Source organism: Thauera sp. 63 (assembly GCF_000310165.2).
In the GTDB taxonomy this organism is placed as follows: domain Bacteria; phylum Pseudomonadota; class Gammaproteobacteria; order Burkholderiales; family Rhodocyclaceae; genus Thauera; species Thauera humireducens.
Window position 1 is genome coordinate 1 of the sequence record NZ_AMXC01000007.1, and the last position, 187,622, is coordinate 187,622.

Sequence of the window (187,622 nt, forward strand, 5' to 3'; positions counted from 1 at the left end):
TCGCCACCCTCGCGGCCCGCGGCCTGCTGGGTGCGCGGCCGGCACGCGCCGCGCACATGCTGCGGCCGCCCGGCGCCCTGCCCGACGCCGATTTCGACGCCCGCTGCATACGCTGCGGCCTTTGCGTGCAGGGCTGTCCGTTCGATATCCTGAAGCTGGCGGACTGGGACGATCCCGCCCCGATCGGAACGCCCTTTTTTGTCGCCCGCCAGGATCCGTGCCGGATGTGCGCCGACCTGCCTTGCGTGCGTGCCTGTCCGTCCGGGGCGCTGGACCCGCTGCTGGTCGATGTGCGCGAGGCCGACATGGGCGTGGCGGTACTGGTCGGTCACGAGAGCTGCCTCAATTACAAGGGATTGAGCTGTGGGGTATGCGTGCGTGTGTGCCCGGTGCGCGGCGAAGCGATCGCGTTGCGCGAGATCGTGCGCAATGGCGCGGTGATCCGCGTGCCCACGGTGAATACCGACCAGTGCACCGGCTGCGGCAGCTGCGAGAAGCATTGCGTGCTGTCGCATGCGGCGATCCGGGTGTTGCCCCGGGCGCTGGGCATCGGCCGCTCGGGCGCCAATGCGGCCGGGCGTGGCGGGGTCCGCGGATGAAAGCGATGCGGCGCCGCTTCCCATACTGGCTGCTGGCAAGGCGCAGCGTGCAACTCGCCGTGCTCGCCGCCTTCATGTACGAACTGCCCGGTCTGGGCCGGGTGGTGACCGGCAATCTGGCGTCGAGCACCTGGTTCGGACAGCTCCATCTCACCGACCCTTTCGTCGCCCTGCAGGCGCTGCTGGCGGGCCAGGCCCTGGGGGCGGCCGCGCTCATCGGCGCGCTGGTGGTCGCAGTGGCGTACGCGGCGTTGGGCGGCCGCCTCTACTGCGCCTGGATCTGCCCGATCAATCTGCTGACCGACCTGGCCCATTGGCTGCGCACCCGCCTCGGCATCCGGCGCCATGTCCCGGTATCGCGACATGTCCGCTATGGCGTCCTGGCCGCTGCACTGTGCGCCTCGGCGGCTGGATCGACCCTGGCCTGGGAGATCGTGAATCCCATCACCCTGCTGCAGCGCGAACTGATGTTCGGTGTCAGCAGCGGCAGTTGGCTGCTGGTGGTGCTCTTCCTGTTCGACCTGCTGTACAGCCGGCGTGGCTGGTGCGGGCATCTCTGCCCCGTGGGGGCGTTCTATGCCCTGCTCGGACGGTTCGGACGGCTGCAGGTCGGTGCATCCGGGATGGGCGAACGGAGCGCGTCGGTGAGGGCCTGCCCCGAGCCGCAGGTGCTGGCACCGATCGTCTCGGGGCAGGCAGAGGCAGTGAGGTCGGGCGAGTGCATGCGCTGTGGCGCATGCATGGATGCCAACCCGTCGGCAGGCCTCGGGATGCGTGTCCGGATCGTGGCCCGGCCGCGCATCCCGCGTGCCTGAAGGTTCAGCCTTCCAGCTTCAGGCTGCCGCGCATCATCGACCAGTGGCCGGGGAAGGAGCAGAAGTAGGTGTATTTCTCGTCCTTGCCGAGCGCGCTCACCTGAAAGCTGACCGAAGCGCTCTCGCCGCCGCCGAGCAAGGGCGTGGCGGCGATCACGCGCACGTCACCCTTCGCGATGAAGTTGTTCTCCGCGCCAGCCGCCACCCCGGCCTTGGCGATGCTCTCGACGTCGGCACTGCGGGCCAGCACCCAGTTGTGGCCCATGCCGGTCTTGGGCATGCGGCCGCGGTGCTGGAAATGAACGGTGAAGGTCTCGCAACTCGACGGCACGGTGATGCTGCGTACGTCGAAGGTCATGGTGTCAGCGCTGCCGACGGTGGTCTCGCAGGTTTGTGCCTGCGCCACGACCGGCGTGAGCAGCAGGGGAAGCAGCAGTTTCAGGCGCATGACGTCTCCAGTCCAGGATGTGGGGGATTCCGTGAGGAATTCTGAAGACGCGCATTCGTGAGCCGTAGCAAGAATCGGCAGTACTTGTGTCGCGATGTCGAAAGCGTGGCGTGACCGGCCTGCCGTGGCGCCCTGTTGCCGGTTTATTGCATGCCCGGGGCGCGTTCGTGTGCAGAATGAAGTCTCGATACCGGGTCGTGGTCTCCTCCGCACACCGGTCATCGTCGGGGCCCTGCAGCGAGAGGCAGGATGCCGCCGTTCCCGTCATCGGCGATCCGCCTGAGTGGATCGCCGACTTTTTTAGCGCCTCATCGGGGCGCCTGTCCGGGTCGCAGACCCGTCTCAGTCTTCCTGGCGGTACTTGTCGTGACAGGCCTTGCAGTTCTTGCCGACTTCGCCGAAGGCAGTCTTCACGGCGGCGGCGTCACCGCTGGCGGCGACCTTGGCCAGTTCGTTTGCGGCGGCGTTGAAGTCACGCGCGATCTTGCCGACGTTGTCACCGTCGGTGAAGAACTCGGGTTTCACACGGGTCTTGACGTTGCCGATCGCCTTGTCGGTGCCCGGGCCATACAGGGCGCCCATGCCGGAGTTGGCGATACCGGCGATGGCATTGGCGGCGGCGATGACCTGATCCTTGTTGTAGCTGCCTTCCAGGTTGGTCTTGATCTTGCCCATGTTCCAGCTCATGAACGAGTAGCCAGCCTGGCGATAGCGGATCTGGTCTTCGGGCTTGACCTGGGCGGAGGCCAGGGTCGTCAGGGACAGTGCGATCACGCCGAGGGTGGCGCGGGCGATGGACTTCTTCATGTGTTGCCTCGTGGTTACGATGGATCGAAGGTCCGGGTTCAGGTTTCCGGACCGGTCTGTGACAGCGCCGACAGTGTAGCGGTTCGCTCTCCGTTCAGTCATTGGTCATCGGATTGCCTGCCGTCGCCCGATCTGGGCGGGGTATCCGTCGCTATTCCGGCGACGGCGAAGGGCTGCGTTGGCCTACACTGGCGTCATCTTGGCGAAATTCAAGTTCATATTGGGAATCAGGGGACCGATGATGCGCCGCATGGCTGATACGCCAATCTGGGTCCGGCTCACCGCAGCCATCTGGCTCATGCTGGTGCTTGCCTGGGGGGGAATGATCGCCTGGGAAACCAAGGCGAGTCGTGACATGGCGATTGCACAGGCCAAGGACTTCGCCGGTACGGTCAACGAGATGACCATGGCCGGCCTGACCGGCATGATGATCACCGGCACGGTCGGCCAGCGCGATGTCTTCCTCGACCAGATCAAGGAACTGTCGGTCGTGCACGACCTCAAGGTGATCCGCGGCGAAGCGGTGAGCACGATCTTCGGGCCCGGCAATGCGGGCGAGGTGGTCATGGATGAGGCCGAACGCCAGGCCATGGCTGACGGTAAATCGATGATGGTGCTCGAGCACAGCGCCGAGCATGGCGACTACCTGCGCGTCGTGATGCCCTCGCTGGCGTCGAAGAACTGGCTCGGCAAGGACTGCATCGCCTGCCATCAGGTCGCCGAGGGGACCCCGCTGGGGCTCGTCAGCATGCGCATCTCGCTCGAAAAGGCCGAGGCCGCGGTGGCCGAGTTCCGCAACAAGAGCCTGCTGTTCGCCTTCCTCGTGTCCCTGCCCCTGCTCGGCTTCGTGTTCCTGTTCATCCGCCGTTTCGTGAGCCGGCCGCTCTCCTCCCTCGCAGGCAGCCTGTCCGAGATCGCCAAGGGTGAAGGTGACCTCACTCGCCGGCTCGAGCGCCGCGGCGAGGATGAGATCGGCCGCACGGCGGGTTCCTTCAACAACATGATGGGTACGATCGCCGCGCTGGTGCGCCAGGTCGGCGATGCGGCCGGCGAAGTGACCGTGGCGGCGCAGAACCTGGCGAGTGGCGCCGCGGATCTGGCGATCCGCTCGCACCGCCAGAACGACAGTTCGGTGACGGCGGCGGCGGCGGTCGAAACGATGATGGAGAACGTCACGCACATTGCCGACAGCACGGCCTCGGTGCGCGAGCGTTCGCACGAGAGCCTGCAGCGTTCGCGCGAAGGCCAGGAGAGCCTGCAGCGGCTGGTCGAGGGCGTCGGCCAGGTCGAGGCCGCGGTGCGCCAGATGGCGGGCACGGTCGGCGATTTCGTCCAGTCCACCGTCGCCATCACGCGCATGACGAGCGAGGTGCGCGAGATCGCCGAGCAGACCAACCTGCTGGCGCTCAATGCGGCGATCGAGGCCGCGCGTGCCGGCGAGCAGGGCCGCGGCTTTGCGGTGGTGGCGGACGAGGTGCGCAAGCTGGCGGAGAAGTCTGCCCGCTCTGCGGGCGAGATCGACGAGATCACGCGTGAGATCGGCCAGCGCTCGGATTCGGTGCAGGGTGCGATCAACAGCGGCCTGGAGCACCTCGAGTCGAGCCGCCGCGTCGCCGACGACGTGGCCCGTGTGCTGGTGACGGCCAATGCGCTGGTGGCCGAGGTGGGCGAGGGTCTGGACCGTATCGCGGCCGCGACCGCCGAGCAGCGCCGTTCCAGCGAGTCGGTCACCGCGAGCATCGACGACATCGCCGGCATGGCACGCGAGAACAACGTCGCCATCGAGCAGACGGTCAATGCGGCGCGCGAACTCGAACAACTCGCCCGCCGCATGCAGGAATCGGTGGCTCGCTTCCGCGTCTGAGACGGGGGCCGGCCGGCGCCGTTCGCGGCCGGCCAGCCCGGATTTGCGGCTTACTCCAGCCGCAGCGGCACGAAGATGCGCGATTCGCCGCGCTGGATCAGCAGCGCGAAGCGCTTGCCGGAGGCTTCGACCAGGCTGCGGAACTGCGCGACGCTGGTCACCGCCTGGTTGTTGAGCGCAAGGATGATGTCGCCGCGCTGCAGGCCGGCACGGGCCGCCGGACCATCGACCCCTTCCACCACCAGTCCGCCGCGCAGGCGTAACTGGGCGGCCTCCTGAGACGTCAGGGGGCGCGCCGTCAGGCCGATGCCGGCATTCACGCTTTCGACCTGGCTCGGCGTCGGCGCGCTCGCGACGTTGTCCGCGGTCAGTTCGTCCAGCGTGGCCACGACGTCACGGCTGCGGCCATCGCGCCACACTTCCATGCGGATGCGCGTGCCCGGGCGCTTCTCGCCGATCACGCGCGGCAGATCGGCCGAATCGCCGATGCGCTTGCCGTCCACGCCCAGCACCACGTCGCCGGCCTGCAGCCCGGCCTTCTCGGCCGCACTGCCCGGCTCCACGCTGGCCACCAGCGCGCCGCGCGCATCGGGCAGGCCGAAGGACTGGGCGAGATCCTTGTCCACCCCCTGGATCGCGATGCCCAGGCGTCCGCGCTGGACGCGGCCATGGGTGATGAGCTGGTCCTTGACGTTCATCGCCACGTCGATCGGGATAGCGAAGGAGATGCCCATGAAGCCGCCGGAACGCGAGTAGATCTGCGAGTTGATGCCGATGACCTCGCCTGCCAGGTTGAACAGCGGTCCGCCGGAGTTGCCGGGGTTGATCGCGACGTCGGTCTGGATGAAAGGCACATAGGTCTCGTCCGGCAGGCGGCGGGCCTTGGCCGAGATGATGCCGGCGGTGACGGTGTTGTCGAAGCCGAAGGGCGAGCCCATCGCCACGACCCATTCGCCGACGCGGGCATCGTCAGGCTTGCCGATCTTCACCGCGGGCAGGCCCTTGGCGTCGATCTTGAGCAGCGCGACGTCGGTGCGGCGGTCGATGCCGACCACCTTGGCCTTGAACTCGCGCTTGTCGATCAGCGTCACGGTGACTTCGGACAGCGTCGCGTCGCCATCCTCTCCGGCGACGACGTGGGCGTTGGTCAGCACGTAGCCGTCCTGGCTGACGATGAAGCCCGAGCCGATGCCCTGGCGTGTGCGTGGTCCCATGCCGGGCTGGCCGGGGAAGCCCGGCGTCGGTACGCCGAAGCGGCGCAGGAAGTCGTAGAAGGGGTCGTTGGCGAACGGGTTCTGGCCGGCCATCGCCTGTTGCTGCTGCTGGACGACGCTGATGTTGACGACGGCCGGACCGACCTGCTCGACGAGGTCGCCGAAGTCGGGCAGGCCGTAGCGGTTGGGCGCGACGAGCGAAGCACCCGGTGTCGCCTGGGCGTGGGCGGCGGGAACGAGCGGTGCCGCCGGCAGCAGGGTGGCGACGGAAACGGCAAGGGCGGTGGCGAGGAGAGGTTTGCGCATGGTCGAGTCCATAAGATTTTCGATGCCGACAGTGGCGGTGGACGCAGTTTTGCGCATCCTGTTCCCGCTATCGCATCAACACGCCACATGGGGACGGGTCGGGCGCGGATCAAGTGCGGCCGGCAGGTCCGCTGCGGGGCGTGGCGATCAGGTGCGAGTCGGGATGCGCGCAGGCGTTCAGAACGGCAACTGCAGCGAGACGAAGACCTGGCGGCCGGCCTCGTTCGCGGCCCGGCCCGCGTAGCGCGGCATGGCCTGAAGCGGCTTGTGGGCCAGTTCCTGGTGGGCACCGAGCAGGTTCGTGGCGGTGAGCTGGATCTCGAGCGCTTGCGCGCCGACGCGCAGGCTGCGGCCCAGGCTCCAGTCGAGCGTGGTGTAGGCCGGCACGGTGTAGCGCTGCCCGGGGGCGTAACCGGTCCCGGCCTCGAGCGGGCCCATGTGCAGCACCGATGCGGCCGAACGCCAGGCACCGATCTCCTGCAGCCAGGTCAGGCTGGCCGAATAGGGTGCAACGCTGCGGCGCACCGCCGGATCGTCGGCACGACGCTGCATGACCGTGTGGGTCAGCAGCAGGGTGGTGCCGGCGCGCGGGCGCAGCGTCAGCTGGTATTCGATGCCGGTGAGGCGGACCTTGTCCGGCATGTTGGCCCACTGCGTGCCTCCCATGATCTGGTGGATCAGGAAGGGGTTGCCGCCCAGCATGTCGCTCAGCGCCTGGCTGGGTACGAAAGGCGCCGGATCCAGCACCGGGGTGCGGCGGATGTAGTCGGTGATGTGTTCGTCGAAAACGCGCACGTCGGCCAGCCCGCCCCAGGGCAGCGGGCCGAGATAACCGAGTTCCCAGCTGTCGATCTGCTGCGGCCGGATGCCGGGATTGGGCGTGTGACGCTGGTTGACCACGCCGAACACGTCGGTGCTGACCTGCACGTTGGCCCAGCGTTCGTACAGGGTCGGCTGGCGCCAGGCGCGCGAGTAGCCGACGCGCCAGGCGGTGGCGGGCGCCAGTTGCCAGTTGAGGAACAGGCGGGGGGCAAGCCGCAGCGTGTCGCCCTCGATATGCTCGGCCATCGCACCGGCGTTCCACAGCCATTCGGGCGCCATGCGCCATTCGGCATTGCCGAACAGGCGCCACTCCCGTTGCGAAGGCGTGCGGCCGTCCGAGAACAGGAAGGCCGATTCGATACGGTCCTCGCGCCACTCCGCCCCCCACAGCAGGCGCAGCCCGTCGGTCGGGCTGAAGCGGTGCTGCAGCTCGATGTTGTCGCGTACGCTCCGGCGGTTGTTGTCGACCTCGCCACGCAGTTGCGGCAACCGTGCCAGGAAATCGCAGACCACCGTCAGCACGCAGTTGGCGCGTGAATCGACCTGCCATTCGTCGCGGGTCCGTTCGCCGTTCCGATACCAGGACAGCGACCATTCCTCGTCCGCGCTCGGGGTGTGCCGCCACCCCAGATGCAGCGTGTAGTCGCTTTGCTCGAGGTCGCGCTCGCCGCTGCCGTCGAACAGGGTGTCGCGGAAGCCGACGCCGAGCCGGCCGTCGCTGTAGGCAGCCGAGAACTGCAGCGCATTCATCGCGTCGAGCGCGAGGTCGCCACGCAGGTTGAAGCGCCGCAGGCGTTGCGCGTCGCGCAGCCCCGACCAGCCGTCGTCGCGCTGTTCCTCGGCGCTCAGGCGCAGGCCAAGTGGCCCGTCATGCAGCACGGCCCGGCCGGCGAGATCGGCAATGCCGTGGCTGCCGAGCCGGGTCGAGACCGAGTTGCCGGTTTCAGCGCCGGTGTGACGGGTGATGATGTTCACCACGCCGAGGAAGGCATTCGAGCCGTAGGTGGCGGAGTTCGAGCCGCGGACGATCTCGATGCGCTCGATGTCCTCCAGCAGGACCGGTAGCGCGCTCCAGTTCGCACCACCCGAATAGTGCGGGGAATAGACCGAGCGCCCGTCGATCAGCACCTGCATCTGGTTCGGATAGTCGGCGCCGAGGCCGTGGTAGGTCACCCATTGCTGGCTGCCACGTTCCTGTGCGACCTGCATGCCGGGCACCAGGCGGAAAAGGCGGGCGAGGTCGCGATAGCCGGTGGCGGCGATCATGTCGGCGTCGATCACCGTCACTGCGCCCGGCGAATCCTGCAGCGCCTGCGGCAGGCGCGAGGCGCTGAGCACGACCGGGAGCGACTCGAAGAAGTGGGCGTCGGACTCCATCGCAGAGGCAGTCGTCGTCGTGCCCAGCGCGGGGAGCAGGACGGCGAGGGCGAGGCGTGGACGGATCGGCATCGGCGGGTACGGGAGGAACGGTGGCGCGAGTATACCGGGCGTGATCGGGCTGCGCAGGAAACGGGTGGACGGGGTAACATCGGGCGACGCCCAATTCAGGCTTTCAGCCACGCCCGCTGGGGGTAAGACCATGACCCTGACCGACCTGCGCTATCTCGTCGCCCTCGCCCACGAGCGTCACTTCGGCCGCGCAGCCGAAAGATGTCACGTTTCCCAGCCGACCCTGTCGGTGGCCGTGAAGAAAGTCGAGGATGAACTCGGCATCCAGCTGTTCGAACGCAGCGCCACCGAAGTCAAGATCACCGAGACGGGCCGTCGGATCGTGGCGCAGGCCGAGAAGGTGCTGATGGAGGCGAGCCAGATCCAGGAGATCGCGGCTGCAGGCAAGGATCCGCTCGCCGGGCCGCTGCGTGTCGGCGTGATCTACACGATCGGCCCCTACCTGCTGCCGCGCCTGATTCCGCGTGTTCACCAGCTGGCGCCGCGCATGCCGCTGATCATCCAGGAGAACTACACGGCTCGCCTGGCCGAGGCGCTCAAGCGCGGCGAGCTCGACGTCATCATCATCAGCCTGCCGTTCGAGGAGGTGGGGGTGGTGGCGCAGCCCGTGTATGACGAGCCCTTCCGTGTGCTGATGCCGGCCGATCATCCCTGGACGCAGCACCGCGAGGTCGATGCGCAGCAGCTGGCCGAGGATCAGCTGCTGCTGCTCGGAGCCGGAAACTGCTTCCGCGACCAGGTTCTCGAGGTGTGTCCGAGCTGCCGCAACATCGGTGGTCTGCAGCGCTCGCTGGAGGGGAGTTCGCTGGAAACGATCCGCCACATGGTGGCGACCGGACTGGGCGTGACCGTGCTGCCCAGTTCGGCCGCGGACGGAATGGCGGCCAATCCGCTCGTTGCGGTGCGGCCCTTCGCCGAGCCTCAGCCGTCGCGCCGCGTCGCGCTGGCGTGGCGGGTCACCTATCCGCGCAGCGGTGCCATCGACGTCCTGCGGCGTGCGATCTTCGACAGCGAGCTGCCGGGGACCAGGCCGGTCGGCCGCGTATCGATGCCGGAGGCAGTCGCCGGCGCCTGAGCGCGGCCGCCACCGTCCGGAGCGTCAGGTCGCCAGGCAAAGGAAAAAGGGCTGCGCAGGCAGCCCTTCGTTTCTTCTTGCCGGTGTTCAGCCGGCCTTGCGGGACGGGCTGCGTTTCTTTGCCGGGGCTTTGGTGGCATCGGCATCGGCGTCGCCTTCGGCGGAAGCCTTTGCCGCCGGTGCCTTGCTGGCGGCTTTCGGCGCCTTGGCCTCGAACTCGAAGCCGACCTTGCCGTCCTTGCCACGTACCAGGAAGGCCGAGAACTTGCGTCGCGTGCGCGCCGACACGAAGCCCTTCAGCAGATCGGTCTTGCCTTCGGTCAGCAGCTTGGCCATCTGCTCGCGCTCGATCGGCTGCTGCAGGATGATCTTGCCGGAGCGGAAATCGCAGCTCTTGCCGGGGCCGACCGACTTTTCGCAGACGTAGGCCAGGCCATGCTCGAACACGCCACTGGCGCACTTCGGGCAGGCGCCGACCGATGCCTGGGCGGAGAAGTCGACCGCCTCGGCTTCCTCGCCCTCCTTCGGTTGGCCGAAGTCGAAGGCGGGCTGCTTGTCCTCGTTGAGCACGATGTCGGCATTGAACAGCCGGCCCATCTTGTTGCGGAAACCGAGCAGCGGGCCGACCTTGCCCTCACGCAGCAGGGTTTCGATCTCGTCGTACTCGAACTGGCGGCCGGCGACGATCTTCCAGGTGCTCCAGTCGCAGCTCTGGCAGGCGAACTTCTTGTAGTTCTCCTTCACCACGCCGCCGCACTTCGGGCAGGGTGTCTGCAGCGTGACGAAGTCGCCCGGCACGGTGTCGGATTCGAAGCGCTTGGCCCGTTCCACGACTTCGCGCGCCATGTCGGCGATTTCCTGCATGAAGGCTTCGCGGCTGAGTTCGCCGCGCTCCATGCGCGACAGCTTGTACTCCCAGCCGCCGGTCAGTTCGGGCGAAGTCAGCGCGGTGACGCCCAGGCCTTTCAGCAGGGTGATCAGCGAGAAGGCCTTGGCGCTCGGGATCAGCTCGCGACCGTCACGGTGGATGTACTGCTCGGTGATCAGGCCTTCGATGATCTGTGCGCGGGTGGCCGGGGTGCCCAGGCCGCGTTCGGCCATCGCCGCGCGCAACTCCTCGTCGTCGACCATCTTGCCCGCGCCTTCCATCGCCGACAGCAGGGTGGCTTCGTTGAAGCGCGCCGGGGGCTTGGTCTGCAGCGACTTCAGCAGGATGTCGTCGGTGGTGACGGTTTCGCCCTGCTTCACTGCCACCAGTTGCGGGCCGCCGCCCTCCTTGGCGTCTTTCTCGTCACTGGCGGCTTCCTTGCCGTAGATGCTGAGCCAGCCCGGATTGACCAGCACCTTGCCTTCGGTCTTGAAGGCCTCGCCTTCGACGCGGGTGATGCGGGTGGTGATCTGATATTCGGCTGCCGGGTAGAACACCGCCAGGAAACGCTTGGTGACCAGGTCGTAGATCTTCTGCTCGGCTTCGGACAGGCTCTTGGGCAGCGTCCCGGTCGGAATGATCGCGAAGTGATCGGAGATCTTGGCGTTGTTGAAGATGCGCTTGTTCGGCTTCACCCAGCCCTGCTTGACGATCTCGTTGGCGAAGGGCGCGTACTGGCCGGGCAGGTTGCGGATGACCTCGTTGACCGTCGGGATGTAGTCTTCAGGCAGGGCGCGGGCATCGGTACGCGGGTAGGTCAGCACCTTGTGCTTTTCGTACAGCGCCTGCGCCAGTTGCAGCGTGACACGGGCCGAGAAGCCGAAGCGGCCGTTGGCCTCGCGCTGCAGGCTGGTGAGGTCGAACAGCAGCGGTGACAATTGGGTGGAAGGCTTGGCTTCCTCGGTGACTACGCCCGGCTTGCCCTCGCACTTGGTACGGATGGCCTCGGCCTGGGCCTTGTCCCAGATGCGGAATGCGGTCGCGTGCTCGTCGCCTTCGGGCTTCCTGAACTTCTCGTCGAACCAGCGCCCGGGATAATGTCCGGCCGCCGCGGCAAAGTCGGCTTCCAGCTCCCAGTAGTCGCGCGGCTTGAACTTGCGGATCTTGTCTTCGCGCTCGACCACCAGGGCCAGCGTCGGTGTCTGTACGCGGCCGACCGTCGTCAGGTGGAAGCCGCCGGTCTTGGAGTTGAACGCGGTCATTGCCCGCGTGCCGTTGATGCCGATCAGCCAGTCCGATTCGGCGCGGCAGATCGCGGCGTTGCGCAGGCCTTCGACGTCCTGGGCGGCACGAAGGTGGGCGAAGCCGTCGCGGATGGCCTGCGCAGTCATCGACTGCAGCCACAGGCGCTGCATCGGCTTCTTGGTGCCGGCGTGCTGGGCGATGAAGTTGAAGATCAGTTCGCCCTCGCGCCCCGCGTCACAGGCGTTTATGAGGCCGGTGACGTCCTTGCGCTTGATCAGCCGGGTCAGCAGCTTGAGGCGGTCCTCGGTCTTCTCGATCGGCCTGACCGCGAAGTGCGGCGGGATGACCGGGAGGTGGGCGAAGGTCCACTTGCCGCGCTTGACCTCGAATTCCTCGGGCACGGCGAGCTCGAGAAGGTGACCGACGGCCGACGACAGCACGTAGTCGTCGGACTCGTAGTAGTCCTTCTCCTTGGTGAAGCCGCCCAGCGCACGGGCGATGTCCTGTGCGACGGAGGGCTTTTCCGCGATGATCAGTTGCTTGCTCATGCTCTCTGGCTATGGGGCGGGCTGGCGGGTGCCAGCCTCGGGAGTGGTGGGGCTGAAGCCGCGGATGATAAAGACGCCGCGTTGCGCCTTGCAAGCTGTGCCGGTGCCTGCGTCAGTGCAGGGTCGGCGCGTAATCCCAGTCGTCGTCCTCGCTCAGGAGTTCGTCGACCATCAGGGTGTCGATCGGGTGTTCCTGCTGCCACAGCACCATCAGCACGATGACCTTCAGCCGGTTGAGCGTGATGTTGAAGCCTTCCAGCGCCATGGCGCGCTCGATGATGAGTTCGCGATGCACGCCTTCGAGCACGCCGGCACTTTCCATCAGGGTGAGGAATCCACGGCAGTCGGGACTGAGGTGGGCCTGTTCCTGCTCGGAGTAGATGCGGATCGAGCCTTCATCCGGTGCCGTGCCCGGGTGGATCTCGCGCGCCACACGCCGCAGTCCGGCCAGCCATTCCAGCGCTTCGGAGATCTCCTCGTCCTCGAAACCCGCTGCAGACAGCTTGCGGGCGAGCAGGTCGGACTCCGGGCAGGCGTCGGCGTGGATGTAGCTTTCGAACAGATAGACGAGGATGTCGAACAAATCGGCCTCTCAGGGGAACGGCGGGAATGCGGCAGGCGATGCGCAGGGCGCATGCGGGGAGGTTGGAGTGCGGTTCTCAGGCGCGCTGGAAGCGTCCGCCCGGCAAACGGGTGACGTGTCCGTCCAGCTCCAGCGGCAGCAGAATGGCGTAGAGGGCATCGACCGTCAAGCCGCAACGGGCAGACAGGGTATCGAGGTCGACGGGGTCGTGCCCGACCGCAGCGAGCATTCGTGTCGCTTCGTCGTCGATGGGAAGGTGGGCCTGGGCAGGCGTGCGGGTGGCGCCGGGCAGGCTGCCTTCGGCATCCGCCGCGGCCGGCGCCGGCCAGCCCGGGCGTCCGCGCAGTTCCTCGATGATGTCCTCCGCGGTCTCGACCAGCTTGGCACCGTCGCGGATCAGGCGATGGCAGCCGCGCGCGAGCGGGGAATGGATCGAGCCCGGGATGGCGAAGACTTCGCGCCCGCACTCGGTGGCCAGGCGCGCGGTGATCAGCGAACCGCTGTTCAGCGCAGCCTCGATGACCAGGACGCCCTGCGCCAGGCCGGCGATGATGCGGTTACGGCGCGGGAAATTGTGCTGCAGCGGCGGCGTGCCGAGTGGAAACTCGCTGACGATCGCGCCGCAGGTCGCAATCTCGCGTGCGAGAGCCGCATTGCGGGCGGGGTAGATGCGGTCGATGCCCGTGCCGATGACGGCGATCGTGCGACCCGCAGCGGGGCCGGCGGCGAGGGCACCGCGATGCGCGGCGGCGTCGATGCCGGCGGCGAGTCCGCTGACGATGGTGAGGCCGCGGGCGGCGAGGTCGAGTGAAAAGGCCTCGGCGTTGGCCATGCCTTGTGCCGTCGCGCTGCGTGCACCGACGATGGCCAGCCCCGGATGCTGCAGCAGGCCCGGATCGCCCTTCACGAAGAGCAGCACCGGCGGATCGGGAATCTCGAGGAGGCTGCGCGGATAGGCCTCGTCCGCGAGGGTCAGGACGTGGCTGCCGGGCTCGGCTGCCCAGGCGAGCGCCGGGTCGATGCGGTCGCGCACCGGGGGAGCGAGCAGCGCGTCTGCCAGCTTGCCGCCGACGACGTCCGCGACGCTGCTGCGCCCCGCGGCAAAGATGTGCTGCGGAAGTCCGAAGGCCGCAAGCAGGCTGCGCTGTCTTTCGGCCCCCAGTCCGGGTACCGAGGTCAGGCGCAGCCAGTCTTCGAGATCGTCCGCGGCCAAGAGTGTGTCTGCAGGGCGCCTGCCGGTCAGGGCTTGCGCCCTGCGTCGCCGATGGTCACGGGGCCATCGGTCTCCATCACCAGCGCGTAGGACACGCGGTCGAAGACGCGGAACACGAACACCACGCCGAAGCGCTTCTCGGGCAGGTTGAAGACTTCCTTGCCGTCCTCGCCCTTGTATTCGACGGCGCCGCGGTTGCGGAACAGCGACAGCACGTGGCCGCGCTCGATGCCGTCACGTGCGCCCACGTTCAGCGAGATGACGTTCAGGCGGCCGGTCTCGGTAACGCCGCGGTAGATCGACATCACGCGGCCGTCCACCTCCTGGTCCGGGGCGTGCGGCGCATACGAGAATACGCTGGGGCTCTCGCTCGGCACCATGAGGTCGCCGGTGCCGATTTCCTCGACCGCCGACAGGATCTCGAGGGTGGCGGGCTCGCCGTGCTCGGTCACGCGGGCGGTGCCGAGGTAGTCGGCCTCGTAGGCGATCGTTTCACGGGTGACGGGATCCTGCAGCGGGCGGGCCGGGCGCAGGATCTGCCAGACCTCGGTGTCGGGCTTGACGTTCTTGGCGAACACCGTGTCGCCCGAGCCGGTCAGCACGCGGCTGGTTTCGGTCGCGACGATGGTGGCTGCGTCCTCGAGGCGAGCCTGGTCGACGACGAGCGGCTTGTTGAGGAAAGGCTCGATGACGTGAAGCGGGATGCTCGGCACCGCGGTATCGAGCTGTTCGTTGTAGACCTGCGGCTGCAGCTTGTCGCTGCCCCCGACGCGGCGACCGATCGTCAGCCACGGGCCGCTGCGGTCGAGCATGATCACCTGACCCGGATAGATCAGGTGCGGGTTGCGGATCTCGTCGCGGTTCAGGCGCCAGACTTCCGGCCAGCGCCAGGGTTCGCGCAGGAAGCGGCCGGAGATGTCCCACAGCGTGTCGCCCTTGATCACCGTGTAGCTGTCGGGCGCATCGTCGGCGAGCTGTATCCCGGACTGTGCGATCGATGCACCGCTGAAGAGCGTCGCAATGCCGACGAGGAGAGGGAATATAATTCGGATCATTGATCGCTTCCGGTGGTAGCGGGGCGTACGGATCAAGCTGAGGAACGCCGTCGGCCTGGTTATGTCGAATGCGCAGTGGAACGGCAAGCATTCCGCCGTACTCCTTCAGCACATGCGCATGCGTGTGAAATCACTTGAAATTCTGCACTTAAAGGTTTATTGCGGCAAGCATTCATGGCACTTCTACCCATCCTTCGCTATCCAGACCCCCGTCTCCACACGCGTGCCGCGCCGGTGGAGCAGGTGGACGATGACATCCGCCAACTCGTCGCCGACATGGCCGAGACCATGTATGAGGCGCCAGGCATCGGTCTTGCTGCAACCCAGGTCAATGTCCACAGGCGCGTCGTCGTGATCGACGTCACCGAGGACAAGTCCGGGCTCATGGCGCTGATCAATCCCGAGATTCTCGAGCGTTCGGGCGAGCAGGTCTGCGAGGAAGGCTGCCTGTCCGTACCCGGAATCTACGAGAAGGTGACCCGTGCCGAGCGTGTGAAAGTTCGCGCCCTGGATGAAAACGGCCAATCGCGCGAGATCGAGGCCGAGGGCCTGCTGGCGGTTTGCATCCAGCATGAGATCGATCATCTCGACGGCAAGGTCTTCGTCGAATACCTCTCCTCGCTCAAGCTCAGCCGCATCAAGGGCAAGCTGGCGAAGAAAGCGCGCATCACCGCGTGATGGCCGTCGCTCCGCTCCGCGTGGCGTTCGCCGGAACGCCCGAGTTCGCCGCCGCCGCGCTCGAGGCCATCCTGGCGGCGGGTTACGAAGTGCCGCTGGCTCTGACCCAGCCCGACCGTCCTGCCGGCCGCGGCATGAAGCTCACGCCCAGCCCGGTGAAGCAACTGGCGCTGGCGCGCGGCATCGAGGTCGACCAGCCCGAGAAGCTGCGCACCGACGAGCAGCGGTCGCGCCTGGTCGCGTGTGCGCCCGACGTGCTGGTGGTGGCCGCCTACGGGCTGATCCTGCCCAAGGCCGTGCTCGATCTGCCGCGCCTGGGCTGCATCAACATCCATGCCTCCCTGCTGCCGCGCTGGCGCGGCGCGGCGCCGATCCACCGTGCGATCGAGGCGGGTGACGCCGAGACCGGTATCACCATCATGCAGATGGACGAAGGCCTCGACACCGGGGCGATGCTGCTGACGCACGCGCTGCCCATCCTGCCGACCGACACCACCGCCACTCTGCACGACCGTCTGGCGACACTCGGCGGCAAGGCCATCGTCAGCGCGCTGGCCGAGCTGGACAAGGGCGGCCTGACGCCAGTGCCGCAACCGGCGGAAGGCGTGACCTACGCCGCCAAGATCGGCCGCGCCGAGGCCACGGTCGACTGGACCCGGCCTGCGGTCGAACTTGAGCGCGCGATGCGTGCCTTCGACCCCTTCCCCGGCTTGGCTGCCTCGCTGCGGGGCACGGTCATCAAGTTCTGGTCCGCACAGCTCGTTGACGCCCAGGGCGAGCCCGGCACGGTGCTGGCCGCCGACGACGGGGGGGTGCTGGTCGCCTGCGGGCAGGGGGCCTTGCGTTGCACGGTGTTACAGCGTCCGGGCAGCAAGCGCCTGCCAGCGGGGGAATTCCTGCGCGGATTTCCGGTCTCTGTCGGCGAACGCTTCGCATCGGGCGAGGCCGGTCCGGCTTGATGCCGGGCGCCTGCGCCCCCATGTGTTGAACAACCCGCATCTTTAGGAAGGACCCCGCAATGTTCGGAAACTGGATCAAGACCTCCATCCTGATGGCGGGCATCGTCGCGCTGTTCGGCGCGATGGGTGCCGCCATCGGCGGCCAGCAAGGCATGCTGATTGCCCTCGTCGTGGGTGGCGCGATGAATTTCTGGGCCTACTGGTTCTCGGACAAGGCCGTGCTGAAGATGTACAACGCACGCCAGGTCGATGCCAGCACCTCGCCCTACCTGTACAACATGGTGCGCGAGCTGGCGCAGCGTGCAGACCTGCCCATGCCCAAGGTCTACATCATCGATGAGGACCAGCCCAACGCCTTCGCCACCGGCCGCAACCCTGAGAACGCCGCGGTGGCCGCCACGACCGGCATCATGCGCATGCTGTCCGAACGCGAGCTGCGCGGCGTGATGGCGCACGAGCTGGCCCACGTGAAGAACCGCGACATCCTGATCTCGACCATTTCGGCCACTGTGGCCGGTGCGATCTCGATGCTGGCCAACTTCGGGATGCTGTTCGGCAACCGCGACGGCGAGGACCGCCCGAATCCGATCGTGTCGATCGCGATGATGATCCTCGCGCCGCTGGCCGGCATGATCATCCAGATGGCCATCAGCCGTACGCGCGAGTTCGGCGCCGACCGTGGCGGTGCGGAGATCTCCGGCGACCCCGAGGCGCTCGCCAGCGCGCTGGCGAAGATCGACGCCTACGCCCGCGGCATCCCGATGCACACTGCCGAGCAGCACCCGGAAACGGCGCAGATGATGATCATGAACCCGCTGTCGGGGGGCGGTCTGCGCGGCCTGTTCTCGACCCACCCGGCAACCCAGGACCGCATCGCCCGCCTGCGCGCGATGATCGGGCGCTGAGCCTGTCACGACCCGCGGCATCGGCCGCGGTGTGAATCGCCCCGCCGCCCGTCCTGGGCCGCGGGGCGATTCGTTTGGGTGCGCGGGTTTCAGCGTGCCGGCGACGCTTCGTCTCCCGCTGGGGGTGCGGCACGGGAGATCGTCTCGAGTCGCGTCTCCTTGCCGTCGATGCTGCGCACATGCACGTCGATCTGGTTGAAGGCGATGTCGATGCCGTGCTCTCGGAACAGCGCATCGATGCGGCGGTTGATCTCGTCGATGGCGAGGTTGCGGTCGGCGAGTTCGCGCACGTGGATGCGCAGCTCGTGGTCCAGCGTGCTGGCGCCGAAGGCGAGGAACAGCGCCATCGGCGCCGGCTCCTTCAGCACGCGCGGGTTTTCGTCGGCGATCTGGAGCAGCAGCCTGCGCGTCAGCGCCAGATCGGAGCCGTAGGCGACGCCCACCTTCACCGTCACCCGCGTCACCGTGTCGGTCAGCGACCAGTTCACCAACTGGCCGGTGACGAAGGTCTTGTTGGGGACGATGATCTCCTTGCGGTCGAAGTCGGTGATCGTGGTGGCGCGGATCTGGATGCGGCTGACCGTGCCCGACAGGTTGCCGATGGTGACGACGTCGCCGATGCGCACCGGGCGCTCGAAGAGGATGATCAGACCGGAGATGAAGTTGGCGAAGATCTCCTGCAGACCGAAGCCCAGACCCACCGACAGTGCCGCCACCAGCCACTGCAGCTTGTCCCAGCTCACGCCCAGCGTACCCAGCGTGGCGACGATGCCGATGCCAGCGATGAGATAGGACAGCAGCGTGGTGATGGCGTAGGCGCTACCCTGCGCCAGCTTGATGCGTGACAGCACCAGGACTTCGAGCAGGCCGGGCAGGTTGCTGGCCAGCGCGAACGCGAGCGCGGCGATGACCAGCGCGCCCAGTGCGTCGCGCAGGCTGATCGGCACCAGGGTCGCGGTGGCACCGGTGCCGCTGGCGTACTCGTACAGGGTGATGTTGTCGAGGTAGGCGAAGACCGTGATCAGGTCGGCCCACACCCAGTACAGGCCGCCCAGCAGCGTGCCGAGCAGGCCGAGGCGGATCAGGCGCAGCGACTGCTGGCTGACCTTCTCGACATCGATCACCGGCCGCTCGAGGATCTCGGGGTCGCTCGCGACCTCGAGCCCGGCTTCGCGCTCGGCTGCCTCGCGCCGTTCGACCGCTCGCTTGTGTTCCAGACGCCGCGCCGCCACGGCCAGGCCACGCACCGCAGTGGCCTCGGCCAGGCGCCAGACGATGAGCACGAACAGCGTGTCGATCAGGCGACCGGTGAGCTTCAGCGCGGTGTAGTAGTAGCCCATCGCCAGCGCACCGATCAGCGCCAGCGGCATCAGTGCCAGCACGAGGCCGATCACCACACGCAAGGGCGACGGTGCCGCATCATGCGGGCGCTGGTGCGATAGCAGGCGGCCCATCAGCCAGGCCATCACGGCATAGCTGGCGAGCAGGGTCAGCATCCCCAGCACGTCGTCCGCGAGTCGTTCGGGCTGATGTTCGGCGATGGCGACGACCAGCACCACCGCCAGCACGACCAGACCGAGGCGGCTGAGCCGGCGGTGCAGGGCGCGGATCAGCTCGGGCCGCCACTCGAAGTGGCGTTCGGCCACGCCACCGGGCGACAGCACGCGGTAGGCGGTGTAGAACACCAGCCAGGCCTCGGCCATGTCGATCAGGCCGATGCCCAGTGCCATGTTCTGACCGCGTCCGTCCATCTGCAGGGCGAGCCCGGCAAGTCCCAGCAGCAGGCTCACCGGCAGGGCCAGCAGCAGGTTGAGGAGGATGGCCAGCGGCGTGTGATATTGCGTGTCGCGGCGCACGTAGCCGATGTCGGCGTGCAGGCTGGCGAGCTTGTCGCGCAGCCAGCGCCGGCGCACCAGCAGCAGCACCGAGAGCAGCAGTACCGGCAGCAGCACCAAGGGGCGTGCCAGCAAGCCTTCCCACAATTGCGTGGTCACGGTCCGCCAGGGCATGGCCGCGATCTGCTGCTCGAGCGCCGCGGGCAGGCTCTTCACCCATTCGAGATCGAGCGGGCGGTTGCTGGGCACCCAGAAGATCTGTTCATCGAGTGTCGCGCGCAAGCGGTCGGCGGTCGCCTGCAGCTGGGTCTCGTGCAGTTGCAGGCTGACTGATTCACCGAGGACGGCATTGAGCTCGTGGTTCAGGCGCTCCAGGAGTTCTGCCCGTGTTTCGAGCAAGGCAAGCAGGGCTTCGCGTTCGCTGTTGTCGGGCGGCGCGGGCTGCCCGGCCAGCAGTGTGTCGAGGTAGGCCGCCGGGCTGCCCAGGGCCTCGCGCTGCTTGTTGAGCTCGAACTGGTAGAGGCGGACGTCGGCGATCTGGTGGGTCAGTTCGGTGTCGACGCTCGGGACGGGCAGCGCACGACGCTGCTCGTTGAGGATGCGCGACAACAGCGGGCTGCCCTGCAGGATGTTGATCTGTTCGGCGATCAGGTTGCTGTTGCGGTTGAGGGCGTCGAGGCGCTGGCGGGTGTCGAGGTTGCGCTGCTTGAGTACGGCGAGTTGCTCGGTGGCACGCAGCAGGTAGGCCGACAGCGTCTGGTTGGTGGCGGTCTCGCGCGCCAGCAGGCTGCCGTCGGCGGCCGCGGTTTCCTGGCCGGCCAGCTTCTGCACCGTCTGCAGGGTCTGTGCCCGCCGGCGTTCGCCGATCGCGGCCTGGATGACCTCCATGCCACGTTCGATCTCGCCCAGCTCGAAGGTGGCCAGTTCGCGCTGCGCCTGGGCAAGTTCCTGCAATTGGCTGCTGCCCGACAGTTCCGCCAGCTGCAGTGCGGCGCGCGCATCGAGTGCATGCCATTCGGCCGCCAGGGACTCGCGGCGTTCGGCGCTGAGCGCACGGTTCGCCTCGCGACCGCTGCGCAACGCGGATTCGATGTTCTGCATGCGGGTCTGCGTCGCAGCGATCTCGGACTGGGTACGTTCGGTGCTGGCGCGCAGACTGAGGGCGCTGGCCTGGTCGAGTTCGGCACGCCAGCGCGCGAGTTCGGCGTTGGCCTGTGCCAGCCGGGCCTCGAGTGCGTCCAGCTTCTCTGTCGGCGGGATGGTGAGCGCGGCGGGTGGCGTCGATTGCTGGCGCGCAAGCTTGTCGCGCGCGGCGCTGATGAGCGCTGGTGCCTGGTCGAGCTGCCGGCGCAGGTCCGCGAGCCGGCGCCGGGCGTCCTCCGCCGCAGCGAGCTGGGCGAGCGCCTGCTGCAGGTCCTGCTGTGCGGCGCGCAACTCGGCTTCGGGCAGTTGGCGTTCGCTGAGCGTGTCGAGCCGTGCCTGCAATTCGCTGGCGACGGGGCGGGTTGCCGGCTGGGCGAGGGCGATCAGGGGCAGGAGCAGCAGAAGGAGCAGGATGCGCAGTCGAAGCATCGGGGCAAGGCCTGGGGTGGGAAGCGGGAAGCGTGGGAATGCGCAGTTTACCCACGGCGGTTATGCTTAGGGCAGGCGCTGCAGCGCGATGCACCCGCCGCATCGCATCCGGGGCAGTGCGTGAAGGGGAGCGGCCCATGAAGCCTCATGTCTTCGTCGCCATGCCGTTCGGCATCAAGCCGGGTCACGACGGCTCGCCGATCGACTTCAACCGCATCTACGACGATTACCTGGTCCCTGCGCTGGCGGCAGCGGGGCTGGAGGCGTTTCGTGTCGAGCAGGAACTGCGTGCCGGAGACATCCGCACCGACCTGTTCCAGGAGTTGCTGCTCGCCGATCTGGTGGTGGCCGACCTCACGCTCGACGACCCGAATGTCTGGTACGAGCTCGGGGTGCGCCACGCCTTGCGCGCGCACGGCGTGATCCTGGTGCAGGGGCCGCGGCCGGCGCAGCCCTTCGACCGCTACACCGAGCACAAGCTGCATTACCGGCTGAAGGACGGCCGGCCTGACCCCGCGACACTGGCCGAGGATCGCGCGGCCCTGACCCGCATGGCGGAGGCGACGCTGCAGGCCTGGCAGGACCGCCAGCGGAGTCCGGTGTACAGCCTGCTGCCGCACCTGCGGGAGCCGGACTGGAAAACCCTTCTGCCGGGGGTGCGCAACGCGTTCAGTGTCGCCTGCGAAGAATGGATGCGCCGCATGGCAGTGGCGCGGCACAACGGCCGTGCCGGTGACATCCTGGTACTGGCCGACGAGATGCCGACGCGCGCGCTGCGTATCGAGGCCCGCCACGCGGCGGGTGAAGTCCTGCTCAAGCTGCGCCATCACGATTTTGCCCTCGAGCAGTTCGAGGCCGTGCTCGCGCTCGATGCCGGACACAAGCCGGCGCGCGAACGGAAGGCCGTCTGCCTCGGTCGCCTGGGACGTCTGGAGGAAGCGCGCGAATGGGTGCGCCGGCTGAGCGAGGCGTATCCGCGCGATGCCGGGGTGTGGGCCCTGTCAGGCCGCATCGAGACGGACAACTGGGTGAGCCGCTGGTGGCGAGACGGCGCGTCTGCGGCGGAACTGCGCGGGGCCGCGGAGTCCGAAGATGCTGCGCTGGCCGAGGCGATCGAACCGTATCGCAAAGCCTTCGTCATTGATCCCGCGCACCATTGTTCCGGCGTCAAGACGCTCATGCTGCAGAGCTTGCGCCGCCATCTGGGGGGCGACGGCGAGCCGGCTCCGATCGACGACCTCGTCGGCGGGGTGCGATGGGCGGCGCTGAGCGCGCAGGAACGCAACCCCCAGGACTGCAGGGCCCGCGCGAGTCATGCCGCGTTGTGCCTGCTGGTGGAACCGCTCGAGACGGTTTGCCGGGCCTACGGCGCCACGGCCGCGGCCGCCAACGGCGACTGGTTTGCGCTCGCCTTCAGCCGCCAGACCTTGTGCCTGCTGCGCGACCTCGAATTCCGCCCGCGCGAGACGGCGGCGGCGCTCGGGATCATCGACCGGGAGATCGCCCGCAGCACGCCGCCCTTGCAGCCGCGGCGCGTGTTCCTGTTCAGCGGGCACATGATCGACGCCCCCGATCGTGCCAGCCCGCGCTTTCCGCCGGACAAGGAAGGGATCGCGGCACGGAGGATCGCGGCGGCGCTCGATGCGCTCGGCGCGGGCCCCGGCGACCTGGCGCTGGCCCAGGGTGCCAGCGGGGGCGACCTGCTGTTTCTCGAGGCCTGCAAGGTGCGCGGCGTGCGCCTGCAGTTGATGCTGCCCTTTGCCGAGCCGGCGTTCATCGAGCGCTCGGTCCGGCCCGCCACGGACGGCGCGCGCTGGTGCGCGCGTTATCGCGCCTTGCGTGCCGGGTTGCCGGATGCGCCGCGCACGATGCCGGCTGAACTGGGCCCGCTGCCCTGGATCAGCCCCACGGCGTGGATGGATCCCTACGAGCGCTGCAACCGCTGGCTGTTGTACACGGCCCTGGCGCTGGGGATCGACCGCGTGCATTTCCTCTGCCTGTGGAGCGGCGACGGTGGCGACGGCTCCGGCGGTACGGCGCACATGTACGAGGAGGTCAGGCGCAGGACGGGCCGCGTCACCTGGATCGACGCCCGAACGCTGTGAGGATGCGCACTAATCGCCGCGCGACATGGACGCACGGCGGTCAGTGCGCCGTCGCTTGCGTGCGGATGAGGTTGGCGAGTGTCGCCAGTGCACGGGGTGGGGCATCGGATCTGCGCGACACCATCCCGGTCGGCACCAGCCCGATCTCGGCCGGCACAGCGCGCATCTCCAGCCGCCGCGCATGCGCCGACTGCGCGACGATGCGCCGCGGCATCAGTGTCCAGCCCAGGCCGACCGACACGCAGCCGAGAATGCCTTCCAGCGTGCCGAACTCCATCGCGTCGGCCTGGGCATGGCCTAGCGCGCGCTGCAGGGCGATGGCACGTGCGCGGTAGGCGCAGCCCTCGCGGAACAGGATCAGCGGACTCAGCACCGGATCGGTGCCGGGGGCGAAGACCTGCACCAGTTCCTCGACCACCAGTTCGTCGAACTGCAGCGCTGGATGCACCACCGGGCCGGCGACGAAAGCGCAGTCCAGCTTGTGGGCGAGCACGTGGTCCACCAGCGTTGCGCTGGTATCGGCCCGCACGCGCAGCTCCAGCGCGGGGTGGGTGGCGCGCAGTTCGCTCAGTGCAGGTGGCAGGTAGAGCGCGGCGAAGGTCTCCATCGAACCGATGCGCAGTTCGCCCGCCTCGTCGCCGGCGTGGCGCACGGCGGCGACCGTCTGGCGTTCGAGGTTGAGCATGCGGCGTGCGTAGTCGAGCAGCACGCGACCCGCAGGGGCGAGTTCGACGCCGCGGCCGGAGCGGAAGAACAGCTCGGTGCCCAGTTCCTCCTCCAGCCGGCGGATGCGGGCGGTGACGTTGGACTGCACGGTGTTGAGCTTGCGCGAGGCAGCGAGGATGCCGCCTTCGTCGACGACGGCTTCGAAGGTGCGCAGGGCGAGGAGCTCCATTCCGCTATCTCCAAAAAAGAACTGTTCGTTCTATAAGATTCGCTTGTATCGATATCGTACGCCGACTATCGTTCGGTATCCACGAGCCGACATCACACGAACGCCATGAACGACCAGATCCAACGCATGAAGGTGCTCGGCGCCGGCATCTTCAGCCTCATTCTCGCGCTGGGTGTCGCGCGCTTCGCCTATACGCCGCTGCTGCCACTGATGCAGCAGCAGGCCGGCCTGAGCCTGGCCGAGGGCGGCTGGCTGGCGGCGATCAACTATGCGGGCTATCTGACGGGCGCGCTGATCGCGGCGTCGATCAGCGACCTGGTGCTGAAGGACCGTCTGTTCCGTGTCGGCATGGTGGTCGCGGTGCTGACCACGCTGATGATGGGCCTGACCACCGATGTGACGCTGTGGGCGGTGTCGCGCTACTTTGCCGGCCTGTCCAGCGCGGCCGCCATGCTGCTCGGGACCGGTCTGATCCTGAACTGGCTGATCCGCCATAACCACCGTAGCGAACTGGGCATCCACTTTGCCGGCATCGGCCTGGGCATCGCCGGTTGTGCGGCCGCCGTGGCGTTGATGGGGGCCTCGTTCGACTGGCGCGAGCAGTGGTTCGCGTTCTCCGCCATCGCCTGCGTGCTGCTGGTGCCGGCGCTGGGCTGGCTGCCGGCGCCCGACACCAGCCCGGTGACCAAGACCGGTGCGCCGATGCACGACAATCCGCCGAGCCCGCTGTTCCTGCGCCTGTTCATGGCGTCCTACTTCTGCGCGGGGGTGGGCTACGTGGTGAGTGCGACCTTCATCGTCGCCATCGTCGATCGCCTGCCGGGCCTGGAGGGGCGCGGCACGCTGAGCTTTCTTGCCATCGGCCTGGCGGCGGCGCCGGCCTGCATCGTGTGGGATTTCGTCGCGCGCCGCACCGGCGAGCTCAATGCGCTGATTCTCGCCGCGATGCTGCAGATCGTCGGCATCCTGCTGCCGGTGGTCGTCGGCGGGCTGGGCGGTGCGATCCTCGGCGCGCTGCTGTTCGGCGGCACCTTCATCGGCATGGTCAGCCTGGTGCTGACGATGGCCGGGCGCTACTACCCGACGCGGCCGGCCAAGATGATGGGCAAGATGACCCTCTCCTACGGTGCCGCGCAGATCATCGGCCCGGCGGCGACCGGCTGGCTGGCGGCGAGCTTCGGCAGCTACGCCGGCGGGCTCTACCTGGCCGCGGGCATGATGGTGCTGGGTACCCTGCTGCTGTTCATGCTGAAGGCGGTGGAGCGGCGCGACATCGCGGCACGCGCGTCCGCCGAGCCATGCATGCAGGCCTGAGGCCCGCGGTAGGCGATTTACCTTGCGGATTTGACGTTTTCCGGGTGCCGGGGTGAGGCGATGCGTGGTATTTTCCCCCCTGCTGCGAAAGCACGTCCACGTGTCGCGCATGTCGACCGGGAGCCGCCACTGCGTTGGCGTCACAAGACCAGAATCTAGGGGAAAAGAATGGCTGAGGGGAAATCCAAGATCATCTACACGCTCACGGACGAGGCGCCGATGCTCGCCACGTGCGCGTTCCTGCCCATTATCCGTACCTTCACCGAGCCGGCGGGCATCGAGATCGAGAAGGCCGACATCTCGGTCGCCGGTCGCGTGCTGGCCGAGTTTCCGGAATTCCTGACCGAGGCGCAGCGCGTGCCGGACACGCTGGCCGAACTCGGCCGCCTGACCCTGCTGCCCGACACCAACATCATCAAGCTGCCCAACATCAGCGCATCGGTTGCGCAGCTGAAGGCGTGCATCAAGGAGCTGCAGGAGAAGGGCTACGCCGTTCCGGACTATCCCGAGAACCCGACCACGGACGAAGAGAAGGCGATCAAGGCCCGTTACGGGAAGTGCCTGGGCTCGGCGGTCAACCCCGTGCTGCGTGAGGGCAACTCCGACCGCCGCGCCCCCGCCGCAGTCAAGAACTTCGCCAAGAAGCACCCGCACTCGATGGGTGAATGGAAGCAGTGGTCGCAGACCCATGTCTCCCACATGCACCATGGCGACTTCTATCACGGCGAAAAGTCGATGACGCTCGACAAGGCGCGCGACGTCAAGATGGAGCTGATCACCAAGTCGGGCAAGACCATCGTGCTCAAGCCGAAGGTTTCGCTGCTGGACGGCGAGATCATCGATTCGATGTTCATGAGCAAGAAGGCGCTGTGCGAGTTCTACGAGAAGGAACTCGACGACTGCCGCGAAGCAGGCATCCTGTTCTCGCTGCACGTGAAGGCGACGATGATGAAGGTCTCGCACCCGATCGTGTTCGGTCACTGCGTCAAGATCTACTACAAGGATGCGTTCGAGAAGCACGGCAAGCTGTTCGAAGAGCTCGGTATCAACGTCAACAACGGCATGGTCGACCTGTACGAGAAGATCAAGACCCTGCCCGAGTCCAAGCACGACGAGATCATCCGCGACCTGCACGCCTGCCATGAGCACCGCCCCGAGCTGGCGATGGTCGACTCGGCCAAGGGCATCACCAACTTCCATTCGCCCAACGACATCATCGTCGACGCCTCGATGCCGGCCATGATCCGCCAGGGCGGCAAGATGTGGGGTTCGGACGGCAAGCAGTACGACAGCAAGTGCGTCATGCCGGAATCGACCTTCGCCCGCATCTACCAGGAGATGATCAACTTCTGCAAATGGCACGGCAACTTCGACCCGCGCACGATGGGCACGGTGCCGAACGTCGGCCTGATGGCGCAGAAGGCCGAAGAATACGGCTCGCACGACAAGACCTTCGAGATCCCCGAGGACGGCGTCGCCAACATCACCGACCTTGCCACCGGCGAGGTACTGCTGTCGCAGAACGTTGAAGCGGGCGACATCTGGCGCATGTGCCAGGTCAAGGACGCGCCGATCCGCGACTGGGTCAAGCTCGCCGTGACTCGCGCGCGCAACTCCGGCATGCCGGCGATCTTCTGGCTCGACCCCTATCGTCCGCACGAGAACGAGCTGATCAAGAAGGTGAAGACCTACCTGAAGGATCACGACACCAGCGGCCTCGACATCCAGATCATGTCGCAGGTGCGCGCGATGCGTTACACGCTCGAGCGCGTGGTGCGCGGCCTGGACACGATCTCGGTGACCGGCAACATCCTGCGCGACTACCTGACCGACCTGTTCCCGATCATGGAACTGGGCACCTCGGCCAAGATGCTGTCGATCGTGCCGCTGATGAACGGTGGCGGCATGTACGAAACCGGTGCCGGCGGTTCGGCGCCCAAGCACGTCCAGCAGCTCACTCAGGAAAACCACCTGCGCTGGGATTCGCTGGGCGAGTTCCTGGCGCTGGCGGTGTCGATGGAAGACCTGGGCATCAAGACCGGCAACGCCAGGGCCAAGCTGTTGGCCAAGACGCTGGACGAGGCCACCGGCAGGCTGCTCGACGAGAACAAGTCGCCGTCGCCCAAGACCGGCGAGCTCGACAACCGCGGCAGCCAGTTCTACCTGGCGATGTTCTGGGCCGAGCGCCTGGCCGGGCAGACCGAGGATGCCGAACTGGCCGCCCGGTTCGCGCCGCTCGCCAAGGCCCTGCGCGACAACGAAGCCAAGATCGTCGAGGAGCTGACGGTGGTGCAGGGCAAGCCGGCCGATATCGGCGGCTACTACAAGGCCGATTCCGATAAGACCAAGGCCGTGATGCGCCCGAGCGCGACGCTCAACGCCATCCTGAAGGCCGCGCGCGCCGCCTGATCGAAGGCCGGGCAGACCCCGGCCAGTGCAGGCAGAAGAGCCGGTGTCCCGCGAGGGACATCGGCTTTTTTCATGGCCTTAGCCGCGCATCGCCATGTCCGGCGCGGGAACTCGCGACACGCTGCTGTGGACTGACGGAAGCAGGCCCTCGTTGCAGTTTCTCCCAAGTATCGACCCCATGCTCAGAACGCTGAAACAGCTCTTCAATACCCTGACTCCGCCGGCCGAACTCGCCGTACCGGAACACACCCTCCAGCTCGCGGCCGCGGTCCTGCTGATCGAGATGATGCGTGCCGACAGCCACTGCGGGCACGAGGAGCGTCAGGCCGCGGTCGATGCGCTCGCGGTCAAATTCGCTCTGGGAGAGGACGAAGTCGCGCGCCTGATGGAGCTCGCCGATGCGACCTCGCGCGACGCGCCGGATCTCTACTCCTTCACCTCGAAGCTCAACCGGGGCTTCAGCCCCGAGCAGAAGGTGAGGATGGTCGAGTACCTGTGGCAGGTCGCCTATGCGGATGGGCAGTTGAGCCACCATGAGACGCACCTGATGCTGAAGCTCGGCGACCTGCTCTACATTCCGCGCGGTGACTTCGTGGCCGCCAAGCAACGCGCACGTGCGGCGGCCGGTCTCGCTGCCGAGTGAGCCGTCCGCCATACCGGAACCGCGTCCCGATTCCAGCCTGCATTGCGTGGGCGTCGTGTTGCCACACTTTGAGGCGCTTTGATGCACATCAAAATGGCAATCTGGTGCCGTCTGTATCCTCGTAGCCTCGGATGCCCGGATTCTGGGCATTTCCGGCATCATGGAGGAAAAGCGGCGTGCCCATTACCTGGAACCCCGAGCTCGATACCGGCATCGACGTGATCGATCAGCAGCATCGACGCATTGTCAATTACATCAACGCGCTAGAAGTGGCCAATGCAACCCGGGACCGGGCTGCAATCGGGCGTACGCTTGATGAACTGGTCGAATACACGATCTCGCACTTTGCCTTCGAGGAAAGCCTGCAGGAAGAGGCGGGCTACGCCTTCAGCAAGCCGCACAAGCGTGTGCACGAGCTGTTCGTGCGGCGGGTCAATGAGTACGTCGAGCGTCACCGCCTGGGCGACGACATCGGCGATGAACTGTACAAGTTGCTCGCGACCTGGCTGGTCAACCACATCAAGCGCGATGACAGCGATTATGTCGGCGCGGTGAAGGCGAACATGATCGGCATCATCGCCGAAAAGCGCGAACGTCAGGACGGCGGCTGGTTCCGCCGCTTCTTCCGCAGGGCGGCGGCCTGACTACGCCGCGGCAGGCTGCTCAGGCCGCGCGGCACTCGTTTGCGAGCGGGGCCTGAGTGCGTCCATCCAGCAGCAGGCCCTTCCATGGCAGGTCGATCCACACGAGGCCGCTGGCGGCATCCTCGAAGCGCGGCAGGCCGGAATAGGACGGGTCGCGCTCGAGCTGGTAGTGACGCCCATTCCAGTCGAGCTGTAGGCGGTGATTGACCTTGTCCCGCATTTCGCGCTGCAGCGCCAGACGGATGCCTTGCTCGCAGCGGTAGTCGCCGCTGGGCAGGGCGAACTCGAACTGACCGGCCTGGGTGGAGATGCCGCTGTCGGGCTCGACCACCCTGGGCGGCTGGACGGTGCAGGCGGTAACCAGAAAGGCGAGGGTCAGGCTGGCGGGGATGACGCGGATCATGAGCGGCGGTCCTTCGAGGCGAGTCGCACGATTGTAGATTGATCGTCGCGAGGATGCCGGCGCCGCTGTCGGCCCGCCCCGGCAAGGACTTCCTGCCGGGGCGCGGGCCGGACTCCAGCGTGGCACATGCCCTGCCGTTTCCCGGCCATCGTCCAGGCGCGGCGTCATGCGCCGCCGGTCGGCCTGGACGACCTTGCCGCACGGATCACTTCACGTTCAGCAGGCTCTCGTCCCACGTGTCGTGCTTCTGCAGCCCGAGCAGGTTGGCGACGGTGGCGGCGATGTTCGACAGGCCGGCGGTGTCGGTCTGTATCAGGTCCAGCCTGCCGCCGCTGACGTTGTCGTAGAGAACCAGCGGCACCGGGTTCAGCGTGTGCGCGGTCTTGGCCTTGAACGAGCCGTCCTTGTTCTGTGCCGGCTGCTTCGTTTTCTTGTCGAGCTCGAACATCTCGTCGGCGTTGCCGTGGTCGGCGGTGATCAGCGCCACCCCGCCTGCGGCATCGATCGCCGGCAGCAGGCGCGACAGCGCCAGGTCCACCGCCTCGATCGCCATCGTCGCGGCGCGGAAGTTGCCGGTGTGGCCGACCATGTCGCCGTTTGCGTAGTTGCAGCGCAGCACCTTGTACTGGCCGGACTGCAGCGCGGCGATCATCGCGTCGGTGATCTCGGCCGCCTTCATCCACGGCCGCTGCTCGAAGGGCACGACGTCGCTGGGGACTTCCTGCCAGGTCTCGCCCTCGAACTTGTTCGAGCGGTTGCCGTTCCAGAAGTAGGTGACGTGGCCGAACTTCTGCGTCTCGGAGCAGGCGTACTGCGCCAGGCCCGATTTGCTGAACCACTCGCTGGACGTGTCCTTGATTGCTGGCGGTGCGACCAGGAAACGCTTGGGCAGCTGCAGGTCGCCGTCGTACTGCAGCATTCCGGCGTAGGTCACGCGCGGGGTGCGCACGCGGTCGAATTCGGTGAAGTTCTCTTCCACGAAGGCGCGAGTGATCTCGATCGCGCGGTCGCCACGGAAGTTGTAGAACACGACCGAATCGCCGTCCTCGATGGTGCCGATCGGATCGCCATTCTCGGCGATGACGAACTCGGGCAGGTCCTGGTCGATGGTGCCCGGGTTGCGCTCACGCAGGCCGTTCACCGCCTCGGTGGCGTTGGCGAACTGCGGGCCTTCGCCCAGCACGTGAGTCCGCCAGCCGCGTTCGACCATCGGCCAGTTGGCGTCGTAGCGGTCCATCGTGATGGTCTGGCGGCCACCGCCGGAGGCGATGCGGGCGTCGAAGCCGCCGGTGCTGATGTCCCGCAGGAAGGCTTCGAAGGGGATGACGTAGTCCAGCGCGCTGGTCTCGGGCACGTCGCGGCCATCCAGCAGGGCGTGGATGCGCACGGTCTTCACGCCTTCGACCTTGGCCTGCACGACCATCGCCTTGAGGTGGTCGATGTGGCTGTGCACGTTGCCGTCGGAGAACAGGCCGATGAAGTGGAGCACCCCCCGGCCGGCCTTGGCGCCGGCGACGATCTGCTGCCAGGCCTCGCCCTGCCAGATCGCGCCTTCGGCGATGGCGTTGGCCACCAGTGCGGCACCCTGCGCGTAGACCTGGCCGGCGCCGATCGCGTTGTGGCCGACCTCGGAGTTGCCCATGTCGTCGTCCGACGGCATGCCGACCGCGGTGCCGTGGGCACGCAGGCGGATGTTGGGGTACTTGGCGAACAGGCGGTCCAGCGTCGGTTTGCGTGCGGCGTCGATGGCGCTGCCCACGTCATGCTTCGGGATGCCGTAGCCATCCATGACGATCACGACGACAGGGCCCGGAACGCCGGCGAAGGCGGGGAATTTTTGCAGCATGGTCGCTTCCTGAAGGAAAAATTCGGGGCCGGCGAGGCGGGCACGGGGCGCCGCGGCCGGCGAAACCATTATTTTCCTTCAAATCGGGGCCGCAATTGCATGGGCGTTTTCAATCGTTGCGATCGACTGCGCCTTGCCCGCGCCGTGTTCAGCCCGCCCACAGCGGCGCCCCTGCCGCGTCCCGATAGCTGAGATAGGCGCGCAGATCGAACTCGTACTGGTGGTACTGCGGCTCCATGTGCAGGCACAGCTGGTAGAAGGCCTTGTCGTGCTCGCGCACGCGCAGGTGCGCGAGCTCATGGACGACGATCATGCGCAGGAACGCCAGCGGCACCTCGCGGAACAGCGTCGAGACACGGATCTCGCGTTTGGCCTGCAGGCGGCTGCCCTGCACGCGCGAGACTGCGGTGTGGGTGCCGAGCGCGTTGCGGATCACGTGCAGCGTGTTGTCGAAGCAGACCTTGCTGAGTGGCGGTGCCGCACGCATGTGCTCTGCCTTCAAGACCTGCACGTAGTCGTACAGTGCGCCGTCGGAGCGCACCGTGTGCGCGTGCGGATAGCGCTTGCAGAGTACCTCGGCGAAGCGGCCCTGTTCGATCAGCGCGGCGACCTGTTCGCGCAGATGCGGCGGGTAGCCGGCGAGGTAGTCGGGGGCGGCCCTGGGGCGCATGGTGGTTGTCCTGGCGGTGGTGTTCAGAAGTCCCGCCGGCTTACTTCTTGAATTCGTCGTGGCACGACTTGCAGCTCGCGTGGACCTTGTCGTAGGCCGCCTGGGCGGCTGCCTTGTCGCGCGTCTGCGCGGCCTGCGCCAGGGCGTCGGTCAACGCGAAGAAGGTGATGCGCTCGGCTTCGAAGGCCTGCGGGCGCTCCCACACCGCGGCTTTGGCCTTGGTCGGGGGGTAGTTGGTATCGGGCCCGAAGTGGCCCCAGGGCGCATCGCGGCGGCTCACCAGCTCGGAAGCCAGGCGGGCGAATTCGTCGGGCTGGTAGCGGTTGTCGCGCAGCATCTTGCCCATCGGCTCGAAGCTGCGCAGCATGGCCTTGAAGGCGTCCTGGCGCTGCTTCACCGGCTGTCCGGGCCGGGTGTCTTCGACCGGACCGCTGCAGGCGGCGAGGGTCAGCAGGATCAGCAGGGAAGGAAGGGCGAATCGGGGCATGGCGTACTCGTGAGGTTTCGGGTGATGTCGACGGACATGGCGCCCGGTGACAATGGAGGCCGTCCGGCCGGACGAAGTTCAATCGGACCGCTGCCGGGGCGAGGGGGGCGTTGCGCAGGGGCCGCTAGGCGGCTTCGATCTCGACCCGGTTGCGGCCCTTGCGCTTGGCCGCGTAGAGCGCCATGTCGGCGCGGCGGATGAGGTCGGACAGATGCGTTTCGCCCGGTCGGAGCGTCGCGATGCCGAAGGAGGCCGTGACCGGGCAAGGCAGGGCGTTGGTGTCGTGCGCAGCCGCCTCTGCGATGCAGTGGCGCAGGGTTTCGGCGACGATCAGCGCCTGCTCGAGATCGGTATGCGGCATCAGCACGACGAACTCCTCGCCCCCGAAGCGGGCCAGGATATCGGTGCTGCGCAGGCGGTCGCGGATGACCCTGACGACCGTCTGCAGCACCTTGTCACCCTCGGGGTGACCCCACTCGTCATTGATCCGCTTGAAGTGGTCGACGTCGAGCGCGAGCAGCGAAACGGACCCGCCGTGGCGGCGCGTTCGCTTGAATTCGAGATCGGCCAGGACGTCGAACTGGCGGCGGTTGTAGGCACCGGTGAGCGGGTCGACCGAGGCCTGCGTTTCCAGCCTCGAGGTCAGTTTCTGCAGGGCGCGCATGTTCCGCTGGTTGCGCCGCGAGGCGGCGAGCATTGCCAAGGCGCCGGCGACCAGTACGAGGTTCAGCGCGATCCAGAATGGAATTGCGTCCTTTACGCTCGACCACCACAGGCTCAACATGCGTTCGCGGGTGATCGAGGTGATGACCCACAGTTCGTGATCGGGCATGTAGGTCCAGGTCTGCCGGCGCAGTGCCTTGTCGAAGGGTGAGATGTCCTCACGCTTGATCAGGCCGGGGCGTGTATCGGCCGGCGGCAGGTCGTCCGGCAGTTTTACCCTTTCCTCGGTCGGGCGGTTGGTCATGACGGGCAGGCGCGTGATGACGTGGCCGTCGGCCTTGATGATGCCCAGCCCTGCCCCTTCGACCTCGAGGGCTTCGGCGAGGTCGCGGTTGAACACTGAAAGGTCGATGATCGCGACGATCACGCCGTCGAAGCTGCCATCGGCCGCCCGGAGCGGACGGCTCAGGCTGAAGAACCAGCGATCGGGATAGGCGCGCGAGGCACGGACCGGGCCGATGTACAGCCGCCGATTCGGGTCGTCGCGCAATGCAGTGAAGTATTCGCGATCGGTGACGTCGGGGCGGGGACCGTCGTTCGACCAGTGCTGGATCTGTCCGTCCCGCGACAGTATGAGCAGGTCGATCAGCTTGGCGTCGAGGGCGCCCAGCCTGCGGAGTTCGTCGCCGAGCGCAGGTGTGTCCCGCCGCCCCGCGAGGTCGCTCACCACGTACTCGTAGAGGTTCAGCGTCTGCTCGATCTGCGACAGCAGCGCCCGGTGCTGCAGCGTCTGTGCTTCGTCGCCGCGCACGAGCGCCTCCTTCCGCCCTTCGATGAGCTGATGGACGATCAGGCTGTTGAGGCCGGCGAGCAGGATCGCGCAGACGAAGACGATTGCCCGCGGCAGCAGCAGGGAATCGATCAGCCGGTCGGTCCGGACAACGCGCGGTTCGGTCGGCGCACTCAACGGGAACTCATTTTGCAGGGATGGAGGGCAAGCGCGCCTGCGCACTCTGGCGGGGCGCGGGCGACCTGGCGAGAATACCGGAAATCGCCTTGCCGCCCCCCGTGTCCGTGCGCCTCAGCGTGACGTGCGTTGCACTAACAGGCGCCGCAATGGCTCGCCGACGACGGTACGGAAGCGCGGGCTGTGCAGGCAGATGCCGCCGACGAGCCCGACCAGGCAGCCGAGCACGGTGTCGATGAAGCGCGACTGGATGAGTTCGGCGGGCACGGCGTGGCCCAAGGTGGCCGCTTCGGCAAGCAGGATGGTCAGCGGCGTGATGAACACGACCGCGAACCCGTAGTGCCGTACGACCGTGCTCTCGATGATGAAGGCGAGGATGACCACCAGCAGGCTCACGCTCCAGGGCGTCAGCGGCAGCATCAGGATGGCCCACGCGAGCAGCATGCCCAGGGCGGTGCCCAGCACGCGGTGCAGCTGGCGGTTCCAGACTGCGCGCAGCGTCACGCCCTGGATCACCGCAAGGCAGCTGACTGGCACCCAGTAGGGACGGGGCAGTTGCAGGGCCAGCGCGATCGCGAGCGCGAGGCCGACGAAGACGCCGATGACGACCGCGTCGAACACCACGAAGTCGAAGGTGGGGGGCGGGAGCGGTGCCACCGGTTCAGCCGGCTGCAGGCGCAGGATGTAGAGGCTGTAGAGGAAGCCGATCAGTGCGGCGAGCAGCACCCCCATCGTCAGCAGGCCGACCTTCAGCGGGATCTCCTCGACGGTGCCTGGCGTGTAGGCCGCGATCGAGGCGGCCATGACGAAGAACAGGCTGCCGGGCGGCCCGACCCGGTAGAAGCGGCACACCATCGTCACCACGATCGCGACGAAGCTCAGCATCCACACCATCAGCACCGGCATGAAATGGCCGATCGCACCCACGGCGTAGCTGGCCGACATGCCGAAGCTGCAGGCCATCATCCACACCATGCGATGGTTCAGTGGCGTGTTCGGCAGGTACAGGAAGGCCAGTCCGCCGAGCGAGGAGATCAGCCCGTAGTCCAGCCGGCCGAATCCGGCCCCCACCGCCAGTGGCAGGCCGCAGGCGAGGGCGGCGGCCAGCGGCATCTGCCAGCGGCGGGTGCTGGGGTTGATGGTGGTGAGATGGCGCCATTCCGTGCGCACGAAGGCGCCAAGGCGGCGCAGGAGGGACGGGCTTTCCATGCTCGGGAGCCAGAGGTGAAATGCGATGTGTAACACACCCGCGGCGACGCTTGCGATAGCATCCTGCCGTATTACCTTTTCCGGATGACACATGAGCGCCCCCACGCTGATTGCCCTCATTTCGCAAAAGGGCGGATCGGGCAAGACCACGGTGGCGATGCAACTGGCGGCGGGCCTGGCACTGGCCGGCTACCGCGTTGCGCTGGCCGATCTCGACCCGCAGGAAAGCGCCTCGCGCTGGGCCGAATCCGCATCGCCCGAAAGCCCCTTCCCGGCGCAGCTGGTGCGCCTGCAGGGCAAGCCCAAGGACATGGCGCGCACGCTGAAGCCCGTCGCCAACGGCGTCGATATCGTGGTCATGGATTGCCCGCCGTCGATCGAGCACCCGCACACCATGAGCGCGCTCGAGCTGTGCGACCTCGCGCTGGTGCCGGTGGTGCCCAGCCCGACCGACCTGTGGGCGACGCGCGGCATCGAGCGTCTGATCCTCGATCGCCAGCAGCAACGTCCTGCGCTGCGCGGCGCCTTGCTGCCCAACCGGGTGATGCGCACTGCACTGGCGGGCGACGTGCTCGACGTGCTGCAGGATTTCGAGCTGCCGGTGCTGGATGTCTCCTTGGCGCAGCGCAGCGCCTATGCGCTGAGCGCCGTGCGCGGTACCTCCGTGTTCGGGCTCGGCCGCGCTGCGGCCGCAGCCCAGGAGGAGGTCGAGCAACTGGTCTCGGCCGTACTCGGACTGATCGAAGGATGATTCATGGTTAGCACGAAGAACACCCAGTCGCGCTTGCGTGAAACGCTCAAGCAGGAGGACAGCTCGCTGGCCGAGCGTCTCCCCGCACCGCCCAGGACCCCGGCTGCGAAGCCTGCAAGCCGGAAGACGCCGACAGCGGCGCCTGCAGCGCGTACGCGGCAGAAACCAGCCGCGGTGAGCACGCCGGCTGCGGCTGCTGCGCCTGCTGCGCGTCAGGCCGAGGCGAAGCCCCTCGCCGCCTCCGGCGCCGAACCCAAGGCTGCATCCCGCCCCGCTCCGGTGGACCGACCCCCCAAAGCGCGCTCCCCGGCGACCGAGAAGGCCAAGCCCGGGAAGACGAAGGCAGACAAGGACAGGCACGAGAAGGTCGCGCGCGACTCCTTCTCGATGCCGGCCAGCGAGCACAAGCGCATCAAGGCACTTCGTGACGCGTTGGCGCAGGCGGGCTACGAGGCGAGCAAGTCGGAAGTGCTGCGCGCAGGTGTGGCGCTGCTGGCCAGCCGCGGGCTGGGCGAGATCATCAACCTCGTCGGTGATTTGCCCAAGGTGCCCAAGGGCAAGCGCGGCAAGAAGCATTGACCCCTGCTGCGGGGTGATCGGCGCCTCGTGTGGCACGGCGGGCCGCATTCCGGCACACCTGCGGACCGGGAAGCAGGCATGCCGGGCCTTCAGGTGCTGTACCGTCGATCGATTGCGTCGGCGGCATGGGCGGGAGCGTTGTCGTGTCGCCGTCCAGCAGGCGTTCGACTTCGACCACGGCCCGGCTTTCGGTCGGCTTGAGGTGAAAACCCATGCGTTGTGCCAGCGCGATCATCGACCGGTTGGTGGCAAGCACCCGCCCGTACATGCGCGCAAGGCCGCGACGGCTTGCGCTGTCGATCAGCGTCGCGATCAGCCTGTGTGCAATGCCGTTTCCTTGCCAGTCGTCGCCCACGACCAGGGCGAACTCGCAACTGCGGCCGTCGGCGTCGAGGCAGTAGCGGCCGGATGCGACCTCTTGCTCGTCGCCCTCGCGTGCCGCGAGCACGATGAATGCGACGCACTCGGTGGGGTTGGGTGAACAGATGCAGCGGGCTTCGGCTTCCTCGAGGCGGAAGTCGCCCCGCCCGAAGCGGAAGTAGCGGGTGCCGTAGGACAGCGACTCGACGAAGCGGAGGGTGCGTTCGACGTCCTCCGGGCACACCGGACGCAGTGTCAACGTGGTGCCGTCGGCGGCGTGCCAGACATTGAATGGACGATGGTGCGGGGGAACTGGCGCGGGAGCCGGGTGCGCGCGCATGGGCTTGAGCCGAGTGCAGGAGAATCCGCGCGATTGTCCCTGGTCTTTATTGCGGGAAGATGACAGGGCGCGCACGCGGGCTGGGGTGCCCGAGGCGAGCGGGGCTGGACAGGCGCGATGCAGCGGTCAGGCGGTGAGCGGCGCGTCGTCTGGCTTGCCTAGCGCAGCACGAAGTCGGCGTCGGGCTGCGGCGCCGGGGGCGGTATCTCGCCCAGCATCTCGCGCAGGCTGGCGTCGATGCCGGCGACGATGGCGTTGAGTGCGAGGTCGTTGGGCATGGTGCCGAAGGGTTCCTCGATCTCGTCGCTGAGGGCTTCGAGCGCAAAGAAGGTGTAGGACACGAAGGCCACGACCAGCGGCGTCATCACCCCGATCGAATCGACCAGGCCGAAGGGCAGCAGCATGCAGTAGAAGTAGGAACTGCGATGCAGGATCACCGAGTAGGTGAAGGGCAGCGGCGTGTTGGCGATGCGCTCGCAGCCGCCCAGCGCAGCGGACAGGTCGTCCAGCCCGGCTTCCATGTGCTGGGCGAGGATCGGCGAGAGCTGGCCGGCCTCGCGTTGCGTGGCGAGCCACTGGCCGAGCCACACCAGGATCAGGTTCGGTGCTGAACGCGTGCCGGCCAGGCGCTTGCGGACATCTTCGGGTAGCAGGCCTTCGAGCCCGGTGTCGCAGGGCTGCCGGCGGAGCTGGTTGCGCATGGCGGTGGCGAAGGCCACCAGCCCGAGCACGAAGGGGCGCACCCCGTCGCCGCGGGCGGTGAGTGTCAGCGCCTGGCGGGCGAGGTTGCGGGTGGCGATCAGCACGGCGCCCCAAAGCTTGCGCGCTTCCCAGTAGCGATCGTAGCTCGCGTTGATGCGGAATCCGAGAAAGATCGCGAGCGCGACCCCCATCAGCGAGAAGGGTGCGGCCGTCAGCGTGACCTTCCAGTGGAATAGCTCGCCGTGCACCACGAAGACCGCGCACGACAACAGGAAGACGAAGAGTTGCTGCCAGAAGATGCGGTGAATCAGCGAGCCGCGACGGACGAACAGCAGTCGGATCCAGTGCGGACGGGGACGAACGATCACGGTGAGGGGTGGGGCAATCGGGCAAAGCGGGATTCTGGCAGGTTTTCGCGTGCCTGAACGGTCTCGTGTGTGGTCAATGCTCGGCCGGCTTCCCATGCGACCATGGCTGCCTTGCGTTCGCTGCCCCAGCGATATTCGCCGACATCGCCGCCTTCGCGCAGCACGCGATGGCAGGGAATGAGGAAGCCGATGGTATTGGCTGCCAGGGCGCTGCCGACGGCACGCGCGGCGCGTGGCGCACCGGCCCGGCGGGCAAGCTGTCCATAGCTCAATATCTGGCCGGGTTCGACGCGTAGCAGGGCCTCCCAGACCTTGATCTGGAAGTTCGTGCCGTGCAACACGAGATGAATGCGCCCGCGGGTCGGCGTGAGGGGAAAGATCCGCTGCGCCAGGGCCTGAGCCTGTGCAGGGTCAGGCACGAGCGTGGCTGCGGGCCAGCGCGCCCGCAGTTCGTCGAGCAGGCGAGGGGCGTCGGCAGTGCCGAAGGCGAGATGGCAGATGCCGCGCGGTGTCCACGCGATCAGCGCGTCGCCGAACGGCGTGGGGGCGACGCCGTGGCCGATGTCGATGCCGCGACCGGCAGTGCGGATCTCGCCCGGCGTCATCGCTTCGCAACTGACCATCAGGTCGTGCAGGCGGCTGGTACTGCTCAGGCCCGCGTCCTCGGTAACGGTCAAGGGGTCGGCGGCGGCGAGCTGATGGCGCGCGTACTCCTTGGTCAGGAACTGCAGGAAGCGCTTGGGCGAGATGCCCGCCCATTCGGCGAAGACCCGCTGCAGGTGTTGCGGGCTGAGGTGCACCGCCGCCGCGATCTCGTCGAGCGTGGGTTGTTCGCGGGCGTGCGCGCGGATGAAGGCGATGGCCTTGGCGACGCGCGCATAGTGGCGGGAGGGGTGTTCGGCGGGTGACATGGTCGGCAGGACTCCGGATGGCTGCGCCAGCGTGTGCCTGAAGTATGTCAGCCCCTTGCCGGCGATCAATCCGATTCTTGCGGACCGCATGACGGGCATGGCGTGGAGCCGAATCGCCCGGCTGCCCGGCTATGAGGGCGACCGGCTCCACGCATGCGTTCAGGCTCAGAAGACGCTGAACGGGTAGTCGATGAAGATGCGCACTTCGTTGCCCGAGGTGTTGTAGGCGCGGGCGTCATCCGAAACACGCAGTGCTGAAGCGCGCAGGCGCACGTTCAGATCCTTGGCTGCACCGTTCTGCACCTTGTACGACAGCTGGTTGAAGAACTCGCGCTCCTTGCCGTTGCGGGTGGTACCGGCGTCGATGTCGCTGCCGCGTACGTAGGCGACGCGATAGCTCAGGCCCGGGAAGCCGTACTGGGCGAAATCCACTGCGTAGCTGAGCTGCCAGGAGCGCTCGTCCTTGCCGTTGAAGTCGGACCAGTAGGAGTTGGCCAGCCAGATCGAGCCACCGCCGTCGCCGATGCCGCCGGCGTTCTGGTAGAAACCGTAGTCGTAGCCGACGTCGCCGCTGCTGCGCTGGTAGGCGAGGGTGAAGGCATGCGGGCCGGTGGCGTAGGTTGCGGCCAGGCTCCAGATGCGGTTCTTGCTTTCGTTCGCGTCGAAGTCTTCGTCGAACTGGGTGCGGTAGCCGTTGAAGTCGAAGGTCAGCGCGTTGCTGGCGATCGGCATCGTGTAGTTCAGGTTCAGGTACTGGCGCTTGAGTACGTCCTCGACGTCGGAGGCGTACACCGAAGCGCTCAGCGCGTCGTTGAACTTGTAGCTGCCGCCGATCACGTCGATGCCCTTCAGCCCGCCGCTGTCGCGGCCTTCGTCGCTCTTGCGCGACTGGGCGTGGAAGGTGCCGGCGGTCAGCTCGAGGCCGTCGATCTCGTTCGACGTGATCATGGTGCCGGTGTAGCTCTCGGGCAGCAGGCGCGAGTTGTCGTGGTTGAGCACCGGCAGCGACGGGCGCAGGTCGCCGTAGGCGAGCACGGTGTTCGACAGGCGCAGCTTGATCGAGGCGCCGCCCTTGGCGAGGTCGTCATCCACTTCGCCGGTCGTCGGGTTCTGGTAGAAGAAGTCGATACCGCCCGCACCGGCCCGGCCGCGGCCGCCATCGAGGCGCACCGCGTAGGCGGCGAAGGCATCGATGCCGACGCCGATGGTGCCCTGCGTGAAGCCGGAGCTGAAGTTGGCGATGGCGCCCTGGCCCCATTCGGCCTTGTCCTGGCGACCCTGCTTGTAGTCACGGCTGATGTAGGCGTTGCGCAGCAGCACGTCGAGCGCGCTGTCCTCGACGAAACCCTTGGCATCGGCCTGCCCGGCGGCCAGCGCCGGGCTTGCGCTCGCCAGTCCTAATACGATCAAAGCGGCAAGCTTGCTCGACATGTTGTGTGGTCCTGTAAGTTGATGGTGTTCTGATCGGGCGCGCCGTAAGTGGCGCATGCGGCGCGGATTCTCGCACTCATGCGTAGCGGCTGCAGGACGCTGTGGCGGGATTGCATCAGTTCGCCCCTTGCGCTCCGGAGCGTCTGACGGGACCGGGTCGTCGGCGCGGCGTGCGAACTCGGTGCGCGGTATCGGGTCCAGTGAAAACGTGGCGGGGCGCGATCCCACCCGCGAGCCGGTCGACTTCATCGGCATCGACTACGCGATCGACAACCGAACGATGGGGGGCGCATCCGGCCGTGACCGTGGCCACGCCCGCGACCAGCAAGGCACGCCACATGATCGACAACCTTGGCGGCGCGCTGGGGGCGCTGCCCGATGCGGACATGCGCAGGCGGATGATCGCGCTGGTCGAGGACTTGTGAGGTCTTCGTTGCAACGTCCTGTTTTTCGGGAGAAAACATGAGGCAGCGCAACCGCCGGCTATTCCGGCTGGATGGCTTGTATCGCAAGGTCATGATGGCCATAATGCGTGATTGCTCGCTTAGCTCATGCCATGTCCAGCTTGCCGCTTACCTCCGTCGAGGATCGACTCTACGTATTGCGTACCCGTTGGGAGGGCTATACCGCGGACGGCAGCTTCGAGCACTTCATCGAGTTCGCGGTTGCCATCAATAGCCTGGCCGAGCACTTCAACCGCTTGCGCCTGCCGGGGCTGGTGAGACTGTGCGAGGGGCTCGAGAATGCCGCGCTCGCCAAGCTGGGCGACCAGTCGGCCCACCCCTTGCCGCAGCAGGACATCGTGTCGTTGCAGCGCCAGCTCGACACGCTGCTGGGTGCGGTGGGCACGTCGCGTGCGCCGGTGCCCGTGCGCCGTGCCGAAACGTCGTCGACCGCCTTGAAGGAAATCGATTGGGTGAAGCCTCGCTCGGTCTGGGTGGTTGCGGATGCCAACGGGCATGAGCTGGCAGAAGGCCTCAGCCGGCAGTTGCATTACTTCGGTTTCCAGGTGTTCCAGCTGTGCTGGGATTGCGCATTGCCGCAAGCCGAGGCGCCGCTTGCCGTGCTGTTCGTGCCCAGCCATACCGTAGCGCAGCCTCAGGACCTCGCCCGCATCGAGCAGGTCCGCGCGGCCTGTCCGGCGAGCCAGCTGTTCTTCCTGGGCGTAAGGTCCGAGATCGATCCGATCGTGGTGTTGATGCGCGCCGGAATCGACCTGACGATTCCGGCCGACGAACAGTCTTCGACGGTACTGAGCCGCGTGCTCGACCTGGTCCAGACGCACGAACAGGAAAAGCACAGGGTGCTGGTCGTCGAGGATTCGCGGGTTGCGGCTGCGCTGATCCAGCGCACGCTGGCCGAGCATGGCATCGACAGCCACGCGATCGGCGACCCCGGCACCCTGCTGGAAGTCCTCCGCGATTACCGGCCCGACCTGATCCTGATGGACATGCACATGCCGCGCTTCAATGGTGTCGAGGCCACGCGCGTGCTGCGCCAGATGTCGGCCTATCAGTCGATCCCGATCGTCTATCTGTCGGGCGAGTCCGACATCGGCATGCAGGTCGAGGCGCTGCGTCTCGGCGGCGACCAGTTTCTCATCAAGCCCTTCAACCCGGTGCTGCTCGCCGCGGTCGTCAAGACCAAGATCGCCCGCTTCCGCGAAACCCAGCGTTCGAGCCGGGTCGATGGCCTCACCGGCCTGCTCAACCATACCGCCGCCAAGGCGCGGCTGCAGGCTTTGGTTGCTGCCGCGGTCGAGCCGGCGCGCATCACGGTGGCGATGATCGACATCGACCACTTCAAGTCGATCAACGACACCTACGGCCATCCGGTCGGCGACCAGGTCATCCGCGGCCTCGCCTGGCTGCTGAAGGCGCGCTTGCGCGCCACCGACCTGATCGGCCGCTACGGCGGCGAGGAGTTCATCGTCGCCCTCCCCGATGTCGATCCCGAAATGGCACGAAACGTCATCGACCGCATCCGGACGGACTTTGCCGCGTTGCCTCATGCGCATCCCGGCGGGGTGCTTTACGCGACCTTCAGTGCCGGAATCTCGGTCTATCCGGAGGTCGATGCCGCTGCCGGACTGACCGAAGCGGCCGATGGCGCCTTGCTGCAGGCGAAACGACTGGGGCGCAATAGGGTGGAGTTCGCGTTTGCGTGAGGGCGTGCTTCAGGCCTGGGCTTCAGATGTCGCCCACCAGACGGACATCGGTACGGCGTAAAGGCGCTCCCCGAAGGCCACGCACTCCCGCCCGGTGTAGAGCACGATGCCGCGATGGAAGCGCTCGGGCTCGGTGTCGTGCAGATGCTTCAGGCCCCTGAAATCCTTGCCATCCACGGCTGCTGCTGCCTTGACCTCGATGCCGGTCATCTGGCCATTGCGGTCTTCGAGCACGAAGTCGACCTCGATGCCGGTCTGCGTGCGGTAGTGCCACAGCGATAGCCCACGAGTCGAGAAGGCGAGGTGCTTGAGCAGTTCGGCGCAGACAAAGGTCTCGACAAGGTCGCCGGGCAGACCGACTGCTCTGCCGAGCGTGTCCGCGGTATGACCGGCGATGTGGGCGAGCAGGCCGGCGTCGGGGAGGAAGACTTTCGGGGCCTTGACGAGGCGCTTGCCGGGGTTGTGTTCCCAGGCGGGAACGCGGTGGATCAGGAACAGGGTCTCGAGCAGGGTGAAGTAGCGCTTGAGCGTTGTCTGAGCAAGACCGCTGCTGCGTGCGAGCTCTGCGAAGTTGAGCAGGCTGGCGCTGCGATGGGCGAGCAATTGCACGAGATTCGGCAATTCGAGGAGCTGTTCGAGATTGGCGAGTTCGCGCACGTCCCGCTGCAATACAGCCTGCAGGTAGCTATCGAACCAGGCCTCGCGGCGGCGCGGCGTGTTGCGTGCGACAGCCTCGGGGAAGCCGCCTGCAAGCAAGGCGTCGATGAAGACGGCGCGTTCGCAGGGCGGGAGCGGACAGGCGGAGAGGTCGCCATCGAAAAGAAGGTCCGCCCGATTGGATTGGGCATTACCGGCCCGCTCGGCACAGGACAAGGGGTTGAGCGGTACGATCTCCATGCGTCCCGCAAGTGAGTCTGCCAGCGCTGGCAGGAGCATGACGTTTGCGGACCCGGTCAGGAGGAAGCGTCCGGCGGTCTGACCGTGGGTGCGATCGCGATCCACGGCTGCTTTTATCGCGAGGAAGAGCCCGGGGGCACGCTGGATTTCATCGATGACAACCGGTCCCGAAAGGCCTGTGATGAAGCCCGCCGGATCGGCATGTGCGGCCGCGAGTGTTGTGTGATCGTCCAGTGTCAGGTAGCGGCGCGGCGTCGCCTCGGTCAGCGATTGTGCGAGCGTGCTCTTGCCAGTCTGACGGGCGCCGTTGAGCAGAACGACAGGCGTGTCCGCCAATGCTTCGAGCAGAAGCGGGGCGATGTGGCGATCGTACATGGCGGCCACTGTGGCCTGTGATTAGGTAATAATCAACCGAATAACGGTTGAAAATCATCCATTCAATGGATGATTTTCAACCACGGGCATGTAGCGAGAGGCATAAATTGGCAGGTCGCCCCCTTCATCTACAGGCGTTCCACCGAGTTTGCCCTTCAATTGTTGGCAGAGATGTCGGCATAAATTGGCAAGCCGACTTCTTAGCCAGTTGAGGTCAAGAAAAGTGTTTAAAAATATATGGTTATGAGTATATCTGAGAGGGTCAGGATTGCAAGCCGTTCCGCCGGCTGCGACCAATCGCAGCACGGAAGGGGTCCCGACCACGTGCCGTAGGTGATCGCCTATGCAACAGGCGACATGTTCGCGAGCACCGTCAGCAAGCTATTCACATGGGCGCCTTTTGCGGAAAGCGCTTTGCTGGACCACCTTAGCCTCACCCGTGCGGCAGCGCCGTCTTCGTACCAAGACTATCCGCCCAAGTCTGCACTGCCTGTCAGGCGACACCGTAAATTGACCCCCTAGCGACACGAGGAACTGACCCCCTCGTTCGCAAGGAGGCCACTGTTGGAAACGAAGCACAGCGAGGTGAATCCTGTACGCCGTCTGGTTTGCGGAGTGCAGGAGATGTTGGAGCCGGAGGCGGTCACGACGATCGTTCGGTTGGGGCAGTCGGGGTGGGGCGCGAAGCGGATTGCCAGGACGTTGGGCATCGCGCGCAACACGGTGCGGCGCTATCTGAACGCGGGCGGGCCGGTGCCCTACCGGCAGCCGCAGCGCGACAGCGTGCTGGGCGGTCATGAGGCGTGGCTGCGGGAGCGTTTCCTGCAGCACCGGGGCAACTGCGACGTGGTGCGTCAGCAGTTGAGCAAGGAGCTCGGGATCGACACGAGCCTGCGCACGGTCGAGCGCGCGTGCCGTGGGTTCCGCCAGGAGCTTGAAGCCAGTCGCCGTGCGACGATCCGCTTCGAGACTGCGCCGGGCGAGCAGATGCAGATCGACTTCGGCCAGACGCGGGTGCTGATCGGTGGCGAGCCGGTGCGGGTGTTCCTGTTCGTGGCGACGCTGGGCTATTCGCGCCGGGGGTTTGCGTGCGCGTTCCGGCACGAGCGCCAGAGCGTGTGGTTTGCCGGGATCGAGGCGGCCTTTGCGCATTTCGGCGGACGGCCGCAGACGCTGCTGATCGACAACGCCAAGGCGCTGGTCGACAAGCACGACACACAGACGCGCCAGGTTCGGCTCAACAGCCGCTTCGAGGCGTTCTGCCGGCACTGGGACATCGCTGCCCGGGCATGCGCGCCGTTTCGCGCCCGCACCAAGGGCAAGACCGAGAACGGCGTGGGCTACGTGAAGAAGAACGCCATCGCCGGTCACGCCTTCGAGAGCTGGGCGGCGATGGAGGCGCACCTGGCGCGCTGGCAGCGCGAGGTGGCCGATGTGCGCATCCACGGCACGACGGGCGTCACGCCCGCTGAGCGCTTCGACCTGGAGCGCGATCACCTGCGTCCGGTCGACGGGATCGCTCCCTTCCTGCAGGTGCGCGAACTCGTGCGCCGGGTCAATGCCGAGGGCTGCATCGAGCTCGACACCAACGCCTACAGCGTGCCGTGGCGCTTGATCGGCGAGACGGTGACAGTCATCGTCAGCGCCGACACCGTCGTGGTCGAGTACGCCGGCGAGGAAGTAGCCCGCCACGCGGAGCTCTCCGGCAGTCGCGGTCGCAGCATCGAGCGCCGCCATCTGCTGGGTGGATCGCCACCACCGGCCGAGATCGAGACGCCGCCGCCCACCGATGCGCTGCTGCGTCCGTTGGCCGAGTACGAAGCCCTCGTCGGAGGAGGCTGGTGATGCTCGAACCCGAACGACTCGACGAATTGCTCACCCGGCTGCGGCTCACGGCGATCCGCGACCAGCTCGATAGCCTGCTCGACGAAGCCAGCCGGGCACAGATGACGCTGCGCGAAGCGCTGCTGTTCCTGGCCGAGCGCGAGGTCGCCCGACGCGACATGCGGCGCATCCAGATGGGCATGAAGCTCGCCCGTTTCCCGTGTGTGCGCACGCTCGAAGGCTTCGACTTCGACGCACAGCCCTCGATCGATCCGGGGCAGATCCGGGATCTGTCCACCGGTCGCTGGATCGGCCACGGCCAGGCCTTGTTGCTGCTCGGCCCCCCGGGCGTGGGCAAGACGCACCTGGCAGTCGCACTGGGGCGCGAAGCGGTGGATCGCGGCTATACGGTGCTCTTCACTTCGGCAGCGGCGCTGATGGCAGGGCTCACGAAGGCGCACGCCGACGGGCGGCTCGAGGAGAAGCTGTTGCAGCTCTCGAAGCCCAAGCTGCTGATCATCGATGAGCTTGGGTACCTGCCGCTCGAACCGGCGGCCGCGCACCTGTTCTTCCAGCTCGTGTCGCGGCGCTACGAGCGGGCAAGCATGCTGATCACCAGCAACCGGCCGGTCGGCGAGTGGGGACAGGTGTTCGGCGATGCCGTGGCGGCCACCGCCATCCTCGATCGGTTGCTGCACCACAGCCAGGTCATCACGATCCGGGGCGACAGTTACCGGCTGCGCGACAAGCGCCGCAGCGGCCTTCTGCAGAAGGCCGCTGCCCCCACCCCGATCACGTCGGAGAGTTGATTAACCCAGGGGGTCAATTCCAGATGTCGTCAGGGGGTCAAATCTTCGTGTCGCTTGACACTGCCAGGTGGTCGATGATGAGGCCTGCGTCGATGTCGGCCTGCGCCTATCGGGCCGGGCGGGCGCGCGTCTCCTCTTGGGAGAAGCGCCTGCTTGATGATCCAGCTGCGCGAACGTCCGAGCCTCGAGGGCATGTGATGCACCTTGTCTGCCAGCGGCCCGGCACCTGCACTTTCGTCCCGGGTGTCGGTGAACGAGTATCTGCATGCCGTTTGGTGTTCACGGTAAGCGGCTTGGCAGAGATCTCACTACACACGACGCCTGAGAAGGTGATTAACCAGGAAGGTCAAAACTACTTCGTTCTGCTGGTTTCTCGCTTGATACTTGAGTTTTGCAATCCCACGGTCAGGTTTCGACGACGATGGACGAACCTCAAGCACTTCGACCTCTGTGCGTAGGGTATCGCCGGGCCTAACAGGCGCGAGCCACCTGAGCTCGTCAATTCCCGGAGACCCGATACTGGAATCAAGAAAGACTCCGCTTTGTATGAATAAGCGGAAGCAGTAGGCGACAGTCTGGAACCCGCTGGCGATGAGGCCACCGTAGGGGGATTGCGCGGCCTCTACGACGTCCAAGTGAAACGGCTGAGGGTCATACTTCAGTGCGAAGTCGATGATGTCGCCCTCTGTGAGCGTTACACCATTGGTCTTGAAGGTCTGACCGGCCTGCAGATCGTCGAGGTAGCGGGTGTTCATCCAGAAATGTCTCTCGGTGTTTGCTGTTGAGATTTCGGCGACCGTGATAGTCCCATGCACTGAGTACGGACGCAGCGCTACTGCTACGCCTTGTCCTTTGGCGCAAGAGGTTACGACGCGCCCTGGCTCCTTCGGGGTGACAAGTGGGAGCGCACATCTTTCGTGGAGGCAACTGCGGGCAAATCCGTGCTGAATCCCGTCGACTTCTCGCTCCTACCCGGTGTCATCGAGTCCGAAGATTGGCCTGTAGCGTATCGATGCCGGGCGTCGAAACAATTTTCACGGGTCAGACGCGCAACCTGCCTGTCTGTGTCATGCCGGCGGCCACATAGCCTCCGTCCACGGTGAGCGTCTCTCCGTTAACGTAAGAGGCGGCAGGGGACGCAATGTAGACGATCGCCTCAGCGATATCCTGGGGAGTGCCACGGCGCTTCGTGGGGACCATAGCAAGAATGTTTTCCCAGGTCTCATCACTGTAGGTACCCAGTGTCATCGGGGTCTCGATTGCTCCCGGAGCAATCGCGTTCGCGGTCACTCCGAGAGGGCCGAGTTCCAGCGCAAACTGCCGGGTGAGGCCAATGATGGCAGCCTTTGATGTCCCGTAGGCCGTGCGCCCCACCCCTGCTCGTAGCCCCGAGACAGAGGTGATGTTAACAATACGTCCATAGCCTCGTTCGGCCATGCCCTGCGCAGCGCGCTGGCTTGCCAGAAAGGTTCCGGTGACATTGACGCGCATCACCCTCTCCCAACTCTCAGGAGAAAAGCTGAGGAGTGGCTCGACCAAGAGCAGTCCAGCGCTGTTTACAAGGACATCCACATTCCCGAACTCTGCCTCCGTTCGATCGAACCCCGACAGTATCGACGCAGCATCTCCAACATCGAGCGCGATACCGATTGCCTCACCGCCCGCCGTCGTGATCTCCCGAGCAACTTCGATGGCACTCTCGAGCCTCAAGTCAGTGACGACGACGCGCGCGCCTCGTTGAGCGAGTGCAAGCGCAGCGGCTCGCCCGATCCCCGATCCACCTCCCGTGATGAGTGCCGTGCCATAGTTCTCGCGCATGAGCTTCTCCCTTTCCTCAGCGTCCCATCATCGTTTCGGGCAACCAGGTCGTGATCGCGGGAAATGCGAACAGGATGGCCACGGTGATCATCTCCATTGCCACGAACCACTGCGCACCCCGGAATACGTCTGCCAAGGATGTGCTTCGGTCGATCCCTGCGATGACAAAGCAATTCAAGCCTACCGGAGGTGTCATCAGCCCGATCTCGCACATCTTGACGCATAAGATTCCGAACCAAATCGGGTCAAAGCCAAGCCCTGAAACCGTGGGGAACACGATCGGCAGGGTGATTACCATCATCGAGAACGCATCGAGGAACATCCCCAGTGGCACATAGGCCAACAGCAGAACCGCGACTATCAAGGAGGGAGAGATGCCGCTTTCAACAATCACCTCTGCAATCGCCTGCGGAATCTGAACTAGGGTCAGGAAATAGCTGAATATCCCGGCGCCGATCATCGTGAAGAGGATCATCACCGTGGTGGTCGCGGTACTGCGAAAGCTATCCAGGAGCCGCGTGCCCAACGTAGCGCGGGCGACGCGTGAGAACAGCAGCATCACGAGGGCGGCGAGCGCCCCGATTGCACCCGCTTCAGTCGGGGTGATGAGGCCAACGTAGATTCCGCCAAGTACGAGTACGAAAAGCACGACTACCTGCCAGGCTTGTCCCGTTGCACGAACCCGCTCGCCCCACGGCGAACGCGGGCTGCGCGCCTCCTGGTTCATGCCACGGCGGCCGATCACCGCAATGCCGGCCATGAAAACGAGCGTGGTCAGAATCCCCGGTACAAAACCGGCGATCAACATCTTGCCTGCGGACACTTCCGTAAGCGCGGCATAGAAAATCAGAAGAACCGAAGGCGGAATCAGTACGCCTAGAACACCGCCCGCTGCGACCGAGCCTGCAGCGAGGCGGGGGTCGTAACCCGCCTTCTTCATCTCAGGGATCGCGACCGCGCCAACCGTGGCGGCCGTGGCGACCGATGATCCCGATGTGGCCGCAAAGCCTGCCGAAGTAAGGATCCCGGCCATGGCAAGACCGCCCGGCAAATGCCCAACCCACTTGCGTGCGACATTGAACAGTCGCTTACCGACTTGCGCGTGATGAGCGAAGGCCCCCATCAGGATGAAGAGGGGAATGACCGTGAGTGAATAGCTTGCAGTGGTGGAGAATGGAAGCGATTTGAGGCGGTTGAGAAGGAAATCGAGGTTCTCAACCATGACGATACCGAAGGCGCCTGATAGAGCGAGGGCCGCAAATACAGGGGTGCCGAGTGCAAGAAGCACAAAGATCAGCCCTACGGCGATACATGTGATGAGGGTAACGTCCATGACATTTCCTGGATTCTTTGATGCTGCCCAGATTTGATGCGTTAGATGCCGGGCCGCTCTGCCCCGGCATCTAACGTTCAGTGCGCGGCGATGGCGTTCACGCGCCGTTGCTCCGGCAGCCGATCGCGTGCAACGAGGGCGGCGTGGACAAGCGCTTGAAGTGCGGCAAACCAAAGACCTACGGCCACGATCACCTTGGCCCACCATACGGGTACTTGTAATGCACCCCAGCGGAACTCGAGGATCGAGACCGAGTAGGCTGCCTCCTTCGTCGCTGGCCAGGCGAGCAAGGCGAAGGTCAGTCCGGCAAAGACCCAGCCGAGTGCAGAACAGTGGCGCCCAATGATGCTCGGCAACCGATCGGTTAGCAGCGTCACGCGGATATGGCCGTCGTCCAGCAGTGTCGCACCCAGCCCCATGAAGACGACCATTGCCATCGACATCTCCGACATCTCGAAGAGACCCGGAACTGCGCGTCCGCTAAGGGCGCGAGCTACGACATCGATGGTGATCGCGAACATCATGAAGGCCAGGAAGACCAAGGCAATCCAGGACATCACATGAGCAATCCGCGTCAGCAGGCGATCGAAGGTGAGCATCTTCAGAGGCTCGCTGCGATCTCGATCGGCCGCTTGAGCTTGCCTTCGGGTGCGTGCTTTGCGATTGCCTTCTCAATCACATCCTGCATCGCCTTCCCGTCAATCCCGTTCGGTTTGGCGACGCTGTTGATCCAACTTTCGACTTGGGCTGGCTGGACCGTTGCCCTGGCTCGGGCCTTTTCGCTTTCGGGGAGGTCGATGAGCTTGACGCCTTCAGCAACGGCCTTCTTCACATAATTGGTCAGAACGCCCTCATAGATCTCGGCGAATTTCCCGTTGTAAAGCTCATTGGCGAGGTCGTTGCAGATCTTCTGATTCGCCGGCGACAGCCCTTCCCACACCTGCCGGTTCATTACGGTTAGCGCGGGAGCGTGCGCGCCGTCGCCAATGTCGTAAAAGTTCGGCGCGATCTCGTGCAGCTTATATGCGACTGCCGTAACGAAATCGAAGCCATAGACCCCGTCGAGCACTCCGCGCTCGAGAGACTGATATACCTCACCTGCAACCATCGGCACGGCAATGCCGCCAAGGCGTTCGATGACGTCGGTACCCACACCATAGGCACGAATTTTCTTGCCCTTGAGGTCTGCAAGCGAAGAAATGGGCTTGCGCATCACGAGTGGAGCGTAGTTCCAGTTCGTCCAGTAGAGGACCTTTGAGCGGTGGCGCTGCTCCCACTCCTGACGCAGCGGCGCGAAGTCTTCGTACACATCCTGGCAGACCCGCTGCAGCGAATCGGCACGATCCACTCGGAAGTACCATTCGAGCCCTCGCGTTACCGGCATTTCAGCCTGGTAGTATCCCGGAGAAATGATGGTGATCTCTGAGGTGCCGTCACGGACTGCACCAAGGTGCTCGCCAACCTTGTTCAGACTGCCAGCCCAGTAATACCGGACGGAAATGTCGCCATTGGAACGTTTTTGCAGTTCATCGAGGAACCAGCGGTCGATCCACGAGGGGCCTGCGCTCTCGGTGACATAGCTATCGAACTTCATCGAAGAGCGAGCCTGTGCAAAGCTTGGCAGACCGAGCATTCCGACGCCGGCAAGTGCACCCGTGGTCTTCAAAAAGTCACGTCTTTTCATAATCTCCTCCTTGGCTTATGGATGCGGGTTCAAATTGCCCGCGTAGCTCACTGCATTGCCGATAAAACGGCACGTCTCAATTCAGTCTTCAAGATTTTTCCGTAGCTGTTCTTCGGTAGATCTGATACGAAGACATAACGCTTTGGCCTCTTGAACGAGGCAATGTGCTGTCTGCACCAACTATCCAACTCTGCCTCCGTTGCACTCTTGTCGGCTTGAAAAACGACATAAGCGACAACTTGCTCGCCCCATTCTGGTTCCGGTTCACCGATCACGGCGACCTCGAAAATCGCTGGATGGCGTAACAGCGCCTCCTCGACCTCTCGTGGATAGATATTGGTTCCTCCAGAGATGATCAGGTCCTTGGAACGATCCGTTAGGTAAAGGAAGCCATCCTCGTCGAGATGCCCAAGATCCCCGGTGTGCAGCCAGCCATTGCGTAGCGTTTCGGTACTGGCTTCTGGATTCCGCCAATAGCCGAGCATTACCGTCGGTCCCTGCACGCAGATCTCGCCGGTATGGCCGGTGGGGAGTTCGGTTCCTTCCGGGTCAAGGATGGCGAGCGTTACGCAGCCAGCCGCGTAGCCCACGGAGTTGCGACGTGCACGCCAGCGCGAATGGCTCTGATCAGCAACGAGGGCGCGGGGAAGGACTGTGATCGTCATCGGACTTTCACCTTGTCCGTAGATCTGTACGAAGCGCGGCCCCAACACTTCCAGTGCGTGGTCGATGTCATTCGCGTACATCGGCCCGCCTCCGTACATGATCGTGCGGATGCCGGCACCGTCATAGCCCTCGACTTGGGCGGCTGCCACGAGACGCTTCACCATCGTCGGAGCAGCAAAGAAAACGAGGTTCCCCCGGCTCTTGGCGAGTGCAATGATCTCCGTGCTGTCGAACCCGCGAGACGCCGGGACCAAGTGAGCGCCCGCTACCCGAATCTGCGAGAACATATAGAGCCCGGCCCCATGGGACATGGGGGCGGCATACAGCATATGATCGTCGGGGCGGGGCGTATCGACGTCCAGGCTGTAACAGAGCGCCATGTTCCTTAGGTTTTCATGGCTGAGCATGACGCCCTTGGGCTTACCTGTTGTGCCTGACGTGTAGAACAACCAAGCAACATCGGTGTCTCTCGCCGGATGCGGAGCAGTTACCGGAGTGCCTTGGGCAACCGCTTTCGTGAGTTCCTCCTCGACGAATTCGACATGAGCGGAGAAGACGTTGCCTTTCTCCGTCAGTACGAGGCGCGCTTCCGAGTTTGTGATGATCCACTCGGCTTCTGTCGGATGCAGTTTGTAATTGACCGGAACGACGACAGCACCGATCCACCAGCACGCGTGCAGTACCTCGAGATACTCGGGCACATTCTTCGAGTAAACGGCGACGCGATCTCCCGGGTTGATGCCGTGCACGTTCGCAAAATGGTGTGCGCGGTCACACACAGCCCTCAACAGGCCGGAATAGTCATGGACCAGTTTTTCGCCGTCGAGGATGGCGGGGTTTTGTGGCCAAGCATGAGCTGCTTGGTAGAGCCAGTTGGCGATGTTCATGCTTGCCTCACGCGCGATCAGCGTTCAGGACTGAGGCATAGTTCGCGACGGCTGTTCCACCCATGTTGAAGGTCAGCCCCCATTCGGCACCCTTACGCTGCATTGCGCCCGCTTGCCCGGTGAGTTGCCGGAAGGCCAGCGCGTGCATGGAGACCCCTGTGGCACCGACCGGGTGTCCTTTGGCTTTGAGACCACCGGAGAGATTCACTGGGGTGCGGCCGTCTGCGAAGACCGTTCCCTCTTCGAGGGCACGTGCGCCCTGGCCCTTTGGCGCGAGTCCCATCGCTTCGTAAATGAGCAGCTCGGCTGGGGTGAAACAGTCGTGCACCTCCGCGAAGTCGAGGTCACCTGCGCTGATTCCCGCTGCGGCATAGGCTTGAGCGATTGCCCGCGTAGGCCCTTCGAACGCGAGGAAATCACGTCGCGACATGGGGAGGAAATCCGAGACATGCTCGGCTGCGGCAATACGCACGCGCCGCTTGGCGCTGGCTGCCGCATCGGCTGAAGACAGAACAATCGCGGCAGCACCATCGGAAATGAGCGAACAGTCGGAGAGCCTGAGCGGCGGTGCGATGAGGGGGTTCTGGTCGCTAACCTCGCGGCAGAACTCGTACGGCACCGGCTTGTGCATCTGCGCGAGGGGGTTGTTCATTGCATTCGCGTGGTTCTTTGCCGAGATGCGTGCCATGGCGTCCAGCGGATCGCCGTAACGTTCGGCATAGGCCTGAGCCACGATGGCAAAGACCTGAGGAAAGCTGAGCCCCCTTTCTACCGGGTCGTTTTGATAGCCGGCGCCCGCCAAGGCAGTCGTCACGTCACCAGTCGACCGATGGGTCATCTTTTCGGCGCCGACAACGAGCACGTTCCTCGCACGACCCGATCGAATCGCATCCAGTCCGGAGTAGATTGCTGCGGAGCCTGAGGCGCAAGCGTTTTCACAGCGCACAGCAGGCTTGAACCGGAACGCAGGGTCGGCCTGGTGGATCAGGGATGATGCGAAGCCATCGGGTACGAGCCCCGAGTTGAAGTGCCCAAGAAACACGGCGTCGATTTCCGACGGCGCGATCCCTGCTTCCGAGATTGCGTCGCGCGCAGCTTCGACGACGAGCTCTTCAAGCGTTTGTTGGAGTCGGCCAAAGCGGGTGTGACCGGATCCGATGATGTAGACGTCATGTGTCATGTCTGCTCCTCCTGCGAAACAGTGTGGCTTTTGCAGGGGGCTGGCGGATATGCATGAAACTACGTAGATTTATACGTAGAAAGTACGTAGAAACTACTTATAGGCGCATAAAGAACAAGATGAGCTACCACGATCTTCCTGATGAGGCTCTCAATCTGACCGGTTTCATGGACGCGCCGACCGCGATCATGGTGACGTCGAACCGAACCATCCTGAGGGTGAACACCGAGATCGAACTGCTGTTCGGCTGGAACCGGGTAGACCTGGAAGGGCAGACGACGCGCCTGCTGTACCCGTCGAGTATCGACTTCGAGAAGATCGGGTCACGCTGGAGCCGGTGGCTGCAGAACCGTCCCCGCTACGAAGATGAGCGCTTCATGCAGCGCAAGAATGGCGAGATCATCTGGGTTCGTGCCCGCGCGCGAACCTTGTCACCGGGAGATCCGTTCCAGTTAATGGTGTGGACCTTCGAGCACTTGAAGGACCGAGTTCCGAGCTCTTCCGCTTTGACGCCGAAGGAGCGTGAGGTTGCGCGCCATATCGTCAACGGCCACACCAGCAAGGAGATAGGACAGGCGATGGGGATCTCGCCGCGAACGGTAGAGGTTCACCGTGCGTCAATCATGCGCAAGCTCGGTGTCCATAACGCTGCGGAGCTTGTGACTCGGATGATCATTGCCAGCTAAGGCGAATTGACGTTTCCGGTCATTCGCCTCCTACGGGCTTCGACGATGCTGCTGTGGGTGTGCTCCAAGTCATATGGGGCGGCGCCGAAGCGCCGCGTTGTCTCCCCGACCGCCCCGCCATTCAGAGATCGTTGCACTGCCTTGCAGCAAGCTCAAACAGCAGCCCATTGCGGAATCGGCGGCCGAACTGCCGCGCATCCGTCTTACTCCTCGCGGTCTGTGGGGTCTCGTCATATTGGGCCTGTACCCACCGATCCGGATCTCCGAACAGCCCTTCAAGCAACTCAAGGGCTTCGGCGCAGACTGTCACTCTGTGGGTCCGTCCATCAATCCCCTGATAGTGCAGGGGGAAACGCTTGTTCGTCTTTTGCATGATTCTCTCCTCGTTAGTGGCGGCGGATCTTCTTGGTGCGATGCCCGACCGTGATGACGGTGTCGTCATGGATTACTAGGTATTGAGAGCCGCCCTTACAGACCTTCGCCAGTCGTCTATCCGCGCATAGCCCTGAACGTCGGAATCGCCGGCTGAGTAGCACGATCTCGTTGCCGTGCTGGCCCCGACATGGCAGGTAGTTCCCGTGTTCCATCAACGCCTCGACTGCCTCAAGGGGAATGCCTCTTTGCTGCATCCGTACTACCGCATGCTGTGTGAGTTGCATCGTCGACCTCCGGCTGTGTTCATGGGTGCAATTCTGCCCCCAAACGGTCGACGTGTGAACAGATTTTTGTGTGGAAAAACAAGAGGTTAGATTATGTTTTGCAACATCAATTTGAATATCCGTCTGCCAAAACTGCTTTGAAAGAGCGAAGCCCTATGCATAACCAAAAGCTAAAGGACATGGAGATTTTGAGCATCGAGAGCGCGTATGGTTATGTTCATGAACGGTCATGACTTACCAAGCGCAACGATCTCTTGCATGTTGGAAAAGTGTGCTCGCTCGGGAAGGAGCGGCAGGGGCGGTTTCGTACAGGGTTCGTCTGTCGCAGGCTTGCTAGACGGGTTGAATCAACGTAGCCCCTTCGTTGCGCACGTTGCTTACAGCGCGGCTCACAGGATGCAGCGTCAGCCCAGCCGAGGGCTGCATCAGATCGTGGGCTTGTTCTAGCGGGGTTGCCCCGTCAAGCCAGGCGGAATAGGTCGCCGGCTCCAGTATCAAGGGCATTCTGTCGTGCACGGCGCGGATGGCCGTGCTGGCGTTCGTGGTGATGATCGTGAACGTGTCGATCCCTACCCCGTCGGCGGGCCGCGTCCAGTGCTCCCATACACCTCCCAGTCCGAACAGTTCGTCCTCGACGGGATGAATGTAGAACGGGAGTTTGGTGTTGCCGACTAGCTTCCATTCGTAGAAGCCGTTCGCGGGAACGATGCATCGGCGTCGGCGGAACGCTGCACGAAATGAGGGCTTTTCTGCGAGCGACTCACTGCGCGCATTGATCAGTCTTGTCCCCATCGATTCGTCCGTGGCCCACGTGGGTACCAAGCCCCAGCGCATCAGTTGGATGACCCGCTTGCCGCCAGGCTCCTCGCGGACGACAGGTAACCACTGCATCGGTGCAGCGTTCCAGCGCGGCTCGAACTCGAAGCCTTCGGGCTCCGCGTCGAAGCATTCGCGCAAGCGCGAGACGGGGCCGTAGAGCGCGTAGCGACCGCACATTCGGTTGTCTCCTTTGTAGGCAGGGCGCTGCCCTGCATGTTCACTGCCCGCTACGGGTCGTCCCCGGACTCGTGCCGAACCAGCGTGCGATCGCGGCCTCGGTCGTCTTGTCGAGGATCATCTGCTCCCTCAGGCACAGCGATCGTACGTTGTTGGCGGTCTTCGTCCCGAGGGTCATCGCATCATCGTGCCCTTGGCCGAACACATGGCCACGCATCAGCAGACCGCGCAGCACCCAATTGACGTCCAGGCGACTGCCTCCGAGCCCTTCTTCCCGCAGGCGGTCGCGAACGCGCTTCCCGGTCTCCTTGAGGTCGAAAGGATGCGAACGGGCGTCCTGCTCGATAATCGAAAACAGCGAGCGGTAGTCCTGCGGCCTGAGCAGGGGGGCGCCCGAGACCTCGTGGATCTGGGTGGCGATGGCGAGAATCTCCCGATCGTCACCCCAGTCCGTTGCACCGCTCCCGTTCTGTGTGCCGACGTCGGGCCGGGCCGGATCGAAGATGACGCCCCCACTGTTGCTCCAGTCGAAACGAAGCGGCGCGAGGTCGAGGCTTTCCACGAACTTTCGAAAGCTTCCGTTGCCGTTCCAGTCGGCAGCGATGGCGGTGAACTGAGCCGTGAGGAGGCTCGCGAGGCGACTGCACGGGACGGGCAGGGAGGATCGCGCGACCTCGCCGCGTATGGTGTCGATCACACCGTCAACATTCCGATCGGGGGATTTCGGATTAGCTGCGGGGGTGGCCGTTGGGAGGGCGTGACGATGCGGATCGTAGATGACGCCTCCTCCCGCTGTCGTGAAGCGAACCGAACCGAGATCCCAGGATTCGATCAGGCCCCTGAAGGTCCCGTGGCCGGCCCACGTCGATGCATCCATTCCGTCTACCGCATCCAGGATGTGCGCGGCCAGTTTCGCCATGGGGACGGCGACAGAAGATTCCTTGACCGCTTGCTCCACGATCGCACGGGCTGCGGCCGAGACCGTGTCGGGGTCCGGAACCGTGTTCACCGAGGGCGCGACCGATTCAACAGCAGGACACTCTTCCTCGTCCCTGAAGCCGAGGGCGTTTCGTACGAACTCGTCCTGATCGATCAGCAGGTCAGCCGAGGCGCGATAGGCCGCTGAAGGAAAGCCGATTGCGAGCACTGTCGTGCGGCGATCCCACCGCCGCAGCTTGCGTAGCACTGGGGTGAAGTCCGCGTCGGCCGAGAAGACGATGAACTCGTCGTAATGGGTCTCGTGCTGTAGCAGATCAATGATGTCGAGCACCATGTGAATGTCGGTGCTCGTCTTGCCCTCGCTCGTCAGCGCCGGGCAGTCGATGATCTCGAAGCCGGCGAGATTGAACGAGGGCCGAAAGCGCTGGTAGGCCTGTGGATTCAGGTAGCAGCGCCTGACCAGGACGCGCCGACGGGCACCCTCGGGGGCGTGATCGGGCAGCTCGAGCTTGCTGATGATCCAGTTCATCCACTCCAGGGGTTGGCGGGCGAAGCGGTCGGCGATGGTTTGGTCCAGCTTGCGGAGGCCGGAGTAGACGTTGTCGAAGTCGACGAAGAGGGCGCTTTTCAAGGTTGTAGATCGCTGTTGGTTGACCGGCCTGATCGTGGTGCTACCGGGTCGTATGTTGTTCGGGTTTGAACGAGGAGTTACCGAGTGAAGCCGAACCGGTCCCAGACATAGAGATGGCTGAGCGAGTGGGCTTGGCCGGAGCTATCGTTATGACGCCGAAGATACTTGAGACCTTGTCGGAGCGAGGCCTTGTCGGGCGTCCTGATGGCTGTTGGATGGGAAGTACATCACGGACATGTGCCTGACGCTCTGTTTCCCTGCCTGCGGAACGCCGCAATCGACCGAATGCGGGTCCCTGCTGCGGCCCTCGCTGCGCGGATTAGGGCGTGGTCAGGTTGATGGGTAGCGGGCAAGTTTCATCAGCTCAAAGACGCCTCGCAGCCGGTCCTCCGTCGGTTCATCGTCCCGAAGCCAGCGAACGGGTATGCCGAGGAAGTTTGCCCACTCGACCCCCTTCTTGAAGCTCCGCCAGCTATCCATCTTCGCGGCGAGTTCGATGTAGAGGTTGACGAGCGCGTACTGCTTCTCGCCGGCGCTGTATTTCGCCTGCTCGAAGGCCTGTGCCGCGTGTAGAAATGCAGATTGGAAGTCTTCTCGCCGATAGCGGACCACGGCCCTTAGCCACGGGACCATCCAGGGAAGGCACGCGTCGAGCGCGCTGCGCTGCAGGTCTGCTTCGTAGGCATCGATGTCGTCATCGCTGCAGTGTGGTTTGCTCTTGAGTTCAAACCCGTCAAACACCGCCTCGAAAAACTCGAGCGGTGCACGGAACTCGCCGCGCGTCTCCTGGGTGTCGAGGATCCGTCGGACCGTGTATTCGCCATACTTCGTGTTCAGCGACGTTAAGATCTCCTCGGAGAGCGATGTCCGATCGCCGCGCGCGAGCAGCGGCTGCATTTCATACGCACAGGCAAGCAGGCGATCGGCAAACCACTTCCAATAGGGCTCGGAGAGCTCCCACCAGAGCCTGTTGGTGTCGCCCGTGCGACCGGCCAGCGTACTGAGGTTTCCTTGTAGGCCTTCCTGAAGACGGGCGATCTCGGGGGCCAGCCAGGCGTCGTGTTGCTGATACTGCGACACGAGCTGCGAGAGGAATGCTGGGCCGTATGTATCGGAGATCGATCTGCAGATGTCCGTACTCAGGCGTGCAACAAACAGGACATGAAGGACGTTGGCTCGAAGCTTCTCGGGGATCTCGCGCCTGTGCTCCGCATCCGGTACGGACGCGAGACGCTCGAATGATCTTGAGAAATTCCAATGGAGGCTGTTCCAGGAAGGCGTCCGCCTTCCGGTGCGCCAGCTCCCGGCGTTCTCGAGGTTCTGGGTTTGCTCTGGACACTCGGGGCGGGCCGACCGTGTGTTCTTTCCCGGATAGTGGAAATTGGTCTGGTTCGTGTCGCAGACCGCGTAAGCCCAGTGCATCGCCTTCTCCAAGGGCCACGTGATCTTCTCGTCGGTGACGGTCGGCAAGTACCAATCAGCCTCAGGTGGGGTCAACAGATCCTCTGACGCGACGTTGAAGCGCAGTAGGTGTTTGCGCACAGAAAGGACCAAGCGTGGAACCGCATATGCACGGCAGAACCAGCGAACGCTATCGCGTTCGCTTAGGTAGGTACCCTCGGTCCGGATCACTGAACTGTAGACGTCGAAGAGATCCGTCGAGACCTCGCCCAGCCACAGCGCGACCTTCGGGTTGGAGAGGGTCCTAGCGATGATCGAGCCGAGTTCCTCAATAGCCGCACCGCAGTTCTCGCTCAGCTTTCCTTCTTCGTTGGCAAGACGCTCCAAGCTTCTTTGAATGCGTTTCTTGTCTTTGTCGGTTAACCCGTCGGGTTCGCCTCTCTTGCGAGGCAGTACGCCACAGACGTCGAAGGCGTAGCGGATCACGTGACCGAGCGTGGGGAATCTGTGATTTGTCATGGATAAGGTCATGGTTATAGTCGCCTCCCCCAACGTTCGCCAGGGGAGGCTTGGCCCTTACTTTCGATTCGGATTCAGTTGCTGGCCTCGATTACCATTCGCCTTGCCGTTGGCAGGGTTGGTGCCATTCGTCCCATAATTCGGGTTGAGCTGATTACTGCGATGATCACGCTGCTGTTGGGTCATCGGCGGCTTCGGTGCGGTCTTGGACATGGTTTGCTCCTGGGTGAGTGAAAGGAGCTCACAGCCTATTGCTGCACCAGACACAAGTAACCTGGGATTTTGGCGACGAACTTTTCTTGCTTGAGGGCTCGAGTATCCCGACACTCTGTTCGGGGTGTGCTCCGGGTCCTGATCGGCGGGTGCCGCATGATCCTGAATTGGAGAAGTGGCTGGCAGGATCGGGACGACAAAGAGGGCTGGTCGTCATCGACGGGAAAGCGGCATCAACCGAGCGTGTCCAACAAATTTGAACGGGTGCGATCCTCGCTCAGTTGGAGTCCGCCGGGGTAACAACATGAACGTGGCTCGGCCTATTCCTGTTGCTTGACCGGGGGAACGAGCCCGAGCTTCGCTGCCAGTTCGCGAGCGATTGCGAGCGTCACAGTCGTGCCGTGTGGGGTTACATCGACCGACACTTCCGAGATCCGGGTCAGCTCCAGGAGGACGGCGTGGTCTGCTGGCGCGAGGCACTCCTCATACAGATACGCGGACATACCGCTCGCGTCATCGACGCTGTATTTGATGCTTACCTTCGTGCTTATTACTCGATCTGAATCGCCCCGGGTTTCGAGGAGGCCGGTTGGTTTAAGTTAAGACTGCGGTCTCTGTCTTCTCGGCGAGTTGCCGGAAGTAGTTTGCCTCAGCTTCGGCCGGTGGAATATAACCAATCGGCTCGAGCAGTCGGGTGTGGTTGAACCAGTGCACCCACTGCAGGGTGGCCAACTCCACCGATTCCCTGCTCTTCCAGGGCGCGCGGCGGTGAATCAGCTCAGTCTTGTACAAGCCGTTGATGGTCTCGGCCAGTGCGTTGTCGTAGCTGTCGCCACGACTGCCCACCGACGGTTTCACGCCGGCCTCAGCCAGCCGCTCGGAGTAGCGGATGGACAGGTACTGAGCGCCTCGGTCCGAGTGATGAACCAAGCCGTTGGCATCGGGCCGCCGTTCGTACAAAGCCTGCTCCAGCGCGTCGAGGACGAAATCGGTCTGCATGGTGCGACTGACGCGCCAGCCCACGATGCGCCGGGCGAACACGTCGATGACGAAGGCGACATACAACCACCCCTGCCAAGTCGAAACGTAGGTGAAGTCCGACACCCACAGCTCATTGGGGCGGCGGGCCTTGAACACCCGATTGACCCGGTCCAGTGGGCAGGGCGCCGAGGCGTCGGGAAGCGTCGTGCGGACCTTCCTGCCACGACGTACCCCCTCAAGCCCCAAGCGCCTCATCAACCGCTCGACCGTACAGCGGGCCACCCGGATGCCCTCACGGTTCATCTGCAGCCAGACCTTGTCTGCACCATAGACCTGCCAGTTGGCGTGCCACACGCGCTGGACCTCGTTTGCCAGGCTGTCGTCTTGCCGCGCGCGGCGACTGCGGAGCTGCGGGTTGCGTCGGCGTGCCGCATGGCGCCAGTAACAGGACGGGGCCATCTGCAAAACCCGGCAGATGGGCTCGACCCCGAACGTGTGACGGTGTTGGTCGATGAAGTGCTTTAGCTCTTCAAACGGCGGTCGAGCTCCGCCTGGGCGAAAAACGCGCTCGCCGCCTTGAGGATGTCGTTGGCACGGCGCAACTCCTTGTTCTCTCGCTCCAGTTGCTTGAGGCGCTCGCGCTCACTGCTCGTCAGCCCATCGCGCTGGCCACCGTCAATCTCCTCGCGCTTGACCCAGTCATGCAGGGTCTGCGGCACGCAGCCAATCTTGGGGGCGATCGATTCAATCGCCGCCCACAGCGAGGGGTACTCGCCTCGGTGTTCCTGCACCATGCGCACAGCGCGCTCACGCACTTCCGGTGAAAACTTCGATGATTTGTTCATGGCTCCATCTTCTCAAGAGTTGGAGCCTCCTCAAAACCCGGGGCGATTCACCTCAGCGCAACTGCAGGCTTCGTCCTGATCATGGAGGCTGGCCTCGCGTGCTCGATCAGCTCCATCGAGATGGCAGCGCTGCTGTAGGAGTTTTGCCTATCGATCATGACTCCCCCGTCGGATCCGAATAGAGAGGACACGCGTCACGTTGGCGAGGTCATTGCTAGCCTCCAACGCATCCGCTCCATTCTGCGATACGCCAGCCGTCGCCTTCCTAGGTCATGACTTTGGCGTGTTACCATCGCTACTTCAATTGCGGTGCCTCCCTTACGACAGAGCATCGTCCGTCGATACAAGAAGAATGAGACAGGAATGCAGATCAGCGACGTCTTCAGTGCCCATCCGAAAAGTGTCTGGGAATATCTCTGTGAGAATGGTCAAGGCTTGTATGTTCCGGCGTACCAGCGCCAATATTCATGGGATAAGTCGAAAATATCCCGACTCTTCGAGGATGCATGTCACGGCTTCACGATGTTGATCGACCACGAGGACTCGATCACCTTCCTCGGCACCATCATTGCGATCCACGATACGCAATATCTGACCGTAAATCCCTTAGTGAAGGGCGATGTTCCATCACGAGTGATGACGATCATCGACGGACAGCAGCGTCTAACCACTCTCCTTCTTATCAACACGGTGTTGCACGAGGAGATCCGCTACCGCTCCGTGAAACTACAAGATCAGGAACATGAGGATCGGCAGTGGTTGTTAGAAGAGTGCATGAAGGTCGTTGGGCGTCTTGCAAAAACGTTCGAAGAAGACAAAGACTATGGTGACGGAGCGTTTCGCTTTTACCCACGGATGATCCGTGCTTATGATGACTCGTGGTCGCGTAAAAAGGGCAAGGCAAACTACACGTCTCCCATTGGGCACTACCTTCATTCCTACGGCCAACATGGCCGAGAGGAACCCAAGAGGCCGTATAAATTTGAGGCCCCAGAGGGGAGCTCAGATCAGTCCAAGTACAAGCTTCTTTCAGACGGCCGTCGCACAATTCAAAGTCTTATCAAGGACGTCGCAAAGAATAACACTCAGAATCTGGAGCTCCCCAGTTTCGACGTCATGATCGGAGCCCGTCCCTTCCAGGACATCTTGGTGAAGGCGGACTTTCCAGAATCCGTCAAAGCAACGCTCACAAAGGACGAGGCCGAGAATTTCAAGGAACTCTTACGACTCGTCCTGTTTGCCAACTTTGTACTAGACCGTGTCGCGGTCACCATCGTTACCGCAAAGAATGAAGATTACGCCTTCGATATGTTCGAAGCTCTCAACACGACCGGCGAACCCCTTACTGCGTTCGAGACGTTCAAGCCTCGTGTCATTCACTGCGAAGGTCTAGAAGCATACGAAACGTCGAAATCTCACGAATACATGAAGTCCGTCGAGGGCTATCTTGATGGGTTCGGGAAAACAGACGACAAGCAGGACGCGACCAGCAGACTGATTGTCGCTTTTGCCTCGGCCGAACGTGGGGAGAAGCTTTCAAAGCGCCTAAGTGAGCAGCGCCGATTCTTCAAAGAGAACTTCGAGAAGCTCGGTGAAGGGGATCCGAAGAAGGACTTCGTCCGCCATCTGTCTCATGCAGCGATATTCATCCAGCACGCCTGGCCCGACGACAAAGCTGCAAAGCCCAGGCTATTCTCCGTTGAAGAAGCCACTGCCGATGAAGTCGTCCTTTGCCTTGACCTTCTGAGGAGCTTCAAACACACGATCACCCAAGGGGTGTTGATCCGGTTTTACTCGGAGATCCGAAAGGCAGATGCGGAGAATCGGCCCAAGGCGGTCGAATCGTTCATTAAGGCCATAAAGTCTTGCGCTGCCTTCTCGGTTTTGTGGCGCGCTTCCCGCAGAACCACGGACAACATTGACATGCACTACCGCAAACTCATGGAGAGCGGGCATGCAGCGACGGGAATGCCGCCTCTTGCACGGCGGCTCAGCAACGGCGATGAGTCCCCTGCTCCTGACGCAGATCTTCTTCAAAAAGCACTCGCCTCGATACTCTCTATCGAGGGCAAAATTGAATCAAAGGAAGATTGGGTTAAGTCTGCAGCCAAGATACCCGCCTATAGGGTTCAGCGTGAGGTCACCCGGTTCATTCTTCTTGCCGCAGCCCATGACAGCGCAGACGACAAGACGGCACCCGGTTTGACCGTGGCAGGAAAGTCAGGGTTGCTACCTCTGCTCGACTACTCCCACTGGCGTGATGAGGGTTCTCAAACAGTCGAGCACGTCGCCCCACAAAAACGTGCGGAAGGTTGGCTTGATTCACTCTATGATGACGACGAGATCATTGACCGCTTGGGCAATCTAACACTCCTCCCGGGGCCGGAAAATACCTCGCTGAGCAACGCATCGTGGACCCGCAAGAGACTTATCTACAAGGTTCTATCAGCCGCGACGTCTGATGAACTTGACCCACTGCTGCAGCAGGCCAAGGACCAAGGCGTCGATATATCAAAGAGCACAACGGAACTTCTTGAAAATTCGCGACACCTTCCGATGGCGAAGGCGGTTGCCGCCGTCGAAGGGGACTGGACCCTCGATCTTGTTGATAGGCGGTCCGTCCGCATCGCAGAACTGGCCTGGGCACGCATAGCCCCTTGGCTCGGACTTCCCGGCTGACAAGTAAGGCAACATAAAGGGCCCACATGGGCCCTTTATCATTTGTGGCAAACCACGCAGGCTCCGTTGCCCTCTTCGCATCCGTACAAGTCATCAAGGTCCGGCGGGAGTTCTGGCCTTAGCGGGTTCATAGGACGTCTGCGCTGCTCGCGAGCCTTTCGTTCCTCATAGTCGCGCACGATCTGCTCGATCCGTTTAGGGTCTTCCAACGATGCCAAGGGTTCTCCCTTCGTCCAAGTGAACGGGGAGCCGTGTTCCAAGGCATCCTTCTCATAGGCCTTCGCCGCCTCGAACTCATCAGGGTGGCGCTCACGTAACCTGACCCATTCGATCTTCTGCTGGAAGAAGCAGAATGTGCAACCGCTCCTGCTTCTCCACTCGTAGTATTCGGGCCAGCCCACGCCTGAGGCCATTAGGATTTCCGAGACGCCCGACTTGTCCACCCCGCTTTCGCGGAACGGGAGCCTCACCTTGAGGTTGGGATGCTTCGAGGTGTATCCCTCTCGGTAGTCTTCGTCCGCCCTGATGGCCACGTAGGACGTCACAACGTCGCCAGCTGCAAGCATCGGTTTGACCCAGCGCTCGAACGGCAGAAGCTTCAACTGCCGTGTACACCACCGGGTCTGGGGGGACGGCAGGAAATGGTTGTATTCGACGAGCCAGAAGTCGAAACCTCTGTCGGGGTTGAGCCTGACGATGGGCTTTCCGAGGAAACCCTCGAGCTTTCCCAGGAAATCGTAGACTTCGGGAAGCTCCTTGCCGGTGTCGGTGAAGAAGTATTCGATGTTCAGATCGGGACGTGTCTGTCGCATATACACGGCAAGAGCCGCGCTGTCTTTGCCGCCTGAGATTCCGAGAACATGCCGTTCCGCCACAGTTTTAGTCCCCCTCTCCAGCTAGAGCCAGTCCCGCCTTGGCCAAGGCCGCGAGGAGGAGCTCCTGCCTCAGCCCCTTTGATGACAACTCATCCAAAATGGAAGTTGCCAGTTCATCGACCGCAGCCTTGTCACGCTCGGGTACGTCGAACGAACGCATCACCGTCCTCGCCGCACCGCCCGCACCTACGACGACTGCGAATGCCTCCCGGGTGGGCTCGCGCCCCTTCACCGCCGCCAAAGCCTCGACCTGTTTGAACTTGGTGGCCCACGAGGCAACCTCAATCAAAGCTGCATCGATGTCGCTGTCTGACCACATCCTTGGCGGCTTGTTTGCCGCAAGGCTGAGGATCCCCTCCATGCTCGCAACTGAGCCGTCGTATCCGACGAGTCGCGCGGCAAAAGCGTTGAGCCTGAAATCCCCCGAAATACCCTCGACAACCTTGGCTCTATGGCGGAGCCCTTCGACGTCCCCAGGAACTGCGTCGAGTTCTGAGAGCATGCGTGACTCCATAGAGTCGATCATCCGGTGGTAGGCCCCGGCGAGCTCCAGCAACGGTGGTTCGAGCGAAGACAGATAAGCCGCGACAGACGAGGCCCCCAGTGTCGCGGGAAGATCGACGAACAGAACGCGGTGTGGGTCGTTTGCTCTGAGTAGTATGTCTCTGACGGAAATAGCCTCATGGGAGAGAGTTCTGGTGCGTCGAGCCCATTCGGGAAGCCCAAAGACCAAGCCCACGAGTCCGCGAGCCGCATCGAGCGGATTGGAGGACGGGCTTGCACGCCCCGTTCGCTGCAAGATACCGGCGATCCCGGCCAGGATTTCGGTCTTCTCGTTATCAACGGAGACCCGCCGCAGGGAGAACCGACCTTCATCCTGAAGGCACTCATCCATATCGGCGTCCGTCACCTTCGGCAAGAACATTCCGTCCTTGTAGACGGCGACGGTTTCCTTTCTCGACAGAACATAGGCTGCGAGCAGTATCGGGAAGCATCCTTTTCGAACCCCGAACGGCTCGGAACGCCAGCGGGCATAAATATCCCGGACCTCGACCCTCTCCTCTCCGTTACCGAACAGGTCATCAGTGGCCTTCCACAAAGGAAGGAAGTTCTCGTGATCGGCCGTCTCGGGGGAGACGAACCGCCAGTTGCCTTGCTTATCCTTCCTGTGCAAGCCCGTCATTCGCAATATCGTCTCGTGCAGCCCTCGCTCGGCAGGCCAACCTTCGAGCCCGAGGTTCTCCTCGAACTCCGCGTCCAGCATCCGGTGCAGTAGATCCTTCCGAGCTTTCACCGCGTTCGGCGACAGGGCGTCACGATTCACCAGTTCGCTGAATATGCGAGGTGCGGCATAGAAAACGGCGTCCGCGCGGTCTGAGGCCAAGGGGGAGAGTCTCGTGCCCCTCAGCCATTCGCCGTCGACCAACCACGATGCGCCATCGATTGCCCCACGCATCTCGTCCTCAAGAGCCGAGCGAACCGACGCGATGCGCGCAGCAATCTCACGTCGCGCCACCGAATCACCGACAAGCTGATGGTCAACGTCGGATATGTACTGAAGGGCGGCGAGCTCCGCACCCAGTTCAACGATTCTGCCGTGATTGGGCGCGACTCCTAGCACGGTTGTGGCCCCGGAATCGTCGGACAATCTTCTGATCCGCCGTTTCGCTCTTTCCGGCGATTCGTCCCTTCCCGGCAGATACAGCAGAAATTTGCCGAACCCACCCGAGGGAGAATCCCCACCTACCTCGCGTTCCAGCGATTCCGAATCGGCGATGGCCACGTCCATCCAACGCAGCGTTCCTGTGTCGTGATAATGACTTTTGGCTACTACCGGATGGAGTCCTGCCATTTCCGTGAGCTGTGCAAGGCCGATGCCCACGCCTTCCGAACGTGCTTTAGATACGGCCGCATCGATATCGAAATCGCTGCCCTCGAACACGCCCCATGAACCCGTGTGCTTCCTGAAAATAGCCGTCCGCCAAGAGGCCAGATCAGACAGGGCTCGCTCGATCTCAGCGGCCTCGACGTCAGGGTACAAGGCTCCAATGACCTCAGGATCGCCCGCAAGTCCAGAGCCATTCCTGAAAAGGTCAATGATGGCAATATTCTTTATCAGGCCGCTCCGCAGCGCGTCGCCCCTCGCTTCGACGCGCTCTACCGCGTCAACTGCCTGTGCCCAGCGATGGCCGTCCGATGAGGCCAGGATGGCGGGCTCGAGGTTCGCCCTCAGGAAGTCCCAATAATCACTGGGGCGATACCACACCGGCCCCGTCGAATCGGCAGTCTCGAGAAACGTAGTGAACCCGTAGGGCTCCAAGGACGAAAGGAATCCGAAGGTGCTTCGCTCGTTCTGTCCAAACTGACGCTTTGAGATGGGGCCGAGAAGCGCCGCCATCGCGGGGTGAAGCGGCCAACAAGCATCCAGGCTTGTCCCAAAGGACTTGCCCACCCCGGGCCTTCGTCGCCGAATTGATTCTGCAACGATCTCCGAGGCCTTCCCAGTCCACTTGTGGGCAAGCTTGGTTTGGACCGCCTTTGCGACGAGTTCGACGACCTCGTCGCTCGACGCAACCAACGGGATATCTACGAACCTTCCCTGAACCTTTGCCCAGTCGTCCTTGGTCTCGGAGCCTAGGCGAGACGCATATTGTCTGAACGCCTGATGGAGGATGCCCACCACGACGAATGGGGCCTCGCAACGCGCCGCGCTCTCGGCAAGATCTTGGAAGAAATGGATGTCGTCACCGCCCAAGGCAGATGCCTCGAGGAACTTGCCCATTTCGTCGATAATCAACAGCAGGCCATCTGCAAGACCGGATTCCGCGAACCCTGAAAGCGCAGAGATCAATTCCTGTCCGTCCACCTTCCTCGGATCGACGATCTCTGACCTTACCGCTTCATTCAGGGCTTTGGCGATCTCTGCGACCACGCTAGAACGCCTGCCGGAGACCGCGACAACCTTCCAACCCTTCGAAACCGGGAAGGCCTTGTCGAATGCGGGAAGCACAGACGGGGCGAGGCGGTTTCGCGCCTTGGTCCTTAAGGAGTCATCCCCTAGCAGGGCCGACGCGAAGGTGACCGCAAGCGACGATTTACCCCCGCCGAATGGGCCCGTCCAAGTAAATGCCCTTTGGGAGCTCCCCGACACCTGTCGCGCCATATTCTCAATGACCGACTTCGCAGTGCCATGGCAGACGTAACCGTCCAAGGCGTCTTGTCGGCCAAGGTCTGTCTGTAGACGAATGGAACGCCGATAATGTTGCGCGATGCTGATATGCCGAAAGAGCTTCTCTTGCCCGCTCATTTGTAGGCCTCTTTCAACAGGCGCTCGATGAGACGCTTGCCCGCTTTGGCGTCCACCTCGCGTCGCATGACTTGCCTGATGCCAGAGGAGTCCGTCCAAAACAGCACTCCGTTTGTTCTGGCCTCAAGGCCCATCAGCCGTTCCGCTAAAGAGTTCTCGTCCATCTTAAACACCCTCCCAGGCGAACCAGGCCCGTGAGCGAGCCCCTCAAAGGCCAGCGAACTCTCCCCTGTTGAACCCAAGCCCCAATACTCTAAGACGGCTAAGTCGAAAATGCCGTTGGGTAGCGACGCCTTTGGGCCACGCCTGAACGAAAAAACACCTCGTCCTTCGTCAAGGATCAATCCGAGTTCGGCAAGCATCGGCTCGGCCAAATTCTCCACACCCGCATCGGCTTTTGGGCAATATCCTCGCAGGCATGTCTCGATGTCTCTGCGCAGCGTCGCCTCGGATGCCTTAACGCCTTTGCGGGCGGCGTATGCTGAAAGCTGTTGTTGGACCTCTTCCCTAGTGAAGGTTGGAGACAACACATTGTTGAAAATCCACCACCACGTCGTGGAGCGATGTCTGCCTGCGGGAGCACCTGCCAAGCGCCAATGCGCGAGCCAAGGCGTAGCGGGGTGCTCACAGAATGGATCCAAGGCCCCGTCGCGGTCCGCGAGTATTTGCGCCCACAAGTCGTTGATGCGATACGAGGACTTGTCGTCGCCGTCATCCTCGAAAACACCGCAGGCTAATGCCCAATGCTTGATCGAGGCCACCATATTCTTGCCCACACCAAAGAGCGCAATGGCGCTCTCATGCGTGAAGGTGAGTTTGGGGACGCGTGTACCCTCCCTCGCCTCGAACGCCTTCTTAAGCCACATTTGCCGAAGGGGAAACGTCTCGTGTCCCGAGAAGTGGGGTGTGTAGTCTTGCTCTTCTAGCATGTTTTGCATGATCGGAATGTTACTGGAGGGCCTCCCCAGGTGCAACGAAACGGGGACTGGAGACTAGCGCCAGTTGTTGTCAGACGTTTCGGCTCCCAACGGCAGATTGGCACGAAGAGCTGAAAAAATATACACCTTTAGGCTCTAGAGCTCGTCGGATACTTCATGCCTGACCAACTGTGGCGCTGACTCTGCTCAAGATGGAGCTGACGACACGCCACGCCAACCACAAAACCGCGAGCAAAGTGTGCAAGGGCCTTGCGGAATACCTTCGTTCCTGAACATGACGGTCAGGAACGTGTCGGAACGCCTTTCGTAGGGTGGTTATTAACCACACAAGTAAGGAGAGGCAGTTTGGGCCGATCTGAGTCCCGCGCTACCTTCTGGTGCGAGGGGCCAACCGCGTGCATCTTTGGCTGTAGCGCTCACGTGAGATGCAAAAAGGGCGGGGAACCCATCGGATTCGCCCGCCCTTTCTGGCTGTCTGCCAATAATTGGCTAGCCATCTGCCAGTTTATGGTCGCTTCTACAGGGCATCATACGTCAATGTTCTGCGCATACAGCGCATTGCTCTCGATGAACGCCCTGCGCGGCTCGACGTTATCCCCCATCAGCGTGGTGAAGATCTCGTCGGCGGCGATTGCGTCGTCGATCTGCACGCGCAGCAGGCGGCGCACGGCCGGGTCCATGGTGGTTTCCCACAACTGCTCGGGGTTCATCTCGCCGAGGCCCTTGTAGCGCTGCTTGCTGAGGCCGCGTTCGACTTCGGCGAGCAGCCAGGTGATGGCGTCGGCAAAACGGGTGACGGACTGGCGCTTTTCTCCGCGACGGATCTCGGCGCCCGGACCGATGAGACCGCTGATGGCTTCTGCGGCGTTGCGGATGCTGCGGTAGTCGCCGGACACGAGGAAGTCTTGTTCGACCCAGCCGAACTTGCGGTTGCCGTGGTGCAGGCGCTCGATGGTGAGGCGCCAGCCTTCGGATTCGTCGTGGTACTCGGCGTAGATCTGCAGGCCTTCGGGCAGGTGCGGCTGGATGCGCTCGGCGGAGGCGCGGGCGGCCGCTTCGTCGTCAAGGCTGACCTGGAGGTCGTGGGCCAGCATGACCTGCAGCACTTCGGGGTCGATGTAGCTGGCCAGGCGCCTGACGACGGCTTCGGCCAGCAGGTAGCTGCGGGCGAGGCCGCCGAGCGCCTCGTCGGTGATTGGGGCGGCGCCTTCGCGCGGCGTCAGGCTGGCGCCGTCGAGCGCGAGCTTGAGCAGGTGGCCGTTGAGCTCGTGGTCGTCCTTGATGTAGATCTCGGTCTTGCCGTGCTTGATCTTGTACAGCGGGGGCTGCGCGATGTAGATGTGGCCACGTTCGACCAGTTCGGGCATCTGGCGGTAGAAGAAGGTAAGCAGCAGGGTGCGGATGTGCGCACCGTCGACGTCGGCGTCGGTCATCAGGATGATGCGGTGGTAGCGCAGCTTCTCGGGCTTGTAGTCGTCCTTGCCGATGCTGGTGCCCAGCGCGGTGATCAGGGTGGCGATCTCCTGGCTCTGCAGCAGCTTGTCGAAGCGCGCCTTCTCGACGTTGAGGATCTTGCCCTTCAGGGGCAGGATCGCCTGGAACTTGCGATCGCGACCCTGCTTGGCCGAGCCGCCTGCGGAGTCGCCCTCGACCAGGTAGAGCTCGCACAGCGCGGGGTCCTTTTCCTGGCAGTCGGCGAGCTTGCCGGGCAGGCCGACACCATCGAGCACGCCCTTGCGGCGCGTCATCTCGCGCGCCTTGCGCGCGGCGTCGCGGGCGCGGGCGGCCTCGACGATCTTGTTGCAGATGGTCTTGGCGTCGATCGGGTTCTCGAGCAGGAAGTCGCCGAGCTTGTTGGCGACGACTTCTTCCACCGCCGGGCGGGCTTCCGACGAGACCAGCTTCATCTTGGTCTGGCTGGCGAACTTGGGGTCGGGCATCTTGACCGACAGCACGCAGGCGAGGCCTTCGCGCATGTCGTCACCGGTGATGTCGACCTTGGCCTTCTTGGCGATCTCGTTTTCTTCGATGTACTTGTTGATGACGCGCGTCATCGCCGCACGCAGGCCGGTGAGGTGGGTGCCGCCGTCGGCCTGCGGGATGTTGTTGGTGTAACACAGCACCTGTTCCTGGTAGCTGTCGTTCCACTGCATCGCGACTTCGACCGTCAGCTCCGCGTCGTGCCCCTGCCCGGTGGGAATACGGGTACTGCCCTGGGCGTAGAACACGTTGGGGTGAAGCACCGTCTTGGCGCGGTTGATGTACTCGACGAAGCCCTTCACGCCGCCGGCGAAGGCGAAGTCCTCTTCCTTGCCGGTGCGCTGGTCAACCAGGCGGATCTTGACGCCATTGTTGAGGAAGGAGAGTTCGCGCAGGCGCTTGGCGAGGATGTCGTAGTGGTACTCGACCGTGCCGAAGATTTCCTCGTCGGCGAGGTAATGGACCTTGGTGCCACGCTTGGTGGTCTCGCCGATGACGCGCGGCGGGCTCACCTCGACGCCGTCGACGACCTCGATGACGCGGTTCTGCGGCTTGCCGCGCTCGAACTCGAGCAGGTGGCGCTTGCCGTCGCGGGCGACGGTGACGTGCATCCACTTCGACAGCGCATTGACGCAGGACACGCCCACACCGTGCAGGCCGCCGGACACCTTGTAGCTGTTCTGGTTGAACTTGCCGCCGGCGTGCAGCACGCACATGACGATCTCGGCCGCCGAGCGCTTGGGCTCGTGCTTGTCGTCCATCTTCACGCCGACCGGAATGCCGCGGCCGTTGTCGGTGACCGAGATCGAGTTGTCGGCGTGGATGGTGATGACGATGTCGTCGCAGTGGCCGGCCAGGGCCTCGTCGATCGAGTTGTCGACGACCTCGAACACCATATGGTGCAGGCCGGTGCCGTCGGAGGTGTCGCCGATGTACATGCCGGGGCGCTTGCGCACGGCCTCCAGCCCTTCGAGTTGCTGGATGCTGGATTCGTCGTAATCGTTGCCACCTTGCGGGGCCGGCGTGTTTTGCGGTTCGGACATGGTCATCTCGGTGATTCGTAAAGAACGGGGTGTTGCGGCGGGGCTTCGACTCAGATCCGCATCGGCATCACGACGTACTTGAACTTGTCGTTGCCCGGCAGCGTGATCAGCGCGCTGGAGTTGCCGTCGTTGAAGCGCCAGTCGACCGTCTCCGAGGAGAGGTTGTTGAGCACGTCGAGCAGGTAGGTGACGTTGAAGCCGATGTCGAGCTTGTCGCCCTGGTAGTCGATCTCGAGCTCGTCCTGCGCTTCCTCCTGCTCGGCGTTGGTCGACACGATCTTGAGCACGCCGTCCTCGAGCACCATGCGCACGCCGCGGAACTTCTCGTTGGTCAGGATCGCGGCGCGCTGCAGCGCGGCCAGCAGCGGCTGGCGGGCGAAGTTGACCAGCTTGGGATGGGCCTGCGGGATCACGCGCTCGTAGTCGGGGAACTTGCCGTCGATGAGCTTGGTGACGAGCTCGATCGGACCGAAGCGGAACACCGCCTGGTTGCCGGCGAGAACGATCTCCAGCGGGTCGTCGTTGTCGGCGAGCTGGCGGGCGAGTTCGAGCACGGTCTTGCGCGGCAGGATGGCTTCGGTGCGTGGCGTCACCGGGGCTTCGAGGTCGGACGCGGCGTAAGCCAGGCGGTGGCCGTCGGTGGCGACCATGCGCAGCTCGCTGCCGTCGGCGATGATCAGCAGGCCGTTGAGGTAGTAGCGGATGTCCTGCTGCGCCATCGAGTACGACACCTGGGCGAGCTGACGCTTGAAGGTGCGCTGGCTGACCGTGATGCGCGCGGCGGCCTCGTCGGGCGGCGACAGGCGCGGGTAGTCGGCGGCGGGCAGGGTCTGCAGCTGGAAGCGGCTGCGGCCGGCCTTGACGGTGAGGCGCTTGTCGTCGAGGGTGAGGCTGATGTCGCCGCTGTCGGGCAGCGCGCGCAGGATGTCCTGCAGCTTGCGCGCGCCGACGGTGATCGACACGTCTTCGCCGCCGATGTGGCCGCCCGTGGTGGTGCGGATCTGGATCTCGATGTCGGTGGCGAGCATCGTGAGCTGGTCGCCGCGCTTCTCGATCAGCACGTTGGACAGGATCGGCAGCGTGTGGCGCTTTTCGACGATGCCGGCAACCGACTGCAGCGGGGCCAGGAGCGCATCGCGGGTGGTGGTGAGCAGGAGCATGGCGTCAGATCAGGCGTTGGGTTGATCGAAGGGTGGGTCTGGCTCAGCCCCGCAGGACCTGGGTGAGCACGTGGACGTCGTGGTTGAGCTGGTGGTCGCCGAGGCGCAGCTCGGTGATGGTACGGCAGGCGTGCAGGACAGTGGTATGGTCGCGGCCGCCGAAGGCCTCGCCGATGGCCGGCAGCGACATCGGCGTGAGCTCCTTGGCCAGCCACATCGCCACCTGGCGCGGACGTGCGATGACGCGCGTGCGCTTCTTGGAATGCATGTCCGCGACCTTGATCTTGTAGTAGTCGGCCACGGTCTTCTGGATGTGCTCGATCGACAGCTGGCGGTTGTGCGCGTGCAGCAGGTCCTTGAGCGCCTCCTTGGCGACTTCCAGCGAGATCTGGCGGCCGTGGAAGCGGGCGTAGGCGACGACCTTGTTGAGCGCGCCTTCGAGTTCGCGCACGTTCGAGCGCAGGTTCTTGGCGATCAGGAAGGCGACGTCGTCGTCGACGCTGACGCGCAGCGCTTCGGCCTTCTTCTTGAGGATGGCGACGCGCATCTCCAGCTCGGGGGGTTCGATCTGAACCGTCAGACCCCAGTCGAAGCGCGAGATGAGGCGGTCTTCCAGGCCCTGGATGTCCTTGGGGTAGGTGTCGCAGGTGATGACGATCTGCTTGCGCGCCTCGGTGAGCGCGTTGAAGGCATGGAAGAACTCCTCCTGCGTCCGGTTCTTGTTGTTGAAGAACTGGATGTCGTCGATGATCAGCATGTCGAGCGAGCGGTAGTAACGCTTGAACGCGTCGAAGCTCTTCTGCTGATAGGCGCGCACCACGTCGGCGTAGTAGTCCTCGACGTGCACGTAGCGCACCACCGCGCGCGGGTTGTGCCTGAACACCGCATTGCCGATGGCGTGCACCAGGTGGGTCTTGCCCAGGCCGACGCCGCCATAGACGAACAGCGGGTTGTACGAGGTGCCGGGGTTCTGGGCCACCTGCATCGCGGCAGCGCGGGCGAGGTCGTTGGCGCGGCCGGTGACCAGGGTGTCGAAGGTGAAGTCCGGGTTGAGGCGGGTCTTCTCGTAGGCCAGTTCGAGGCCGGACGAGGCCGCGGCGGGCTCGGGCTCGCGGCTGGCGATGACGGCCGGCGCGCGCGGGGCACGCGATGGCGCGGCGGTATCCGCGGCAGCCGGCTGCTCGGCAGCATCGTGCGCACTTGGGGTGGTACGTGCAGGCGCGGTCGTTGCGGTGGCCGTGGCGGGGCGGCTGGTGCGTGCGGTACTGACGGGCGGCAGCTGCAGTTCGATCTGCAGCGGACCACCGGTAAACGTCTCGCTCAGCTCGTGGATGCGGCTGAGGTAGCGCTCGCGGACCCACTGCAGGACGAAGCGATTGGGGGCGATCAGCCGGAACGTGCCGTCTTCGCCGGCTTCGGCCCGCAGGGTCTTGATCCAGGTGTTGTATTGCTGCTGAGGCAGCTCCTGCTCAAGGCGCGACAGGCAGAAAGGCCAGAGTTCTTCGGTCACGGCGGTGTCGGAATAAATGTGCGGCAATATAGTCAAGCGGTGCGCCGGACACGCTGCGGTGTGCGGCGAACCGGCTTGTGGTGTGTGTTGTCTGAGGAGCCTGCATGGGCGGCCTCTCGACGTCGGCTTGGCGACGTCTGCCTTGACGGCGAGGCTCAGGAAGCCGACATTCTAACCCCGCAGGGGGGACTTATCCACAGGGCGTCCCAAAAATTGTTATTGACAAACATGGGATTATCCATTTAACTCTCGCGTTTGACCTAACACTGGCAGCCGATCATGAAACGCACTTATCAGCCCTCCGTTGTCCGTCGCAAGCGCACCCACGGCTTTCTGGTTCGCATGAAGACCCGTGGCGGCCGTGCGGTCATCCGCGCACGTCGTGCCAAGGGCCGTCATCGCCTCGCCGTCTGAGGTGACGCCGCTCACGAGCGCTGACCAGAGTTTCCGCAGCGCTCACAAATTGCACAAAACGGATGAGTATTCATCCGTTTTTGCTTTTCGGCGGGCCCTGCGCGGCCGCTTCTACATGCTCCACTACCGCCCCAACGGTCTCGATTCGGCCCGACTCGGCGCGGTGGTCGCGAAGAAGCTCGCCAAGCGCGCCAACACGCGCAACCTGGTCAAGCGCATCGCGCGCGAATGCTTTCGGCGCAACCGCGAATCGCTGCCCGCGGTCGACATGGTCGTCCGTCTGCATGCGTCGGTCGCCACGGCGACACGTGCCGAGCTGAACCAGGATCTGCTTGCTCTGTTCCAAAGGCTGCCCCGGCAATGAAAACCGTCTTGATCGCCCTGCTGCGTTTTTACCGCTACGCGATCAGTCCCATGCTGGGGCGCAATTGCCGTTTTTACCCGACCTGTTCCGAGTACGCGATCGAAGCGGTGCAGCGCCATGGCGCCTTGCGCGGCGGCTGGCTCGCGGCCAAGCGGGTGGGGCGTTGTCACCCTTTCAATCCGGGCGGGTATGATCCCGTTCCCTGACCTGAGATAGAACGAATCCGATGGATCAACGCCGCCTCATCCTCTTCCTGATTTTCTCCTTCTCGCTGGTGATGCTGTGGGAAGGCTGGATCAAGCACAACAACCCGCAGCCGGCGCCGCAGGCGACCGCAGCGGCTGGCGTCGCCGCGACCGCTAACGCCGATGGTTCGGTGCCGACCCCGTCGGCCAGTCTGGGCGCGGGGCAGAGCGCCGTGCCGGGCGAGCAGGTGGCCACGGCCGCCGCGCCGCGCGTGGTGGTCGAGACCGACCTGCTGCGCGCCGAAGTTTCCGCTCAGGGCGGTGACATCGTTCGCCTGGCGCTCAAGCAGCACAAGGCCAGCGGCGAGACCGAGGCCGACTTCGTGCTGCTCGACGATGGCACCACCCGTCACCAGTACGCGGCCCAGTCGGGCCTGATCGGCGAAGGGCTGCCGACGCACAAGACGGTGTTCGCATTGCCGGGCAGTGCGTTGTCGCTGAAGGATGGTGAGGACAGCGTGGTCCTGCGCCTGCAGGCGCCCGAGCAGAACGGCATGCAGGTCACCAAGGTGATGACGTTCAAGCGCGGCAGCTATCTGATCGACGTCGCGTACGAGATCCGCAACGGCAGTGACCAGCCGATTGCGCCGCACGCCTATTTCCAGCTCACCCGCGACGGCAATCCGGCCGAACAGGTCGAGGCCTTCGGCGTCACGACCTTCACCGGCCCGGCCGTCTTCACCGATGCCGGCAAGTTCCAGAAGGTGCAGTTCAACGACATCACCGATGGCGACGCCAAGTTCGTGAAGACCGCCAGCGACGGCTGGGTGGCGATGGTGCAGCACTACTTCGTCAGTGCATGGCTGCCGGAGCAGGGCGTGCAGCGTGAGTATTTCGCCCGCGCGCTGGGCAACAATCTGTTTTCCGCTGGCCTGATCATGCCGGTTGCAGCGATCGCGCCGGGCACCGAGGCGACCGTCGGTACCCGCCTGTACGCGGGGCCGCAGGAGCAGGACAAGCTCGAAGGCATCGCCCCGGGCCTCGATCTGGTGGTGGACTACGGCTGGCTCACGGTCATCGCCGCGCCGTTGTTCTGGGTGCTGTCCTGGCTTCACAGCCTGACCGGCAACTGGGGCTGGGCGATCATCCTGGTCACCGTGGCGCTCAAGGCGATCTTCTTCCCGCTGTCGGCCGCGAGCTACAAGTCGATGGCCAAGATGCGCGTGCTCGGTCCGCGCCTGCAGCGCATGAAGGAACTGTACGGCAACGACAAGGCCAAGATGCAGCAGGAGATGATGAATCTCTACCGCACCGAGAAGATCAATCCGCTCGGCGGCTGCCTGCCGATCCTGGTGCAGATCCCGGTGTTCATCGCGCTGTACTGGGTGCTGCTGGGCAGCGTCGAGATGCGCCATGCGCCCTGGCTGGGCTGGATCCAGGATCTGTCGGCCAAGGATCCGTACTTCATCCTGCCGGTCATCATGGGCGTGTCGATGCTGATCCAGATGAAGCTGAACCCGACGCCGCCGGATCCGATCCAGGCGAAGGTCATGATGGCGATGCCGATCATCTTCACCTTCATGTTCCTGTGGTTCCCGTCCGGCCTGGTGCTGTACTGGGTGGTCAACAACGTGCTGTCGATCGCCCAGCAGTGGCAGATCACGCGGATGATCGAAAGTGCAAAACCCGGCAGCAAGGCCGCCTGACACGATCGCGGCCATCGCGACGGCACCGGGCCGCGGCGGCATCGGTGTCGTCCGCGTCTCGGGTGCCCGCCTGCGTGACTTCGCGACGGCGCTCTGCGGCCGCGAGCCGCAGCCACGGCGGGCCGTGTTCACCGCCTTCCGCGACGCCGCGGGCGTCGCGATCGACGAAGGTATCCTGCTGTACTTTCCCTCCCCGGCTTCCTTCACGGGCGAGGATGTGCTCGAACTGCAGGGCCATGGCGGCCCGGTGGTCATGCAGATGCTGCTCGAGCGCTGCCTGGAACTGGGCGCCCGCCTGGCCGAGCCGGGCGAGTTCACCCGCCGCGCCTTCCTGAATGGCAAGCTGGACCTGGCTCAGGCCGAGAGCGTGGCCGATCTCATCGAGGCCTCGACCGCGGCAGCGGCGCGTTCAGCGCTCCGCTCCCTGTCGGGCCGATTCTCCGATGAGATCCGGCGCATCGTCGATGCGCTGATCGACCTGCGCATGCTGGTCGAGGCGACGCTGGACTTTCCGGAGGAAGAGATCGAGTTCCTCGAGCGCGCGCGGGCGATGCCGCGGCTCGACGAGATCCGTGAACACCTCGTAGGCGTGCTCGATCGCGCGCGTCAGGGCGCGCTGCTGCGCAGCGGCCTGAACGTGGTGCTCGTCGGCGAACCCAACGTCGGCAAGTCCAGCCTGTTGAATCAGCTCGCCGGCGAAGACCGCGCGATCGTCACCGACATTGCCGGCACGACGCGCGACGCGCTGCGCGAGACGATTCAGATCGAGGGCATCCCGCTGCACATCATCGACACCGCTGGCCTGCGCGAGACCGCCGATACGGTGGAGCGCATCGGCATCGAGCGGACGTGGCGCGAGATCGAGCGTGCCGACGTGATCCTGAGGCTGGTCGATGCAAGCGTGGTGGCCACGGATGCCGCGCTCGAGGCGATTGATGCCCGCCTGCCGCAAGCGGCCGAGCGCATCACCGTCGCCAACAAGATCGACCTGTGCGGCCTCGTGCCGGGCCGTTCCGAGGAGGGCGGACGGGTTCGCCTGCAGGTGTCGGCAAGGAGCGGCGCCGGCATGGACCTGGTGCGCGCCGAATTGCTGCGCATCGCCGGCTGGCACGCGCATGGCGAGGATGTCATCCTCGCCCGCGAGCGGCACCTTCACGCCTTGCGCGTGGCGTTGGCGCACGTGGATGCGGCTGCGACCCAGTCGGCGGCGCTCGAACTCTTTGCCGAGGAGCTGCGGCTGGCGCAGGAGAGCCTGGGCGAGATCACCGGCGAGTTCACGGCGGACGACCTGCTGGGGGTCATCTTCTCGCGGTTCTGCATCGGCAAGTGAGGCGGCACACCCGCGTCCGGTGTCCGACACATGAGACAAAGCCCGCTGCGTGCGGGCTTTGTCTTTGGCGCTTGCTGCGGCCGTCGGGGCTTACGAGAACATGTCCTCGTAGATCAGCCGCGCCCAGTTGAAGTCTTCCGGAATCGTCGCCGGCGAGTGTTCGTTGAAGTCCATCTGGGTCTGCTCGATGATGCCCTGGTCGTTCACCTTGTAGTCGAACTGGACCGAGATGCCTTCCTGCGGGGTGGTGTTCACCATCATGTAGCAGAGGTTGTCCGGCAGGATGTAGCTCGGTTCGCGCCCGGCTTCGCGCTCGGCGATGTAGCGTGCGACGATGCGTGCATGACGGTTGGCGACGTGCCCGGCCTTCGGGTAGAAGGCGAAGTGCGGCGACACGAAACCGACTGCGTCGCCGATGACATAGACATCCTTGTCGTTGCGGTCGTGCAGGAAGAGTGGATCGACGTCGGCCCAGCCGCCGGGACGCCCGGCGCCGGGCTGTGGCACGACACCCGCTTTCCAGGCCAGATCGCCGGCCTGGTGTGGAGCCATCAGGATGGCGTGGTCGAAGCGGAAGTCGCCGGCCTCGGTCCTGATCTCCTTCTTGAACGGGTCGACTTCTTCGATGCGCGCATTCGGCACGTAGGTGATGATGTCCTTGTAGAGCTCTTCGAACGCTGCGTGGAAGCCCGGACCGATGGGACGCACGCCGTCCTTGTGATCGAGGATGATGATGCGCCCCGGGATCTTCTTCTGCCTGAACATCGAGGCGATGAGGCAGGCGCGTTCGTAGGGGCTGGGCGGGCAGCGCTGCGGTGGGGGTGGCAGGGTCATGACCAGGTCGCCGCCCTTGAAGGCGTGCAGTGCGTTCTTCAGATGGAAGTGCTCTGCATTGGGAATGTAGGCGGCGGGAAAGCGAGCACGTGTCGCTTCGGCCATGCGCCGATCGTTGGCGAACCAGGCTTCGTAGTTGTAGCGGATGCCCGGCGCGATAATGAGGTAGTCGTAGGCGATGCTGCCCGCAGCGGTGACGACGGCCTTGCGATCGCGCTCGATCTCCAGGATCTCGGTCTGGATGAAGCGGTAACCGTACTTCTCGGCGACGGCGAGATAATCGTGGGTGAGGAACTGGGTGTCCACGGCATCGACCAGCCACTTGTTGCTCATTGGGCAGGAGAAGAAGACCGGGTTGCGTTCGAGCAGCACCACCTCAAGATGAGGGGCGTACTGGCGGAGATACTTGGCCGCAGTGACGCCACCCCAGCCGCCGCCGCAGATGACGACGCGCGGGCTCTTGCCGCGCGGGGCCAGGGTGTCGGTCGATCGTCCGATCAAGAAGGGCAGGGCGCGCGCGGTGTCGGGCGATGGCGAGGCGCCCATGGCGAGCGTGGGGGCTGCGGCCGCGGCCGCGATACCGCCGGCGGCGGCGAGAAATCGCCGGCGCGGGTGCGAGGTTTGTTGGGTCATGATGGCTCCCGTTTCGTCAGCCGCCCCGGTGCGGGATGCCGCCGGGGCTTAATAGGCAGGCGCGAACGCCTGCAGGCAAGTAGCCGCCGGAGGCGGCGCGTCGGACCGCCGATGTAAGGATCGGCATGGTGGGTCCGGCCCGGGCTGGCATTGCGCCGGCTCAGTGCGGAACGGATGATGCCGTAAGTGAGCGCTCGCGACGAGGCGTGACGTTGAGTAGGCGGGCTGGCAGAATGCCGGGGCGCAACGGGTGGGCTCGCGTTTGCGCAGCGTGCGGGCTCCCGGCGGACGGTGGCTGTAATCTATCTCGATGGAGTCGAAAGTGAGTTGGGAGCCCGAGCGCTACCTGAAGTATGGCAGTCTGCGCTTGCGCCCTGCGCTGGACCTGCTCATGCGGGTCAGGCACGACAGTCCCAGGCGTGTGGTCGACCTGGGGTGTGGTCCGGGGACCGTCACGACCGTGTTGGCCGAGCGATGGCCAGATGCCGAGATCATCGGTGTGGATTCGTCCGCCGAGATGTTGGCGCGTGCGGCTGCGGCGTATCCGCGCCTGATGTGGGTCGATGCGGATATCGCGCACTGGCGGACGGATGTGCCGGCTGATGTGATCTTCTCCAATGCTGCGCTCCATTGGCTGGACGACCACGAGGGCTTGTTTGCGCGCCTCGCGGCAGATCTGGCTCCAGCCGGGGCGCTTGCGGTTCAGATGCCGGCCAACTTCGATGCGCCGTCGCATCGCAGCATTCGCGCACTTGCTGACGGGGCGAAATGGTCGTCGTGCCTTTCCGGCGCGCGTATGGGGTCGGTGATGACTGCGGAGCGCTACTGGACGCTGATGTCGTCACTGTTTCACAGCGTTGAGTTGTGGGAGACGATTTACTGGCAGCGACTGCAGGGCGAGAACGCGGTTCTCGAATGGTTGCAGGGTACGACACTGGTGCCGTATCTCGCGCGCCTGGATGAGGGGCAGCGCGCGGAGTTTCTGGCAGAACTTGGCGTCGAGCTGTTGCGCGCCTATCCGGTTCGAGCGGAGGGCGACGTGCTCTTTCCGTTCAAGCGTCTCTTCATGATCGGCGCGGGGGTGCGCTGATGTTTCACGTGAAACAATTCTGATGGAAGTCGAGTTTCTCTTTCTGGCGCTCGGGGTCGCTGCGCTGTTTGCTGGTTTCGTGGACTCGATCGTCGGTGGCGGCGGCTTGATCCAGTTGCCGGCCCTGTTTACCGCCTATCCGGGCGTCGCGCCGGCTACGCTGTTCGGAACGAACAAGCTTGCCAGCGTCATCGGTACGACCAGCGCCGCGATCCAGTACAGCCGTCGGGTGGCCATCCCCTGGGCTGTCGCTGCCCCGGGGGCAGTCGCGGCCCTTGTCGGTTCGTGGTTTGGGGCGAAGGCCGTTGCCTTTCTCGATCCGGCACTCCTGCGACCGCTCATCCTGATGTTAATGGTTCTGGTCGCCGTCTATACCTTCGTGCGCAAGGATCTCGGTTCGATCTCGACGGAGCCGATCCATGGGGCGCGCTCGGTAACCCTGGCAGTATCGATTGGTGCGGTGGTTGGCTTCTATGATGGCTTCTTTGGGCCAGGTACCGGCAGCTTCCTGATTTTCCTCTTCATCCGTTTCCTTGGCATGGATTTCCTGCGGGCCTCCGTCACCGCCAAGATTCTGAATGTGGCGACGAACGTTGCCGCAATCGCGTACTTTGCCGGGAATGTCGAGTTGATGTGGCAGCTTGCGGCGTTGATGGCGGTGTGCAATCTGACGGGGTCGGTTGTTGGATCGCGGATGGCAATGCGGCATGGAACCGGGTTCGTGCGCAAGATGTTCCTTGCCGTGGTCAGCGTTTTGATTGCAAGACTGGCGTACGACACCTTTCTCCGTTGATCCGGGCGGTGTTTCACGTGAAACATACTGCCAAGTATGTTTGCCTGAATGCTCTCATTCTCGCCGTGGTAACATTCGCCGTCCGATTTGTCGTCCTCGTATGCTTGGGGAGTGAGCCGACTTCGCCTCATTGCAGCGCTGTGCCGCGGCAGCGTCCAAGGCATTGATGCGCGAATGGGGGCCTTCGCGACACCCTTCGCACCGAAGAGTGTCGCGAAGGCGGACTGGCGTTTTGGGGCCGGCTTCTTTCGTTTCATGCCGAGTATGGCGTGCCGGCCGGCGTCAGTGGGGCGTTCGTGCGCGCGGAATCCTGCTCACCCTTGCCGGCAAGCGCCGATGTGGTGCTCGATAGGAATGTCTGCAACCATTCGCGAGGCAACAGGGATCGTGTGCGTACTGGGTGTTCCCGTGTTATCGATGCTTTTCAGCCCGATGAGCGCGTCGAGGCCTGAGCGATGAAGGGGCGTCTGCTTCCGGCTCAGGAGGGCGTTCTTGCCGAACAGCTCAGCGCCGACGCGGGTTTCTTCTGCCGTGCGGGGCGTCTGCTCGAGAAGGGGCGTTCCGAGTGGCAGGATTACGAGGTGTGGGATACGCCCGCCTTCGGCCGCCTGTTCCGTCTCGATGGCTGCTTCATGACCTCGGAGCGTGACGAGTTCTTCTACCATGAGAACCTGATCCATGTGCCGGGCATGGCTCACGCCGGGTTACGCAAGGCCCTGATCGTGGGTGGAGGCGATGGCGGTTCGGCGGAGGAGTTGCTGAAGTATCCGGGCATCGAGCACATCGTGATCGCGGAGCTCGACGAGAAGGTGGTGGAGATCTCCCGCCGATATCTTGATGCCGTGCACCATGGATCGCTCGATGATCCGAGGGTCGATATTCGAATTGGCGACGGCATGCAGTACGTGATGTCCGACGGGCCGGCTGCCGGGGGGCGCTATGACCTGATCGTGCTCGATCTGACCGATCCGGTGGGGCCCGCCGAGGCCCTGTACTCGGAAGACTTCTTTCGTGCAAGCAACGCCTTGCTGGCCGACGGCGGCGCATTGAGCTTGCACATCGGGCCGCCGATCTTCCAGCCCGAGCGGGTACGCGAACTCGTCCAGCGCCTGCGACGGGTGTTCCGGTTTGTCAGGCCGTACTTCCTTTATGTCCCGCTTTACGGAAGCCTGTGGGGGCTGGCGACCGCTTCCAACCAACTTGATCCCTGCGCACTGGGGTCCGACGAGATCGAGCGGAGGCTTGCCGAGCGCCGGATTGCGCGCCTTCAACATTACAATGGCGCTGTTCATTGCGCACAGTTTGCCCTTCCCAACCATCTGCGCGCGTTGCTGGCCTGAAGCGGCCGGCGACGCGTGTCGCCCGAATCAGGTCCCTCGTGAATTCGTCTTCCGCTGCGCCTCGTCGCGCTCATGTCCGCCCGCGCTCGCACGCGGCGCCAGTTCGCACATCGCGGTCTGCTCCGCCCCCGGTTCTGCCGGTCGACAGCCTTGGCTATGCCATGCTGCGGGCTGCCGAACTGGTTGCTGGCGTGATCGAGGGCGGCAATCTCACCGACGCCTTCGAGCGCATGCTCGAAGCCCATCGGGATTGGCCCGAATCCACGCGCGGGGCTGTGCGCGATCTCGCCTGGACGACGCTGCGCGACTTCGGTCGCGGCGATGCCGTGCTCGACCGCCTGCTGCACAGCCCGCCACCGACCCTGGTCCGGGCCCTGTTGCTGGTGGCCGTTCAGCGCCTGAGCCAGCGCCCTGCGCAGGCCCACACGGCGGTCGACCAGGCGGTGCAGGCAGTGGCGACGGCGATGCCCGGCCTGAAAGGCATGGTCAATGGGGTGCTGCGCAACGCGCTGCGGCAGCAGTCCGAATGGGCGGGATGGATTGGCGCGAGCCGGGTGTCGGCGCACGCGTATCCAGCCTGGTGGATCGAACGGATCCGGGCTTCCCTGCCCGAGCAGTGGGAGGCCGTGCTCGCGGCGGGTAATCAGCGTCCGCCGATGGCGTTGAGGGTGAATCTGCGTCGCTGCACGCTCGAGGCCGCGCGTGCCGAACTCGCCGCGGCGGGCATCGACACGCAGGCGCGGGGCGACTCCACCCTCTTGCTCGAGCAGCCCGTGGCCGTGGCGCGCCTGCCGGGTTATGCCGAGGGCAGGGTGTCGGTGCAGGACGCAGGCGCCCAGCAGGCCGCTCGACTGCTGGCCCCACGGGACGGCGAACGCGTGCTCGACGCCTGCGCTGCGCCGGGCGGCAAGACGGCGCACCTGCTGGAGTCCGCCGACGTCGAGCTGCTCGCCCTCGAACTGGAGCCGCAGCGCGCTCAGCGTATCGGCGCCAATCTGGAGCGCCTCGGCTTGCGCGCCGAGATCCGTGTGGCCGATTGCTGCGACCTGCGCAGCTGGTGGGACGGGCGCCCATTCGATCGTATCCTCGCCGACGTGCCGTGCTCGGCATCTGGTGTCGTGCGCCGTCATCCGGACATCAAGTGGTTGCGTCGCGACGAGGACATCGTGGGCTTCGCGAAGCAGCAGCGGCGCATCGTCGATGCGCTTTGGCAGACGCTGGCGCCGGGTGGCACAATGCTTTACGTGACCTGCTCGGTGTTCGAGCAGGAGAATGCGGCGCAGATCGCACGCTTCCTCGATCGCCATGCCGATGCCGAATGCGTGCCCATCAATGCTGCCTCCGACTGCCAGTTGTTGCCCGACGCCGAACATGACGGCTTCTACTTTGCCCGGCTCCGCAAGCAGGCGTGACCGCGCCCTGCGCGTCGTCGCGCTGCTCGCATTGATGGCGTGTGCGACGCTAGCACGCGCCAACGAGGCGCGTATCGTGAGCGCAGAGGTCGTTGCAGGCGAGGGCGGTTACGTGCTCAACGCCGACATCGACGTCGAGCTCAACCCCCGCTTGGCCGACGCGGTGAGCCGGGGCGTATCGCTGTACTTCACCACCGAGCTGCGCATCGAGCGTCCACGCTGGTACTGGCTCGACGAGGTCGTCGTCGACCGCAGCCTTGATTACCGCCTGTCCTACCATCCGATCACGCGCAGCTATCGCCTTTCGATCGGCAGTTTCCATCAGAGCTTCGACTCCCTGGACAGTGCCGTACGCACGATGCGCAGGGTGCGCAACTGGCAGGTTGCCGAGCTCGCCGAGTTGACGGCGGGGGTGTCGCACGAGGTTGCGCTCCGCTTCCGCCTCGATACCTCGCAACTGCCCAAGCCCTTCCAGGTCACGGCGATCGGCAGTCGGGACTGGAACCTCGGCACCGACTGGGCGACGTGGACCTTCCTGCCGGGTGCGGCGGGCCAGCGATGAAACGCATCCTTCTCGTCATTGCCGCTGCGCTGGCAGGCATTTCGCTGTTCCTGCTCACATCGGCGAGCTCGAACTCCGATCTCTTCGCCAGCAGCTATCCTTACCTGCTTGCCTTCAATGGCGTGCTCGCGGTGGTCCTGGGCGGGCTGGTGGGCGTGCAGTTGCGCCAGCTATGGTGCGAGTACCGCTCGCGCCAGTTTGGCTCGCGGCTCAAGTACCGGCTGGTGCTGATGTTCGGGCTGATGGGCGTCGTTCCCGGTCTCGTGATCTACGCGGTGTCGCTGCAGTTCGTGGTGCGCAGCATCGAGTCGTGGTTCGACGTTCGGGTGGAGTCTGCGCTGGAGGGCGGTATCGCGCTGGGGCAGAACGCGCTCGACTACCTCGTCAGCCAGATGGGCGACAAGGCAGGGGACATGGTGCTGGAGCTCGAAGGCGCGAGCACGGTGTCGGCGGTCATGTTGAACCGGCTGCGGGAACAGGCGGGCGTTGGCAGCGTCACGGTGATTGCCGCCAATGGCCAGGTGCTCGCTACGGCGGCCGATGCGATGTCAGCCCTGCTTCCGGACCTGCCCAGCGTCACCCAGCTGCGCCAGGCGCGGCAGACACGGATCTTCCATGCGATCGAGAGCCAGAAGGATGGCCGGCTGGTCATCCGTGTCATCGTGCCGATTCCCCTGCGCACGCTGGCGGGCGAACCCAACCTGCTGCAGCTGACACAGGCCGTGCCCGAGAGCTTCGGCCGCCATGCCGAGGCGGTGCAGGATGCATACCGCGAATACCAGCAGCTCACCCTCGGGCGCGAGGGGCTGAACCGCATCTACACGCTCACGCTGACCCTGACGCTGTTGCTGGCATTGCTGACCGCGCTCGCCGCCGCCTTCATCATCGCGCGCCGGCTGGCAGCGCCGCTGCTGATCCTGGCCGAAGGGACGCAGGCGGTCGCACAGGGCGATTACAGCCCCCGTCAGGCGCTGCCGGCACGCGACGAACTGGGCGTGCTGACCCAGTCTTTCAACCGCATGACGCGTCAGCTCGAGGATGCGCGCGCGGCCGCCGAGCGTAACCGCGCGGCGGTCGAGTCGGCGCGCGCCTATCTGGAGAGCGTGCTGGCGAACCTGTCGACCGGGGTGCTGGCCTTTTCCGCCGAGGGCGGCCTGCGCGCGGCCAACCACGGCGCGATGCAGATCCTCGGTGACGAACTGGCCGGCTTCGAGGACATCACGCTGGCCGAATGGCCGCGTCTCGAAGGCTTCCGCGACGCCTTGCTCGAAGGCTTCGCCGCCAACGAGGGCGACTGGCAAAGCCAGATCGAGCTGCCGGTCAAGGACAGCACGCCGCTCACGCTGCTGATCCACGGCTCGCGCCTGCCCAAGAGCACCGGCGGTGGCCTGGTGGTCGTGTTCGACGACATCTCGCGTCTGGTGGCAGCGCAACGCACGGCGGCGTGGGGCGAGGTTGCCCGGCGGCTCGCACACGAGATCAAGAACCCGCTGACGCCGATCCAGCTCTCCGCCGAGCGGCTTGCGTTCAAGCTTTCCGACAAGCTCGACGACAGCAGCCGCGAGATGCTCGAGCGCGGCACGACGACCATCGTCAACCAAGTCGAGGCGATGAAGAACCTGGTCAACGCTTTCCGCGACTACGCGCGCCTGCCCGCGCCGCAACTGTCGGCGATCGACCTCAATGCCCTTATCCGCGAGATCCTGAACCTGTACGAGAGCTTTGCCTCGCACATCCGGCTCGAACTGGAGGGCGGACTGCCTCTGGTGCAAGGCGACGCCAGCCAGATCCGGCAGGTCGTCCACAACATCCTGCAGAATGCGCAGGATGCGCTCTCCGGGACCGAGGACGGCGAGGTGAGGGTGATCACGCGGGTCGAGGGTGAGCGCGTGGCGCTGCTGTTCCGCGACAATGGGCCGGGGTTCCCGGCCGAGCTGCTTGCACATGCGTTCGAGCCCTACTTCACGACCAAGTCGCGGGGCACGGGACTGGGACTGGCGATGGTGAAGAAGATCGTCGACGAGCACGGCGGCGATGTGCGGCTGGCGAACCGCGATGGTGGCGGGGCGGAGATCCGTATCCGGCTGCGCTTGGCCGAAATGAATGGTAAACACTGAATAAGATGGCAAAGATACTGATCGTTGACGACGAAGTCGGCATTCGCGAGCTCCTGTCCGAGATCCTGCGCGACGAGGGCTACGACATCCTGCTGGCGGAGAACGCGGGTACGGCACGCGCGATGCGCAACGCCGGCCGCCCCGACATGGTGCTGCTCGACATCTGGATGCCGGACACCGACGGCATCTCCCTGCTCAAGGAGTGGGCGGCCAATGGCCAGCTCAACATGCCGGTGGTGATGATGTCGGGCCATGGCACGATCGACACCGCGGTCGAGGCCACGCGGATCGGGGCGATCGACTACCTCGAGAAGCCCATCGCCCTGCAGAAGCTGCTGGCGGCGGTCAAGCGTGGCTTGCAGCGCCCTCAGGCACCAGGCGCCCCGGCGCCGTTGACCCTGGCGGCGTTCACGCGCTCGGTGCCCCTGCGCGAGCTGCGCCGGCGGGTGGAGCAGATCGCGAGCAGCACGCGCGTTCTGCTGCTGCGTGTCGGCGCGGGCAGCCTGGCCGAGCTCGTCGCCCGCAGCGTGCAGAGCAGCTCCCCGGCATGGCTCGACCTTTCCGCGATCAGTGCGCCGCTCGACATCGCGCAGTTGCAGGCAACGCAGGGCGGGGTGCTGTTCGTGGGCGAGCTCGCGCGTTTGTCGCGCGCGCAGCAGAAGAACCTCGCCTTCGCCGTCGAGCGGCTCGACCGCTACGACCTGCGCGTGGTCGTCGCGACCGACCGCAGCGCGGAGGGACTGCTCGCCGAAGGCTGGGAGGAGGCGCTGGTGTCGCGCCTGTTCGAAGTCAGTCTGGCGCCGCCGTCGATCGCGGACGTGCGCGACGACCTGCCCGAGCTGGCGAGCCAGGTCCTGATGCATCTGTCCGAAGGCGGCGAGGTGCCGCTCAGGCGCTTCTCCACGGCCGCGCTCAACCAGTTGCGCAACCTTCCTTGGCCAGGCGGCTATGCCGAACTGCGCGCGGCGGTGAAGTCGCTGGCGCTGGGAACGCTGGAGGAGGAGATCGGCGCGGGTGACGTGCGCCGCTTGCTACCCCCTGATGCGGCGGCGGGCTCGGTCGGCGTATCGCTCGACCAGCCTCTGCGCGAGGCGCGCGAGGCCTTCGAGCGCCTGTACTTCGAACACCACCTTCGCCTCGAGGGCGGCAACATGACGCGACTGGCCGAGAAGACGGGCCTCGAGCGGACGCACCTCTACCGCAAGCTCAAGCAACTGGGCCTGCAGGCGGGGCGCCGCCATGAGGAAGCCTGAACCGCGGCGGGTGTTGCATTGCAGCAATCGCTGTATCTGGATGTTGCACGGCAGCGTAGAATCCGCCGCTGAAACGCATCTCGGGAACGCTCGGTGAAGATCATCATTCTCGGCGCCGGCCAGGTCGGCGCGTCGGTCGCGGAAAACCTGGTTTCGGAGGCGAACGACATCACGCTCGTCGATACCAGCGCCGAGTACCTTGCCGCCCTGCGCGACCGCCTCGAGGTGCGTACGGTCTGCGGCAACGCCGCCTCGCCTTCGGTGCTGCGCGAGGCAGGGGCCAACGACGCGGACCTGCTGATCGCCGTGACCCAGTCGGACCAGACCAACCTGTGCGCCTGTCGCATCGCCAAGGCGGTGTTCAACCTGCCGACGCGGATCGCCCGACTGCGCTCCACCGACTATGTCGATCATCCGGAACTGCTGGACGACGACAACTTTGCCGTCGACTTCTCGATCTGCCCCGAACAGGTCGTCACCGACTACATCAAGCGCCTCATCGCCTTTCCCGAGGCCCTGCAGGTACTGGAGTTCGCCGAGGGCGTCGTCAGCCTGATCTGTGTGCGTGCCTTCGAGGGCGGCCCGCTGGTGGGCCACCCGCTGAAGGCCCTGCGCTTTCACCTGCCGAACGTCGAGGTCCGTATCGCGGCGATCTACCGCAACGGGCTGCCGATCATTCCCCAGGGGGACACCATCATCGTGCCGGGAGACGAGGTCTTCTGCCTTGCGGCCACGGTGCACATCCGCCAGGTGATGCGTGAGCTGCGCCGTTCCGACCGGCCGATGCGCCGCATCATGATCGCCGGTGGCGGCAACATCGGCTTCCGTCTCGCGCAGTCGATCGAGCAGAACTACCACGTCAAGATTCTCGAGGTTAACCGCGACCGTGCCGAAACGCTGGCCACGCAGCTGACCAGGGCGCTCGTGCTGCGCGGGGACTCCACCGACGAGAAGCTGCTCGAAGCCGAGGGTATCGACGAGACCGACCTCTTCGTCGCGCTCACCAACGACGAGGAGGACAACATCATGTCCGCCTCGCTCGCCAAGCGCATGGGCGCGCGCCGCACGCTGGCGCTGATCAACCGCAAGAGCTACGTCGACCTCGTGCAGGGCGGGCCGATCGACATCGCCATCTCGCCGGCTCATACCTCGATCGGTACGCTGCTGGCGCATGTGCGACGCGGCGACGTGGTTGCGGTGCACAGCCTGCGCCGCGGTGCCGCCGAGGCGCTCGAGATCATCGCCCATGGCAGCCGCAAGGACTCCAAGGTGGTCGGACGGCCGATCGAGGAGATCATGCTGCCCAAGGGCGCGACCATCGGGGCCATCGTACGCGACGAGAAACGCGAGGACGGGCGCGTGGTGCGGCGGGAGGTGATCATGCCCCACCACGACACGGTGATCGAAGAGGATGATCACGTGATCGTGTTCTGCACGCACAAGAACCTGGTGCGCAAGGTCGAGAAGCTGTTCCAGGTCGGCTTCCATTTCCTCTGAGCGCCCACCCTCATGCGTGCCTACCACCCACCGCTGAATGCGCTCGGCCTGATCATCATGATCTTCGGCCTGCTGATGGGCTTTCCGCTCGCGGTGTCGGCCTGGCTCGACGACGGTGCGACGCTGGCCTACGACCAGGCGATCTTCGGCACCTTCGTCGCGGGCTTGATCCTGTGGACGATCACCCGCGGCGTACGGCGCGACCTGCGGGTGCACGACGGCTTCTTCCTGGTCGCTGCCACCTGGGTCGTCCTGCCGCTGTTCGGTGCCCTGCCGCTGCTGGCCTTCCTGCCCACGCTCAGTTTCACGGATGCGTACTTCGAGGCGGTGTCGGGGCTGACCGCGACGGGCGCCACCGTGCTGACCGGCCTCGACGACCTGCCGATCTCGATCAACCTGTGGCGCACCTTCATGCACTGGATTGGCGGCATGGGCGTCATCGTGCTGGTGGTGGCGATCCTGCCGCTGCTGGGCATCGGCGGCCGGCAGCTGTACAAGGCCGAGGTGCCGACGCCGATGAAGGACGCCAGTCTCACGCCGCGCATCGCCGAGACCGCGAAGGGGCTGTGGCTGACCTACCTGCTGCTGACCGTCGCCTGCGGTTTCAGTCTCTGGGGGGCCGGGCTGGAGGGCTGGGATGCGCTGATCCATGCCTTCACGATCACCGGCCTGGGAGGGTTCTCGAGCAAGGATGCCTCGCTCGGCCACTTCGACAACCTCAACGTGGAACTGGTGACGATCACGTTCGCCCTGCTGGCCGGCCTGAACTATGCGACCCACTACCTCGCACTGGTGCGTGGCTCGTTCCGGCCCTACCTGCGCGATCCGGAGATCCCGTTCTACTTCGGTGTGCTGCTGTTCAGCATCGCCATGCTGACCGTGTACATGATGTACTGGCAGATCCACGCCGACCTGTTCACGACCTTGCGCAACGTGGCCTTCCATGTGGTGTCGATCTCGACCTCGCTCGGTCTGGCCATCGACGACTACACCAGCTGGCCCATGTTCGCGCAGATCTGGATCCTCTTCCTCGGCAGTTTCGTCGCCTGTTCGGGCTCGGCCGGCGGTGGCATCAAGATGATGCGCGCGATCATCCTGTACAAGCAGGTGCTGCGCGAGATCGTCCGCTCGCTGCACCCGCACGCGGTGCGTCCGGTGCGCATGGGCAAGAAGCCGGTACCCGAGACGATCCTGCATGCCGTGCTCGGCTTCAGCTTCATGTACATGGTGTCGATCGTCAGCCTGACGCTGATCCTGTCGGCCACCGGTCTCGAGCTGGTGACCTCCTTCTCCGCCGTCGTGGCCTGCCTGAACAACACCGGACCCGGGCTCGAGGCCGTGGGGCCGGCGGCGAACTATCAGGCGCTCAGCGCATTCCACAAGTGGGTGCTGGCGTTCACGATGATCCTCGGGCGACTCGAGATCTTCACCTTTCTCGTCGTGCTGACGCCGGCTTTCTGGCGCCGCTGAAGGGGCGTTGCGCACCGGCTTGATGCGTGACAACCCCACCGCCGGCGCCGACGGGCGATAATGACCGCTTGTGCCCGAACGATTGCCAAGAGGACTCGACGTGAGCCGTCTCAAGAACGACACCTTCCTGCGCGCACTGCTGCGCCAGCCCACCGAATACACGCCCGTCTGGCTGATGCGCCAGGCCGGGCGCTACCTGCCGGAGTACTGCGAAACGCGCAAGCGTGCAGGCAGTTTCCTCAACCTCTGCAAGAACCCCGCGCTGGCCTGCGAAGTGACGCTGCAGCCGCTGGCACGCTACGACCTCGATGCGGCCATCCTGTTCTCGGACATTCTCACCGTGCCCGACGCGATGGGCCTCGGCCTCTACTTCGCCGAAGGCGAGGGGCCGCGCTTCGAGCGTCCGCTCAAGGACGAGTGGGAGATCCGCAACCTCAGCGCGCCGGACCCCCATGCCGAACTGCAGTACGTGATGGATGCGGTCAGCGAGATCCGCCGCGCGCTCGACGGCAGCGTGCCGCTGATCGGCTTCTCCGGCAGCCCGTGGACCCTGGCCTGCTACATGGTCGAAGGGGGCTCGTCGGACGATTACCGCAAGGTCAAGAGCCTGGCCTACAGCCGCCCGGACCTGATGCACCACATCCTCGACGTCACCGCGCGTGCGGTGGTGAAGTACCTCAACGCCCAGATCGAGGCCGGCGCCCAGGCCGTGATGGTGTTCGACTCGTGGGGCGGGGTGCTGTCCGAGGCCGCCTACAAGGAGTTCTCGCTGCGCTACCTCGAGCAGGTACAGGCTGGGCTGATCCGCGAACGCGACGGCGTGCGCGTGCCGAGCATCGTATTCACCAAGGGCGGTGGCCTGTGGCTCGAGTCGATTGCCGCCGTCGGCTACGACGCGGTCGGCCTCGACTGGACGATGGACATCGGTCGCGCCCGCCAGCTCGTCGGCGACAAGGTGGCATTGCAGGGCAATATCGACCCCAATGTGCTGTTCGCCCCGCCCGAGACCGTGGCGACGGAGGCCCGTCGTGTGCTCGACGCCTTCGGCAACCATCCTGGCCATGTCTTCAACCTCGGCCATGGCATCTCGCAATTCACGCCCCCGGAGAACGTCTCGGTGCTGGTCGACACCGTTCACGCGCACAGCCGCAAGCTGCGCGCCCAGGGCTGAGGCGTGGCAGGCCGTCGCCCGGGAGGCGCGAGCGGCGGCCTGTCAAGCACGATATTTGTATTTCAAGGCTTGACTTATGCACAACTGCGCGTTCCTGAGCCTGGGCGCGCAGTGTACCGGCGGGTTATGCGGCTGATCGATTAAGCTATTGAAAAATAAGAATAAAAATTTCGCACAATGTTAAGGCAATGTGACGAAAAGCCTGATGTGGCGCCGGTTTGCGCCTGATGTTCCCACTTTCCCCACAAACTTATCCACAGGTTTTGTGGACAAGCGCCGGGTCGGTTTTCCTGCCAAAGACTTGCCCTACGTTTTCTCGGCTGGTTCTCACGAAACGCCCGCAAGTTACTGACGTTCAACGTCTTTTCAGATTGTCTCCGTTTACGCATGCCCATCGTCCGTGTCGCATTGCCCGTGCCCCTGCCGCAAGTGTTTGATTACCTTGCGTCAGATGCGTCCGCAGAGGACGTCGGGCGTTGCGTCAAGGTGCCTTTCGGGCGCGGTGAGCGCAATGGCCTGATCGTGGCGGTGGCGTCCGAGGCGGACGTCGAGGTCGCCCGCCTCAAGCCCGTGCATCACATCCAGCGTGACGTGCCGCCCCTGCCGGGCGACTGGCTGGCGCTGGTCAGTTTCGTGTCCCGCTACTATCACGCGCCGCTCGGCGAAGTCGTCGCGCTGGCGTTGCCGCCGGGTCTGCGCCGAGCCGATGGCGTCAGCGGCGATGACGCGGACCCGCTGCTGGCGCTTGGCGCAGCGGGTAGCGAGGCCTTGCGCGCGGCGCGCCGGCCGAGCAAGGCGCTGGCCTTGCTGCAGGCGCTGGCGCAGGACACGCCGCCCTGGCGCCGCAGTGCGGTACGCGAACGCGAAGGCGGGGAGGCCGTCGGCGACCTGCTGCGTCGCGGCTGGCTGGTCGAGGCGGCCATCGGCGATCTGCGCCGCGACGCGACCGGCCCCCAGCCCGAACTGACGGCGGAGCAGGGTGAGGCGGTGAACGCCATCCTGGACGCCGGCCCGGGCTTTCGTGCGTGGCTTCTGCACGGCGTGACCGGCAGTGGCAAGACCGAGGTCTACCTGCGTCTCGCCGCCAACGCGCTGGCCCAGGGCAAGCAGGTGTTGATGCTGGTGCCCGAGATTGCGCTGACCCCACAGCTCGAGCGCCGCGTTGCGCAGCGCTTCGCTGCGGCGAACGTCGTCAGCCTGCATTCCGGACTGGCCGATGGGGCGCGTTCACGTGGCTTCGTGCAGGCGCTCAGCGGCCACGCCGATATCGTGCTCGGCACCCGGCTTGCGGTGTTCGCGCCCCTGCCGCGTCTGGGCCTGATCCTGGTCGACGAGGAGCACGACGCCTCCTACAAGCAGCAGGAAGGGGTGCGCTATTCGGCACGTGACGTCGCGGTGTGGCGCGCCCGCCAGGGCGATGTACCGGTGGTGCTCGGCTCGGCCACGCCCTCGCTCGAGACCTGGTATCACGCCCGCAACGACCGCTATGCGCTCCAGGTGCTGAACCAGCGTGCGGTGGCCGCGACCATGCCTGCCGTGCGCTGCATCGATGTGCGCCGCCTGAAGCTGGACGAGGGCCTCAGCCCCGGCCTGAAGGCAGCGATCGAGCAGCGCCTGGCGCGCGGTGAGCAGAGCCTGGTGTTTCTCAACCGGCGCGGCTATGCACCGGTGCTGTCCTGTCCGTCCTGCGGCTGGGTCAGCCGCTGTCCGCACTGTTCGGCCAACCTGGTCGTTCATCTGGTCGACCGCCGCCTGCGCTGCCACCACTGCGGTTGCGACGGCGGTATCCCGCACGCCTGCCCGAGCTGCGGCAACCAGGACATCCAGCCCTTCGGTCGCGGTACGCAGCGCATCGAGGCGCGCCTGGCCGAGCTGTTTCCGCAGGCACGGGTGCTGCGCGTCGACCGCGATGCCGCACGCACCCGCAAGCAGTGGGAGAGTCTGCTGGCGACGATCGCCGACGGCGGGGCCGACATCCTGGTCGGTACCCAGATGATGGCCAAGGGACACGACTTCCCGAAGCTGACACTGGTCGGCGTGATCGGGGCGGATGCCTCGCTGCATGCGGCCGATTTCCGTGCGCCCGAACGCCTGTTCCAGCAGCTGATGCAGGTGGGCGGTCGCGCGGGGCGGGGCACGCTGCCCGGCGAGGTGCTGATCCAGACCGAGTACCCCGCGCATCCGCTGTACCTGCACCTCGCGCGCCACGACTTCGACGCCTTCGCGCGCATGGAGCTGGCCGAGCGGCGCAGCGCGGGTTTTCCGCCCTTCACCTACCAGGCCATGCTGCGTGCGGATGCGCCCGCGCTGGATGATGCCGTCGAGTTCCTGCGCCACGCGCGGCGGCTGGCCGAGGAGCGCGCGCCCGAGGGCCTGCGCATCTACGACCCGGTGCCGATGCGCATGACCCGCCTGGCCCGCCGCGAGCGCGCGCAACTGCTGCTCGAAGCTGACCAGCGCGGCGTGCTGCAGGGCTTTCTCGCCGATTGGGTGGCGCTGCTGTACCGCCAGCGCACTGCGCGCGAGTTGCGCTGGCAGCTGGACGTGGATCCACTCGAGGTCTGAGCGAGGCGGTCGGGCGGCTCCCGGTCGCTCGGGGGGCGCCCTGTCGTGACATCGCGCTACCCAAGCTGGGTGATGATGCGTCATGATCGACGACGACCCGCCGCTGTGCGTCCGGCATGCCTCCATGCCGTCGCGCGCGGTTTCGATCGATCGTCGCGAAGGGAGCCGCTGGCATGGCGCGAACGTTTCCGCTTCATACGCATGTCCTTGCGCTGGCGCTGGGTCTTGTCCTGCTGGTTGGCGGGCTGCTGGCCTTCATCGGCCAGCAGCTTGCCGGCAACATGCTGTCGGCGGTGGCCGAGGACCAGTCGCTGCGCATCAACCGCGAGGTGCGGGGCAGCCTGTATCAGCTGGTACAGCCCGCCGACATGGCGCTCAGGCTGTTGAGCGAGGACGCCCTCGCGGACGCTGCCACGCTCGAGGAGCGCCTGCGGCGGCTGCCCGCGGCGCGTGCGGCGCTGGCGGGTTCGGCAGCGCTGTCCTCGCTCTACGTCGGCTATGGCGACGGCCAGTTCTTCTTCGTGCGCAGGCTGGCCGGCGAGGCGGAGCGGGCGCGGTTCGAGGCGCCGCCGCAGACGGCCTACCTGGTGCAGAGCATAGACCGCGACGCGGGCGGCGCGCTGCGCGGGCGCTACCTGTTCCTCGATGCCGCCCTCGGCGTGGTGGCGCAGCGCGAGCGAACGCAGTATCCGGACGCGTTCGATCCGCGCCGGCGCGACTGGTACCGCGACGCCCCGCAGGACGGTGAGCTGCTGGTGACCCCGCCCTATCCCTTCTTCTCCGACCAGCAGGTGGGCATCACCCTGGCGCGGCGTGCCGGCAACGGTAGCGCGGTGATCGGCGCCGACATCCGCCTGCACACCCTGGGCGCAGTCCTCGCGCGGCAGAAGGTGACGCCCGGTGCGCGCCTCGTGCTGGCTGACGGGGACGGACGGATCGTGGCCCTGGACGATGCCAGCCTGCCGGTCGCAGCGCCCGACGCGCCCGACGCGCGCGGCGTGCAGCGCCTGCAGCACTTGCAGGATCTGGCGCATCCCGCATTCCGCGGCCAGGGCGGCCTCATTGCCGAAGCTCGGGCCGCGCCCGGTGGCACGCTCGCGCGCAAGCGCGTGGTCGATGGCGAGGTGTGGTTGCTCAGCGCCACGGCCCTGCAGATGGAACACGTCGATGCCAGCTTCGTGGTCATGGCCATCCCGGAGCAGGAGTTGATGGCGGGGGCGCTGCACCAGCGCAACGTCGCGCTCGTCATCACCGTCCTCGTGCTCTGCATCGCCGTGCCGCTCACCTGGCTGCTCGCGCGCCAGATCGCCCGTCCCATGCGGGCGCTCGCAGCCGAGGCGGAGGCGATCCGCCGCTTCAACTTTGCGCCGGTCGGCGCGCCGCGCTCGCGCATCCGCGAGGTGGAGGTGCTGGGCGAGACCATGGGCGGGATGCGACAGACGATCCGCCGCTTCCTGGAACTCAACACCGCGGTCGCCGGCGAACCCGATTTCGACAGCCTGCTGCCGCGTCTGCTCGGGGAGACCTTGTCGGCGACGCGGGCGCAGGGCGGGGTGCTCTACCTCGCGACCGACGGACACCTGGCGCCGGTCGCGACGCTGGACGGCGAGGGTCATCCCTTGCCCGACACTGCGTCCTGGGCTGCAACGGACGCGGAGGCGGGGGAGTGGATGCATGCCCGTCCGCCCGGGCAGATTGCCCAGGCCGCCCGTGCGCTCGACGCACTCGGGCCGCTGCTGGGCGAGGCGCTCGCCGCGCGCGCCGTGCGCTCCGCGGCGCTGACCGATGCCGATCTCGTCGCCCTCGGCCTGCAGGCGCAGGCGAACGCGCTGGGCGTGTCGCAGGCGATCGCGGTGCCGCTGATCAACCGCCAGGGCGAACTCGTCGGCGCCCTGCTGTTGCTGCTGGACGCACCGGCTGACGATGACCGGCTCGCCTTCATCAGCGCGCTGTCTGGCCTCGCGGCGGTCACGCTCGAAGCGAGGGCCCTCATAGCGGCACAGAAGGCCTTGTTCGAGGCCCTGATCCGCATGATCGCGGGTGCGATCGACGCCAAGAGCGAGCACACCGGCGGTCATTGCGCGCGCGTCCCCGAGCTCGCCCGCCTGCTGGCCCAGGCCGCGTGCGAGGCGGAGCAGGGCCCGTATGCGGACTTCAAGCTCGACGACAATGGCTGGGAGATCCTGCGCATCGCAGCCTGGATGCACGACTGCGGCAAGATCACCACGCCCGAGTACGTTGTCGACAAGGCGACCAAGCTGCAGACCCTGTACGACCGCATCCACGAGGTCCGGATGCGGTTCGAGGTGCTCAAGCGCGAGGCCGAACTGCGCTGCCTGCAGGACATCCTGGACGGCGCGGACGCCGATGCGCGCAAGCGCCTGCGCGACGAGGAACTGGTCGCACTCGACGACGACTTCGCCTTCGTCGCGCGCTGCAACCAGGGGAGCGAGTCGATGGCCGACGCCGACGTGGAACGCCTGCACCGCATTGCCAGCCGCACCTGGACGCGTACGCTGGACGACCGTCTCGGGCTCTCGCACGAGGAGGCCGCGCGCAGGCAGGCGGCGCCGGCTGCGCTCCTGCCGCACCCCGAGCCGCTGCTCGCCGATCGTCCGGAGCACCTCGTTCCGCGCCGCACGGACGAGTGCTTCGCGGCAGACAACCGATGGGGTTTCCGCATGCAGCCGCCGCGCTGGCGGCAGAACCTGGGCGAACTGCACAACCTCGGGGTGCGCTATGGCACGCTGACCGAGGAGGAGCGCTACCTGATCAATGCCCACATCATCCAGACCGAGATCATGCTCCGCAGCCTGCCGTTTCCTCGCCACCTCGCGGGCGTGCCGGAAGTGGCCGTCTCGCACCACGAGAAGATGGATGGCAGCGGCTACCCCAAGGGTTTGCGGGCCGAGCAGATGAGCCCGCTGGCGCGGATGATGGCGATCGCCGACATCTACGAGGCGCTCACCGCGCGCGACCGCCCCTACAAGCGCGGCAAGACCTTGTCCGAGGCCTTGTCGATCATGGCGCGCATGGCCCGCGAGGGGCACATCGATCCGGCCCTGTTCGCCCTGTTCCTGCGTTCCGGGGCCTACCTCGCGTATGCGCAGCGCTTCGTTGAACCCGGGCAGATCGATGCAGTCGAGGTCGACGCCTTGCTGGACGGGCAGGAAACCGGTCAGCCGGCCTAGCGGGCCGGCGCCGGGCTGTCGCTGCAGGCCGGCCACAGCCAGGCCGCGCCGCGCACGCCGGACGCGTCGCCGTGGCGCGCCGGCAGCAGGCGGGTGGCGACGTGGTCCGAGAACACGGCGTCCTTCCACAGCCGCGGCACATTGGCGTACAGGCGCTCGATGCGCGACAGCCCGCCACCGAGCACGATCACGTCCGGGTCGAGCAGGTTGATGACGCCGGCCAGCGCGCGCGCGAGGCGCTGTTCATAACGTTGCAGCGTAGCTTCGCAGGCGATGTCGCCCCGCGCCGCGCCCGCGACGATTGCCGCCGCGTCGAGCCGATCGCCGTAGCGCCGCTGGTGCTCGGCCGCCATGCCCGGCCCGGACAGGTAGGTCTCGATGCAGCCGGCACGGCCGCAATAGCAGGCGGGCAGGGGCAGGTCGTCCTGACCGGGCAGCGGCAGCGGGTTGTGCCCCCATTCGCCGGCGATGGCGTTGGCACCGCTGACCAGCCCGCCGCGCACGACGAGGCCGCCACCGACGCCGGTGCCGAGGATCACGGCGAACACCACCTCCGCGCCCGTGCCGGCGCCATCCATGGCTTCGGACATCGCGAGGCAGTTGGCGTCGTTCGCCAGGCGCAGCGGTCGCTGCAGCAGCGCCTCCAGGTCCTGCTGCAGCGGCTGGCCGTTGAGGCAGGTGGAGTTGGCGTTGCGGATCAGGCCGGTGACCGGCGACAGCGAGCCGGGCGTGCCGATGCCGACGCTGGCCCTGCGGCCGATGGCGCGCTCGGCGTCCTGAACCAGGCCCACGATCGCCCGCAGCGTGGCCTGGTAGTCACCTTGCGGCGTCGGCACGCGGCGGCGGAAGCGCTCGCCACCGTCCTCGTCGAGCGCGACCAGCTCGATCTTGGTGCCACCCAGGTCGACGCCGATGCGCATGTCGCGACCGCGATGAACCGTCAGGCGATGCGCTCGACCGCGCCGCGATAGAGCTCCATCGCCTCCTCGCGGCTGCGGGCGCTGACCCCGAGGTTGCGGACCAGCCCGTCGTCGAGGCTGTAGCACCAGGCGTGCACCGTGACGCCCTGGCCGCGCTGCCAGGCTTCGCGCAACACCGAGGTCTGGCACACATTGACCACCTGATGGATGGCGTTGAGTTCGCACATCCGGTCCAGGCGGGCATTGGGGTCGTCGATCTGCACCAGGCGCTCCTCGTGGCGGTCGCGCACGTCCTGCACGTGGCGCAGCCAGTTGTCGGTGAGGCCGGTGCGGTTGTCGTTGAGGGCGGCCTTGACCCCGCCGCAGCCGTAATGGCCCACGACCAGGATGTGTTTCACGCGCAGCATCTCGACCGCGTAGTGGATCACCGACAGCGCGTTGAGGTCGGTATGCACGACGACGTTGGCGATGTTGCGATGGACGAAGACTTCGCCCGGCGCCAGGCCGATGATCTGGTTGGCCGGCACGCGGCTGTCCGAGCAGCCGATCCACAGGTACTCGGGCGACTGCTGCTTGACCAGGCGGGCGAAGAACTCGGGGTCCTCGGCATGCATGCGTTCGGACCAGGCCTTGTTGTTGGCGAAGAGGTGTTCGATGGTCTGGGCCATGGCCGTTTCTCTGTCTGGAATCGCGTAAAGGCGAAATTATGAATAATTCGTGCGACGGGCGTAAGCGTGCGGGAGGTTGACGCCGCGATGGCGCGCTTTCAGGCGCCGGGCGACACCTCGGGCCAGATGCCCAGCCCGACCAGCTGCCGTGTCGCCGCCTCTGCCCAACCGCGGTTGGCGGCCGGGCTGGCCGGACTGGGATGCAGGATGCGACCGAACCTCACTTGGGCGGTGTCGCCCAGGGCCTCCATCGCGCGCTTTTCGGCCCAGTTGCCGATGCCGACCACCCAGTCGGGTTGCAGGGTGGCGATCAGGGTGCGCAGGTGGGCGTCGCAGGCTTCAAGCAACGGGCGCTGCTCGATCGCCGGCAGCTTGTCCGGCGTGAGGTTGCGGCCGCCCTCGAAGAAGGCGAGCGGGCAGTAGTTGGCGACGAAGTGATCGGCGAAGAAGGCCGCTGGCGTGCCGAATCGCGCGCGGAACAAGCCCCACAGGCGCTGGCCGCTGACCTCGGAGCGGGCGCAGGCAAAGCCTTCGACGGGGCGCTTGGGGTTGGTTTCGCGCGGTTGGCCGACCGGTCCTTCCAGCCCGAGCCAGTCGCGCGCACTGGCGATCTCGCCGAAGGGCACGCCGATCTGCGCCATGCCGAAGGGGCCGGGATTCATGCCGACGAAGACCACGCGCTTGCGCCCTGCGCCGAAGCGCTCGAGATAGCGACGATGCACGTCCCAGGCGTAGTCGAGCGGGTTGTACACGTGCGTGACCGGCGGCGCGAAACGCATCGCATCGACCGCATCGGAAAGCGTGCGGGCGGCGTCGATCAGGGTGGTGGCGGTCGGGTGGGTGTCGGTCATCGGGCGTGCGGGGTGAGGGGGTCAGAACAGGCGCTTCAGCAGGTACAGCGCCACCATGCCGGTGCCAATGGTTGCCAGCACGTTGCGCGTGCGCCAGGCGACGGTCACGGCGACCAGCGCCGCCCATGGGCGAGGGGTGTCGAAGGCAAACTGCACTTCTCCAGCGCTGACGAACAAGGCACTGGCGGTCAGCGCGGCGAAGCTGGCGGGGGCGATGTGGCGGCACAGCGCATGCAGCCAGCCGGGCAGGCTGCGGCTGGCGAAGACGCCGATCATCGCGTAGCGGTAGAGGAAGGTCAGCACGCCGACGAACACCAGCAGCAGGACCAGGGTGGTGGCGCTCATCGTGCGCGCTCCAGGCGGCGCACCGTCCATACGCCGGCCAGCAGTCCGAGCAGGATCGCCGCGACCAGCCCGAGCTTGTAGGGCAGGGCGGCGAAGGCCAGGGCGCCGAGGCCGGCGACCAGCGCCGCAGCCTGGCCCGCACGCTCGCGCAGCAGCAGGGTCAGGAGCGCGATGAAGGTCAGCGGCACGGCGAAATCGAGCTCCCATTCGGCCGGGATCGTCGCGCCGAACAGCAGGCCGGCCGCGGTGGACAGCTGCCAGCCCGCCCATAGCGTGAAGCCCGCGCCGAAGAAGTACCAGTGGCGCAGGTCCGGCGCGGGGGCAGGGGGGGCGCGGTGGTCGCGCCGCTGATAACGCAGCACGGCAACCGCGTAGGCTTCGTCGGTCAGCAGGTAGGCCAGCAGCAGGCGCCAGCGTCGCGGCAGGTGGCGCACGTATTCGGCCATCGACGCGCTGTACAGCACGTGGCGCAGATTGAGCAGGCCGGAGGTGAGTGCGATCGGCAGGGCGCCTGCGCCCGCGGCCAGCATCTGCACGATGACCAGCTGTGCGGCCCCGGCGAAGACCACGGCAGAGGCCAGTTGCGCCAGCCAGGCCGGCACGCCGGCGGATAGCGCGGCGATGCCGTAGATCATGCCGAAGGGGGCCACGCCGAGCAGCAGCGGTGCCTCGTCGCGGCAGCCGGCGAGGAACTCGCCGCCCGCGCTCGTGCCGACCCCGGCCATCAGTCGTCCACCGCGCCGTCGGTCTGTGGCCGGCCCAGGCGGCCGAGCGCCTCGCGCAGCCACCACACCATGACCACGCCGGGTATCGCGACGATGATCGAGAAGATGAAGAACGCCGGCCAGCCGATGCTCTGCGACAGCACGCCCGACAGCGGGCTGACGTAGATCCGCCCCACCGCGGCGAAGGCCGAGAGCATGGCGTAGTGGGTGGCGGTGAAGTGCTGGTTGCACAGCCCCATCAGCAGTGCAACGAAGGCCACCGTGCCCATGCCGCCGCTGATGTTCTCGCCGGCGATCACGGTGAGCAGCAGCAGGTCGAGCGCCGCCGGCGCATCCAGCGACACGAAGCCCCAGTCGAAGGCCGGCATCATCACCGCGCCCCAGGCACCCTTGCCGAGCTGGGCGAGCAGGTAGAAGCCGAAGTTCGACACCAGCTGCAGCACGCCGAACAGCAGCAGCGAGCGGTACAGCGCCAGCCGCGTCATGATCAGCCCGCCGATGAAGGCGCCGAGGATGGTGAGCCAGATGCCGATGACCTTGTTGGCGATGCCGACCTCTTCCTGCGAAAAACCCATGCCCTTGATCAGGAAGGGCGTGGTCAGGCTGCCGGCGAAGGCGTCACCGAGCTTGTAGAGGATGATCAGCGCGAGGAAGGCGGCCGCGCCCTGCTGCGCGAAGTAGCTCGACAGCGAGCGGTTGAGCGTCTCGAAGCCGGCGCGCCGCGCCGCCCACCACGCCAGCGGCAGGGCGAGCGCGATCTCGGCGAGGACGAACAGCAGCTGGATCCAGCGATTCGTGTCGTCGGGGTTCAGCCCGATCAGGATCAGCGCCTGGCGCGCGATCCAGTAGCCGGCGGCCACGCCGGCGAGCATCGCGGCAAACCCGACCAGCTCGCGCTTCGGGTCGGAATCGAGCGGCTTCAACGCGGCCGACACGCGCGGCAGCGCCAGCAGCGAGGCCACGCCGCAGGCGAGCATGATCAGCGCCATCGTTTCGTAAACCCGCGGCCACGATGCCCATTGCCCGGCCCAGATCAGCGCGATGCCGCCGGACAGGATCATCGCCAGGCGGTAGGCGAAGACGTGCACCGAGGCGCCCAGGCCGCGCTCGGCTTCGGGCAGCAGGTCGGTGCGGTAGGCGTCGACCACCACGTCCTGCGAGGCCGACAGGAAGGCCACCAGCACCGCGGCGGCGGCGAACAGGCCCGGCGTCGCGGTGGGCGACAGGCTCGCCATCCACCATAGCAGCACCGCCAGCGCCAGCTGGGTCAGCGCCAGCCAGCCGCGGCGACGACCGAGCCAGGGCGGCTCGAAGCGGTCCATCAGCGGCGCCCAGAGGAACTTGAAGGTGTAGGGCACGCCGACGAGGCCGAAGAAGCCGATGGTCGCCAGATCCACGCCGTCCACCGTCAGCCACGCCTGCATCGCCTGGCCGGTCAGCGCCAGCGGCAGGCCGGAGGCGAAGCCGAGCACCAGAATGGCGGACAGGCGCCAGGCGCGCGCAAGGGCGGGAGACAGGGAGGCAGGCAAGGGGGTGGGGTGCAAGGGACGAGGCGGGAGGCGCTGCGGAGCGGCGCATTATCGCAGATCGGGGGGAGGGCGCCGGTTTACACAATTCGATACGTTGCTTGCGTCCGGCGCCATCTGCCTCAACAATGCGCGCATTCCGCGTTTCCAGCTTCGAGGAGGGAGTCCTTCATGTCCTACACAGTGACCGTGGTGTTCGGTAGCAACCGCGAGTACGAGTTTGCGTTGCACGAATCCGAAGTGGCGGGAACGACCAAGGACCAGGCGCGCAGCTGGCTGGCGAAGGAATTCGAGGAACTCGAGTGCACGCCCTCCAACCCGATGGGTAAGGTGCTGGTGCTGGACATGATCCTCAACGTCGCCAAGTACGGTGGCGAAAGCCGCTTCGAGCAGGCGTCCGACTGGGCGAAGAAGTTCGCGGTGGTGACGGCCGCCGCGCTCGATCGTCCCGCCGTGCGCGTGGACGTGTCGGCCTTCGTCGTCGGCTGATCTCCGCGTTACCTGGCCGGGGCGCCCTGCATCGGCAGCGCGCCCCGGTCTGCGTTCAGCCGCGTCCCAGGCGGTACACCGCCACGCTGGCGAGGAAGTTCGGCTCCTCGAGCACCAGCTTGCCCTCGTCGAAAGCCAGGCGCTCTCGCACCGCGATGCCGTTCATCTCGCACAGCGCGTCGAAGTCGGCGATGGTGAAGAAGCGCACGTTGGGGGTGTTGAACCACTGGTGCGGCAGGCTCTCCGACACCGGCATGCGGCCGTTGAGGATGCTCTGGCGGTGGCGCCAGTAACCGAAGTTCGGGAAGCTCACCACGGCCTCGCGGCCCACGCGCAGCATCTCGTGCAGGATGCCCTGGGTGTTGTGCATGGCCTGCAGCGACAGGCTCATGATGACGTGGTCGAAGAAGCCGTCCTCCAGCCCCACCAGGCCCTTCTCCAGGTCCATCTGGATCACGTTGACGCCGTTCTTCACGCTTGCCAGCAGCTTGTCGGGGTCGTTCTCGACGCCGTAGCCGTGCACCTGGCGTACCTGCATCAGGTGCTTGAGCAGGTCGCCATCGCCGCAGCCGAGGTCGAGCACCTTCTCGCCGGGCTCGATCCACTGGGTGATCACTTCATAGTCGTAGCGGTAGGAGGTCATATCAGTATGCGCCGAGCCGTCTCAAGCGTACTGACGCCCCCTTGGGGGGCGGCGAACGCAGTGAGCGTGGGGGTTGTGTCATTCATGCCTCGATGCGGTCGAACCAGGCCGACAGCAGCGCGTGGTAGCGCGTTTCGTCGAGCAGGAAGGAGTCGTGGCCGGCCGGACAGTCGATCTCGGCGTAGCTGACCCTGCGCTTGTTGTGTAGCAGCGCATAGACGATCTCGCGCGAACGCTCGGGCGAGAAGCGCCAGTCGGTGGTGAAGGACACCACCAGGAAGTCGGCGCTGGCGCGGGCGAGTGCGGCGGGCAGGTTGCCGCCGTATTCGAAGGCAGGGTCGAAGTAGTCCAGTGCCTTGGTCGTCAGCAGGTAGGTGTTGGCGTCGAAGTAGCCGGCGAACTTGTCGCCCTGGTAGCGCAGGTAGGACTCGATCTCGAACTCGACGTCATAGCTGTAGGTGTTGCGGCCGTGGCGCAGGCTGCGGCCGAATTTCTCCGCCATCGCGTCGTCGGACAGGTAGGTGATGTGGCCCACCATGCGCGCCAGCTTGAGCCCGCGCGCCGGGACCACGCCGTGCTCGTAGAAGTGTCCGCCGTGGAATTCGGGGTCGGTCAGGATGGCCTGTCGCGCCACTTCGTTGAAGGCGATGTTCTGTGCGGTGAGCTTGGGCGCCGCGGCGATCACCGCGACGTGGCCGACGCGCTCGGGAAACTGCAGCGCCCATGACAGTGCCTGCATGCCGCCCAGGCTGCCGCCGACCACTGCGGCGAAGCGCCGGATGCCGAGCTGGTCCGCGAGACGGGCCTGCGATTCGACCCAGTCCTCGACGGTGACGAAGGGAAAGTCTGCGCCCCATAGCCTGCCGGTGGCCGGGTTCATCTGGTTGGGACCGGACGAGCCGTAGCAGCCGCCGAGGTTGTTGACGCCGATGACGAAGAACTTGCGCGTATCCAGCGGCTTGCCCGGACCGACCAGGTTGTCCCACCAGCCGACGTTGTGCGGCGCGTCGGCATAGGTGCCGGCAACGTGGTGCGAGCCCGACAGCGCGTGACACACCAGCACCGCATTGCTGCGATCGGCGTTGAGCGTGCCGTAGGTCTCGTAGACGAGGTGGTAGTGGTCCAGCGTGCCGCCGCCGCGCAGGGCCAGCGGCTCGGTGAACTCGGCGCGTTGCGGGGTGACCACACCGACCGATTGGGGTTGGATCATTTTCGTCATCTGCAAAACAAAAAACCCAGTCGGCTGAAGACGCGGACTGGGTGCCCTCGCTTTAGCCGTATTTGTTGAGCGCCCGCAAGCTGTTGATCAAATCGGCGCTAGGTCGGGCGAACTTAGCGCTCGTGGCGGGAAAAGTCAAACGTCGGCGCCGTGATAAGATTTTCGCCCGCAACGTCCATCCGTATCGCCATGATCCAGGTCATCGTCAACGGCCAGCCCGAATCGCTGGCGCCCGGTATCACCGTTTTCGGACTGCTCGAGGCCCGCGGCCTTGTCGGCAAGCGTCTGGCGGTCGAGCGTAACGGCGAGATCGTGCCGAAGGCGCGTCACGCCGAGGTCGCGCTGACCGACGGCGACCGGCTCGAGATCGTCGTCGCCGTCGGCGGCGGCTGAGCTCCGGCGCCGAGAATGCGCGACCCGGCAACGCAGCGGCGAACTTTCCGCGCGCAGCCGGTCTTCACCACAGTCACTCAAGAACAGCACAGGCTCACACCATGAACGACCCCCTGGTCATTGCCGGTAAGTCCTACAACTCGCGACTGCTCGTCGGCACCGGCAAGTACAAGGATTTCGCCGAGACGCGCGAAGCCATCGACACCAGCGGCGCCGAGATCGTCACCGTCGCCATCCGCCGCACCAACATCGGCCAGAACCCGGACGAGCCCAACCTGCTCGACGTGCTGCCGCCGGAAAAATTCACCATCCTGCCCAACACCGCCGGCTGCTACACCGCCGACGACGCGGTGCGCACGCTGCGCCTGGCGCGCGAGCTGCTGGACGGGCATGCGCTGGTCAAGCTGGAAGTGCTGGGCGACCCCAAGAACCTGTTCCCCAACATGCCCGAGACGCTCAAGGCGGCCGAGACCCTGGTCAGGGACGGCTTCGACGTGATGGTCTACTGCGCCGACGATCCCATCCAGGCGAAGATGCTCGAGGACATCGGCTGCTGCGCGATCATGCCGCTGGCCTCGCTGATCGGTTCCGGCATGGGCATCCTGAACCCGTGGAACCTGCGCCTTATCATCGACAACGCCAAGGTGCCGGTGCTGGTCGACGCCGGCGTGGGCACCGCGTCGGATGCCGCGATCGCGATGGAGCTGGGTTGCGACGGCGTGCTGATGAACACCGCGATCGCCGCCGCCGGCAAGCCGGTGCTGATGGCGAGCGCGATGCGCAAGGCCGTCGAGGCTGGCCGGGAGGCCTTCCTCGCCGGGCGCATGCCGCGCAAGTTCTATTCGGCCGATCCGAGTTCGCCGACCCAGGGGCTGATCGGTTCATGAGCCACGCCAACGACACGCAGCGCGTGCAGGAACCCGTCGCCGGGGTCGAGATCATCGGCCGCGACAGCCCGGAACACCGCTTCTCCAGCCGCAGCATCCGCAGCTTCGTGCTGCGCCAGGGCCGCATGTCCGAGGCGCAGCAGCGTTACCTGGACGACATGCTGCCGAAGGTCGGCATCGACTACCGTGTGGCGCCGCTCGACCTCGACGCAGCCTTCGGCCGCAAGGCGCCGAAGATCCTCGAGATCGGCTTCGGCATGGGCGAGACGACGGCGAGGATCGCCGCCGCGATGCCCGACCACGACTTCCTCGGCATCGAGGTCCACACGCCGGGTGTCGGCGCGCTGTGCAAGCTCATCGCCGAGGGCGATCTCGGCAACCTGCGGATCATGCAGCACGACGCCGTCGAGGTGATGCGCGACATGATCGCCGACGGTGCGCTGGCCGGCGTGCATGTCTTCTTCCCCGACCCCTGGCGCAAGAAGCGCCACTTCAAGCGTCGCATCATCCAGTCCGATTTCGTCGCGCTGATCGCGCAGAAACTCGCCCCCGGCGGCTACCTGCACTGCGCCACCGACTGGGAGGACTACGCGCACTGGATGCTCGAGGTCATCTCCGCCGAACCGCTGCTGCAGAACACCGCGGACGGTTTCGCGCCGCGCCCCGACTACCGGCCGCTGACCAAGTTCGAGAACCGCGGCCTGAAGCTGGGCCACGGCGTGTGGGACCTGGTGTTCCGCCGTCGCGCGGACTGAGGGGAGAGGGCGCTTGATCCGGGGTCTGTTCCGCTTCCTTTTCGCCACGCTGCGCCTGTTCGTGCGTACGCTGGACTTCGTCGTGCGCGGTCTGTTCTACGCCATGCTGATCTTCAGCGTCGGCATGCTCGTGGCCTTCTTCTTCCGCCCTGCGCCGGACATTCCCGAGGGAGCGGCGCTGCTGCTGCGCCCGACCGGCAGCCTTGTCGAACAGCCGGTGTTCGAGCGGCCGCTCGATCTGCTGGCGGCCGGCGGCGCGCCGGCGGGGCAGGCTTCGCTCGGCGACCTGCTCGAGGCGATCCGGGTGGCGAAGGACGATGCGCGCATCAAGGCCCTTGTCATCGAGACCGACGAGTTGATGGCTGGCGGCCTCTCCAAGCTCGCCGAACTGCGTCAGGCGATTGTCGACTTCAAGGCCTCCGGCAAGCCGGTGCTCGCGCGCGGCGAGCGCTTCACCCAGGGGCAGTACTACCTCGCCACGGTGGCGGACGAACTGCATCTGTCGCCGGACGGCTTCGTGCTGCTGCACGGCCTGTCGCGCTACGGCGCCTACTTCAAGGAGGCGCTCGACGCGCTGGGCGTGAAGGTGCATGTGTTTCGCGTCGGCGAATACAAGTCCTTCTCCGAGCCCTTCACCCGCAACGACATGTCGGAGGAGGACCGCGAGGCCTCGCGCGACCTGCTCGACGGACTGTGGACGATGCTGCGCGACGACATCGCGGTCGCGCGCAAGCTTGCGCCGGAAGCGGTCGAAGCCCACGTGCAGAACTATCGCGACGCGCTTGCCGCGGCGGGCGGCGACGCCGCGCTGGCGGCACGCAGCGCCGGTCTGGTTGACCGCTTCAGCACCCGCGACGAGTGGCGGGCGCGGCTGGTCGAGCGTGTGGGCGCCCACGCTGGCAGCGGCGACGCGCGCATGGTCGAGATCGGCGAGTACCTGGCGGTGGTCCGCGGCGCACGCCACGCACCGGCGGAGAAGGTGGCCGTGCTGGTGGCGCAGGGTGCGATCGTCGACGGGCGCGAGCCGGCCGGCGTGGTGGGCGGCGACACCTTTGCCGAGCTGATCCGCGCGGCGCGCGAGGACGAGCAGGTCAAGGCGGTGGTGGTGCGCATCGACAGCCCGGGCGGCAGCGCCTGGGCGTCGGAAGTGGTCCGTCGCGAACTCGAACTGACCCGCCAGGCGGGCAAGCCGGTGATCGCGTCGATGAGTTCGGTGGCGGCCTCGGGCGGTTACTGGATCGCGGCGGGCGCCGACGAGATCTGGGCCGCGCCCTCGACGCTGACGGGCTCGATCGGCATCTTCGCGATGTTCCCCGAGTTCTCGGAGCCGTTGCGCCGCCTGGGCATCGGCGTCGACGGCGTGGCGACCGCGCCGCTGGCCGGTGCGCTTGACCCGCGTCGTCCGCTCAGTCCGGCGGCGGCCGATGCGATGCAGCTCGGCATCGAGCACGGCTATCGCCGCTTCCTCGACGTCGTCGGCAAGGCGCGCGACATGAGCGCGGCCGAGGTCGATGCCGTCGCCCGCGGCCGGGTGTGGACCGGCAAGGCCGCGCACGAGCTCGGCCTGGTCGACCAGCTTGGCGGTCTCGAGGCCGCGGTCGCTGGGGCCGCCCGGCGTGCGGGCCTCAGCGACTACGAGGTCGTGTGGCCGACGGCGGACGAGTCGCTGCAGCAGCGTCTGCTACGCGAGCTGACGGGTTTCGCCGAGGAATTGGGCATCGATGCCGGTTTCGCCGCCAGGCCCTCGCCGCTCGCCCGCCTGCTTGCAGAGGTGCAGGCACCGGCCGCCGAACTGCTGCGCTGGAACGATCCGCAGCACCTGTACATGCATTGCCTGTGCGAGGCGCCGTGAGGCCAGGCGCCGCGCACGCGATCCACCCGACCGTGACGAAGGAGACAGCATGAAACTCACCAGCCAGAGCTTCAACGACGGTGCGCCGATTCCCGGCGAGTTCGCCTTCTGCATCCCCGCCGACGAGGGGCACGCCTGCCTCGGTGCCAACCGCAACCCGCAGCTGTCGTGGTCCGACGTGCCGGCGGGCACGCAGTCCTTTGCGCTGATCTGCCACGACCCGGACGTGCCGAGCCGGGGCGATGACGTGAACCAGGAAGGCCGCACGGTGCCGGCCAGCCTGCCGCGGGTGGATTTCTTCCACTGGGTGGTGGTGGATCTGCCGGCCGACCTGCGCGCCATCGATGCCGGCCACTTCTCAGGTGAAGTCACGCCCGGCGGCAAGCCCGGCCCCGAGACCGCGCTGGGCGCGCGTCACGGCGTCAATGACTACACGGCGTGGTTCGCCGGCGACGACGCGATGAAGGGCGACTACCACGGCTACGACGGCCCTTGCCCGCCGTGGAACGACGAGATCGTGCATCGCTACGTGTTCACGCTGTACGCGCTCGATGTGCCGCGCTGCGCGGTGGAAGGGCGCTTCACCGGCCCCGAGGTGCGTGCGGCGATTGCCGGGCACGTGCTGGCCGAGGCGAAGCTCACCGGCACTTACGCACTGAACCCGGCCCTGCGCTGAATCGGCGCGTGCGCGCCGGCCCGGCTGGGCCCGGTGCGCACGGTTACCGCGGGCGGGCGCAGTCAGTCGTCCAGAAAGACCTGCAGCAGATCGTTGAGGAAGCGTCGCCCCTGCGGGCTCGGCCGGATCTGTCCGTCGCGCATCTCCAGCAGCCCGCGTTCGCGCGCTGCCTCGATGCGTTCGCCGATGGCCTCGAGCGGCAGGCCGGTGCGCGCAGCGAACAGCTTGGCCGGCACGCCCTCGGTCAAGCGCAGCGCGTTCATCATGAACTCGAAGGGCAGTTCGGCCACCGACACCTCGCGCGCTTCCTGGATGAAATCGCCGCGCGCCGCGCCTTCGAGGTAGCGCGCCGGGTGCTTGTGCCGCATCTCGCGGCGGATGCCTTCATGGCTGGACAGCTTGCCGTGCGCCCCGGGGCCGATCCCGAGGTAGTCGCCGAAGGTCCAGTAGTTGAGGTTGTGCCGGCTCTGGCCGTGCGGGCGGGCGAAGGCCGAGGTCTCGTAGTGCTCGAAGCCGGCTGCGGCGAGGCGCGACTCGATCGCCTCCTGCATGTCGGCGGCGACGTCGTCGTCGGGCAGGGACGGGGGATCGTGGGCGAAGGGCGTGTTCGGCTCGAGCGTCAGGTGGTAGCAGGACAGGTGCTCGGTGCCGAAGCCGAGCGCGGTCTCCAGGTCGCCGAGCGCCATTTCCAGGCGCTGCTCCGGCAGGGCGTACATCAGGTCGAGATTCACCCGTTCGAAATGCGTGGTGGCGGCCTCGATCGCCCGCCGTGCCTCGTCGCCGCCGTGGATGCGGCCGATCCTCGCCAGCATCGCGTCGTCGAAGCTCTGGATGCCGAGCGAGAGGCGATTGACGCCGGCAGCGCGGTAGTCGCGGAAGCGCTCGGCTTCGACCGTGCCCGGGTTGGCCTCGAGCGTGATCTCGGCCAGCGGGTCGAGCGGCAGCAGCATGCGGATGCCGGTGAGCAGCGCGTCCAGCGTCTGCGCCGACATCAGGCTCGGCGTGCCGCCACCGATGAAGACGCTGTGCACCCGGCGGCCCCACACCTGCGGCAGGGCGTGCTGCAGGTCGGCAAGTACGGCATCGAGCCAGGCCCGTTCCGGGATGCCGCCTTCGCGCGGCGCGTGCGAGTTGAAGTCGCAGTAGGGGCACTTGCGCACGCACCAGGGGAAATGCACGTACAGGGACAGGGGCGGCGGCGCCTCGAGCTGCGGGCGTTCGGGCAGGGGCAGCGTGCGCGCCGGCGATGTGGCAGGGGTCAGCGGGATGATGCGGCGTGTCACGGCGAGTGTCTTCAGGGGGCAGGAGGCGCCGGGCCGCAGCGGGTGTTCTGCGGCCGGCCCTGCCTGCGGTTTTACAGGGGGTGGTGCTCGAGGCGGGCGAGGAGGTGCCGCATGGCCGCGCCGCGGTGGCTGAGCGCGTTCTTCAGTGCCGCGTCGAGTTCGGCGGCGGTCTGACCCAGCTCGGGCAGCCAGAACAGCGGGTCGTAGCCGAAGCCGCCTTCGCCGCGTGCAGCAGTAAGGATCTGGCCGTGCCACTCACCGTCGGCGATCAGCGGGCGTGGATCGTCGGCGTGGCGCACCAGAACGACGACCGAGCAGAAATAGGCGCGGCGCTGTCCGGGCTCGAGGAAGGCGGCGAGTTTTTCCAGCAGCAGGGCATTGTTGCGCGCGTCGGACTTGGGCTCGCCGGCGAAGCGCGCCGACTGTACGCCCGGCTCGCCACCCAGCGCCTCGACGCACAGGCCCGAGTCGTCGGCGATGGCCGGCAGGCCGGTCGCGGCTGCGGCGTGACGGGCCTTGGCCAGCGCGTTCTCGACAAAGGTGGGGTGAGGTTCCTCTGCTTCGCTCACGCCGAGCGCGCTCTGCGGGATCACCTCGATGCCCAGCGGTGCGAGCAGGGCCTGCATCTCGGCCGCCTTCTTGGCGTTGTTGCTCGCCAGTACCAGTCGCTTGCTCATCTTCAACCTCCGTGAACCGCGGCGCGCTGCAGCGCGAACAGGCGACGAATGCCGCTGTCGGCGAGATCGAGCAGGGCGTTGAGCTCGGCGCGCGAGAAGGCCGCGCCCTCGGCCGTGCCCTGCACCTCGATCAGGCCGCCGCCTTCGGTCATGACCACGTTCATGTCGGTGTCGCAGTCCGAGTCCTCAGCGTAGTCCAGGTCGAGCACCGGTGCGCCCTTGTGGATGCCGACCGAAACCGCGGCGACGAACTCGCGCATCGGGTTGCGCGGCAGCGTGCCGCTGGTGACGAGCCCCATCAGCGCGTCGTGCACCGCGACACAGGCGCCGGTGATCGAGGCCGTGCGCGTGCCGCCGTCCGCCTGCAGCACGTCGCAGTCGATGATGACCTGGCGTTCGCCCAGTGCTTCCAGGTCGATCACCGCGCGCAGGCTGCGGCCGATGAGACGCTGGATCTCCTGCGTGCGGCCGCTCTGCTTACCCTTGGCGGCCTCGCGCGCGCTGCGCGTGTGGGTGGCGCGCGGCAGCATGCCGTACTCGGCGGTGAGCCAGCCCTGGCCCTTGCCGCGCAGGAAGGGGGGCACGCTTTCCTCGACGCTGGCGGTGCACAGCACGCGGGTGGCGCCGAACTCGACCAGCACCGAACCTTCGGCATGGCAGGTGAAATTGCGGGTGAGGCGGACGGCGCGGAGTTCGTCGGGTTTGCGCTCGCTGGGTCGCATGGGGGAGTCCTATTGCTTGTCGATCTTGTGGATGGCGGCGTTGATCTCGCGGATGGCGCGTTCGATCTCGTCCTCGTCGAGGTCGACGAGCTGGCCGATGCTGCGGCTGCTCAGGTCGATCTCGGTGGTGAAGTGGTTGAGTGCCATGGTCTGCGTCGAGATGACGTCCGGTCCCGGGGTGGACAGGTCGTCGTGCCAGGTCATCGCGACCATGGACAGGTTGTCGGCCGTCTCGCCGGCGCGGGCCTCGGCCTGGCCCATCAGGCGCGGCACGGCCTGGTGCAGCGGGCTGTCGACGAGGCCGAGCAACAGGGCTTCGTCGCCGAGCGGACCCCACACGCCGTCGCTGCACAGCACGAAAGTGTCGCCATCGAGCAGGTCCATGCGCGGTGAATACTCGATCTGCGGCGAGTGCGTGCCGCCCAGGCAGGAATAGATGCGGTTGCGCCCCGGGTGGTTCGTGGCGTCGTGGGCGCTCAGCAGGCCCTGGTCGATCAGCATCTGCACGCGCGAATGGTCGCGCGTGCGGGTGTGGATGCGCCCGCGGCGCAACAGGTAGAGGCGCGAATCGCCCGCGTGCGCCCACCAGGCGCTGCCGTCCTGCACGACGCAGGCGACGATGGTGGTGCGCGGCGCCTCCTGCAGGTGGCGGTCGAGGGTGTCGTCGAGGATTGCGTGATGGGCGCCGGTGAGCGCGCGCGACAGGAACAGCGCGGGGTCGTGCAGCGCGGGCTGGGCGTCGCGCTGGAAGGCATGCGTGATGTACTGCGCCGCGATGTGCGCCGCCAGTTCGCCGTGCTGGTGGCCGCCCATGCCGTCGGCCACCAGCATCAGCAGCGAGTCGCGCGAGTAGCAGTAGGCGATGCGGTCCTGGTTCGACTGACGCTGGCCGATGCGGCTTTCCTGGTAGATCGTGAATCGCATGTCGAATTCCTTCAGCCGCGGCCGATGAAGGCCTTGAGCTTGCTGCCGAGATCGGTGAACCAGGGGGTGTGCGGCACGGTCTCCACCTCGCTCTTGCGGACCAGCGCCTTCTGCAGCGTATACACGCTTTGCGGCCGCGCAAAGGGGTCGAGCTTGAGGCACCAGTCGATCAATTCGAGGAGTTGCGGCGAGAAACGGTCGGACTGCGTCTTCGCCAGTGGCTGCAGCGTGTCCTGTTTGACACGCTCGTCGGCACGCGGCGGCGCGCTGCCGACGACGCTGGTGTAGAGGCTCGCCCCCACGCTGTAGATATCGCTCCACGGGCCCAACTGGTCGCGGCGGTCGTACTGCTCGGGCGAGGCGAAGCCCGGGGTGTACATGGGCTTGAGGATTGGCTGGTCGTTCATCAGGGTCTGGCGCGAGGCCCCGAAGTCGAGCAGCACGGGCGTGCCGTCGGTGCGCAGGTAGATGTTCGACGGCTTGATGTCGAGGTGCAGCAGCTTGTGGGCATGGACCTCGCGCAGGCCGTTCAGCATGCGTGCAAACACGGTGCGGATGAAGGCTTCGCGGATCTCGCCGCGGTGTTTCTGGATGAAGTCGTGCAAGGTGCGGCCGCGTTCGAACTGCATGACCATGTACACCGTGCCGTTGGCGCGGAAGAAGTTGAGCACCCGCACCACGTTCGGGTGCATCAGCTTGGCTAGCGAGCGGCCTTCCTCGAAGAAGCACTTCATGCCGTAGCGGAAGGCTGCCTGGTGCTCTTCGGTCACCTGCGGCACGATCTCGCCGTCCTTGCGCAGTGCGAGCGAGTTCGGCAGGTACTCCTTGATGGCGACCGGCGTTCCGGCTTCGTCATGCGCCAGGTAGACAATCGAGAACCCGCCGAGCGAAAGCTGGCGGTCGATGCGGTACTGGTCGAGCAGGAAGCCTGCGGGCAGCGCGCAGTTGGCTTGAGGCGGCATCTTCGAGGGCGCTAGAATCCGGGCTTTCCCAGCCTCTTTCCTGAGTGGGACCCGCAGTGTAATCGATCGCGCCGGGTTCCCGGAGACCCCAATGATCCAGAGCATGACAGGTTTCGCGGTCCAGACCCGCGACCTGGGTGGCGTCAGCGTTCACCTGGAACTGCGCAGCGTGAATTCGCGCTACCTCGACCTCGGTTTCCGCATCGTGGACGACCTGCGCCAGGCCGAGCCCGCCATCCGCGAACGCCTCACCGCCAAGCTCGGCCGCGGCAAGGTGGAATGCCGCCTCAACCTGCAGGCCGGGCATGGCGCGCCGCGCAGCCTGTCCCTGAACGGGGCGCTGGTCGACCAGCTCGCCGAAGCGCAGGACACGCTGCGCGCCCGCTTTCCGGACGCCCCGCCGCTGTCCGTCAATGAGCTGCTGCGCTGGCCCGGCATGCTCGCCGACGACAGCCTCGGCTTCGACGAACTGCTGCCGCACATCTGCGCACTGGTGGATGCCGCGCTGGTGGAGCTGGTCGCCACCCGCCGCCGTGAGGGCGAGAAGCTGGCCGACGCCATTCGCGAGCGCGTCACGCGCATGCGCGAACTCGTCGCCACGGCCACGCCGCGCATGCCGGCGGTCGTCGCCGAATATCAGGAGCGCCTGACCGCCAAGTTGCGCGATGCGGTCGCCAGCCTGGACGAGGACCGCATCCGCCAGGAGGTCGCGCTGTACGCGCAGCGCATCGATGTGGCCGAGGAGCTCACGCGCCTGAGCACCCACCTCGACGAGGTCGAGCGCATCCTCAAGGCTGGCGGCGCGGCCGGCAAGCGCCTCGACTTCCTGATGCAGGAGCTCAATCGCGAAGCCAACACCCTCGCCTCCAAGTCGCCCGCCACCGACATCACCGGCATCGCCATGGAAATGAAGGTGCTGATCGAGCAGATGCGCGAACAAGTGCAGAACATCGAGTAAGGAACGTCGTCCATGCCCGGAACCCTCTTCATCGTCACCGCGCCCTCGGGCGCCGGCAAGACGACCCTGGTGCGTGGCCTGCTGCAGCGCGACTCGCGCGTGCAGCTCTCCATCTCCTACACCACGCGCGCGCCCCGCCCCGGCGAGCAGGATGGCCGCGAATACCACTTCGTCGACGTGCCCACCTTCCGTGCCCTGCGCGACCGCGGCGAATTTCTCGAGTGGGCTGAGGTCCACGGTAACTACTACGCCACCTCCAAGGTGTGGCTGCGGGACCAGATCGCGGCCGGTCGCGATACCCTGCTCGAGATCGACTGGCAGGGTGCCCAGCAGGTGCGCAAGTCCTTCCCGGAGGCGGTCGGCGTCTTCATCATGCCGCCGTCGATGGAAGAGCTCGAGGCGCGACTGCGCGGTCGCGGCACCGACAGCGACGAGGTGATCAGCCGCCGCCTGCTTGGCGCACGCGGGGAGATGCGCCATGTGGCCGAATTTGACTACGTTATAATCAATAACGAAATCGACGTTGCGCTGGACGATCTGGTCGCAGTGGTGCGTGCCGCCCGCCTGCGCTACCCGAACCAGCATCAGCGTCATCCCGATTTTTTTGATTTTCTCGAACAGGATTGAACATGGCTCGCATCACCGTCGAAGACTGCCTGAAGAAGATTCCGAACCGCTTCCAGCTCACGCTGGCCGCGACCTATCGCGCCCGTCAGCTGACCATCGGCAGCACGCCGCAGATCGACATCGATCCGCACGACAAGGACAAGCCCACCGTCATCGCGCTGCGTGAAGTCGCCGCCGGCAAGGTCGGGCTCGAGATGCTGAACCGCGGCCAGGCCTGAGCCTGGTCATGAGGGGCGACACATGGAAGCGAGCGACATAGGCGCCCCTCGTCCGGTCTTCAGCCCGCCGGTGTCGAGCGTGCTCTCGCTCGACTTCCAGCAGCTGAAGGCGAAGATCCAGACCTACCTGCGTCCCGAGGACGTGGGGCGGGTCGAAGCGGCCTATCACTTCTCGGCCGATGCGCACGCCGGCCAGTTCCGCGTCAGCGGCGAGCCCTACGTCAGCCATCCGGTCGCGGTCGCCTCGCTGGTGGCCGACTGGCATCTCGACGCGCAGGCCCTGATCGCCGCGCTCCTCCATGACGTCATGGAGGACACGCACATCTCGAAGGCGGAGCTCACCGAGCGCTTCGGCAAGGTGTCTGCCGAACTGGTCGATGGCCTGTCCAAGCTCGACAAGATCGAGTTCCGTTCGCACGAGGAAGCGCAGGCCGAGAACTTTCGCAAGATGCTGCTGGCGATGGCGAGCGACCTGCGCGTCATCCTGATCAAGCTCGCCGACCGCCTGCACAACATGCGCACGCTGGACCACATGCGTCCGGCCAAACGCCGCCGCATCGCCAACGAGACGCTCGAGATCTACGCGCCGATCGCCAACCGGCTCGGCCTCAACGACCTGTTCCGCGAACTCCAGGAGCTGTCGTTCAGCAACAAGTACCCGCTGCGCTACCAAGTGCTGGCGCGCGCCATCCGTGCTGCCCGCGGCAACCGGCGCGAGGTGGTGGGCAAGGTGCGCGAGGCGATCGAGGCCCGCCTGCCGCAATGGGGCATCGCCGCCGAGGTGCAGGGGCGCGAGAAGCATCTCTACGGCATCTACCGCAAGATGGTGGAGAAGCGCCTGTCCTTCTCCCAGGTGCTGGATATCTACGGCTTCCGCGTCATCGTGCGCGACGTGCCGGGCTGCTACCTGGCGCTGGGTGCGCTGCACTCGATGTACAAGCCGGTGCCGGGCAAGTTCAAGGACTACATCGCCATCCCCAAGGCGAATGGCTACCAGAGCCTGCACACCACGCTGATCGGGCCGTTCGGGACGCCGGTCGAGGTGCAGATCCGCACGCGCGAGATGCATCACATCGCCGATTCCGGCGTGGCCTCGCACTGGCTGTACAAGGAAGACGAGAAGACGCTGACCGAGCTGCAGCAGAAGACGCATTCCTGGCTGCAGTCGCTGCTCGAGCTGCAATCGACTTCGGGCGAGGCCACCGAGTTTCTCGAGCACGTCAAGATCGACCTGTTCCCGGGCGAGGTCTACGTGTTCTCGCCCAAGGGTACGATCTTCTCGCTGCCCAAGGGCTCGACGCCGGTGGACTTCGCCTATGCGGTGCACACCGACGTCGGCAACCGCTGCGTTGCCTGCCGCATCAACGGCGACCTGATGCCGCTGCGCAGCGAGCTCAAGAACGGCGACCAGGTCGAGATCATCACCGCCACCCACGCCAACCCCAACCCGGCCTGGCTGTCGTATGCGCGCACCGGCAAGGCGCGCGCGCAGATCCGCCACTTCATGAAGAACGCCCAGCAGGACGAGTCCGTGGCGCTGGGCGAACGTCTGCTCAACCAGGCCTTGCGCCCGCATGGTCTCACGCTGGGGCAGATCTCCACCTTCGCCTGGGACCGTTTCCTGCGCGACCGTGGCGTGCGCCACAAGAAAGAGGTCTTCGCCGACCTTGGCCTCGGCAAGCGCCTGCCGGCCATCGTCGCGCGTCGTCTGGCGCAGGCGCAGGACATGGAGTCGGGGCGGCCCGATGTGGTCAAGCCCAAGCCGGCCGGCGCGATCACGATCCGCGGCTCCGAGGGCATCGCGGTGCAGCTGGCGCGCTGCTGCCATCCGATCCCGGGCGACCCCATCATCGGCACGCTGCGCAAGGGCCAGGGGCTGGAAGTGCACACCCACGACTGCCCGAGCGTGGCCAAGCTGCGCGGCGATCGCGGGCGCTGGGTCGATGTCGAATGGGAACCCGGCCACGACGATCGCCTGTTCGATGTCGGCATTCGCGTGCTGACGCGCAATGCGCGCGGCGTGCTCGCCCGGGTGGCGAGCGCGATTGCCGAGGAAGACTGCAACATCCAGAGCGTGCACATGGACAACGAGCAGGGCGCCTACACCGCGCTCAACTTCACCCTGCAGGTGCGCGATCGCATGCATCTGGCCCGGGTGATGCGTGCCGTGCGCCGGGTGCAGGAGGTGGTGCGCATCGGCCGCGTGAAGGGCGACGGGCGGGCGGCCTGAGGGCGGCCTGAGGGCAGCCCTGACGGTGTCTCAGGCGTTCAGGCGCACGGTGTTGCGGCCGCCGTTCTTCGCCTCGTAGAGTGCCTCGTCAGCCTTCTGCAGTGCCAGTTCGACCGTCTCGCCCGGCTTCACCAGGCGCGAACCGATGCTCACCGTCAGCGCGCGGCCGCCGGGCAGGGGGCGGGCCGCCTCGGCCTCCGCACGGATGCGCTCGCTCAGGCTGGCGAGGGTGTGCGCATCGCACGGTGTCAGCAACACCAGGAATTCGTCGCCGCCCCAGCGCGCAGCGCTGTCATAGGGACGGATGTGGTTGCGCAGCAGCGCGGCGACCGTCACCAGTGCGCGGTCGCCTTCGGCATGGCCGAGTTCGTCGTTGATTTCCTTGAAGTGATCCACGTCGATCCAGATGATGCCGAAGGGCTGGCGTTCGCGGGCACCGCGGCTGACCGCGTCGTCGATCAGCTCGCTCATGCCGCGGCGGTTGATCAGCCCGGTGAGGTCATCGACCCGTGCCAGGCGGTTCAGGGCCTCGGTGCGCTCCTGCACACGGCTTTCGAGTTCCACCGTGGTGTTGCGCACCGCGCCGGCCATGGCCTCGAAGTGCTTGATCAGGCGCCCGATCTCGCCCTTGCCCTCAGGCAGGTCGGCCGGGGCGAGATCGCCGTCGCGCACGCGCAGGATGGCGCGCTCGAGCGCGCTGACGGGGCGGAACACGAGGCGCTCCAAGGCCAGGTGCACGATTAGCAGTGTCAGCAGCAGGGCGGCGGCGAACACCAGCGCCGCCATGCCGAATCGGTTGACCGGCATCACCACGTCGAGGTCGAGCAGGGTGATCTCGTACCAGTCGAGCTCTGGCAGGTAGGCAATGCCGGCGAGGTGGCGCTTGCCGTTGACCTGGACGAAACGGCTCAGCACGGTCGTCCCGGGCGTGGTGGTCGCGGCCAGTTCGCGCATCATGTCGCGCAGGTGGGCGCGGTCCTCCGCGGTCTCCAGCAGGAGGTCCACGGTCTTCTTGTTCCATTCCGGCTTGGTGAGGCTGGCGTAGTCGATCAGGTTGCGGTCCCGGAACAGCTGGATGGCGCCGTTGTGGTCGACGAAGAGCGTGGTGATGCCGGGCGGGGCCACATCGATGACGTCGCGGATGAAACCGTCCAGCTCGAGACCCGTGCCGACCACGCCGAGGATGCGCTCGCCGTCGCGCAGCAGCACGTCGATCCACAGCTTGGTCACGCCGAGCGGGATGTCCGGATTGACGTTGAGGTGGAAGTCGCGGCCTTCGCGGACGATGGTGTAGAACCATGCGTCCGGCGGGTTGTCTGGGCGCAGGTGGTAGCGCAGCGGCTTGGCGGCGAATTCGTTGCGGGCGTTGTTGTGGAAGTAGGCGCCGGAATCGAGCAGGGCGACGAAATAGCTGCGGTCCTGGAAGTTGCTGCGGAAGCTCTCCATCTCGGCGATTGCCTCGACGCGCATGCCGGCGTCCTCGGGCGTCTTCGCCCAGCGCCGCAGAACCTGCGAATCGGCCATCTGGCGGGCGAGGGCGATCTCGCGGGCGATCGGCTGCAGCAGCTTGGCGCTGTCGTAACGCACCTGTACTTCGGCGAGCCGTACGCCCCATTGCTCGATGATGGTCTCGGCAATACGCTGGAAAACCGACCAGGCCGCCGCCGAGGCGGTCAGGACCAGCAGGGTGGCCAGGAGCAGGAAGCGCGTCTTGAGGTTCATGCGCAGGGCGAGTCGACGGAGTGGGTGGGGGCGGCCGCAGTATCAGTGCAGCCTAACATGCGGCCAGCGTGCCGCATGCGTTCTGCGTCACGGAATCCACGAGGCGGTTGCGCGCTGCAGCAGCGGCGCAGGTCGGCGCCTGCTGCTAGAATTGCGGCCACTTTCCGGGGACCCGATCATGGCCATGTACGAATCCGAACACACCAAGTTCATGCGTGAATGGATGGAGAAGCATCCGCAGGAGCGCGCCGAGCAGCAGAAGGGCCGTGCCCTGTGGTGGGACAAGCCGCAGTCGCTCGAGCAGCAGCAGCGTCACCGCGAGGCGAGCGTGCCGGTGAAGCCCTACTACTACGACGCCAACCACTGAGCCTTGCGTCACGACCCGTCGCGCGGCGCCGTGCGCTGACCGCATGAGCCTGCCGCGCCGTCTCGCCTTCATCGATGTCGAGAGCACCGGGGCCCATCCGGTGCGCGACCGCATCACCGAGATCGCTATCCTCCGCGTGGAGGACGGCGTGCTCGTCGAGCGCTGGGAGAGCCTAGTCGATCCCGGAATTCCCATTCCGCCGCTGATCCAGCAGGTGACGGGCATCACCGACGACATGGTGGCCGGCGCGCCCGGCTTCGAGGCGCTGGCCGACCGGGTCCAGACCTTGCTGGCCGACTGCGTGTTCGTCGCCCACAACGCGCGCTTCGATTTCGGCTTCATCAAGAACGCCTTCGAGCGCATCGGCCGCGCGTTCGACGCGCGCGTGCTGTGCACGGTCAAGCTGTCACGGGCGCTGTTTCCCGAGCACCACCGCCATGGGCTGGATGCGCTGATCGAACGTCACGGTCTGCACTGCGGCGCACGCCACCGGGCCATGGGCGATACCGAGGCACTGTGGCAGTTCGTGCAGATGGCGCAAGCGCAGTTCGCGCCCGATGTGGTCGGTCGCGCCGCCGAACGTGCGATGAAGGCGCCAGCACGGGCCCCGGGTCTTCCCGAGGGGCTGCTGGAAGCGATTCCCGACGTGCCCGGCCTCTATCTTTTTCATGCCGAGCCGGAGGCGCCGCCGCCCGGGCGCAGCGACCGCCCGCTGTTCGCCGCCCGGGCCGTCAGTCTGCGCGCACGGGTCAAGGAGCATTTTGCGGCCAGCGTGCGCAAGGGCAAGGATGCCGAGCTGCGCGAGCAGGTGCGCCGGGTCGAGTGGATCGAGACCGCCGGCGAACTCGACGCGATCCTGCGCGAAGCCGAACTCGTGAAGCGCCTGCGCCCGCCCTTCAATCGCGTGCCCGAACGCGTTGACGAGGCCTTCGCGCTGCGGCTGCTGGACAACCGCCGTCGTCCGCCGATCTATGAACGCGTGCCGATCGCCGGTACCGATCCGACCGGCTGGCAGGGCTTGTACGGCGTGTTCCGCAACCGCCGCGAGGCGGAGAACCTGCTGCGCGAGCTGGCCCTGCTGTATCGCCTGTGTCCGCGCAGGCTCGGTCTGGAGTCAGGCACCCTTGGCGCATGCTCGGCGTTCCACCTGAAGCGGTGTGCGGGGGTTTGCGCGCGCCGGGAGAGCGCCGCCGACCATGATGCCCGCCTGCTCGGCGGGCTGGCCTCGGCGGGCATCAAGCCCTGGCCGTGGCCGGGCGCGATCGTCGTCGCCGAGCGTCATGCCCATTCGGGTCGGGAGGCCTATCACGCGTTCGACCAATGGTGCCATCTCGGCAGCGTCGAACGCCGCGAAGACCTTGTCGCCCTCGACCGCACGCGGCGGTTCGATGCCGACACCTGGCGACTGCTCGGGCGCTGGTTCGCCGTGCCCGCCAACCTGGCGGCCGTCGAGCCGCTGGTCTAGCGCGAAAGTCGCTGACGCGCCCTGTGCCTAGTGGGCTGCTGCGCGTCGCAGCCGGCTGAGGTTGTCCAGCATCAGGCCACGACGCCCCTGCGGGCGCACCAGGCCGTCGCGCACGAAGCGCGACAGCACGCGCGAGAAGGTCTCCGGCGTGAGGTTGAGCTGGGCCGCGATCGTCTGCTTGTCGGATGCCAGGCGGATTTCGGCATGCTCGGCGCCCTGTGGCGCGAGCTGCGCCAGATACTGGGCGACGCGCTGGGTGCTGCTCAGCTGGATACAGAGCTGCATGTGCAGCATCATCTCGTAGCTGGCGGCCGCGAGCCGGGTGGTCATGGCCTCGCCGAAGCTGGGTACGGCGACCATCGCCTCGCGCACCAGCGCGATGGGCACGTGCAGCAGGCGGGTGTTGCGTGCAGCCTGGGCCATCGCCATTGCGGGGCGGCCGAGCAGGGCGGCCTCCTCGCCGAAGGTGTCACCGGGGCCGGCGATGCGGATCAGCTTTTCGCTGCCCGACGGTGCGAGAAGGAGGCATTTCACTTCGCCGTCGAGCACCACGTGCATGCAGGTGGCCGTATCCTGGGCCTGGATGAGAATCTCGCCACGCTCGGCACGCACCAGACGGGACGCTGCGACCAGGCGATGCAGGCGTGGGTCGTCGAGTAGATCGAAGGGAGCGATCTGGCTCAGGCTCGGGATGCTGGGAGGGGTTTTTTCTCGTTTCATCGTTCGCTCCTGCGTGCTGCGCCGGTTGTCAGCGTGACCGAACTGGAGTCTAGACAGGGCGGAGGCGGGGTCAAAGGCGCCGCGCGCGTGCAAGGTGGCGTTGAGATACCTCTAAGGAGGTATTCAGACTTCTTGCAAGTGCTTGTAAACAATCGACAATGCGATGAAGATTCGTGTCGATCGGGCCGTTGCAGGTATAAAGGAGTAGGCCGACAGCGACCCCCGTCGGCCGCTGGAGACCAAGGATGAAGTTCGCGATGCCGCGCCTGCTCGTCAGGCATTCGATCCTGTTGCTGGTTGCGCTCGCCATGCTCGCGCTCGCGCTGATCAGTCTGGCCGGCATGAGCGCATCGGTGATGGTCGCCGAGAGCGTGCAGGGTAGTGCCAGTGCGATCAACCATGCCGGCGGCCTGCGCCGGCTGACCTATCGCGTGGCCGGATTGGTGGCGGCCGACGCGCTCAGCGGGCCGCTGTCGCCGCGGCGGGTCGAGGCCGCGATCGAGGATTTCGAGCGTGCCCTGGGACATCCCGAACTGCAGCGCATCGTGCAGCGCAACCCCGGCGGACTGTTCGCCGCCACCTACCGCGGTGTCGAGTCGTCGTGGAGCCAGAGCCTGAAGCCGAGCCTGAAGCGCATGGTGCGCGACGCGCCATCGACGTCGCCCGCGCAGATCGAGGACTTGCTCACCAATGTGGACCGTTTCGTGGATCAGCTCGACACGCTGGTCTTCGTGCTCGAGCAGGATACCGAGGCCCGCATCGAGGACCTGCGAGAGATCCTCGCCGGGGCGATCGTCGCCACGCTGGTGGTGATCTTCCTGGCCCTCGTGGTCCTGCGTCATACGCTGCTCAAGCCGCTGAGCCGGCTGCTTGCGGCGACGCGGGCGATTGCCCGCGGCGACTATTCGGCCCGGGTGGCGCACGTCGGCCATGACGAACTCGGCCGTGTCGGCGCCACCTTCAACCTGATGGCGGGGGAGATCTCGCGCCAGTACCAGACCCTCGAGCAGCGCGTGGCCGAGAAGACTGCGGAGCTGCAGCGCAGCAACCGCTCGCTGGAGCTGCTGTACCACGCCATCGCCCGCTTGTATCAGACGCCGACCGAGCCGGCCGTGTACGAAGCGACGCTGCGCGACATCGACCGCGTCGCCGGCCTGCAAGGCAGTTTCGCCTGCATCGAGCCGCGTCAGGAGGGGCCGGCGACGGTGATTGCGTCGACCCTCGGCCCGTGTGTCGATCGTGTTGCGCGCGGCGACGAGGCCTGTGTGGAATGCAGGTCGGTTTCCGTGGCCGGGGCGGAGCACCGTGGCGGCCAGCAGTTGCTGCGCTTCCCGTTGCGCGATCGCGAGCACCACTACGGCATGCTGCGCCTCGCCCTGCCTGCCGGCGAAGCGCTCGAGGACTGGCAGCGCCAGCTGGTCGAAGCCCTGTCGCGCCACATCGGCATGGCGCTCGGTGCGGCCCGGCGTAGCGAACAGGAACGCCTGCTGGCCTTGCAGGAAGAACGCTCCGTGATCGCGCGCGAGCTGCATGATTCGCTGGCGCAGGCGCTGTCCTACATGAAGATCCAGATGAGCCTGCTGCAGCGCGCCCTGGCGGATCCCGCACGCCTCGCCGAAGCGGGCACGATCCTGGCCGATCTGCGCACCGGGGTGAACGACGCCTATCGCCAGTTGCGCGAACTCCTGGTCTCCTTCCGTCTCGAGCTGTCGGGCGACCTGGGCTCGCTGCTGCGTACCGCGGTGGCGGAGTACCGCGAGCGCGGTGGTGTCGACATCACGCTTGAGATCCGGCTGGCCGATTGCAGCCTGACGCCGAACCAGGAAGTCCACGTGCTGCAGATCGTGCGCGAGGCGCTGTCGAACATGCTGCGTCATGCGATGGCGCGTCACGCGCGCGTGGTCCTGACGTGTGACGAGGCCTGGCGGGTGACGATCACGGTCGAGGACGATGGCGTGGGCATCGATGACGGGCCGGTGGATGGCCGCGACCATCACGGCTTGTCCATCATGCGCGAACGGACCCGCAGTCTTGGGGGCGAGATCGAGATCACCCGGCGCGGAGAGGGGGGCACCCGTGTCAGCGTGAGCTTCCAGGCCGTTCACACCCTGCCGGCGCTCGCGGCCGACGCATTCACTGAAGAAGGACGCCATTGATGAACGACACGCCGCTCGAGTCCGTACTGATCGTCGATGACCATCCGCTGTTCCGCAAGGGATTGGCGCAGCTGCTGCAGACCGTTCCGGCCTTCCGCCTCGTCGGCGAGGCGACCGGCGGCGCCGAGGGCGTCGAGATGGCGCGCTCGCTGCAGCCCGACCTGGTGCTGCTCGACCTCAACATGCGTGACATGAGTGGGCTCGAGGTGCTGCGCCAGCTGCGCCAGATGCGGCCGGAGCCGCGGGTGGTGATGATCACGGTGTCGGACCAGGGCGAGGATGTGGTCGCGGCGCTGCGCGGCGGCGTCGACGGCTACCTGCTCAAGGACATGGAGCCCGAGGCGATGGTGGCGGCGCTCGCGGACGTCGCGGCAGGCCGGGTGGTGATCCCGCCCGAGCTCAACCGGCTGCTCGCCGCGGCCCTGCGCAGCGAAGTCCGGCCGCAGTCCGCGGACGCTGCAGGCCTGACCGAGCAGGAGCAGCGCATCCTCGACAAGATCGCCGCCGGCCTGTCGAACAAGATGATCGGACGCGAGCTCAACATCGCCGAGGGCACGGTCAAGGTCCACGTCAAGCACATCCTGCGCAAGCTCAACCTGCGTTCGCGGGTCGAAGCCGCCGTATGGGCGGTGGAACGCCCGCGAGGCTGACCCGGGCAGTTTTCCGCACGGCTTCGTCAGTCCGCGCAAGGCCTCGCCAGCTGCCTTGGCGCGCCAGCGTGCCGCTTCCGTCCTTGATCGCGGTCAATGACCGGGTTGGGGGCATGGGATTCAATGGGCGGCGTATAGATGGGTTCAGGGGCTCTTGTGGAATCGGCATCACCTTCTCGTCGGGGCTTTCTGCGCGGCAGGGTCCGTGCGGCAGCGCCCGCCCCGCGTCCGCCTTGGGCGCGGGAGGAGCGCGATTTCATCTCGTCCTGCACCCGCTGCGATGCCTGTATCGACGCCTGTCCGACCGCCATCCTGGTCCGGGCCGACGGCGGGTTCCCCGCGGTCGACTTCTCGCGCGGCGAATGCACCTTCTGTGGCGACTGTGTGACGCATTGCGCGCCGCGCGCCCTGCTGCGCCCTGCGGAAGGCGATGCACCCTGGTCCTTTAAGGCGAGCATCGGTCAGGCCTGTCTCGCGGCGGCGGGCGTGGAGTGCCGTGTCTGCGGCGAGACCTGCCCCGCGGGCGCGATCCGCTTCCGCCCGCGCATCGGCGGTGTGGCGCTGCCGCAACTTGAGGCCGAAGCCTGCACCGGCTGCGGCGCCTGCTTTGCGCCCTGCCCGACGCGGGCCATCGTGGTGCAGGCGCCGGTTGAATGCGATGTTCCGACGGAGAGCGAACAATGAAGATTGCAAGTCTGGTTCTGCGGGCCCTGCCCGCGGATTTCCCGGAGATCAAGGAAGCGCTGGCGCGCATCCCGGGGGTCGAGATTCATGGCTCCTCGGACGAAGTGGGTCGCATCGTGGTCACCGTGGAGGATGGCGAGGGCTGGTCGGTCACCGACTCGATCCTCGCGGTCAACCTCGCGCCCAAGGTGCAGGCGGTGACGCTGGCTTACGAATACACCGATGACGGTCTCGAATTGACGGAGGCATGAAATGAGCATGAATCGACGCGAATTCATCAAGAACAATGCGGTCGCCGCAGCCGCTGCAACGGCCGGCATCGGCATTCCCGTGGTCACGCAGGCGCAAGGCAACGGCGCGGCCAGCGCCGGCACCAAGGTGCGCTGGGACAAGGCGGCCTGTCGTTTCTGCGGCACCGGCTGCTCGGTGCTGGTCGGCGTGCAGAACGGCCGCATCGTCGCCACCCAGGGCGATCCGGACTCGCCGGTCAACCGCGGCCTGAACTGCATCAAGGGCTACTTCCTGTCCAAGATCATGTACGGCGAGGATCGCCTGACCAAGCCGCTGCTGCGGATGAAGAACGGCAAGTACGACAAGAACGGCGAGTTCACGCCGATCTCGTGGGACCAGGCCTTCGACATCATGGAAGAGAAGTGGAAGAAGGCGATCAAGGAGCACGGCCCCGACTCCATCGCCATGTTCGGCTCCGGCCAGTGGACGATCTGGGAAGGCTATGCCGCCTCCAAGCTCTACAAGGCCGGCTTCCGCACCAACAACATCGACCCGAACGCGCGCCACTGCATGGCCTCGGCCGTGGCTGGCTTCATGCGCACCTTCGGCATCGACGAGCCGATGGGCTGCTACGACGACATCGAGAACGCCGACACCTTCGTGCTGTGGGGCTCGAACATGGCGGAGATGCACCCCATCCTGTGGAGCCGCATCACCGACCGTCGCCTGTCCAAGGAAGGCTGCCAGGTCCACGTGCTGTCGACCTTCGAGCATCGTTCGTACGAGCTCGCCGACAACCCGATGATCTTCGTGCCGAACACCGACCTCGCGATCCTGAACTACATCTGCAACTACATCATCCAGACCAAGCGCGTTAACACCGACTTCGTCAATCGCAACGTCAAGTTCAAGATGGGCGAGACGGACATCGGCTTCGGCCTGCGTCCGAACCACGTGCTCGAAGCCAAGGCCACCAGCAACGGCTATCCCGGCGCCGACGGCAAGCCCAAGGGCGACACCGGTGCGGCCAAGGACATCAGCTTCGACGAGTTCGCCAAGTTCGTGTCCGAGTACACGGTCGAGAAGGTGTCCAAGCTGTCGGGCGTGCCCGAGGACCGCCTGAAGAAGATGGCCGAGCAGTACGCCGATCCGAGCCGCAAGGTCGTGTCGTTCTGGACCATGGGCTTCAACCAGCACACCCGTGGCACCTGGGTGAACAACATGATCTACAACGTCCACCTGCTGGTGGGCAAGATCTCCGAGCCCGGCAACAGCCCGTTCTCGCTGACCGGCCAGCCGTCCGCATGCGGCACGGCGCGCGAGGTGGGCACCTTCGCCCACCGCCTGCCGGCCGACATGGTCGTCACCAACCCGATGCACCGCGCCCTGACCGAGCAGATCTGGCAACTGCCGGAGGGCACGATTCCGGCCAAGATCGGCCTGCACGCCGTGGCGCAGAGCCGCGCGCTGAAGGACGGCAAGGTCAAGTGCTACTGGACCACGACCACCAACAACATGCAGGCGGGACCGAACGTCAATGACGAGATCTACCCGGGCTGGCGCAATCCGGAAGCCTTCGTCGTGGTCTCCGACGTCTATCCGACCGTGTCGGCCCTGTCGGCCGACCTGATCCTGCCGTCGGCGATGTGGGCCGAGAAGGAAGGCGCCTTCGGCAACGCCGAGCGCCGCACCCAGTTCTGGCGCCAGCAGGTGGCCGCACCGGGCGAGGCCAAGTCCGACCTGTGGCAGTACATCCAGTTCGCCAAGCGCTTCAAGGTCGAGGACGTGTGGCCGGCCGAGCTGATCGCGAAGAAGCCGGAGTACAAGGGCAAGACCCTGTACGACGTGCTCTACGCCAACGGCCAGGTGAACAAGTACCCGCTTGCCGACGTGGAGACGGCCAACGCCCACGCCTGGAAGGGTTACATGAACGACGAGTCGAAGGAACTCGGCTACTACCTGCAGAAGGGGCTGTTCGAGGAGTACGCCGCCTTCGGTCGTGACCACGGCCACGATCTGGCGAACTTCGACGTCTATCACAAGGCGCGCGGCCTGCGCTGGCCGGTGGTCGACAACAAGGAAACCCTGTGGCGCTTCCGCGAGGGCTACGACCCGTACGTGAAGGCGGGCGAGGGCGTGAAGTTCTACGGTCACAAGGACAACAAGGCGGTCGTGTTCGCGCTGCCCTACCAGGATCCGCCCGAGATGCCGGACGCCGAGTTCGACATGTGGCTGTGCACCGGTCGCGTGCTGGAGCACTGGCACACCGGCTCGATGACGCGCCGCGTGCCCGAGCTGCACCGCTCGGTGCCCGAAGCCCAGGTCTTCATGCACCCGGACGACGCGCAGAAGCGCGGCCTGCAGCGCGGCATGGCGGTCAAGGTGTCGTCGCGGCGCGGCGAGATCGTTGCCCGCCTCGAGACTCGCGGCCGCAACAAGCCGCCGGTCGGCCTGATCTTCGTGCCCTTCTTCGACGAAGGCCGGCTGGTGAACAAGCTCACGCTCGACGCCACCTGCCCGATCTCGAAAGAGACCGACTACAAGAAGTGCGCGGTCAAGGTGGTCAAGGCCTGATCGACAGGAGGCGTGAGCCCGGCGCCCCGCCGACCGGGGGGACGGCCCCGGGCGCAGGCTCACGACGAACATGAACGACATCGTGAAACCGACCGGACGTACCGCAGCCCGCGCACCGTCGCCGCGTCGCCGCTTCCTGAAGGATGCGGCGGGCGTCGCCGGCGGCGCGGGCCTGCTCGCGCTCGGAGCCGGGATGTACGCGAAGCAGGCGTCGGCGCTGCCGGCCACTGCCATCCGTCCGCCCGGCGCGCTCCCCGAACACGACTTCCTGGCGGCCTGCGTGCGCTGCGGCTTGTGCGTGCGCGACTGCCCCTACGACACGCTGAAGCTGGGCGAACTCGGCGACAGCGTGGCGACGGGCACGCCGTACTTCGAAGCGCGCAAGATCCCCTGTGAAATGTGCGAGGACATCCCCTGCGTGGTCGCCTGTCCGACCGGTGCGCTCGATCGCGGGCTCACCGACATCGGCAAGGCGAAGATGGGGCTGGCCGTGCTCATCGACCAGGAGAACTGCCTCAACTTCCTCGGTCTGCGTTGCGACGTGTGCTACCGCGTGTGCCCGGTCATCGACAAGGCGATCACGCTCGAACGCATGCACAACCCGCGCTCCGACCGCCATGCCATGCTGCTGCCGACGGTGCATTCGGAGCACTGCACCGGCTGCGGCAAGTGCGAGAAGGCCTGCGTACTGCCCGGCGAGTCGGCGATCAAGGTGCTGCCGATCAAGCTGGCGCAAGGCTCCAAGGCCGAGCACTACCTGCGCGGCTGGGAAGAGAAGGAGGCGGCCGGCGGCTCGCTGATCGGCGACCAGGTCGAACTGCCCGTTCGCGGCCTCGAGGACAAGGCCTACGGCGACACCCGCGTCAAGCCGGGTGACGGTCCGCAGGGTCCGGACACCAGGCCGGCCCAGCCCGCCGGCAGCGGTCTCGATTCGGGGTGGAAGCCATGAGCGCGCAGACGACGACCGGCGGTGTGCCGGAGCGCAAGGTTCCGCCCACTAGCGTGCGCGGCGCAGCGATGCGTGGCGTGGTGGCGCGCCCCGGGCAGGAGGCGATCGAGGCCAAGGGCTGGCTGCGGGCGCACAAGTGGCTGCTGCTGCGGCGCGCCTCGCAACTGGGCATCCTGGCGCTGTTCCTTGTCGGGCCGTGGCTCGGGTGGTGGATCGTGAAGGGCAACCTGTCGTCCAGCCTGACGCTGGGCGTGCTGCCCCTGACCGATCCCTTCCTGATCGCACAGCAGCTTGCGGCGGGGCGGTGGCCCTACCGCGAGGCCTTGCTGGGTGGCGGTATCGTGCTGGCCTTCTATCTCCTGCTCGGCGGGCGGCTGTTCTGCTCGTGGGTATGCCCGGTGAACCTCGTCACTGACGCCGCTGCTTGGCTGCGCCGGCGTCTGGGTTTGAAGGGCGGCAAGGCACCGGTGGGCAGCACGCGCTACTGGCTGCTGGGTTTCGTGCTGGTGACTGCAGTGGCGACCGGTTCGTTGGCATGGGAGTGGGTGAACCCGGTGTCGATGTTCCACCGCGGGCTGATCTTCGGTTTCGGCCTCGCCTGGGGCATCGTCGGTGGCATCTTCTTCTACGACCTGCTGATCGCACCGCGCGGCTGGTGTGGCCACCTGTGTCCGCAGGGTGCTTTCTACGCGTTGCTCGGCCGCGCTTCGGTGGTCAAGGTGTCGGCGGACAGGCGGAGCGCCTGCAACGACTGTATGGACTGCTTCGCGGTGTGCCCCGAGCCCCAGGTCATCCGACCTGCACTGAAGGGCGTGGGGCAGGACCACCCCCTCATTCTGGATGCCGACTGCACCACCTGCGGACGCTGCGTGGATGTGTGCGGCAAGGACGTTTTCCGTATTACGACCCGATTCAACAGGAGCGAGTCAAAATGAAAAAACAGACACGAAATCTGGTGCTCGCGCTCGTCGCCGCAATCGGCTTCGGCGCCGTGGTACCGCCGTCGGCGATGGCCCAGGCCGTCAAGAGCATCCGTGGCGCCGACGTCGCAGAGCAGGAGCTGCAGGTCGGCAACTACAAGCCGATTCCGGACCAGGCGCCGATCGAGCGCGACTACGTGCAGCAGCCGCCGCTGATTCCGCACAAGGTCGAAGGCTATGAAGTCACGATGAACTTCAACAAGTGCATGGATTGTCACGCCTGGAGCCGCTACAAGGAGTCGGGCGCGACCAAGGTCAGCCTGACGCACTTCAAGGACCGCGATGGTGGGGAGTTGTCGAACATCTCGCCGCGCCGCTATTTCTGCATGCAGTGCCACGTGCCGCAGACCGACGCCAAGCCGCTGGTGGAAAACAAGTTCCAGCGCGCGGAAGGCCTGCGCTGAGGCTTCAATAAACGGGGATCGTCATGACCGACAACAACAAGAGCCTGATTCAGCGCATACGCGGCGCAGGCTGGGGCGCCATCGTGCTGCTCGTCGCTTTGGGCGTGATCTTCTGGGGTGGCTTCAACTGGGCCCTGGAGATGACCAACACCGAGAAGTTCTGCATTTCCTGCCACGAGATGGAGGAAAACGTCTTCAAGGAGTACCGCAACACCATCCATTACCAGAACCGCACCGGTGTGCGCGCGACCTGCCCGGACTGCCACGTACCCAAGGAGTGGGGGCCGAAGATGATCCGCAAGATCAAGGCCTCGCGGGAGCTCTACGGCAAGGTGATGGGCACCATCAGCACGCCGGAGAAGTTCGCCCAGGAGCGTCCGCGCCTCGCGCAGAACGAATGGAACCGCATGAAGGCGAACAACTCGCAGGAGTGCCGCAACTGCCACAACTACGAGTATTTCGACTACTCGGTGCAGGGCCGTCGCTCGAACCAGATGCACCAGGCCGGCTTCGCCGAAGGCAAGACCTGCATCGATTGCCACAAGGGCATCGCGCACTCGCTGCCGCCGGTCAAGCAGGACATCGGCGTCGATCGCGGCGGTGTCGCCCCCGAGGTGATGCACCCGCCGGTGCAGAAGCAGTAAGGACGCCGGCCGGACGGCTGACCGTCCCGGTTCGCGCAACCGGCCCCGCCATCTGCCCACGGGTGGAGCGGGGCCGGTGTCGTTCCGCGCGTCCGGGATGGCGCCGGCCTGACCCCTGTGGTTCAATCGCGCCCATGCTCGAAGTTGAAGATCTCGCCTGCCTGAAGGGCGATCGCCTGTTGTTCCGCGACCTCGCCCTCCGCCTGCAGGCGGGAGAGCTGCTGCGCATCGCCGGCCCCAATGGCGTCGGCAAGACGAGCCTGCTGCGCCTGGTCACCGGCCTGGCGCTGCCCGAGGCCGGCGAGATCCGCTGGCGCGGCGAGTCGATCCGGCGCGAGCGCGAGGCCTTTCATCGCGAACTGCTCTATCTCGGCCACGCACCGGCCATCAACGATCTGCTGAGCCCGCTCGAGAACCTGCGCTTCGCCTGTGCCGCCGCAGGCGACGAGGTCGATGCCGAAACCTGCATGCAGGCGCTGGTGCGCATCGGTCTCGAGAACCAGCTCGATCTGCCGGCGCGCGTGTTGTCGCAGGGCCAGCGCCGCCGTGTGAGCCTCGCCCGCTTGTTCCTGTCCGGGCGACGGGCGCTGTGGGTGCTGGACGAACCCTTCACCGCACTCGACGTGAAGGCCGTCGCCGACTTGGCGCAGGCCTTGTCCGACCACTGCGCCGCGGGTGGCATGGTGATGCTGACCACCCATCAGGACGCGCCCTTCGCGCTCACGCCGCGGGTGCTCGACGTCGGAGCCTATGCATGCTGAGCACCTTCCTCGCCGTGTTGCGTCGCGACCTGCTGCTGGCCTGGCGCGGGCGCGCCGACGTGCTGGTCACGCTGGCCTTCTTCGTCATCGTCGTCTGCCTGTTCCCCTTCGGCGTTGGCGCCGAGCCCAACCAGTTGCGCGCGATCGCGCCCGGCGTGCTGTGGGTCGCGGCGCTGCTCGCCTGCCTGCTGTCGCTGCACAGACTGTTCGCCCAGGACTACGCCGACGGAACCCTGGAGCAGCTTCTCCTGTCTAGCGAACCGGCTGCACTGTGGGTGACGGCCAAGGTGCTGGCCTTCTGGCTCAGTACCGGGCTGCCCGTGGTGGCGGTTGCGCCTGGCCTGGCGCTGCTGCTTGACCTTGAACAAGGCGCCTTGCCGGTGCTGGTTTTAAGTTTGGCGCTGGGTACGCCGATCCTCGGCTTGCTGGGGGCGGTGGGCGCGGCGCTGACGCTGGGCCTGCGTGGCGGCGGCATGTTGCTGGCATTGCTTGTGCTGCCGCTGTTCGTGCCGGTGCTGATCTTCGGGGCAGGTGCGGTCGAGGCCGAGATGTCGGGCGCCGGCGCTGCAGCGCACCTGCTGCTGCTGGGCGGTGGTCTGGCTGGTGCGCTGGCGCTGGCACCGTGGGCGTGTGCTGCAGCCTTGCGCATCACGACTGATTGAAGAATGAACCCTTGGCCGGCGCGAGTGCAGCCGGCCCAATGTAGAGACGACGAGTAGCCCACGCATGAATGCTCCCGAGCGCAGCCGCAGCCTTTTCCGCTTCGCCGCCCCGAACAACTTCTATCCGCTGGCAGGTCGCCTTGCGCCCTGGTTTGCCGCCGCAGCGCTGGTCCTGACGCTGGCCGGCCTGTGGCTCGGCTTCTTCGTTGCGCCGACCGATGCCACGCAGGGCCAGGTCTATCGCGTCATCTTCATCCACGTGCCGGCGGCCTGGATGTCGATGTTCATCTACCTGGTCATGGCCTTCTGGTCGGCGGTCGGTCTGGTCATGAACACCCGCCTGTCCTTCGTCATGAGCCAGGCGCTGGCACCGACTGGCGCGATGTTCTGCTTCGTCGCGCTGTGGACCGGCGCCCTGTGGGGCAAGCCCACCTGGGGGGCCTACTGGGTGTGGGACGCGCGCCTGACCTCGCAACTGTTGCTGCTCTTCCTCTATTTCGGCTTCATCGCGCTCACGCGTGCGATCGAGGATCCGCGCCGCGCCGATCGGGCCGGTGCCATCATCGCCCTGGTGGGTGCGGTCAATGTGCCGATCATCTATTTTTCGGTGCAATGGTGGAACACCCTGCACCAGGGCGCCTCGGTCAGCCTGACCAAGGCGCCGTCGATGGCGACGACCATGCTCGCCGGCATGCTGGTGATGGCGATTGCGGCATGGATGTACACGATTGCGGTGGTGCTGTGGCGCGCGCGGTCGATGATTCTCGAGCGCGAGCGGCACACCGAGTGGGTTGGCGCGGTGCTCGAGCATGAGGCGCAGCTCAAGGGAGGACGTGCCTGATGGCGCAGTGGGAAAGCTGGTCCGCATTCTGGGACATGGGCGGCGCGGCCTTTTTCGTGTGGGGCAGCTACGGCGTGACCTTCGCGCTGATGGCGCTGGAACTCGTGCTGGTGTTGCGGCGTCGGAAGGACACGGTCACGCGGCTGCTGCGCTGGCGGCGTGCGGTTGGCAAGGATTCAGCAAGGAAGACCGGCGCGTCCGTGCCGGTCATGGAGTCGGAAACATGAAAGCCCGTAGCAAACGTCTGATGCTCGTCGGCGGCGGGGTGGCCCTGCTCGTCGCGGCGGTCGCCCTAGTGCTGAGCGCCTTCCAGCAGAACCTGGTGTTCTTCCACACGCCCAGCGAGGTCGCCGAAGGCAAGGCGCCGACCGGTAAGACCTTCCGCGTCGGCGGCATGGTCGAGGAGGGCTCGATCAAGCGCGAGGCCGACGGTCTGACCGTCAGCTTCGCCATCACGGACACGGCCAAGGTGATCCCGGTGAGCTATCGTGGCACGCTGCCCGACCTGTTCAAGGAGGGCAAGGGCGCGGTGGTGCAGGGCAAGCTCGAGGCCGACGGCACCTTCCGCGCCACCGAGGTGCTCGCTAAGCACGACGAGAACTACATGCCGCCGGAAGCGGCGCATGCGGTGGAACAGGCCAGCAAGGCCGCAGCAACCGTGAGCCAGTGACATGATCCCCGAACTCGGACATTTCGCCCTCGTCCTCGCGCTGGTGCTTGCCCTGGTGCAGGCCGTGGTGCCGATGGTGGGCGCCAGCCGCAACCGCTTCGCCCTGATGGCCGTCGGTCGCCCGGCGGCGCAGGGGCAGTTCTTCTTCATCCTGGTCAGCTACGTCTGCCTGACCTGGGCCTTCATCCAGAGCGATTTCTCGGTGCAGCTCGCGGCCAGCAACTCGCACAGCGCCACGCCGCTGATGTACAAGATCACCGGCGTGTGGGGCAACCACGAAGGCTCCCTGCTGCTGTGGGCGATGTCGCTGTCGTTGTGGACGGTGGCCGTCACGGTGTTCTCGCGCCACCTGCCCGAGGCCTTCGTCGCCCGCGTGCTGGGCGTGCTGGGCTGGGTCAGCGTCGGTTTCCTGTCCTTCCTGCTCGTCACCTCCAACCCTTTCGACCGCCTGCTGCCGGCGGTGGGCGAGGGCCGAGACCTGAACCCGCTGCTGCAGGACCCGGGCATGATCATCCACCCGCCGTTGCTCTACATGGGCTACGTGGGCTTCTCGGTCGCCTTTGCCTTCGCCATCGCGGCGCTGCTCACCGGTCGCCTCGACGCCGCCTGGGCGCGCTGGTCGCGTCCCTGGACCACGGTGGCCTGGGTGTTCCTCACCGCCGGCATTGCGGTCGGTTCGGGCTGGGCCTACTACGAGCTGGGCTGGGGCGGCTGGTGGTTCTGGGACCCGGTCGAGAACGCTTCCTTCATGCCCTGGCTGCTCGGCACCGCGCTGATGCACTCGCTCGCCGTCACCGAGAAGCGCGGCGCCTTCCGCAGCTGGACGGTGCTGCTGGCGATCTCGGCCTTCTCGCTGTCGCTGCTCGGCACCTTCATCGTGCGCTCGGGCGTCATCACCAGCGTGCATGCCTTCGCCACCGATCCCAAGCGCGGCCTGTTCATCCTGGCGCTGCTGGTCATCGTGATCGGCGTGTCGCTGCTGCTGTATGCGTGGCGCGCGCCCAAGCTCGGCGGTGGCGGCAGCTTCAGCCTGGTGTCGCGCGAGACCTCGCTGCTGGGCAACAACGTGCTGCTGTCGGTGGCCTCGGCCTCGGTGCTGCTGGGCACGATGTATCCGCTGTTCCTCGACGCGCTGGGCATGGGAAAGATCTCCGTCGGCCCGCCGTACTTCGAGGCGGTGTTCATCCCGCTGATGACGCCGGTCGTGGTGCTGATGATGTTCGGACCCTTCCTGCGCTGGAAGGATGACGACCTCTCCGCCGCGGTGCGCAAGGTCGCGCCCGCCTTCATCGCCAGCGTGCTGATCGGCCTGGGTACGGCCTATGCTGTCGATCACGTCACCTGGCGCACGGTGCTGGGCCTGGCGCTGGCCGCCTGGGTGGTGCTGGCCAGCATCCAGCTGCTGGCCGGTCGTATCACCGAGCGCGCGGGCGCCGGCATGGGGGCGCGCCTGCGCGCGATCACCGCGTCGTGGTGGGGCATGTGGCTGGCCCACCTTGGGGTGGGCGTCTTCATCATCGGCGTGACGCTGGTGGGCAGCCTGGATGCCAACCTCGACGTGAAGATGCAGAACGGCCAGCGCGCCGAACTGGCCGGCTACACCTTCACCTTCCGCGGCGTGCAGGATGCCGACGGTCCCAACTACGACGCCGCGCGCGCCACCATCGACGTGACCCGCGACGGCCGCGCCATCGCCACGCTGACGCCCGAGAAGCGCATGTATCTTGCACAGGGCATGCCGATGACCGAAGCCTCGATCGACATCGGTGCGTTCCGCGACGTGTATGTGTCGCTCGGCGAGCAGATCGAGGACGGCACCTGGATCGTCAGCCTGTACTACAGACCCTTCATCAGCTGGATCTGGCTGGGCTGCACCCTGATGGGCCTGGGTGGCGTGTTCGCTGCTGCCGATCGTCGTTACCGTCGTCTGGCCGCGCGCGACGCGACGGTGGCGGCCAACCAGCGCGTCGCCTGAGCGCGCGAAAGTCCTCACATGAAAGCGAAATTCCTCGTTCCCCTGCTCCTCTTCATCGGCCTGGCGGGCTTCCTAGCCTTCGGCCTCACCCTCAACCCGCGCGAGGTGCCTTCGCCGCTGATCGACAAGCCCGCGCCCAACTTCAGCCTCGCCCGGCTCGATGATCCCGCCAGACCGTTCGCGCTGGAGGAGATGAAAGGCCAGGTCTGGCTGCTCAACGTGTGGGCGTCGTGGTGCGTGGCCTGCCGCCAGGAGCATCCGCTGCTGGTGCAGATGGCCCGCCAGAAGATCGTGCCGGTGGTCGGCCTCAACTACAAGGAAGTGCGCGGTGACGGCGCGATCAACGCGCGCGGCATGGCGCTGGAGGCCGAGACGGCGATGGCCATCGAGCGTGCCCGCCGCTGGCTCACCGATCATGGCGACCCCTACGTGCTGTCGGTGCTCGACATCGATGGCCGCGTCGGCATCGATTTCGGCGTGTATGGCGTGCCCGAGACCTTCCTGATCGATGCCGAGGGCCGCATCCGCTACAAGCACATCGGCCCGATCACGCCGGAAAGCCTGCAGCAGGTGATCCTGCCCAAGATCGAGGAGGTCCGCCGTGCCGGTTGAGCGTTTCCCCAGGGCGCTGCGCGCACTGGCGCTGGCGGCGCTGCTCGGCGCCGCACTGCCGGCGATGGCACAGCAGCCGGCAGCCGATCCCGGCATGGCGCCGGCGGTGGCACCCGACCCGCAGCTCGAGGCCGACGTGATGGAGCTGTCGCACAAGCTGCGCTGCCTGGTGTGCCAGAACCAGTCCATCGCCGAATCCAATGCACCGCTGGCCCTCGACCTGCGCGACCAGGTGCGCGAGCAGCTCGCCAGCGGCCGCAGCAAGGACGACGTGGTCGATTACCTCGTTGCCCGTTACGGCGACTTCGTGCTCTACGAGCCGCCCTTCAAGGCCACCACCCTGCTGCTGTGGGGCGGACCGGTGCTGCTGCTGGTGGGCGGTGCGGGCTGGCTGGCCTACCGCCTGCGCCGCCGTGCGAGCGAACTCGCCGCCGCAGGCCACCTGAGCGAGGCCGAGCGCCAGCGCGCGCGCGAACTGCTCGCCGGTGCCGCCCAGCCTTCTTCTGAATCTCCGGAGTCCCGTTCGTGACCGCCTTCATCTTCTTTGCCGGCCTGCTGCTGGCCGGTGCCCTGCTTTGGATCCTGCCGCCGCTGTTCGGCGCTGCCGGGCGTGCGCAGCGCGAACAGGCGGCGCAGAGCAGCATGGCGCTGACCGTGTTGCGCGAGCAGCTGGCTGAACTGGACGCCGAGCTGGCCGCGGGTCGCATCGACGCCGCCAGTCATGCCCAGAGCCGGGAGGAACTCGAGCGCCGCGCGCTGGAGGAAGGCGAGGCGGCGGCCGAGCGCGCCCAAACGGCCGATGCGCGCCCCGAGCGGCGCTGGGCGCTCGGCCTCGGGCTGAGCGTGCCGGTGCTGGCGGTTGCGGGCTATCTGGTGTTCGGCACGCCGGCGGGGCTCGACCCCGCCAATGTCGCTGGCCAGCAGGGCTTCTCGCCGGAAGAGATCGCCGACATGGTGGGCAAGCTCGAAGCGCGCCTGCAGCAGGAGCCCGACAACGTCGAAGGCTGGATGATGCTGGCACGCTCCTATCTGGTGCTGGAGGACTACCCGAAGGCGGCGGCGACCTACGAGAAGCTGGCCAAGCTCGCGCCCGAGGAGCCCGACGTCTATGCCGACTGGGCCGACGTGGTGGCTGCCATGAAGGGCACCGTGGTCGGCGAAGCCGAGGAGCTGCTGCAGAAGGCCCTGGCGATTGCGCCCGAACATCCCAAGGCGCTCGCGCTGGCCGGCACCGCCGCCTACCAGCGTGAGGACTACGCTGCCGCGGCCGCGCACTGGGAGAAGATCCTTGCGCGTATCCCGCCGGGCGAGGACGTGGCGCGCGGCATCCGCGCCAGCATCAACGACGCCCGCGCCAAGGCGGGCATGGCGCCGCTGGACGAAGCCGCGGCCGCACCGGCGGCGACCGCAACCCTGAAGCTGTCCGGCCGTCTGGAGGTCGATCCGGCCCTGGTCGAGCGGCTGTCCCCCGACGATGCGGTGTTCGTGTTCGCCCGCGGCGAGGCAGGCGGCCCGCCGCTGGCGGCGCTGCGCTTCAAGGGCAGCGAGCTGCCACGCGATTTCAGCTTCGAGGGCGCAAGCCTGATGATGGGCGACGCCGTGTTGCCCGAGCGTGTCATCGTTGGCGCCCGGGTGTCCAAGGGCGGCGATGCCATGGCGCGCAGCGGCGACCTGGAAGGCCTGAGCGGACCCGTTGCCACCGACGCCAGCGGCGTCAGCCTGCGTATCGACCGCGTGCGCGAATAAGGCGCAGGCGCGTCGCGAGGATCCGGCGGGCCGCGATGCACGCCCGGTTCGTCAGCCGATATAGTTGAAGCGCACCCGCTTCACGTTGCACAACAGTTCGTAGGCGATCGTGCCCGCCGCTGTCGCGATGTGGTTGACGGGCACCTGCCGTCCCCACAGTTCCACCCGGCTGCCGAGGCCGGCGTCCGGATGCCCGGTGAGGTCGATGGTCAGCATGTCCATCGACACGCGCCCGATGAGACGTCCCGGCCGGCCGTCGATCGCCACCGGCGTGCCGTCCGGGACGACGCGCGGATAACCATCGGCGTAGCCCATTGCGACCAGGCCCACGCGCGTGCGGCGCTCGGCGACGAAGCGTGCGCCATAGCCGAGCGGTTCGCCGGCGTCGATCTCGCGCACTGCCATCACCGCGCTCTCCAGCGTCATCACCGGCTGCAGGCCATTGCCTTCGCCCGGCATCGGGTCGGCGCCGTAAAGCAGGATGCCGGGACGCGCCCAGTCGCCGCGTGCCTGCGGCCAGCCGAGGATGGCGCCCGAATTGGCCAGGCTGCGGCTGCCGGGCAGCCCGGCGGTGGCGGCCTTGAACCGTTCCACCTGGGCGGGCGTGGCGATGACCTCCGGCTCGTCGGCACGGGCGAAGTGCGTCATCAGCGTGATGTCGGCGACCTTTCCGCTTGCCTGAAGACGCCGCCAGGCTTCGGCGACCGCATCGCCGACGAAGCCGGCGCGGTTCATGCCGCTGTTGACCTTCAGCCACACGTTCAGTGGCCGCGCGAGCGGCGTCGTCTCGATCATGCGCAGCTGCGCCTCGTGATGCACGACGATCCACAGCGCGTGGCGAACCACCGCGTCCAGCTCCGTGGCATCGAACACCCCTTCGAGCAGCAGGATCGGATGGGTGATGCCGGCTTCGCGCAGTTCCAGCGCTTCCCCGAGGAAGGCGACGGCGAAACCGTCGGCTTCGTCGGCCAGCGCCTGGGCGCAGCGCACGGCGCCGTGGCCATAGGCATTGGCCTTGACCACGGCGAGGGCGCGGGCGCCATGGCGGGCGCGCGCGAGATGGTAGTTGTGCCGCAGCGCGGCAAGATCGATCAGGGCGCGGGCAGGACGCATCGTGAGGTTCCGGCAGGGGCGAGGCGCAACATGGTGCGCCGAAGCGGGCGGCGCTGCAACGCACCCACCGGGTGCGGCAGCCGGAGCCGTCGCGCCCGATGGGTGCGTTGCGCGCCTGCCTCGGGTTCAGGCGGGCGACAGGCTCAGCCCGGTCGCACGGCGCGTCGCCTCGCGGCCATAGCGGCTCAGGGCCAGGTCGTCGTGGCGGATTGCCGGCTGACGGCCGGTGACGAGGTCGGCGACGAGTGCGCCGGCACCGCAGGACATCGTCCAGCCCAGCGTGCCGTGACCGGTGTTGATGAAGAGCTCGGGGTAGGGCGTGGCGCCGACGATCGGAGTCGAGTCCGGCGTCATCGGCCGCAGCCCGGTCCAGAACTCGGCGCGCGGCAGGTTGCCGCCGGTCGGGAACAGGTCACCGACCACCCTCTCGAGGGTCTCGCGCCGACGCGGGTTCAGGCGCAGATCGTAGCCGCCCAGCTCGGCCATGCCGCCAACGCGGATGCGATCGTCGAAGCGCGTCACCGCGACCTTGTAGGTCTCGTCCAGCACCGTCGACTGCGGTGCGCCGTCCGCGTCGACCAGCGGCACCGTCAGCGAATAGCCCTTCACCGGATAGACCGGCAGGTCCAGGCCGAGGCCGGCCGCCATCTGGCGCGAGTAGCTGCCGAGCGCCAGCACGTAGCGGTCCGCGGCCAGCACCTCGCTGTGTTCGCCGTCGCCGACGCGCACGCCGATCACGCCGCCGCCACCGGTCAGGATCTCGCGGATGTCCACGCCGAAGCGGAACTCGACGCCGGCCTGGCGGGCAAGCTCGGTGAGCCGGGTGGTGAACAGGTGGCAGTCGCCGGTCTCGTCGTTGGGCAGGCGCAGGCCGCCGGCCAGCGGGCTGCGGCTGCGGGTGAGTGCAGGTTCGACCTGCGGCAGTTCGTCAGCGCCGAGCAGTTCGTAGGGCACGCCGCACTCCTGCAGCACCGCAATGTCGCGCTGCGCCGCCTCGAGCTGGGCCTGGGTGCGGAACAACTGCAGCGTGCCGCGGCTGCGTTCCTCGTAGGCGATGCCGGTATCGGCGCGCAGCGTGCGCAGGCAGTCTCGCGCGTACTCGGACAGCCGCATCATGCGTTCCTTGTTCACCGTGTAGCGCTCGGCGCTGCAGTTGGCGAGCATCTGCGTCATCCAGCGCAGCTGGAACAGGCTGCCGTCGGCGCGGATGGCGAGCGGGGCATGGCGCTGGAACAGCCATTTCAGCGCCTTCAGCGGAATCCCAGGCGCTGCCCAGGGCGTGGAGTAGCCGGGCGAGACCTGGCCGGCGTTGGCGAAGCTGGTCTCCAGGGCGGGTCCGGGCTGGCGCTCCAGCACGGTCACGCGCGCGCCGCGTTGGGCGAGATACCACGCCGTGGTGGTGCCGATGACGCCGCTTCCGAGTACGATCACATGCATGGCTGCCTCTTGCCTGAATGACGTTGGATGTACGCAGTTTAGGCAAGCGTGTGCAGGGAGTTTCACTTATAAACGGCAGTCATGCAGTGAAAAATAGGGTCTGCAGTGCCGTTTTCTCGCCGGAACAGCGAAATGCGCGAGCTCGACCGAATCGACCGCAAGATCCTCGACCTGTTGCAGAAGGAAGGCCGCCTGTCGATGACGGAGCTGGCGCAGCGCGTCGGCCTGTCGGCGACACCGTGTACCGAACGCGTGCGCCGTCTCGAGCGCGAGGGGATCATCACCGGCTATCACGCCCGCGTCGATCCGCGTGCGCTTGGACGGCCGCTGCTGGTGTTCGTCGAGCTGAAGCTGTCGGCCAAGTCCAACGACACCTTCGACCGGGTGAAGAAGGAGCTGGCCTACGTTCCGGAAGTGATGGAGTGCCATCTCGTGTCGGGCGACTTCGACTACCTGATCAAGGCCCGCATCGCTGAGATGAGCGACTACCGCCGCCTGCTCGGCAACATCCTGCTCAAGCTGCCGTCCGCGACCGAATCGCGCAGCTATGTGGTGATGGAGGAGGTGAAGGAGAGCCTGTACCTGCCACCAGAGCCTTGACGCGCATTGCGGGGCGGAAAGCAGAAGGGCCAACCTTTGGGTTGGCCCTTCTGCTTGAATTCAGGTGGAGCGGGTGAAGGGAATCGAACCTTTATATTAGGCTCAAAGAGAATCGCAGGTGTGTGTGAGTAGGTTAAGTTCTTTGGTAATACTACGATTTTCGTAAGAGTATAAATATGCATTTGAATGCATATTTATATTTTCAGGTCACGTGCCGTTCCGAAACCGACCGCCGTTGAAGTTGTACGTGGGCGGTCGGTTCCACTCCTGCCTACGTCAGAGCAGTCTCCTCAGCATCGTTCGTACTTGCCCTTGCGGCGCCAGAGAGAATGTCGACCTTCGGCAAGCCACTCCCCAAAGCCATTTCCCTTAATCCATCAATCTTTCGCCACCACCGTGTCGTAAAGACCGTAGTGGGTCAGCCCCTCGTGGCTCTCAATGCCCGTGTAACGAAGCGACGCATCTTCATAGCGACGGAAGGCAAAAACAGCCTGGTTCATCTGCTCGGTGTTGAACACCTTGAGGCGGACGAGCAGATGGAAGTCCTGCACCGTCAGACCGGTGACCGCAAGAAACAAATCCGGCTCCAGCTTGGTGATCACGTCCTGGAGGGTATTCTCGCGAAAGTCTGTGAGGTACATGAACGCCGGAATGCGGGTAGCGAACTTGATCAGCTTTTCCTGCACCAGTTTGCGCTTGGACTTATATTCCTTTTCCTCCTCGGAGAGTTCCTTCTTCTCCACGGCCGACAAATCCTTGTCCTTCGCCTTCTTCTTGAGATCCTTGACTTTGCCGCTTTTGTTGATGATGGTTTCGATGATGTTGTCGCCCAGCGCGCGCCAGCCCTCGATGCGCTCCACAGCGGCCATCGCCTCGGGGTTGTCCATGATGCGCCGGAGCGTGTCGTTATCCACGTTTACCAGCAGGGCACTCTCCCACTTGCGCGCCAGCAGCGTGGCCGAGGTTCCCGCCATCGCGATGTCGAGAATACCGCCCGCGTCGATCTGCGTCATGTTCGCGCCGTCGTAGGCCAGTACGGGTAGGAATGCGACGAGATCCTTGACGGCGTTCTCTGGGTTCGGCTCGTTTGGCGATAGGCCGATGCCGTACTCAGAGAGTTGCCGCAGGGCACGGGTCGGCGCAAAGTCGAACACAAAACAGACCGGCTTGAGGATTTCCTCCTCGTTCGGATTGTCGCCGTTGGGATTCTTGATGGACCAGGGCGATTGCACGCGGAACGCCGCCTGAAAGTAGGTTTCTGGCGACTTGAGGTTGCGCAGCATCAGGATGGACGACCACTGTGGCACGGTCACACCGGTGGTCAGTTTTCCGCAGGAGAGCGTGATGCTCTTGGTCTCAAACCCGCTACCGATTGCCTTGCGTACAGGTGGCAGCGCCTCTAGCCCGATACCCGCCGACGCACCCGCCGCCACGATTGCCGTGTACTCATGCCAGAAGGTGTTGTGCTTTTCTGCCAGCAGATTCGCCATTGCTTGGCAGGCAGCAACACTGGGCAGAAACCAGAATGAATGTTGCAGGTAAGGCAGCAAACGCACGTCGGAATACGGAAACGGCGGCCGCGTACCCATCTTCAGATGCTCGACCGATTTGACCGTGTAGCCGCCGCGAATGATGTCCAGCCACTTCTGCACATCGCTCTTGTGTTTGAAGGTTGCCGCTTTGCCAGACCCCGATGCGTCAAAGAAAGCGTTGAGGTCAAATTCGTCGAACTCCCCGCCGCTCGCAATCGCCAGCAGTTCATCGGGCATCTGGTACGTCAGCAAACGCATTTGCGGCAGTGCGCCGTAAGGGTTCCGTTTCCCTGGATTCGTAGCTGCGAAGGCTTCCTTGGCACGCTGCTCATCGGTATAGGTCCAGTTGAAAATCTGTTCCTCGATGAACTCACCGGTTGCTAGCGCCTTGAAGGGTGTGCCGGAAAGGTATAGATAAGCCCGCGTGGTGATGGGCAAGAACTCCGCTTCTTTCTCCGAGAGCACGGCGAGGTCTTCGTTCATGTCCGTAAGGCCCTCGGCGTATTCGATCTTGGCCTCCTTCTTCGCCACGGACTCCTCTTCACCCTCGAACAGTTCTTTGGCGGTATCACGCCACGCGCCGAAATGGTATTCATCGAACACCACAAGATCCCAGTTCACCGTGTGAAGCCATTCGTTTTTGGCCTTGATGTTGCCAGCAGCATCGCGGCCGAGCAAATCCTGAAACGAACCGAAATAGACGACAGGCTTCTTGCGGTCGATCTGTGTCGGGTCGCTGCCGGACGAGCGAGAAAGGTACTGCCAGCCATTGAAATCCGTATGGGAGTCAAGGTCCGTCTGCCAGGCATCTTCGACCGCGGGCTTGAAGGTAACCACCAGAACACGTTTGGCACCGAGCTTCTTCGCCAGTTGGTAAGAGGTGAACGTCTTGCCAAAACGCATCTTTGCGTTCCATAGGAAACGCGGGGCGGCGTCTTTGTTTTCGGCCCAGATCGACTGGTAATAGTCGAATGTCTTGTCCACGGCATCGGCCTGCTCGCGGCGCATCGGAAAGGTTTCGTGATGCGTCCCCGCGAACCGCTGGCCGCTACGCAACTCGGTCAGCACGGTTTTTACATCATTGACGTTACAGCGCACCCATTCCAATTCTACGTTCGCGAAGCCTTTTCGAACCAGCGCTGCGCGAACTTCATGGTCACTAAAAATGCTGCCGTCTTCGCACTCAGCGAACTCGTCGACTTCGATTCGATAGTTCTTGATAGCAGCCGTCTTAAGCTGCTCGGCGACGCGCTGCTTCACGTCGCGCGTGGTTTGTCCTACCTTGAGAAGCCCCTTGTGCGCAGCGTCGGCAATCGAGTATGCGTAGATACGCGGCCGCGCTTCCGGCTTGGGCGCGAGGATTTCCTCTGTGGTCGGTTTACTCATCTGCATCATTGTCGAGAGTCATCGCCCTGACTTGAGACTCGATATACGCCTGCTCCTGCGTGGTGATCTTATATTTTTCGTAAAGGGCTTCGTCCGTCCAAGTGCGGTCCCACTTCTGGATCGGAACCCAAGTATAAGCAGCGTGTGTCGCATCCTGAGTGATCTTGCGCAAGGACACTAGGAAACGAAAAAATCTGGTAGTGTAATATGATTGAAGACTCTTGGCCGCTTTTTCCGAATCAACGGAAAAGAATAGAAACGACTGGGTACAAACAGAAGGTGATGGCGCGATCAACGGCTTTCCCAAAATCTGATGTGGAATGCCATCGCCCCCATTGTACGCTTTTGCAACAAGAACTTTCCAAGTGTCGATGAGATGCGCGCTCTTGGTAACTTCCTTCCGCCCGATATAGCCGACACTGCGTTTCATCGTGCGAATGTAGTAGAGCGGTAAATCTCCGACACGCTCCGTTTCATGGAAACCGTCGAAATTCGATGTCCACCCAAACTCCTTGTCACGTGCAAGTATCGTGTTGATAGACGGCTCTGAGTGCTTCTGCACTTTTCTCAGAATTGATATGGCGCGGCCATCCCGCACAAAGACGTCGTACTCTCCGAGATTGCGCACCATCGGCCCAACAATCTCACTACCCCGAATAGTCGTGACATTGCAGTCGCTGTTGTGCGCCGCGTCCCACAAAAAGTAGCAGACGCCCGCCTTGACCTCGACCCCCGGAAAAACATCATTTGCTGCCGGATAATCTACGAGTTCGCGCATCCGCCGATCTCCGAGCATCGTTTGCCGGAACTCGCTAAGTCCAAGACCAGAAGCCATCCAGCGGGACGGGATTACCATGGTGAGGAAATGCGGCTCCAGCTTCTTTGCCTGCTCTACGAAATGCTGATAAATCGGCACATCGCGCGTGCCGCCGTCCGAACCAAGCTGATACGGCGGATTGCCAATGATCACGTCGAACCGCATATCCCTTCCAAATAACTCGGCAACCCGAGTTCTGATATCGTCAGTGTGAATGAAGGCATAGGCATGAGTTTCCATGTCTTCGCTTCGGTCATAAGTCGCTTGATTGGCACCGCAAAAGGCGCATTTACCATTCGCCCAAGCGTGCTCGGTACGGTGGAACCAGATATTGCCCGAATCACTGTCGAAGCCCCTGGCGACGGAGTGCTCCCCATTCGCGTGCTTCGAGCAATACACGCTACGGCGTGCCAGCAGGCTAGTGAGATGCGTAATGCCAATCCCAAAGACCTGCTGGGTCAGGATGTGGTTTACGCGCTCTTGAAGGTTCGGGATTACGCGTTCGAGCCCCTTGGTAAGTCGCCGAGTGATTTCCCGAAGGAATACGCCAGACTTAGTGCTCGGATCGAGGAATCTCACCTTCTTATCGGCCCAGATGTTCGCGCCGTCGTGGCCGGCGGCCCAAGCTTCGGCGAGTGTATCCAGCATCCGGTTGGCGAACTCGGGCGGGGTAAATACTTCGTCGTTCGAGAGATTCGCAATGCAAGTCAGCACGTCTGGGTTGCGGCCGCGCAACGTGAAGGAAGCCTTCCCGTTCATGCCTCCCCCTGTGCAGTGTCGCCGGTTGCCAGATTGGCAAGCTCGCGCACGGTCATCGGTGGGTAGGTCTTCATTGGCGTGAAGATTTCATGCTCGGCAAATAGCGAGCCTTGTTCGACATGGTTCGACATGCCCGTGAGGATGTCAAAGCGGAAGTCACGGCGCTGGAACTTGCCTTTTCCGAGGTAACCCCATTCGGCAAAGGTGATCGGTTGTCCATCGCTTGCCAGCATTTTCAGGGCATCGCCATGGACGAGATTCCACGAAAGCACGCAAAACGCCGTTCGGTACAGTTCGTCTGTCGCCTCAATATTCAGGTACTCCGCGAAGATCTCCAACAGGTTCGCGCGGCACTCTGCTATGTTGTCGGCCAGCAGTTCTATACCGTAAATGCACATCAACGCGTACAACCCAAAGTGTCGCCGTTCGAAGTCCGATTTGCCATACTTGAGTTCGACGGTCGCGAGCTTGCGTTGCAGGACCCGAACCAAGAAGTTCCCGCTTCCGCACGCCGGCTCCAGAAAGCGGGAGTCAATGCGCTCCGATTCGTCTTTGACGAGATCGAGCATGGCGTCGACCATCCACGCGGGGGTAAACACCTCCCCATGATCAGCGACGCGTTGTTTTGACTTAACAAGTGTCATGGGCGTAACAGGTTTTAGGTGGTAACGGATCACAACTCTTGCATTATGCCTGACCTCCGCCCGGCGCTGGATGCGCATTGAGCGCCTGCCGTTTGGCGGATATTAGAACGGTAGGACCTTGTCGACTACTTAATTGAAGGTGCCACTCCGCAAATGGTGGCTTCAGGGTCCTGTGCAGCCGTAGGCCGCCAGAAGGCCGCGGGCCGGTTGTGGCCGGACCGTGGCCTTCACTCTCGAGCTCACTGGCCAACTTGGCTGAGCTGACCTGCGAGCGTCTCGACCCAACCCAAAACAGACATTCACCGCCTCGGTGGGCCATCGGCAGGTTTCTGAGCGGAGCTGTCGCAGAGTCACGGCTGTCTTAGAAAACGTCGGACAAAGTTTTCAATCAATGAAGAGGCCCTATCGAATGCTGCGGTTAATAGTCAACCCTCACAGCCCTGCCCGTAGAGGAAGCTTACGAGCCCTACGCCACGCGAAGTATTCCTCTACCGTCTTGGCATGTTTTGCCTGATTGCATGATTCGCAGCAGTAGGTCACGTTATCAATATCGTCACGACCACCTTTGGCTACTGGGGTCATGTGATCCAAGTGCCCCCTTCCACCAAGAGGAGTGTCGCAGTATGCACATCGATCACCAAGCCTAAATCGAAGTTTCTGTAGATCTCTGTCCGTGTATCCTGAGCCGCCCGCCGCATACTCGCGTTCCCGTCTTAACCTAGCTCTCGCCGCAGCCCCCTCTGGATTCGCACTATCGTATGCCTTTACGTGAGCGCGCATACATGCACGGCACTTTCGCCTGAATCCACCACTTGGCGTTTGTCCGAAGTAATCCCTGGTCATCGGGAGAGATTGTCCGCAGTCCTTGCAGGTCTGATATAGCATTTCCTTTTCCTTCTTCTTTTTAGCTTGAGTCGCAACCTAAGCCGAACAAGAGGCAGATCTCTTTCGCACAATGACCTTCGCTCTGGGCGACGTTACTTTCACGTTTTATGCGCTTCTTCAAAACTCACTTAGGCTTAAATGCACTCCCCGGCGCTCGAGGCGTCCAGTTAGTGAAACCGGATTTTCGGTGGGCAAGTTCGATCCTCTCGGTACGCTTACGTGCATAGTGCTCGTCCCACAACTTCACGCGTTCTCGAATCTGCTCGTCAGCCCTCTTCAGCTTCTCCAACTCTCGTCGGCATCTTTCTTCGATGATCTTGAGCGCTACCCGTTCAGCGTCCGATAGATCGAGACACGTTGCCAGCCGTCGCGCCGTATCTGAAAACTGCGTGAGCATGGTGTTCTTCGAGGGGGTGAGAGGTACCACCCGCCCGGATATCCGGCCGCCGGCCTTACTCTTGCTTCCCATATCGCCCCCTCAGTCTAGAAATGACCGCAGTTTCTCGATTGCGGCACGTCGCTGCTCGCGCTGCTCCGGCGTTTCCTTGTCCGCCGCCTTGGCCGTTTGCCGCACGATGTTCGGGGGCAGCACTCCCTTCTCGATCAACCGATCCTGATCTGCCTTAAGATGCGCCGCCATGAGCTGCGCGCGTGTGGGTTCGTCTTTCTGCATACCTACTCTTCCTCCCGCTGCTTCGTGACCGTGGTGGCTAGATTGGCGCCACTTCGGACAGTTGAGCACCATTCAGACTCCTCTACCTCCGCTACCTCGGCACGCCTGCCCGTGTTTCTCAAGCTTTCCTGCATGCCATGGCTTTATTGTCCGACCTAATGCTCTCTCAAGGCGTTGACTGTCGAGTTATGTAAACTATTGAGGCCACACTTGACCAGCTTCGGTGAAGCGCACCTATGATCACGATGCGATGCGATGCGCTCCGCCTCAACCGCAACACGCTGGGCATGTGACTTCACCGAGAGCCGGTCGGTCGGCCACCGTATCGAAGCTACAACCCCTTCGCCTACAGTGAAACCTGCTCAGATTCAAGCAAGGAGAAGCCCTGTGAACCTCGATGAACTGGTTGCCAACTACATCAAGCTGCGTGACAAGAAATCCCAGCTCAGAAAGCAGTACGACGAGAAGGTGGTGAAGATCGACGCCGTGATGGACAAAATGGAAGCCATCATCCTCAAGACCTTCCAAAACTCGGGCATCGATTCTGCCCACACCAATGCCGGCACTGCTTACCTTTCAATACGTACAAGCGCGTACGTCACAAATCGAGAAGACTTCTTTACTTGGGTACTCGATGATACTGAAAATCGAATTTCATTTTTTGCAGACCGCGTCAACAAAGCAATGGTCGAGGAGTTCAAGGCTGCCAATGGCAACCTCCCGCCAGGAGTGACCTACAGAAGTGAAGTCACTGTTGGCGTTCGCCGTATATGAGAAATTGATTCTGAAGCACTCTTTATCCCAACAGGGCAAAGAAACCAATGCCGAACATCATTCCCGAGTCTGGCGAAATCCCCTCCTTCCTTGTCGATGCATTTAAGGTGTCATTCGACGATTTTTATAGCAAGAAGCAGGTGTGCATTGTCACTGACCGCCACAATAGAGCCACCGATGATCGGCATATAGAAGCCACTCGAACCGGGCTCTGACGGACGTCGTTGGGGGGTCAAGAATCGATGTTTTTCGGGGTGCTGGCAAGGGCGTTTTTCGCCCGATTCGGCCCCTGTCGCGGGGCGCGGTAAGAGGCCCCGTCGAGCGTGAGGCAATAGGCGTTGTGGCGCAGCCGGTCGACGGTGGCCGAGGCGAGCAGCCGGTTGCCGGGGAAGGCCTGATCCCACTCGGTGAAGTCGAGGTTGCTGGTGACGAGGGTGGCAGCGCGCTCGTAGCGCTCGGCGATGAGGTCGTGCAGATCCTCGTCGGCGGGCGCGCGAAGCGGCTTGAGGCCGAAGTCGTCGATGATGAGCACCGGCACGCGGGCCAGTTGCTGCAGCTTGCGCTCATAGGTGCCGACCGCACGCGCGGCGTTCAGGCTGGCGAGCAACTGCGCGCAAGAGGCGAAGATGACGTCGTGCCCCTGACGCACGGCGCAGTGCCCGAGCGCTTGCGCCAGATGGCTCTTGCCCGTGCCGCAGGGGCCGACGATCAGCACCGGGGCGCGCTCGTCGATGTAGCGCCCGGTCGCGAGGTCATGGACCAGGGCGCGGTTGGTCGAGGGCAGCCGGTCGAACTCGAAGCCTTCGAGGGTCTTGGTGGCGCGGAAGGCCGCACGGCGCAGCCGGGTGCCGAACTTTTTCTGCTCGCGCCGCGCGATCTCGTCCTGGATCAGCAGGGCGAGGAATTCCGTGTAGGCGAGCTTGGCATCGATGGCCTGGCGGTTGCGGGCGTCGAGCGAGTCGAGGATGCCGGAGAGGCGCAACTGCTTGAGCTGCGGCGCCAGTTCGGTGGCGGGGTTCATGGTGAGGCTCCTTGGGTGAAGTGGGCGCGCGCTGCGCCCGGGTCAGTGGAACGTGGGGCCGTCGTCTTCGAACAGCGACGCGGTGGCGCGCGCGAAGCGGGCACGGCCGGCGTAGGGCTCGGGGGTGATCGTGCTCACCGGGGCGAGGTCGTGACCGCCGGCGAGGATGGTCTTGACGGTGCGGTAGTGCGGGCTGTCGTGGGCGATGGCCCGCTCGCACGCCGCCTCGAGGCGCGCGGCGCCGTACTGGCCCTTGAGCGCGAGAACGCCCTGGGCAGCCCGCAGGCGCTCGCTGATGCGGTCTGAGAGCAGTTGCCCGATCAGCTGCGCGCAGGCGTCGCCGATCTCGCGGGCCTGCTGCAGACACCAGCTGCGGTCGTGCGCGAAGAAGCGCTGGGCGGCCGGTGGCAGATGATCGGAGACGGTGCGACGCTCGCCGGGACGCCGCGCGCGGGCATGCGTGGCGACGGGCTTGAAGTCGTGATAGACGGTGACCACGGCGTCGGTCGCCCGCAGCCACAACGCCTTGCCCACCAGCGCGAACGGCACCGAGTACAGCGCGCGCTCGAAGCTGACGTGGCAGTCGCGATGCACCGTCACCGCATGCCAGGTGCCCAGGTCCGGCGGCACTTCGGGCAGCGGTAGCAAGGTGCTGCGCTCGAGGGCGAAGGTGTCGAGCGGGCGCGCGCGGGTGGTGCCGTGGATGCGCAGCCCGGCCTCCTTCAGCACCCACTCGCGCGCCTGCGCGTTCAGATCGGCCAGATCACGGAAGCTGCGCGTGGGCAGGAAGTTGCCCTTCACGTATTTGACGCCGGCCTCGACGATGCCCTTCTTCTGCGGGTCGTGCGGCGGGCAGGCGTCGATCCGGAAGCCGTATCCCTCGGCGCACTCGGCGTAGGCACGCTGCACCTGCGGGTCGTGCATGCACGCGCGGGTGATCGCGCACTTGGCGTTATCGATGATGAGCCGCGCGGGCACGGCACCGAACCACTCGAAGGCGCGACGGTGGCAGCCCAGCCAGGTGCGCACGCTCTGGTCCCAGACGAACTCCACGTACTGGTGACGCGAGAAACACAGCGTCATCACGAACGCCCACGTGCGGCGGGTCTCGCCCGTCGCCGGATCGATCAGGTGGGGGCCGGCGCCGAAGTCCACCTGCGCGGCCTCGCCCGGTGCGAAGGTGAGGCGCACCGTCGTTTCGGGCAGCTGCTCGCGGCCGATCTGCGCGATCAGCCGGCGCACGCTCGAGTAGTGCCCGGTAAAACCGTGCTCGCGCTTGAGCGTGGTGTGGATCACCACGCCGGAGACGCCCTGTGCAAGCCACTGCTCGACCAGCGGCCGGTACGCGGCAATCGAGGACTGGGCCGTCACCGGCAACTTCGGCCGCCCGAGCGCGGCGGCGATCTCGGCGTCCTCGGGCAAAGGCCGCTCAGGATCGAGCCAACCCTGGGCGCGAGCCAGCTCGCGGAACCGGGCCGCCTTGCTGCGCCCCATCAGTTTCGAGCGCGCGATCTCGCGCTCGGAGTCGCCCTGGCGCATGCGCATCAGGGCCTGGCGGTACTCGTACATCTCGATGCTCCTGCGGGCCACCGCCTACCTCCTGCCAAACAAAAAGGCAGCAGGGTAGCGAGGGACCGTTCAAGGTCGAGACGTCCGTCAGAGTGGAAGTGGCTCCATTACGCCGATCCGGCGCTGGCCTCTATGTGCCGATCCGCGACTGGCTCCTATATGCCGATCACGGACTGGCCTCAATGTGCCGATCACGCGGTGGCTCCATTGTGCCGATCATCAACTGGCTCTAATGTGCCGGTCGGTGACAGTGTGCATACCCATCATCAGCATCAAAGGCAAGGTTTTCCACGTCAAGCGCGGTGATGAGAAGATCCTCGTTACCAAGCCGGAAAGTGACGGCGAACCTGCCGCGAGCATTGAAGTCATCGTGCTGAAGGCGCACCCCGGTGTCGCCAAGACGTACTACATCAAAGGCGCCGCGAATAACTCGGTCGAAAAGCCAGACTGCTACTCCAACGATGGTGTTGTTCCGGATGCCGACGCAAGATCTCCGCAGGCCAAAAGGTGTGCAGCCTGCCGGCACAACGAGGTAGGGCCGAAGGTCGCCGGAGAAGTTAAGAAAGACAAGGCGTGTACGGACAAGAAGCGTCTTGCACTGGCCCCGGCGGGTCAGATCAACGACGTAATGCTCCTGGACGTTCCGGCAGCTTCGCTGACTAGTTGGGATCTGTACATCGACCTACTGAAGAAACGCGGCGCCTTGCCCCCGGCTGTCATCACTAAGATCGGATTCGACTACACCATGACCTACCCAGCCCTGGTCTTCAAGCCGGTCGGGCTCATCGACGAAGTCATGGCGGCCAAGGTACAAGAGGTGCTGGACTCTGACGTCTTACAGGACGTCTTCGGGGGTGGAAACAATCTTGCTGAAGTCGATAACAGCTTTGAAGTAGATATCCGCTCAGGCAAGGCGACACGCACTCTCAACGATGAAGAGCAGAGTACGGTTTGCGGACCCAATGGGATTACGAAGGCGATCAAGATCGACGAAAGCGATGCAGCAGATCTGGATAAGATGCTCGCGGACCTAGATTTGAGCGACGAAGAGTAAATCGCACTATAAGCGGTTGCAGCACTTCAGACCGGGGCGTCAAGAAGACAAGAACGCTAGGCGCTCATGCGCCCGCGCATCTTGCTCCAGTGGCGAATTGCGGTACCCGAATTGAAGAACCTGGCCAATGTATTCCTTGAGAAAGGCTGCTGCGCTCCCTGCGGACTCGTATTGTGAGACGTGCCGGCATTCGTGAGAGAACACACGTGCATCAGCCCGGGATCCCCATCTCAAGAAGATCCCATAGCCCGTGGTTAGCCCCACCGTATCGGGCCCGAGCAAACCGACTGCCCGCGCAGCGGCATGCAGTTCTGGCTCGGGCGGCTGCGGAAAGGCGTCGAGTTCGAGTATCCGAATGCGTTCTGGATAGCGCACGCCCACATGGTCAGCCAGCGCGAGCTCGCGGTCGTCGAGTGCCTGACCAGTTGCCAAAGCCTGTTGTTCAAGCGTTTCGACCCAGGCGATTGCTGCATTCTGAAATGCAGCGGCGGTCAAGATAGGCGTGCTCATGGATGAAAACCGATTAGACGCCTGCAATTTGCAGGCCGTTGCATTTTAAGCTGTAAGTTTGGATGTAATAACAGAGTTGGACAATGAATTTTCAGACCGTGTAAGAGCACCGTCAGACAGTTCTTCGAGTTCAGCTGACGCTCCAGCGACAGGCTCTTTGGTGTTTTCTCTGGCAGCTTCTGGCCGGACTGAGACCTTCACCATTGATGCGGCAAGGCCGAACGCCCCCGAGCGTCTCGACCCGACCCACAGCGTTCATAGAGGCTTCCGCAAAGCTGCCGATCAGCCGGACGGGTCTCCCGAGAGTTTCGCCTCTCGGAAGCTGCCGCTCGCCACCTCACACACTCGGCCAGAAGCAGCCACTGCCCGTCCAATCCGGATAGCGGCCATCCGGGCGAGGCGGTATGCTCTCTGCCTATGTGCCGGATGGGTCGCATGAGCCCACCAAGCTGTCGGTTGCTGCTATTCCTGTCTTGTTATCTTGCCTTGCGCGTGGTTCCTGCATCTAAACAGTAACTTGCAGGACATGCTGTCCGGCATTCCGATGTTATGCGGCAGAATTGTCGCCAGAAAACAAAGTTAGGCGCCCGCGCATGAAGCCCGCGTATCACTTCACCTTCGAGAAGGACTGGCGAACTGCCCCGCTAGCGTTCTGGGTGCATGTGCCTGTGGCGGGGACCGAAACCGAATTCGATCCGCCCGCGCCTCCAAAGGTGCCGCACTTGGGCTACCAAACGCTGCGAGTTCAGTTTGAAAAGTATGAGCTGCAGTTCAGTGCTCCCGCTCAGCTAGACCACTTCATCGAGGTACTCTCCTCGAAGCCAATGCCAACTTCCAGGCAGCTGTCTGCAAAACGTGGGCTTCCCGTTGGTCCTAACGGTCACTGGCTCAGTCGCCTGCCAGCCGAACTGAAATCACCGCGTAAGCGTAAGAAGTTGGTGAATGTCCTGCGAGCTGTACGCGAGCAAGTGCTCAACCAGGCGCCTAACCCCTCCATCGAGCGGACATGCCCCGGCGAGCCGGGCCATGCCGCTCATGTCGAACGTTAGAAATCGCCACATACTTACCCGGATAAAGCGCTTGCCATGAAAACAAATTTCTACGGCTATTACCCGCCTACCGTTGAACAGTACGAGCGCCTATGGCAAGAGGGTCTAATTGTGCTGGATACAAATGTCCTCTTGAATTTGTATCGCCTACCAACCACTGCCCGTGACGAGCTGATAAACGTCCTGGAGCTACTCAAGGATCGCTTGTGGATACCACATCAGGTTGCTCTTGAATTTCAACGGCGTCGCTTAACCGTTATTGCAAGCGAGAGAAAGGCGACGGAAGAAGCCCTCACGGCTACAAGCGACCTAGTTGCCGACATCAAGAAGAGAGTTGATGCCCTCCAGATTGATAAGCGTGGTTTAGGGATTGAATCTCAGTCGCTCCTAACGGAACTTGAAACTGCGAATAACCAGCTTCTAGAGGCCATAAAGACCACACATAACGCTCAGCTAGATATTTCCGCGTCTGATCCTGTGCGCGAGCGGCTTGACTTGCTGCTAAACAACCGTGTTGGCACTGGCCCCACTAGCCAAGCAGACTTAGATAACCTAGTGGTTAACGGCGAAGACCGATATAAGGAAAAGATTCCCCCAGGATTCGCCGATGCAGACAAAGACAAGAACCCAAATGAAGCAAGTTTTATATTCGACCACATAAAATATCAACGAAAGTATGGTGACCTCATACTTTGGAGGCAGTTGATTCAGCATGTCAAGGATACGAATACAAAGAGCGTCTTGCTGGTTACGGCTGATCGTAAAGAGGATTGGTGGTGGCGAGAACAGGGTAAAACTATTGGCCCACATCCCGAACTAGTTCGTGAAATTCAAAGAGAAGGCGCTGTTGAACTGTTCTGGATGTACTCATCGGTCCAGTTTGTGGAACATGCAAACAAATACTCTTCTGCGTCGGTTTCGAACGAATCAGTCGCAGAGATCAAACAGGTTGCGCTATCTAGCCCTACCTCATCCGCCAATGTGCGTGAATTCCTCGGACGACAGCTTTCGGCCCTTATCGACCCCCGAGCGACTGACCTTCAGGAGCGCTATCTTTCGGGCCGCATGGATCAGCGAGAAATTGAAAGTTGTGTTGAGCGTTGGTTGGAACGTCGCGGAGAACTCGTAGAGTCTAATCCTCGCGGGTTTCCAGACTTCTTGGTCAGGAGCGACGATGATGCCCACGGATACGAAGTTAAGTACCTACGTCAGTTTGATCGAATGCTGGTCTCTCCATCTGTGGTCACCAGTATGCTTCGCGGTTACATGGAGACGAAGGAAGGCAGGTTGTCCGGCTTTACGTTAGTAATTGCCATCTCGGAGGAAGACTTCTTCGACATCCTGCATACAGAAAGAAAGTCCGAACTGCATAGACGTCTAGGTCGACTGCTCAGAAAATACCCAATCGATGGGATCGTCATCGGGGCAGTTGTGGACGATGACTTTCAGGTGCTAGCTCACCAGCAAGAACCAGCCAGGGACGAAGATGACTTCCTCTGATAATGCAATTTCTAACTTGGCGTCCCTTAGCTCTACGTTAGCCCTCTGAGAGTCGTCTATGCCCGTCGTTGATATCTCACAGTTCGAACACTCGGTAGTCATTCACTTCGACACCGAAGACACGCGCATCAATGCGTATACGCTCGCATCGACGCTCGTCGCGCTCGCTGACGCAGCCAAGGCCGCGAACAGCACCCTCAACGCGGGCTGCGAAATCGAAATCGTCGTGGAGGCGCTTGGCCCCGGTAGCTTTCGTGCCCTTATCCGCGCCATCTACTCCACGTCCCGAAACCTATTTTCCAACCAAGTCGTGGTCGGGGTGGTAATTGGAATCCTCGGCAACTACATCTACGAGCGCACACTGTCACTCGACAACAAGATTTCCGTTGAAGTCAAAACCGATGAGGTCGTAATTCAGCGCGGGCAGGATCGCGTCGTCGTCCCTCGGAACGTCTACGACGCCACCCGCAAGGTAGAGAAGAACCCTCAATTCGTGAAGGCGATGACTAAGACATTCGATGCCGTCGCAAGTGATGAAAAGGTTCGCAGCCTTGGTCTGGTTCCTGCGATGGACTCGCCACCACCGCAGATACCAATTCCCCGCGCCGTTCTGCAAACTCTGGCAAGCGAGATCCCCGAAGATCCAGATGCGCGGGTGATATTTGAGGCGGCGGAACTCCAGATCATCAAGGCGATTCTTGAAAAGTCCAAGCGCAAGTGGGAGTTCATGTGGCGTGGTATCAAGATTTCTGCGCCTGTGGTTCATGAGCAGTTTTACGTTGATTTCTTCGCCCACGACATCACCATCGCACCCGGCGACACCCTTGAAGTCACCCTCGCCATCAAGCAAACGAAAGACCTCGACACTGGCATCTACTCAAATATCGGCTATGAGGTGGTAGAGGTGCACAACCACATTCCCCGAATTAAACAAGTTCCGCTAGTCCCGTCCGGCGATGAGGGCTAACCCATCCATCAACACGGACGCTGCGCGATGAAGCCGCGCAGCGCCGGTTATGTCAGACGTTAAGCCTCATGAACCCCTCCGAACTCCGAACTGAGACACTTCGCCGCTTTGCCGCTTGGCGATTAAATCCGAACGAGCATTTGCCCCTTGTCGAATCATTGGTTGATCTACAACCCAAGTCGGCATCACAGGTTGCGGCAAGGGCTATTGCAGCAGGCTATGTAGCTGCTTTCTGTTTTGGAGCCCCGGCCGAAAAGGTGCGCAAGGATCTTGAGCGCTTTGCGCTGTGGGAGCACTTAAGTTCAGAGGAACAAGCCCTATTAACGAATCCTGACGGCAGTGATCAAGCCAAGGCCTTCCATAGCTGGCTTATTGAAGCCATTCAGTTCATGGCATGGAGCATGGGCCTTGTGACACTAGATCAGTTTGCTCCGTGCAGCGAGACATTAGCTAGCCAATTTCCTAAAGCTGGTGCTGATCCAAGTCAGTTCATAGCCAATGCGCGCTTGCGACCAATCGGCGAACTGCTCCAAGAAGCAGATACGCTTTACATGCTTCATTGGCTTGCCGTCGAGGCAAATCTCCAGGGGCAACCCGACCAACGTGTCGTACTCCCGCGCATTAGTTTCAGGCGCCACGCTGCAGACTGGGTCGTTGGTGCAGCTGAGACGTGGGATGACGTCTCCTTGGATACTTAGCCAACCAATGAGGCCTAACTACACGTTGAGTGACAGCTTCCCTGAGAGCTCAACGGCGGCAGTGGGTCGGCTTGCGACCGACGACTCGTCAGATTCGTCGCCGGAAAGCAGTCGTTGGAGTTTCGCTTCCCCTAAGCTGCCGCTAGCAGACAAGTCGTCTCGACCAAAATTGGTTCCTGGGCTTGCCCCAAAGCCACTGAACGGGCAGGCTGACGCCCAAATCCAGCTTGAGTGCGGCCAAGAGGGAAAAGTGCTCGAAGCATGATGTGCTCATGTGAGCATTGGTTTGTCGCTCATTCGTCAGAGGAGAAGCAATGAGGAAAATGCGGACTACTGCGCGAATCAAGCCTGGCCGCTTTCTCGCGATCCCGCTGATAGCTCTCAAGCGGCCTCATGTCTCGGCAGGCGATCAGGTCGACGTAACGGTAACGGCCCATGGCCGCATCGAGGTAACCAAGGTTCTTACACCAGCCGAGAAACGGATAATCGATTTCCGCGAGCGGCTTCGCGTTGGTAGCCAGCGACGACGCTTTGCGCTCTCGTTGGCAGCAATCCCAAACGCCGGCGAGGACGACGACTTTAGTCGTGTCTAGGGTGAGATTTACCTAGCCTTAAAGAAGGCACGTCAAGGCACGGAGGACCAGGTTCCGTTGAGTGAGTGGGCGGAAAGGCTAATGAGCGCTGCTCAATCGGTTCCTATCAACTCGTGACTGCGCCCCGCCGCGAGCGCCCCTCAACGACTATCATGCTCGCTTGTTGCAGGCATCTTCAAAACGAACAGCAAGCTCGACCAGAGACAAACCGATTGCCTCGCACCACTGTTTAAGTTCAACAATGTCCAGTCGACGCTCGCCGCGTTCGCACTTGCTGATGAACGTCTGTGTCGCGTTTAACCGAGAAGCGAGCTCAACCTGCGTTACCCCAGCAACATCGCGCGTACTCCTTAGAAGCGTCAAAAGCTGCGCATACTGCTCTGTGTGAATGGATTTTTCCATCGGCGTGCCATGCATGGATACGCCGACAGCTTGAAGTCCAAAACAGAATAGTCCAAAATCGGCTATTCAAAACAGAGAACCTGGTTGCGCCTCTTGAGTAAGTGCGCCGACTGGCTTCGCCATGCCTCCCGTTGGCGATAAGGTTGCCTTTTCCTAACATCACCATCACTGGACCTGACATGAAGTCCTTGAGCGACGCGTTGAACATGATGCTGGAAAGCGCCGATAAGTACCGAGACGCGAAGGAAGCTGAAGCGTCTCAGACACAACCCTCCGCTGGCGCCACTGTTGAACACCTCCCTGACGTGGAAAACCTCTCTCCGCTTGAGGTCATCTATCAGTTAAATAAAGAAGATGGCGTTGAGGTTATGGGCGACTCGCGAAGCGTGTTCGCAACTTTTGACCGCGTTACGGAAAAGCTTACTGTTTATGCAAGGCGCCCTGAAATGGTCGATGTCATACCGTACCGTACGGTCAGTATCCTCGCTGCACTCGAATGCGCTAAGGATGAGGGAGCCAGCTTCACCATTTGTGGCTCTGAGGTTATCTGCGCTTTGAAAGACGTTACGGCGCCCGGCTCTTCATACGGAGAAGCGGCGTTGCGTGCTCTCCTGAAACATCAGCGCAAAACAAAGGGCCATAGCTTGGGCTCCGCTTGTCTGCTGGGACTTGACGGAACATGATAGGCCTGCCGTCTTCACCCGTTCGGGCTCGCCCGCGGCTGCGGGCTGCGCTTGCGGGCGGCTCCTTGACCCCTTCCGCTTCGCTTCCTACAGGTGGCTTTTGCAGGATGGCCCTGGTCAAACGGTGAACCCGACCTCTCGTCGACTTGCCCGAGGCGGGGACTTGATGGCGGCGTGCAGGGCCGCCATGTCACCTACGAGCACAACCTGCTCGACGCCGCGGGTCAGCGCCGTGTAAATCAGGGAGTGGTCTAACAGTCGACTCCTGACCAAAGGGATTGCCACCCGGCGGAACTGTGACCCCTGAGCTTTGTGGCATGTAATGGCATACGCCAGATCGATGTCGGCAAGGTCGCCGACCGCCAGGATATGACGGTCGCCCTCGAAGTCAGCCACGAGGACACACTCTTCGGAATGCACCTCGACGACGGTCCCTAGGCTTCCGTTCATCAAACCGCGGTCATAGTCGTTCCGGAGATAGACGATGGGGTCACCCTCTGCGAACGAATACCCGTTAAGACGTGCTCTCCCTGCCGAGAAGCGATGATGGAACGAGGTGTTGAGGTCATTGACGCCTGCTGCGCCATTTTTGACGGAGCCAACGACACGCCAGTCATCGCCCGCCCAGACTCGTGCTAACTCGAATAGCGCGCTAACAATTTCATCGCGTGTGCACCTGATAGCTGACACGCCAGGTCGCGCTCCGCAAAACTCTGCAAGCGCCGGTAATTGATGGTTCCTAATAGCCGCTGCAACCGCGGGTATGCCTGTTGATGCGGCTTGGCGGTGCACCTGGGTAAGATGTTGCTTCGGCACCGCATCGCTGGTGGCAAGCCGGTGAAACGTCAGCCCGAAACCAATGGGCGGCAGCTGCGCCGGGTCGCCAACGAGAAGCAGTCGAGAACCGTCTGGCAACTGCGACAGAATTCGGTAGAGCGTTGGCAGGTCGAGCATCGACGCCTCGTCGACCACCAGCACCGTCCGTGGCGCGAGCTCCAGTTTTCCGGACCGAATTCCAAGCAGAAACTTTGCAATGGTCATTGCAGGCCGGCCCGTAGCCTCACCCATTCGCTTGGCCGCTCGACCAGCAAGTGCCAACTGGAGTATCGACCAGCGATGGGCCTCCAAGACGCGAATGAGGCCCCCAAGCACAGTCGTCTTGCCCACGCCAGCGCCGCCGAGCACCAAGCTGAACTGGCGGTTGGCTGCCATGCGGATAGCCGCCTTCTGCTCGTCGGTGAGCTTGATGCCCTGTAGGCCCTCGTATTCGGCGATTAACGCGTCCGTAGGAGCATCGGAAGGGGCGTGGAATAGGTAGCCCTGGGCAGGAGCCTTCCCCGCAATCATGGCGCGCAGGCGCGCCGCTATGCCCTGCTCTAGCGAGCTCACCCCAACGGGCTGATACCCCTGACCTGGAGACCCGACAATTGCGCCATCCTCCCGTGCCGCAGCGATTGCCTTGGTGCAGTGCTCCCTTCCGACTAGGGAGGTGGCGAGCTTGACTGTCGTGTCGTGCGAAGTCAGCGTGTGGCCGACATTGAGGCGGCTGTAGAGAGCAGCTTCTATCGCGCCAACCAGCCGCCGATGGTCCGTGCGAGCTATGCCCAGCTTCTGAGCCTCGGCATCCACACGGCTCCAACCGGCAACGGCCAGCAGGAGGTACGGGTTTGCGTCAATGGTAGCCTTTGCGGCGTCACCCCAGCACTGAACCAGCTTATCGGCCAAACGAGGCTCGAAGCCCATTTGGTCGAGATAAGAGACCAACTCCATCTCGGTCTTCCGGGCCAACCACCCTTCAACGAGGATGGCCGCGAGGGCGGGAGAAATGACCTTCCTAAGTCGCTCGACGTCGCTAGCCAGCAGAACGTCGCCCAGCCCCTCGCCAAACTCGTCATAGAGCTTGGCAGCCGTTGCCTCCCCGACGCCAGGAAACGACTTCGAACGTGACAGATACCGAACGAGCAGGCGACCCCGAGGGACGACGAATTGGCAGCGAGTCGCCTTGAGCTGCCGACCGTACTGCGGGTGCGATTCGTAGGCGCCATCTATGCGCCAAGTCTCGCCACGCACGGGAACCCGGGAAATAGTTGAGTATGGCGCAACCACTCTAACTCGTTGGCCAGCCTCGTCATCGCCAGAGAAGATTGCGCCGCCCTTACGAGCGTCGTGATACAGCAGCGCGCTGACCGAGAGAGTTACTGCTTCAGGCATCGTTCAGGGGTACGGGCGGGGGAACGCGGCGTCCGGTATCAATCATCATGTCCTGACGGCCGAGTTGCTGCTTGAGGGCCTTTAACTGCCGACGAAGTTCGAAGTTCTCAGCCATCAGCGCTGCATTCTGCTGCTCCAAAGCGCTAACTCGTCGTTCAGCGGCCTGGAGGCGCTTGTTTTCGCTTAACGCGGCGCTCTGGGATGCAGGGGTGGCCGCTTCTGCCGGAGCTTGCACGCAGTCCTGTGGCGTGCTTGCACGCCGTTCCGCCCACGAATCAAGACCACGAGCGGCCTTCGCTTCCTCAATCGCCCGCCGTATGGCCGGGTTCTTGTAAATGCTCTGCTTTGGTATACCGGCGCTTTCAGCGATGGCAGTGACATTCAAGGTGCCGTCACGAGACACAGGGAGTAAGTCAGCTTTCGCCAGGTATGCCTCGACCTTGCGAAGGTAGTCCGCTCCAAGCGCCTTTCCGCTCAGCGTGCCCATGCGATGCCCTCCCCGACTCAATGCCTAGTTGCCAACCTTGGAATTCGCGCGGACCCAGTCGAGAAAGACCCGTGCGATTTCTGGTTCGACGATGACGTTCTTGCGCTTCGAGGCTGCCAGGTCGATGATGCTGCCGCGGTCTGCATCAATACTGACCAAGTCCTTGAAGTGTTCCAGTACCAACCACAAAGCTTTGCAGGCCAGCGCTTTTTCATTTGATAATCGAGAAAGTTCGTCTGCGCTCTCTGAGCGCTGCGTAGTCGAGGATGACAGTGCCGGATGCTCGCTCAGCCTCACCTCAAGGTCCGCTATATAGGCACGCAGGCGGTCGTTGTCGCGCTTTACGTTGCCCAACTCGAGTTCAACGGTATGAATAAGCGCCTGAGCAGCGGGGTCGGATACCTGGACAGCGTCTGTCCTAGACCGTATTGCCATGAAGTTCAGCAACAAGGCCTTGTAGCGCTTGTTCCGAAGCAGAGTGGTGAAGCTGCACGGCCTACCTTCCGCCAACTCGACTTGCTCCGCGACGGCCTTTGCCAAGTCGGTGACGTATTCGAACTTGGCTCGAGTTTTTCGCAGTGACGCGAGGTATCGGACGATTATTTGTTCTCGCTCCGCTACGACTTTGTCCTGATAGCCTTTGAACGGGTTCGTTGAGCACTTCTTCGTTTTCGTCGCAGCGGGCAACATTGGCTTCCTCATGCCACCACCTTCGGTAGCAACTTGAGTGGCCGGCTCGGAATCGAGTCGAGGTAAGAATCATCAGACTCGAGCATCTCCTTCAGGTCGTCCAGCGTGAGGTGGTGAGCTTCCACGATTGACCTTAACAGCCCTAGACATTCTGCCCCGGGATTGGCAGACGGCTCCAACTTCAAGGCAGCCCGAATGTTCCCCGTGTTCAATAGCAACTGTCGCCGCAGCAAATCGAACCGCGCCCGGATTTGCGGGCTTTCGAGCATCGGGAAGGCTTCACTCTCCTGCAGTCGGGCCAACACGTACTCGGTCGTGTCGGTTGGAAACAACGCTCGGCTGAGGTGCCTTTCTATGATTTCCGGCTCTTGAACATGCCAAGACTTCGTGCTTTTCCCGGCAGCAATTCGTTGGCGCATCACCTCGAGCACCTCGGCTGCCATCTGCCATGCAGCCAAGTCTTCAGCAAGGACATCACGGTTTTGCTCCAATGCGTCAAGCTCGTCGGCAGTGAAATCATCCGCGTCCTCTGCGGCTGCAATCCGCGCCTCAATCTCCGCTAACCCCTCAAGAACCTGTCGTATCCTTGCAGTGATGGCAGGGAGATGGTCTACAGAGCGCACAGCAAAGTGGCAGGGAGCACACCGTTTCCACCCCTTGAGTTGGGCCACCACCTCAGGTGGGCACTGGTTACCGTAAGGACAGATTTCGGTCTTGTTCTCGACCGCGCCGACTGCTCTGGTATCTCTCAGCACATCAAGGCCTGTCTTGCTCTCCTCCCCAAAGCTCAAACTGATACAGCCGTAAGCCGTAATCGTCTCATCGACGTTGGCCTTCAGGCTCTTCGACAAATTTGAGTTGACGTCATCCGCCTTGATGTAGGGACTTCTCTGCCCCGGGGCGGCACGCAGCATCGCCTCATAGCCCTGTTCATAGCCCCTCTGCCGCAGCGCCAAATTCTGCCGTTGCTGCTCTGCGTAGGTCTCTTCCTCGTCAGGAACGACATAGTGATAGACGGTAGCCTCAGTTTGTCCCGTCCAGTGTCGTCCAATGAGGTCCGCCGGAAGAATGCCAATAGCATGGGAAACAACGCTAACACGGGCGCTGTGCGGAGTGATGTCAGACTTTATGGAGACTTCACAAATCCGTGATTGGCTGCTCCCGTATTCACGCAGCTTCTCATCCATGCATGGGTCGCCGTACGCCACTCCAGGGGGCAAGAAGCGAATCAATCGAACCCCCTTTACCCCAACTGTGCCCAGAAGGCCCTGAAGGCCGCTTAGCAGCCGGCTCCAGCACGACGAGTAGAACTTGTCCGTATGTGGTCGCCCGTCAGGCGAGTGCGAAAACAATGGGAAAAAGCTTCCCCACTTACTTTCCGGATTGTTGTTGTAATAGACCTTCTTACTGAACCCGGGCTCATCAATCAACTCTCGCCACGCCCGCTGCTGCCTGAGAACTTCAATGACTCTGAAATTGACGAACGACTTCCAAGCCTTCGACTTCGTCTTGTCGGTATTGACATGAAGCTCCGAAAACTCCCGACCGCCAGGCCTATCATCAACATGCTGGTCGAACGCCAGACTATCGAGCCACTGAATATGGTTGTGTCGCAAGCCGGTGTAGAGCGAAACGATAATCTGATGCAGAGGATGCGGATGTGGAACCTTGGCTACATGCCCGCTCTTCAGCCGCCTTGCTTCGGCGTAGAAAACATTGGGAATCAACCTCAAGGGGAATGCCTTGCCCTGATGGAAAACCACGGGGATGAATCCGAAGACGTCTTGGCGCTCAAAGCAATCTATGATTGTCCGACGTGAACTGAGGCCAACGATGTCATTGCCGCTAAGTTCCCCGGCTACCGCCCGTTCTAGCAGGACGGCCGAAAGGGTCGCCAATGCTTCTATGTAGGACAGAAATAGCTTGAAGACACGCCGCGGAATGGGCCGCTTGTTTGTTCCAGTGGATTTTGTGAGAGCGGGGTAGTCATGCGTGTGAAGCGGCTGGCGAAAATCTTTGGCGCCAGGTAAGGAATCGCTGTACCGCTCAATAAATGCGAACAGTTGCGCGACTTGCTTGAGGAAACCGTAATGGGTACTAGCGCCCCATCCTCGGATTCGAGCGACTGAGTCAAGGAAATCAACAAAGGACATCGGCCGCAAATTACCATCGAGCAACCCCAAATCAGAAACAAAGACCGCCGATGTTAGCTTTGCTGGCATCGAAGGAAACTCATACTCAAAATCTGGGTTTTCGGCATACCAGTAAGGGAGGTAACCGAAGAGGTAGATGTTCAGGTATCCGAGAGCAGCAGTACGCTGTCTCTTGTTCTCCATCCGAACCTTGCGCAGGAACGTGCGTTCTATGCCAATCCAGGTTTCTGCGTTCGCCTTCAGGTTGAACTCCAACCCGGGAAGCCGTTCCACCCTCGCCAACGCCTCCGGTGCCATGGCAGCAGGGCTTAGCGCGGCTGCTTGCTCGACGAGGTTGGCGTTTCCCTTGCCGAGCGCGCTTCCGACACCCTCAAGCATTCTCGTCGGTCGCGTGTTCACGAGTACCGCGCGCCAGCCCGCGGCATTCACTGGCGAAGCATCGCCGTATTTGCGCTCTAGCAGGTCGGCAAGCAGCAGCATGCCAAGGTCACTGTGGCCGGAGAACTCCGTTTCGTCGTTGGAGGCCTTTAGCGCCAGCATGTCTTCGTAGTTGACGTCGGCTGGCTCAAGCCACCCTCCAGCGATAATGAGCCGCTGACTCATCCAGACAAGGCGCTCGCGCTGTTTCGAGTTGTAGGTGTTGAACACATCTTCGGTCTGCTGCGCACCCTCGCGGTAGTCCAATGAACGAATAAACCGCAACAGTTCAGGCAAGTGCTCTAGCGGGCATAACTCACGCTTCCCGACAGTGGCGCCTTTGTAGCCGAGGTCCAAACCCCGCGGCCATTGAAACGAGAATGGCAGGACTATCGCCCGGCGGATGTGCAAAGCAATCAGGAAGGTTGAAAAGCCCCTGCGCAGCGGCGGAAGGTACGATTTGCGATACACGCTCTTGCCGCTACTCGTCACGAACGGGCTTCGCGTCACCGCTGCGTACAGATTGGGCGAGCAATGGCCAACGTTGGTGCTGACGAAGGCGAAGACGTCCCTCACATACTGTTCGTCGAAGTGCGCTCCACCTTCTCGCAGTATGAATCTCTCAATATGCGCTGGCAGTGCGGCCTCGAGGTGGCTCTTCGTCGTAACCGCGGATAGGTCGAGGTCTTGGAGTTCATACGCTTGTAGCACCCACTTACTGGCATCGCTGAGGGCTGCCACAACACTTTTGTGCAGTTCCTCACCAGTTTGGAGAAAAACGAGTTCGCTCTTCGTCGTGTTAATCATGCTGCTTGACTTTCGTTCTCTTCCAACTGAGCTTCCACCTCGGCGAGTCGAGACAACAAGGCCGCACGTTTGAGTTCATTGACTGAGCGCACTTTGCCGTTGCCGAACAGCATCATGTTCGCGTACTTCAGTTCGGCCTCCAGCAGGTCTCTGTCGTAACGAGCGTACTTAGCCGTGTCCTTCGCCTGACGATGTCCCATGAGCTTCTGTACGATACCAATCGGAAGTCCGTACGTGCCGTCTAGCCGCGGGAAGTAGTTCAAGAGATACGTCCCGTACATGTGCCGCAGTGAATGTGGCCCCTCTACGTGCTCAACGCCGGCAAGCTTGATGGCCCTATTCAACACCCCGTTTCTAGAGGAAGCAGCGGCAAGGAAATAAGGTCGCCCCTGTTCGCCGCCTCGCGTGTATTGGAAGACGAAGCCGTGCCGGGCGTGGGGGAGGTACTCGTAGCGCATGTATGCAGCCAGCGCCTCAAAAAACATTGTCGCAAACGGCTCGATGAGCAGGGTCACCGGCGTCGCCCTGCCTTTCCATACGAGAAGGTCCCGCTCCTCGGGGTCGAGTGCTAGATAGGACCGACAGCTTGGCCGGCTCTTGGGGGCCACCAGCCGCACTGCTTGGGCCTTCGTGTCGAGGTCGTCCCATAGAAGCTGCAATGCTTCGCTTATACGGCAGCCGCTTGCAGCGCAAAGGGCGTATAGGGCCTTATCCCGGTAGGTTTTGAGGTGACTTAAGACGTCGCCTACCTTGTCAAATGGGAATGCTCGTTCGTGCTCGTAAGTTATGTCAGGAACGGTGGTAGGCAGAACGCTTTCTTCAATCAGCTTGGGCCCCCTGGCAATAACGCCGGCCAACATTGAGTTAGTGATTAGCGCACGGCGTTGAAACGGGGGAATTTCGTGCTTGTCACCGATGCCAACGAGCAGGTTTTGCTCGTCTATGATGGCAGACCCAGCGCCGGCCTTGGTCAGCTCCAACATCTGCGCGCGAACTCGCTCAGAGAGCTTCAGGAACTTCCTAACCGCGGCATGCTTGGTAGCGGAGGACCTTCTAGAGATGTGTGGAGAGGGTAGGGTCTCGTCAATGCTGCGTGCGATGGCGTTACCTGAATTGGCCCCAAGCACCAAGTACTCGTCGTAGGCTTCAAGCACCTCCAGCAAAGTTTCATGGCTCGCACTGCCATTTTGCCCAGTCGGTGTCCAAATCGAGGCTTCGAACAAATAGTCGAAGAATTCGGCTAGCCACCTGCAGTAGTTGGCCCTGGTGTTTACAGAGCGTCGCTCGAGTGTCCGAGCAAAAACGTCAAAGGCGCGTATCGGGTGGCCGTCTGGGCCGAGCAGCCGCCACGATTGTTTTCCATGCAGCGTTGTTTGAACTAACGAGACATTTTTTAACACAGCTAACCATTGCAAGGATTCAATTGGCGATAGGCTAAATGACGTGACCATTATTCGCAAAATGCGAATAATGGTGGCTTGTGCACTGGGGACGGGGAAACTCTACGGAAGCGAGCGGATGAAGGGGCTCGAACCCTCGCATGGATTCAGCAAGCCACCTGCAGTAGTGGATCGTAAGCACCCGGCGAACCCACCTTCCCCTAGCCGCTTAGCCCAATGAAGATCGTGCCCATCAATCTTGATGGTGGACACTATGGACCTCGTTATCCCTCGCCGAGCCCGGCGCACGCACGGCGAAGCATTCAAGCGGTCGGTGGTCGCGGCCTGTCGTGAGCCCGGCGTCTCGGTGGCCGGCGTGGCCCTGGCCAATGGCCTGAACGCCAACCAGGTCCATCGCTGGCAGCCGAGCGACTGCACCTGAGCGAAACGGCAAGACGGGTTCGCCGGGCGCTTACGTTGGATCTGGTGTTTGCAGAACGTTGTTCAGGGGTCTGAGCGGAAACTTCGAGGGCGCGTGCCGGGTGACCGTTAGGGCCGAGCAGGTAACCATCGCAGGGATTCAACTGGCGAATGGCTAACCGACGTGACAGTTAGTCGAAAAATCAACTAATGGTGGGTTGTGTGCTGGGGAGAGGAAACTCTCGAACCCTCGCATGGATTCAGCAAGCCACCTGCATTAGTTGGCTCTGGTGCTTACAGCGCGCCATTCGAGGGTCTTGGGAAAACTCTGAGGGCGCGTACCGGTTGGTCGTCTGGGCCGAGCCGCAGCCACACCTGATTTCCATCCAGCGTTGTTAGAACTAACGCGACATTCTTAAGCACAACTAACCTTCGGCAAGGATGCAACTGGCGAAAGTCTAACCAACGTGACCTTTAGTTGCTAAGTGCAACAAAGGGTGAGTTTTGTGCTAAGGAGGGGAAACTATAGGGAAATGAGCGGGTGAAGGGAATCGAACCCTCGTCATCAGCTTGGGAAGCTGAGGTAATAGCCATTATACGACACCCGCGTTGAGACACTACTTCAGACTATCCTAACGTGCATCTGGCCCAGGCTGCAATAAGAACCCTCGTCATGAGCTTGGGAAGCTCAGGTAATAGCCATTATACGACACCCGCCGAGTCGACCAGCCCTGAGGCCGGCACGAGCAAGGTCGCCATTCTAATGGCCGGCTGCCCGTCGTGGCAATGCCGGCCTGGGCCGATGTCGGCCAGGCTCACGCCTCCGGTCAGGTGGCCAGGCGCTCGACTGCCTCGCGGACCCGCGCGGGCTCGTCCATCTTCAGGATGCGTTGCACCTTGGGTGCCAGGTCGCTGAGGTCCGAGCGCAGGATCTGCTGCTTGATCTCGAGGATGTTGCCCGGGTGCATCGAGAAGTTGCGCAGGCCCATGCCGAGCAGCAACAGGGTGTAGCTGGGATCGCCGGCCATCTCGCCGCACACCGAGACGGGCACGCCATAGCGGGCGCCTGTCGCGATCGTGCCGCCGATCAGCTTCAGCACCGCGGGGTGCAGCGGGTCGTAGAGATGGACGACCGCCTCGTCCGACCGGTCGATGGCCAGCGTGTACTGGATCAGGTCGTTGGTACCGATCGACAGGAAGGACAGGCGGCGGATGAACATGCCCAGTGACAGCGCCGCCGCGGGAATCTCGATCATGCCGCCGATCTGCACGGCTTCGTCGAACTTCTGCTTCTCCGCACGCAGTTCGGTCTTGGCCTTGTCGATCAGGGCCAGGCACTGGTCGATCTCCTGTGCATGGGCCAGCATCGGGATCATGATCTGCAGCTTGCCGTGTGCCGAGGCGCGAAGGAGGGCGCGCAACTGGGTCAGGAACATCTTCGGCTCGGCCAGCGAGTAGCGCACCGCACGCAGCCCCAGGGCGGGGTTGGGCTCGACGCGCGCCGGGGCGCCGGCCAGCGCCTTGTCGGCGCCGACGTCGAAGGTGCGGATCGTGACGGGTTTGGTCGGCAGCGCCTTGAGAACGGAGCGATAGGCTTCGTACTGCTCGTCCTCGTCGGGCAGCGTGTCGCGGCCGATGAAGAGGAACTCGGTACGGTACAGGCCGATGCCGTCGGCGTTGGCGGTCTTGACTGCGGGCAGATCCTTGGGGCCCTCGATGTTGGCGAGGAGATTGATCGTCTCGCCGTCGAGGGTGGAGGCGTGGGTGTCGCGCAGGCGGTTGAGCTTGGAGCGTTCGATCTCCAGTTCGCTGCGGCGCAGGCGGTACTCCTCGACGATCCGCTCGTCCGGGCCGACGATGATCACCCCGCGGGTGCCATCGACGATGACGAGCTCGTCGGCCTGGAGGAGGTCGCGTACGTGGTGCAGGCCGACGACTGCCGGGATCTTCAGGCTGCGGGCGACGATGGCCGTGTGGCTGGTGGGGCCGCCCACATCGGTGACGAAGCCGGCGATATTGTGGTCGCGAAAGCCGATGGTGTCTGCGGGCGAAAGGTCGTGGGCGACGATGATGGTGCCCAGTCCGTCGCGGCGCTTGGGCGGCAGGTGGCCGGGGTGGCCGAGCAGCACCTTGACCAGGCGCTCGACCACCTGCACCACGTCGGCCTGGCGCTCGCGCAGGTAGGGGTCCTCGATCTGGCGGAACTGCTCGACCAGGTGATTCATCTGCTGCACCAGCGCCCATTCGGCGTTGCAGCGTCGCGTCTCGATCAGGTTGCGCGCCGAGTCGATCAGCAGCGGGTCGGCCAGCATCATCAGCTGCAGGTCGACGAAGGCGCCGACCTCGCTGTGCGTCTGACCCGAGGTGGCGGCCGCCTTCAGGCCGACCAGCTCGCCCTGCACGGTGGCGACGGCGTCGTCCAGACGAGCCAGTTCGTCGGGCAGGTGCCTGGGCTGGACGAGGTAGTGGTTGACCTCGAGCAGGGCGTGCGAGATCAGGTGCACATGGCCGATCGCGATGCCCTGGGAGACAGGCAGGCCGTGGAGGGCGAAGGTCATGTTTATTCTCCCTCGCCGAACCTGTCCGCGATCAGGTCCTGGATGGCCTGCAACGCCTTGTCGGCGTCTTCGCCTGCGGTGTCGATGGTGATCGTGCTGCCGCGGGCGGCTGCCAGCATCATCACGCCCATGATGCTCTTGGCGTTGACCCGCCGGCCGTTGCGCTCGAGCCAGACCTCGCAGGGGAAGCTGCTGGCGAGTTGCGTCAGCTTGGCGGACGCGCGGGCGTGCAGCCCCAGTTTGTTGATGATCTCGGCGTCGGCCTTCGGCATGGTGTGCTCCCCCGCAGTGTTCTTGTGCGCGCTCTCAGGCGCCTAGGTTGATTCGATGTGCAGCACGCCGTCACAGCCACCGGACACGGCGCGCTTGAGCAGCGTGTTCATGTCGCGCTCGCGGTAGGTGAGCACCCGCAGCAGCATCGGCAGGTTGACGCCGGCGACCGCCTCGACGCGACCGTGCTCGATCAGCTTGGCGGCGACGTTGCACGGCGTGGCGCCGTAGATGTCGGTCAGCATCAGCACGCCGTATCCGCTGTCTGCCCAGCCGAGCATCTGCCGCGCCTGCGGCAGGATGTCGAGCGGGTCGTCCTGCGCCGACAGCCCGAGTTGAACAATCTGTGGGGGGCGTTTGTTGAGCACGTGGCAGGCGCACTGGATCAGCGATTCGCCGAGCGTGCCGTGGGTTATCAGGAAGATTCCGATCATGTCGTCTCGCTTTTCTCCGCTGGCGATTCTAGCCGATGGGGCGCAGCTCGGCTGGGACGTTAACGGGGTTTCAGGGCTCAATCTCGCAGCGGCCTGAAAATGACAAATGAGAGGCGTGGGCGCCAAGTCCATGATCTGAATGGAAGATTGCGCTTTGTGGGTAGAGGTGCATTTGTTAGAATGTATTTGCTCAAATATTCCACAAACAACAACTGCCCCTGATCGGGCAATCAGCAGGAGAGCCAATGACTGACAAAAAGGATCCAATGATCCCTGACGGGGCCGTCAACCCCATCGATACCGATTACCAGGTCGGGCAGGACAACATCATCGTCAACGTCGGCCCCTTCGGTCTTGACATCCACAACCGCGTGTTCGCCATCTCCGGCCTGCTGGTGGTGGCCTTCGTCGTGCTGACGCTGGCTTTCCAGAACCAGGTCGAGCCGCTGTTCAGCGGCATGCGAAGCTGGCTGACGTCCAATCTGGACGGGTTCTTCCTCGCCGCCGGCAATGTCTTCGTGCTGGTGTGCTTCGTGGTGGCGTTCTCGCCGCTGGGCAGGGTGCGTCTGGGCGGCACCGAGGCGACGCCGGACTATTCTTACCTCGGCTGGTTCTCGATGCTGTTTGCAGCGGGCATGGGCATCGGCCTGATGTTCTTCGGCGTGTCCGAGCCGCTGTCGCATTTCGGCAGCGCGTTGGGCGGCACGGCGGTCGAGAACGGCGTGCGTACGGACTGGGCTCCGCTCGGCGGCGCGGCCGGCGATGCCGCGGCCGCCACCCGCCTCGGCATGGCCGCCACGATCTTCCACTGGGCGCTGCACCCGTGGGCAATCTATGCGGTGCTCGCGCTGGGCCTGGCGCTGTTCTCGTTCAACAAGGGGCTGCCGCTGACGATCCGCTCGGTGTTCTATCCCTTGCTGGGCGAGCGTGTGTGGGGCTGGCCCGGCCACTTCATCGACATCCTCGCCGTGCTGGCGACACTGTTCGGCCTGGCGACCTCGCTCGGCTACGGTGCGGCACAGGCCAGTTCGGGCTTGAACTTCCTGTTCGGCGTGCCGCTCGGCAATACCACCCAGGTGCTGCTGGTGATGGGGATTTCCGCGATTGCCCTGGCGTCGGTCGTCGCCGGGCTGGATGCGGGCGTGAAGCGCCTGTCCGAGATCAACATGCTGCTGGCGCTGCTGCTGATGCTGTTCGTGATCACGGTCGGCCCGACGCTGGACATCGCCACCGGCTTCTTCGCCAATCTCGGCGCCTACCTCGAATACCTGCCCGCGCTGGCGAACCCGGTCGAGCGCGAGGACGTGAACTACTCGCAGGGCTGGACGGCCTTCTACTGGGCGTGGTGGATCTCGTGGTCGCCCTTCGTCGGCATGTTCATTGCCCGCGTGTCGCGCGGCCGCACGGTGCGCGAGTTCATCGTGTCGGTGCTGATCGTGCCCTCGCTGGCCTGCGTGCTGTGGATGACGGTGTTCGGCGAGACGGCGATCACCCAGCTCGTGCGCGACGGCTACGAGGCGGCGAGTCAGGCCGAACTGCCGCTGCAACTCTTCACCATGCTCGATGCGCTGCCGCTGGCGCAGATCACCTCCTTCATCGCCATCGTGCTGGTGGTGGTGTTCTTCGTCACCTCGTCCGACTCGGGCTCGCTGGTCATCGACGTGATCTCGGCTGGCGGCAAGGTCGACGCGCCGGTGCCGCAGCGCGTGTTCTGGGCGGTTTTCCAGGGTCTGGTGGCGATTGCGCTGATCCTGGGCGGCGGCCTGGTGGCGCTGCAGGCGATGGCGGTGTCGACCGGTCTGCCCTTCGCCATCGTGCTGCTGGTCGCGAGCGTGTCGATCATCAAGGGGCTTGCGTCCGAACCACGGTCGTCCTGAACCTCGCATGACGGGCCGGTCCCGCCTGCACGGTGTATGTTCGCACCGTGCCGGCGGGACTGCTCCTTTTCGCCCCGCTTCAAAGACGCCCTTTCCCACGGATCGAACCCATGCAGGTCGAACAGCTCGAGATCCTCGATTTCCTCCGCGCGCACCCGCCGTTCGGCGACCTACCGGACGACGTGCTGGAGCGCGTGGCCGCTGCGGTCGACGTGCGCTACTACAAGGCCGGCGAGCAGATCGTGGCCTTCGGCCAGCCGGCCGAGTTCTGGCATGTCGTGCGCAGCGGCGCGGTGGAGGTCTTCCGTCGCAACGGCACGCTCTACAACCGCCTGACGGCAGGTGGCTACTTCGGCGAGTTCGGCCTGCTGCGCCACGGGCGCGTGCGCTTCCCGGTGACGGCGCTGGAGGACACGCTGCTGTACCTGATTCCGCAGCCGGTGTTCCTCGAGCTGTTCGAGAACAACGAAGCCTTTGCCGACCACGTCGAGATCGAGGACCGCACGCGGCTGCGCCAGGTCATGTCGCGCCGCGAGGACGCCAACGACCTGATGTCGGCCACCGTCGACACCCTGGTCGGCCGCGCGGCGGTCACCCTCGGCAGCACGGCGACCGCGCACGAGGCGGCTCGGCGCATGACCGAAGAGGGCGTGTCCTCGCTGCTGATCGTCGATGACAACCCGGACGTGCCGGAACTGCCCCTGCTGTCGGGCATTCTCACCGACCGCGACCTGCGCACCCGTCTGCTCGCGCCCGGCCTCGGCTACGACACCCCGGTGGCCGACATCATGACTGCCGGCGTGGTCACCGTGGCCCACAACCAACTCGTGTTCGAGGCCATGCTGGCGATGCTGCGTCACAACGTGCATCACTTGCCGGTGATGAAGAACCAGCGCCCGCTGGGCATCATTGCCCTGTCGGACATCATCCGCTACGAGTCGCGCAACAGCCTGTTCGTGGTCGGCAGTATCTTCCGTGCGCAATCCATGGACGAACTCGCCGCGCTGGTGCCCGATGTGCGCGCGTGCTTCGTGCGCATGCTGGGCGAAGACGCGAGCTCGCACATGGTGGGCAGCGCGATGGCCGCGATCGGGCGCAGCTTCAAGCAACGCCTGCTGGAGCTGGCCGAGGCCGAACTCGGCCCGCCGCCCGTGCCCTATTGCTTCCTCGCGCTCGGGTCGATGGCGCGGCAGGAGCAGCTCATCGTCACCGACCAGGACAATGCGCTGGTGCTGGACAACCGCTTCGACCGCGCGCAGCACGATGCCTACTTCGCGGCGCTCGCCGCCTTCGTCAGCGACGGCCTGGCGCGCTGCGGCTACAGCTACTGCAGCGGCGGGGTGATGGCGACCAACGAGAGATGGCGCCAGCCCCTGCGCGTGTGGGAGCGCACCTTCAGCGACTGGATCGAGCGGCCGACGCCGGAGTCCCTGCTCAACGCCGGCATCTTCTTCGACCTCGACGGGGTGTGGGGGCGGGTGGAGTGGGCGGCGCGCCTGCGCGAGCTGATCGCGCGCAAGGCGAAGGGCAACGCGCGCTTCCTCGCCTGCATGGCGCGCAACGCGCTGCTGCGCACGCCGCCGCTGGGCTTCTTCAAGGACTTCGTGGTCGAATCCGACGGCCGCCACACCCGCGTCATCAACATCAAGCGCCGCGGCACCGCGCCGCTGGCCGACCTGATCCGGGTGCATGCGCTGGCGATCGGCTCGGCCTCGCTGAACTCCTTCGAGCGCCTGAAGGACATCATCGACGCCGCCATCCTGCCGCTGGGCCGCGGGCAGGATCTGTACGATGCGCTCGAGTTCATCGCCATGGTGCGCGCCCGCCACCAGGCGGAATCCCTGGCCGCGGGCGAGGCGCCGGACAACAGCATCGATCCGGAAAAGCTGTCCGAGTTCGAGCGCAAGAGCCTGCGCGACGCCTTCCTGATCCTTGGCAACGCGCAGAAATTCCTCAAGTACCGCTACCAGCCCGGGCGGGCCAACTGAGGACGGCCCGATGCTGCATCTGGGGGATCTGAAAGGTACGCAAGGGCACGCTCCGCGCAGGCGCGGCGACCCGCCGGGCGCGCTCGACTGGCCGCGGCGTTTCATCGATCTGGCCGCCGGTGCGGACGACCCGCGGCTGCGGGCCTTCTACGCCCGTGGGGTGCCTGCAGGCGATACGGTGCTGCAGGACGTGCCGATGGTCGCGCTCGACGTCGAGACCACCGGTCTCGACCCGGCGCATGACGAGATCGTCAGCATCGGCGTGGTGCCGATGACGCTCGGCCGCATCGCCTCCAGTGCCTCGCGCTACTGGGTGCTGCGGCCCCGCAGCGAACTCAAGCCCGACTCGGTCACCCTCCATGCGATCACGCACGCGCAGATCGATGCGGCACCCGATCTCGGCGCGATCGTCGATGAGCTGCTAGCGACGCTTGCCGGCCGCGTGGTCGTCGTGCATTGCCGGGAGATCGAGCGGACGTTCCTGGATCTGGCGCTGAAGGCGCGGATTGGCGAAGGGCTGGAATTCCCGGTCATCGACACCATGGCGCTGGAGGCACGACTGCACCGCCAGCCGGCGCCCGGCCTGTTCGCCCGCCTGTTCGGGCGCAAGCCGGAGCCGGTGTCGATCCGTCTTGCCGACAGCCGCGCGCGCTACCGCCTGCCGCGCTACCGCGCCCATCACGCGCTGACCGATGCGCTCGCCACCGCCGAACTGCTGCAGGCGCAGGTGGCGCACCGGTTCTCGCCGGATACGCCGCTGCGCGCGCTCTGGCTGTGATTACTCCAGGCCTTGCGAGGACAGGTATTCCTCGTAGGTGCCGCGATAATCCACGATCTGGCCGTCGAGCTTGATCTCGATGATGCGCGTCGCCAGCGAGCTGACGAACTCGCGGTCGTGGGAGATGAAGACCAGCGTGCCGCTGAACTTGTCCAGGCCGGTGTTCAGCGACTCGATGGATTCCATGTCGAGGTGGTTGGTCGGCTCGTCCATCAGCAGCACGTTGGGACGCGACAGCATCAGCTTGCCGAACAGCATGCGGCCCTGCTCGCCGCCGGAGATCACCTTCACCGACTTCTTCACCTCGTCACCCGAGAACAGCAGGCGGCCGAGCGTGCCACGCAGCAGGGTCTCGTTGTCCTCGCCGGTGGCGGCGGCGGTGATGCGGGAGTAGGGCGCGATCCAGTCGGTCAGGCTGACGTCCTCGGCGAAGTCGGCCGAGTGGTCCTGCGCGTAGTAGCCCGGCTTGGCCTTCTCCGCCCACTTGATGGCGCCCTTCTGCGGCTGCAGTTCGCCCACCAGCAGCTTCATCAACGTGGTCTTGCCGACGCCGTTCTCGCCGATGATCGCCACCTTCTCGCCCGCTTCGATGGCGATCGAGAAGCGGTTGATCAGCGGCTTCTCCATGCCCTCGTAGGCGAAGGAGATGTTGTCGACCTCGCAGGCCAGGCGGTGCAGCTTGTCCTTCTCGTCGTAGTCGAAGCGGATCCAGGGGTACTGGCGGCTGGACGGCTTCACGTCCTCGGGCTTCAGCTTGTCGATCAGCTTCAGGCGGCTGGTGGCCTGCTTGGCCTTGGACTTGTTGGCCGAGAAGCGGCGCACGAAGGCCTGCAGCTCCTGGATCTTGTCCTTGGCGCGGGCGTTGGCGGACGACTGGCGTTCGCGCGCCATGGTCGACGCTTCCATGTAGTCGTCGTAGTTGCCCGGGTAGATCGTGATCGTGCCGTAGTCCAGGTCGGCCATGTGGGTGCAGACCTGGTTCAGGAAGTGGCGGTCGTGCGAGATGATGACCATCGTGCAGTCGCGGTTGTTGAGCACGTCCTCGAGCCAGCGGATGGTGTTGATGTCGAGGTTGTTGGTCGGCTCGTCGAGCAGCAGGATGTCAGGGTTGGCGAACAGCGCCTGGCACAGCAGCACGCGCAGCTTCCAGCCGGGGGCGACTTCGCTCATCGGGCCGTTGTGCAGCGCGGTGTCGATGCCGACGCCCAGCAGCAGCTCGCCGGCGCGCGCCTCCGCCGTGTAGCCGTCGTATTCGCCGACCTTGCCCTCGAGCTCGGCGGCGTGCATGTAGTCGTCTTCGGTGGCGTCCGGGTTGGCGTAGATCGCGTCGCGCTCCTTGATCGCCGCCCACAGTTCTTCGTGACCCATCATCACCACGTCGAGCACGCGCATGTCCTCGTAGGCGAACTGGTCCTGGCGCAGGTAGGCCATCCGTTCATGAACGTCCTTGGAGACGTTGCCGGCAGAGGCTTCGAGCGCACCGCACAGGATCTTCATGAAGGTCGACTTGCCGGCACCGTTGGCCCCGATCAGGCCGTAGCGGTTGCCGTCGCCGAACTTGACGGAGACATTCTCGAACAGGGGCTTGGCCCCGAACTGCATGGTGATGTTGGCTGCGACGAGCACGGAAAATCCTGTTTTTCAGATAAAACAAAGCCTTGCATTATAGCGCAGGCAAAGGCGCTGGTGCCGCGCGGCCTTCAGGCGTTCGCGTCGGGGAGATCGGGTTCGCAGCGATTGCGCCCGCCCTGCTTGGCGCGATACAGGGCGCCGTCCGCGCGATTGACCAGGCGCTGGTAGTCGGGATGGCCGTCGTGCATGGCCACGCCGATGCTGACGGTGACGTTGAGCTGTCCGCCGTTCGAGATCAGCAACGGTTCGGCCGCGATGCGCGTGCGGATCTTCTCGGCCACCCGCATCGCGCGGGTGTGGTCCATCTCGACCAGTACGATCAGGAACTCCTCGCCACCATAACGGAACACGAAGTCGCCCGAGCGCACGCTGTTCTGCAGGATCGCGGCGACCTGCTGCAGCACGCGGTCGCCCGCCTGGTGGCCGTGCGCGTCGTTGATGTGCTTGAAGTGGTCGACATCGACCAGCAGCAGCGCAAAGGGTTTGCCCTCGCTGCGGGTGATCTCGCATTCGCGCGCCAGGATGGCGGGCAGGAAGCGGCGGTTGAGCAGCTGCGTCAGGGCGTCCTTGCCGGACTCGAGGTCGACGAGGTGCTCGAACATGCTCTCGATCAGGAACTTGAGTTCGCCGACCTCGGCCTGGACCTGCTTGAGCAGGTGGCGTACCTCGCTCAGGTTGCCCGCGCCGAGCTGCTGCGCGCACAGCGGCAGCAGGGTTTCGTCGATCGAGCGCATCAGCTTGCGCACCGTCGCGTGTTCCGACGCGCCACGGAACAGGGCCGAGGCCTTGTGCTGCATCCACAAGCCGAAGGACGAGTCGCTGACGCTGGGCAGGTCGTCGCCGGGCTGGCCGGTCATCACCGTCTGCAGGAGGCGGTTCTCCCAGTCCAGCAGGGCCGAGCGCTGGCGCTCGCGTTCGAGCGACATGTTCTGCCCGGAGGAGAACGAGCGGTAGGCCTCGTCGATGCGCGCGGTGCGCTCGTGCGAGGCGACGAAGGCGGAGCTCATGACCTCGAAGGCAAGGTCGATGAGGCTGTCCACGTAGATCACCGCCTCGACCAGTTCGTCGCGTCCGAGCGGGCTGCGCGCAAGGTAGCCGCCGATACGGTTCTTCAGCACGCGGGCGCCGCGCGCGACGATGTTGACCGGCACATCCACGCGCGAATGCACCTCGCCCACATGCCGCTGCATCGCCATCGCGGTGAGGAACTGCTCGCGCGTCTCGCACGAGAACAGCGTCGTCAGCCAGCGCTGCATGGACGCATGCAGGCGCTCATGGACGACCTCGCTGCTGAGGAAGGCGCGTGCCTCCGGGTCCTGCATCATGCGTTCGTAGAAGGCGTCGGCCATCGCCTCGCGATGGGTCGCGATGATGTCGCGTACCGCGGCGCGCGCGCCCAGCGGGGCCTGATCGAACAGGGCGAGCCAGTCGTTCTCGATGGTCTCGGTGGTCTGGGCGGGCAGTGATTTGTGCATCTTTCTGCTGGATTCGGACTAAAACAGCATTCTGCCACGCAACATCAGCGCATTCTGTTTGATGAAGGGGCCGATGTCGGAATCGTCCGACGCGGGTTTCGGAGCGGGCTGATGGGGCGGGCAGGGGGGCCTGCCTAGAGTGGAGTCGGGCGCCGGACAACGGCACGCACCGCGCACCGCGCAGCGCGCCGTCGCCGAGGCGGCCCACCCGCCGCCGGGAGGCCGCTGCTGCGGCTGGCGTCCGGCGGGTCTTCCGACAAAGGAGAGCAACATGCTGCACTATGCCGTCGTTTTCTTCGTCATCGCCCTGATCGCCGCCGTGTTTGGTTTCAGCGGCATCGCCGCCGGTGCCGCGGGCATCGCCAAGATCCTGTTCGTCGTGTTCCTGGTGATGGCCGTTGCCAGCTTCCTCATCAACCTCGCCAAGGGACGATGACGCCGGATACCGCCCCCGTGCCGGCCCAAGTCCGCCGCGGGGTGATCGCCGAGGGCCGGCGCCTGGATGGGCGACCGGCCGCTCGACTATCCTTCAACCGCTGGATCATGAATCGGACTACCGGCCATGTTGCGTATCGCCATCGTCGATGATCACCAGATCGTGCGCGCGGGCTTCCGCGAGATGCTTGCCGACGAACTGGGTTTCGAGTTCCCGTTCGAGGCCGCTTCCGGCGAGGAAGCGCTGCAGGGCCTGCGCCAGCATGAGACCGACGTGCTGCTGCTCGACCTCTCGTTGCCCGGTCAGAGTGGCGTCGATGTGCTGCGCGCCGCGCGCCAGCGCTACGACGCGCTCCGCATCCTGGTGCTGTCCGGCTTCCCGGAGGACCGCTATGCGCTGGCGATGATCCGCAACGGTGCCGACGGCTACCTGTGCAAGGACTGCACGCGCGAGGAGCTGATCAATGCGATCCGCGCGGTGGCCCAGGGGCGCCGCTACCTGTCGCCGCGCACCGCCGAACTGCTGGCGCAGGAGCTGACCGGCGGCGGCGCCAGCGCGCCGCACGAGAAGCTGTCCGACCGCGAGCTGCAGGTCTTCCTGCGGCTCGCGCGCGGCGAATCGGTGTCGGACATCGCCGCGGTCCTCAACCTGAGCGTCAAGACCGTCAGCACCTACCGCTCGCGGCTGCTCGAGAAGCTCGACGTGTCGAGCAACGCCGAACTGGCGACCTATGCCCTGCGTCACGGGCTCATCCTGGAATGACCGGTGCCCCTGCCATGGCCGAGTCCGACCCCCGTCCCCTTCGCGTCGTCCTCATCGAGGATTCGCCCATCCTCTGTGCGATGCTGCGCGACATGCTCGCCGAGCTCGATGGCGTCGAGGTCGTTGCCGCCGCCGGCGACGAGCAGGGGGCGCTGGCCGAGCTCGAACAGCATCGGGCCGATGTCGCCATCGTCGACCTGGAGTTGCGCCAGGGCAGCGGGCTGGGCGTGCTCAGCCGCCTGAAGGCCGAGCCCGATCGTTTCGGGCGGCCGCGTGCGGTGGTGTTCTCCAACTACGGCCACAGCACGGTGCGTGCGCGCTGCAGTGCGCTCGGCGCGGAGCACTTCTTCGACAAGTCCTTCCAGATGGACGAGCTGCTCGACTTCATCCAGGCCGCCGTGCCGCGCTGCTGACCCCCGCGCGCGACGGCGCGAGCACTTACGCCGCGGCGGCGTTCAGCGGGACGCGGGCTTCGATGCGGGTTCCGTGCCCCGGGCGGCTGGCGACGTCGAGACGGCCGGCCAGCATCTGCACGCGGTGGGCGATGCCGGTCAGGCCGTGGCGATTCAGGCGCTGCACCGACGGGTCGAAGCCGGTGCCGTCGTCTTCCACCTGCAACACGATCTCCTGCGGTTCGACCGTGAGGCTCAGGCGCACCCGCTTTGCCTGCGCATGGCGCCGAACGTTGGTGAGCGCCTCCTGCGCGATGCGGAAGAGCGCCAACGATACGCTCGCCGGCAGCTCGGGAAGCGTTTCGGGCAGCTCCAGTTCGATCCGGCCCTCGTTCTCGCCCACCATCCCCGACTGTGCCAGCGAGCGCAGCGCCTCGATCAGGCCGAGTTCGGCCAGCAGGGGCGGGCGCAGGTCGGCGACGACGCGGCGCTTGATGGAGATCACCTGGCTCAGCGTGTCGAGCAGGCGGTCGAAGCGGTCGCGCAGCGGCGCCATCGCCTCGGCCGGCAGCTTGCGCGCGATCCAGCCCGCGTCCAGCTTGGCGGCCGTCAGCAGGGCGCCGAGTTCGTCGTGCAGCTCGCGTGCGATGCGTTCCTGTTCGGCCTCGCGCGTGTTCGTCAGGTAGGTGGCGAGGTTGCTGAGATCGGCGGTGCGTGCCGCGACCTCGGCCTGCAGGCGCGCGTTTTCCGACTGCAGCAGCGCGGCCAGCCGGTCGCGCAGCCGTTCCTGACGGTACAGCAGCACGATGATCGCCAGCAGCAACACCAGGACGCCCAGGCCGAGGACCGTATTCGTGCGGCGCGCCTCGGCGAAACGGTCGAACGAAGCCACGATCGTCGCGTTCATCTCCGCCACCGTCTGCGCCCGCAGCCCGAGGATGAGGCTGCGGATGTCGTCGGTGAGCTCCTTGCCGATCCCGCCGGTGGGGCCATCCGTCTTCGGCAAGGCACTTTGCGCGAGCGCCTGCGTCATTACCTTCCAGCGTGCCTCGATCAGCAGGGCCAGCTGGTCGAGGCTGCTGCGCTGGGCGGCGTTCTCCCATTCGCCGGCCTTCAGCGCGGCCAGAGTCTTGTCGACAACGGCACGGCCATCCTGATACGGCGTCAGGAACACCGGGTTGTTGCTGTTGATGAAGCCCCGCACGCCCGATTCGGCATCGAGCACGTTCACCAGCAAGGTGTCCAGCTGGACGATGCGGCTGGACCGTGCCTGCAGTTGCTGCAGCGCCTCGCGGCTGGTTGCGGAATGTCGCTGTGCGCTCAGCAGCCACACCACCCCGAGCGTGAAGCCGAGCGCCAGCACCATCAGGAGCAACAAGGTGGTGGTGCGGGGCAGAAGGGACGACGGACGGGACAAGGGGCTTCTCCGTGACGCGATCGGGACCGGAAGGGACCTTATAGCGGATGTTGCGCGACGACGGGCGGCCTGCGAGGAATCGAACCCGGGCCCCCCGGAATGCGAAAAAGGGGGATCGCTCCCCCTTCGTCTGTTTCCTTCGCCGTGCTTACGGACGGACGGCGATGTCGTTCTTGACCGCCTTCACGCCCGGGGTGCCGCGGGCGATCTCGGCGGCGCGGTTGCGTTCGGCGGTGCTCTTGGCGAAGCCGGACAGCTGTACGGTGCCCTTCAGCGTCTCGACGCTGATCGACATCGCGCTGACCGTCGGGTCCTCGGCGAACTTGGCCTTGACGCGGGTGGTGACGGTCGCGTCATCGACGTATTCGCCCACGGTGGATTGGTCGCGCGTGACGGCGCAGCCGACGGCGGTGAAGGCGAGCAGGCCCGACAGGGCGAGCGTGGCAGCGGTGTGCTTCATGATGGACTCCTGATGGGTGGCGGGTCTCCCCGCGAGCGGGATGCAAGTCAAATATAGACAAGGCCGGCCCGACCGGCTGTCCGACGAAACGGATCGCGCTGTAGGACGATTCTGTCGGCGCTGCGCACGCGCGTCCGCCAAGCCTGCGGGCGGCCGATGTGCCGTATCCTTCCGCTCGCGCCGGTGCGGACGGCCGCACGACTGCAAACCAACCCAGCGAGGCAAGATGCGATTCCTCCACTCCGCCGACTGGCATCTCGGCCGTGTCTATCACGGCGTTTCCCTGCTCGAGGACCAGGCCCACGTGCTCGGCGAATTCGTCCGCCTGGCCGCGGACACGCGACCCGACGCCATCCTGCTCGCCGGCGACATCTACGACCGTTCGGTGCCACCGGCCGAGGCCGTGCGCCTGCTCGACATGGTGCTGACCGAGCTGGTGCGCGGGCTGCGCATTCCGGTGGTCATGATCGCCGGCAATCACGATGGTCCCGATCGCCTCGCCTTCGGTGCGGACCTGCTCGGCGGCGCGGGGCTGACGGTGCGGGGCCCGGTGGAGGCCGACCCACAGCCGCTGGTGCTGCACGACGCTTACGGCGCGGTGGCGATCCACGCGCTGCCCTATGCCGAGCCGGCGGTGGTGCGTGCGGCGATGCCTGCATCTGACGATGAGAACGCCGCGGCGATCGACTCGCACCATGCCGCCCTGGCCGCACAACTGCGGGCCGCGCGCGCAGCACAGCCGGCCGGCGCGCGCAGCGTGGTGGTGGCGCACGCCTTCGTGCTCGGCGGCAGCGAGAGCGAGTCGGAGCGGCCGCTATCGGTGGGGGCCAGCGGCGCGGTGGGGGCGGCGCTGTTCGACGGCTTCGACTACGTCGCGCTGGGCCACCTGCACCGGCCGCAACAGGTCGGTGAGGCGCGCATCCAGTATTCCGGCTCGCTGCTGAAGTACGCGTTCTCCGAAGCGGATCATGCCAAGTCGGTGAACCTGGTCGAGCTCGACGCCGCCGGCGCCTGCCGCATCGAGCGCCTTGCACTGACGCCGCGCCGCGACCTGCGCATCGTCGAGGGCGAACTCGACGCCCTCCTCGCCGCCGCGGCGACCGATCCGCGCCGCGACGATTACATCCTCGCCCGCCTGGCCGATACCGGCGCGCTGCTCGACGCCATGGGCAAGCTGCGCACCGCCTATCCCAATGCGCTGGCCATCGAGCGTCCCGCGCTGGTCGGCGACGGTCCGGGCCGGGCCGCTGCGGACCATCGCCGCATCCGCGTGCAGGATCTGTTCGCCAGCTTCCACCTTGAAACCACCGGCATGGCGCTGGACGAGGCCGGCCGCGACGTGCTCGACCGCCTGGTGGCGCGCATGGAACGCGAGGCGCGCCACGCATGAAGCCGCTCAAGCTCAGCCTGCAGGCCTTCGGCCCCTTCGCCACCCGCGAGGAGGTGGACTTCACCCGTCTGCCGCCCGGCGCGCTGTTCCTCATCGCGGGCCCCACCGGCGCGGGCAAGACCTCCATCCTCGACGGCATCACCTACGCGCTCTACGGCGACACCTCGGGCGGCGAGCGCAGCGCGCGCGAGATGCGCAGCCACCATGCCGACGCGGCACTGCAGACCGAGGTCGAGCTGGCGTTCGCGCTCGGCGCGCAGCGCTACCGCGTGCGCCGCGTGCCCGAGCAGACCCGCGCCGCGCAGCGTGGCGGCGGCGTGGTCAATGCACCGGCGAAGGCGGAGCTGTTCCGCCTCGATGCCAATGGTGTGGACTGGATTCCGCTCGCCCAGCGCACCACCGAGGTCACCGCGCTGGTCGAGGACCTGCTCGGCTTCAAGGCCGATCAGTTCCGCCAGGTCGTGCTGCTGCCGCAGGGCCAGTTCCGCAAGCTGCTGGCGGCCAGTTCGGCCGAGCGCGAGAAGATCCTCGAGACCCTGTTCGGCACGGCCACCTACAAGCACCTGCAGGACGCCCTCAAGGCCGAGGCCGCCGCGCTGCGCGAACGCGGCGAGAAGGCCGCGCTGCAGCGCCAGACCCTGCTCGGCCAGGCGGGCGTCGACACGATGGACGCGCTCGTCGCCCGGCGCGACGCGCTGCAGGGCGTGCTTGTCACGCTCAGCGAATCCGAGCAGCAGGCGCGGACCGAAGACACTGCAGCACGTGCCGCGCTGCAGCACGGTCAGGCGGTCGAGGCCCAGTTCGCCGAAGCCGCCGCCGCCGCCGCGGCGCTGCAGGCACTCGAGGCCGGCAAGGCCGAACTCGACGCCCAGCGCCTGCGGCTGGAGCAGGCACGCCGCGCGATGCAGGTGCTGCCGGCCGACACGGCCCTGGCGTCCGCGCGCCGCAGTGCCGACGAGGCGGTGCAGCGCGAAGCCCAGGCCGCGCGCGACGCCACCGAAGCCGCCCAGCGCCTGGGCCAGACCGAAGTCACGCTGCAGGCCGAGATCGCCCGTGCGCCGGCGCGCGAGGCGGCGCAGCGCGAGCTGCTGCGTCTCGAAGGGCTGGCCGACGCGGTCGCCCGGCTGGCCCAGGCCGAGATCGAGGCCAGCCGCTGCGAGGCGGTGCGCATCGCGGCAGACAAGGCGCTCGCCGCCGCCACGGCCACGCAGCAGACGGTCGCCACCCGACGCACCACGCTCGCCGCACGCATCGACGCCCTGCAGCCGCTCGCGGCTGAGCGCGCCGCGCTCGAGCTGCGCCTGCAGCAGGCCGAGCAGCGCGCCCGGGCGCTCGCTGCACTGGCCGCGGCGCGCAAGCAGCTTGCCGGCCGCGAGGCGGAGGAGGCCAAGGCGAGAACCCGCCATGAGGCCGCGCAGCGCGCTGCAGGCGAAGCCCGCGCCAAGGCTGCGGCGCTGGATGCGGACTGGCGCCAGGCCCAGGCCGCCATCCTGGCCGCTCACCTGCATGCCGGCGAGGCGTGCCCGGTGTGCGGCAGTGCGGCGCACCCGGCACCTGCCCGGCACGAGGGCGAGCTGCCGACCGAGCAGGCGCTGCAGGCCGCAGCCGAGCGTGCACGCGAGGCGGAGGCGGTGCTCGATGCCGCCCGCCAGGCGCTCAACGCGGCCGAGCTGG

Annotated in this window: 163 protein-coding genes, 1 tRNA gene and 1 other annotated feature; of the genes, 83 read left to right on the plus strand and 81 right to left on the minus strand. The window is 64.9% G+C overall.

Annotation, left to right across the window (positions count from 1 at the left end):
* A partial coding sequence (locus C664_RS08065; RefSeq protein WP_004257244.1) for a MauM/NapG family ferredoxin-type protein occupies positions 1-599 on the plus strand: 599 nt, incomplete at its 5' end.
* 5 nt (positions 600-604) lie between these two features.
* On the plus strand, positions 605-1,414 hold the full coding sequence (napH, locus tag C664_RS08070) for a quinol dehydrogenase ferredoxin subunit NapH (protein ID WP_004257246.1): 810 nt from the start codon (positions 605-607) through the stop codon (positions 1,412-1,414).
* Positions 1,415-1,418: 4 nt separating this feature from the next.
* Here napH (C664_RS08070) and azu read toward each other — a convergent pair whose 3' ends face one another.
* The gene (azu, locus tag C664_RS08075) at positions 1,419-1,862 is read right to left on the minus strand and encodes an azurin (RefSeq protein ID WP_004257248.1); all 444 of its coding nucleotides are present in this window, start codon (positions 1,860-1,862) and stop codon (positions 1,419-1,421) included.
* A 342-nt stretch (positions 1,863-2,204) separates the two neighbouring features.
* On the minus strand, positions 2,205-2,669 hold the full coding sequence (locus C664_RS08080) for a c-type cytochrome (RefSeq protein ID WP_004257251.1): 465 nt from the start codon (positions 2,667-2,669) through the stop codon (positions 2,205-2,207).
* Positions 2,670-2,910: 241 nt separating this feature from the next.
* Here C664_RS08080 and C664_RS08085 point away from each other — a divergent pair, with 241 nt between their 5' ends.
* Positions 2,911-4,533, plus strand: coding sequence for a methyl-accepting chemotaxis protein (locus C664_RS08085; protein ID WP_198291505.1), 1,623 nt, complete (start codon positions 2,911-2,913; stop codon positions 4,531-4,533).
* Positions 4,534-4,583: 50 nt separating this feature from the next.
* Here the strand turns inward: C664_RS08085 and C664_RS08090 are convergent, their stop codons facing one another.
* Positions 4,584-6,053: a DegQ family serine endoprotease gene (locus C664_RS08090; protein WP_038011336.1), complete on the minus strand. Its 1,470-nt coding sequence runs from the start codon at positions 6,051-6,053 to the stop codon at positions 4,584-4,586.
* 177 nt (positions 6,054-6,230) lie between these two features.
* Positions 6,231-8,324 carry a TonB-dependent receptor plug domain-containing protein gene (locus C664_RS08095; protein WP_004257262.1) on the minus strand — a complete coding sequence of 698 codons (2,094 nt, stop codon included), beginning with the start codon at positions 8,322-8,324 and terminating at the stop codon, positions 6,231-6,233.
* A 130-nt stretch (positions 8,325-8,454) separates the two neighbouring features.
* Here C664_RS08095 and C664_RS08100 point away from each other — a divergent pair, with 130 nt between their 5' ends.
* A complete protein-coding gene (locus tag C664_RS08100) occupies positions 8,455-9,399 on the plus strand; it encodes a hydrogen peroxide-inducible genes activator (RefSeq protein ID WP_004257266.1) in 945 nt (314 codons plus the stop codon).
* A gap of 87 nt (positions 9,400-9,486) precedes the next feature.
* Here the strand turns inward: C664_RS08100 and C664_RS08105 are convergent, their stop codons facing one another.
* The 4 genes from C664_RS08105 to C664_RS08120 all read right to left on the minus strand — a co-directional run bounded on the left by C664_RS08105 (position 9,487) and on the right by C664_RS08120 (position 14,911).
* Entirely contained in the window at positions 9,487-12,060 is a 2,574-nt protein-coding gene (locus C664_RS08105; protein ID WP_004257270.1) for a DNA topoisomerase III, read from the minus strand.
* A 112-nt stretch (positions 12,061-12,172) separates the two neighbouring features.
* The gene (locus C664_RS08110) at positions 12,173-12,643 is read right to left on the minus strand and encodes a DUF494 family protein (protein WP_004257274.1); all 471 of its coding nucleotides are present in this window, start codon (positions 12,641-12,643) and stop codon (positions 12,173-12,175) included.
* Between the two features lie 76 nt (positions 12,644-12,719).
* Positions 12,720-13,856: a DNA-processing protein DprA gene (gene dprA, locus C664_RS08115; RefSeq protein ID WP_004257277.1), complete on the minus strand. Its 1,137-nt coding sequence runs from the start codon at positions 13,854-13,856 to the stop codon at positions 12,720-12,722.
* Positions 13,857-13,882: 26 nt separating this feature from the next.
* A complete protein-coding gene (locus tag C664_RS08120) occupies positions 13,883-14,911 on the minus strand; it encodes a LysM peptidoglycan-binding domain-containing protein (protein WP_004257280.1) in 1,029 nt (342 codons plus the stop codon).
* 174 nt (positions 14,912-15,085) lie between these two features.
* Here C664_RS08120 and def point away from each other — a divergent pair, with 174 nt between their 5' ends.
* From def to htpX, 3 genes are read left to right on the plus strand one after another with little or no spacing between them, the layout of a single operon-like run.
* Positions 15,086-15,589, plus strand: a complete 504-nt coding sequence (gene def / locus C664_RS08125; protein ID WP_004257282.1) for a peptide deformylase — start codon at positions 15,086-15,088, stop codon at positions 15,587-15,589.
* Entirely contained in the window at positions 15,589-16,548 is a 960-nt protein-coding gene (gene fmt, locus C664_RS08130; protein ID WP_004257286.1) for a methionyl-tRNA formyltransferase, read from the plus strand. Before def ends, fmt begins: the two co-directional genes overlap by 1 nt.
* A gap of 59 nt (positions 16,549-16,607) precedes the next feature.
* Positions 16,608-17,453, plus strand: a complete 846-nt coding sequence (gene htpX / locus C664_RS08135) for a zinc metalloprotease HtpX (RefSeq protein ID WP_004257288.1) — start codon at positions 16,608-16,610, stop codon at positions 17,451-17,453.
* 89 nt (positions 17,454-17,542) lie between these two features.
* On the opposite strand, the gene mscK is transcribed toward htpX, so the two are convergent.
* On the minus strand, positions 17,543-20,860 hold the full coding sequence (gene mscK, locus C664_RS08140) for a mechanosensitive channel MscK (RefSeq protein ID WP_004257291.1): 3,318 nt from the start codon (positions 20,858-20,860) through the stop codon (positions 17,543-17,545).
* A gap of 137 nt (positions 20,861-20,997) precedes the next feature.
* Here mscK and C664_RS08145 point away from each other — a divergent pair, with 137 nt between their 5' ends.
* Positions 20,998-22,965, plus strand: coding sequence for a tetratricopeptide repeat protein (locus C664_RS08145; RefSeq protein ID WP_004257294.1), 1,968 nt, complete (start codon positions 20,998-21,000; stop codon positions 22,963-22,965).
* A gap of 40 nt (positions 22,966-23,005) precedes the next feature.
* On the opposite strand, the gene C664_RS08150 is transcribed toward C664_RS08145, so the two are convergent.
* Complete coding sequence (locus C664_RS08150; protein ID WP_004257298.1) at positions 23,006-23,860, minus strand: LysR family transcriptional regulator; 855 nt, start codon at positions 23,858-23,860, stop codon at positions 23,006-23,008.
* Between the two features lie 105 nt (positions 23,861-23,965).
* Between C664_RS08150 and C664_RS08155 the strand changes: the two genes are divergently transcribed.
* From C664_RS08155 to C664_RS08170, 4 genes are all read left to right on the plus strand, one after another.
* Positions 23,966-25,174, plus strand: coding sequence for a YbfB/YjiJ family MFS transporter (locus C664_RS08155; RefSeq protein ID WP_004257301.1), 1,209 nt, complete (start codon positions 23,966-23,968; stop codon positions 25,172-25,174).
* 168 nt (positions 25,175-25,342) lie between these two features.
* The gene (locus C664_RS08160) at positions 25,343-27,583 is read left to right on the plus strand and encodes an NADP-dependent isocitrate dehydrogenase (RefSeq protein WP_004257305.1); all 2,241 of its coding nucleotides are present in this window, start codon (positions 25,343-25,345) and stop codon (positions 27,581-27,583) included.
* 178 nt (positions 27,584-27,761) lie between these two features.
* Positions 27,762-28,226, plus strand: coding sequence for a tellurite resistance TerB family protein (locus tag C664_RS08165; protein WP_004257309.1), 465 nt, complete (start codon positions 27,762-27,764; stop codon positions 28,224-28,226).
* 176 nt (positions 28,227-28,402) lie between these two features.
* Complete coding sequence (locus C664_RS08170; protein WP_004257312.1) at positions 28,403-28,870, plus strand: bacteriohemerythrin; 468 nt, start codon at positions 28,403-28,405, stop codon at positions 28,868-28,870.
* A 19-nt stretch (positions 28,871-28,889) separates the two neighbouring features.
* Here the strand turns inward: C664_RS08170 and C664_RS08175 are convergent, their stop codons facing one another.
* The 6 genes from C664_RS08175 to C664_RS08200 form a co-directional block, all read right to left on the minus strand.
* Positions 28,890-29,273 carry a hypothetical protein gene (locus tag C664_RS08175; protein ID WP_004257315.1) on the minus strand — a complete coding sequence of 128 codons (384 nt, stop codon included), beginning with the start codon at positions 29,271-29,273 and terminating at the stop codon, positions 28,890-28,892.
* 205 nt (positions 29,274-29,478) lie between these two features.
* On the minus strand, positions 29,479-31,119 hold the full coding sequence (gene gpmI, locus C664_RS08180) for a 2,3-bisphosphoglycerate-independent phosphoglycerate mutase (protein ID WP_004257319.1): 1,641 nt from the start codon (positions 31,117-31,119) through the stop codon (positions 29,479-29,481).
* A gap of 148 nt (positions 31,120-31,267) precedes the next feature.
* Complete coding sequence (locus C664_RS08185) at positions 31,268-31,789, minus strand: YgjP-like metallopeptidase domain-containing protein (protein ID WP_004257322.1); 522 nt, start codon at positions 31,787-31,789, stop codon at positions 31,268-31,270.
* A 40-nt stretch (positions 31,790-31,829) separates the two neighbouring features.
* Positions 31,830-32,276 (minus strand): c-type cytochrome, encoded by a 447-nt coding sequence (locus tag C664_RS08190; protein ID WP_004257325.1) that lies wholly within the window; start codon positions 32,274-32,276, stop codon positions 31,830-31,832.
* A 124-nt stretch (positions 32,277-32,400) separates the two neighbouring features.
* Positions 32,401-33,906 (minus strand): GGDEF domain-containing protein, encoded by a 1,506-nt coding sequence (locus C664_RS08195; protein ID WP_004257332.1) that lies wholly within the window; start codon positions 33,904-33,906, stop codon positions 32,401-32,403.
* A gap of 114 nt (positions 33,907-34,020) precedes the next feature.
* Entirely contained in the window at positions 34,021-35,115 is a 1,095-nt protein-coding gene (locus C664_RS08200) for an FUSC family protein (protein ID WP_004257335.1), read from the minus strand.
* 91 nt (positions 35,116-35,206) lie between these two features.
* On the opposite strand from C664_RS08200, the gene parA reads away from it, so the two are divergent.
* On the plus strand, positions 35,207-35,866 hold the full coding sequence (gene parA, locus C664_RS08205; protein ID WP_004257339.1) for a ParA family partition ATPase: 660 nt from the start codon (positions 35,207-35,209) through the stop codon (positions 35,864-35,866).
* Between the two features lie 3 nt (positions 35,867-35,869).
* A complete protein-coding gene (locus tag C664_RS08210) occupies positions 35,870-36,445 on the plus strand; it encodes a hypothetical protein (protein WP_038011298.1) in 576 nt (191 codons plus the stop codon).
* Here the strand turns inward: C664_RS08210 and C664_RS08215 are convergent.
* The 4 genes from C664_RS08215 to C664_RS08235 all read right to left on the minus strand — a co-directional run bounded on the left by C664_RS08215 (position 36,387) and on the right by C664_RS08235 (position 40,557).
* Positions 36,387-37,220, minus strand: a complete 834-nt coding sequence (locus C664_RS08215) for a GNAT family N-acetyltransferase (protein ID WP_157354061.1) — start codon at positions 37,218-37,220, stop codon at positions 36,387-36,389. The two genes, C664_RS08210 and C664_RS08215, sit on opposite strands and share 59 nt — an antisense overlap.
* 83 nt (positions 37,221-37,303) lie before the next feature.
* On the minus strand, positions 37,304-38,215 hold the full coding sequence (locus tag C664_RS08220) for a bestrophin family protein (protein ID WP_004257351.1): 912 nt from the start codon (positions 38,213-38,215) through the stop codon (positions 37,304-37,306).
* Complete coding sequence (locus C664_RS08225) at positions 38,212-39,126, minus strand: methylated-DNA--[protein]-cysteine S-methyltransferase (RefSeq protein WP_004257355.1); 915 nt, start codon at positions 39,124-39,126, stop codon at positions 38,212-38,214. The genes C664_RS08220 and C664_RS08225 overlap by 4 nt, the downstream gene beginning before the upstream one ends.
* 165 nt (positions 39,127-39,291) lie before the next feature.
* Entirely contained in the window at positions 39,292-40,557 is a 1,266-nt protein-coding gene (locus tag C664_RS08235; RefSeq protein ID WP_004257358.1) for an OprD family outer membrane porin, read from the minus strand.
* A 556-nt stretch (positions 40,558-41,113) separates the two neighbouring features.
* On the opposite strand from C664_RS08235, the gene C664_RS08240 reads away from it, so the two are divergent.
* Complete coding sequence (locus C664_RS08240; RefSeq protein ID WP_051019125.1) at positions 41,114-42,724, plus strand: diguanylate cyclase domain-containing protein; 1,611 nt, start codon at positions 41,114-41,116, stop codon at positions 42,722-42,724.
* 9 nt (positions 42,725-42,733) lie between these two features.
* Here the strand turns inward: C664_RS08240 and C664_RS08245 are convergent, their stop codons facing one another.
* Positions 42,734-43,996 carry an ATP-binding protein gene (locus C664_RS08245; protein WP_004257389.1) on the minus strand — a complete coding sequence of 421 codons (1,263 nt, stop codon included), beginning with the start codon at positions 43,994-43,996 and terminating at the stop codon, positions 42,734-42,736.
* A 624-nt stretch (positions 43,997-44,620) separates the two neighbouring features.
* Here C664_RS08245 and istA (C664_RS08250) point away from each other — a divergent pair.
* Positions 44,621-45,841, plus strand: coding sequence for an IS21 family transposase (gene istA / locus C664_RS08250; protein ID WP_038011122.1), 1,221 nt, complete (start codon positions 44,621-44,623; stop codon positions 45,839-45,841).
* Positions 45,841-46,629: an IS21-like element helper ATPase IstB gene (gene istB / locus C664_RS08255; protein ID WP_004255699.1), complete on the plus strand. Its 789-nt coding sequence runs from the start codon at positions 45,841-45,843 to the stop codon at positions 46,627-46,629. Before istA (C664_RS08250) ends, istB (C664_RS08255) begins: the two co-directional genes overlap by 1 nt.
* Before the next feature lie 308 nt (positions 46,630-46,937).
* Here the strand turns inward: istB (C664_RS08255) and C664_RS08260 are convergent, their stop codons facing one another.
* The 7 genes from C664_RS08260 to C664_RS08290 form a co-directional block, all read right to left on the minus strand.
* Positions 46,938-47,384, minus strand: a complete 447-nt coding sequence (locus tag C664_RS08260; RefSeq protein ID WP_004257392.1) for a MaoC family dehydratase — start codon at positions 47,382-47,384, stop codon at positions 46,938-46,940.
* 286 nt (positions 47,385-47,670) lie between these two features.
* A complete protein-coding gene (locus C664_RS08265; RefSeq protein ID WP_004257394.1) occupies positions 47,671-48,447 on the minus strand; it encodes an SDR family NAD(P)-dependent oxidoreductase in 777 nt (258 codons plus the stop codon).
* A 16-nt stretch (positions 48,448-48,463) separates the two neighbouring features.
* Positions 48,464-49,780 carry a TRAP transporter large permease gene (locus tag C664_RS08270; protein WP_004257397.1) on the minus strand — a complete coding sequence of 439 codons (1,317 nt, stop codon included), beginning with the start codon at positions 49,778-49,780 and terminating at the stop codon, positions 48,464-48,466.
* A 77-nt stretch (positions 49,781-49,857) separates the two neighbouring features.
* Positions 49,858-50,379 carry a TRAP transporter small permease subunit gene (locus tag C664_RS08275; protein ID WP_004257401.1) on the minus strand — a complete coding sequence of 174 codons (522 nt, stop codon included), beginning with the start codon at positions 50,377-50,379 and terminating at the stop codon, positions 49,858-49,860.
* A gap of 2 nt (positions 50,380-50,381) precedes the next feature.
* Entirely contained in the window at positions 50,382-51,464 is a 1,083-nt protein-coding gene (gene dctP / locus C664_RS08280) for a TRAP transporter substrate-binding protein DctP (RefSeq protein WP_038011302.1), read from the minus strand.
* A gap of 47 nt (positions 51,465-51,511) precedes the next feature.
* Entirely contained in the window at positions 51,512-53,017 is a 1,506-nt protein-coding gene (locus C664_RS08285) for a class I adenylate-forming enzyme family protein (protein WP_004257407.1), read from the minus strand.
* Positions 53,018-53,024: 7 nt separating this feature from the next.
* Positions 53,025-54,197, minus strand: a complete 1,173-nt coding sequence (locus C664_RS08290) for an acetyl-CoA acetyltransferase (protein WP_004257410.1) — start codon at positions 54,195-54,197, stop codon at positions 53,025-53,027.
* Positions 54,198-54,316: 119 nt separating this feature from the next.
* On the opposite strand from C664_RS08290, the gene C664_RS20945 reads away from it, so the two are divergent.
* Complete coding sequence (locus C664_RS20945; RefSeq protein WP_004257415.1) at positions 54,317-54,883, plus strand: LuxR family transcriptional regulator; 567 nt, start codon at positions 54,317-54,319, stop codon at positions 54,881-54,883.
* A gap of 121 nt (positions 54,884-55,004) precedes the next feature.
* On the opposite strand, the gene C664_RS08300 is transcribed toward C664_RS20945, so the two are convergent.
* The 7 genes from C664_RS08300 to C664_RS08330 all read right to left on the minus strand — a co-directional run bounded on the left by C664_RS08300 (position 55,005) and on the right by C664_RS08330 (position 62,067).
* Positions 55,005-55,256 carry a hypothetical protein gene (locus C664_RS08300; protein WP_004257419.1) on the minus strand — a complete coding sequence of 84 codons (252 nt, stop codon included), beginning with the start codon at positions 55,254-55,256 and terminating at the stop codon, positions 55,005-55,007.
* Between the two features lie 619 nt (positions 55,257-55,875).
* Positions 55,876-56,538 (minus strand): SOS response-associated peptidase, encoded by a 663-nt coding sequence (locus C664_RS08310; RefSeq protein ID WP_004257427.1) that lies wholly within the window; start codon positions 56,536-56,538, stop codon positions 55,876-55,878.
* Between the two features lie 40 nt (positions 56,539-56,578).
* Complete coding sequence (locus C664_RS08315; RefSeq protein WP_004257431.1) at positions 56,579-58,108, minus strand: NYN domain-containing protein; 1,530 nt, start codon at positions 58,106-58,108, stop codon at positions 56,579-56,581.
* Positions 58,109-58,438: 330 nt separating this feature from the next.
* Positions 58,439-59,995 carry a hypothetical protein gene (locus C664_RS08320; protein WP_157354065.1) on the minus strand — a complete coding sequence of 519 codons (1,557 nt, stop codon included), beginning with the start codon at positions 59,993-59,995 and terminating at the stop codon, positions 58,439-58,441.
* A gap of 90 nt (positions 59,996-60,085) precedes the next feature.
* Positions 60,086-60,241, minus strand: coding sequence for a hypothetical protein (locus C664_RS20820; RefSeq protein WP_088179239.1), 156 nt, complete (start codon positions 60,239-60,241; stop codon positions 60,086-60,088).
* Between the two features lie 320 nt (positions 60,242-60,561).
* Positions 60,562-60,744, minus strand: a complete 183-nt coding sequence (locus C664_RS20950) for a hypothetical protein (protein WP_004257439.1) — start codon at positions 60,742-60,744, stop codon at positions 60,562-60,564.
* A gap of 91 nt (positions 60,745-60,835) precedes the next feature.
* Positions 60,836-62,067, minus strand: a protein-coding gene (locus C664_RS08330; protein WP_443080617.1) for an IS3 family transposase whose coding sequence is annotated in 2 segments (ribosomal slippage) — positions 60,836-61,776 and positions 61,776-62,067 — 1,233 coding nt in all. Because the reading frame shifts where the segments join, the coding sequence is not laid out codon by codon here.
* Positions 61,673-61,789, minus strand: a sequence feature (AL1L pseudoknot). Its footprint overlaps the gene before it by 117 nt.
* Before the next feature lie 363 nt (positions 62,068-62,430).
* Here C664_RS08330 and C664_RS08340 point away from each other — a divergent pair.
* Complete coding sequence (locus C664_RS08340; RefSeq protein ID WP_004257451.1) at positions 62,431-64,746, plus strand: DUF262 domain-containing protein; 2,316 nt, start codon at positions 62,431-62,433, stop codon at positions 64,744-64,746.
* A gap of 38 nt (positions 64,747-64,784) precedes the next feature.
* Here C664_RS08340 and C664_RS08345 read toward each other — a convergent pair whose 3' ends face one another.
* The 6 genes from C664_RS08345 to dnaA all read right to left on the minus strand — a co-directional run bounded on the left by C664_RS08345 (position 64,785) and on the right by dnaA (position 75,559).
* Positions 64,785-65,621 carry a phosphoadenosine phosphosulfate reductase family protein gene (locus tag C664_RS08345; RefSeq protein WP_004257455.1) on the minus strand — a complete coding sequence of 279 codons (837 nt, stop codon included), beginning with the start codon at positions 65,619-65,621 and terminating at the stop codon, positions 64,785-64,787.
* Between the two features lie 4 nt (positions 65,622-65,625).
* Complete coding sequence (locus C664_RS08350; protein ID WP_198291502.1) at positions 65,626-68,553, minus strand: ATP-binding protein; 2,928 nt, start codon at positions 68,551-68,553, stop codon at positions 65,626-65,628.
* A gap of 371 nt (positions 68,554-68,924) precedes the next feature.
* Positions 68,925-69,866, minus strand: a complete 942-nt coding sequence (locus C664_RS08355) for a DUF4007 family protein (protein WP_004257463.1) — start codon at positions 69,864-69,866, stop codon at positions 68,925-68,927.
* A 527-nt stretch (positions 69,867-70,393) separates the two neighbouring features.
* Entirely contained in the window at positions 70,394-72,889 is a 2,496-nt protein-coding gene (gene gyrB / locus C664_RS08360; RefSeq protein WP_004257465.1) for a DNA topoisomerase (ATP-hydrolyzing) subunit B, read from the minus strand.
* A gap of 50 nt (positions 72,890-72,939) precedes the next feature.
* Positions 72,940-74,049 carry a DNA polymerase III subunit beta gene (gene dnaN / locus C664_RS08365; RefSeq protein ID WP_004257468.1) on the minus strand — a complete coding sequence of 370 codons (1,110 nt, stop codon included), beginning with the start codon at positions 74,047-74,049 and terminating at the stop codon, positions 72,940-72,942.
* A 43-nt stretch (positions 74,050-74,092) separates the two neighbouring features.
* On the minus strand, positions 74,093-75,559 hold the full coding sequence (gene dnaA, locus C664_RS08370) for a chromosomal replication initiator protein DnaA (protein ID WP_038011343.1): 1,467 nt from the start codon (positions 75,557-75,559) through the stop codon (positions 74,093-74,095).
* 279 nt (positions 75,560-75,838) lie between these two features.
* On the opposite strand from dnaA, the gene rpmH reads away from it, so the two are divergent.
* Genes rpmH through mnmE form a run of 5 tightly spaced genes read left to right on the plus strand, consistent with a single transcriptional unit; the run spans position 75,839 to position 79,558 of the window.
* Entirely contained in the window at positions 75,839-75,973 is a 135-nt protein-coding gene (rpmH, locus tag C664_RS08375; RefSeq protein ID WP_002926183.1) for a 50S ribosomal protein L34, read from the plus strand.
* Position 75,974: 1 nt separating this feature from the next.
* Positions 75,975-76,337, plus strand: a complete 363-nt coding sequence (gene rnpA / locus C664_RS08380) for a ribonuclease P protein component (protein WP_083483068.1) — start codon at positions 75,975-75,977, stop codon at positions 76,335-76,337.
* Entirely contained in the window at positions 76,334-76,543 is a 210-nt protein-coding gene (yidD, locus tag C664_RS08385) for a membrane protein insertion efficiency factor YidD (protein WP_004257477.1), read from the plus strand. The genes rnpA and yidD overlap by 4 nt, the downstream gene beginning before the upstream one ends.
* Positions 76,544-76,563: 20 nt before the next feature.
* Complete coding sequence (yidC, locus tag C664_RS08390; RefSeq protein ID WP_004257480.1) at positions 76,564-78,228, plus strand: membrane protein insertase YidC; 1,665 nt, start codon at positions 76,564-76,566, stop codon at positions 78,226-78,228.
* Positions 78,200-79,558, plus strand: a complete 1,359-nt coding sequence (gene mnmE / locus C664_RS08395; protein WP_004257486.1) for a tRNA uridine-5-carboxymethylaminomethyl(34) synthesis GTPase MnmE — start codon at positions 78,200-78,202, stop codon at positions 79,556-79,558. The genes yidC and mnmE overlap by 29 nt, the downstream gene beginning before the upstream one ends.
* Before the next feature lie 90 nt (positions 79,559-79,648).
* On the opposite strand, the gene C664_RS08400 is transcribed toward mnmE, so the two are convergent.
* Positions 79,649-81,025 (minus strand): NAD(P)/FAD-dependent oxidoreductase, encoded by a 1,377-nt coding sequence (locus tag C664_RS08400; RefSeq protein ID WP_004257490.1) that lies wholly within the window; start codon positions 81,023-81,025, stop codon positions 79,649-79,651.
* A 322-nt stretch (positions 81,026-81,347) separates the two neighbouring features.
* Between C664_RS08400 and C664_RS08405 the strand changes: the two genes are divergently transcribed.
* The 12 genes from C664_RS08405 (at position 81,348) to C664_RS08460 (ending at position 99,486) form a co-directional block, all read left to right on the plus strand.
* Entirely contained in the window at positions 81,348-82,115 is a 768-nt protein-coding gene (locus tag C664_RS08405; RefSeq protein ID WP_038011310.1) for a methyltransferase domain-containing protein, read from the plus strand.
* 22 nt (positions 82,116-82,137) lie between these two features.
* On the plus strand, positions 82,138-82,908 hold the full coding sequence (locus C664_RS08410) for a sulfite exporter TauE/SafE family protein (protein ID WP_004257495.1): 771 nt from the start codon (positions 82,138-82,140) through the stop codon (positions 82,906-82,908).
* 455 nt (positions 82,909-83,363) lie between these two features.
* On the plus strand, positions 83,364-84,248 hold the full coding sequence (gene speE / locus C664_RS08415; RefSeq protein ID WP_004257498.1) for a polyamine aminopropyltransferase: 885 nt from the start codon (positions 83,364-83,366) through the stop codon (positions 84,246-84,248).
* A gap of 161 nt (positions 84,249-84,409) precedes the next feature.
* Positions 84,410-85,660 carry a 16S rRNA (cytosine(967)-C(5))-methyltransferase RsmB gene (rsmB, locus tag C664_RS08420; RefSeq protein WP_004257500.1) on the plus strand — a complete coding sequence of 417 codons (1,251 nt, stop codon included), beginning with the start codon at positions 84,410-84,412 and terminating at the stop codon, positions 85,658-85,660.
* On the plus strand, positions 85,620-86,222 hold the full coding sequence (locus C664_RS08425) for a DUF4390 domain-containing protein (protein WP_038011312.1): 603 nt from the start codon (positions 85,620-85,622) through the stop codon (positions 86,220-86,222). Before rsmB ends, C664_RS08425 begins: the two co-directional genes overlap by 41 nt.
* Positions 86,219-88,339, plus strand: coding sequence for a sensor histidine kinase (locus C664_RS08430; protein ID WP_004257507.1), 2,121 nt, complete (start codon positions 86,219-86,221; stop codon positions 88,337-88,339). Before C664_RS08425 ends, C664_RS08430 begins: the two co-directional genes overlap by 4 nt.
* Before the next feature lie 5 nt (positions 88,340-88,344).
* Positions 88,345-89,592 (plus strand): sigma-54-dependent transcriptional regulator, encoded by a 1,248-nt coding sequence (locus C664_RS08435; protein ID WP_004257510.1) that lies wholly within the window; start codon positions 88,345-88,347, stop codon positions 89,590-89,592.
* Positions 89,593-89,685: 93 nt separating this feature from the next.
* Entirely contained in the window at positions 89,686-91,089 is a 1,404-nt protein-coding gene (gene trkA, locus C664_RS08440; RefSeq protein WP_004257528.1) for a Trk system potassium transporter TrkA, read from the plus strand.
* Between the two features lie 12 nt (positions 91,090-91,101).
* Entirely contained in the window at positions 91,102-92,559 is a 1,458-nt protein-coding gene (locus tag C664_RS08445; RefSeq protein WP_004257532.1) for a TrkH family potassium uptake protein, read from the plus strand.
* Between the two features lie 100 nt (positions 92,560-92,659).
* Entirely contained in the window at positions 92,660-93,730 is a 1,071-nt protein-coding gene (gene hemE, locus C664_RS08450) for a uroporphyrinogen decarboxylase (RefSeq protein ID WP_004257537.1), read from the plus strand.
* A gap of 387 nt (positions 93,731-94,117) precedes the next feature.
* Entirely contained in the window at positions 94,118-96,295 is a 2,178-nt protein-coding gene (locus C664_RS08455; RefSeq protein WP_004257542.1) for a primosomal protein N', read from the plus strand.
* Positions 96,296-96,468: 173 nt separating this feature from the next.
* The gene (locus C664_RS08460) at positions 96,469-99,486 is read left to right on the plus strand and encodes an HD domain-containing phosphohydrolase (protein WP_004257545.1); all 3,018 of its coding nucleotides are present in this window, start codon (positions 96,469-96,471) and stop codon (positions 99,484-99,486) included.
* Here C664_RS08460 and C664_RS08465 read toward each other — a convergent pair.
* The 6 genes from C664_RS08465 to C664_RS08490 form a co-directional block, all read right to left on the minus strand.
* Positions 99,483-100,406 carry an ROK family protein gene (locus C664_RS08465; RefSeq protein ID WP_004257548.1) on the minus strand — a complete coding sequence of 308 codons (924 nt, stop codon included), beginning with the start codon at positions 100,404-100,406 and terminating at the stop codon, positions 99,483-99,485. The genes C664_RS08460 and C664_RS08465 overlap by 4 nt on opposite strands.
* Positions 100,407-100,426: 20 nt before the next feature.
* Positions 100,427-101,074 carry a carbonate dehydratase gene (gene can / locus C664_RS08470; RefSeq protein WP_004257552.1) on the minus strand — a complete coding sequence of 216 codons (648 nt, stop codon included), beginning with the start codon at positions 101,072-101,074 and terminating at the stop codon, positions 100,427-100,429.
* 98 nt (positions 101,075-101,172) lie between these two features.
* On the minus strand, positions 101,173-101,925 hold the full coding sequence (locus tag C664_RS08475; RefSeq protein WP_004257555.1) for a uracil-DNA glycosylase family protein: 753 nt from the start codon (positions 101,923-101,925) through the stop codon (positions 101,173-101,175).
* Between the two features lie 21 nt (positions 101,926-101,946).
* On the minus strand, positions 101,947-102,270 hold the full coding sequence (locus tag C664_RS08480) for an AzlD domain-containing protein (protein ID WP_004257559.1): 324 nt from the start codon (positions 102,268-102,270) through the stop codon (positions 101,947-101,949).
* The gene (locus tag C664_RS08485; protein WP_004257563.1) at positions 102,267-102,995 is read right to left on the minus strand and encodes an AzlC family ABC transporter permease; all 729 of its coding nucleotides are present in this window, start codon (positions 102,993-102,995) and stop codon (positions 102,267-102,269) included. Before C664_RS08485 ends, C664_RS08480 begins: the two co-directional genes overlap by 4 nt.
* Positions 102,995-104,524 (minus strand): AmpG family muropeptide MFS transporter, encoded by a 1,530-nt coding sequence (locus tag C664_RS08490; RefSeq protein ID WP_004257567.1) that lies wholly within the window; start codon positions 104,522-104,524, stop codon positions 102,995-102,997. The genes C664_RS08485 and C664_RS08490 overlap by 1 nt, the downstream gene beginning before the upstream one ends.
* A gap of 168 nt (positions 104,525-104,692) precedes the next feature.
* Here C664_RS08490 and C664_RS08495 point away from each other — a divergent pair, with 168 nt between their 5' ends.
* Entirely contained in the window at positions 104,693-105,010 is a 318-nt protein-coding gene (locus tag C664_RS08495) for a hypothetical protein (RefSeq protein WP_004257569.1), read from the plus strand.
* 55 nt (positions 105,011-105,065) lie between these two features.
* Here the strand turns inward: C664_RS08495 and metW are convergent, their stop codons facing one another.
* Together metW and metX are read right to left on the minus strand one after the other, a co-directional pair.
* Complete coding sequence (gene metW / locus C664_RS08500) at positions 105,066-105,653, minus strand: methionine biosynthesis protein MetW (protein WP_004257573.1); 588 nt, start codon at positions 105,651-105,653, stop codon at positions 105,066-105,068.
* Positions 105,654-105,735: 82 nt separating this feature from the next.
* On the minus strand, positions 105,736-106,863 hold the full coding sequence (metX, locus tag C664_RS08505; protein WP_004257576.1) for a homoserine O-succinyltransferase MetX: 1,128 nt from the start codon (positions 106,861-106,863) through the stop codon (positions 105,736-105,738).
* Positions 106,864-107,061: 198 nt separating this feature from the next.
* Here metX and thiS point away from each other — a divergent pair, with 198 nt between their 5' ends.
* From thiS to C664_RS08530, 5 genes are all read left to right on the plus strand, one after another.
* On the plus strand, positions 107,062-107,265 hold the full coding sequence (thiS, locus tag C664_RS08510) for a sulfur carrier protein ThiS (protein WP_004257580.1): 204 nt from the start codon (positions 107,062-107,064) through the stop codon (positions 107,263-107,265).
* 101 nt (positions 107,266-107,366) lie between these two features.
* On the plus strand, positions 107,367-108,152 hold the full coding sequence (locus C664_RS08515) for a thiazole synthase (protein ID WP_004257583.1): 786 nt from the start codon (positions 107,367-107,369) through the stop codon (positions 108,150-108,152).
* On the plus strand, positions 108,149-108,907 hold the full coding sequence (gene trmB / locus C664_RS08520; protein ID WP_004257588.1) for a tRNA (guanosine(46)-N7)-methyltransferase TrmB: 759 nt from the start codon (positions 108,149-108,151) through the stop codon (positions 108,905-108,907). Before C664_RS08515 ends, trmB begins: the two co-directional genes overlap by 4 nt.
* Positions 108,908-108,920: 13 nt before the next feature.
* A complete protein-coding gene (gene sppA, locus C664_RS08525) occupies positions 108,921-110,759 on the plus strand; it encodes a signal peptide peptidase SppA (protein WP_004257592.1) in 1,839 nt (612 codons plus the stop codon).
* Positions 110,760-110,808: 49 nt separating this feature from the next.
* A complete protein-coding gene (locus C664_RS08530) occupies positions 110,809-111,435 on the plus strand; it encodes a YbhB/YbcL family Raf kinase inhibitor-like protein (RefSeq protein ID WP_004257594.1) in 627 nt (208 codons plus the stop codon).
* Positions 111,436-111,497: 62 nt separating this feature from the next.
* On the opposite strand, the gene hemW is transcribed toward C664_RS08530, so the two are convergent.
* From hemW to C664_RS08555, 5 genes are all read right to left on the minus strand, one after another.
* Complete coding sequence (gene hemW, locus C664_RS08535) at positions 111,498-112,718, minus strand: radical SAM family heme chaperone HemW (protein ID WP_004257597.1); 1,221 nt, start codon at positions 112,716-112,718, stop codon at positions 111,498-111,500.
* Between the two features lie 71 nt (positions 112,719-112,789).
* Positions 112,790-113,395 (minus strand): RdgB/HAM1 family non-canonical purine NTP pyrophosphatase, encoded by a 606-nt coding sequence (gene rdgB, locus C664_RS08540; protein ID WP_004257614.1) that lies wholly within the window; start codon positions 113,393-113,395, stop codon positions 112,790-112,792.
* A gap of 2 nt (positions 113,396-113,397) precedes the next feature.
* The gene (rph, locus tag C664_RS08545; RefSeq protein WP_004257618.1) at positions 113,398-114,117 is read right to left on the minus strand and encodes a ribonuclease PH; all 720 of its coding nucleotides are present in this window, start codon (positions 114,115-114,117) and stop codon (positions 113,398-113,400) included.
* 9 nt (positions 114,118-114,126) lie between these two features.
* Positions 114,127-115,041, minus strand: coding sequence for a PP2C family protein-serine/threonine phosphatase (locus tag C664_RS08550; RefSeq protein ID WP_004257621.1), 915 nt, complete (start codon positions 115,039-115,041; stop codon positions 114,127-114,129).
* 11 nt (positions 115,042-115,052) lie between these two features.
* The gene (locus tag C664_RS08555; protein WP_004257624.1) at positions 115,053-116,003 is read right to left on the minus strand and encodes a serine/threonine protein kinase; all 951 of its coding nucleotides are present in this window, start codon (positions 116,001-116,003) and stop codon (positions 115,053-115,055) included.
* Between the two features lie 91 nt (positions 116,004-116,094).
* Between C664_RS08555 and C664_RS08560 the strand changes: the two genes are divergently transcribed.
* Genes C664_RS08560 through C664_RS08575 form a run of 4 tightly spaced genes read left to right on the plus strand, consistent with a single transcriptional unit; the run spans position 116,095 to position 120,036 of the window.
* Entirely contained in the window at positions 116,095-116,961 is an 867-nt protein-coding gene (locus C664_RS08560) for a YicC/YloC family endoribonuclease (protein WP_004257626.1), read from the plus strand.
* A gap of 12 nt (positions 116,962-116,973) precedes the next feature.
* A complete protein-coding gene (gmk, locus tag C664_RS08565; RefSeq protein WP_004257629.1) occupies positions 116,974-117,588 on the plus strand; it encodes a guanylate kinase in 615 nt (204 codons plus the stop codon).
* 2 nt (positions 117,589-117,590) lie between these two features.
* On the plus strand, positions 117,591-117,806 hold the full coding sequence (rpoZ, locus tag C664_RS08570; RefSeq protein WP_004257633.1) for a DNA-directed RNA polymerase subunit omega: 216 nt from the start codon (positions 117,591-117,593) through the stop codon (positions 117,804-117,806).
* 22 nt (positions 117,807-117,828) lie between these two features.
* Positions 117,829-120,036 carry a RelA/SpoT family protein gene (locus tag C664_RS08575; RefSeq protein ID WP_004257637.1) on the plus strand — a complete coding sequence of 736 codons (2,208 nt, stop codon included), beginning with the start codon at positions 117,829-117,831 and terminating at the stop codon, positions 120,034-120,036.
* Positions 120,037-120,066: 30 nt separating this feature from the next.
* Here the strand turns inward: C664_RS08575 and C664_RS08580 are convergent, their stop codons facing one another.
* Positions 120,067-121,758, minus strand: a complete 1,692-nt coding sequence (locus C664_RS08580; RefSeq protein WP_004257641.1) for a sensor domain-containing diguanylate cyclase — start codon at positions 121,756-121,758, stop codon at positions 120,067-120,069.
* A 178-nt stretch (positions 121,759-121,936) separates the two neighbouring features.
* Between C664_RS08580 and C664_RS08585 the strand changes: the two genes are divergently transcribed.
* Both C664_RS08585 and C664_RS08590 read left to right on the plus strand, forming a co-directional pair.
* Entirely contained in the window at positions 121,937-122,125 is a 189-nt protein-coding gene (locus C664_RS08585) for a DUF3460 family protein (protein WP_004257645.1), read from the plus strand.
* Positions 122,126-122,168: 43 nt separating this feature from the next.
* Positions 122,169-123,590 carry an exonuclease domain-containing protein gene (locus tag C664_RS08590; RefSeq protein ID WP_004257649.1) on the plus strand — a complete coding sequence of 474 codons (1,422 nt, stop codon included), beginning with the start codon at positions 122,169-122,171 and terminating at the stop codon, positions 123,588-123,590.
* A 27-nt stretch (positions 123,591-123,617) separates the two neighbouring features.
* Here C664_RS08590 and C664_RS08595 read toward each other — a convergent pair whose 3' ends face one another.
* Complete coding sequence (locus C664_RS08595) at positions 123,618-124,310, minus strand: Crp/Fnr family transcriptional regulator (protein ID WP_004257661.1); 693 nt, start codon at positions 124,308-124,310, stop codon at positions 123,618-123,620.
* A 245-nt stretch (positions 124,311-124,555) separates the two neighbouring features.
* On the opposite strand from C664_RS08595, the gene C664_RS08600 reads away from it, so the two are divergent.
* The 18 genes from C664_RS08600 (at position 124,556) to ccmI (ending at position 140,849) form a co-directional block, all read left to right on the plus strand.
* Positions 124,556-126,466 carry a histidine kinase gene (locus tag C664_RS08600; RefSeq protein WP_004257666.1) on the plus strand — a complete coding sequence of 637 codons (1,911 nt, stop codon included), beginning with the start codon at positions 124,556-124,558 and terminating at the stop codon, positions 126,464-126,466.
* Positions 126,466-127,116, plus strand: a complete 651-nt coding sequence (narL, locus tag C664_RS08605) for a two-component system response regulator NarL (RefSeq protein ID WP_004257670.1) — start codon at positions 126,466-126,468, stop codon at positions 127,114-127,116. The genes C664_RS08600 and narL overlap by 1 nt, the downstream gene beginning before the upstream one ends.
* Before the next feature lie 156 nt (positions 127,117-127,272).
* A complete protein-coding gene (napF, locus tag C664_RS08610; protein ID WP_004257673.1) occupies positions 127,273-127,800 on the plus strand; it encodes a ferredoxin-type protein NapF in 528 nt (175 codons plus the stop codon).
* Positions 127,797-128,051 carry a chaperone NapD gene (locus C664_RS08615; protein WP_004257677.1) on the plus strand — a complete coding sequence of 85 codons (255 nt, stop codon included), beginning with the start codon at positions 127,797-127,799 and terminating at the stop codon, positions 128,049-128,051. Before napF ends, C664_RS08615 begins: the two co-directional genes overlap by 4 nt.
* 1 nt (position 128,052) lies before the next feature.
* A complete protein-coding gene (napA, locus tag C664_RS08620; RefSeq protein WP_004257681.1) occupies positions 128,053-130,605 on the plus strand; it encodes a nitrate reductase catalytic subunit NapA in 2,553 nt (850 codons plus the stop codon).
* Positions 130,606-130,675: 70 nt separating this feature from the next.
* Positions 130,676-131,554, plus strand: a complete 879-nt coding sequence (gene napG / locus C664_RS08625; RefSeq protein WP_004257685.1) for a ferredoxin-type protein NapG — start codon at positions 130,676-130,678, stop codon at positions 131,552-131,554.
* Positions 131,551-132,489, plus strand: coding sequence for a quinol dehydrogenase ferredoxin subunit NapH (gene napH, locus C664_RS08630; protein WP_004257689.1), 939 nt, complete (start codon positions 131,551-131,553; stop codon positions 132,487-132,489). The genes napG and napH (C664_RS08630) overlap by 4 nt, the downstream gene beginning before the upstream one ends.
* Positions 132,486-132,938, plus strand: a complete 453-nt coding sequence (locus tag C664_RS08635; protein WP_004257694.1) for a nitrate reductase cytochrome c-type subunit — start codon at positions 132,486-132,488, stop codon at positions 132,936-132,938. Before napH (C664_RS08630) ends, C664_RS08635 begins: the two co-directional genes overlap by 4 nt.
* A gap of 23 nt (positions 132,939-132,961) precedes the next feature.
* Positions 132,962-133,582: a NapC/NirT family cytochrome c gene (locus tag C664_RS08640; protein WP_004257698.1), complete on the plus strand. Its 621-nt coding sequence runs from the start codon at positions 132,962-132,964 to the stop codon at positions 133,580-133,582.
* Between the two features lie 134 nt (positions 133,583-133,716).
* Positions 133,717-134,343, plus strand: a complete 627-nt coding sequence (gene ccmA / locus C664_RS08645) for a cytochrome c biogenesis heme-transporting ATPase CcmA (RefSeq protein WP_004257702.1) — start codon at positions 133,717-133,719, stop codon at positions 134,341-134,343.
* Positions 134,337-135,005 carry a heme exporter protein CcmB gene (gene ccmB, locus C664_RS08650; protein ID WP_004257705.1) on the plus strand — a complete coding sequence of 223 codons (669 nt, stop codon included), beginning with the start codon at positions 134,337-134,339 and terminating at the stop codon, positions 135,003-135,005. The genes ccmA and ccmB overlap by 7 nt, the downstream gene beginning before the upstream one ends.
* Positions 135,006-135,069: 64 nt before the next feature.
* On the plus strand, positions 135,070-135,846 hold the full coding sequence (ccmC, locus tag C664_RS08655) for a heme ABC transporter permease CcmC (protein WP_004257709.1): 777 nt from the start codon (positions 135,070-135,072) through the stop codon (positions 135,844-135,846).
* Entirely contained in the window at positions 135,846-136,073 is a 228-nt protein-coding gene (gene ccmD / locus C664_RS08660; RefSeq protein ID WP_004257713.1) for a heme exporter protein CcmD, read from the plus strand. The genes ccmC and ccmD overlap by 1 nt, the downstream gene beginning before the upstream one ends.
* Positions 136,070-136,516, plus strand: coding sequence for a cytochrome c maturation protein CcmE (gene ccmE / locus C664_RS08665; protein ID WP_038011318.1), 447 nt, complete (start codon positions 136,070-136,072; stop codon positions 136,514-136,516). Before ccmD ends, ccmE begins: the two co-directional genes overlap by 4 nt.
* 1 nt (position 136,517) lies before the next feature.
* Positions 136,518-138,491, plus strand: a complete 1,974-nt coding sequence (locus tag C664_RS08670) for a heme lyase CcmF/NrfE family subunit (RefSeq protein WP_004257722.1) — start codon at positions 136,518-136,520, stop codon at positions 138,489-138,491.
* An 18-nt stretch (positions 138,492-138,509) separates the two neighbouring features.
* A complete protein-coding gene (locus C664_RS08675; RefSeq protein WP_004257726.1) occupies positions 138,510-139,103 on the plus strand; it encodes a DsbE family thiol:disulfide interchange protein in 594 nt (197 codons plus the stop codon).
* On the plus strand, positions 139,093-139,632 hold the full coding sequence (locus C664_RS08680; protein WP_004257728.1) for a cytochrome c-type biogenesis protein: 540 nt from the start codon (positions 139,093-139,095) through the stop codon (positions 139,630-139,632). The genes C664_RS08675 and C664_RS08680 overlap by 11 nt, the downstream gene beginning before the upstream one ends.
* Positions 139,629-140,849 (plus strand): c-type cytochrome biogenesis protein CcmI, encoded by a 1,221-nt coding sequence (gene ccmI, locus C664_RS08685; RefSeq protein WP_004257731.1) that lies wholly within the window; start codon positions 139,629-139,631, stop codon positions 140,847-140,849. Before C664_RS08680 ends, ccmI begins: the two co-directional genes overlap by 4 nt.
* A 51-nt stretch (positions 140,850-140,900) precedes the next feature.
* Here ccmI and alr read toward each other — a convergent pair whose 3' ends face one another.
* Both alr and C664_RS08695 read right to left on the minus strand, forming a co-directional pair.
* Complete coding sequence (gene alr / locus C664_RS08690) at positions 140,901-141,962, minus strand: alanine racemase (RefSeq protein ID WP_004257734.1); 1,062 nt, start codon at positions 141,960-141,962, stop codon at positions 140,901-140,903.
* Between the two features lie 126 nt (positions 141,963-142,088).
* The gene (locus C664_RS08695) at positions 142,089-143,399 is read right to left on the minus strand and encodes a D-amino acid dehydrogenase (RefSeq protein WP_004257736.1); all 1,311 of its coding nucleotides are present in this window, start codon (positions 143,397-143,399) and stop codon (positions 142,089-142,091) included.
* 132 nt (positions 143,400-143,531) lie between these two features.
* Between C664_RS08695 and C664_RS08700 the strand changes: the two genes are divergently transcribed.
* Complete coding sequence (locus tag C664_RS08700) at positions 143,532-143,999, plus strand: winged helix-turn-helix transcriptional regulator (RefSeq protein ID WP_004257739.1); 468 nt, start codon at positions 143,532-143,534, stop codon at positions 143,997-143,999.
* 377 nt (positions 144,000-144,376) lie between these two features.
* Here the strand turns inward: C664_RS08700 and C664_RS08705 are convergent, their stop codons facing one another.
* The 5 genes from C664_RS08705 to C664_RS08720 all read right to left on the minus strand — a co-directional run bounded on the left by C664_RS08705 (position 144,377) and on the right by C664_RS08720 (position 150,695).
* Positions 144,377-146,917 carry a DEAD/DEAH box helicase family protein gene (locus C664_RS08705; protein ID WP_038011349.1) on the minus strand — a complete coding sequence of 847 codons (2,541 nt, stop codon included), beginning with the start codon at positions 146,915-146,917 and terminating at the stop codon, positions 144,377-144,379.
* Positions 146,910-148,493, minus strand: coding sequence for an Eco57I restriction-modification methylase domain-containing protein (locus tag C664_RS08710; RefSeq protein ID WP_004257743.1), 1,584 nt, complete (start codon positions 148,491-148,493; stop codon positions 146,910-146,912). The genes C664_RS08705 and C664_RS08710 overlap by 8 nt, the downstream gene beginning before the upstream one ends.
* Entirely contained in the window at positions 148,490-149,215 is a 726-nt protein-coding gene (locus tag C664_RS08715; protein WP_198291503.1) for an N-6 DNA methylase, read from the minus strand. Before C664_RS08715 ends, C664_RS08710 begins: the two co-directional genes overlap by 4 nt.
* 354 nt (positions 149,216-149,569) lie before the next feature.
* Positions 149,570-150,022 (minus strand): HNH endonuclease, encoded by a 453-nt coding sequence (locus C664_RS21255; RefSeq protein ID WP_083483070.1) that lies wholly within the window; start codon positions 150,020-150,022, stop codon positions 149,570-149,572.
* Positions 150,023-150,500: 478 nt separating this feature from the next.
* Positions 150,501-150,695, minus strand: a complete 195-nt coding sequence (locus tag C664_RS08720) for a hypothetical protein (protein ID WP_004257752.1) — start codon at positions 150,693-150,695, stop codon at positions 150,501-150,503.
* A 387-nt stretch (positions 150,696-151,082) separates the two neighbouring features.
* On the opposite strand from C664_RS08720, the gene C664_RS08725 reads away from it, so the two are divergent.
* On the plus strand, positions 151,083-151,469 hold the full coding sequence (locus C664_RS08725) for a hypothetical protein (RefSeq protein ID WP_004257764.1): 387 nt from the start codon (positions 151,083-151,085) through the stop codon (positions 151,467-151,469).
* Between the two features lie 232 nt (positions 151,470-151,701).
* On the opposite strand, the gene istB (C664_RS08730) is transcribed toward C664_RS08725, so the two are convergent.
* Both istB (C664_RS08730) and istA (C664_RS08735) read right to left on the minus strand, forming a co-directional pair.
* Positions 151,702-152,490: an IS21-like element helper ATPase IstB gene (istB, locus tag C664_RS08730; protein WP_004257767.1), complete on the minus strand. Its 789-nt coding sequence runs from the start codon at positions 152,488-152,490 to the stop codon at positions 151,702-151,704.
* Positions 152,491-152,532: 42 nt separating this feature from the next.
* Positions 152,533-154,059 carry an IS21 family transposase gene (gene istA / locus C664_RS08735; protein WP_004257771.1) on the minus strand — a complete coding sequence of 509 codons (1,527 nt, stop codon included), beginning with the start codon at positions 154,057-154,059 and terminating at the stop codon, positions 152,533-152,535.
* Positions 154,060-154,309: 250 nt separating this feature from the next.
* On the opposite strand from istA (C664_RS08735), the gene C664_RS08740 reads away from it, so the two are divergent.
* The gene (locus C664_RS08740; RefSeq protein ID WP_157354071.1) at positions 154,310-155,113 is read left to right on the plus strand and encodes a hypothetical protein; all 804 of its coding nucleotides are present in this window, start codon (positions 154,310-154,312) and stop codon (positions 155,111-155,113) included.
* Between the two features lie 39 nt (positions 155,114-155,152).
* On the opposite strand, the gene C664_RS20275 is transcribed toward C664_RS08740, so the two are convergent.
* On the minus strand, positions 155,153-155,623 hold the full coding sequence (locus C664_RS20275; protein ID WP_083483071.1) for a hypothetical protein: 471 nt from the start codon (positions 155,621-155,623) through the stop codon (positions 155,153-155,155).
* A gap of 593 nt (positions 155,624-156,216) precedes the next feature.
* Between C664_RS20275 and C664_RS20645 the strand changes: the two genes are divergently transcribed.
* The 4 genes from C664_RS20645 to C664_RS20280 all read left to right on the plus strand — a co-directional run bounded on the left by C664_RS20645 (position 156,217) and on the right by C664_RS20280 (position 159,837).
* Positions 156,217-156,672: a hypothetical protein gene (locus C664_RS20645; RefSeq protein ID WP_157354073.1), complete on the plus strand. Its 456-nt coding sequence runs from the start codon at positions 156,217-156,219 to the stop codon at positions 156,670-156,672.
* A gap of 36 nt (positions 156,673-156,708) precedes the next feature.
* Positions 156,709-158,172 (plus strand): PIN-like domain-containing protein, encoded by a 1,464-nt coding sequence (locus C664_RS20650; protein WP_157354077.1) that lies wholly within the window; start codon positions 156,709-156,711, stop codon positions 158,170-158,172.
* A 58-nt stretch (positions 158,173-158,230) separates the two neighbouring features.
* Entirely contained in the window at positions 158,231-159,139 is a 909-nt protein-coding gene (locus tag C664_RS08765) for a hypothetical protein (protein ID WP_004257788.1), read from the plus strand.
* Positions 159,140-159,207: 68 nt separating this feature from the next.
* Positions 159,208-159,837: a DUF4272 domain-containing protein gene (locus C664_RS20280; RefSeq protein ID WP_083483072.1), complete on the plus strand. Its 630-nt coding sequence runs from the start codon at positions 159,208-159,210 to the stop codon at positions 159,835-159,837.
* A gap of 743 nt (positions 159,838-160,580) precedes the next feature.
* On the opposite strand, the gene C664_RS20285 is transcribed toward C664_RS20280, so the two are convergent.
* Entirely contained in the window at positions 160,581-160,847 is a 267-nt protein-coding gene (locus tag C664_RS20285) for a helix-turn-helix domain-containing protein (protein WP_198291504.1), read from the minus strand.
* A 164-nt stretch (positions 160,848-161,011) separates the two neighbouring features.
* Here C664_RS20285 and C664_RS08775 point away from each other — a divergent pair, with 164 nt between their 5' ends.
* On the plus strand, positions 161,012-161,515 hold the full coding sequence (locus tag C664_RS08775; RefSeq protein ID WP_004257807.1) for a hypothetical protein: 504 nt from the start codon (positions 161,012-161,014) through the stop codon (positions 161,513-161,515).
* A gap of 117 nt (positions 161,516-161,632) precedes the next feature.
* On the opposite strand, the gene C664_RS08780 is transcribed toward C664_RS08775, so the two are convergent.
* Genes C664_RS08780 through C664_RS08800 form a run of 5 tightly spaced genes read right to left on the minus strand, consistent with a single transcriptional unit; the run spans position 161,633 to position 169,434 of the window.
* Positions 161,633-163,726, minus strand: a complete 2,094-nt coding sequence (locus C664_RS08780; protein WP_038011327.1) for an ATP-dependent DNA helicase — start codon at positions 163,724-163,726, stop codon at positions 161,633-161,635.
* Entirely contained in the window at positions 163,719-164,213 is a 495-nt protein-coding gene (locus tag C664_RS08785; RefSeq protein WP_004257814.1) for a hypothetical protein, read from the minus strand. Before C664_RS08785 ends, C664_RS08780 begins: the two co-directional genes overlap by 8 nt.
* 24 nt (positions 164,214-164,237) lie before the next feature.
* Positions 164,238-164,903, minus strand: coding sequence for a hypothetical protein (locus C664_RS08790; protein ID WP_094267241.1), 666 nt, complete (start codon positions 164,901-164,903; stop codon positions 164,238-164,240).
* A gap of 8 nt (positions 164,904-164,911) precedes the next feature.
* Entirely contained in the window at positions 164,912-168,280 is a 3,369-nt protein-coding gene (locus C664_RS08795) for a hypothetical protein (protein WP_004257821.1), read from the minus strand.
* A complete protein-coding gene (locus tag C664_RS08800; RefSeq protein WP_157354080.1) occupies positions 168,277-169,434 on the minus strand; it encodes a tyrosine-type recombinase/integrase in 1,158 nt (385 codons plus the stop codon). Before C664_RS08800 ends, C664_RS08795 begins: the two co-directional genes overlap by 4 nt.
* Positions 169,435-169,933: 499 nt before the next feature.
* Between C664_RS08800 and C664_RS08805 the strand changes: the two genes are divergently transcribed.
* Entirely contained in the window at positions 169,934-170,101 is a 168-nt protein-coding gene (locus C664_RS08805) for a transposase (RefSeq protein ID WP_004257827.1), read from the plus strand.
* A gap of 514 nt (positions 170,102-170,615) precedes the next feature.
* On the opposite strand, the gene C664_RS08810 is transcribed toward C664_RS08805, so the two are convergent.
* From C664_RS08810 to C664_RS08825, 4 genes are all read right to left on the minus strand, one after another.
* A tRNA-Gly gene (locus C664_RS08810) sits at positions 170,616-170,687 on the minus strand.
* Positions 170,688-170,906: 219 nt separating this feature from the next.
* The gene (gene ptsP / locus C664_RS08815; protein ID WP_004257830.1) at positions 170,907-172,637 is read right to left on the minus strand and encodes a phosphoenolpyruvate--protein phosphotransferase; all 1,731 of its coding nucleotides are present in this window, start codon (positions 172,635-172,637) and stop codon (positions 170,907-170,909) included.
* 2 nt (positions 172,638-172,639) lie between these two features.
* Positions 172,640-172,909, minus strand: a complete 270-nt coding sequence (locus tag C664_RS08820) for an HPr family phosphocarrier protein (RefSeq protein WP_004257833.1) — start codon at positions 172,907-172,909, stop codon at positions 172,640-172,642.
* Positions 172,910-172,951: 42 nt separating this feature from the next.
* A complete protein-coding gene (locus C664_RS08825; protein ID WP_004257842.1) occupies positions 172,952-173,341 on the minus strand; it encodes a PTS sugar transporter subunit IIA in 390 nt (129 codons plus the stop codon).
* 245 nt (positions 173,342-173,586) lie between these two features.
* Here C664_RS08825 and C664_RS08830 point away from each other — a divergent pair, with 245 nt between their 5' ends.
* From C664_RS08830 to C664_RS08840, 3 genes are all read left to right on the plus strand, one after another.
* The gene (locus tag C664_RS08830) at positions 173,587-175,218 is read left to right on the plus strand and encodes a BCCT family transporter (RefSeq protein WP_038011331.1); all 1,632 of its coding nucleotides are present in this window, start codon (positions 173,587-173,589) and stop codon (positions 175,216-175,218) included.
* 110 nt (positions 175,219-175,328) lie between these two features.
* Entirely contained in the window at positions 175,329-177,206 is a 1,878-nt protein-coding gene (locus C664_RS08835; RefSeq protein ID WP_004257849.1) for a DUF294 nucleotidyltransferase-like domain-containing protein, read from the plus strand.
* Between the two features lie 10 nt (positions 177,207-177,216).
* On the plus strand, positions 177,217-177,984 hold the full coding sequence (locus C664_RS08840; protein WP_004257853.1) for a 3'-5' exonuclease: 768 nt from the start codon (positions 177,217-177,219) through the stop codon (positions 177,982-177,984).
* Here the strand turns inward: C664_RS08840 and C664_RS08845 are convergent, their stop codons facing one another.
* Both C664_RS08845 and C664_RS08850 read right to left on the minus strand, forming a co-directional pair.
* Complete coding sequence (locus C664_RS08845; RefSeq protein WP_004257856.1) at positions 177,985-179,610, minus strand: ABC-F family ATPase; 1,626 nt, start codon at positions 179,608-179,610, stop codon at positions 177,985-177,987. It abuts the gene before it with no gap.
* A 74-nt stretch (positions 179,611-179,684) separates the two neighbouring features.
* Entirely contained in the window at positions 179,685-181,091 is a 1,407-nt protein-coding gene (locus C664_RS08850) for a diguanylate cyclase (protein WP_004257859.1), read from the minus strand.
* 271 nt (positions 181,092-181,362) lie between these two features.
* On the opposite strand from C664_RS08850, the gene C664_RS20290 reads away from it, so the two are divergent.
* The 3 genes from C664_RS20290 (at position 181,363) to C664_RS08860 (ending at position 182,702) form a co-directional block, all read left to right on the plus strand.
* Entirely contained in the window at positions 181,363-181,527 is a 165-nt protein-coding gene (locus C664_RS20290; protein ID WP_004257863.1) for a DUF1328 domain-containing protein, read from the plus strand.
* Between the two features lie 126 nt (positions 181,528-181,653).
* Positions 181,654-182,289 carry a response regulator gene (locus tag C664_RS08855; RefSeq protein ID WP_004257866.1) on the plus strand — a complete coding sequence of 212 codons (636 nt, stop codon included), beginning with the start codon at positions 181,654-181,656 and terminating at the stop codon, positions 182,287-182,289.
* Between the two features lie 14 nt (positions 182,290-182,303).
* Complete coding sequence (locus C664_RS08860; protein ID WP_004257870.1) at positions 182,304-182,702, plus strand: response regulator; 399 nt, start codon at positions 182,304-182,306, stop codon at positions 182,700-182,702.
* 25 nt (positions 182,703-182,727) lie between these two features.
* Here the strand turns inward: C664_RS08860 and C664_RS08865 are convergent, their stop codons facing one another.
* Together C664_RS08865 and C664_RS08870 are read right to left on the minus strand one after the other, a co-directional pair.
* Positions 182,728-184,098, minus strand: coding sequence for a CHASE3 domain-containing protein (locus C664_RS08865; protein ID WP_004257874.1), 1,371 nt, complete (start codon positions 184,096-184,098; stop codon positions 182,728-182,730).
* Positions 184,099-184,246: 148 nt separating this feature from the next.
* A complete protein-coding gene (locus C664_RS08870) occupies positions 184,247-184,558 on the minus strand; it encodes a BON domain-containing protein (RefSeq protein WP_004257878.1) in 312 nt (103 codons plus the stop codon).
* Positions 184,559-184,784: 226 nt separating this feature from the next.
* Here C664_RS08870 and C664_RS08875 point away from each other — a divergent pair, with 226 nt between their 5' ends.
* A complete protein-coding gene (locus C664_RS08875; RefSeq protein WP_004257885.1) occupies positions 184,785-185,948 on the plus strand; it encodes an exonuclease SbcCD subunit D in 1,164 nt (387 codons plus the stop codon).
* A partial coding sequence (locus tag C664_RS08880; RefSeq protein ID WP_004257888.1) for an AAA family ATPase occupies positions 185,945-187,622 on the plus strand: 1,678 nt, incomplete at its 3' end. The genes C664_RS08875 and C664_RS08880, both read left to right, overlap by 4 nt.

Excerpts from the sequence above, each read along its gene's own strand:
- napH (WP_004257246.1), top strand. The coding sequence starts at position 605 with ATGCGGCGCCGCTTCCCATACTGGCTGCTGGCAAGGCGCAGCGTGCAA.
- azu (WP_004257248.1), bottom strand. The coding sequence starts at position 1,862 with ATGCGCCTGAAACTGCTGCTTCCCCTGCTGCTCACGCCGGTCGTGGCG.
- C664_RS08080 (WP_004257251.1), bottom strand. The coding sequence starts at position 2,669 with ATGAAGAAGTCCATCGCCCGCGCCACCCTCGGCGTGATCGCACTGTCC.
- C664_RS08085 (WP_198291505.1), top strand. The coding sequence starts at position 2,911 with ATGCGCCGCATGGCTGATACGCCAATCTGGGTCCGGCTCACCGCAGCC.
- C664_RS08090 (WP_038011336.1), bottom strand. The coding sequence starts at position 6,053 with ATGCGCAAACCTCTCCTCGCCACCGCCCTTGCCGTTTCCGTCGCCACC.
- C664_RS08095 (WP_004257262.1), bottom strand. The coding sequence starts at position 8,324 with ATGCCGATCCGTCCACGCCTCGCCCTCGCCGTCCTGCTCCCCGCGCTG.
- C664_RS08100 (WP_004257266.1), top strand. The coding sequence starts at position 8,455 with ATGACCCTGACCGACCTGCGCTATCTCGTCGCCCTCGCCCACGAGCGT.
- C664_RS08105 (WP_004257270.1), bottom strand. The coding sequence starts at position 12,060 with ATGAGCAAGCAACTGATCATCGCGGAAAAGCCCTCCGTCGCACAGGAC.
- C664_RS08120 (WP_004257280.1), bottom strand. The coding sequence starts at position 14,911 with ATGATCCGAATTATATTCCCTCTCCTCGTCGGCATTGCGACGCTCTTC.
- def (WP_004257282.1), top strand. The coding sequence starts at position 15,086 with ATGGCACTTCTACCCATCCTTCGCTATCCAGACCCCCGTCTCCACACG.
- fmt (WP_004257286.1), top strand. The coding sequence starts at position 15,589 with ATGGCCGTCGCTCCGCTCCGCGTGGCGTTCGCCGGAACGCCCGAGTTC.
- htpX (WP_004257288.1), top strand. The coding sequence starts at position 16,608 with ATGTTCGGAAACTGGATCAAGACCTCCATCCTGATGGCGGGCATCGTC.
- mscK (WP_004257291.1), bottom strand. The coding sequence starts at position 20,860 with ATGCTTCGACTGCGCATCCTGCTCCTTCTGCTGCTCCTGCCCCTGATC.
- C664_RS08145 (WP_004257294.1), top strand. The coding sequence starts at position 20,998 with ATGAAGCCTCATGTCTTCGTCGCCATGCCGTTCGGCATCAAGCCGGGT.
- C664_RS08150 (WP_004257298.1), bottom strand. The coding sequence starts at position 23,860 with ATGGAGCTCCTCGCCCTGCGCACCTTCGAAGCCGTCGTCGACGAAGGC.
- C664_RS08155 (WP_004257301.1), top strand. The coding sequence starts at position 23,966 with ATGAACGACCAGATCCAACGCATGAAGGTGCTCGGCGCCGGCATCTTC.
- C664_RS08160 (WP_004257305.1), top strand. The coding sequence starts at position 25,343 with ATGGCTGAGGGGAAATCCAAGATCATCTACACGCTCACGGACGAGGCG.
- C664_RS08165 (WP_004257309.1), top strand. The coding sequence starts at position 27,762 with ATGCTCAGAACGCTGAAACAGCTCTTCAATACCCTGACTCCGCCGGCC.
- C664_RS08175 (WP_004257315.1), bottom strand. The coding sequence starts at position 29,273 with ATGATCCGCGTCATCCCCGCCAGCCTGACCCTCGCCTTTCTGGTTACC.
- gpmI (WP_004257319.1), bottom strand. The coding sequence starts at position 31,119 with ATGCTGCAAAAATTCCCCGCCTTCGCCGGCGTTCCGGGCCCTGTCGTC.
- C664_RS08185 (WP_004257322.1), bottom strand. The coding sequence starts at position 31,789 with ATGCGCCCCAGGGCCGCCCCCGACTACCTCGCCGGCTACCCGCCGCAT.
- C664_RS08190 (WP_004257325.1), bottom strand. The coding sequence starts at position 32,276 with ATGCCCCGATTCGCCCTTCCTTCCCTGCTGATCCTGCTGACCCTCGCC.
- C664_RS08200 (WP_004257335.1), bottom strand. The coding sequence starts at position 35,115 with ATGGAAAGCCCGTCCCTCCTGCGCCGCCTTGGCGCCTTCGTGCGCACG.
- parA (WP_004257339.1), top strand. The coding sequence starts at position 35,207 with ATGAGCGCCCCCACGCTGATTGCCCTCATTTCGCAAAAGGGCGGATCG.
- C664_RS08210 (WP_038011298.1), top strand. The coding sequence starts at position 35,870 with ATGGTTAGCACGAAGAACACCCAGTCGCGCTTGCGTGAAACGCTCAAG.
- C664_RS08225 (WP_004257355.1), bottom strand. The coding sequence starts at position 39,126 with ATGTCACCCGCCGAACACCCCTCCCGCCACTATGCGCGCGTCGCCAAG.
- C664_RS08235 (WP_004257358.1), bottom strand. The coding sequence starts at position 40,557 with ATGTCGAGCAAGCTTGCCGCTTTGATCGTATTAGGACTGGCGAGCGCA.
- C664_RS08240 (WP_051019125.1), top strand. The coding sequence starts at position 41,114 with ATGTCCAGCTTGCCGCTTACCTCCGTCGAGGATCGACTCTACGTATTG.
- C664_RS08245 (WP_004257389.1), bottom strand. The coding sequence starts at position 43,996 with ATGTACGATCGCCACATCGCCCCGCTTCTGCTCGAAGCATTGGCGGAC.
- istA (WP_038011122.1), top strand. The coding sequence starts at position 44,621 with ATGTTGGAGCCGGAGGCGGTCACGACGATCGTTCGGTTGGGGCAGTCG.
- istB (WP_004255699.1), top strand. The coding sequence starts at position 45,841 with ATGCTCGAACCCGAACGACTCGACGAATTGCTCACCCGGCTGCGGCTC.
- C664_RS08260 (WP_004257392.1), bottom strand. The coding sequence starts at position 47,384 with ATGAACACCCGCTACCTCGACGATCTGCAGGCCGGTCAGACCTTCAAG.
- C664_RS08265 (WP_004257394.1), bottom strand. The coding sequence starts at position 48,447 with ATGCGCGAGAACTATGGCACGGCACTCATCACGGGAGGTGGATCGGGG.
- C664_RS08270 (WP_004257397.1), bottom strand. The coding sequence starts at position 49,780 with ATGGACGTTACCCTCATCACATGTATCGCCGTAGGGCTGATCTTTGTG.
- C664_RS08275 (WP_004257401.1), bottom strand. The coding sequence starts at position 50,379 with ATGCTCACCTTCGATCGCCTGCTGACGCGGATTGCTCATGTGATGTCC.
- dctP (WP_038011302.1), bottom strand. The coding sequence starts at position 51,464 with ATGAAAAGACGTGACTTTTTGAAGACCACGGGTGCACTTGCCGGCGTC.
- C664_RS08285 (WP_004257407.1), bottom strand. The coding sequence starts at position 53,017 with ATGAACATCGCCAACTGGCTCTACCAAGCAGCTCATGCTTGGCCACAA.
- C664_RS08290 (WP_004257410.1), bottom strand. The coding sequence starts at position 54,197 with ATGACACATGACGTCTACATCATCGGATCCGGTCACACCCGCTTTGGC.
- C664_RS20945 (WP_004257415.1), top strand. The coding sequence starts at position 54,317 with ATGAGCTACCACGATCTTCCTGATGAGGCTCTCAATCTGACCGGTTTC.
- C664_RS08300 (WP_004257419.1), bottom strand. The coding sequence starts at position 55,256 with ATGCAAAAGACGAACAAGCGTTTCCCCCTGCACTATCAGGGGATTGAT.
- C664_RS08310 (WP_004257427.1), bottom strand. The coding sequence starts at position 56,538 with ATGTGCGGTCGCTACGCGCTCTACGGCCCCGTCTCGCGCTTGCGCGAA.
- C664_RS20820 (WP_088179239.1), bottom strand. The coding sequence starts at position 60,241 with ATGTCCAAGACCGCACCGAAGCCGCCGATGACCCAACAGCAGCGTGAT.
- C664_RS20950 (WP_004257439.1), bottom strand. The coding sequence starts at position 60,744 with ATGTCCGCGTATCTGTATGAGGAGTGCCTCGCGCCAGCAGACCACGCC.
- C664_RS08340 (WP_004257451.1), top strand. The coding sequence starts at position 62,431 with ATGCAGATCAGCGACGTCTTCAGTGCCCATCCGAAAAGTGTCTGGGAA.
- C664_RS08355 (WP_004257463.1), bottom strand. The coding sequence starts at position 69,866 with ATGCAAAACATGCTAGAAGAGCAAGACTACACACCCCACTTCTCGGGA.
- gyrB (WP_004257465.1), bottom strand. The coding sequence starts at position 72,889 with ATGTCCGAACCGCAAAACACGCCGGCCCCGCAAGGTGGCAACGATTAC.
- dnaN (WP_004257468.1), bottom strand. The coding sequence starts at position 74,049 with ATGCTCCTGCTCACCACCACCCGCGATGCGCTCCTGGCCCCGCTGCAG.
- rpmH (WP_002926183.1), top strand. The coding sequence starts at position 75,839 with ATGAAACGCACTTATCAGCCCTCCGTTGTCCGTCGCAAGCGCACCCAC.
- yidD (WP_004257477.1), top strand. The coding sequence starts at position 76,334 with ATGAAAACCGTCTTGATCGCCCTGCTGCGTTTTTACCGCTACGCGATC.
- yidC (WP_004257480.1), top strand. The coding sequence starts at position 76,564 with ATGGATCAACGCCGCCTCATCCTCTTCCTGATTTTCTCCTTCTCGCTG.
- C664_RS08400 (WP_004257490.1), bottom strand. The coding sequence starts at position 81,025 with ATGACCCAACAAACCTCGCACCCGCGCCGGCGATTTCTCGCCGCCGCC.
- C664_RS08410 (WP_004257495.1), top strand. The coding sequence starts at position 82,138 with ATGGAAGTCGAGTTTCTCTTTCTGGCGCTCGGGGTCGCTGCGCTGTTT.
- speE (WP_004257498.1), top strand. The coding sequence starts at position 83,364 with ATGAAGGGGCGTCTGCTTCCGGCTCAGGAGGGCGTTCTTGCCGAACAG.
- rsmB (WP_004257500.1), top strand. The coding sequence starts at position 84,410 with ATGCTGCGGGCTGCCGAACTGGTTGCTGGCGTGATCGAGGGCGGCAAT.
- C664_RS08425 (WP_038011312.1), top strand. The coding sequence starts at position 85,620 with ATGACGGCTTCTACTTTGCCCGGCTCCGCAAGCAGGCGTGACCGCGCC.
- C664_RS08430 (WP_004257507.1), top strand. The coding sequence starts at position 86,219 with ATGAAACGCATCCTTCTCGTCATTGCCGCTGCGCTGGCAGGCATTTCG.
- C664_RS08435 (WP_004257510.1), top strand. The coding sequence starts at position 88,345 with ATGGCAAAGATACTGATCGTTGACGACGAAGTCGGCATTCGCGAGCTC.
- C664_RS08445 (WP_004257532.1), top strand. The coding sequence starts at position 91,102 with ATGCGTGCCTACCACCCACCGCTGAATGCGCTCGGCCTGATCATCATG.
- C664_RS08455 (WP_004257542.1), top strand. The coding sequence starts at position 94,118 with ATGCCCATCGTCCGTGTCGCATTGCCCGTGCCCCTGCCGCAAGTGTTT.
- C664_RS08460 (WP_004257545.1), top strand. The coding sequence starts at position 96,469 with ATGGCGCGAACGTTTCCGCTTCATACGCATGTCCTTGCGCTGGCGCTG.
- C664_RS08465 (WP_004257548.1), bottom strand. The coding sequence starts at position 100,406 with ATGCGCATCGGCGTCGACCTGGGTGGCACCAAGATCGAGCTGGTCGCG.
- can (WP_004257552.1), bottom strand. The coding sequence starts at position 101,074 with ATGGCCCAGACCATCGAACACCTCTTCGCCAACAACAAGGCCTGGTCC.
- C664_RS08475 (WP_004257555.1), bottom strand. The coding sequence starts at position 101,925 with ATGACCGACACCCACCCGACCGCCACCACCCTGATCGACGCCGCCCGC.
- C664_RS08480 (WP_004257559.1), bottom strand. The coding sequence starts at position 102,270 with ATGAGCGCCACCACCCTGGTCCTGCTGCTGGTGTTCGTCGGCGTGCTG.
- C664_RS08485 (WP_004257563.1), bottom strand. The coding sequence starts at position 102,995 with ATGGCCGGGGTCGGCACGAGCGCGGGCGGCGAGTTCCTCGCCGGCTGC.
- C664_RS08495 (WP_004257569.1), top strand. The coding sequence starts at position 104,693 with ATGTCCTACACAGTGACCGTGGTGTTCGGTAGCAACCGCGAGTACGAG.
- metW (WP_004257573.1), bottom strand. The coding sequence starts at position 105,653 with ATGACCTCCTACCGCTACGACTATGAAGTGATCACCCAGTGGATCGAG.
- metX (WP_004257576.1), bottom strand. The coding sequence starts at position 106,863 with ATGATCCAACCCCAATCGGTCGGTGTGGTCACCCCGCAACGCGCCGAG.
- thiS (WP_004257580.1), top strand. The coding sequence starts at position 107,062 with ATGATCCAGGTCATCGTCAACGGCCAGCCCGAATCGCTGGCGCCCGGT.
- C664_RS08515 (WP_004257583.1), top strand. The coding sequence starts at position 107,367 with ATGAACGACCCCCTGGTCATTGCCGGTAAGTCCTACAACTCGCGACTG.
- trmB (WP_004257588.1), top strand. The coding sequence starts at position 108,149 with ATGAGCCACGCCAACGACACGCAGCGCGTGCAGGAACCCGTCGCCGGG.
- C664_RS08530 (WP_004257594.1), top strand. The coding sequence starts at position 110,809 with ATGAAACTCACCAGCCAGAGCTTCAACGACGGTGCGCCGATTCCCGGC.
- rdgB (WP_004257614.1), bottom strand. The coding sequence starts at position 113,395 with ATGAGCAAGCGACTGGTACTGGCGAGCAACAACGCCAAGAAGGCGGCC.
- rph (WP_004257618.1), bottom strand. The coding sequence starts at position 114,117 with ATGCGACCCAGCGAGCGCAAACCCGACGAACTCCGCGCCGTCCGCCTC.
- C664_RS08550 (WP_004257621.1), bottom strand. The coding sequence starts at position 115,041 with ATGCGATTCACGATCTACCAGGAAAGCCGCATCGGCCAGCGTCAGTCG.
- C664_RS08555 (WP_004257624.1), bottom strand. The coding sequence starts at position 116,003 with ATGCCGCCTCAAGCCAACTGCGCGCTGCCCGCAGGCTTCCTGCTCGAC.
- C664_RS08560 (WP_004257626.1), top strand. The coding sequence starts at position 116,095 with ATGATCCAGAGCATGACAGGTTTCGCGGTCCAGACCCGCGACCTGGGT.
- gmk (WP_004257629.1), top strand. The coding sequence starts at position 116,974 with ATGCCCGGAACCCTCTTCATCGTCACCGCGCCCTCGGGCGCCGGCAAG.
- rpoZ (WP_004257633.1), top strand. The coding sequence starts at position 117,591 with ATGGCTCGCATCACCGTCGAAGACTGCCTGAAGAAGATTCCGAACCGC.
- C664_RS08575 (WP_004257637.1), top strand. The coding sequence starts at position 117,829 with ATGGAAGCGAGCGACATAGGCGCCCCTCGTCCGGTCTTCAGCCCGCCG.
- C664_RS08580 (WP_004257641.1), bottom strand. The coding sequence starts at position 121,758 with ATGAACCTCAAGACGCGCTTCCTGCTCCTGGCCACCCTGCTGGTCCTG.
- C664_RS08585 (WP_004257645.1), top strand. The coding sequence starts at position 121,937 with ATGGCCATGTACGAATCCGAACACACCAAGTTCATGCGTGAATGGATG.
- C664_RS08590 (WP_004257649.1), top strand. The coding sequence starts at position 122,169 with ATGAGCCTGCCGCGCCGTCTCGCCTTCATCGATGTCGAGAGCACCGGG.
- C664_RS08595 (WP_004257661.1), bottom strand. The coding sequence starts at position 124,310 with ATGAAACGAGAAAAAACCCCTCCCAGCATCCCGAGCCTGAGCCAGATC.
- C664_RS08600 (WP_004257666.1), top strand. The coding sequence starts at position 124,556 with ATGAAGTTCGCGATGCCGCGCCTGCTCGTCAGGCATTCGATCCTGTTG.
- narL (WP_004257670.1), top strand. The coding sequence starts at position 126,466 with ATGAACGACACGCCGCTCGAGTCCGTACTGATCGTCGATGACCATCCG.
- C664_RS08615 (WP_004257677.1), top strand. The coding sequence starts at position 127,797 with ATGAAGATTGCAAGTCTGGTTCTGCGGGCCCTGCCCGCGGATTTCCCG.
- napA (WP_004257681.1), top strand. The coding sequence starts at position 128,053 with ATGAGCATGAATCGACGCGAATTCATCAAGAACAATGCGGTCGCCGCA.
- napG (WP_004257685.1), top strand. The coding sequence starts at position 130,676 with ATGAACGACATCGTGAAACCGACCGGACGTACCGCAGCCCGCGCACCG.
- napH (WP_004257689.1), top strand. The coding sequence starts at position 131,551 with ATGAGCGCGCAGACGACGACCGGCGGTGTGCCGGAGCGCAAGGTTCCG.
- C664_RS08635 (WP_004257694.1), top strand. The coding sequence starts at position 132,486 with ATGAAAAAACAGACACGAAATCTGGTGCTCGCGCTCGTCGCCGCAATC.
- C664_RS08640 (WP_004257698.1), top strand. The coding sequence starts at position 132,962 with ATGACCGACAACAACAAGAGCCTGATTCAGCGCATACGCGGCGCAGGC.
- ccmA (WP_004257702.1), top strand. The coding sequence starts at position 133,717 with ATGCTCGAAGTTGAAGATCTCGCCTGCCTGAAGGGCGATCGCCTGTTG.
- ccmB (WP_004257705.1), top strand. The coding sequence starts at position 134,337 with ATGCTGAGCACCTTCCTCGCCGTGTTGCGTCGCGACCTGCTGCTGGCC.
- ccmC (WP_004257709.1), top strand. The coding sequence starts at position 135,070 with ATGAATGCTCCCGAGCGCAGCCGCAGCCTTTTCCGCTTCGCCGCCCCG.
- ccmD (WP_004257713.1), top strand. The coding sequence starts at position 135,846 with ATGGCGCAGTGGGAAAGCTGGTCCGCATTCTGGGACATGGGCGGCGCG.
- ccmE (WP_038011318.1), top strand. The coding sequence starts at position 136,070 with ATGAAAGCCCGTAGCAAACGTCTGATGCTCGTCGGCGGCGGGGTGGCC.
- C664_RS08670 (WP_004257722.1), top strand. The coding sequence starts at position 136,518 with ATGATCCCCGAACTCGGACATTTCGCCCTCGTCCTCGCGCTGGTGCTT.
- C664_RS08675 (WP_004257726.1), top strand. The coding sequence starts at position 138,510 with ATGAAAGCGAAATTCCTCGTTCCCCTGCTCCTCTTCATCGGCCTGGCG.
- alr (WP_004257734.1), bottom strand. The coding sequence starts at position 141,962 with ATGCGTCCTGCCCGCGCCCTGATCGATCTTGCCGCGCTGCGGCACAAC.
- C664_RS08695 (WP_004257736.1), bottom strand. The coding sequence starts at position 143,399 with ATGCATGTGATCGTACTCGGAAGCGGCGTCATCGGCACCACCACGGCG.
- C664_RS08700 (WP_004257739.1), top strand. The coding sequence starts at position 143,532 with ATGCGCGAGCTCGACCGAATCGACCGCAAGATCCTCGACCTGTTGCAG.
- C664_RS08705 (WP_038011349.1), bottom strand. The coding sequence starts at position 146,917 with ATGAGTAAACCGACCACAGAGGAAATCCTCGCGCCCAAGCCGGAAGCG.
- C664_RS08710 (WP_004257743.1), bottom strand. The coding sequence starts at position 148,493 with ATGAACGGGAAGGCTTCCTTCACGTTGCGCGGCCGCAACCCAGACGTG.
- C664_RS08715 (WP_198291503.1), bottom strand. The coding sequence starts at position 149,215 with ATGCGCATCCAGCGCCGGGCGGAGGTCAGGCATAATGCAAGAGTTGTG.
- C664_RS21255 (WP_083483070.1), bottom strand. The coding sequence starts at position 150,022 with ATGCTATATCAGACCTGCAAGGACTGCGGACAATCTCTCCCGATGACC.
- C664_RS08720 (WP_004257752.1), bottom strand. The coding sequence starts at position 150,695 with ATGCAGAAAGACGAACCCACACGCGCGCAGCTCATGGCGGCGCATCTT.
- istB (WP_004257767.1), bottom strand. The coding sequence starts at position 152,490 with ATGAACCCCGCCACCGAACTGGCGCCGCAGCTCAAGCAGTTGCGCCTC.
- istA (WP_004257771.1), bottom strand. The coding sequence starts at position 154,059 with ATGTACGAGTACCGCCAGGCCCTGATGCGCATGCGCCAGGGCGACTCC.
- C664_RS20275 (WP_083483071.1), bottom strand. The coding sequence starts at position 155,623 with ATGAGCACGCCTATCTTGACCGCCGCTGCATTTCAGAATGCAGCAATC.
- C664_RS20645 (WP_157354073.1), top strand. The coding sequence starts at position 156,217 with ATGAAGCCCGCGTATCACTTCACCTTCGAGAAGGACTGGCGAACTGCC.
- C664_RS20650 (WP_157354077.1), top strand. The coding sequence starts at position 156,709 with ATGAAAACAAATTTCTACGGCTATTACCCGCCTACCGTTGAACAGTAC.
- C664_RS08765 (WP_004257788.1), top strand. The coding sequence starts at position 158,231 with ATGCCCGTCGTTGATATCTCACAGTTCGAACACTCGGTAGTCATTCAC.
- C664_RS20280 (WP_083483072.1), top strand. The coding sequence starts at position 159,208 with ATGAACCCCTCCGAACTCCGAACTGAGACACTTCGCCGCTTTGCCGCT.
- C664_RS20285 (WP_198291504.1), bottom strand. The coding sequence starts at position 160,847 with ATGCATGGCACGCCGATGGAAAAATCCATTCACACAGAGCAGTATGCG.
- C664_RS08775 (WP_004257807.1), top strand. The coding sequence starts at position 161,012 with ATGAAGTCCTTGAGCGACGCGTTGAACATGATGCTGGAAAGCGCCGAT.
- C664_RS08780 (WP_038011327.1), bottom strand. The coding sequence starts at position 163,726 with ATGCCTGAAGCAGTAACTCTCTCGGTCAGCGCGCTGCTGTATCACGAC.
- C664_RS08785 (WP_004257814.1), bottom strand. The coding sequence starts at position 164,213 with ATGGGCACGCTGAGCGGAAAGGCGCTTGGAGCGGACTACCTTCGCAAG.
- C664_RS08790 (WP_094267241.1), bottom strand. The coding sequence starts at position 164,903 with ATGTTGCCCGCTGCGACGAAAACGAAGAAGTGCTCAACGAACCCGTTC.
- C664_RS08795 (WP_004257821.1), bottom strand. The coding sequence starts at position 168,280 with ATGATTAACACGACGAAGAGCGAACTCGTTTTTCTCCAAACTGGTGAG.
- C664_RS08805 (WP_004257827.1), top strand. The coding sequence starts at position 169,934 with ATGGACCTCGTTATCCCTCGCCGAGCCCGGCGCACGCACGGCGAAGCA.
- ptsP (WP_004257830.1), bottom strand. The coding sequence starts at position 172,637 with ATGACCTTCGCCCTCCACGGCCTGCCTGTCTCCCAGGGCATCGCGATC.
- C664_RS08820 (WP_004257833.1), bottom strand. The coding sequence starts at position 172,909 with ATGCCGAAGGCCGACGCCGAGATCATCAACAAACTGGGGCTGCACGCC.
- C664_RS08825 (WP_004257842.1), bottom strand. The coding sequence starts at position 173,341 with ATGATCGGAATCTTCCTGATAACCCACGGCACGCTCGGCGAATCGCTG.
- C664_RS08830 (WP_038011331.1), top strand. The coding sequence starts at position 173,587 with ATGACTGACAAAAAGGATCCAATGATCCCTGACGGGGCCGTCAACCCC.
- C664_RS08835 (WP_004257849.1), top strand. The coding sequence starts at position 175,329 with ATGCAGGTCGAACAGCTCGAGATCCTCGATTTCCTCCGCGCGCACCCG.
- C664_RS08840 (WP_004257853.1), top strand. The coding sequence starts at position 177,217 with ATGCTGCATCTGGGGGATCTGAAAGGTACGCAAGGGCACGCTCCGCGC.
- C664_RS08850 (WP_004257859.1), bottom strand. The coding sequence starts at position 181,091 with ATGCACAAATCACTGCCCGCCCAGACCACCGAGACCATCGAGAACGAC.
- C664_RS20290 (WP_004257863.1), top strand. The coding sequence starts at position 181,363 with ATGCTGCACTATGCCGTCGTTTTCTTCGTCATCGCCCTGATCGCCGCC.
- C664_RS08855 (WP_004257866.1), top strand. The coding sequence starts at position 181,654 with ATGTTGCGTATCGCCATCGTCGATGATCACCAGATCGTGCGCGCGGGC.
- C664_RS08860 (WP_004257870.1), top strand. The coding sequence starts at position 182,304 with ATGGCCGAGTCCGACCCCCGTCCCCTTCGCGTCGTCCTCATCGAGGAT.
- C664_RS08870 (WP_004257878.1), bottom strand. The coding sequence starts at position 184,558 with ATGAAGCACACCGCTGCCACGCTCGCCCTGTCGGGCCTGCTCGCCTTC.
- C664_RS08875 (WP_004257885.1), top strand. The coding sequence starts at position 184,785 with ATGCGATTCCTCCACTCCGCCGACTGGCATCTCGGCCGTGTCTATCAC.